The sequence below is a fragment of the Acinetobacter sp. S4397-1 genome, from assembly GCF_024129285.1.
Lineage (GTDB): Bacteria > Pseudomonadota > Gammaproteobacteria > Pseudomonadales > Moraxellaceae > Acinetobacter > Acinetobacter lwoffii_C.
Genome location: NZ_JAMXXZ010000003.1, coordinates 1 through 212925 on the forward strand (window position 1 = coordinate 1; position 212925 = coordinate 212925).

The 212925-nt window shown below is 44.2% G+C and carries 182 protein-coding genes, 16 tRNA genes, 1 other RNA gene and 3 pseudogenes; 116 read left to right on the forward strand and 86 right to left on the reverse strand.

The window, feature by feature from the left end:
- On the reverse strand, positions 1-944 hold a 944-nt coding region (locus NI467_RS02565), incomplete at its 3' end, for a hypothetical protein (RefSeq protein ID WP_253150739.1).
- Here NI467_RS02565 and NI467_RS02570 point away from each other — a divergent pair.
- The 4 genes from NI467_RS02570 to NI467_RS02585 all read left to right on the forward strand — a co-directional run bounded on the left by NI467_RS02570 (position 898) and on the right by NI467_RS02585 (position 9394).
- Positions 898-4290 (forward strand): BapA/Bap/LapF family large adhesin, encoded by a 3393-nt coding sequence (locus NI467_RS02570; protein ID WP_253150740.1) that lies wholly within the window; start codon positions 898-900, stop codon positions 4288-4290. The genes NI467_RS02565 and NI467_RS02570 overlap by 47 nt on opposite strands.
- A gap of 159 nt (positions 4291-4449) precedes the next feature.
- Entirely contained in the window at positions 4450-6102 is a 1653-nt protein-coding gene (locus tag NI467_RS02575) for a poly alpha-glucosyltransferase (protein ID WP_253150742.1), read from the forward strand.
- A gap of 9 nt (positions 6103-6111) precedes the next feature.
- Positions 6112-7614, forward strand: coding sequence for a glycosyltransferase (locus tag NI467_RS02580; protein ID WP_253150743.1), 1503 nt, complete (start codon positions 6112-6114; stop codon positions 7612-7614).
- Complete coding sequence (locus tag NI467_RS02585) at positions 7607-9394, forward strand: CapA family protein (RefSeq protein WP_253150744.1); 1788 nt, start codon at positions 7607-7609, stop codon at positions 9392-9394. The genes NI467_RS02580 and NI467_RS02585 overlap by 8 nt, the downstream gene beginning before the upstream one ends.
- Position 9395: 1 nt before the next feature.
- Here the strand turns inward: NI467_RS02585 and NI467_RS02590 are convergent, their stop codons facing one another.
- The 4 genes from NI467_RS02590 to NI467_RS02600 all read right to left on the reverse strand — a co-directional run bounded on the left by NI467_RS02590 (position 9396) and on the right by NI467_RS02600 (position 14833).
- Positions 9396-10073 (reverse strand): metalloprotease, encoded by a 678-nt coding sequence (locus tag NI467_RS02590; RefSeq protein ID WP_151207538.1) that lies wholly within the window; start codon positions 10071-10073, stop codon positions 9396-9398.
- 235 nt (positions 10074-10308) lie between these two features.
- Positions 10309-11592: a ribonucleotide-diphosphate reductase subunit beta gene (locus tag NI467_RS02595; protein ID WP_253150745.1), complete on the reverse strand. Its 1284-nt coding sequence runs from the start codon at positions 11590-11592 to the stop codon at positions 10309-10311.
- A 140-nt stretch (positions 11593-11732) separates the two neighbouring features.
- Positions 11733-11861, reverse strand: a complete 129-nt coding sequence (locus NI467_RS14740) for a hypothetical protein (protein WP_258170003.1) — start codon at positions 11859-11861, stop codon at positions 11733-11735.
- A gap of 134 nt (positions 11862-11995) precedes the next feature.
- Positions 11996-14833 carry a ribonucleoside-diphosphate reductase subunit alpha gene (locus NI467_RS02600; protein WP_253150747.1) on the reverse strand — a complete coding sequence of 946 codons (2838 nt, stop codon included), beginning with the start codon at positions 14831-14833 and terminating at the stop codon, positions 11996-11998.
- Between the two features lie 570 nt (positions 14834-15403).
- On the opposite strand from NI467_RS02600, the gene bfmR reads away from it, so the two are divergent.
- A complete protein-coding gene (bfmR, locus tag NI467_RS02605) occupies positions 15404-16120 on the forward strand; it encodes a response regulator transcription factor BfmR (RefSeq protein ID WP_004891693.1) in 717 nt (238 codons plus the stop codon).
- A 40-nt stretch (positions 16121-16160) separates the two neighbouring features.
- Complete coding sequence (gene bfmS, locus NI467_RS02610; protein WP_253150748.1) at positions 16161-17834, forward strand: sensor histidine kinase BfmS; 1674 nt, start codon at positions 16161-16163, stop codon at positions 17832-17834.
- Positions 17835-17910: 76 nt separating this feature from the next.
- Here bfmS and NI467_RS02615 read toward each other — a convergent pair whose 3' ends face one another.
- Positions 17911-18267: a hypothetical protein gene (locus tag NI467_RS02615; protein ID WP_151203433.1), complete on the reverse strand. Its 357-nt coding sequence runs from the start codon at positions 18265-18267 to the stop codon at positions 17911-17913.
- A gap of 567 nt (positions 18268-18834) precedes the next feature.
- Here NI467_RS02615 and NI467_RS02620 point away from each other — a divergent pair.
- The 17 genes from NI467_RS02620 (at position 18835) to NI467_RS02700 (ending at position 36499) form a co-directional block, all read left to right on the forward strand.
- Positions 18835-19380, forward strand: coding sequence for an NADH-quinone oxidoreductase subunit A (locus tag NI467_RS02620; protein WP_151207530.1), 546 nt, complete (start codon positions 18835-18837; stop codon positions 19378-19380).
- 6 nt (positions 19381-19386) lie between these two features.
- Positions 19387-20067 (forward strand): NADH-quinone oxidoreductase subunit B family protein, encoded by a 681-nt coding sequence (locus tag NI467_RS02625; RefSeq protein WP_151203435.1) that lies wholly within the window; start codon positions 19387-19389, stop codon positions 20065-20067.
- An 88-nt stretch (positions 20068-20155) separates the two neighbouring features.
- Positions 20156-21943, forward strand: a complete 1788-nt coding sequence (gene nuoC / locus NI467_RS02630) for an NADH-quinone oxidoreductase subunit C/D (protein WP_151203436.1) — start codon at positions 20156-20158, stop codon at positions 21941-21943.
- Positions 21944-21956: 13 nt separating this feature from the next.
- Complete coding sequence (gene nuoE / locus NI467_RS02635; protein ID WP_253150749.1) at positions 21957-22466, forward strand: NADH-quinone oxidoreductase subunit NuoE; 510 nt, start codon at positions 21957-21959, stop codon at positions 22464-22466.
- The gene (nuoF, locus tag NI467_RS02640) at positions 22463-23794 is read left to right on the forward strand and encodes an NADH-quinone oxidoreductase subunit NuoF (RefSeq protein ID WP_151203438.1); all 1332 of its coding nucleotides are present in this window, start codon (positions 22463-22465) and stop codon (positions 23792-23794) included. The genes nuoE and nuoF overlap by 4 nt, the downstream gene beginning before the upstream one ends.
- Positions 23795-23805: 11 nt before the next feature.
- On the forward strand, positions 23806-26484 hold the full coding sequence (nuoG, locus tag NI467_RS02645) for an NADH-quinone oxidoreductase subunit NuoG (protein ID WP_151203439.1): 2679 nt from the start codon (positions 23806-23808) through the stop codon (positions 26482-26484).
- Between the two features lie 3 nt (positions 26485-26487).
- Positions 26488-27498, forward strand: coding sequence for an NADH-quinone oxidoreductase subunit NuoH (nuoH, locus tag NI467_RS02650; RefSeq protein WP_151203440.1), 1011 nt, complete (start codon positions 26488-26490; stop codon positions 27496-27498).
- Positions 27499-27516: 18 nt separating this feature from the next.
- Positions 27517-28059: an NADH-quinone oxidoreductase subunit NuoI gene (gene nuoI, locus NI467_RS02655; RefSeq protein WP_151203441.1), complete on the forward strand. Its 543-nt coding sequence runs from the start codon at positions 27517-27519 to the stop codon at positions 28057-28059.
- Positions 28059-28577, forward strand: coding sequence for an NADH-quinone oxidoreductase subunit J (nuoJ, locus tag NI467_RS02660; RefSeq protein ID WP_171478791.1), 519 nt, complete (start codon positions 28059-28061; stop codon positions 28575-28577). Before nuoI ends, nuoJ begins: the two co-directional genes overlap by 1 nt.
- Positions 28577-28885: an NADH-quinone oxidoreductase subunit NuoK gene (nuoK, locus tag NI467_RS02665; protein WP_151203443.1), complete on the forward strand. Its 309-nt coding sequence runs from the start codon at positions 28577-28579 to the stop codon at positions 28883-28885. Before nuoJ ends, nuoK begins: the two co-directional genes overlap by 1 nt.
- Positions 28882-30777 carry an NADH-quinone oxidoreductase subunit L gene (gene nuoL / locus NI467_RS02670; RefSeq protein WP_151203444.1) on the forward strand — a complete coding sequence of 632 codons (1896 nt, stop codon included), beginning with the start codon at positions 28882-28884 and terminating at the stop codon, positions 30775-30777. Before nuoK ends, nuoL begins: the two co-directional genes overlap by 4 nt.
- A gap of 1 nt (position 30778) precedes the next feature.
- Positions 30779-32395, forward strand: a complete 1617-nt coding sequence (gene nuoM / locus NI467_RS02675; RefSeq protein ID WP_151203445.1) for an NADH-quinone oxidoreductase subunit M — start codon at positions 30779-30781, stop codon at positions 32393-32395.
- Between the two features lie 3 nt (positions 32396-32398).
- Entirely contained in the window at positions 32399-33943 is a 1545-nt protein-coding gene (nuoN, locus tag NI467_RS02680) for an NADH-quinone oxidoreductase subunit NuoN (RefSeq protein WP_151207518.1), read from the forward strand.
- 122 nt (positions 33944-34065) lie between these two features.
- The gene (upp, locus tag NI467_RS02685) at positions 34066-34701 is read left to right on the forward strand and encodes a uracil phosphoribosyltransferase (protein WP_151203447.1); all 636 of its coding nucleotides are present in this window, start codon (positions 34066-34068) and stop codon (positions 34699-34701) included.
- Between the two features lie 83 nt (positions 34702-34784).
- A complete protein-coding gene (locus tag NI467_RS02690) occupies positions 34785-35078 on the forward strand; it encodes a cold shock domain-containing protein (RefSeq protein ID WP_151203448.1) in 294 nt (97 codons plus the stop codon).
- 206 nt (positions 35079-35284) lie between these two features.
- Entirely contained in the window at positions 35285-35647 is a 363-nt protein-coding gene (locus tag NI467_RS02695) for a hypothetical protein (protein ID WP_253150750.1), read from the forward strand.
- 147 nt (positions 35648-35794) lie between these two features.
- Positions 35795-36499, forward strand: a complete 705-nt coding sequence (locus NI467_RS02700; RefSeq protein ID WP_253150752.1) for a cold shock domain-containing protein — start codon at positions 35795-35797, stop codon at positions 36497-36499.
- Between the two features lie 39 nt (positions 36500-36538).
- On the opposite strand, the gene gigC is transcribed toward NI467_RS02700, so the two are convergent.
- Positions 36539-37417 carry a LysR family transcriptional regulator GigC gene (gigC, locus tag NI467_RS02705; RefSeq protein ID WP_151207514.1) on the reverse strand — a complete coding sequence of 293 codons (879 nt, stop codon included), beginning with the start codon at positions 37415-37417 and terminating at the stop codon, positions 36539-36541.
- Positions 37418-37502: 85 nt separating this feature from the next.
- On the opposite strand from gigC, the gene NI467_RS02710 reads away from it, so the two are divergent.
- A complete protein-coding gene (locus tag NI467_RS02710; RefSeq protein WP_253150753.1) occupies positions 37503-38264 on the forward strand; it encodes a ferredoxin--NADP reductase in 762 nt (253 codons plus the stop codon).
- Positions 38265-38349: 85 nt separating this feature from the next.
- Here the strand turns inward: NI467_RS02710 and NI467_RS02715 are convergent, their stop codons facing one another.
- Entirely contained in the window at positions 38350-38772 is a 423-nt protein-coding gene (locus NI467_RS02715) for a hypothetical protein (protein ID WP_151203461.1), read from the reverse strand.
- Positions 38773-39196: 424 nt separating this feature from the next.
- On the opposite strand from NI467_RS02715, the gene NI467_RS02720 reads away from it, so the two are divergent.
- The 3 genes from NI467_RS02720 to NI467_RS02730 all read left to right on the forward strand — a co-directional run bounded on the left by NI467_RS02720 (position 39197) and on the right by NI467_RS02730 (position 41782).
- Positions 39197-39493 carry a hypothetical protein gene (locus NI467_RS02720; protein ID WP_151207556.1) on the forward strand — a complete coding sequence of 99 codons (297 nt, stop codon included), beginning with the start codon at positions 39197-39199 and terminating at the stop codon, positions 39491-39493.
- A gap of 191 nt (positions 39494-39684) precedes the next feature.
- Positions 39685-41532, forward strand: a complete 1848-nt coding sequence (locus NI467_RS02725) for a mechanosensitive ion channel (RefSeq protein ID WP_151203452.1) — start codon at positions 39685-39687, stop codon at positions 41530-41532.
- 70 nt (positions 41533-41602) lie between these two features.
- Positions 41603-41782, forward strand: a complete 180-nt coding sequence (locus NI467_RS02730) for a hypothetical protein (RefSeq protein ID WP_171478789.1) — start codon at positions 41603-41605, stop codon at positions 41780-41782.
- Between the two features lie 351 nt (positions 41783-42133).
- Here NI467_RS02730 and NI467_RS02735 read toward each other — a convergent pair whose 3' ends face one another.
- Together NI467_RS02735 and NI467_RS02740 are read right to left on the reverse strand one after the other, a co-directional pair.
- A complete protein-coding gene (locus tag NI467_RS02735) occupies positions 42134-43333 on the reverse strand; it encodes an NAD(P)/FAD-dependent oxidoreductase (protein ID WP_253150755.1) in 1200 nt (399 codons plus the stop codon).
- Positions 43334-43483: 150 nt separating this feature from the next.
- Positions 43484-44356 (reverse strand): 1-aminocyclopropane-1-carboxylate deaminase/D-cysteine desulfhydrase, encoded by an 873-nt coding sequence (locus NI467_RS02740; RefSeq protein WP_253150756.1) that lies wholly within the window; start codon positions 44354-44356, stop codon positions 43484-43486.
- Positions 44357-44540: 184 nt separating this feature from the next.
- On the opposite strand from NI467_RS02740, the gene NI467_RS02745 reads away from it, so the two are divergent.
- A complete protein-coding gene (locus NI467_RS02745; RefSeq protein WP_151203455.1) occupies positions 44541-44723 on the forward strand; it encodes an NF038215 family lipoprotein in 183 nt (60 codons plus the stop codon).
- 102 nt (positions 44724-44825) lie between these two features.
- The gene (locus tag NI467_RS02750; protein ID WP_253150757.1) at positions 44826-45449 is read left to right on the forward strand and encodes a LysE family translocator; all 624 of its coding nucleotides are present in this window, start codon (positions 44826-44828) and stop codon (positions 45447-45449) included.
- A gap of 386 nt (positions 45450-45835) precedes the next feature.
- Here the strand turns inward: NI467_RS02750 and NI467_RS02755 are convergent, their stop codons facing one another.
- Complete coding sequence (locus NI467_RS02755; RefSeq protein ID WP_253150758.1) at positions 45836-46819, reverse strand: MBL fold metallo-hydrolase; 984 nt, start codon at positions 46817-46819, stop codon at positions 45836-45838.
- A gap of 267 nt (positions 46820-47086) precedes the next feature.
- Between NI467_RS02755 and NI467_RS14865 the strand changes: the two genes are divergently transcribed.
- Positions 47087-47203: a hypothetical protein gene (locus NI467_RS14865; RefSeq protein ID WP_373688382.1), complete on the forward strand. Its 117-nt coding sequence runs from the start codon at positions 47087-47089 to the stop codon at positions 47201-47203.
- Between the two features lie 62 nt (positions 47204-47265).
- On the opposite strand, the gene metG is transcribed toward NI467_RS14865, so the two are convergent.
- Complete coding sequence (gene metG / locus NI467_RS02760) at positions 47266-49323, reverse strand: methionine--tRNA ligase (RefSeq protein WP_253150763.1); 2058 nt, start codon at positions 49321-49323, stop codon at positions 47266-47268.
- 313 nt (positions 49324-49636) lie between these two features.
- Between metG and NI467_RS02765 the strand changes: the two genes are divergently transcribed.
- Together NI467_RS02765 and apbC are read left to right on the forward strand one after the other, a co-directional pair.
- Positions 49637-50269, forward strand: coding sequence for a hypothetical protein (locus NI467_RS02765; RefSeq protein WP_253150764.1), 633 nt, complete (start codon positions 49637-49639; stop codon positions 50267-50269).
- Between the two features lie 281 nt (positions 50270-50550).
- Positions 50551-51819 carry an iron-sulfur cluster carrier protein ApbC gene (gene apbC, locus NI467_RS02770; RefSeq protein WP_253150766.1) on the forward strand — a complete coding sequence of 423 codons (1269 nt, stop codon included), beginning with the start codon at positions 50551-50553 and terminating at the stop codon, positions 51817-51819.
- 39 nt (positions 51820-51858) lie between these two features.
- Here the strand turns inward: apbC and NI467_RS02775 are convergent, their stop codons facing one another.
- Genes NI467_RS02775 through NI467_RS02785 form a run of 3 tightly spaced genes read right to left on the reverse strand, consistent with a single transcriptional unit; the run spans position 51859 to position 55360 of the window.
- Positions 51859-53874 (reverse strand): TRAP transporter permease, encoded by a 2016-nt coding sequence (locus NI467_RS02775; RefSeq protein ID WP_253150767.1) that lies wholly within the window; start codon positions 53872-53874, stop codon positions 51859-51861.
- Positions 53871-54356 (reverse strand): DUF1850 domain-containing protein, encoded by a 486-nt coding sequence (locus tag NI467_RS02780; RefSeq protein ID WP_253150768.1) that lies wholly within the window; start codon positions 54354-54356, stop codon positions 53871-53873. The genes NI467_RS02775 and NI467_RS02780 overlap by 4 nt, the downstream gene beginning before the upstream one ends.
- Positions 54356-55360 carry a TAXI family TRAP transporter solute-binding subunit gene (locus NI467_RS02785; protein WP_253150770.1) on the reverse strand — a complete coding sequence of 335 codons (1005 nt, stop codon included), beginning with the start codon at positions 55358-55360 and terminating at the stop codon, positions 54356-54358. Before NI467_RS02785 ends, NI467_RS02780 begins: the two co-directional genes overlap by 1 nt.
- A 650-nt stretch (positions 55361-56010) precedes the next feature.
- Here NI467_RS02785 and NI467_RS02790 point away from each other — a divergent pair.
- From NI467_RS02790 to NI467_RS02815, 6 genes are all read left to right on the forward strand, one after another.
- Positions 56011-56604: a LysE family translocator gene (locus NI467_RS02790; RefSeq protein WP_151204898.1), complete on the forward strand. Its 594-nt coding sequence runs from the start codon at positions 56011-56013 to the stop codon at positions 56602-56604.
- A gap of 122 nt (positions 56605-56726) precedes the next feature.
- A complete protein-coding gene (gene dcd, locus NI467_RS02795; protein WP_004785008.1) occupies positions 56727-57296 on the forward strand; it encodes a dCTP deaminase in 570 nt (189 codons plus the stop codon).
- Positions 57297-57534: 238 nt separating this feature from the next.
- Positions 57535-58956, forward strand: a complete 1422-nt coding sequence (locus NI467_RS02800; RefSeq protein ID WP_374982193.1) for a hypothetical protein — start codon at positions 57535-57537, stop codon at positions 58954-58956.
- A 9-nt stretch (positions 58957-58965) separates the two neighbouring features.
- On the forward strand, positions 58966-59679 hold the full coding sequence (locus NI467_RS02805) for a hypothetical protein (RefSeq protein WP_374982192.1): 714 nt from the start codon (positions 58966-58968) through the stop codon (positions 59677-59679).
- A gap of 26 nt (positions 59680-59705) precedes the next feature.
- Positions 59706-61877, forward strand: coding sequence for a DUF6160 family protein (locus tag NI467_RS02810; RefSeq protein ID WP_253150773.1), 2172 nt, complete (start codon positions 59706-59708; stop codon positions 61875-61877).
- Positions 61878-61897: 20 nt separating this feature from the next.
- On the forward strand, positions 61898-63268 hold the full coding sequence (locus NI467_RS02815) for a hypothetical protein (RefSeq protein ID WP_253150782.1): 1371 nt from the start codon (positions 61898-61900) through the stop codon (positions 63266-63268).
- Between the two features lie 54 nt (positions 63269-63322).
- Here the strand turns inward: NI467_RS02815 and NI467_RS02820 are convergent, their stop codons facing one another.
- From NI467_RS02820 to NI467_RS02835, 4 genes are all read right to left on the reverse strand, one after another.
- The gene (locus NI467_RS02820) at positions 63323-65041 is read right to left on the reverse strand and encodes a proline--tRNA ligase (protein ID WP_253150784.1); all 1719 of its coding nucleotides are present in this window, start codon (positions 65039-65041) and stop codon (positions 63323-63325) included.
- A 95-nt stretch (positions 65042-65136) separates the two neighbouring features.
- Positions 65137-68244, reverse strand: coding sequence for an efflux RND transporter permease subunit (locus tag NI467_RS02825; protein ID WP_253150786.1), 3108 nt, complete (start codon positions 68242-68244; stop codon positions 65137-65139).
- An 18-nt stretch (positions 68245-68262) separates the two neighbouring features.
- A complete protein-coding gene (locus tag NI467_RS02830; RefSeq protein ID WP_253150788.1) occupies positions 68263-69387 on the reverse strand; it encodes an efflux RND transporter periplasmic adaptor subunit in 1125 nt (374 codons plus the stop codon).
- A 51-nt stretch (positions 69388-69438) separates the two neighbouring features.
- Entirely contained in the window at positions 69439-70086 is a 648-nt protein-coding gene (locus NI467_RS02835) for a hypothetical protein (protein WP_151205790.1), read from the reverse strand.
- A 285-nt stretch (positions 70087-70371) separates the two neighbouring features.
- On the opposite strand from NI467_RS02835, the gene pilG reads away from it, so the two are divergent.
- From pilG to NI467_RS02865, 7 genes and pseudogenes are all read left to right on the forward strand, one after another.
- Positions 70372-70755 carry a twitching motility response regulator PilG gene (gene pilG / locus NI467_RS02840; protein ID WP_004784987.1) on the forward strand — a complete coding sequence of 128 codons (384 nt, stop codon included), beginning with the start codon at positions 70372-70374 and terminating at the stop codon, positions 70753-70755.
- A gap of 23 nt (positions 70756-70778) precedes the next feature.
- Positions 70779-71147, forward strand: a complete 369-nt coding sequence (locus NI467_RS02845; protein WP_151204718.1) for a response regulator — start codon at positions 70779-70781, stop codon at positions 71145-71147.
- A gap of 5 nt (positions 71148-71152) precedes the next feature.
- Positions 71153-71689: a chemotaxis protein CheW gene (locus NI467_RS02850; RefSeq protein WP_253150790.1), complete on the forward strand. Its 537-nt coding sequence runs from the start codon at positions 71153-71155 to the stop codon at positions 71687-71689.
- Positions 71690-71735: 46 nt separating this feature from the next.
- Positions 71736-73808 carry a methyl-accepting chemotaxis protein gene (locus NI467_RS02855; protein WP_253150792.1) on the forward strand — a complete coding sequence of 691 codons (2073 nt, stop codon included), beginning with the start codon at positions 71736-71738 and terminating at the stop codon, positions 73806-73808.
- Between the two features lie 168 nt (positions 73809-73976).
- Positions 73977-74523 (forward strand): annotated as a pseudogene (locus NI467_RS14870) (Hpt domain-containing protein); the annotation flags it as partial.
- A 62-nt stretch (positions 74524-74585) separates the two neighbouring features.
- Positions 74586-78425, forward strand: a pseudogene (locus NI467_RS02860) (Hpt domain-containing protein); the annotation flags it as partial.
- Positions 78426-78884 carry a hypothetical protein gene (locus tag NI467_RS02865; protein WP_253150796.1) on the forward strand — a complete coding sequence of 153 codons (459 nt, stop codon included), beginning with the start codon at positions 78426-78428 and terminating at the stop codon, positions 78882-78884.
- A gap of 59 nt (positions 78885-78943) precedes the next feature.
- Here NI467_RS02865 and dapE read toward each other — a convergent pair whose 3' ends face one another.
- The 3 genes from dapE to NI467_RS02880 form a co-directional block, all read right to left on the reverse strand.
- Positions 78944-80080, reverse strand: coding sequence for a succinyl-diaminopimelate desuccinylase (dapE, locus tag NI467_RS02870; RefSeq protein WP_253150798.1), 1137 nt, complete (start codon positions 80078-80080; stop codon positions 78944-78946).
- A 119-nt stretch (positions 80081-80199) separates the two neighbouring features.
- On the reverse strand, positions 80200-80349 hold the full coding sequence (locus NI467_RS02875; RefSeq protein WP_151204724.1) for an entericidin A/B family lipoprotein: 150 nt from the start codon (positions 80347-80349) through the stop codon (positions 80200-80202).
- Positions 80350-80464: 115 nt separating this feature from the next.
- Positions 80465-81340: a DUF1853 family protein gene (locus NI467_RS02880; protein WP_253150806.1), complete on the reverse strand. Its 876-nt coding sequence runs from the start codon at positions 81338-81340 to the stop codon at positions 80465-80467.
- Between the two features lie 86 nt (positions 81341-81426).
- Here NI467_RS02880 and NI467_RS02885 point away from each other — a divergent pair, with 86 nt between their 5' ends.
- From NI467_RS02885 to NI467_RS02935, 11 genes are all read left to right on the forward strand, one after another.
- Positions 81427-81864, forward strand: a complete 438-nt coding sequence (locus NI467_RS02885; RefSeq protein ID WP_253150808.1) for a YbaN family protein — start codon at positions 81427-81429, stop codon at positions 81862-81864.
- Complete coding sequence (gene elsL / locus NI467_RS02890; RefSeq protein WP_253150810.1) at positions 81861-82403, forward strand: cell wall-recycling L,D-carboxypeptidase ElsL; 543 nt, start codon at positions 81861-81863, stop codon at positions 82401-82403. The genes NI467_RS02885 and elsL overlap by 4 nt, the downstream gene beginning before the upstream one ends.
- 460 nt (positions 82404-82863) lie before the next feature.
- Positions 82864-82939: transfer RNA gene (locus tag NI467_RS02895), tRNA-Val, on the forward strand.
- A 28-nt stretch (positions 82940-82967) separates the two neighbouring features.
- Positions 82968-83044: transfer RNA gene (locus NI467_RS02900), tRNA-Asp, on the forward strand.
- 48 nt (positions 83045-83092) lie between these two features.
- Positions 83093-83169: transfer RNA gene (locus NI467_RS02905), tRNA-Asp, on the forward strand.
- A gap of 21 nt (positions 83170-83190) precedes the next feature.
- Positions 83191-83266, forward strand: a tRNA-Val gene (locus NI467_RS02910).
- A gap of 14 nt (positions 83267-83280) precedes the next feature.
- Positions 83281-83357 (forward strand) — tRNA-Asp (locus tag NI467_RS02915).
- 70 nt (positions 83358-83427) lie between these two features.
- Positions 83428-83503 (forward strand) — tRNA-Val (locus NI467_RS02920).
- 12 nt (positions 83504-83515) lie between these two features.
- Positions 83516-83592: transfer RNA gene (locus tag NI467_RS02925), tRNA-Asp, on the forward strand.
- 97 nt (positions 83593-83689) lie between these two features.
- Positions 83690-83765, forward strand: a tRNA-Val gene (locus NI467_RS02930).
- 71 nt (positions 83766-83836) lie between these two features.
- Entirely contained in the window at positions 83837-84298 is a 462-nt protein-coding gene (locus NI467_RS02935; RefSeq protein WP_253150949.1) for a DUF2750 domain-containing protein, read from the forward strand.
- 198 nt (positions 84299-84496) lie between these two features.
- Here NI467_RS02935 and NI467_RS02940 read toward each other — a convergent pair whose 3' ends face one another.
- From NI467_RS02940 to yccS, 4 genes are all read right to left on the reverse strand, one after another.
- Positions 84497-84763: a hypothetical protein gene (locus tag NI467_RS02940; RefSeq protein ID WP_253150812.1), complete on the reverse strand. Its 267-nt coding sequence runs from the start codon at positions 84761-84763 to the stop codon at positions 84497-84499.
- 152 nt (positions 84764-84915) lie between these two features.
- Complete coding sequence (locus NI467_RS02945; RefSeq protein ID WP_253150813.1) at positions 84916-87462, reverse strand: sulfite reductase flavoprotein subunit alpha; 2547 nt, start codon at positions 87460-87462, stop codon at positions 84916-84918.
- A gap of 179 nt (positions 87463-87641) precedes the next feature.
- Positions 87642-88202 (reverse strand): hypothetical protein, encoded by a 561-nt coding sequence (locus NI467_RS02950; RefSeq protein WP_151204731.1) that lies wholly within the window; start codon positions 88200-88202, stop codon positions 87642-87644.
- Between the two features lie 85 nt (positions 88203-88287).
- Positions 88288-90462: a YccS family putative transporter gene (gene yccS, locus NI467_RS02955; protein ID WP_151204732.1), complete on the reverse strand. Its 2175-nt coding sequence runs from the start codon at positions 90460-90462 to the stop codon at positions 88288-88290.
- Positions 90463-90605: 143 nt separating this feature from the next.
- On the opposite strand from yccS, the gene NI467_RS02960 reads away from it, so the two are divergent.
- Positions 90606-91796 carry a multidrug effflux MFS transporter gene (locus NI467_RS02960; RefSeq protein ID WP_253150816.1) on the forward strand — a complete coding sequence of 397 codons (1191 nt, stop codon included), beginning with the start codon at positions 90606-90608 and terminating at the stop codon, positions 91794-91796.
- Positions 91797-91888: 92 nt separating this feature from the next.
- Here the strand turns inward: NI467_RS02960 and NI467_RS02965 are convergent, their stop codons facing one another.
- Entirely contained in the window at positions 91889-92596 is a 708-nt protein-coding gene (locus tag NI467_RS02965) for a nitroreductase (RefSeq protein WP_253150818.1), read from the reverse strand.
- A gap of 885 nt (positions 92597-93481) precedes the next feature.
- Here NI467_RS02965 and gltS point away from each other — a divergent pair.
- Positions 93482-94720, forward strand: a complete 1239-nt coding sequence (gene gltS, locus NI467_RS02970) for a sodium/glutamate symporter (protein WP_151204259.1) — start codon at positions 93482-93484, stop codon at positions 94718-94720.
- 222 nt (positions 94721-94942) lie between these two features.
- On the opposite strand, the gene chrA is transcribed toward gltS, so the two are convergent.
- On the reverse strand, positions 94943-96151 hold the full coding sequence (gene chrA, locus NI467_RS02975; RefSeq protein WP_253150819.1) for a chromate efflux transporter: 1209 nt from the start codon (positions 96149-96151) through the stop codon (positions 94943-94945).
- A gap of 122 nt (positions 96152-96273) precedes the next feature.
- On the opposite strand from chrA, the gene NI467_RS02980 reads away from it, so the two are divergent.
- The 6 genes from NI467_RS02980 (at position 96274) to NI467_RS03005 (ending at position 101406) form a co-directional block, all read left to right on the forward strand.
- Complete coding sequence (locus NI467_RS02980) at positions 96274-97263, forward strand: patatin-like phospholipase family protein (RefSeq protein ID WP_253150821.1); 990 nt, start codon at positions 96274-96276, stop codon at positions 97261-97263.
- A 335-nt stretch (positions 97264-97598) separates the two neighbouring features.
- Positions 97599-97781, forward strand: coding sequence for a hypothetical protein (locus NI467_RS02985; protein ID WP_151204262.1), 183 nt, complete (start codon positions 97599-97601; stop codon positions 97779-97781).
- A gap of 285 nt (positions 97782-98066) precedes the next feature.
- On the forward strand, positions 98067-98588 hold the full coding sequence (locus tag NI467_RS02990) for an acyl-CoA thioesterase (protein ID WP_151204263.1): 522 nt from the start codon (positions 98067-98069) through the stop codon (positions 98586-98588).
- Between the two features lie 119 nt (positions 98589-98707).
- Positions 98708-99280, forward strand: a complete 573-nt coding sequence (locus NI467_RS02995) for a TetR/AcrR family transcriptional regulator (RefSeq protein WP_151204264.1) — start codon at positions 98708-98710, stop codon at positions 99278-99280.
- Positions 99281-99306: 26 nt separating this feature from the next.
- Positions 99307-100497 (forward strand): MFS transporter, encoded by a 1191-nt coding sequence (locus NI467_RS03000; RefSeq protein ID WP_253150824.1) that lies wholly within the window; start codon positions 99307-99309, stop codon positions 100495-100497.
- Positions 100498-100512: 15 nt separating this feature from the next.
- Entirely contained in the window at positions 100513-101406 is an 894-nt protein-coding gene (locus tag NI467_RS03005) for a LysR substrate-binding domain-containing protein (RefSeq protein ID WP_253150826.1), read from the forward strand.
- 809 nt (positions 101407-102215) lie between these two features.
- Here the strand turns inward: NI467_RS03005 and NI467_RS03010 are convergent.
- Together NI467_RS03010 and NI467_RS03015 are read right to left on the reverse strand one after the other, a co-directional pair.
- Positions 102216-103823, reverse strand: coding sequence for a bifunctional 3-(3-hydroxy-phenyl)propionate/3-hydroxycinnamic acid hydroxylase (locus NI467_RS03010; RefSeq protein WP_151205804.1), 1608 nt, complete (start codon positions 103821-103823; stop codon positions 102216-102218).
- A 344-nt stretch (positions 103824-104167) separates the two neighbouring features.
- Positions 104168-104380: a hypothetical protein gene (locus tag NI467_RS03015; RefSeq protein ID WP_151204268.1), complete on the reverse strand. Its 213-nt coding sequence runs from the start codon at positions 104378-104380 to the stop codon at positions 104168-104170.
- Positions 104381-104768: 388 nt separating this feature from the next.
- On the opposite strand from NI467_RS03015, the gene NI467_RS03020 reads away from it, so the two are divergent.
- The 5 genes from NI467_RS03020 to NI467_RS03040 all read left to right on the forward strand — a co-directional run bounded on the left by NI467_RS03020 (position 104769) and on the right by NI467_RS03040 (position 109533).
- Entirely contained in the window at positions 104769-105788 is a 1020-nt protein-coding gene (locus tag NI467_RS03020; RefSeq protein WP_253150828.1) for a GTP-binding protein, read from the forward strand.
- 83 nt (positions 105789-105871) lie between these two features.
- Positions 105872-106402 (forward strand): YaeQ family protein, encoded by a 531-nt coding sequence (locus NI467_RS03025; protein WP_151204270.1) that lies wholly within the window; start codon positions 105872-105874, stop codon positions 106400-106402.
- A gap of 87 nt (positions 106403-106489) precedes the next feature.
- Positions 106490-107113: an MgtC/SapB family protein gene (locus tag NI467_RS03030; protein WP_174660183.1), complete on the forward strand. Its 624-nt coding sequence runs from the start codon at positions 106490-106492 to the stop codon at positions 107111-107113.
- Positions 107114-107195: 82 nt separating this feature from the next.
- Positions 107196-107537, forward strand: a complete 342-nt coding sequence (locus NI467_RS03035) for an FKBP-type peptidyl-prolyl cis-trans isomerase (RefSeq protein WP_151204272.1) — start codon at positions 107196-107198, stop codon at positions 107535-107537.
- A gap of 163 nt (positions 107538-107700) precedes the next feature.
- A complete protein-coding gene (locus tag NI467_RS03040; protein ID WP_253150951.1) occupies positions 107701-109533 on the forward strand; it encodes a diguanylate cyclase in 1833 nt (610 codons plus the stop codon).
- An 11-nt stretch (positions 109534-109544) separates the two neighbouring features.
- Here the strand turns inward: NI467_RS03040 and NI467_RS03045 are convergent, their stop codons facing one another.
- Positions 109545-109988 carry a GNAT family N-acetyltransferase gene (locus NI467_RS03045; protein WP_374982194.1) on the reverse strand — a complete coding sequence of 148 codons (444 nt, stop codon included), beginning with the start codon at positions 109986-109988 and terminating at the stop codon, positions 109545-109547.
- Between the two features lie 383 nt (positions 109989-110371).
- On the opposite strand from NI467_RS03045, the gene NI467_RS03050 reads away from it, so the two are divergent.
- Complete coding sequence (locus NI467_RS03050; RefSeq protein WP_151205965.1) at positions 110372-110854, forward strand: hypothetical protein; 483 nt, start codon at positions 110372-110374, stop codon at positions 110852-110854.
- 37 nt (positions 110855-110891) lie between these two features.
- On the opposite strand, the gene NI467_RS03055 is transcribed toward NI467_RS03050, so the two are convergent.
- Positions 110892-111776 carry an alpha/beta fold hydrolase gene (locus NI467_RS03055; protein WP_253150833.1) on the reverse strand — a complete coding sequence of 295 codons (885 nt, stop codon included), beginning with the start codon at positions 111774-111776 and terminating at the stop codon, positions 110892-110894.
- A gap of 174 nt (positions 111777-111950) precedes the next feature.
- On the opposite strand from NI467_RS03055, the gene NI467_RS03060 reads away from it, so the two are divergent.
- Together NI467_RS03060 and NI467_RS03065 are read left to right on the forward strand one after the other, a co-directional pair.
- Positions 111951-112220 (forward strand): hypothetical protein, encoded by a 270-nt coding sequence (locus NI467_RS03060; protein ID WP_151204274.1) that lies wholly within the window; start codon positions 111951-111953, stop codon positions 112218-112220.
- Positions 112221-112360: 140 nt separating this feature from the next.
- Positions 112361-112858: a DUF2505 family protein gene (locus NI467_RS03065; RefSeq protein WP_253150835.1), complete on the forward strand. Its 498-nt coding sequence runs from the start codon at positions 112361-112363 to the stop codon at positions 112856-112858.
- Positions 112859-112925: 67 nt separating this feature from the next.
- Here NI467_RS03065 and NI467_RS03070 read toward each other — a convergent pair whose 3' ends face one another.
- A complete protein-coding gene (locus tag NI467_RS03070; RefSeq protein ID WP_253150837.1) occupies positions 112926-114203 on the reverse strand; it encodes an MFS transporter in 1278 nt (425 codons plus the stop codon).
- A 712-nt stretch (positions 114204-114915) separates the two neighbouring features.
- On the opposite strand from NI467_RS03070, the gene NI467_RS14875 reads away from it, so the two are divergent.
- On the forward strand, positions 114916-115002 hold the full coding sequence (locus NI467_RS14875; RefSeq protein ID WP_374982195.1) for a hypothetical protein: 87 nt from the start codon (positions 114916-114918) through the stop codon (positions 115000-115002).
- On the opposite strand, the gene NI467_RS03075 is transcribed toward NI467_RS14875, so the two are convergent.
- From NI467_RS03075 to sdsA, 8 genes are all read right to left on the reverse strand, one after another.
- On the reverse strand, positions 114999-115445 hold the full coding sequence (locus NI467_RS03075; protein ID WP_253150839.1) for a YbjQ family protein: 447 nt from the start codon (positions 115443-115445) through the stop codon (positions 114999-115001). The genes NI467_RS14875 and NI467_RS03075 overlap by 4 nt on opposite strands.
- A 3-nt stretch (positions 115446-115448) precedes the next feature.
- Positions 115449-115805, reverse strand: a complete 357-nt coding sequence (locus tag NI467_RS03080; RefSeq protein WP_253150841.1) for a YbjQ family protein — start codon at positions 115803-115805, stop codon at positions 115449-115451.
- A gap of 110 nt (positions 115806-115915) precedes the next feature.
- The gene (gene adeK / locus NI467_RS03085; RefSeq protein WP_253150842.1) at positions 115916-117382 is read right to left on the reverse strand and encodes a multidrug efflux RND transporter AdeIJK outer membrane channel subunit AdeK; all 1467 of its coding nucleotides are present in this window, start codon (positions 117380-117382) and stop codon (positions 115916-115918) included.
- The gene (locus tag NI467_RS03090; RefSeq protein WP_151204280.1) at positions 117382-120558 is read right to left on the reverse strand and encodes an efflux RND transporter permease subunit; all 3177 of its coding nucleotides are present in this window, start codon (positions 120556-120558) and stop codon (positions 117382-117384) included. Before NI467_RS03090 ends, adeK begins: the two co-directional genes overlap by 1 nt.
- 13 nt (positions 120559-120571) lie before the next feature.
- Complete coding sequence (locus tag NI467_RS03095; RefSeq protein WP_151205815.1) at positions 120572-121828, reverse strand: efflux RND transporter periplasmic adaptor subunit; 1257 nt, start codon at positions 121826-121828, stop codon at positions 120572-120574.
- Between the two features lie 37 nt (positions 121829-121865).
- Positions 121866-122468, reverse strand: coding sequence for a phosphatase PAP2 family protein (locus NI467_RS03100; RefSeq protein WP_253150844.1), 603 nt, complete (start codon positions 122466-122468; stop codon positions 121866-121868).
- Between the two features lie 159 nt (positions 122469-122627).
- Complete coding sequence (locus NI467_RS03105; protein ID WP_174660173.1) at positions 122628-124670, reverse strand: site-specific recombinase; 2043 nt, start codon at positions 124668-124670, stop codon at positions 122628-122630.
- A 15-nt stretch (positions 124671-124685) separates the two neighbouring features.
- Positions 124686-125663 carry an All-trans-nonaprenyl-diphosphate synthase gene (gene sdsA / locus NI467_RS03110; protein WP_151205818.1) on the reverse strand — a complete coding sequence of 326 codons (978 nt, stop codon included), beginning with the start codon at positions 125661-125663 and terminating at the stop codon, positions 124686-124688.
- 440 nt (positions 125664-126103) lie between these two features.
- Here sdsA and rplU point away from each other — a divergent pair, with 440 nt between their 5' ends.
- From rplU to NI467_RS03150, 8 genes are all read left to right on the forward strand, one after another.
- A complete protein-coding gene (rplU, locus tag NI467_RS03115; protein WP_151205530.1) occupies positions 126104-126415 on the forward strand; it encodes a 50S ribosomal protein L21 in 312 nt (103 codons plus the stop codon).
- A gap of 19 nt (positions 126416-126434) precedes the next feature.
- Positions 126435-126689, forward strand: coding sequence for a 50S ribosomal protein L27 (gene rpmA, locus NI467_RS03120; RefSeq protein ID WP_004814861.1), 255 nt, complete (start codon positions 126435-126437; stop codon positions 126687-126689).
- Between the two features lie 683 nt (positions 126690-127372).
- Complete coding sequence (gene lolA, locus NI467_RS03125; RefSeq protein ID WP_151205531.1) at positions 127373-128068, forward strand: outer membrane lipoprotein chaperone LolA; 696 nt, start codon at positions 127373-127375, stop codon at positions 128066-128068.
- 143 nt (positions 128069-128211) lie between these two features.
- Positions 128212-128952: a DUF3298 domain-containing protein gene (locus tag NI467_RS03130; protein ID WP_253150846.1), complete on the forward strand. Its 741-nt coding sequence runs from the start codon at positions 128212-128214 to the stop codon at positions 128950-128952.
- A gap of 100 nt (positions 128953-129052) precedes the next feature.
- On the forward strand, positions 129053-130324 hold the full coding sequence (gene serS, locus NI467_RS03135; RefSeq protein WP_151204059.1) for a serine--tRNA ligase: 1272 nt from the start codon (positions 129053-129055) through the stop codon (positions 130322-130324).
- A gap of 68 nt (positions 130325-130392) precedes the next feature.
- Entirely contained in the window at positions 130393-131781 is a 1389-nt protein-coding gene (gene cysG, locus NI467_RS03140; RefSeq protein ID WP_253150848.1) for a siroheme synthase CysG, read from the forward strand.
- A gap of 168 nt (positions 131782-131949) precedes the next feature.
- Entirely contained in the window at positions 131950-132426 is a 477-nt protein-coding gene (locus NI467_RS03145) for a tRNA (cytidine(34)-2'-O)-methyltransferase (protein ID WP_151204061.1), read from the forward strand.
- Between the two features lie 117 nt (positions 132427-132543).
- A complete protein-coding gene (locus tag NI467_RS03150; protein WP_151204062.1) occupies positions 132544-132981 on the forward strand; it encodes a hypothetical protein in 438 nt (145 codons plus the stop codon).
- Positions 132982-133039: 58 nt separating this feature from the next.
- Here the strand turns inward: NI467_RS03150 and NI467_RS03155 are convergent, their stop codons facing one another.
- The 6 genes from NI467_RS03155 to rpoD form a co-directional block, all read right to left on the reverse strand.
- Positions 133040-134428, reverse strand: coding sequence for an APC family permease (locus NI467_RS03155; RefSeq protein ID WP_151204063.1), 1389 nt, complete (start codon positions 134426-134428; stop codon positions 133040-133042).
- A 257-nt stretch (positions 134429-134685) separates the two neighbouring features.
- Positions 134686-135870 (reverse strand): iron-containing alcohol dehydrogenase, encoded by a 1185-nt coding sequence (locus tag NI467_RS03160; protein WP_253150851.1) that lies wholly within the window; start codon positions 135868-135870, stop codon positions 134686-134688.
- 3 nt (positions 135871-135873) lie between these two features.
- A complete protein-coding gene (locus NI467_RS03165; RefSeq protein ID WP_253150852.1) occupies positions 135874-136407 on the reverse strand; it encodes a hypothetical protein in 534 nt (177 codons plus the stop codon).
- A gap of 74 nt (positions 136408-136481) precedes the next feature.
- Positions 136482-137141: a lipoyl(octanoyl) transferase LipB gene (lipB, locus tag NI467_RS03170; RefSeq protein ID WP_253150854.1), complete on the reverse strand. Its 660-nt coding sequence runs from the start codon at positions 137139-137141 to the stop codon at positions 136482-136484.
- A gap of 164 nt (positions 137142-137305) precedes the next feature.
- Entirely contained in the window at positions 137306-137593 is a 288-nt protein-coding gene (locus NI467_RS03175; protein ID WP_151204067.1) for a YbeD family protein, read from the reverse strand.
- A 113-nt stretch (positions 137594-137706) separates the two neighbouring features.
- On the reverse strand, positions 137707-139593 hold the full coding sequence (rpoD, locus tag NI467_RS03180) for an RNA polymerase sigma factor RpoD (RefSeq protein ID WP_151204068.1): 1887 nt from the start codon (positions 139591-139593) through the stop codon (positions 137707-137709).
- A gap of 373 nt (positions 139594-139966) precedes the next feature.
- On the opposite strand from rpoD, the gene NI467_RS03185 reads away from it, so the two are divergent.
- Positions 139967-140173, forward strand: a complete 207-nt coding sequence (locus NI467_RS03185) for a PA3496 family putative envelope integrity protein (RefSeq protein ID WP_151204069.1) — start codon at positions 139967-139969, stop codon at positions 140171-140173.
- Between the two features lie 71 nt (positions 140174-140244).
- A complete protein-coding gene (locus NI467_RS03190; RefSeq protein ID WP_151204070.1) occupies positions 140245-140769 on the forward strand; it encodes a YecA family protein in 525 nt (174 codons plus the stop codon).
- 664 nt (positions 140770-141433) lie between these two features.
- Here NI467_RS03190 and NI467_RS03195 read toward each other — a convergent pair.
- The 4 genes from NI467_RS03195 to NI467_RS03210 form a co-directional block, all read right to left on the reverse strand.
- Entirely contained in the window at positions 141434-141856 is a 423-nt protein-coding gene (locus NI467_RS03195) for an ABZJ_00895 family protein (protein ID WP_253150856.1), read from the reverse strand.
- A 29-nt stretch (positions 141857-141885) separates the two neighbouring features.
- Positions 141886-142503, reverse strand: coding sequence for a DedA family protein (locus tag NI467_RS03200; RefSeq protein ID WP_151204072.1), 618 nt, complete (start codon positions 142501-142503; stop codon positions 141886-141888).
- Positions 142504-142592: 89 nt separating this feature from the next.
- Positions 142593-142871, reverse strand: a complete 279-nt coding sequence (locus NI467_RS03205) for an FUSC family protein (RefSeq protein ID WP_151204073.1) — start codon at positions 142869-142871, stop codon at positions 142593-142595.
- Between the two features lie 206 nt (positions 142872-143077).
- On the reverse strand, positions 143078-144010 hold the full coding sequence (locus tag NI467_RS03210) for a rhodanese-related sulfurtransferase (RefSeq protein WP_151204074.1): 933 nt from the start codon (positions 144008-144010) through the stop codon (positions 143078-143080).
- A gap of 188 nt (positions 144011-144198) precedes the next feature.
- Between NI467_RS03210 and NI467_RS03215 the strand changes: the two genes are divergently transcribed.
- The 4 genes from NI467_RS03215 to NI467_RS03230 all read left to right on the forward strand — a co-directional run bounded on the left by NI467_RS03215 (position 144199) and on the right by NI467_RS03230 (position 147814).
- Positions 144199-144684, forward strand: a complete 486-nt coding sequence (locus NI467_RS03215) for a DUF1289 domain-containing protein (protein WP_253150858.1) — start codon at positions 144199-144201, stop codon at positions 144682-144684.
- A 49-nt stretch (positions 144685-144733) separates the two neighbouring features.
- Positions 144734-145345: a LysE family translocator gene (locus NI467_RS03220; RefSeq protein WP_253150860.1), complete on the forward strand. Its 612-nt coding sequence runs from the start codon at positions 144734-144736 to the stop codon at positions 145343-145345.
- A 112-nt stretch (positions 145346-145457) separates the two neighbouring features.
- The gene (locus NI467_RS03225) at positions 145458-147254 is read left to right on the forward strand and encodes a DUF2157 domain-containing protein (protein WP_253150870.1); all 1797 of its coding nucleotides are present in this window, start codon (positions 145458-145460) and stop codon (positions 147252-147254) included.
- Positions 147251-147814, forward strand: a complete 564-nt coding sequence (locus NI467_RS03230) for a GDYXXLXY domain-containing protein (RefSeq protein ID WP_151204078.1) — start codon at positions 147251-147253, stop codon at positions 147812-147814. The genes NI467_RS03225 and NI467_RS03230 overlap by 4 nt, the downstream gene beginning before the upstream one ends.
- Before the next feature lie 75 nt (positions 147815-147889).
- Here the strand turns inward: NI467_RS03230 and panD are convergent, their stop codons facing one another.
- The 11 genes from panD to NI467_RS03285 form a co-directional block, all read right to left on the reverse strand.
- Positions 147890-148270 (reverse strand): aspartate 1-decarboxylase, encoded by a 381-nt coding sequence (gene panD, locus NI467_RS03235; RefSeq protein WP_151204079.1) that lies wholly within the window; start codon positions 148268-148270, stop codon positions 147890-147892.
- 143 nt (positions 148271-148413) lie between these two features.
- Positions 148414-148995, reverse strand: coding sequence for an aminoacyl-tRNA hydrolase (pth, locus tag NI467_RS03240; RefSeq protein WP_151204080.1), 582 nt, complete (start codon positions 148993-148995; stop codon positions 148414-148416).
- Positions 148996-149014: 19 nt separating this feature from the next.
- Positions 149015-149311 carry a 50S ribosomal protein L25 gene (gene rplY, locus NI467_RS03245; protein WP_253150879.1) on the reverse strand — a complete coding sequence of 99 codons (297 nt, stop codon included), beginning with the start codon at positions 149309-149311 and terminating at the stop codon, positions 149015-149017.
- 98 nt (positions 149312-149409) lie between these two features.
- The gene (locus NI467_RS03250) at positions 149410-150363 is read right to left on the reverse strand and encodes a ribose-phosphate pyrophosphokinase (RefSeq protein ID WP_151204082.1); all 954 of its coding nucleotides are present in this window, start codon (positions 150361-150363) and stop codon (positions 149410-149412) included.
- Positions 150364-150399: 36 nt separating this feature from the next.
- Positions 150400-150474: transfer RNA gene (locus NI467_RS03255), tRNA-Gln, on the reverse strand.
- A gap of 91 nt (positions 150475-150565) precedes the next feature.
- Positions 150566-150640 (reverse strand) — tRNA-Gln (locus NI467_RS03260).
- Positions 150641-150658: 18 nt separating this feature from the next.
- A tRNA-Gln gene (locus NI467_RS03265) sits at positions 150659-150733 on the reverse strand.
- Positions 150734-150758: 25 nt separating this feature from the next.
- Positions 150759-150833, reverse strand: a tRNA-Gln gene (locus NI467_RS03270).
- A complete protein-coding gene (gene ispE / locus NI467_RS03275; protein WP_253150953.1) occupies positions 150832-151662 on the reverse strand; it encodes a 4-(cytidine 5'-diphospho)-2-C-methyl-D-erythritol kinase in 831 nt (276 codons plus the stop codon). The genes NI467_RS03270 and ispE overlap by 2 nt, the downstream gene beginning before the upstream one ends.
- Positions 151663-151681: 19 nt before the next feature.
- Complete coding sequence (gene lolB / locus NI467_RS03280) at positions 151682-152263, reverse strand: lipoprotein insertase outer membrane protein LolB (protein WP_253150881.1); 582 nt, start codon at positions 152261-152263, stop codon at positions 151682-151684.
- Positions 152264-152282: 19 nt separating this feature from the next.
- Entirely contained in the window at positions 152283-153983 is a 1701-nt protein-coding gene (locus tag NI467_RS03285; RefSeq protein ID WP_253150883.1) for a tetratricopeptide repeat protein, read from the reverse strand.
- Positions 153984-154061: 78 nt separating this feature from the next.
- Here NI467_RS03285 and hemA point away from each other — a divergent pair, with 78 nt between their 5' ends.
- Positions 154062-155381, forward strand: a complete 1320-nt coding sequence (hemA, locus tag NI467_RS03290) for a glutamyl-tRNA reductase (RefSeq protein WP_151204085.1) — start codon at positions 154062-154064, stop codon at positions 155379-155381.
- Positions 155382-155627: 246 nt separating this feature from the next.
- On the opposite strand, the gene NI467_RS03295 is transcribed toward hemA, so the two are convergent.
- Both NI467_RS03295 and NI467_RS03300 read right to left on the reverse strand, forming a co-directional pair.
- Positions 155628-157532, reverse strand: a complete 1905-nt coding sequence (locus tag NI467_RS03295; protein WP_253150885.1) for a DNA primase — start codon at positions 157530-157532, stop codon at positions 155628-155630.
- Positions 157533-157746: 214 nt separating this feature from the next.
- Positions 157747-158712, reverse strand: a complete 966-nt coding sequence (locus tag NI467_RS03300; RefSeq protein ID WP_253150887.1) for an outer membrane protein assembly factor BamD — start codon at positions 158710-158712, stop codon at positions 157747-157749.
- 71 nt (positions 158713-158783) lie between these two features.
- Here NI467_RS03300 and rluD point away from each other — a divergent pair, with 71 nt between their 5' ends.
- The 3 genes from rluD to NI467_RS03315 are packed head-to-tail and all read left to right on the forward strand — an operon-like array spanning position 158784 to position 161216.
- Positions 158784-159836 carry a 23S rRNA pseudouridine(1911/1915/1917) synthase RluD gene (gene rluD / locus NI467_RS03305; protein WP_151205840.1) on the forward strand — a complete coding sequence of 351 codons (1053 nt, stop codon included), beginning with the start codon at positions 158784-158786 and terminating at the stop codon, positions 159834-159836.
- Between the two features lie 38 nt (positions 159837-159874).
- A complete protein-coding gene (gene pgeF, locus NI467_RS03310; protein WP_253150889.1) occupies positions 159875-160615 on the forward strand; it encodes a peptidoglycan editing factor PgeF in 741 nt (246 codons plus the stop codon).
- 40 nt (positions 160616-160655) lie between these two features.
- The gene (locus tag NI467_RS03315; RefSeq protein ID WP_253150891.1) at positions 160656-161216 is read left to right on the forward strand and encodes a flavodoxin family protein; all 561 of its coding nucleotides are present in this window, start codon (positions 160656-160658) and stop codon (positions 161214-161216) included.
- Positions 161217-161269: 53 nt separating this feature from the next.
- On the opposite strand, the gene smpB is transcribed toward NI467_RS03315, so the two are convergent.
- The gene (gene smpB / locus NI467_RS03320; RefSeq protein ID WP_151205644.1) at positions 161270-161746 is read right to left on the reverse strand and encodes an SsrA-binding protein SmpB; all 477 of its coding nucleotides are present in this window, start codon (positions 161744-161746) and stop codon (positions 161270-161272) included.
- A gap of 137 nt (positions 161747-161883) precedes the next feature.
- Between smpB and coaD the strand changes: the two genes are divergently transcribed.
- The 4 genes from coaD (at position 161884) to NI467_RS03340 (ending at position 163193) form a co-directional block, all read left to right on the forward strand.
- Entirely contained in the window at positions 161884-162375 is a 492-nt protein-coding gene (gene coaD / locus NI467_RS03325; RefSeq protein ID WP_151205645.1) for a pantetheine-phosphate adenylyltransferase, read from the forward strand.
- A 1-nt stretch (position 162376) separates the two neighbouring features.
- Complete coding sequence (locus NI467_RS03330; protein WP_151205646.1) at positions 162377-162640, forward strand: YfhL family 4Fe-4S dicluster ferredoxin; 264 nt, start codon at positions 162377-162379, stop codon at positions 162638-162640.
- 26 nt (positions 162641-162666) lie between these two features.
- Positions 162667-163044, forward strand: an RNA gene (gene rnpB, locus NI467_RS03335) — RNase P RNA component class A.
- Between the two features lie 72 nt (positions 163045-163116).
- Positions 163117-163193, forward strand: a tRNA-Met gene (locus NI467_RS03340).
- Positions 163194-163239: 46 nt separating this feature from the next.
- On the opposite strand, the gene NI467_RS03345 is transcribed toward NI467_RS03340, so the two are convergent.
- From NI467_RS03345 to carA, 6 genes are all read right to left on the reverse strand, one after another.
- Positions 163240-163938 (reverse strand): hypothetical protein, encoded by a 699-nt coding sequence (locus tag NI467_RS03345; protein WP_253150893.1) that lies wholly within the window; start codon positions 163936-163938, stop codon positions 163240-163242.
- Between the two features lie 38 nt (positions 163939-163976).
- The gene (locus NI467_RS03350; RefSeq protein ID WP_253150895.1) at positions 163977-164597 is read right to left on the reverse strand and encodes a CatB-related O-acetyltransferase; all 621 of its coding nucleotides are present in this window, start codon (positions 164595-164597) and stop codon (positions 163977-163979) included.
- A 31-nt stretch (positions 164598-164628) separates the two neighbouring features.
- Positions 164629-166065 carry a deoxyribodipyrimidine photo-lyase gene (locus NI467_RS03355; protein WP_151205844.1) on the reverse strand — a complete coding sequence of 479 codons (1437 nt, stop codon included), beginning with the start codon at positions 166063-166065 and terminating at the stop codon, positions 164629-164631.
- Positions 166066-166199: 134 nt separating this feature from the next.
- On the reverse strand, positions 166200-166676 hold the full coding sequence (greA, locus tag NI467_RS03360) for a transcription elongation factor GreA (protein WP_151203908.1): 477 nt from the start codon (positions 166674-166676) through the stop codon (positions 166200-166202).
- Between the two features lie 87 nt (positions 166677-166763).
- Entirely contained in the window at positions 166764-169997 is a 3234-nt protein-coding gene (gene carB, locus NI467_RS03365; RefSeq protein WP_253150905.1) for a carbamoyl-phosphate synthase large subunit, read from the reverse strand.
- 14 nt (positions 169998-170011) lie between these two features.
- On the reverse strand, positions 170012-171154 hold the full coding sequence (carA, locus tag NI467_RS03370; RefSeq protein ID WP_151203910.1) for a glutamine-hydrolyzing carbamoyl-phosphate synthase small subunit: 1143 nt from the start codon (positions 171152-171154) through the stop codon (positions 170012-170014).
- 309 nt (positions 171155-171463) lie between these two features.
- On the opposite strand from carA, the gene NI467_RS03375 reads away from it, so the two are divergent.
- Positions 171464-171982, forward strand: coding sequence for a hypothetical protein (locus NI467_RS03375; protein WP_253150907.1), 519 nt, complete (start codon positions 171464-171466; stop codon positions 171980-171982).
- A gap of 323 nt (positions 171983-172305) precedes the next feature.
- Here the strand turns inward: NI467_RS03375 and NI467_RS03380 are convergent, their stop codons facing one another.
- Both NI467_RS03380 and yhbY read right to left on the reverse strand, forming a co-directional pair.
- Positions 172306-172845 carry a DOMON-like domain-containing protein gene (locus NI467_RS03380; protein WP_253150909.1) on the reverse strand — a complete coding sequence of 180 codons (540 nt, stop codon included), beginning with the start codon at positions 172843-172845 and terminating at the stop codon, positions 172306-172308.
- A 14-nt stretch (positions 172846-172859) separates the two neighbouring features.
- Positions 172860-173183, reverse strand: a complete 324-nt coding sequence (yhbY, locus tag NI467_RS03385; RefSeq protein ID WP_151203913.1) for a ribosome assembly RNA-binding protein YhbY — start codon at positions 173181-173183, stop codon at positions 172860-172862.
- A 196-nt stretch (positions 173184-173379) separates the two neighbouring features.
- On the opposite strand from yhbY, the gene rlmE reads away from it, so the two are divergent.
- The 5 genes and pseudogenes from rlmE (at position 173380) to NI467_RS03410 (ending at position 178100) form a co-directional block, all read left to right on the forward strand.
- Positions 173380-174030: a 23S rRNA (uridine(2552)-2'-O)-methyltransferase RlmE gene (gene rlmE, locus NI467_RS03390; RefSeq protein ID WP_151203914.1), complete on the forward strand. Its 651-nt coding sequence runs from the start codon at positions 173380-173382 to the stop codon at positions 174028-174030.
- A gap of 133 nt (positions 174031-174163) precedes the next feature.
- On the forward strand, positions 174164-176053 hold the full coding sequence (gene ftsH / locus NI467_RS03395; protein WP_151203915.1) for an ATP-dependent zinc metalloprotease FtsH: 1890 nt from the start codon (positions 174164-174166) through the stop codon (positions 176051-176053).
- A gap of 101 nt (positions 176054-176154) precedes the next feature.
- Positions 176155-176746, forward strand: a pseudogene (locus tag NI467_RS03400) (GNAT family N-acetyltransferase).
- A gap of 85 nt (positions 176747-176831) precedes the next feature.
- Entirely contained in the window at positions 176832-177686 is an 855-nt protein-coding gene (gene folP / locus NI467_RS03405; RefSeq protein WP_253150911.1) for a dihydropteroate synthase, read from the forward strand.
- A 99-nt stretch (positions 177687-177785) separates the two neighbouring features.
- Positions 177786-178100 carry a DUF5713 family protein gene (locus tag NI467_RS03410; RefSeq protein ID WP_151205849.1) on the forward strand — a complete coding sequence of 105 codons (315 nt, stop codon included), beginning with the start codon at positions 177786-177788 and terminating at the stop codon, positions 178098-178100.
- A 38-nt stretch (positions 178101-178138) separates the two neighbouring features.
- On the opposite strand, the gene NI467_RS03415 is transcribed toward NI467_RS03410, so the two are convergent.
- From NI467_RS03415 to NI467_RS03425, 3 genes are all read right to left on the reverse strand, one after another.
- Positions 178139-178825: a hypothetical protein gene (locus tag NI467_RS03415; protein WP_253150913.1), complete on the reverse strand. Its 687-nt coding sequence runs from the start codon at positions 178823-178825 to the stop codon at positions 178139-178141.
- Positions 178826-178915: 90 nt separating this feature from the next.
- Positions 178916-179001 (reverse strand) — tRNA-Leu (locus NI467_RS03420).
- Between the two features lie 179 nt (positions 179002-179180).
- Positions 179181-179912 (reverse strand): hypothetical protein, encoded by a 732-nt coding sequence (locus tag NI467_RS03425; RefSeq protein ID WP_253150915.1) that lies wholly within the window; start codon positions 179910-179912, stop codon positions 179181-179183.
- 170 nt (positions 179913-180082) lie between these two features.
- Between NI467_RS03425 and NI467_RS03430 the strand changes: the two genes are divergently transcribed.
- A complete protein-coding gene (locus NI467_RS03430) occupies positions 180083-180589 on the forward strand; it encodes a hypothetical protein (protein WP_151203920.1) in 507 nt (168 codons plus the stop codon).
- Between the two features lie 210 nt (positions 180590-180799).
- Here NI467_RS03430 and NI467_RS03435 read toward each other — a convergent pair whose 3' ends face one another.
- From NI467_RS03435 to NI467_RS03445, 3 genes are all read right to left on the reverse strand, one after another.
- On the reverse strand, positions 180800-181078 hold the full coding sequence (locus NI467_RS03435) for a hypothetical protein (RefSeq protein ID WP_253150917.1): 279 nt from the start codon (positions 181076-181078) through the stop codon (positions 180800-180802).
- A 44-nt stretch (positions 181079-181122) separates the two neighbouring features.
- Positions 181123-182445 carry a hemolysin family protein gene (locus NI467_RS03440; protein WP_253150918.1) on the reverse strand — a complete coding sequence of 441 codons (1323 nt, stop codon included), beginning with the start codon at positions 182443-182445 and terminating at the stop codon, positions 181123-181125.
- Between the two features lie 126 nt (positions 182446-182571).
- On the reverse strand, positions 182572-183561 hold the full coding sequence (locus NI467_RS03445; RefSeq protein ID WP_151203923.1) for a LysR family transcriptional regulator: 990 nt from the start codon (positions 183559-183561) through the stop codon (positions 182572-182574).
- Positions 183562-184240: 679 nt separating this feature from the next.
- Between NI467_RS03445 and NI467_RS03450 the strand changes: the two genes are divergently transcribed.
- From NI467_RS03450 to NI467_RS03465, 4 genes are all read left to right on the forward strand, one after another.
- Positions 184241-185842, forward strand: a complete 1602-nt coding sequence (locus NI467_RS03450; RefSeq protein WP_151205853.1) for an isocitrate lyase — start codon at positions 184241-184243, stop codon at positions 185840-185842.
- Between the two features lie 248 nt (positions 185843-186090).
- A complete protein-coding gene (locus NI467_RS03455; protein ID WP_253150920.1) occupies positions 186091-189201 on the forward strand; it encodes a multidrug efflux RND transporter permease subunit in 3111 nt (1036 codons plus the stop codon).
- Between the two features lie 230 nt (positions 189202-189431).
- Positions 189432-190769, forward strand: coding sequence for a magnesium transporter (gene mgtE, locus NI467_RS03460; protein ID WP_253150922.1), 1338 nt, complete (start codon positions 189432-189434; stop codon positions 190767-190769).
- 87 nt (positions 190770-190856) lie between these two features.
- Positions 190857-191438 carry a DUF4112 domain-containing protein gene (locus NI467_RS03465; RefSeq protein ID WP_253150924.1) on the forward strand — a complete coding sequence of 194 codons (582 nt, stop codon included), beginning with the start codon at positions 190857-190859 and terminating at the stop codon, positions 191436-191438.
- 96 nt (positions 191439-191534) lie between these two features.
- Here the strand turns inward: NI467_RS03465 and htpX are convergent, their stop codons facing one another.
- Both htpX and NI467_RS03475 read right to left on the reverse strand, forming a co-directional pair.
- On the reverse strand, positions 191535-192440 hold the full coding sequence (htpX, locus tag NI467_RS03470) for a protease HtpX (RefSeq protein ID WP_151203928.1): 906 nt from the start codon (positions 192438-192440) through the stop codon (positions 191535-191537).
- Between the two features lie 171 nt (positions 192441-192611).
- Positions 192612-193487: a lytic transglycosylase domain-containing protein gene (locus NI467_RS03475; protein WP_151203929.1), complete on the reverse strand. Its 876-nt coding sequence runs from the start codon at positions 193485-193487 to the stop codon at positions 192612-192614.
- Between the two features lie 501 nt (positions 193488-193988).
- Here NI467_RS03475 and ttcA point away from each other — a divergent pair.
- A complete protein-coding gene (gene ttcA / locus NI467_RS03480) occupies positions 193989-194915 on the forward strand; it encodes a tRNA 2-thiocytidine(32) synthetase TtcA (protein ID WP_151203930.1) in 927 nt (308 codons plus the stop codon).
- A gap of 424 nt (positions 194916-195339) precedes the next feature.
- Positions 195340-195726, forward strand: a complete 387-nt coding sequence (locus tag NI467_RS03485; RefSeq protein ID WP_151203931.1) for an SCP2 sterol-binding domain-containing protein — start codon at positions 195340-195342, stop codon at positions 195724-195726.
- Between the two features lie 83 nt (positions 195727-195809).
- Here NI467_RS03485 and NI467_RS03490 read toward each other — a convergent pair whose 3' ends face one another.
- Positions 195810-196928 carry a transglycosylase SLT domain-containing protein gene (locus NI467_RS03490; RefSeq protein ID WP_253150926.1) on the reverse strand — a complete coding sequence of 373 codons (1119 nt, stop codon included), beginning with the start codon at positions 196926-196928 and terminating at the stop codon, positions 195810-195812.
- A 363-nt stretch (positions 196929-197291) separates the two neighbouring features.
- Here NI467_RS03490 and greB point away from each other — a divergent pair, with 363 nt between their 5' ends.
- The 3 genes from greB (at position 197292) to NI467_RS03505 (ending at position 198326) form a co-directional block, all read left to right on the forward strand.
- Complete coding sequence (greB, locus tag NI467_RS03495; protein ID WP_253150928.1) at positions 197292-197786, forward strand: transcription elongation factor GreB; 495 nt, start codon at positions 197292-197294, stop codon at positions 197784-197786.
- A gap of 88 nt (positions 197787-197874) precedes the next feature.
- A tRNA-Ser gene (locus NI467_RS03500) sits at positions 197875-197964 on the forward strand.
- Positions 197965-198236: 272 nt separating this feature from the next.
- Positions 198237-198326 (forward strand) — tRNA-Ser (locus NI467_RS03505).
- A 55-nt stretch (positions 198327-198381) separates the two neighbouring features.
- Here the strand turns inward: NI467_RS03505 and NI467_RS03510 are convergent.
- Positions 198382-199332, reverse strand: a complete 951-nt coding sequence (locus NI467_RS03510) for a LysR substrate-binding domain-containing protein (protein ID WP_253150929.1) — start codon at positions 199330-199332, stop codon at positions 198382-198384.
- A gap of 260 nt (positions 199333-199592) precedes the next feature.
- Between NI467_RS03510 and NI467_RS03515 the strand changes: the two genes are divergently transcribed.
- From NI467_RS03515 to epmA, 5 genes are all read left to right on the forward strand, one after another.
- On the forward strand, positions 199593-200816 hold the full coding sequence (locus NI467_RS03515) for an acyl-CoA dehydrogenase (protein WP_253150931.1): 1224 nt from the start codon (positions 199593-199595) through the stop codon (positions 200814-200816).
- 239 nt (positions 200817-201055) lie between these two features.
- Positions 201056-202456: an MFS transporter gene (locus tag NI467_RS03520; RefSeq protein ID WP_253150933.1), complete on the forward strand. Its 1401-nt coding sequence runs from the start codon at positions 201056-201058 to the stop codon at positions 202454-202456.
- A 65-nt stretch (positions 202457-202521) separates the two neighbouring features.
- Positions 202522-203775: a CaiB/BaiF CoA-transferase family protein gene (locus NI467_RS03525; protein WP_253150935.1), complete on the forward strand. Its 1254-nt coding sequence runs from the start codon at positions 202522-202524 to the stop codon at positions 203773-203775.
- Between the two features lie 161 nt (positions 203776-203936).
- Positions 203937-205004, forward strand: coding sequence for a 4-phosphoerythronate dehydrogenase (locus NI467_RS03530; protein ID WP_253150937.1), 1068 nt, complete (start codon positions 203937-203939; stop codon positions 205002-205004).
- Positions 205001-205981: an EF-P lysine aminoacylase EpmA gene (gene epmA / locus NI467_RS03535; protein WP_253150940.1), complete on the forward strand. Its 981-nt coding sequence runs from the start codon at positions 205001-205003 to the stop codon at positions 205979-205981. The genes NI467_RS03530 and epmA overlap by 4 nt, the downstream gene beginning before the upstream one ends.
- 88 nt (positions 205982-206069) lie before the next feature.
- Here epmA and NI467_RS03540 read toward each other — a convergent pair whose 3' ends face one another.
- The 3 genes from NI467_RS03540 to NI467_RS03550 form a co-directional block, all read right to left on the reverse strand.
- Positions 206070-207311 carry a multifunctional CCA addition/repair protein gene (locus NI467_RS03540; protein ID WP_151204883.1) on the reverse strand — a complete coding sequence of 414 codons (1242 nt, stop codon included), beginning with the start codon at positions 207309-207311 and terminating at the stop codon, positions 206070-206072.
- A gap of 83 nt (positions 207312-207394) precedes the next feature.
- Positions 207395-209674 carry an NADP-dependent malic enzyme gene (locus NI467_RS03545; RefSeq protein WP_253150942.1) on the reverse strand — a complete coding sequence of 760 codons (2280 nt, stop codon included), beginning with the start codon at positions 209672-209674 and terminating at the stop codon, positions 207395-207397.
- Between the two features lie 142 nt (positions 209675-209816).
- Positions 209817-212696 carry an EAL domain-containing protein gene (locus NI467_RS03550; RefSeq protein ID WP_253150944.1) on the reverse strand — a complete coding sequence of 960 codons (2880 nt, stop codon included), beginning with the start codon at positions 212694-212696 and terminating at the stop codon, positions 209817-209819.
- Positions 212697-212925: the final 229 nt, after the last annotated feature.

A 212925-nucleotide genomic window follows, 5' to 3' on the forward strand; every position in this document is an offset into this window, starting at 1 on the left:
GACAGCGACTCGGATTCAGACAGCGATTCGGATTCAGACAGCGACTCAGACTCGGACAGCGACTCTGATTCAGACAGCGATTCAGATTCAGACAGCGATTCGGACTCAGACTCTGACAGCGACTCGGATTCAGACAGCGATTCGGATTCAGACAGCGACTCAGACTCGGATAGCGACTCTGACAGCGATTCAGACTCGGATAGCGACTCAGACTCGGACAGCGATTCGGATTCAGACAGCGACTCGGACTCGGATAGCGACTCGGACTCAGACTCGGACAGCGACTCGGATTCAGACAGCGACTCGGACTCGGATAGCGACTCGGACTCAGACTCGGATAGCGATTCGGATTCAGACAGCGACTCAGACTCTGACAGCGACTCGGACTCGGATAGCGACTCTGATTCAGACTCGGACAGCGATTCGGACTCAGATTCGGACAGCGACTCAGACTCGGATAGCGACTCTGATTCAGACAGCGACTCAGACTCGGACAGCGACTCTGATTCAGACAGCGACTCAGACTCGGATAGCGACTCGGACTCAGACTCGGATAGCGATTCGGATTCAGACAGCGATTCGGACTCAGACTCGGATAGCGACTCTGATTCAGACTCTGACAGCGACTCGGACTCGGATAGCGACTCTGATTCAGACAGCGACTCAGACTCGGACAGCGATTCGGACTCAGACAGCGATTCGGACTCAGACTCGGACAGCGACTCTGATTCAGACTCGGATAGCGACTCTGACAGCGACTCAGATTCGGACAGCGATTCGGACTCAGACAGCGATTCGGACTCGGATAGCGACTCTGATTCAGACAGCGATAGTGATGTAGATACCGAAGCACCTGAAGCGCCGACAAATGTCGTTCTGAATGAAGATGGCACGGAAGTGACAGGTAAAGGTGAGCCAGGTTCAGAAATTGTAGTAACTGACAAAGATGGCAACATCCTTGGTACAGGTACAGTAGATGAAAACGGTGACTTTGTTGTTCCAGTCAACCCTGCCTTAACTGATGGCAACACTGCTGACGTTATTGCAAAAGATGAAGCTGGTAATGAGTCTGAGCCTGTAGAAATCACGGGCGAGAAAGACACGATTGCACCTGCAGTCCCAACCGATGTTGTAATGGGTGAAGATGGTTTAACTGTTAGCGGTAAAGCGGAAGCTGGTTCAACTGTAGATGTAACCGACAAAAATGGTAACGTTATTGGTACGGGTACTGCAGATGAAAATGGTGACTTTGCTATTGAGCTTAAGCGTCCGGTAACGGATGGTGAGGTCGTTGATGTCACTGCGAAAGATCAGGCTGGTAATACATCTGAACCTACAGAAGTTACCGGTAATAAGGATACGATCGCACCAGATGCACCTGAAGTTGCGATTGATGATAGTTATTCTGTTTTAACTGTGAAAACGGAGCCGAATGCAACTGTAAAACCTTATGATTCTGAAGGTAATCCAATGCTAGATAGCAACGGTAATCCAATAGAGATTAAAGCGGATGCGAATGGTGATGTAACTTATGAGTTTAGTCCAGCATTAGAGCGCGGAAGCGAGCTTAAAGTCACTGCCACAGATGAAGCAGGTAATGAATCAGCACCAGTCGATATCATTGTTGGTGTTGATGAGATCTTTGGGGCGGTAGATAATAATGTCGACGTAATCTTGGATGCCACACCTTCTAGAAAAGAAAACCAGAATCCGAGTGATTTAGATAAGACTGGCTTTACTGTTGCAAATGTAGGGCTTGGACCTGTACTGGGCTTGGATGTATTGGCTGATGTTATAAAAAATTCAGTTCAACTTGAAGTAGGTAAAGACCAGGTTCGTGAAGTCACTATGTATGGTGATGCTGGTGGTATTCAAGTCCTTGCCACGATGGATCTGTATGTTTATAAACTTAACGAAAGTACAGGGCAGTGGGAACAACAATCAGTTACAGAGAACTGGGTTATTTCTTATTTACTTGGAGGAAAGTCAAAAGAAACAGATTTCACTTTGACAGAAGGGAAATGGATGTTTGTGATGGCTGGTGGTGAAGGTATCCAAGCATTGACTGGATATGGTCTCAACTTTACTAAAGATGTCGTTTTGGATTATGCCAATGCTGAAAGTATTTCTGGTTCTGCTCAAGGAAATATGATTACAGATGATGATTCTGAGTATGGTAGTGATGAGGTACCAGCGGGTAGTACCGTTACCGAAATTAAAGCAGAAGATGGCGAATGGGTAAGTACTTCCACTAGCGGTGAAATTCAGATTGAAGGTAAGTACGGTACCCTTACTGTTAAAGCGGATGGTTCTTATACTTATACTGTAAATGAAGATTTCCGCGGCTATGGTGAAAAAGATGTATTTACTTATCGCGTTACTTCGCCATCAGGAAAAGTCTCTGAAGCTGAATTAACTTTTGAATTAGATCTGACAGCAAAAGAGGATCGTATTGAAATTGATAATACGGTTATTCTAGATGTAGATCCTATCATTGCGTTTGATTCTGATAACAGCTCTATTGCAGATGCTGTCGGCTTTAGCGTGATTGATATAGGTTTGTTAGGACCTATTTTAAGTGCAGAAGCCTTAGGTGGTGCTGGTGCAATGGAGTTTAATGTTGGTGAAAACGAAGTTAAAGAGCTAACATTCCATGGTAGTGCGGGCGGCGTAGCTTTAGGCGTTGGCTATGATCTCTTTATCTATAAATTAGATCCTGCAACAGGCAACTATAATCAAGTCCATGTTCAAAAAGACTGGTTTATGGCTGCTTTTTTAGGTGGAAAATCTGAACAATTGACTTTACAGTTTGGTGAAGGTGAATATAAAGCACTGTTACAGAGCTCTGGAGGTCTGGGATTACTAACCGGTGCTGGATTATATGTCGATCATGAAACAGTTTATGATTATGGAAGTCCAACCAAATTCACTGGAACTGTAGAGGGTGATGCAACGCCAGAAGATTCAACTATTTTATTGAAAGTAGATGGTGAGGATCTAAAAGTTGGTAAAGAAACAGTCATTCAGGGGGAATATGGTACGTTAGTAATTTCTTCTGATGGAACCTATACCTATACTGTTGAAAAACCAGATAATGCTCCTCTCGACTGGAAACCACCTTATGGTGAAGTTGATCGCTTTAAATTGGTGATGCAGGATGAAAATGGTAAAACTACTGTTGAGTACCTGAATATTAAAGTGGGTACGCATTCTGCTGAGGATGACTTTGATATTGTATCTGTGTCTGAAACGAACAAGGTATCGAAGATTGAGTATAACGAAGTAGATAAAATCGGTAACTATGGAAAATCTTATACAAAAGAATTTGACGTAGCGAAACATGATTTAGATGCAGGCGTAAAACTCAAAATTACTGGTAGTCCAACTATTATAGGTCCTCTAGGTAGTTATCTTGTTCTGACTTATACATTAACGAATGCGACAACAGGAAAGATATATTCTGATCGTGTTGAAGCGGCAAGAGGGAAGGATGGAGCGCTTGAGTTTACCTTAGACAATTTGCCTGAAGGAAAGTATAAGTTAGATATTACTGCGCAAAATGGTAACTTAGAGAGTATCCATTTTGTGACAGATGAGATCATTCACTCTGAAGAGTACGTAACAACTGAATTACCAGAAATCAAAGGTGCTCTGTTTGCCAATGATGAAGGTATTCAAATACTTGATACGTTGAGCTTTGGCAACAAAGTTGTTTTTGTCAATGATCCTAATCAAGGTGCTCAAACTATTACAGTTGAAGGTAATTACGGTACATTGGTTATTGGAAAAGACGGTAGTTACACTTATACCCCTAAAGGTGGTGTATACGGCATTGAGAAGTTTGTCTATGAGACGACTTCTAAGGTAGGAACAATCGAAACAGCGATCCTAGAAATCAATGTTGGTAAAACCGTAACTGCATCTGAACATGCTGATAGTGTGGATAGTTCAGCAGGTAATGATAGCTTTACTATGGGAACAGGCGGTGACACTGTCATCTTCGACCTATTAGCTGACGATAATGTTGGCGGTAATGGTCACGATGTTTGGAATGACTTCAGTATGGAAGAGGGTGATAAGATCGAGGTAAGTGATTTACTGAGTGAAGGCACAACACTTGCTGATGCCATTACATTAACTGAAGATGCTGAAGGTAATGTCGTCTTGAATATTGACCGCGACGGTACAGCTGGTACTAGCTATCAGTCAGAATCATTCTTAACTTTGGTTGGGGTGGAGAAGACAGATACATTGTTAGATGACTTAATTAATAACGGCTATTTATTTTAATTAAGTTTTATCTGAGTAATGAAAAAGAGGGTCTCTAGAGACCCTCTTTTTTTATTCTATATTCTTTAATATTATTTTTTATAAGTGTTATATACCTGTAAATGAAATATTAAATAATATACAATAAGGCTGATTAATAGGGTTAAATATGAGAGCAATATGGCTATATCTAAATATAGTGATCTGCAGGAATTTAAAATAAAACTAACAGATTGGTTATTCTCATTAAGAGAGAATCAGCAAGATTTTTATAGTGTATTTTTTTCATATGGAGATAAAAGTATACGCTGTCGTGTTTGGAATACGGCGGATAAAAATTACGATAAAGTAGTTAAAAGAACTCTGAATTTTATCGATAAATTATATGAAAAGAATAACCGGCTTCCTGAATTTTTAAAGTTTGACTTTGCAAAAAATATTGAAGAAAGAAAATGGACAGATCTTGTTAAAGAAGTAAGTGAGCAAAAACATAATAATCATTATCGAAAAGGAATTGCTTTTGATGAAAATTTGAGTATTTGCTTTTTGGAGCAAGAGATTTATGCAAAAGCAATTATTCGAGGGGTTGTATATAATGAACCCAATTTTTTTGATGAAAAAAATTTAAATGATGCTATTAGAAAAAAATATACCAATGTTAAGGCAAATTATTCACTAAATAAAATTGAAAAAGTCTGGGTATTTGATACACAAGCTGTTTTTTTTGAAAATAACCAGTTGATTGATTTAATATCTACGGGTCCAGAAAATGGTATACGTGTATTAAAGGGTAATAAAAAAGAACATATAAAAGAACTTGTTTTAAATAATGCCAAGTTTTTACATAATGAAATTTTAGAGAGTGGGAGGCTGGTTTATGGCTATTTCCCTGCCTATAACCGGGAAATTAAAAGTTATAATACAGTCCGTCACTGTACTGCCATATATGCCTTACTTGAAACACTTGAAGTCAATTATAATGAAGCATATCTACCAAAAATTAGAACTGCTATGCAGTATGCCATTGATCATTTATATAAAGAGGTAGATGGAAAAGCCTTTATGATTGATGGTAATGAACCTGATCTAGAAATTAAATTAGGTTCAAATGCCGCTGCAATTTTTATGTTTGCTAAATATCAGGAAATTATTGGCGACTCAAAGTACCAAAAGTATGCCGAAATGCTTGCTGAAGGCATTCGCTTTATGATTGATGGTAAAGGGGAGACGACTCATGTATTAAGTTTCCCATCACTTGCAGTCAAAGAAAAGTTCAGAATTGTTTATTATGATGGGGAAGCTGCTTTAGGTCTACTTAGACTCTATCAAATTAATCAAAATCCAATTTTGCTTGAAACTGTTAAATTAATGTTTGAGCATTTTATTACTAAAAAATATGATAAGTATCATGATCATTGGTTAAGTTATTGTACCAATGAGTTAACTAAGATTTGCCCAGAGAAAAAGTATTTTGAATTCGGTTTAAATAACTATTTAAAACACATGGATTTTATTAAAAATCGTAAAACAGCATATGCAACATTTTTAGAAATGATGATGTCTGCATATAAGATGGTGGTGCGATTAAAAGAGCAAGGATTTACCAATTTAGTTAATATGGCTAAATTCGATGAACTAAAAGACTTAATAGAACTACGAGTCGAATTTCAAAGAGCAACAGGGTACTTTTTTCCTGAAATGGCAATGTATATGGCTAAGCCTGAAAAAATTCTTAATGCATTTTATGTAAGGCATGATCGTTTTAGAACACGTATCGATGATCAGGAACATAATTTATCTGGGTATGTGGCTTATTTAAATTATTTTATTTAGAGGTTGATAATGTTCTTTTTTCTAAGTGCAGGAATTGGGGAAAAGCTAACCGGTATTGAGCATGCGATTTTAAAAAGAAAACATGTTTTTGATAGCTGTGGTTTAGCGCATAAGATTGTAACCTTAAATTACAACGCCAATTATTTAAAGAATTTAAATATCCATCATATTCGGGCTGATAGTTTTCTGAATTTATATGACGATTACCAATATTTAATTTTTGCTGCTTTGAGATCAAATACTTTAGAAGATTATTTGAGTCATATTGTAGGAGAGGTTACCCTAGAAAAAAACAATGCCAATACAGATGTAAAAGTATATATAAATGGGAATTACCTATTTTATATCCACTTTTTCTCAAATGGGAATATTTCATACATTAATTATTTTGATAAAGCGAGAACGAAATTCAAGCGAGCTTTGTATACGGAGTCAGGCTATTTATCTAAAGAAATCTATTTAGAGAAAAACCAAGTCAAATCATGTCTTTACTATAATCAGCAGGGGATTGTGGTTTTAGAGGAGCACTACACCCAAGATAATCAGCTTAGTTATTTAAGTCTAAAAGAATCCAATGGTTCATCTTATTTTTTTCAAGATCGTGATCAGTGGATTAAGCATTGGTTTCAAAAAATTATCACTTTTTATAAGCAGCCTGTTTTTTATGTCGATAAAAACAGACTTTATAATCATATTTTAGTGGAGTTAAAGTCTCCTGCATTTAAGTTAATTTCGATTTTCCATAGCGTGCATGTCAGTAATCCTCAGAAGATGGGAGACGGGCGAATTAACTTCAATTACAAAATATCTTTAGCAGAAACAAATAAATTTGACGGTTATATTGTATCCACAGAGCAACAGCGGCAGGATCTTTGGGCACGTTTTGGTTCAGAATTAAAAATTTGGGTGATTCCTCCGACATTTGCCCACATAGAATCTGAACTCACTGTCAATGCCGTAGCATCCCCATTCAACGTCATTTCTGTAGGGCGATATTATGTAGAAAAAAGACTTCATCATATTATTCAGGCTGTTGAAATTTTAAAAGAGAAGTATCCTGAAATTCAGCTTGATCTTTATGGTTTTGGTGACTCTAGAGATAACTTTATATATGAAAAAGAAATTCGCAAATATGTAGATGATCACGACTTAGAGACGAATGTACATTTCAAAGGCTATGTGCACAATATCTCGGACAAAATCCGAAATGCACATGTCTCTGTTGTGACGAGTACAATAGAAGGTTTCTGTATTGGAATTTTGGATAGTTTAAGTATAGGAACGCCTGTAGTGGCCTACGATATTAAGTATGGTCCAAATGCACTAATTGAACAAAATCTTTCTGGTGTTTTAGTTGAAAATGAAAATATTCAAGCCTTAGCTATTGCAATCGAGCAATGCTACTTAAACCCACATATGAGAACCCATGCGATTAAGTCGGCGAAAAAATATGATTTGAATGGCTATAAAAAGAAATGGTTAGATCATTTGTTGGAGTTGAGTTATGTATAACTATTTAGTACAAAAAAATGGTGCGTTATTGCCGCACTCCAAACCCCAATACGTCGATTTTTCTGACCAAAATGAAGGGCTAGGTCCACTTTTGGTGCTTTATGTAGTTTATAGGTTATTAGATGAACGTAAGTTAAGTTTGGATGATAGCGTCGAGATTACAGAGACGGCCCTCCAAGAAAGAGGGCGAGGTGTTGTTGGTTATGCATTACATGATAAAGTCAATTTATTACAAGTATTAATGCATTACAAAGTAACAGCGGGTGTAGATTCTCTATTTCTTTTGGCTCAGCATGTTTATAATAAGACCCAAAAGCGCATGAGCCATTATTTTGAAGAGTTAATAAAAAAACATAACTTGAGTCCAAATAGTGCCAAAAATCTTTCAGGTAAAAAGAATTCAAAATTTATTCAGCAATATACCTTAAATGATGTGCTTAAAATCGCTGAATTAATGACTCAAATTAATCCCTTTTATCTGCAAATTTTAACGCTGGGTAAAATTGCATATAAAGCTAGAAATTTTCTAAGCCCAACATTTTTACTCGATCAAGGCAAGGTTAATTACTTTTTCAGCTTTCTTAATATTTCCATAGCATGGCAAAAGCATACATCATCTGATTTTACGATTGTCATTACACAAGGAATTAAGAGTAGTTTTCAACAAGATTCTGTGATTGAACGGCACTTATTGGGCCATGAAGGGCTGGATCGACTTATTTCTGATTTAAATGTAGTGACTACCCTCAAGCAAGATCGTGCCATTGTAAATATTATTGGCGATACCTATTTAGGCGAATATTACACTGAGCGACGTCGTAAACGAAAAGTATTTGATCCTTTATTGAATCATGGCTATGACTATAGCTTTGAAAAACTAAAATTTTTTTTAAATGCAGCCGATATTAATCTAGCCAATCACGAAGCATGTTTTGTAAATAATCAAATTCAATCTCCATTGGTTGGATTGAAAAAATTTATATTGGGTGCACAGGATGTACCAACAGTCAATGCGCTTAAAAAAGCCAATATTCATTATTTATGTTTAGCCAATAACCACACTGCTGACTTTGGTGCAGTAGGTATCACACATACACTAAAAACGTTGCAAAATGCGCAAATACATTATGTAGGAGTGGGAGAAAATGAGTTTGAAGCATGCACGCCCATGAGAATTCAGATTAATGGTCGTATTATTTCTTTTTATTCTGGCTATTGGCATCGAGCCACTAACGAAAAAATATTTAAATTTTATGCCACACCTTCTTCTTCTGGTGTTGCGACCTTAGAAAGTGTTTTGTATGAAGCAGTTGCATTAGAAAAGCAAAAATATCCATCGCATTTTATTGTGGTGTTGGCACATTGGGGAGTAGATTTCTTACCGACTCAAGCCTATCAAAAAACACTCGCAAACCGATTGGTTCAACAGGGGGCAGATTTGATTCTAGGTCATGGTGCTCATACTTTACAGTCGATGGAAACGATCCAAGATTCAACCGTTATTTATAGTTTAGGTAATGGTATTTTTAATAGTGATGGTGAATATGATGGTTATCCAGATGCTTTGCCATTTGGCATGATTGCACAATTGATTTTTGAGAAAGATAGTTTAAATCTACGCCTATTGCCAATTCAATCTAATAACCGTGAAACCATGTGGCAACCCGATTTTGTACAATTAGATGATTTTAATCAAGTGGCTGATTATTATGGAGATATCGATTTTAATGCTATTAACCGCGTGCAATGGCCCTATTATTTCGAGAAAAAAATTCTCTAGTTTAGCGGGACTTTAATTTTTGATAATGTTCTTTAATGATCTGAATTTGTTGATCATTAAAGCCTATATTACGTTGCCCACCACTGCCGTCACAGCCACCTTTACTTGCCATCAAGTTAGTGGTGTCTTTAAATTTTGCACCTTTAACACAAACATGACGTAAACCAAAGGCATGTCCCATTTCATGGGGGAGAGCAGCTTGAATGTTGTAATTTAGTCGCTCCCAATCAAGTAGTATGATAGGTCGTCCATTGTTATGAAAGCCCCAACTATCTGCTGCTTTAAATCCTGATTTTGAGCTGTAGCTATCAAAAATAAATATATAAACTTCAGCTTCTTTACTCTTTGATGGAAAGCACTGCCGGAAAATTTTAATAAGTGCCGGTCGTTCCATAGGTTTAGGGCTTTCTAAAAGATGGCTGAGTTTGCAGTTTAATTGTTTGAATTTTTGATATGGAATGTATTTATTTAACTCGAATTTAAAAATGGGTTGATTTTTCTCAGTGACAAAATAGCGATTTAAAATATCTACTTCTTTTTTGATTTGGCTTAGGTTATCAAATTTTTGGGCTTCAACATGGGGTGTGGCAAATATAAAATTGACTTGAACAATAGGAAGAGCCATCGCATATTCTCCAATTAAGAGCAGAGGAATGGTCGCGAGTTTTTTTATATTCATAAAATTTCTCTTATTTGTCTGTTGTATTTTTTTAATTGATCTGAGGTTTGCCTTTGCTAACAATGATGTTCCAAATTTTGTTGGAATGAAGCTGGTTTTTTTAAGCATGATTTAGGGGGGGGAGAGGGGCATTTAAGTTGAGCAAAAAATGGCGTTTGTGGAGAAAGAGTTGAGTGTACTAAAAAGAGTAGTGATAAAAATCCCGTCATAGAGACGGGATTTTTTTATTTTTCCCTTACCAGTTTAGCGCACCACCTGTCTGGTAATCCGTGACGCGCGTTTCAAAGAAGTTCTTCTCTTTACGCAGATCCATCATCTCTGACATCCACTGGAATGGGTTGTTTACCCCAGTAAACTGTTCAGGTAAGCCTAACTGGCTCAAACGACGGTTACAGATAAACTTCAGGTATTCTTCCATCATGCTGGCATTCATACCCAATACACCGCGTGGCATCGTGTCACGTGCATATTCGATTTCAAGCATAGTGCCTTCAAGAATCATCTGAATGACTTCTTGCTGGAACTCAGCTGTCCACAAGTGTGGGTTCTCGATCTTGATCTGGTTGATCATGTCGATACCGAAGTTCAGATGCATTGACTCATCACGCAAGATGTACTGGAACTGCTCAGCTACACCGTTCATCTTGTTGCGGCGGCCCATCGACAAGATTTGGCTAAAACCGCAGTAGAAGAAAATCCCTTCCAGTACACAATAGAATGCAATCAGGTTGCGAAGCAAAATCTGGTCGTTTTCAGGTGTACCAGTTTTAAAGGTAGGATCACTTAAAGACTGGGTATACTTTAGCCCCCACGCTGCTTTACGTGCTACTGATGGAACTTCACGGTACATGTTAAAGACTTCGCCTTCATCCATACCCAAAGATTCAATACAGTACTGGTAAGCATGGGTGTGAATCGCTTCTTCAAACGACTGACGCAAGATGTACTGGCGGCATTCTGGGTTGGTAATGTGGCGGTAAATTGCCAGTACCAGGTTATTGGCTACCAGTGAGTCCGCAGTCGAGAAGAAACCAAGAGAACGCATGACGATGGTACGCTCATCTTCAGTCAGACCATCTTCAGACTTCCATAATGCAATATCATGGTTCATATTAATTTCTTGTGGCATCCAGTGGTTGGCACAACCATCCAGATATTTCTGCCACGCCCATTCATATTTGAATGGAACAAGCTGATTCAAGTCGGCGCGGCAGTTGATCATACGTTTGTCGTCAACCTGTACACGCTCTGCACCCATCTCAAGCTCTTCAAGACCTGGTGCAACATCCAGCTGGCTTAAGGAAGCAGATGCTTTTGCCAGTGAATCGGCTGGATTTGATCCTGTACTTCGAGGGGCTGGAGCGGGTTGTGCAGTTGCCACATCCGGCGATGTGTTGCCTGCATCAGATACCACTTGTGAATTAGTCGCTTTTTGCGGCTCGACGGGCGTAGGCTGGTGTTCAAGTGCAGCCGGTTTTTGCGAATCATCTTCGAAATCGTCCCAACTTAGGATAGACATATCAATTCTCTCTACGTTGCTTTATATCTTTTATGCGACATTCAGCTTGGCTGAGATGTCTTACTATACGCTCAATTTGTTTAAGCAAAATTAAGTTTTGTCGATGAATGCTGTGAATTTAGACAGCAGCACTATCCCCACTACTTATTTTGCTTACGCTGCTGGCGAACTTTGAACCAGAAATAAGCAATCGGTGCGTAAAAGGTAATAGCAAAGGAAATCAGCAATGCCGCAAGTCCTAACATGTAGTTATGGGTCATAGGGGACATTGAGGTTTCCTTATTTGTATTAACATCTAAATCCTCCCCACACCCCTCTTTAAGAAAGAGGGGCTTTTTACATCTCAAATTATGGGCTGTGATCCCCCTCCTTTTAGGAGGGGTTAGGGGAGGTCAAGCAAAGCTTACTGACAAGCTTCACAGTCTGGATTGTCAATCGAACATGCTTGTGGCACTGGAGCCGCTTGAGCAAAACCTTCTTCCTCTGCAGGAGCTTCAGGTTTTTGCGTTTCAACCACCGGAGCGGCTGCTGCAACAGGTGCTGTAGTCGCAGTCGCTTTAACAGCATTTAGTGTGCCTGTATTGATCGTTGATTTTTCAGCAGATGTGGCACCCAATGCACGTAGGTAATATGTGGTTTTCAGACCACGTAACCACGCCATTTTATAGGTAATGTCCAGTTTCTTACCATTTGCACCTGAAATATACAGGTTCAGCGATTGCGCTTGGTCGATCCATTTTTGACGACGAGAAGCAGCATCCACGATCCAGCGTGGCTCAACTTCAAATGCAGTTGCGAAGATTGCTTTCAGTTCTTCTGGAATACGAGAAATCTTCTGCACCGAACCTTCAAAATGTTTCAGGTCGTTGACCATGACCGCATCCCACAGACCGCGTTCTTTTAATGCACGAACCAGATACGGGTTGATCACGGTGAATTCGCCAGACAGGTTAGATTTCACATACAAGTTCTGGAAGGTTGGCTCGATGGACTGAGACACACCACAAATGTTTGAAATCGTTGCAGTTGGAGCAATCGCCATCACGTTCGAGTTACGCATACCGTCTTTTTGAACTTTGGCTCGTAAGCTGTCCCAATCCAGACGTTGCGTGCGATCCACTTCAAACATGCGCTCTGGGCGTGTTTTTGCGACCAGATCCAGTGAGTCGATTGGCAAGATGCCTTGATCCCATAATGAACCCTTAAAGGTTTCATAAGTACCACGCTCAACCGCCAAATCGCTTGAGGTTGAAATGGCATAGTAAGAAATCACTTCCATCGATTCGTCAGCGAAGTTCACCGCTTCATCAGAACCGTAAGCCATACCCATTTCGTACAGTGCATCCTGGAAGCCCATGATTCCCATACCAACCGGGCGGTGTTTCAGGTTTGAATTTTTTGCTTGCGGAACAGCGTAGTAGTTGATGTCAATTACGTTGTCGAGCATACGAACGGCTGTTTTAATCGTGCGAGCAAGCTTCTCTCGATTTAATACACCACCTTGAACATGCTGAACCAAGTTGATCGAACCCAGGTTACATACCGCAATTTCATCTTTGCTGGTGTTTAATGTAATTTCAGTACACAGGTTAGAAGAGTGAACCACACCTACATGCTGTTGTGGTGAACGCAGGTTACATACGTCTTTGAAAGTGATCCATGGATGACCGGTTTCAAACAGCATCGACAGCATTTTGCGCCACAAATCTTTTGCACGGATTTTCTTGTGCAGCATATTTGTTTCTTTGGCAATGCTTTCGTAGTAAGCATAACGCTCAGCGAATGCTGCACCAGTCAAATCATGCAGATCAGGCGTTTCAGAAGGAGTGAATAAAGTCCATTCTGCATCTTCAAATACACGTTGCATGAACAGGTCAGGAACCCAGTTCGCCGTGTTCATGTCGTGGGTACGACGACGGTCATCACCGGTGTTCTTACGCAGTTCCAGGAATTCTTCGATGTCCAGGTGCCAGGTTTCAAGGTATGCACAGACTGCACCTTTACGCTTACCACCCTGGTTAACCGCAACAGCCGTATCGTTCGCTACTTTCAGGAATGGAACTACACCTTGAGACTTACCGTTAGTCCCTTTGATGTATGAGTTCAAGGCACGAACTGGCGTCCAGTCATTACCTAAACCGCCTGCCCATTTAGACAGCATTGCGTTATCACGCATCGCACCATAAATGTCATACAGATCATCATCAATGGTGGTCAAGTAGCAGCTCGATAATTGTGGACGTAACGTACCCGAGTTAAACAGGGTAGGCGTTGATGCCATATAGTCAAAGCTAGACAATAAGTTATAGAATTCAATCGCGCGATCTTCACGGTTTTCTTCATTGAGTGACAAGCCCATAGAAACACGCATAAAGAACAATTGCGGAAGTTCGAAACGTACGCCATCTGAATGGATGAAGTAACGGTCAAATAGAGTTTGCAGGCCCAAGTAAGTAAACTGATTTGAGCGTTCTGGTTGAATTGCTGCTGCCAGTTTCGCCAGATCAAAGTTCAACAGTTCTGGAGAAAGCAGCTCAAGCTCGATACCTTTCTTCAGGAAAGTTTCAAGCGCATCGCCTTCATTGGTGTCTGTCGGAAGACCCAAGAATTCTAAACCGGTGGCTACCAGATCATCACGTAGTAAACGTGCAGTCACATACGTATAGTTAGGCTCTTGCTCAATGCGGGTACGGGTCGCCATCATCATTGTGGTTGAGATGTCAGACTCTTTCACGCCGTTATACAGGTTTTTGACAGTCTCATTGACAATTGCCTGTATATCAATACCTTCTAAACCTTCAGCAGCTTTGGTCACTGTGGCAGTCAAAGTACTTAAATCGAGTGGCTTAAGCTTCCCGTCAGCATCCATGACTTGAAGCGTAGGATGATGGTTTGCACCCAGCTGCTTACGAGCTTCAGCACGTTGTTCGCGATAGATGACATAGGCACGCGCAACTTTCTGTTCGCCTGTACGCATAAGCGCAAGTTCAACCTGATCTTGGATTTCTTCAATGTGAATGGTTCCGCCTGAAGGCAAGCGACGTTTGAATGTATTGAGGACCATTTCCGTCAGTTGTTCAATGCGATCGTGAATACGACTTGAGTCAGCGCTTTGCTGGCCTTCTACAGCCAAGAAAGCTTTACCAATGGCAACAGAGATTTTTTCCGCGTCAAAGCTGGCAACATCTCCGGTGCGTTTAATCACCTGAATTTGACCAGGAGTTGAAATTGATACGCTCATGCTAGCATAGCTCCATTTGTCATCTATTTTTATGTTTATAGACCATTTGAACTGGGCAATTTTTGTGCCACAGTGTTTGAGGAATAAACACAAGACCTAGTGGTTTAAAGTTTAATTGGACACAAGATACGGGAAAAATTAGGGTAGATCAATATTGACATTTTGCTAAATATTTTTCTGAAGTTTTATCTCGAACTTTTGTAAAAAAATCCCTATTTTTATTGATTTTTGTATAAGCCTTGTCCGGTAAGGCATAGCATAACAAAGCTGGCCTCAAGTGCTTATAGATAACCTTGTGGATAACTAAAAAGCCTTGACTTAAGCAGTCACATTTTATTCATGTAATTTTTATTGTAAAGGTGAGAGGATGGCTGAACTCTTGAGAAAAGCGCGTTTGTCTGAAAAGGCGCCTGATAAGTATTACAAAATGCTATTTTGATGTATCAGTTTGGTGAACAGGATATTGTTTACAATGTAAACGTGTGTATATTGCAAGCATATTAAAATCGTATCTATTGGATTTCAAAAGGATACGCCATAGCATACGTCCATTAAATAAAGAGGCAAGACATGAGCCAAGAAGAAAAGTTACCCAAGATTTTAATTGTTGAAGATGATGAACGTCTTGCGCGTTTAACTCAAGAATATCTAATCCGTAACGGGCTGGAAGTTGGAGTTGAGCCGGACGGTAATCGTGCAATTCGTCGTATTATTGCCGAGCAGCCTGATATGGTTGTCCTCGATGTGATGTTGCCGGGTGCAGATGGTTTGACCATTTGTCGTGAAGTGCGTCCACATTATCATCAGCCGATTTTAATGCTGACCGCACGCACAGAAGATATGGATCAGGTATTGGGTCTGGAAATGGGGGCGGACGACTATGTGGCTAAACCGGTACAGCCACGTGTACTTTTAGCGCGTATTCGTGCTTTGCTACGCCGTACCGACAAAGTGCCGGAAGATGAAGTGGCACAGCGTATTGAGTTTGATGACCTGGTCATCGACAATGGTGGGCGTTCAGTGACCTTAAATGGCGAGCTGGTTGATTTTACCAGCGCTGAATACGATCTGTTGTGGCTGCTTGCCTCAAATGCGGGGCGTATTCTGTCTCGTGAAGATATTTTCGAACGCTTGCGCGGCATTGAATATGATGGTCAGGACCGCTCAATTGATGTGCGTATCTCGCGCATTCGTCCAAAAATTGGTGATGATCCAGAGAATCCGAAACGTATTAAAACAGTACGTAGTAAAGGTTATCTATTCGTCAAAGAAACCAACGGAATGTAGGATCAGACGGTTGGTTGCCTGAAAAGCAGGATAAATATAAGTGTTTAAACACAGTATATTTTTGCGTATTTACGCAGGATTGGTCGTCCTTGTTGTATTGGTGGCGATATTTGGCTACCTGCTGGTACAGATTATTAACTATCAGCGTGCGCAGGAATATCGTGAATCCCTGACTGATGGTATGGCTTATATCATCAGTGAGGGGGTTGCGCGTCAGCCCAACCTTCAACAGAAGATGGATTGGATTTCCGATGCCTCGGATTTATTAGAACTCCCGATTTACTATATCGAAGCCAGTAAAGTTGATGTTACCCGCGCCGAAGCCCGACGACTGGCTGAGCGCAAGGCCGTTGTGCGCTGGGATGCCAAAACCAGCGTGGCCTATATTGTTGTAGCGCTGCAAGATGACCCGGAGCATTATCTTTATATCAAGGCGGACAATATTACCGAACGTCAGATGAAGGCTTTGCCGGTCTTTATTCTGGATTATCTCGTGTACTATCCGGGCCAGGAAAAAGAATACCTTGAGCGTATTCAGTCATATTTCTCCTACCCGATTTCAATAGAGACCGTACAGGCGCTGCCGCTGGACTCCGAACAGATCGGACGTTTACGCCTGGATCACAGTATTATTCTGTATCGTGATAGTGCCTCGATTCGTGGCACTACTATTTCCATTGTGTCACCCATTCCAGGTTCTATCTCGGAAGTACTGGTTATGGGGCCAGTACCACTCTTTAACTGGATGCCATTTCAGCTGGCGGCGGGTATCACCTTGCTCAGCTTGTTTGTCTTAAGTCTGGGAGTGTATGGTTTGCTGGTGCCGATGCAGCGTAAACTGCGCGAAGTCAATTATGCCCTGAACAAGATGAAGAGCGGAAATATGTCGCTCCGTCTTCCGATTGAGGGAAATGATGAAATGGCGACTCTGGCATCCAGCTATAACAATATGTCAGATCATATTCAGCGTCTTATTGAAGCGCAGCGTGAGCTGATGCGTGCCGTGTCGCATGAGCTGCGTACGCCTGTTGCACGGATTCGTTTTGCGGTAGAAATGATGGCAGATGAAGATGACTACGATTACCGTCTACAGCAGGTTGAACAGATCGATAAGGATATTGAGGCGCTAAATACCCTGATTGATGAGATTATGACCTATGCCAAGCTTGAGCAGGGCATGCCTTCAATTGAGTTTGAACATGTAGATCTGTATGAAGTGTTAAATCAGGTTGCTGTGGAAACTGAAGCTCTGAAGACCGGAAAAGTTATTGAGCTGCAAGCAATGTCTGATGATATAGTGGTGGAGGCGGAGCGGCGCTATTTGCATCGGGTGATTCAAAATTTGGTAGGGAATGCCGTACGTTATTGCGATAGCAGAATTTTGCTAAGTGGTGGGCTGGATGCTGAAGGACAAGCCTATATCTGTATAGAAGACGATGGTCCGGGGATTCCGGAAATAGACCGCGCCCGTATCTTTGAAGCTTTTGCCCGTTTAGATGATAGTCGTACCCGGGCTTCAGGGGGGTATGGTTTGGGACTTTCTATTGTTAGTCGGATTGCTTACTGGTTCGGAGGGAGTATTGAGGTTGATCAGAGTCCGAAACTGGGTGGGGCGCGCTTTATTATGACTTGGCCGGCCCATCGTTATAGTAAGAAATCCAGACCGAAAACGCTGGAACATGTTGAAGAAGCCAGCAGCGAGCGTTCAGCCTAAAATCTGTGTTTAAGTCGCCTGATATAAAAAACGATACTGATTTCAGTATCGTTTTTTTGTTTTATGCTACGAGGATTTATTCCTGTACGGTGACGTCTGGTTCAATTAGCGGTTTACCATCACGCAGGCTATCTAAGGGTTCTGCATTAAAATCAATCATCAGCTTATTGTATTTGGCATCTATACTATAATTCTGGATCAGTTTTTGGTCGCCAGAGATGGTTTCTACTTTATATTCATCAACAATATTTAAAATGCCTTCCAGGTTGATGCTCGAAGAGGCTTGATCGGCTTGGAACAGGTCGTGAATTTCGCGCAAGTCAAAAATAGCATTGCTGGCATCAGGGTGTTTATGAATATAAGTTTCGATATGTCGAATCAAAAGTTGGGCAAATAAAAAATAATTAGGTTTATGCGTAAAATGTAGAGACATACTGGACTCCTTTAGTTGCTTTATTTATGTGATTATCAGGCCTAGAAATACAAATAACATAATCTGAATCAATCTGTTGAATGTGTTGCAAAAAAATACAATTTCTTGATGGGGTGGTGCGGCCGGAACAGGGTTTAAATTGCCTGATTTTATATTTTTCGCTGAAAATTTAAACGACGCAAATCGTGTTTAAAGTTACTTTTTGCTGTGGCACACTCATTTTGTTTTAGTTAATTCGATTTAAGACCTAAATAGAAACTTTCCTGACTTGATGGATTCAACTTGAAATAGCCTGTCAGGACTGAAAACTGGATTTTTACAGGCTTGTTAAAATAATTGAAGGTCGAAAATCAACTAAATAAAGCAATTAGTGCAGCTTTGAGTGCACTCACGCCCAATTAAATACTGAAATGCCTAAAAAATCATCCCAAAGACTAAGGGCGAGAAGCTAGCAAGTGAAATCCAAAATCAGGTACAATTGGCGGGATTAATTTTGTGTTTGGTGTATTTGAAGGCCAATACATACATTCTTTGTTAATAAATAGGCCTGCCAGGAGTTATCCCCGCATGAATGCCATTACTCCATACGAATGGGCAATTATTGCCTTCGTGATCGGTGTTACATTTTTGTGCGTCTTTATGCTCACTGTCCCATTACTCCTCGGGGGTAAATCATGGGGCCGTGCCAAGCAGGAGCAGTTTGAGTCAGGCGTAGTTGGAGCAGGTGGAGCCCGTATCCGCTTGTCCGCAAAATTCTATCTGGTTGCAATTTTCTTCGTCGTGTTTGACTTGGAAGCCCTTTACCTGTACGCATGGGCAGCTTCTGTTCGTGAAGTAGGTTGGGTTGGTTTTGTAACCGCAGCTATATTTATTTTAGTTTTACTCGTTGGCTTGGTTTACGAATTATCGACAGGCGCACTGAACTGGGCACCTTCAGACAAACGTAAAGCAGCCGGGATTAAACCTAAAATTGGTTCGCCAAATATGGATCTTGCGGAAATTACGCGCTTCAACTCAGTTGAAGAATTGGTTATGGACCCAACTGGCCAAATCCCAGCTCAATCATCTGGTCTTGTGAAAAAGTCACAAGCTCAATCATCTGATAAGGAGTAACTCGGGATGAAATACACATTAACCCGTGCGAATCCGAATGCTGATCAATATCCACTTCAAGAGCGTATCTTGGTAGAAGACCCGCTTTTAGAAGAAGAAGTGAATAAAAACGTATTCATGACTCGCTTAGAGGATGTAATACACACAGCAGTAAACTGGGGACGCAAGAACTCAGTTTGGCCGTTTAACTTTGGTACGTCTTGCTGCTATGTAGAGTATGCAACGACCTTGACCGGTGTACATGACTTGTCACGCTTTGGTGCCGAGGTCATCCGTGCTTCACCACGTCAGGCCGATTTGATGATCGTCGCTGGTACATGCTTCGTGAAAATGGCTCCGGTGATTCAACGTCTGTACGAGCAGATGCTTGAACCAAAGTGGGTAATTTCAATGGGTGCGTGTGCAAACTCAGGTGGTATGTACGATATTTATTCAGTTGTACAGGGTGTTGATAAAATCATTCCTGTCGATGTGTATATCCCGGGTTGCCCGCCACGTCCTGAAGCCCTGATTCAGGCACTCATGCTGTTGCAAGACCAAATTCAACTAGAGCGTCGTCCGCTTTCTGCGGTGATCGGTGATGATCTTAAGCCAGTGTATAAGCCAAAGATGATGCCGGAACGTGACCGTAAGAAAGATCAGCGTGTTGCTGTGAAAAATTTACGCTCTATGGATGAAATTAAATAATTTAAACGACAGATGATCTGTTGCACCCGCTCTGGGTGTAGTCGTCGTTTAGGTTGACTGAATTTGTATTAAATAGGAAGCCAAGCCAATGGCTGAAACTGACATTGCTATGCCAGAATCAACAGCAGTTGATTCACGCCCAGCATTTGCCATCATTGAAGAGCTCAAAACCAAATTTGGTGAGAACTTCTTTGTGCAAACGACTTTCGAGGATTTCCCGACAGTTTGGGTTGAGCGCGCACGTGTACAAGAAGTTTTAATGTTCTTGCGTACCGTGCCACGTCCTTATGTGATGCTATTTGACTTGTCTGCAGTAGATGAGCGCTTGCGTACCCATCGTGACGGTTTGCCTGCATCAGAATTCACAGTGTTCTATCACTTATTGTCGTTAGAGCGTAACTGTGACATTCGTATTAAAGTGGCCTTAAGCGACAGCGATCTGAATATGCCGACCGCAACGAATATCTGGCCGAATGCGAACTGGTATGAGCGTGAAGCTTATGACATGTTTGGTATCAATTTCGAAGGGCATCCAATGCTCCGTCGTATCTTGTTGCCAACCTACTGGGAAGGTCATCCGTTACGTAAAGAGTATTCTGCACGTGCAACTGAATATACGCCGTATATTCAGGATAAGGCCAAGCAGGATTTTGAACAGGAACATTTACGTTTCGTCCCTGAGGACTGGGGGCTGAAGCGCGGTAATGCCGATGAAGACTTCATGTTCCTGAACCTGGGTCCAAACCACCCATCTGCGCACGGTGCCTTCCGTGTGATCTTGCAGCTGGATGGTGAAGAAGTGAAGGACTGTGTGCCTGATATCGGTTATCACCACCGTGGTGTGGAGAAGATGGCTGAACGTCAAACCTGGCATTCCTTCATTCCCTATACTGACCGTGTCGACTACCTGGGTGGTTGTGCGCAAAACATGCCTTATGTGATGGGTGTGGAGCAAATGGCGGGCATTACTGTCCCTGACCGCGCGCAATGTATCCGTGTCATGATGTCAGAACTGTTCCGTATCAATAACCACTTGCTGTTCATTGGTACTGCGATTCAGGATGCCGGTGGTATGACGCCTGTATTCTATATGTTCGCTGACCGTCAAAAAGTCTATGACATCGTGGAAGCGATTACCGGTTACCGTATGCATCCGGCATGGTTCCGGATTGGTGGTACTGCACACGACCTGCCAAATGGCTGGGATAAGCTGGTTCGAGAATTACTCGACTGGATGCCAAAACGTATGAATGAATACTATAAAGCTGCTTTACGCAACTCGGTATTCATGGGCCGTACCCAGGGTGTGGCGCAATACGATGCAAAATCTGCGCTGGCTTGGGGTGTGACAGGTACTGGTCTGCGTGCCACAGGCATTGATTTCGACGTACGTAAATACCGTCCATATAGCGGTTATGAAAACTACGACTTTGAAGTGCCTTTAGAGTATGAAGGTGATGCCTATGCACGTGTGCTGGTTCATTTCCGTGAAATCGAAGAATCACTGAAAATCATTCGTCAGTGCCTGGATAACATGCCATCTGGTGCTTATAAAGCAGACCATCCATTGGCAGTTCCACCACCAAAAGACAAGACATTGCAAGATATTGAAACCTTGATTACGCACTTCTTAAGCGTGTCATGGGGTCCTGTAATGCCTGCTGGTGAAGCATCTGTAATGGCCGAAGTGGTGAAGGGGGCATCGAACTACTATCTGACTTCAGACAAGTCAACCATGAGTTATCGTACCCGTATCCGTACACCGACTTTCACGCACTTACAGCAAATGCCTTCTGTGATTAACGGCAGTCTTGTATCTGACTTAATCATTTATTTAGCGACAATTGACGTCGTAATGGCTGACGTGGATCGCTAAGGGGTAACGCATTATGATGATTTTGACTGATAGAAAGCCACGTGTGAATGTTGAAGGGATTTTAACGAAGGAAGAAGTCCACGAAATCGAACAGCACATGGGCCACTATCCATATCCACGTGCAGCGTGTCTTGATGCGCTGAAGTGTGTACAACGCCGTAATGGCTGGGTAGATGATGCGCAGATGAATGCTATCGCGCAAATGCTCAGCATGAGTGTTGCGGATTTGGAAGGTGTAGCGACTTTCTATAACCGTATTTATCGCCAGCCCGTGGGTCGTCACGTAATTTTACTGTGTGACTCGATTGCGTGTTTCTTGATGGGTGCGGAAACTTTGGCAGAAACTTTCCAGCGTGAACTGGGTATCCAGTTTGGTCAGACGACTGCTGATGGCCGTTTTACCTTGCTACCAATTTGCTGTCTGGGTAACTGTGACAAGGGCCCAACCTTAATGATTGATGAAGATACGCACGGTTTAGTTGAAGTGACTTCGGTTAAACAGTTGCTGGAGAAGTATGTATGAATACTGAACCAAAACCAATTTATGGTGACGGTAACCCAGAAACGCATCCATTGACCTGGCGTCTGAGTAAACAAGAGCACGTTCGTAATGCCGATGATTACGAAGCCCTAGAGGGTTATGCCGGCTTTAAAAAAGCCATTGGCATGCAGCCGAAAGAAGTGCTGGAAGTCATTAAAGCGGCAACAGTAAAGGGCCGTGGTGGTGCAGGTTTCCCGGCAGGCATCAAATGGTCGCTGATGGCACCAAATGACAATTCAGGTCCTCGTTATCTGATTTGTAATGCCGATGAAATGGAACCAGGTACCTTCAAAGACCGTCTGTTGATGGAAGATCTTCCTCACCAGCTGATTGAAGGTATGCTGATTGCCGGCTATACCCTCGAAGCGACTCATGGTTATATCTTTATCCGTGGCGAATATATCGAAGCGGCAAAATACCTGAACGACGCGATTGCACAAATCCGTGCCAAAGGTTATCTGGGTGAAAATATCCTGGATTCTGGCTGGAACTTTGAGTTGCACGTGCATACCGGTGCAGGCCGTTATATCTGTGGTGAAGAAACAGCACTGATTAACTCGCTGGAAGGCCGCCGTGCCAACCCGCGTACCAAACCACCATTCCCGCAAGTTGCAGGGGCTTGGGGTCGTCCGACGATTGTCAACAACGTCGAGACCTACAACAACTTGCCGGCAATTATGCTGCGTGGCCCTGAATGGTATATTGGTCTGTCTGCGGGTAAATCCAAAGATCCAGGCACTAAAATCTATGGTGCATCTGGTAAGGTGAAATTCCCTGGCTTATGGGAGCTTCCATTTGGTACCACGGCTCGTGAAGTGATTGAAGAACATGCCGGTGGTATGCGTGATGGCTTAAAGCTAAAAGCATGGTTGCCGGGCGGTGCCTCGACTGACTTCCTGGCCGCAGAGCATATCGACCTTCCGATGGATGCAGAAAGCATCATGAAAGCAGGCTCACGTTTAGGAACCTGTTTATTGATGGTGGTGGATGAAACGCAATGTATGGTTTCAGCAACACGTAACCTGGAAGAGTTCTTTGCCCGTGAATCATGTGGCTGGTGTACGCCTTGCCGTGATGGCTTGCCTTGGGCGGTGAAAGCGCTGAAAGCACTTGAAGATGGTACAGGTAAAAAAGAAGATATCGATCACTTGCAGGAACTGACCCGCAAGCTTTGGATTGGTAAAACTTTCTGTGCTCACGCACCAGGTGCGATGGAACCATTAATGGGCGCACTCAAACATTTCCGTGGCGAGTTTGAAGCAAAAGTAGTAAATGCTGCCGCTCAAACCCGCAACGTAGAACAAGCTTAAGGAATTCGACTATGGCTACAATTCATGTCGATGGAAAATCGTATGAAGTCAACGGCTCGGAAAACTTGCTGCAAGCATGTTTGAGTCTCGGCATCGACATCCCATACTTTTGTTGGCATCCATCCTTAGGTTCTGTCGGTTCTTGCCGTCAATGTGCTGTGACCCAATACGCGAATCCAGAAGATACGCGTGGTCGTTTGGTCATGTCATGTATGACACCGGCTGCTGACAATACCTACATCTCGGTTGAAGACAAAGAAGCAGTAGATTTCCGTGCTTCTGTTGTTGAATTCTTGATGACCAACCACCCGCATGACTGTCCGGTCTGTGAAGAGGGGGGGCACTGTCACCTGCAAGATATGACAGTGATGACGCAGCATGACCGTCGTCGCTACCGTTTCACTAAACGTACGCATTACAACCAGGAACTGGGTTCGTTTATTGCCCATGAGATGAACCGTTGTATCGCATGTTACCGTTGTGTGCGTTATTACAAAGATTATGCCGGCGGTACAGACTTTGGCGTATATGCCAACGCATCACGTGTGTATTTCGGTCGTCCGGAATCAGGGACTTTGGAATCTGAATTCTCGGGTAACCTGACTGAAGTGTGTCCTACAGGGGTATTCACTGACAAAACCCACTCTGCACGATATAACCGTAAATGGGACATGCAGTATGCGCCTAGCGTATGCCAAGGCTGTTCTTCAGGTTGTAACATTTCTCCGGGTGAACGTTATGGCGAACTTCGTCGCGTTGAAAACCGTTTCAACGGTGAAGTGAACCAATACTTCCTATGCGATAAAGGCCGTTTCGGTACCGGTTATGTGAACCGTGCTGATCGTCCACGTCAACCGCAATTCCGTACCGGCAACAATGTAGAAACTGTTTCAGTCGATACCGCACTAGACACGGTGATTGCAAATATTCAGGGTAAAAAAGTTCTGGGTATTGGTTCGCCGCGTGCATCACTTGAATCGAACTTCGCACTTCGTGAGCTGGTCGGTCAAGAGAACTATTCAACAGGTCTGTCTCAAAAAGAGCAGAATCTGGTTGAACTGGCAGCTTCAATCATGCAAACCGAGGGTGTTTATAACCCAACGATGCGTGAAATCGAAAGCTACGATGCGGTGTTAATTCTAGGTGAAGATTTAACTCAAACTGCACCACGTATGGCTTTATCTGTTCGCCAGGCTGCGAAAAATAAAGGCAAAGAGATGGCGGCAGAGCGTCGTACTCAAGAGTGGCTGGCTGAACCGGTACAGCGTATTGCTCAAGATGCGAAATCTCCGATTTACATTCTGGCTGCAACACAGACCCGTTTGTCTGACGTTGCCGAAGGTGAAGTGGTTGCGTCTCCAAACGATATTGCACGTTTAGGCTTTGCAATTGCTGCGGGTGTAAAAGGTGAAGTCATCACAGGTCTGGACGATGCTGCTAAAGCATTTGCCCAAACCATTGCTGATACCCTGAAAGCTGCGAAAAAACCATTGATTGTCTCTGGTACCAGCTTGCAAGACGCTGCCATTATGGAAGCGGCTGCACAAGTAGCACAAAATCTGGGTAATGCAGGCTTAACCTTGACTGTTCCAGAAGTGAACTCAATGGGGCTTGCAATTCTGGGTGGTAACAGTCTGGAACAAGCTTTTGCCCAAGACTTCGACACAGTCGTGATTGTTGAAAATGACCTTTACCGTCGTTTACCGCAGACCCAAGTCGACGCTGCACTTGCTGGCAAAGAAGTGATTGTGCTTGATCATTCAGAAACAGAAACGGTGAAGAAAGCCAACATTGTACTGTCTGCTGCAAGCTTTGCTGAAGGCGATGGTACAGTGGTTTCTCAGGAAGGCCGCGCACAGCGTTTCTATCAGGTATATGACCCAAGCTATTACAATCCGGAATTGGCGATCAAGGAATCTTGGCGCTGGTTACATGCGATTGAAACGGGCGTGAAAGGTAAAGCCATTTCATGGACCTTGCTGGATGATGTGATCGAGTCTGTAGCGAAAAACGTACCTGCTTTAGAAGGTATTTTAGATGTGGCACCTGATGCGGGCTTCCGTGTACATGGTCTGAAAGTGGCACGTGAACCACGCCGTTATTCAGGTCGTACTTCGATGCGTGCGCCATTATCTGTACACGAGCCTAAACAGCCCGTGGACAAAGATTCTGCCTTAACTTTCTCGATGGAAGGTTATGTTGGTGATCAGACACCATCCGCGCTGGTACCATTCGCATGGTCGGCAGGCTGGAACTCTCCACAAGCGTGGAACAAATTTCAGGACAACGTGGGTGGCCATCTGAAAGGTGGTGATTCAGGCGTTCGTCTGTTTGATCGTCTACCAAAACGTCCAGCACGTACTTTCGTTGCACCAGCCCCAGTGGTTGCGAATGCTGGCAGCTTCCGTCTGGTTCCGATGCATCACATTTTTGCTTCCGGCGAATTTACCGTGAAAACACCGGCGATGGAATCACGTATTCCTGAAGCGGTTTTTGCAGTCGGTGAACAGGATGCAGCGCGCTTGAATGTTCAGGATGGTCAGAAAATTACTGTGAAAGCAGGGGATAACTCGATCGTTCTTCCAGTTCAAGTGATTGAATACTTACCAACAGGTTGTATTGGCTACCCAATCGGTCTTGCACCGACGGTATCTCTTGCAGAGCCTGTTTCAGTCGCGGTAGGAGTGTAATTCATGGAACAAGAATTAATCCGTCAAACGCCGCTGTGGGCTGAAAACTGGCCAATCGCCTATTCAGTACTTCAAGCGATCGTAATCTTACTTGTTGTGGTATTAGTTGCAGCGTTGATGTCTTTCATTGAACGTCGTTTGCTCGGTTTGTGGCAAGACCGTTATGGTCCGAACCGTGTAGGTCCGGGCGGTATGTTCCAGATTGTTGCCGACATGCTGAAAATCATGTTCAAGGAAGACTGGACACCAAAATTTGCTGATAAATTGACATTCCGTATGGCACCAGGCGTTGCGATGGCAACAGCGGTGCTGTCATTCATGGTCATTCCTGTTTCACCGTATTTGGGTGTGGCAGACATGAGCATCGGCCTGCTGTTTTTTATGGCGATGGCGGGGATTGCAGTCTACGCAGTGCTGTTTGGTGGTTGGTCATCTAACAACAAATATGCACTGTTAGGTGGTCTGCGTTCAGCAGCACAAACGATTTCTTATGAAGTGTTCCTCGGCATCTCGCTGATGGGTGTAGTGGCAATTGCCGGCTCATTCAACATGCGTGAAATCGTAGAAGCACAAAAAGACGTCTGGTTTGTTATTCCTCAGTTCTTGGGCTTCCTGATCTTTGTGGTCGCAGGGGTAGCGGTAACTCACCGTCATCCATTTGACCAGCCGGAAGCAGAACAGGAACTGGCCGAAGGTTATCACGTAGAATACGGCGGGATGAAATGGGGCATGTTCTTCGTTGCGGAATACGTTAACGTGGTATTGATCTCAGCATTAATCGTAACCTTATTCTTTGGTGGCTGGTTAGCGCCGTTCGGTCTGGATTTCTTGCCACCGGCATTCTGGTTCATTATCAAGACTGCTTTCTTTGTCATGATGTTCGTATTGGCACGTGGCTCTTTGATGCGTCCACGTTATGACCAAGTGATGAACTTTGGTTGGAAAATTTGCTTGCCATTGGCGTTGGTTAACCTTTTGGTGACTGGTGCTGTGATTCTGTTGAATCAGGCCTAAGACAGCAGGGAGAACAAAATGTTTAAATTTCTAGCTGGATTCGGGTCAATCGTACGTTCGTTGTGGATGGTGTTCAGCCACGCAACACGTAAACGTGACACCATTCTTTACCCAGAAGTCCCAGCCGAAGAAATCGTGCCGCCACGTTTCCGTGGTCGTATTGTATTGACGCGTGACCCGGATGGCGAAGAGCGTTGTGTGGCATGTAACCTGTGTGCGGTTGCGTGTCCAGTAGGCTGTATCTCACTACAAAAAGCTGAAAAAGAAGATGGTCGCTGGTATCCGGAGTTTTTCCGTATCAACTTCTCTCGCTGTATTTTCTGCGGTATGTGTGAAGAAGCCTGTCCAACGACTGCCATTCAAATGACACCAGACTTCGAGCTGAGTGAGTATGTTCGTCAAGACCTGGTCTATGAAAAAGAACACTTGCTGATTTCTGGTCCTGGTAAATACCCTGACTATAACTTCTACCGCGTGACCGGTATGGCAGTTGCAGGCAAAGGCAAGGGTGAAGCACAGCGTGAAAGTGCACCTGTTGATGTACGGAGTCTATTACCATGATGTGGCCATTTTATTTAATGGCCCTCGTGGCCATCGTTTCTACGGTTCGTGTTGTGACCAATACGAACCCGGTACATGCCTTACTTAGCCTGATTGTTTCACTTCTTGCAGTTGCTGGTCTGTTTATGATCGTAGGCGCGCCATTTGCCGGTGCGCTGGAAGTGATTGTCTATGCGGGTGCGATCATGGTCCTGTTCGTATTCGTGGTGATGATGTTGAACCTCGGCGAACAGACTGTTGCACAAGAACGTACATGGCTGACCTCATCTACCTGGGCTTACCCGGCACTGATGAGCTTCCTGATCGGTCTTGTAGTTGTTTGGGTATTGAACTCTGACTACACACAACCTTCATTGGTGATGGGCACTGAAATGGTCGGTCCTAAAGCTGTGGGTCAAGCGCTCTTTACACAGTATTTATTATTGGTAGAAGTTGCTGCGATGTTATTGCTGGCTGCCCTGGTAGCTGCATTCCATCTGGGTAAACGTGAGCCAGGTGCAGAAGAGGACAAAGAATAATGGGCAACATCCCTTTAGAGCATGGTTTGATCGTTGCATCTATTCTTTTTGCACTGGGTTTTTACGGTGTAATGGTGCGACGCAACCTTCTGTTTATTTTAATGAGCCTTGAGATCATGATGAATGCTGCGGCTTTAGCATTCGTCCTGGCAGGCAGTGCATGGGTACAGCCAGACGGTCAGATCATGTTTATCCTGATCTTGACGCTTGCTGCGGCAGAAGCGTGTATTGGTCTTGCGATCGTCCTTCAGTTCTATCATCGCTTCCATCACCTGGATGTGGATGCTGCTAGTGAGATGCGCGGATGAGTTATTTATATCTAACAATTTTATTCCCGTTAATTGGTTTCATCCTTTTGGCGGCAGGGCGTAATAAACTGCCTGAATCAGTTGCTGCCATTATTGGGGTGGGTGCAGTGGGTCTGTCGGCCTTGGTTGCACTTATTGCCGGTCTGGACTTTGTCAACAATGGTTCAACCGCGACGGTACAACACCTGTGGACATGGTTTAATGTCGGCGGTTTTGCACCGGGGATCAGCTTGCATCTTGATGGTTTATCATTATTGATGCTGGGCATGGTGACAGGGGTTGGTTTCCTGATTCATATCTTCGCCTCATGGTATATGCGCGGCGAAGAAGACTTTGCACGTTTCTTCTCTTATTTCAACCTGTTCGTTGCCAGCATGTTGCTGCTGGTTCTGGGCGATAACCTGGCGTTATTATTCTTGGGTTGGGAAGGTGTAGGTCTGTGTTCTTACTTGCTGATTGGTTATTACTACCAAAATCCTGCTAATGGTTTTGCAGCTATCAAGGCATTTACCGTGACCCGTGTTGGTGACGTATTCTTGCTGATTGCCATGTTCCTGTTGTTCCAGCAGTTTGGCACATTGAATACTCAGTACATCGTAGAAAATGCGGCAACTGTAATGACACAAAGCTCGTCATTGACCATCTGGACAGCTTTAATGTTGTTCCTGGGTGCTGCGGGTAAATCTGCACAGATCCCGTTACAAACATGGTTAGCAGATGCAATGGCAGGTCCAACACCTGTATCGGCCTTGATCCACGCGGCAACGATGGTTACCGCGGGTGTTTACCTGTGCTGCCGTCTGTTCACAGTATTTGAACTGGCCCCTGAAGTCATGGTGTTCATCTCGATTACGGGTGCAGTGACATTGCTCGTGGCTGGTTTTGCTGCATTGGTTCAAACCGACATCAAACGTATTCTGGCTTACTCAACCATGAGTCAGCTGGGTTATATGTTCATGGCGGTTGGTGCTGAAGCCTACCAGGCAGGTCTGTTCCACATGCTGACTCACGCATTCTTCAAGGCATTGTTATTCTTGTCTTCGGGTGCGGTGATTCTGGCTTACCATCACGAACAAAACATCTTCAAGATGGGTGGTCTGTTCTACAAGAACAAATTCCTGTTTGCCTGTTTTGCCATTGGTGGTGGTGCGCTCGCTGCGATTCCATTCCTGACCATCGGTTTCTTCTCGAAAGATGCGATTCTTGCTGCAGTCTGGACACAAAGCCATATTGCAGGCTTACCGGTATTCAATACGCTGTACTGGGTTGGTGTTGCAGGTGCATTCTTAACTTCAATCTATACTTTCCGTTTAATCTGGATTGTATTCTTTGGCAAAGAAAACACGCCTTACCATGAAATCAAAGGCATCACATACTGGGCGCCACTGGCAATCCTTGCGGTCTTGTCAACAGGTCTTGCAATCGTTTTGAAAGCACCCGTCATGAATATTCTGAATGCTGCACAAATTCCAGCGTTCATTATTCCTGAAGCTTTGGAAGCAGGTGCACATGGCGCTGAATATGTCGCGATTGGTGTAGCTTTAGCTGGTCTTGCGGTAGGTGTGGTATTGTTCGCATTTGCCTACAATGCAGTCAAATCTTTTGCCCAGACTTCTTTGGGTGCAGGTCTTGCAAATATTTGCCGTAATGCACTAGGTTTCGATGCGCTTTACGACCTTATTTTTGTTAAACCATATTTATTGTTCGCGAAGATTTTTGGTCGTGATCCGATTGATGGTCTATGGCTGGTACTTCCTGCACTTGTTAAAGGTGGTCACAGCTTTACCAGTTCACGTCAAACAGGATCACTGCGTGAATACGCATCAAGCATGGGGCTCGGCGTCGTTGTCCTACTGATGATCTTGCTCGTGATTCAGGTAGTGGGGAAATAAAATGGAAGCTCCAAACAATATTATTTTGCCGGCTCTGATCCTCATTCCGTTCATTGCAGGTTTTGTGTGCTGGTTGGTCGATAAACTCGACCAACACCTGCCACGCTATATTGCCTTAATTGGTATGCTGGTGACGCTGGTTTTGACCATCGTCCTCTGGCAGTCTGGTACTTATAACTATGAACTTGGCGGCGCAAATCCTTCGTGGGCAGCCGAGTTCAAATTACCTTGGATTCAAACCCTAGGGATTAACATTCACCTGGCAGTAGATGGTCTATCACTGCTGATGGTCGGCTTAACTGCACTTCTGGGTGTACTGGCAGTCGGCTGTTCGTGGGGTGAAATTCAGAAGAACGTTGGTTTCTTCCACTTAAACCTTTTATGGTCTCTGGGTGGGGTGATCGGTGTTTTCCTTGCGATTGACATGTTCCTGTTCTTCTTCTTCTGGGAGATGATGCTGGTTCCAATCTATTTCCTGATTGCACTTTGGGGGCATAAGGGAGCAGAAGGTAAATCGCGCGTTTATGCGGCAAACAAGTTCTTCATCTATACGCAAGTTGCTGGTTTGGTCATGTTGATTGGTATCCTGGGTCTGGTGACCGTAGGTTTCAACATGACTGGCGAAATTCGTTTCGACTACAACTACCTGATGGGAGTAGCGAATACGCTTGATGCACAGGCTCCAGCAGTTGCTTATGCGTTTATGATCTGTTTATTCATCGGCTTTGCGGTAAAACTTCCAGTTTTCCCATTACATGGCTGGTTACCAGATGCACATGCGCAAGCACCTACAGCGGGTTCGGTAGACCTTGCAGGTATCCTGATCAAGACAGCAGCTTACGGTTTACTTCGTTTTGTGATTCCATTCTTCCCGGCAGCTTCTGCACAATTTGCAGACTTCGCGATCATTCTGGGTCTGATTGGTATCTTCTACGGTGCCTGGTGTGCATTCCAGCAAACAGATATGAAACGTCTGTTGGCGTACACCTCTATTTCGCACATGGGCTTCGTATTACTGGCGATTTATGCAGGTAATATCCTGACCTTCCAGGGTCTGATGATCATGATGCTGGCTCACGGTCTGTCTTCTGCTGCACTATTCATTATGTGTGGTCAAGTCTACGAACGTGTGCATACTCGTGATATGCGTTTGATGGGCGGTATGCGTGGTCAGTTCCCTTATCTTGCATTCTTCCTGATGTTCTTCATTGCGGCGCTTGTGGGTATTCCTGGTCTGGGTAACTTTATTGGTGAATTCCTGATCCTGATGGGGTCTTTCAACAAATTCCCGACATTTACCATCATTGCTGCAATCAGCTTGGTGTTCGCAGGTCTGTACGGTTTAATCCTGATTCACAAGGCATTGTTCGGTACACCAAACGAAGAGCAAAAACAGCACTATACACATCCACTGAAAGATTTGAACGCGCGTGAAGTAGTGATTCTGCTGATCTGTGCGCTTGGTCTTGTATGGCTTGGTCTATACCCACAAAGCTTCCTTGATGTTTCAAACTCAAGCATGGCGTGGTTAGCAAATAGCTACATTCCAGTTCAAGAAGTTGTTGAAGTGGTTGCTGAACAAGCACCGGTTCAACTTGAAAATGTGGAGATCCAATAAGCCATGAACTTCACAATGTCTTTTTCTGAGCTTATGCCGTTAGCACCTGTGATGATCGTGGCATTAACTGCGATCGCGGTCATGTTGTTGACTGCAATTAAGCGTAACCATAACTTAGTTGCGACTACGGCCGTAGTGGGTTTAAACCTAGCTGCGTTCTATATCGTCTTTGTTTTATTGGCGGGTAAATTTGCACCTGCCAATATCATGAACATGTTCATCGTAGATCCGTTTACGATGCTGTACCAGTTCATGATTCTGATTGCTGCACTGGCATGTTGTACCTTGTCACATGCTTATATCGAAACCTATAAAGATAACCGTGAAGAGCTGTATATCCTGATGCTGGCATCTGTTGCAGGTGCAATGCTTATGGTAGCAAGTTCTCACTATGCCTCTTTCTTTATCAGCCTTGAGTTAATGTCGATCCCTGTTTACGGCTTGCTGGCCTATACACATCAGCGTTCTCAATCGCTTGAAGCAGGTGTGAAATATCTGGTGCTTTCGGCAACTGCTTCTGCAATGCTGTTGATGGGTATGGCATATATCTATGCTTATACAGGTTCTTTAAGCTTTGTTGGCGAACCAGGCAAGTTATTGAGCGTCTTCAACCAACCAGCAGTTGTGGTGGGTCTGGCATTTATTATATTTGCCGTTGGCTTCAAGTTATCACTTGCGCCGTTCCACAAATGGACACCAGATGTCTATGCCGGTGCTCCAGCGCCGATTGCGACTTTCCTGGCGACAGTTGCAAAAGTGGCAACGCTGGGGCTGTTTGCACGTTATGTTCTGTCTTCAGGCTTGTTACTGTCTGATAGTTTCATTACGATTCTGACTGTGATTGCGGTACTGTCGATTCTGGTCGGTAACTTGCTGGCAGTAAAGCAGGTGAATTTAAAGCGTATCCTGGCCTACTCTTCAATTGCTCACTTTGGTTATATCCTGGTGGCGATCGTTACGGCACGTAATACTGACTTCTTGCAAGTACAAGGTTTTGCGACTTTTGAAAGCTTGAACGTGTATGTCATTACTTATGTATTGACCACAGTAGGTGCCTTCGGTGTAGTGACCTTGATGTCCAGCCCGTATAACAATACTGACGAAGCAGGCAGCCTGGCGGAATATCGCGGTCTGTTCTGGCGCCGTCCGGTATTGACAGCGGTATTGACTGTCATGATGTTATCGCTGGCAGGTATCCCGTTAACGGCTGGTTTCATTGGTAAGTTCCTGGTGATTAAAACTGCAGTTGCAGGCGAGGCTTGGTTCCTTGCAGCAATGGTTATTCTGGGTTCAGGTATCGGTCTGTACTACTACTTGCGTGTTATGGTGGTGATGTATATGACTCCACCAGAAACGCCGCGTATCGATGCGGTGAATCACTGGGGCCAGAAAGTGGGCGGTATCATGGTACTGGCAGTGGCATTACTGGTGTTGGTATTGGGTGTCTACCCGGATCCAATGATTGCAATCTCCAAGTTTGCATTCTTTGCCCTGTCGCCTGAATTACAGCAGTTTATTTTCACTTTGGTGCAAAGTGGTTTTAACTGATTTCGTGCCTGACTAAGCTATTACAAAAAAGCCTCCATGATTGGGGGCTTTTTTATTTATAAAAATCAACAAAAGCCTCTATAATGGTAGAAATTTAGTTTTACCCTTTTAGGTGTTCTCCCGTGGCTATCCATGAAATTCGTCATCCTTTGATCCGACATAAATTAGGTCTGCTTCGTCGTGCCGATATCAGCACGAAAAATTTCCGTGAGCTGGCACAAGAAGTAACTATGCTGCTGACCTATGAAGCAACCAAAGACTTACCAATGGTTGAGCATAAAATTGACGGTTGGGATGGTGCAGTCAAAGTTGACCGCATTGCGGGTAAAAAAATCACCGTTGTACCGATTTTGCGTGCAGGGATTGGGATGCTGGACGGTTTTCTGAATCTGATTCCAAGTGCCAAAGTATCTGTACTGGGGCTGGAACGCGATGAAGAAACACTGGAAGCGCGTACCTATTATAAAAAACTGGTTCCAGATGTACAAAACCGGATTGCCATGATCATTGATCCAATGCTGGCGACAGGTTCATCACTGGTTGCGGCAATTGATGTACTCAAGGAAAATGGCTGTAAAGATATTCGGGTCATGGTGCTGGTGGCGGCGCCTGAAGGAATTAAGCGGGTTGAAGAAGCACATCCGGATGTGGTGATTTTCACTGCTGCCATTGATAAAGGCTTAGATCACAATGGTTATATTGTGCCGGGTCTAGGTGATGCAGGTGACAAGATTTTTGGTTCAGTTCAAAAAGACTAATGGTTAAAAATGCACAGGAAAGGGGCTTTTAGGGCCTCTTTTTTATATACTGAATACTGACAGAATCAGAGTAGGGGATGTTTATGACTTCCGAGCAATATCAAGGAAAAGTACAGCAGTACAATCCAGAAAAAGGATTTGGTTTTATTTCTTCACCTGAAGGTGAGATATTTTTTCATATCTCGGATTTCCCTGCTGACTCAGGTGAACCGAAACGCAATGACCGGGTAAAATTTAATGTAGTTCAAAATGGAGATCGCTACAAAGCCATCAAAATTGAACGTGTAGAAGACAAATCCAAAAAAGCCAAAAAAGCCAAAGCGGTAGCAGTCAATACTTCGATTACCTCAGCCCTATTGTCGAATTTAAAGCGTTAATTTTGCTTGGAAAATATATCCAGAATGAGGCTTTAGAGCCTCTTTTTTTATTTGAGTATTACGCTAACGTGATTTGTAGAAGCTTGTGTAATCCAAGTTCTGTATAGCATTACTAAAACAATAAAATACTCACCAAAGTTCAACAATATCCTTTAAACCTTTCCATATAAAATACGCATCTGTTGAATGATCTAGGGACATATATCATGTTTACAGATGGAAGAATTAAAACCTACGATGTCAGACGTGGGACTGGAACGATTGAGCTCATAGAAAAGCCGCAAGAGCTCGATTTTCGCTTACAGGATCTACCTTCCTCTGAGATCGCGCCACAAGTCGGGGAGCGACTTAAATTTAGAATAATTGAAGAGCAGAATACGATTCAACTGGACAATATGGTACGTCTGGATATTAAGCGTCAGGAAGAGTTGGTCTCTGAAGTGGTTGCGCTACCGTCTCTAGCTCCTGCAGCGATGGTTACTCCAGTACGCCATACTACTTTCTTTAGCCCCACACTCTGGTTGGCGCTGGTAACAGCGATCGGTTTTATGATTTTTGGAGAAATTTAAGTTAGGTATAAGCAGGCCTATTATAATTTTATTAAGCTATTTGTCTCATCATTCAAATACAAAAGCATCGTACGGTGCTTTTTTATTTGAAAATTTTAAAGGATTTCTGAATATAATTACTCAAAATATCAAATACAAGAGCTGCTTATGTTTCAAGAGGGGAAGATCAAAACTTATAATCAAGAACGTGGTTTTGGTTTTATCGAAATTGAAGGGGAAGCAAAAGATTTATTCTTCCACATAAAAGATTTCCCAAACAAAAATGTTTTACCGAAAAATGGTGAAAAGTTAAAGTTTCTAATTGTGGAGGATCAAGGGAGGTTTAAAGCGGATCATATTGTTCGCTTAGATATTTCATATCAAAAGACGCCTTCACCCAGTGTCAGTCAACATAATGATCTTCAGGTAGAAAGAGCAACACTCTATCATCCGCTTAAAAAGCCAGCATTATCTAAACTATTTATCAGTATCGGCATAGTTATTATCGTCATACTTGCTGTATTGGCTTATGGAAAATACCAAAACTATAAAATACAAAAGCAACAGCAACTTGAGTATTTAATACAAGAACAAAAAAGGCTGGTTTCAGAACAACGTGCAGCCTTAGGTAATTTACCTGAACAAGGCCTAAGCGAACAAGCTAAGAAGAATTTAGAGGTATCCACCAATACCCCTCTTAGAAGTACTACTTCCTCCACTTCAGTGTCGTCACCTTATCAGTGTGATGGCAGAACCCACTGTAGCCAGATGCACTCTTATGATGAAGCGGTATTCTTTTTGCGAAATTGCCCTGGTATCCAGATGGATGGAGATGGTGACGGTATTCCTTGTGAACATCAGTTTCACCGTTAAAAAAAGCGCCCTTCGGCGCTTTTTTATTTCAACAGAATTCTAAGCTTCACAGAATTTCATAAAGGCCTTAAGACCCGGGCCTTGATATTTCTGACGGTGCACCAGCATAAACAGGGGACGGGTCAGTGACCAGAATGGGGTGTCCAGAATTACCAGATGACCTTTTTCGAGCAAAGGCTCAACCGCCAGTTTGGAAATACAGGACATACCAATCCCACCTGCGACAATTTTTAAAATTGCTTCATTATGACCCAGCGTCAAACGGATTTTGGCATCGGGAACATCTTTTAAAATCGCATTGTCAAAGACCTCACGCGTCCCTGAACCCTCTTCACGCAAGATCCACTCTACAGACTTGAAATCTTTTGCCGTTAAGGCACGGTCAAGCTGTGCCAAAGGGTGATCGGGTGCACAGCAGACGGCCAGTTCATCATTACGCCAAGGGATGCATTGCAGCTGCGGCAGATGACAAGAGCCTTCAATTAAGGCCAGATCCAGCTGGAACTGATTGACGGCTTCGATCATCTGTCTGGTATTTCCCACTTGCAGCTGTAAGTGCGCCTGGGGCTGAATTTTTAAGAAACCCGCCATCAGATCAGGCATTAAATAATCTGAAATGGTGAGTGTCGCACCGAGACGTAGATCGATACTCTGTAACTCGCCTTGAGCTGCTTGTTCAAATGTCTCACAACGGCCCAGAATTTCTAGGGCTTGCGGGAGTAAAAAACGGCCCAAATCATTCAGTTGTAAACGTTTTCCAAGCCGATCAAACAAAGGTGCCCCAAGGCCATCTTCTAAATCTGCTAAAGCCATACTCGCCGCACTTTGGGTGAGTTTGACTGCATCACTGGCTTTGGTGACGGTGCCTTCTTGAGCAACTGCTACAAAAACAGCCAGCTGGCGTAAAGTCATGCGCATGAATAGAGCCTTAACATTTAAAAAATATTAATAAATTATAGGGTCATGCTACCATGAGCATAGTCTTTGATGCCACGTTTGAATCATGTCTATTGAAAAATTTAGCCTGGAAAAGGTTTTATCTGTACACCGTTGGACCAATACGCTGTTTAGTTTCACTATGACACGCCCTGCGCATTTTAAATTTACTGCCGGGCAGTTTGCGCGTATTGGCTTAAAGGTCGGAGATCATCTGGTTGTTCGAGCCTATTCAGTCGTGTCATCACCTTTTGATGAGACGCTGGAATTTTTCTCGATTGTGGTGCCGGAGGGGGCATTTACCTCGCATTTGCAGCATTTAAAAGTGGGAGATGAGCTGTATCTGGAAAAAATCCCCTATGGTTTTTTGACGCTTGCACGTTATCAGTTGCCACTGCCTAAAGACTTATGGCTGTTGGGGACAGGAACTGGACTTGCGCCATTTCTTTCAATGTTACAGGACTTTGAAACCTGGATTAAATACGAAAATATTTATCTGGTATATAGCGTGCGTACCGAAGCTGAATTGGCTTATGTGACGCGTATCCAGGAAATTGCTGAAACTTTTGGTGAAGGTCATCGCGGCTTTAAATTTATTCCGATTATTACCCGCGATCCAAATGCCGCTTTGCATGATCGTTTACCCGTACTGATTAAAAATGGTCAGCTTGAGAAAGCGGCGGGACTCGAATTTAATCCGGCCAGTAGCCATATTATGCTCTGTGGAAACCCGCAAATGGTAGAAGACACTAAAGAGGCGCTTAAAGCTCGAGGTCTGAGCATGAACCGTCGTGGTGAAGGAAATATTGCAGTAGAGAATTACTGGTGAGTACTTTGCTTCCTCCTTTGGAAAAAGAAACAGGCTTTCTGGCATAAAAAAACCTCCAATTGGGAGGTTTTCTACTCTTCAACACTTAGTGGACAAACATATCCATAAAATCGCGGATTTCCTGAATCGCGCTATCGACATCGGTCGTTAGCCAGGTCGGTTCAAAGAAGCCTGCATAATGTTCAATCCGCTCAGCAGGTACGACCAAACGCACCGGGCAGTCTTCTTCCAGTAAACGCCACGGAATAATGGGAACTTCATTGTCCAGCCACGCCACCACATTTCGCACATCAATCACCATGGCATTGATGCAATCAGGAAAGGGCATGACCGACATTTCCTCGGTACGGCGACGGAAATATTCCAGGTCTTGCCAGCGTAGCAAATAGCCCGGCTTGCTAAACTCAATAATTCCAATCAGATGCTGATCACGAGTATAGTGCAAAGCACACTGATGTGTAATATCAGTGTCAAGATCAAGCGATACACTCTGTTGACGATACGCCATAAAGCTCGAATGCATGAAAAATAAGGTCAATGATTATAGCTTATTTTAAGCAAAGTCGCAGGTCTATTCATTACTAGCGATCTGAGCATGACTTGGACGGAAGCAAAGGGGGGATGGGAAGGATTTTTAGTCTCCCTTATCTATGAAGAATCTGGGCTTACAGCTATCAGTAAAAGTAGCATAAGGGATGGTTGCAAGACCGCTTGCCCAGTCTATCTAGGTTAACGCACAAAAAAATCATTCAAATTTTCAAAACGTTTAACCTTCTTTAAAACCGGATTCCTGTGCTCAAAAATCAGACTCATTCGTTTGATACATAGAACTTACATCCCGTCACTATCTCACCATGTTTTGTCACAGAAGTGTCGCTAACTGCTTGTTATGATAAAAATCTACTTATGAATAAGAAATAGTGAGGATGGTCATGGGCAATGATTTTAATAACAAACCACCTTCAAATCATCAAGACGAAGTTACACAGAAAAAACGTATCCCCGTCTATATTTTGATTTTAGTCGGTATCTTTTTGCTCGCCGTATTATTCTATATGTTTGCGGATATGGAGCCAGACTCCCCTGCGGAACGGCCTAATACGCCTGTACCAGCGACGACAGCTCCTACGAGTACGGGCCCGAACACAGGCGGTGAAAGTACCGAGGCGACAGCGACTGATACAGAAGCGACTGCAACGGCAACTGATACTGCACAGGCTAATCAATAAGGTACAGATCAAAAAAGCTCTGGTTAATCACTGGGGCTTTTTTAATGGATTGTGGTGTTTTCTAAGCTCTGCATATCCAGAGCGTCTGAATAGATAAAGTCCAGGCTGTATAAGGAAGAAGCCAAGTATTTAAAACTCTAAGGCTTTCAAATTCAGATAAATAGCGTGATAACAAAGAGGGCATAAAACACATGAATGATTATATGAGAGGTCCACGTGGGGGCTATGATGCCATGTATTATTGGGATCAGTTTCATCCCATAATCAGTGCAGTTGCCATATTAATTGTTGGCTGGATCATTGCACTACTGGTTTCTGCTGGAATTAAGAAGCTTTTGCAGAAGCTCGGGACAAATAGGCATCTGAGTACCGCAACCGGACATCGCTCCAATATGGAAAGCATTATTGCCCGGGTCGTCTTTTGGCTGATTCTGATCATTGCTGTGATAGGTGCATTTAATGTGCTGAACCTGACAGGGATCAGTGACCCCTTCAGTAGCATGATTCAGCAGTTCTTGCTATTTATTCCACAATTGCTGGCCGCTATTGCAGTCGGCTTCATTGGTTGGATAGTGGCAAATCTGGTGAAAATGGGTTTGCAGAAAGTGCTGAACCGTACCCAACTGGATGAAAAGCTCAGTGCAGAAGTTGGCGTCAGTCCAATTAGCCAGAATATCAGTGAAATTGTTTACTGGTTAATTTTATTACTATTCTTGCCAATTGTATTGTCGATCCTCGGATTAGACGGCCTGTTATTGCCAGTTCAGAACATGGTGACAGACGTTGTCAGTTATCTTCCGAATATTTTCATTGCTGCAGTCATTGTATTTGTCGGTTATATTCTCGCAAAAATTGTCCGCGGTATTGTGGAGGGTTTGCTGAACAGTCTGAATGTACAGCATCAGGCTGAAAAAGTCGGGATCTTCAAGAACTCGAATGTCGCTCAGGTACTGGGTTCATTTGTCTTTGCAGTGGTGATTATCACATCGCTGATCATTGCCTTTGAAGCGCTTGGAATTGAAGCGATTTCTGAGCCGGCAACTGCCATGCTGTATGAAATCATGCATGCCATTCCAAATATTATTGCGGCAGCCCTGATTCTGATCTTGGCTTATGTGGTTTCTAAACTGGTAGCACGTCTGGTCACAGAAGTTGTTGCAGGCACAGGTGTCGATGAAATTCCAGCCAAGCTTGATGTACAACGTTTCTTTGGTAGCACTAAACTTTCCAATGTGGTGGGTTACCTGATCATTCTGTTTACCATGCTGTTCGCGGTTTCTGAAGCCGCCAACCGTCTTGGCTTTGAACAGATCAGTGGTCTGATTGCCATGTTTATCTATTTTGGTGCGAATATTCTGCTGGGTGCGGTGATTCTGGTCATCGGTTTCTGGCTGGCCAATATCGTGGCAAATATTGTACAACGTGGTGAATATAACAGTTCACGCTGGTTAGCTAATCTGGTACGTGTCCTGATCATGGGACTGGTTATTGCCATGGGTCTGCGTGCAATGGGCATTGCAGATTCGATCGTGAACCTGGCATTTGGTCTGACGCTGGGTGCGGTAGCTGTTGCCTTTGCCTTGGCTTTTGGTCTGGGTGGTCGTCAGCCTGCAGAACGTGTCTTGACTGATCTGATTGACAAGGCAAAACGTGAAGCCAAGGAACCGAATCCAGTCAAGGATAAAGCTGAAAATAGCATGTTTTCAGGATTAGGCGCCAAGACTGCTACTACAGGTACAAGTGTCGCCGATAGGGCAGGTACGACAGGTTCTGCCTTCACCACCCCGGGAGCTACTGGTTCAGATTCAGATCCTAACGATCTGTCGAATACGACACCAGCAACGCTCACTACTGCACCACTACAAGATGATGATGCATCTATTGATTCGGTCACTCCGGATGCCGATCAGGCTGTCCCGGATTCAGTCAAAGTTGATCCGGCTCATCCGCCAGCCAATAATCCATTTGGCTCAACAGGTGAGGACGAACCTGGTATAGATATTGATCATTCTACTCAGAAAAAAGATGACCTGAAATAACCTGTTCAGGACCAACAGAATCGGCCACGCTTAAGTGGCCGATTTTGCTAGTGAAAAAAGGGAAATAATTATGGCAAAAGCACCGAATAAGTTTTTAGCGCCCGTGGTTATTGCTGGAATTACTGTAGGCTTTTTAGCAGGGGCACGCCGGTTTATTTTTGTAAAATCTCAACGTGCTAAAAGCAGACAAAATGAAAATCAAGTCCACTCACCAGAAGGTACGGATGAGGAAATGCAAAATAATGATTGAAATTAATACTGGATTTGGTATTTTCCATAAGAGTGATATATGAAATATTACTTAAAATATAGATACTTAAATTTAATATTCTTGTCATGTAAAGTATTTAAATTAAGTTCAAAGGAATGAAAACAATGAGGGTAATTTCAATGCTAAATAATTTATGGACGACATTCACAGACACCGTACAGCAACCACAGCATATTGCAGAAGCTGTAGAAAAAATAGATCTGACGATTGAACGTCTTTCTTCTCTAGACGTTCTATTGTTTCAAACAGACTATCTTGAATAAAGTTGCAGATGAAAGATAAAAGAGCTGAATGATTCAGCTCTTTTTTTTATGTCTGGATTTGAATAGATTAAACATATTCTGAGGCAGCATGCGCAGAAGCCCAGGCCCATTGGAAGTTGAAGCCACCCAAATGGCCGGTGACATCCAGAACTTCACCTACAAAATACAGACCTTTTTGCTTCTTGCTTTCCATGGTTTTGGAAGATACTTCGGTGGTATCCACACCGCCTAAAGTGACTTCGGCAGTACGGTAACCCTCTGTTCCTGACGGCTTTAATTCAAAGCCCTGTATACGCTTGGCAATCTGCTCCAGCTTGTCATCACTGAGATTACCAATAGGGGTATCGGCGACCTCAGCCCAGACCAGATTTTGTAGTTCAATCACGACACTTTTCGGCAGATGTTCACTTAATAAAGTACGGAGTAAAACTTTAGGTTGTCCCTGTTTTTTACGCTTGAAGAAATTAATCAAATCCATACTCGGTAAAAAGTTGACCTTAAAGCTTTGGCCCACCTCCCAGTAGTTGGACAATTGCAGTGAACTGGGACCACTTAAACCGCGATGGGTAAATAACAGCGCTTCGGTAAAGCTGTTTAAATCATTGGATAAGGTTGCTTCAATGGCGTTGCCACTCAGACGGGTGGTAACTTCTTTAAAATGATCCGAGAAGGTAAAAGGCACCAGACCGGCACGAGTTGGATAGACATGATGGCCAAACTGTTTGGCAATTTCATAGCCGATTCCTGAACCTCCTAAGGTTGGAATCGACAGGCCGCCAGACGCCACTACCACAGACTCTACTTCAAAATAGCCCAGAGATGTAGCCACCTGAAAACCTTGCTCTGCGACCGTATTCACTGCTTTTACTTCACAACTGGTCTTAATCTCAACTAGCCCGGTCTTATCACACTCTGCCAGCAGCATTGACAGGATTTCTTTGGCTCCATTTAAGGTAAACAGCTGTCCATGTTTGCGTTCTTCATATTCGATGCCATATTCACAGACCAAACTGATAAAATCCCAGTTGCTATAACGGCTTAGAGCTGAAATTACAAAATGCGGATTATGCGAAATATAATTACTTGTTTCAACATACAGGTTGGTGAAATTACATTTTCCGCCACCCGACATTAAAATTTTCTTACCGACCTTGTTGGCCTTTTCGACGACCAGCACTTTGCGACCACGTTGTGCAGCCATATACGCCGTCATTAAACCTGAGGCACCGGCACCTATGACTAAAACATCGTATTGCTTGGAAGACATGACACACTCAAGGGAGAAGAAAAGGAAAGCATTATAGACAATTTTATTTCAGCTTTCTCTATTCATACTGAGCTAAAAGCTGAATCGTGGAAGCTGAATCGCTATTGATCGAAAATACTTTTAAAAGATGAGGAGATGAGTGCTATGAATCTAGGAGCAGATTTTAAGGTTCTTAGCTTGTAAACCGCCTGTATGAATGACCAGCAGTTTTGATCCAGCCGGGAAATATCCTTGCGTAATGAGCTCAAAGAGACCCATCAGCATTTTTCCGGTATAGACCTGTTCCAGAGGAATATCATATTTAGCTTCAAAATCTTGAATAAACTGGATAAGGGCAGGCGTGGTTTTAGCATACCCCCCGCAGCAATAATCATCGAGAATGGACCAGTTCTTTTTTACTGTGAATTTGGCAACCTCATCTTTTAGAAAATCACCTTTCAAGGCAGAAAATCCTAATAACTGCTGGTGAGGATGACTGGCTTCAATCAGACCTGTTAAGGTGCCTCCTGTACCCACTGCACAGCAGATGACATCAAACTGTTCATCGTCTGGTCTTAAAATTTCCCGACAGCCTTGAATGGCCAAGGTATTGGTGCCGCCTTCAGGAATCAGATAATGTTCAGAAAATTGTTGCGTCAGCTCTTGCAAATAGTCAGGTTGATGCCGGCGCTGATATTCCTCACGGCTGACAAAGTGCAGCTGCATACCGAGCTCTTGTGCCAGTGCCAAAGTCGGATTTAGTTCTTTATCTTTTAATTCTGCACCACGGATAATACCGACACTTTTAAAATCAAACTGATGTGCGGCAAAAGCCGTAGCTGCAATATGATTGGAGTAAGCACCACCAAAGGTCAATAGTTGGTGATAACCTGCTCGTTGCGCTTCAAGAAAATTATATTTCAGCTTAAAAAATTTATTGCCTGATATATGAGGATGCACCAGATCCAGACGGCGCACCGTCACCGAAATATTCTGAATTAAAAAGTGCTGATCTGGAATAGTATGGGCAAGAGCGTCAAACATAAACATTAAAAAAATTGAAAGATAAGAAATCAGAGTAAACCGAAAATGAGCAAATTGAAGATAAGCTGCAGGCTAACCGGTGGCTTATCAATAAAAAACGGACGCACATTGTCACAATTTAGTTGCTGAAAATTTAAACCACAGTGCTAGTCTGATAAAGACTACCTCATTGAGGATAACAATAATGAAAATATTATTCTATGTTGCCTTGAGTATTGTCGGACTGAGCTTGACCGGCTGTGAGGATCCGCTCAACAAACCCAGAACGGATACCCGCACCATGATTATTGGAGGCGTGCCAGTGCATGATCAGGATTATCAGCTGCGAGATGAACATCTTATTGTCCAGAATCAGTTAAAACCTTAACACCTTTATCTGGTTGAAATTCAGGATAAATACAAAACTTTTTAAAGCAAATAATCAGATTTTTGTTTAAAATAAGAACCCGATTTTTAGGTAGGTCATCTCGTGGAATCATTCTGGATTTTAGGCTCGATTGCTTTTGCCCTCATGTTAGGTGCAATGAGTCCTGGGCCAACCTCTATCTATGTGGCAAAAAATTCCATTGCAATTTCACGTAAACATGGCTTATTTACTGCACTGGGCACCGGTTTAGGTGCGGCGGTTTTTGGCTTGCTCGCTGTGCTAGGTTTACAGGCCTTTTTACTGGCCGTTCCTTCGGCTTATCTGGCCTTAAAAATCTGTGGCGGTTTGTATCTGCTGTGGTTGGCATTTAAAATTATTAAACATGCCAAAGAACCTCTTGAAACAGACACCGCTATCAGCAAGCAGATATCTTTAAGTCGCGCTTTTACCACCGGTCTGATTACCCAACTGTCCAATCCAAAAATTGCGATTGTATTGGCCAGTATTTTTACGGCACTTTTACCGAAAGAAATTCCCACTTATTTTTACGTTGTTCTGCCAGTATTGTGCTTCTTTATTGATGCAGGCTGGTGCTCTCTGGTTGCTGTGGCTCTGTCTGCGGAAAAGCCACGCCGTGTGTATTTAAAGTTTAAGGCAATATTCGACCGGGCAGCAGGTGCAGTCATGACCGTGCTCGGCTTGAAGTTGATTTTTGGCATGAAGTAAGTTTATTATTCACTTTAGCTGCATATCCAGATTTAGGTTCTGTGTTTGCAAAAGCATGAAATGCGGATTGGTATGATTGCTTAAAGTTTATAAATGATGGACATGAAAGCACATAAAAAACATATAAATGAAGTTGATCTCTGTCGCTATAAAAATATGCAAAACAGCGCCAGAACTTATTAAAAGCAAGACAGATCGGGAGTGTGGTTTTTTTATTTTTAACTCTTATTCTGCCTTGCTTTCGATCCATACAAGCTCCTTTATTTGTTAGATAACACTTCCTGCTGCGCGTAGCGAAAAGCTCTTTGCATATTTCAGTCAAGTTGAGGGGGGAAAGCCTAATTCTTCTCCAACCTGCTCCTTATTAAGCGATCTCAAGACAAGTGTTAATCCTTGAAGTGTATAGGCATCCACTGATAGCTTTTTCCCTCCTTTGAATAAATATGTCCAATTCCAGGGAAAGGTAAATGCGGAGCTGCAATCGTTTGTCCTTGCTTGGCATAGTTTGCGAAAGATTTTAAGCGGGTTTCTACCGCTTTTTTCGGATCAATATCAAAGTCGACCGTGGTGTGAGGCCGGTCAAACTGAATACTGTGTGAATGTACTATATCTCCAATAAAAATCAGCTCCTGACCCTGTGATTTTAAGCTAAAACCAAAATGTCCCGGCGTATGTCCTGCCGAACTGATGACATTAAAACTATGAATTTTGTCACCAGATTTAAAAGTTTTAAGCTGATCTTTAGCCTGATAAGGAGCAATGGCTTTTTTGATTTTATCTACAGTAGCAGCAAAAGCTGCACGCTTTTGTTGCGGCAAGCGTTCTGCACTTTTTGGATTCATCCAGAAATCCAGTTCAGTTTGAGAAATATAGACGGTCGCATTGGGGAAATTTGCACTGCCATGATTACTGATGCCACAGACATGGTCAGGATGTAAATGGGTGAGCAGGATAGTACTGACTTGCTCTGGTTTTTGTCCTGAAGCCTGTAAATTGGAATATACCGAACCCAAATGAGGACCATTACAGCTGGCAGTGCCACTATCGACCAAAGTTAATCCTTTTCTATCATTCACTAAAAACGCATTCACCGAAGTCTGAATGCCTTGGCTGTGGTGAATATAATATTTTTTGAGAATCTGATTTACTTCAGCTGCAGGCAGGTTTTTAAATAAGGTTTGGGATAAATAATTGCTCCCATCAAGCAGTGCCGTAATTTGATAATCTCCAAAGCTGTGTTGATAATAACCGGGAACCTGTTTCTGTTGCGGTAGAGTCGAAGAAGGAGCTTGAGCATGAGTTGGAGAAACGCCAACAAGTGAACTGAAAGCAAATATGGACAGGGCTAAAGGGACAGTTAAATATTTCATGGCTATTCTTATGTAATTGAAGTCAATTTTATGTATTAGCATGAATATCATTAAAAATGAATATGAATATATTTACCTTTTTACAAGGCCGAGCATATATTTTCTTCTGTACTAAAAATGCAGTCTGCACCTGTATATTAAATTTTTTGAGAAACAAAACCTATATTTTTATTAAAATATTATTGTAAATAGATTGTTTAGATATATTTCACTTTTCATGAAAAGCCCGTTAATATGGGGAGATAACGAACAGTTTTGAGTGCCACTATGAGTTTCTGGAAAAGAAAGAACAATGCCAACTTTGTGTTTTTCATCATAACGTTATATTCATTGCTGGGCTTCGGCATTGGCTATGTGATCTGGGAATTTGTGCTGCAAGGCTGAGCGGTTTAGAAATAAAAAAGCCTCTAGAGATAGAGGCTTTTTTCTTATCTTAGACCTAAATCTTAAGACACTTTATCACCCGGTTTAGCACCAGATTCAGGGGAAATCACCCAAACACCTTCGCCATTGCCTGCAGCTAACACCATGCCGTTAGAAATGCCAAAACGCATTTTACGTGGGGCTAAGTTCGCTACCATCACCACCAATTTACCTTTGAGGTCGTCAGGCTTATAGAACTCACGGATACCACTGAACACATTGCGTGGCTCAGCTTCACCCACATTTAAAGTCAATTGAAGCAGCTTGTCAGAACCCTCAACCGTAGCGGCTTCCAAAACCTCAGCAACACGCAGGTCAACTTTCATAAAATCATCAATATGAATGATTTCAGCTTCACCGACTTTAGGTTCGGGCTTTTTCTCAGTCTTCTTCTCTTTTTTCTTTTCAGCTTTTGCCGGTTCAGCCGCAGCAGTCAAAGAATCTTTAGACGCATCGACCATCGCTGCAACTGCTTTTGGATCTACACGTTGCATCAGCGGTTGGAACAATGCAATTTCGTGATCCACCAGAATTTCGGTACGAGAGGCAAAATCGAAAGCAGCCAGTTTCAGGAAGTCCTGAACCTGAGTAGCCAGGGCTGGAAGAACAGGAGCCAGGTAAACAGCCAATTGACGGAACAGGTTAATGCCTACCGAGCACACTTCATGAACTTGTTGCTCTTCACCTTCAACTTTGGCTAAAGCCCAAGGTTTTTTCTCATCGATATATTGGTTTGCTTTGTCTGCAAGTGCCATAATTTCACGAATGGCCGTTGAGAACTCACGTGCTTCGTAAGCTTGAGCGATTGAATCACCGGCATCAATAAAGCTTTGCACCAGTTCAGGTTCTGCACAACTTGCTGATAATTTATTGTCAAACTTGGTATTGATGAACTTGGCACAACGACTGGCAATGTTGACTACTTTACCGACCAGGTCTGAGTTTACTTTCTGAACAAAGTCTTCAAGATTTAAGTCAGAATCTTCCACTTTGTCAGACAGTTTAGAGGCAAAGTAATAACGCAGATATTCAGGATTTAAATGCTGTAAATACGTTTCCGCTTTAATAAAGGTGCCGCGAGATTTCGACATTTTCTGACCATTCACAGTCAAGAAACCGTTAACGAATAAACCGGTTGGAGTACGGTAATTCGCGCCTTCCAACATGGCTGGCCAGAACAGGGCATGGAAATACACGATGTCTTTACCAATGAAGTGATAGACTTCATTTTTAGAGTCTTTTTTCCAGAAATCGTCAAAGCTTAAATCAGGACGTTGGGTTTTAACGTAGTTTTCAAAGCTCGACATGTAACCAATTGGCGCATCGACCCAAACGTAAAAATATTTATTCGGTGCATCTGGAATTTCAAAGCCAAAATAAGGCGCATCACGGGAAATATCCCAGTCTGACAACCCAGCTTCGAACCATTCATCTAATTTGTTGGCAATAGATACCGGTAAACGGCCTTTATCACGGGTCCATTGTTGCAGGTATTCTGCAAAGTTCGGCAGTTTAAAGAAATAATGATCTGAAGATTTTTCAACAGGGGTTGCGCCACTTAAGGTTGATTTTGGATCAAGTAGTTCAGTGGCATTATAAGTCGTACCGCAAACTTCACATGAGTCGCCGTATTGATCTTCCGCCTTACATTTAGGGCAGGTGCCTTTAATAAAACGGTCTGACAGGAACATGCCTTTTTCAGGATCAAACAACTGGGTAACAGGGCGAACGGCAATATTGCCTGCTTCACGGTTTTTGATATAGATCTCTGATGCACGCGCGCGGTTGGTATCGCTATGGGTAGAATCATAATGATCAAAATGCACACCAAAACCGTCAAAGTCACGAATGTGTTCAGTTTGCACATTGGCAATCTGTGCTTCAGGCGAAATACCATTGGCTTCAGCACGCAACATGATCGCGGTACCATGAGCATCATCCGCACAGACATAAGTCACGTCATGACCCATCGCACGCATTGCACGAACCCAGATATCGGCTTGGATATAACCAAGTAAGTGACCCATATGAATGGGGCCATTGGCATAGGGAAGGGCATTGGTGACTAGGATTTTACGCACGGATTCACTCTCTCATTCATATTCATTATGCAATGGGCCACAATTTTACATGATGCCGGAGGGATTACAAAGCAATGCTTTGTCTGAAACACCACTAATTAGGACAGCTAAATATCTGAAATTCAAATAGCAGACAGATTAAAGCCGGCTAAGGCTAAAAAATAGAAGAATTGCACAGCTGCTACATCCTGCAAATAACGGCAACAACATGTACAGGCTTTGTTGCAGTTTGCTTAATTCATCCCGACTCCCTACGTACTTTATGCTAAAAACGTTTGATGATTTAAATAAAATTTAGCTTAGGAGAGTACTCATGACTCAACATCAACAGACCAGTACATCGAAGCAACACCAAGATAAAACCCAGCAGACGAAAGCGTTAAATCAGAAAATTGAACAAGAGCAAAAGCAAAACGAGAATGATAAACAGCACAATCAGCATCATCAGGAAGAGCCAGGTGCCAAACCGCACAAGGCGGATCCAAACACTGACACCGAGAGTAAGCAAAGTTCTCAGGCAGCAGATAGTAAATCAGTAGAATCACAGCATGCTTCGAAGGATAGCCAATCTGACAGCGCGGGTCAGTCTGATAAAAAGACAGAAACCCAAGAAAGACTAGAACAGCTTAAAACTGAAGCTGGACAAAAATTTGAAGAAGCTAAGCACAAAGCCACTGAACTTGCTCATGATGCTTCAATTAAGCTGGGTGAGCTGAAAACCCAGGCGACTGAAAAATTTGATGAACTCAAAAAAATGGCGACCGAAAAGCTGACTCAAATGAAGAAAGATCATCAATCTGCGGACGGGCAGGCTGAAAATACCCACATGAAGGATGATGAAAAGCAGGATTTGACCGAAGCAGAGATGCACAATCAATCATCTATGCAGGATACAGCCAAGAAGGATCAGGCTGATAAGGACACGTCTCACAACACTCACAAATAATAAAGAATAATCTGCCAAGCGACCACTTCCGAAAGGGATTGAAGTGGTCTTTTAAGGTAGGAGTGAATAAAAATAACTAAAATTTTTAGCCATATAAAAGACAGAAAGAGCGACAAGGCCATTATTTAGCGGTATTAAATCAGAAAAAATATAAAAACCGACTAAAATAGTAGGAAATAGCGCTATAAATATATCTCTGGTTCAAGACAATGCTTAACCTTCTACCCAAACCTCGTTAAACTAAGTACTTCAGATGTCTCAGCCTAATTTTGGAGTAACCTATGTCGTGGCTTTCTTCGCTTAAATCGGTTTTTTCGCCTTCCAAGGAAGTGAACGAAGAAGCTGTGCAGCACATACTCCAAAACTACATTTTGCCGAATTCCAGTCATGCCTTGAAAGATCGTATTACTCAGGTCAATGTGCAAGGCGAGATTTTACAAATTACTTTAAATACTTACCCGGAAGAAAAAGAGCAATTACAACAGATTCATGATGAACTGGCAGATGCGCTAGAAAAATGTGGTATTAAAGAGCTGAATATGCATGTCATTCAGCAGAAAACTGGCCATAAATCTACGCAATCAGGGGGTTGCGGACATTCGCATGCCGCGGGGGAAAGCTGCTCTACGACGGACCAGATGCCAACAGGCAAAAGCAATTTACCACCTGTAGTTGATGCTTCAGGTGGTACAGCTTCAACACAAGTAGCTGATCCGAATAATCCGCCAATTCAAAAAGCTGCACCCCAACAGCGTGATGTAGCGAAACATCCCCGTATTCAGAATGTGATTTTAGTATCCTCTGGCAAAGGCGGTGTGGGCAAGTCCACCACGACCGTCAACCTGGCATTGGCCTTGCAAAAACTCGGTCTAAAAGTGGGGGTGCTGGATGCTGATATTTATGGTCCAAGTATTCCCACCATGCTGGGTAATGCCGGTAAAACGCCAATGATTGAAGCCGAGCAGTTTGTGCCCTTAGATGCCTATGGCATGCCGGTATTATCTATTGGCCATTTAACAGGTGATCATAATACTCCCGTGGCTTGGCGTGGTCCAAAAGCCACGGGTGCCTTGATGCAACTGTTTAACCAGACCCTATGGCCAGATCTGGATGTTTTGATGATTGATATGCCGCCAGGCACAGGCGATATTCAATTAACACTTGCTCAGCGTATTCCGGTAACAGGCGCCGTGATTGTGACCACACCGCAAAATGTGGCCTTAATGGATGCCACCAAAGGTATTGAATTATTCAATCGGGTGCAGATTCCAGTGATGGGTGTCGTCGAGAATATGTCGACCCATATCTGTTCGAACTGCGGTCATGAAGAACAGATCTTTGGTACGGGTGGCGGCGACCAACTGGCAGAACAATATGACATTCCATTACTGGGACGCTTACCTTTAAATGTGCAAATTCGTGAAAATGCCGATGCCGGTAAACCTTCGGTCATTGCAGAAGATGAGACAGCGGATAGCTATCTAGAGATTGCCCAGAAAATTGCAGCAAAATTGCCTAAAGCAGAAAAAGATAAAACTCGTATTTTCTAAGATTTTATCGTGAAAAAAAGAGAGCCTCGGCTCTCTTTTTTATGAGATTTTAGTAGTCACTGTATTTTCTTTTCTTGCCTGAACGATATTAAAGCCAATCGCAATAATCACCATGAGGGTGCCGATAATATCGGTCATGGTTTCCGGCACGATCATCATAAGTGCGCCAACCCCCAGGAAGATCCGCCAGAACCAGCTCAGGGCTGTTTTAAAATAACCTTCTACTGCAGCCCCCAGTGCCAGAATACCAACAATGGAGGTTATAGTAATGCTTAAAATGACATTCCATGCCGGTAAAGCAAATTCTTTGGCATTCACGGCAATATCTGTCGTGTCAATCATCAGCATCGCCGGGTTATAGACAAACAGGAATGGCACAATAAAACCAGCTAGAGATAGGCGTAGGGCCAGGAATCCGGTCCGCATAGGATCACCACCTGCAATCCCGGCACCGGCAAAGGCGGCCAAGGCCACGGGTGGGGTGATATTGGCAAACAAACCAAAATAGAATACGAACATATGGGCGACTAAGATAGGAATGTCAAAGTTGGCCAAAGCGGGGGCAGCCATCGTTGCGGTAATGATATAGGCAGGAATGGATGGCAGGCCCATACCGAGAATCATCGATGCAATCATGGTGAAGAACAGGGTCAGGAACAGACTGCCGGCACCAATACTCATGATTGAAGAAGTCATTACTGAACCGAAACTGGTCAAGCTCACGACACCAATAATAATACCGACGACGGCACAGGCAGCCATCACGGAAAGTGACTGTTTAGCGCCATCAGCTAAGGCTTCCAGAATTTCTTTCGGTCCCATACGGGTCGATTTTCTGAATGCTGCAACCACGATAGTCAATAAAATCGTATACACAGCCGCATAGCTAACCGGAATGGACTGGAATAAGAAGAACACTAAGGCAACGATAGGGAGTAATAAATGTCCTCGTTCTTTTAGGACTTCTTTGACCCGTGGCAGGTCAGCTTTGGGAACACCTTTCAGGTTATCCCGGCCAGCTCTGAAATGGACTTGTGCCATCACCCCGAGATAATATAGCAGGGCGGGTAATACCGCAGCTAAGGCAATGGTACCATAACTGACACCCGTGGTTTCTGCCATAATAAATGCGCTAGCGCCCATTACTGGCGGCAAGATCTGTCCACCCACAGACGCACTGGCTTCAACTGCACCAGCGAAGTTTTTGTGATAGCCAATTTTCTTCATCAGAGGAATGGTAAATGAACCGGTTCCCACCACATTGGCAACCGCTGTCCCGTTAATACTGCCCATAAAACCGCTGGAAATCACCGCAACTTTGGCAGGGCCACCTTGCTTATGTCCTGCAAGTGCCATGGCCAGATCATTGAATAATTTTCCCATGCCTGATTTCGCCAGAAAGGCACCGAACAGGATAAACAGGAAAATGAAGGTGACCGAAGCACCGATGGCTGAGGAATATAACCCTTCAGTCTTTAGATACATTTGGCCGAAAATATCACTGAATGTATAGGGGCGGGTGAGCAAGCGATCTGGCATCCAGTCAAAATGACTGACAAATGGATAGCTTAAGAAAATCAGTCCCAGGATCGGCAGCATCCAGCCCATTACCCGCCGTGCTGCCTCAACCACTAATACGACCGTCATAATCGAGAAGACAATGTCCAGCGTATTGGGAATGCCTCCCCGAGTGGTCATAATGGCTTGGTATTCCTTAAACAGATAAAAGAACGAAGCAAAAGAGGCGATTACCCAAATCCAGTCAGTCCATGCGACCTTTTGCCGGCTGCTGGCCTGACGTGCTGGATAGAGCAGGAAAATCAGTGCTAAACCAATGGACACATGTGCCGCACGTTGAATCAGTTCGGGTAAAGGATTAAAGGTAATATAGAGGTGGAATAACGAATAGGATATTGCTAAGGCAGCAATACACCAGCGAACCGACTTATTGATCGGGTTACGGGTAACAGATTCACGGTCAAATTTTTCTAATAATTCTTGTTGCTGTTGCTCATTGAGTGCTTCGGGCACATTTTTTATGTCTTGTGGATTCATAGGCAATCATTCAAACCTCTTTTTTTCCATAGGCTGTCTTTTTTTATAGAGATCTGTACCATGCTGTAGTCAGGAAAATCCTGATAAACATTCCAGATACGATCAGCACTCTCAATTTTTCCCTGCATCCTGCGCGAAATGACCCAGTTGAGTTCTTTCATCTTCCGGTCGATGTGCATATGGATGCTGCCATCATCCTGTCGAGTAATAGTGCCTTGGTCAGGTGTGCCTGCGCCAAATGAAATGAACTGTGTTTCTGCCAGAATCAAATCGTTTTCATCTTGAAGATAGCGTTCTTTCCACTGTGTTTTTTCTACCGAATGCATCCAGCTGAGCTGAAAAGATTTCTGGTCAATTTTGCACTGAAAATTTTGTTCTCTCACTTCAACAAAAATATAAGGAAATACCAGCCAAACACAGCTAATAAAAAAAGCAGCCCAACTAAAAAGTGCAGCAATCGCTGCACCTTGTATCCATTTCATCAGTTCGCTGTATTCTCATCATAGAATTTTTGTGCGCCCGGATGCAGTGGAGCCACCAGACCTTTTTGTGCACCTTCTAGAGTGATTTCTTTAGCAGCCTGATGTGAGTTGGCGAGTTGATCGAGACTGGAGAAGAAAGTCTTGGTCAGCTTATATACATCATCAGTAGACAAGTCTGAGCGAACCACCAGTGCATTCATGATCGCTGCTGTTGAAATATCTTCAGCATTGCCATAGGTCCCTTTGGGAATGGTCATCGGCAGGAAATAAGCCTGATCTTTGGCAATGGCTTTGACTTTGTCAGGATTGATACTGACCAATTGCAGATCAAAGCCCTGTTGTAATTCCATCAGAGAAGAGTTTGGGAGGCCGCTGGTCAGAAAGGCTGCATCCAGCTTACCACCTTTTAAAGCATCCGCTGCTTCGGCATAACCGAGATAATCTACTTTTACATCCTTATAAGTAATGCCAAAACCATTCAGCAGGCTACGTGCATTCACTTCTACACCTGAGTTCTGGGCACCCACCGCAATACGTTTGCCTTTGAGATCTTCAATATTTTTAATACCAGAACGCTTCGAAGTCACGATTTGTACATAGTTGGGATAAAGAGCAGCAATTTGCTGCACGTTGTCAATTTTGGCACTAAAACTGCCTTGGCCATTGATCGCTTCAGTTAAGCTGTCACTCATGACAAAAGCCATTTCAACTTTGTCTTGTTTCAATAAATTCAGGTTTTCGACAGAAGCACCAGTGGTCTGAGTTTTAGAACTCACACCATAGGTCTTGTTATAGATTTCAGCCAATCCTGTCCCAATGACATTATAAGGACCTGAGGCACCACCTGTGGCAATATTGACAAAACGGGTTTGCAGTTTATCTGCAGCCACACTTTCGCCGGATGCAGCCTGACTATTCGATTTATTTTGTGCATTATCATTCGAGCAAGCAACTACGCCTGATAGTGCTAAACCCATGACTGAAAGCTTGATCCATTTATTCATATTATGACTCCTGATATTATTCTGCAGTTTTTAAAATATAATTAAAACAACAATGTACTAGACCGTCTGGAGGTAAAAAAAATGTGAATTATCAATTGTTGTCTTTGTACAATTTAACAGCAATTATTTTGTCTGAATACCATTAATAGCATTTTTTTCAAAAATTTACTTTATCAATAGGTTGAACAAATTGAGCAAGATAGAGAGCTTAAATGTATAGCGGAAATTTAACCATGAGGAGTGAGGTAAAAGTTGCTCCAACCACAATATCTTTTCATAGGAGTGTCCAAAGTTCATACACAAGGCCAAAGGTTTTTGATTGGTTAAACTTTAATCAAAGATTACCAGAAATAATGATTTTTTTACGTTTTGACAATTTTTCTTTTATAGAGTGTGGATCAGTATTTCTGGAATTCTAATTCCGAATACGCTCATTGAAACCTCTACTTTTTAGCAGTTTTACTATTTGCTTATAGCTTTATAAATTGACAAAATTGACAAAAAGTAAACTTTCTTATATTTCTAAACAACTACTTAATAGTAAATAGAAAAATAAAATATAAAGTTTTTTAATATGTTCGCTTACAATTATTTTTTTGCAGATTTGACTGGATTATTTTATGCTGCAGGCATAAGAGCGAGGTCAAGCTATGGTTTCATGGTTTTTTATTGGTTTGGTGATAAGTATTCTATTAACACCCGGCCCAACCAATACTTTATTGGCATCGTCGGGCATCCAGGTCGGGTTTAAGAAAGCTTTTCGTCTTATTCCTGCAGAAGCCTTCGGTTATTTGATTGCAATTACTTTTTGGGGCATTTTAATCGGAAAGATCTCGGTTTATTTTCCTCCACTTCCCCATATTCTCAAGCTGTTTAGTGCAGCCTATATTCTTTTTCTGGCCCTGAAATTATGGCGTACGGCAGAGCTGGATGAAAATTTTGAGCAGCTAACCATTCGTGCACGTGAATTGTTTTTTGCGACTTTACTGAACCCTAAAGCATTACTGTTTGCTTCGGCTATTTTTCCGGTGATGGTTTGGAAAAGCAGTCTCTATTATGTGACTTATATGCTGGTATTCTTGGCCTTACTGATTCCAATTGCATTTTTCTGGACATTTTTGGGCACAATTCTGGCGCGTAAAAACAATCGCTGGCTAAATCAGAAGAACCTGCAAAAGACCGCTTCGATTATTTTAATGAGCTTTTCTGTGCCTTTAAGCTACTCCGCACTGCTTAGCTTATAAACCAGAAAAAGTGACGAATGTTTGTGAAATTTACTTGTCAGGATTTCACTTATTTTCATTACTGCCAATTTCAGTTAAAGTACGTCGTAATTACTTATATTTAAGATTTTTGGATTATATCAATGGCAATTAAGTCTGATCGTTGGATTCGCGAAATGAGCGAAAAACACGGCATGATTGAACCGTATGCAGAAAACCAGATTCGTCTGGATGAAAATGGTCAAAAACTGATTTCTTATGGCGTTTCAAGCTATGGCTATGACGTGCGCTGTGCACGTGAATTCAAAGTGTTTACCAATGTTCATTCTGCAATTGTCGATCCAAAGAACTTTGATGAAAAAAGCTTTATCGATATTGAGTCGGATGTATGTATTATTCCACCGAACTCATTTGCTTTGGCGCGTACAGTAGAATATTTCCGTATTCCACGAAATGTACTCACCGTTTGCTTGGGTAAATCGACCTATGCGCGTTGCGGAATTATTGTAAACGTTACTCCGCTTGAACCAGAGTGGGAGGGTCATGTCACGCTTGAATTTTCAAACACGACCAATTTGCCTGCCCGTATTTATGCGGGTGAAGGGGTGGCGCAAATGCTGTTTTTTGAATCAGATGAAGTGTGTGAAACATCTTACAAAGACCGTGGCGGTAAATATCAAGGTCAGACCGGTGTGACGCTGCCGAAAGCTTAAATGCTTTTAAAAGATAGATCAAAAAGCGAGGCATTGGCCTCGCTTTTTTTATTCTTTCATTCATCGGAAACTCGGAATTTCTGCTCTTTTGACTTTGGTAATTACACAAAAAATAAGCATAATGGATAATCAATATAAAAAAGATGCGTGATGCATCATTTAACAAAAAATAAAGTGTGGTAGCTAGGAAGCTAAAGGATAAAGATGCGGAGCATCAGATAAGAAAAGGATAGTGATGATGAAGAAGAACAGCAGGCACTTGACTATTAAAAAGATGTGCTTAGCCACCATGTTGTGTATGTTTTCAATGCCGCCAGCCTTCGCGATGCAGCAGCTTTCTGATGATACGATGTCAGATACCACAGGTGAAGGAATTGCAATTTTACCTGAGGATTTTAAACTTGTTTTTCAAATGCCGAATGATAAGTCTACAGGTTCCAGTTATAACCACCCTTTGACAGGTACGGGTGCTACGGATCCAAGCCAATTTGATACCGGTTTTATTCGAATTATTCCGGTGGGGGAAGATTATTCAAGATATGTCAACTCAAACGAGAATCTGGCAGAAAAGCGCACCAAGGCTGATGTTTTTATTTATGGTCTAGCACTTTCACGAACTAATGATAATTTAAATCAAAGATTTAGTAATACAGGTTTTACCTGGGGTTCAGATGCTAACCCTTGGGTGGTACGAGCAGGTACGCAATCGAATGTAAAGCAATTTATAAATACCAATAATGGGGATGTTAGTTATCTGTCAATTGAAGCTCCTCTGGCACGAGAAGGGGTATATGAAGAAGATAACAATATTAAGCTAGGATACTGGCTGGATGCTTTTTCACGTAAGTGGGGCTCAAATAATCAAGTAGATGAGATTACAGGTGCACCGACAGTTGCTGCGGATTTACCCACCGACCAGCGTATTCGACTTCAACTGGTTGCAAACGGATTAAGCTTAAGTGGTTCTCAGGTCCGTCTCTTTCAAACCCAAGCCTCACCTGTGGCACAGCAGAACCAAACACTCGGTATGGCCAGCTTAATACGGCAGAATACCCATGATAATCCAGCGTCATTAACCTTTAATAAAGGTTCGAATGGCGAAGCAACCAACCTGGCAGACTTAAATAAAAAAGCCCTGCGTATTAGTACGGCGGCGATTGATGATGGCACAGCATCGACACCTGCACTAAATCGTTCGTATGCCCCCATCTTTCACGCCACTGAAGGCTTATATCTTTATAGCCCTAATATCAACCTGGTCTTTGGTAATATGTATCAACCCTTTATTGTTGGCTCAGAAGGCAATAATATCGTTTTGGAAGTTACACGGATTCCAAACGTACCTGATATTTATAATAAAATTTATACGGACTATTCTAGTGAAGCTTCTAAAGCCGCTACTTTATGTAATGTAGCCTCTTGTGGCAGCCAAACCTCCATGATTAATAATATCAAATATCAGGCCAATACAGCGACTCACAGTAGTATCAGTGTGGGAAGTGTCGCAATTAATAACAAGCTGCTGGAAGCAAATAAAAATGATAATGCAACTGGTATCGTGTTTAGGGGACCTACCAATACAGCTCCAGTAAACTTGGGCTCTGTGGTGATTGATGGTGTGCTGATTCAACATCTGAAGTTTAAAACGACAGGCCTGTAGGAGATGAGCATGAAGCTGAAAATGTTATTTGCTGCCGTACTTATTGTACCTTCATGGGCCTATGCGGCATTAGAAAGTCTGAATAATGAAGAAATGGTCGCTATTAGTGGGAAAGGCACAGAGATTTTAGGAGGGGCAGATTTAAGCTGGACCTTATCTTTAAATCATCAGTATGCCAGTGACCTCAGTAAAAAAGAGATTTCATTAATTAATGGTTTTGAAGCGAACGGGATTGCCAAGGTGACGCAAGCCTATTATCGCATGACGAATAATCTGGAGTGTCCATTACTGGAATTATGCCGGTTGGCTATTTCTCCAAATAACCATACGGAAAAACAGCCGGATGGTTCAATAGCCAAAAAATGGCTGGTCTTTAAGCAAATTCAGGGCACATTACAGATTGATCAGTTCACCTTAAGTGGTACTACATTTATCAATCAATATAATAATCCGCAAAGCGCTATGCGCTTAACATTCTATGATGATAAACCACTTAAAATCAGAAATTTAGGTTTTAAAAGTTTATCGATTGAAGCGGGTGATGAAGGATATTTTAATACCACTAAATATGAAACTTATGCAACAGGCAAGAATGTTCCTCAATTTGACCAAGGGCAGGAAAAGGGCTTCATGGGTTTGAATATTCATGGCAATATGCACATGAATGGAAATATAAAAATATTTAGCGTCAACTGTACGGGCGATGGAGCAAGCCGTTGCTAGCTTGGTAGAAGAATAAGGATATTAGAATGAAAACTAAATCGCAGTTCAAATTACTCACCGTCTGTATATGTATGGCACAGCAGAGCTATGCTCTGGAATTGATTAAAGATCAGGACTTAGGCAGTGTGACTGGTCAAGATGGGATTATTATTACCCATGAAATTTCAAAAGCGGAAGTCAATCAGGTGAACTGGTATGACCCTAATCCCATCTCAAATACAAAAATGGGTTTAGGTCTACATCATGTAAAAATTGAAGGAATTAAGCAAAAGCCTATTATTAGTACTTTTGCTATGGATGTCGGAGCAACCGAGAAGGGGGCTGGATTAAGACTTGAAGCCAGTGTAGATCCGCTCCAGCTCAAAGCTGATCTGAATATTGTAAAAAATAATTGTAATGAGGCTCCTTGTGTACAAAGCAAGCAGAATCTGGGTGAGTTAGGAATTGATATGAAATCTCCTTTCAATCTGGTTCTGCAAACTACATCAGGCCTATTTAACAAAGATAGCAAAACCCATATCAATTTTCAGTTGAAAAACACCTCAATTAGCCACAGTTTAAATAGCAATAGCTTGATATTAAATGATTTCAACTTCAATTTTGAAGGGGAAGGATATATGTATGTGGATGCCAAGGAAGGGGTGGTTTTAGCAACGTCTAATGGTATTGAAGGGATTGATAAAAATACAGTTAACCTGAATAAAGTTGGAAATAACCCAGGTGTAAATATAGATTTTCGCTATAGTACACCATCGAATGAGCGTAAAAATATTATCCGTATGGGCGCTTCAGGTGCAGTTACCAATGCCAAAATTTTCTTAAATGCTGATCAGGCAGGTATTAAAAACTTTGGTACACCTGGTCGCTCCTCATCAAGCACAAGTTATAGTGAACTGGGGAGTGGGGGACTGCATTTTGGAGTGGCGGCAGATTTTTTAAGTAAAGGTCATACCGCATTAAAATCTGGCCAGATGCCTACAACACTTGAAATTGGCCACACGGGTACAGGAAGTTATGCAATTGAGTTTTCAAGATTAAGGGCATTAACCCAGCAGGCGAATGCTTCTATTAATTTTGGCGATATTTATATAAATACAATCCAAAAAGCCAAAACACTTGATTTTGTCATTAATAAAAATATGCAGGATACTCTGGCGAAGGCAAGCCCAATTTTAGCGCAGACTTTAAATAATACGACTGAGGGTGGTGATTTTGCCCTGATTGCCATACGGGGCATGGATTTCCAGACCATTGCCTCACGTGCACGTTTCATTTCACAGACTGCTCCAGCAAATAATGATACTGGAACCTGGGGAATTGGTATTCCTATTTATAATCTGAATGCCAATCTTGCACTGACAGGAGCAACTTATGGCACAGAGCATAAAAAAGGTATTGCCTACAATCTTATGGCTTCAACCGACGGATACGGGGTTGATGGTCCAAAAGGCCCAAGTACTACTTCTATGATCTTGGTTGATGGGCACAATGGGGTACATGGTGAAGCGGTCAACTATTATGCGGGTTTGCGTAATATTGATACTTTTATTGAGTCTCAGGGCGTAATTGGTTATGAAGATGAAGGAATCTATATTCGGGCAGACAAGTTGCTTTTTGCAGCAAATGCGGAAATTGCAGTTGGTCAGTTGCCAGGTTCAAAATATAATTGTGCCAGTTCAGTTTCAGCTAAATGTAATGGTGTCATAGCAGATGATATTTTTGCTAAGAAAGAGGATGTTTTAAATACATTGGCCTTTAAATTAGATGGTAAGGGTGAGCTCATGATTATTCCGGGTGTAGAAAGTATCAACGCAACGCCCGAAACCAATTTTTTATCGCTCAAGGCCAATTTTGAATTTACTCCATTAACAGAATCCTCACCCGAATATTTAGGGAGTTATATCAGTTTAAGCACTGAAGATACGATTGCGGGTGTAACTAAAAAATCAAGTTTAAATTTAAATAAATTACAGGGTCATGTGGGTTTAAACGGGCAAATTTATTTAAAGGAAAATGCTGTAGCCTTGGACACTCAGGTGCAACTGAATTATAAGTCAACCTTGTCCAATAGAGGGCATGGTGTACCTTTTAAAGCTGAAATGGCGATGTCACCTTCAGGTACGACTATGCAAAAAATTGCGGATATCGCAATTACGGGTGGCACATTAAGAAGTACGCTGGGAATTACACCGCGATAAAAAGAATAAAGGATAGAATTATGAAAAAATCTTTAATTGCATTACTGGTGGGTACATTTACTGGTTTCTCTCATACCTACGCGATGACCATATTAAATGATGAGCAATTATCTGAAGTAGAGGGCCAAGCTTTAATCAACCTTGAATACCAGAAAGGAATTAGTGCCACTGATGCACAAGGTAAATCTTATAATCAAACCAATATGGGATTTTATAAACTTGCTCTTAGTGCTGAAATGGAACTGAATGCCAATATTAAAAAACTACAGCTAGGCTGTGGTGGTGAAAATAATGCTATTCGTGCCGCAAGTTGTGATATTGATATTGATAATCTTGGTTTGAGCGGCTTGCCCTTAAATGCGGATGGCAGCATTAATACAAATTATACAGCTGATCAACGAGCAGCCTCTTCAGCTAAAATTACCAATCCTTTTGTCCAGATTGCGATTAAAAATCCAGATTCGGCAGCAACCAGACAGGTTCTTGGCTTCCGCGTGAGTGCAGAGAAAATTGCAGGACTGTTAACTTTGGGTACACATAATGACCAGGATGCAAAAGGTAATGGTATTCCGAATGGAATTAATAGCTTTAGTGGTTATATGAAAACCAAAACGGCATCCGGTGTAGCTGTAACAGGTAGTCGTTCTATGACTTATGCAGATACCCAGTTAAAGATTAATGGGGAAGTTTCAGGACGTTTATTGGGCAGTAGCTCGGGTACAACTTGTGTAGGTGGTTTTTTAGATCCTTGTCATAATGTTTCTTATACCTCTGATTCTTATAATTTAAACTTATCTTCAACTTCTGCTCCTTTTACAATTAACTCTACCATTGTATCTGGGACGCGAATGAAAGATGTAATGTTAAAAGGCAGTGGTACAGTTGGGAAGATTGATTTTAGTGGGCAATTAACGGCTAAAGTATTAGGACTCTTAAATTTAGATAAGCAGGTATCGGGTAATATTACAGGCTTGAAAACAGATATTACTGTGAATCAGAGTTTGGGCTTAATTCATGCTCTGTATTTGAATAATCCTGCCTCATTATCTTTACAAGCTGAAAGTATCTTATGGCCGGGTGCGGCTGTCGGGGCAAATAAAGGTTGGTGGCTGGCAATGGAGGATGAAGTCGAACTTGGAAGTTTGAGCCCAAATACTGAAGTTGCAATTACGGATGAAGTCTTGAAGCAAACCATTGCTGGGATTAATAAAGATTTAACGGAGAACCCGCGAAATTGTGGCAACCTTTTAACAGGATGTATAGGTGGTTCCGCATTAGTGGTTGGTAATGTGCCTATGGGTTCTACAACTTTAGATTTCCCTTTAACCAACTTGAGTCTGCAAGGACAAAACTTTAAACCAAACTGCTTTGGCGGGCATAGATTCTGCTAACGAATGCCTATAAAAAATCCCGCTATTTGAGCGGGATTTTTATTTTGACAAGAATTATTTGGCAATTTTAGCCAGTAATTCTTCTTTAGACAGGTTGACTGATTCTGCATCACGACGACCTTTGTATTCAAAGGTGCCTGCATCCAAACCTTTTTCTCCGACCACGATCCGGTGTGGAATGCCGGTTAACTCAAGATCAGAGAATTTTACGCCTGGGCGCTCATTACGGTCATCCAGAAGCACATCAAAGCCCGCAGCTTGAAGCTCAGTATAGAGTGCTTCGGCAGCTTCCAGAGTGCGTGGTGATTTATGTGCATTCATTGGCACAATCGCAACTTCAAATGGTGCAATGGCCATTGGCCAGATAATGCCTTTTTCATCAAAGTTCTGCTCAATGGCAGAAGCAACCACACGGGTTACACCAATACCGTAACAACCCATGGTCACAGTGAACGGCTTGCCATCTTCACCGAGAACTTTACAGCCTAAAGCTTCAGAGTATTTTTTACCTAGCTGGAAGATATGACCGACTTCGATACCACGTTTAATTTGAAGTACGCCTTTACCATCTGGAGAAGGATCGCCTTCCACCACATTACGCAGGTCATAAACTTCAGTAAACTGTGCATCACGCTCCCAGTTGACACCAGTCGCATGTTTGTCCGCTTCATTGGCACCCGCAACAAAGTCAGAAAGTACAGACGCAGCACGATCAACGATGACGGTAATCCCTTTTTCAACCAGACCCTGTGGGCCTACAAAACCGGCAGTCAAACCAAGCGCTTTGATTTGCTCTTCAGTGGCAAATGTCAGCGGGGCAGCAATTAAAGGATGCTTTTCAGCTTTAATTTCATTTAGCTCGTGATCACCTCGGAGGAATAATGCAACCACTGGTACAGCTTTGGCTTCTTCAGTAGCAACACCTTGAACCAGCAGGGCTTTAACTGAATGCGCAGGATCAGTCGCTAAGAATGCAGAGACATCAGCAATGGTCTTTTGATTGGGAGTCTCAACAATTTTCAGTGCTTGAGTTGGAGCAGCACGCTCACCGACTAAAATTGCTTCAGCCATTTCAATATTGGCTGCATAGTCTGATTCAGTTGAGAATGCAATATCATCTTCACCGCTAGAAGCCAAAACATGGAATTCGTGCGAACCAGACCCCCCGATTGAACCTGTATCTGCCTGTACCGGACGAAAATCCAGACCTAAACGGCTAAAGATTTTGCAGTAGGCCTCATACATTGCATCATAGGTTTTTTGCAGTGATTCCTGATTGGCATGGAAAGAATAAGCATCTTTCATGATGAATTCACGTGAACGCATGACACCAAAACGTGGACGAATTTCATCACGGAATTTGGTTTGTACCTGATAGAAGTTGACTGGCAGCTGTTTGTAGCTCTTTAATTCATTACGTGCCAGATCCGTGATGACCTCTTCATGCGTTGGACCCAGCACAAAAGGAGTGTCATGACGATCTTTAAAGCGTAACAGTTCAGGACCATATTCTACATAACGGCCAGACTCTTCCCAAAGTGAAGCCGGTTGGGTTACAGGCATAAAGACTTCAAGTGAACCAGCATTATTCATTTCTTCACGAACGATCGCAGCCACTTTATTTAATACGCGAACGCCCATCGGCAGCCAAGTGTATAGACCTGAAGCCAACTTACGAATCATACCGGCACGAAGCATCAGTTGATGTGAAATAACTTCAGCATCATTCGGGGTTTCTCTTAACGTTGCAAATAAAAAGCGACTCGCGCGCATGGAAACTGTCCTAAAAATTAAGCGTTAAAGCAGAGATTATACAATAAAAAATGAGGTGATCATTTTTGAATATCACCTCATGCTTGTGATTTAAATTATGACATGATTTTACGCATATGGCGCAGCATAAAATTCTTTAAATCATCCAGGTAGGTGAAAATTACCGGTACTACCACCAAGGTAAGCAGGGTCGAGGTAATGACTCCGCCAATGACTGCATGTGCCATAGGCGCACTTTGCTCTCCACCTTCGCCTAGTCCAAGTGCAAGCGGCACCATACCCATGACCATGGCACTGGTGGTCATCAGAATAGGACGTAAACGGGTTTTGCCGGCTGCAATAATGGCTTCATAACGCGCTTCCCCCCGGTCCATCGCCTTTTTAATAAAGTCAATCAGCAGAATCGCATTCTTGGTGACCAAGCCCATTAACATGATAATGCCAATGATCGAGAACAGGTTCATGGTCGAGTTAAACAGGAAAAGGGCTAAAAATACTCCGACCAGTGATAACGGCAGGGAGGCCATAATGGCGGCGGGATGAATAAAACTGTTGAACTGCGAACCCAATACAATATAAATAAATACGATCGATAAGGTAATTGCGGTTAGGGCATAACCGGCAGATTCGGCCATATCGGCATTTGAGCCTTGAGTATCGAAGCTATAACCAGGCGGAAGCTCGAAACTGGCTTGCAGTTTTTCAATATCCGAGCCGATGTCGCCCGCAGGTCGGCCGGCAGTATTGGCTTCAACCAGTACTTCACGTGCCAGATCACGCCGGTTAATCTGTGAAGCGCCAAGTTTTTCCTCAAAATTTGCCACGCTGGATAGCGGAATCAGGATTGGTTGCCCCGCAGCATCAGTTTTATTTGAAGTGATGTACATGTTCTGTAAATCACCTGGAAGCGTACGTTGGTCTTCAGTGAGACGCAAGTTGACATCATAGGTTTCGCCTTGTTCATCTTGCCAGGTAGTGACGTCATCACCAGCAATCAGAGGGCGGACGACATTGGCAATCTGGTTGACCGATAAACCGAGATCACTGGCCAGAACACGATTAACCTGTATGTTTAAAGTTGGTTTAGGGGCTTTTAAGGAGGACTCTAAATCGACAATACCCTCGATTTTAGTCATTTCCTGCATAAAGCGATCAGAAATTTTCTGTAATTCACTCAGTTCAGGCCCTTTAATTGAAATCATAATTGGCTTTTGACCGCCAGATACGGTTTCATCGGCAGAAGCCACCGAGGTAACCATAATACCGGCCACCGATTGTAGGCGATGACGGAATTCATTATTTAAATCATTCAGTGTTTTTTCGCGTTCAGTGCGTGGGGTAACGCTTACACGCAGACTGACATGGTTTTTACCGCGGTCGGTGACACCATTAATCACGCCATAGGTCGCACGCACATCCGGATGCTGACGGATAATAGCATCCACTTGTTGCAGCTTGGCTTGTGAGTATTCAAGAGAGGCGTCGACCGGTGTTTCAAATTTGATGCGGATTTCACCTTTGTCGGGGACGGGTACAAATTCAGTGCCGATCAGTTTGGACAGTCCTAATGCACCGACCAGAGAAGCGAATGCAATCAGGAGCGTAAGCAGCCTGAAGCGCAGAGCCAGCTTGAGCAGTTTTTCATAGACCTGGCTTAAATTGTCCAGGTGATGTGAAATCCACATGAAAAAGCGTTTAACTGCTCCAGGACGTTTGTCCGGATCTTTTTGCTTTTCTGCCCAATGCGCAGAAAGCATCGGATCGAGCGTAAAACTGACAAACATGGAAATGAGAACGGCGGTGCTGACTGTCACCCCAAACTGATAGAAAAAACGTCCAATAATCCCGCCCATAAAGGCGACAGGCAGAAAGACTGCGACAATGGTCAATGTCGTAGCCAGAACAGCAAGGCCGATTTCTTGGGTACCTTCCAGGGCTGCGGTAACATGATCTTTGCCCATATCGGCATGCCGGACAATATTTTCCCGTACCACAATCGCATCATCAATCAGCAGACCAATACTGAGGGAGAGAGCCAATAAGGTCATCATATTGATGGTAAAGCCAAAGGCCCAGATAAAAGTCAGAGTACCCAGCAGGGCAATCGGTAAGGTCAGGCCGGTAATCACGGTCGAACGGAATGAACCTAAGAATAGCAGGACAATCAATACCGCAAGCACAGCGCCTTCAATGATGGTGCGCGCCACATCGCTAATCGTGCCACGAATACTTTTCGAAGCATCTACCACGACTTCCAAACTGGTGCCTGAGGGTAATTGAGTTTTGATGCTTTCCAGCGTCTTATAAGTCTGATCCACGACCTCAATCACATTGGCGTCCGAGCTACGCAAAATATCAATGGCGACAGCAGCCTTGCCATCCAGAAAAGCCCCTGTTTCAAGCTCGGCCTGACTGTCTTCAATTTGTGCAATCTGTTTCAGGAAGATGGGCGCACCATTTTTGTTGGCAACAATTAAATCTCCAAAGGCCAGGGGATGCAGGACTTTAGAATTGATCTCAATCACCAGTTCAGAATTGCCAGATTTTAAAGTACCACCCGGCACTTCAATATTCTCAGCTTTAAGGGTATTTATCACACTGTCTACCCCAATCCCGAAAGCACGCAGTTTTTCAGGTTCAACCTGAATCCGGATTTGACGTTGTGCATCACCGAGCAGGTTCACGGTGCCTACGCCGGGAACGGTGCGCAGCTGTGGCACAATCCGCTGATCCAGGTAAGAGCTGAGGGCTTTTAAGTCCATATTGTCTGACTTGAAGACAATCGACATAATGGCATTCGCTGTCGGGTCATAGCGCTCGACTACAGGTTCCTGAATTTCATCACGAAATTCGGCTGTTACCGACGCAATTTTGTCCCGCACATCCTGAGCGGCTGTGGTGGAGGGAATATCCAGATTGAATTCGGCCGTGATCATCGACAAGCCTTCACTGGATTGGGAAATTACCTGTTTTAAACCAGAAATGGTATTGATCTGATCCTCAAGTTTTTTGGTAATTTCTGATTCAACCGTTTCAGGAGATGCACCCGGATAAGTGGTATATACCACCACAAACGGAAAGTCGACATCCGGGAACTCCTCTACTCCCATCCGTTGCCAGGAAGCCAGCCCCAGTACCATCAAACAGAACATCATCATAATGGTGAAGACTGGGTATTTCACACTGATTCGGGTAAACCACATAGTAATAATCCTGTCAGATTAGGGAGAACCCAAAGTCACGGCCTTGTTCAGATCTGCTTCGGTAAAAGCAATACGACTGACCTGATCGCCTGTTTCCAAGCCTCTGACCACGGCGATATTATCGTTATAGTGTTGCTCCAATATCTCTATATTGACTCGCTTGATCTTGTTTTGACGAATTACCCAGACAAAGGGCTGGTTTTGAATATTCTGGATGGTATCCAGAGGAAGTATTTGTCCTGACAGCTGCCGCGAGCTTAAAATAGAGCCATCAACAAAAGAACCAATACTTAAAGAAGAGATGCTTTCATTCGGAGCTGCAAAGAATTCGATCTGGCGACTGGCCTGATCGGCAATCGGGGAGACCCGGCTAATGACTGCGGTGAGCTGATCCGGATTGCCTTGAAGCCGGTATTCAATTCGATGACCCGGGCGCAGGCTGGCCTGCATGTCACTCGGTACACGTGCTTGAATCTCCACCTGATTCGGATCCACAATTTCAAATAGGGTTTGGCCCACTGCGACTGTTTGTCCAGGCTCAACCTGACGCTGAGTAATTACACCGTTCATAGGGCTGGTGATTATTCCATCATGATCAGCCTTTTCAGCAATATCTACATTGGCTTGCTGGGCGTGTACATTTTCCAGTTGGGCCCGGTAGTCTACCTGGCTTTGCTCATATTCAACTTGAGAAATAAAGCCCTGATCCAGCAGGCGTTTCTTTCGCTGCATCATAGTGCGGGCCTGATTGGCCTGCGCCTGAGTCGCAGCCAGATTGGCACGTGCCTGAGCCAGACGGGCTGCATTATCCTGATTGTTTAACCGGACCAGAAGCTGCCCCTTGGTCACTGTCTGACCTACTTGGGCATTGACGCTGGTAGCCGTTGCTGTGACCTGGGCCTGAATACTGCTTTGATTTACGGCACGAATTGTACCGGTAAAAGCGGTTTTCTGGACTGAATTTCCGGCTTTCACCGCCACCAGATCTTGAGGAATCAGTTCAATTGTTTGGGGAGTCGTTGCTTGTGGGGCTGACTCATTTTGACTACAGCCAAGTAGCAGTAAATTTAAGCAAAGTGCACTCATCATCAAAACTGAGCGCGGAGAGGGCATATCCAAAAGATGAGGCTGTGCAGATTGCATAAGAGTCCTTCATACTTGTGGTCGCCAAAAGCAACGACAAGTTTTATATGTTTATTCAAGTGCTTGTAAACGAGCAATAATTCTGTCGTATTCTGCTTCCAGGTTTCGATAGCGACTTTGTAAAGACTGAATATTCTCTTTTTGGAAAGTGAGATTTTTCTGGTTGTTTTGCAGGCTGGTTTTTAAAGCCGCAGGCGGTGCTTTGCCTTTACGTAAATATTCACGTTCCTGACGTACAAACATGATCCGGTCTTTTTGTAACTGCTTCATTTGTTCCTGTTGAAAGTTAATCTGCTTTTTCAACTGATTCAGGGCTTCGGTCTTTTTCTGGGAGGCTATATGGCTGCTGTTATAGGCACGTTTAAGTTTCTGGTCCTCGGCCAGACGCTTCGCCTGCTGGGCACGTTGCGGTGCCTGCTTGATATCCAGCTCGGCATTATAAGGACGCGCGCGCTTAATCACCTGCATATTCTGATCAAGTGCTTCATAACCATAATGAATATGATTGGGGGTGACATTGGTGCTGATATTGGCCACACCTTTGCTGTCATAATAGCGATACCAGGTGGCTTTTTGTGGGTTTTGCTGGGTATTGGCATAGCTCAGGCTCACCTGCGCAAATAAGGCAAGTACAAGAATGAATTGGCCAGTCATTTTATTTTTATCAATGACAGCAAGTTTTTCCGAAAACTGACCCATCATTGGCTCCCCAAATTTAAAGTTGACTAAATTACTTATTTTAAAGTAATAATATGGTTATATTAGACTCAAATTCTTCAATAAAAAACCACCGTTAATCAAAAAAAAATCACCAGTATAAATAAAGTGTGAAGCAGTTCTTGTAATTTGTAAACTATGCCAACTTGTACAAAAAATGCTCATTGATAATATAAGTAAGTTTGTGTTAAAAATGTTAGCGAATCGTAATAAAATAATGCTATCAGCCTTATGGCATATCATTTCTAAAAGGGGACGGGGCAATAAATGGATGATAAATTCCAGAATTTAAAAGTTATGGTCATTGATGACTCAAAAACAATTCGCCGTACCGCAGAAACTTTACTGCAACGCGAAGGCTATGAAGTCGTCACTGCCGTTGATGGTTTTGAAGCATTGTCTAAAATTGCAGAAGCCAATCCGGATATTGTTTTTGTCGATATCATGATGCCGCGTCTGGATGGCTATCAAACCTGTGCCTTGATCAAAAACTCACAGAACTATCAGAATATTCCTGTGATTATGCTTTCGAGTAAAGACGGTTTATTTGATCAGGCCAAAGGTCGTGTTGTCGGTTCGGATGAATATTTAACTAAACCTTTCAGTAAAGATGAATTGCTTAACGCAATCCGTAACCACATTAGTGCTTAATATTTGATTTTTTGGGGAATGGCATGGCACGTATCTTAATTGTAGATGACTCACCGACAGAAACCTTTCGCTTTAGAGAGATTCTTAGCAAACATGGCTTTGAGGTGATTGAAGCAGCCAATGGCGCCGATGGGGTCACCATGGCGCAGGCAGAGTTGCCTGATCTGGTGCTGATGGATGTAGTAATGCCGGGGGTAAACGGCTTTCAGGCGACCCGTCAGATTGCGCGTGGCGAAACCACCAAGCATATTCCGATTGTGATCGTAAGTACCAAGGATCAGGCCACTGACCGCGTTTGGGGTAAACGGCAGGGTGCTGCGGACTACTTGACCAAGCCTGTTGATGAACAACAATTAATTGATGTGATTAAGCAACACCTCAATGCAGGATAAGCTCTATGGCAGCAAATGGATTTATCGAATTGCTTCGCATTGCGAAACGGGGGAATAAAAACTACGTTTCCAATGAAAATGAAGTCAACCGATGGTCAGGTATCGCTTTTGAGATGATGGGGCAATATTTTGTTGCGCCGCTGGGGGAAGTATCTGAAGTGATCTATCCTCCAAAATATACGCCAGTTCCTAATACGCAATCCTGGGTGTTAGGTTTGGCGAATATCCGGGGAAGACTGTTGTCTGTTTCTGATCTGGCACAGTATGTTTTGGGGCATGCCAGTCAGTTTTTGCCTACTCAAAAAGTATTATGTATACATCATAATGACCATTATGTCGGCTTGGTCGTTGATCAAGTTTTGGGGATTCAACACTTTAACAAGAAAAGTTTCTTTTCTAAGACCACTGAATTGGATAAAAACCTGCAAGATTACTGTCAGGGATTTTTTCACCAGCATAACCAGCAATGGCATGTCTTCTTATTCAGTCGTTTGTTGCAAAATCCAAAATTTATGAACGCGTCAATAAAATTTATAAATTAAACGTCGCACACGAAAGTAATAAAGGCGTAAATCGGGGAGAAGCTGCATGGGCTTTAAACTTAAAAAAAAGAATACAGGTGAAAGTACCAGCCGCAAAAGTGGCAATGCTTTTTTAGCCAAGATTCAATCACAAACAGATCAGTTATCACGTGTATTTGGTGACAGTGAAAAGTCTAAGCCGCTTATTTACGGGGCAATAGGCTGTCTACTCGCGGCACTCATTACCTTGCTATATCTTTTCTATAGCGTGCCACGTACCAACCAGCTGACTCAAAGTCTGGGTGATTTACGCCTACTTTCGCAAATGATTTCACGTCAGGCGACAGAAGCCACTGCTTCGGGAACACCTGAAGCGATGAAAAGCCTGACCGAATCACAAAAAGCGTTTGCTGAAAATTTGGAAACAGTGAAAAGTATTCACCCGGACAATGATGCACTGGATACGGTGAACCAACAGTGGAGCAAGATGTCATCTAATATTGACCTGATTGCATCGCAACAAAAAATCATTAACCAGCTGTATGATACTAACATCGCGATTGGTGAAGCCATCCCGGGAATTCAGGCAGAATATAACCTGATGGTTGACCAGATGGCGCGTCAGAACATGCCTTCTAACCAGGTTGTTATTGCGAAAAACCAGGTATTTATTGCAGAACGTATCTTGCGTTCAATCAGTTTGGTATTGACGGGTAGCGATGGTTCCCGTGAATCAGCGGATGACTTCAGTGCCGATACGGAAACTTTTGGTTCTTATTTGAATGCCCAATTGAACGGTTCTGCTGAACTGGGTGTAGAACGTGTCAATGATCCGAACCTGCGTGAATCTCTGGAAGGAATCAAGGCTGAATATGATGATGTATTGCAGTCTGCGTCTGCAACGATCCTGAAAAACTCGACTCAAATTGTCAACGTTCGTCAAGCTTCTGCTGCGGTTTTCACCGAATCTGATGTGCTGCTGAATAATCTGAATAAGCTGTCAAGCAAAGCCGGTCTGACAACGATTCTTCCAGCGGTTTTATTAATTCTGTTATTGATTGGCTTCCTGATCTGTGTATTCAAACTGCTATCCCTGCGTGGAGCATCGGATAAACAGCGTGTAACACGCCTGCAAGATGAATATGACCGTAACCAGAATGCGATTCTACGTTTACTGGACGAGATTGCTGACCTTGCAGATGGTGACTTACGTTCATATGCGACAGTATCTGAAGACTTTACCGGTGCGATTGCCGACTCGATTAACTTTGCGATTGACCAGTTACGTGATCTGGTATCACGTATTACCGAAACTTCACATGAAGTAGCGCAATATACGGCAACCACACAAAGCATTACCAACCAGTTAGCGGAAGCTTCTGAACACCAGGCCCAAGAAATTGCCGGTGCTTCTGCTGCAATTAACGAAATGGCAATGTCGATTGACCAGGTATCTTCAAACGCTGAAGAATCTGCCATGGTTGCGGAACGTTCGGTACAAATTGCTGCCAATGGTGCAGACGTTGTAAACCGCTCAATTGAGGGGATGGACACCATTCGTGAACAGATTCAGGAAACCTCGAAGCGTATTAAACGTCTGGGTGAATCTTCACAGGAAATTGGTAACATCGTTGCCCTGATTAACGATATTGCTGACCAGACCAACATTCTCGCCTTGAACGCTGCAATTCAAGCGTCGATGGCAGGTGAGGCCGGTCGTGGTTTCGCGGTTGTCGCGGATGAAGTACAACGTCTTGCGGAACGTTCTGCCTCTGCAACCAAGCAGATTGAAGGCCTGGTGAAAACGATTCAGACTGATACCAACGAAGCCGTAATTTCGATGGAACAAACCACAGCCGAGGTTGTGCGTGGTGCGAACCTGTCTAAAGACGCCGGTGTAGCACTGGACGAGATTCAAACTGTATCGAACAACTTGGCAAAACTGATCGCAAGCATTTCTGATGCAGCAAAGCTGCAGTCTGCTTCTGCAGGTCATATTGCGACCACGATGAACGTGGTTCAGGAAATTACGTCGCAAACCACGAGTGCAACTTTTGACACAGCACGTTCTGTTTCTGAGTTGGCAAACATGGCCGATGCATTACGTGAATCTGTATCTGACTTTAAACTGCCAGAATAAAGTTAGAGCATATGGGGGAAATGTGCCTTGATCTAGGTTGAGGCACATTGGGACATACAGATAAAGCCTCGACAAGATGTACTTAACTTCATAACGTTAGGTCTCGCGTGACGATGACAATTAAGTTTGAGCGCCCTTCTTGGCGGCACAACGTAAGAAGCATGAGCTATGAAAGAAATATTAAAAAATTTAGTTGAAACGACAACGCTTCCTGAAGATAGTTATCTTGATCAAGATGCAGAAATTCTTGAAATCTTTGTTGAAGAAATCGAAGAGATCTTCGTTGAGTTAAATGCTTTATTTCCAGAATGGTTTGCCAATCCAGGTCAGCAGGAGACGCTGACTACGATTCGTCGCCATTTCCATACCCTGAAAGGTTCAGGGCGGATGGTAGGGGCAAAAACAGCCGGGGAAATTGCGTGGACGGTTGAGGACAGCTTAAACCGGGTTCTCTCAGGCTCGATTCAGCTAACACCGGTGATTCAGCAATATGCCAAAGCTGTACTGAATATTTACCAGTTTATTTTATATCCAAAATTTAAGCAGGTGCGGGAGCTGGATGTTGATTTGCGCCCAGTCATCCTGTTGGGACAACAATTACAACAACAAATTTCACCTGAGCCAGCTCTAGAAGAACTCTTGCAGTTGGCAGATAGCTTGACGGCTGAAGGCCAGATCACAGGTCTTGAATTGGCAGACAGTTCCGGTAGCGAGCTTGATAGTGCTCCGCTTAGTCCAGAACAGGCCGCTGAAAATCAGGACACGATGGCTCAGAATGATATTGATGAAACTGTCGCAATCTTTATTGAAGAAGCAGAAGAGCATCTTGAAACAATTGCCAGATTCCTGGGCAATGAAGATGAAAAAACTCAGGATTATAATGCCCTGATTCGTGCCATTCATACTTTACGTGGCAGTTCATCCATGGCGCAAATCGAGCAGATTTTTGATGCCAGCTCCAAAGTAGAACATTTGTTTAAAACTCTGGTACAGGATGAAATCGTTTCGACCTCTAAAGAGACGGCTTTATTGATCCAGTATGCTGAATTTATCAGTGATTATTTGCATTTATTGGGCCAGAGTGAGCAGGAAGCCCTGAACAAGGTCTATGCTACTTTCATCAAGGTTTGGGATGATTATGGCTATGCAGCCAGTGAAGCAGATCGTCCGGAAACTCAAGGTCTGGTTTCCAAACTGGTTGAGCTGAATATTGATCTGTTGCTGGATGCCGAGTTTGAGTTTGATAAACGTGCCCAGATGGATTATCCGGAATATATTCAGGCTTTAAGCCAGCAGGCAGCAGAACTGCTTGCACATACCGATAATCGCGCAGCACTTGGCATCCATGAGTTTACTGCTGATCTGAAACTGGCCTATGATGCCTTGCTGGAAAAGCCGGTACTGCTCGGCAGTAATTATGCTTATGAGCTGTTTGCGCAGGCGCATCAGGAATTCATCCATCTGTTTGATACACTGGCAGCGGGACAGCGGGTGATCTTAAGCGAACAAGTGCATAAGACCCTGGGCGAACTGTCGGCATTTGTACAGCAGGATCTGGAAATCTTGAAGGATGAGTGTACAGAAACTCCGGTAGAAAATACGTTCATTCAAACAGAGCCATTAGCTGAAGCCGCTACTACGGGCAGTGTGGATTTTGCTGTATTAAGCCAGCGGATTGCCGCAGACCGTCAGCTGCTTGAAAGTAGTGAGGCACAGCGTGACTTTGATGAAGACCTGCTGAATATTTTCCTGGAAGAAGCAGATGAATTGTTGGTCAGTATTGATGAAGACCTGAATAGCTGGACCAAAAAACAAAATGACACGGCTTCATTAAATAATCTGATGCGCCATTTGCATACCTTGAAAGGGGGCGCAAACATGATTATGGCGTCACATATTGGTGCAATTGCGCATGAACTGGAAAGTATTTATGAGCGGATTATTCGCCAGCAAATTCAGGTCACTCCCGCTTTAATCCAGATGATTCGTCTGGTACAGGACAACGTTTCTGACCGTATCCAGGCGATGCGTGATGAAGGCATTGACTATCCGGCACCTGAAGCGATTGCAATTCTGCAAAATATTCAGACGCTGGCAGCAGGACAGGCGGTTGAGACACCTGTTGAAACGGGAGTACCAGCAAGTGTTGAGCTGGAGAATACAGCGCAGGCTGATGCGCTGGGTGATTTAGCAAATGAGCTGATATCTGAAAAACCGGCAGCAATAGAATCTGGTCTTGAACTGGCGGCAGTTGCTGCCGAGCTTTCGGCAGAGGATGAGCTGAAATCTATCGTTGAAGAAAGCTTCCTGGAAGAATCTGAAGAAGTTCTCGACAATGCAGAAAAATTGCTGAAGCAATGGTTTGAACAGCGTAGTGACCGTAGCTTGTTACTACAATTACAACGTGCCGCCCACAGTATTAAAGGTGGCGCACGTATGATTGACAATGAAACGGTTGCGAGCATTGCCTATGAGCTGGAAACTACTTTCGAGCAGTTTGCAGTCTATCATTTTAACTCGAATGCGTATGATGGCCTGTTGCAAAAAACGCTGGCCTGGCTAAAACAGGCAATTTTCCAGCGCGACTATAGCAATGTTGAGCAGATTCAAAGCGGTCTGGCAAAGATCCAGTATGTAGATGTAACGGCACAATTACCTGAACACCTGGCCAAAACTGAACATCTGGCTGCGGTTCCTAGTTTCGAGTTTATAGAAGGTGATGGTACTGAACCACCTCAGATGATGGGTGAGTGGGCGCATACGGGTACAGGTGATACTAGCAATGAGATGATCCGTATCTCGGCCGATCTGGTGGAGAAGATGATCGACCTGTCAGGTGAGAACGCGATTAACCGTTCCCGTATCGAGATGGATTTGGGGCAGCTGGGCAATACCCTGAACGAGATGGAGCTTGCGATCAAGCGTCTGGCCGATCAGTTACGCCGAATGGAAGGTGAGCTGGAATCCCAGATTATTGCCAAACACGGTTCAGAAAACTCGCGTTATGCAGACTTTGACCCACTGGAAATGGACCAATATTCTTCTTTGAACCAGCTGTCTAAATCTCTGGCGGAGTCGGCATCTGACTTGGTGGATTTCAAAAGTACCCTGGCAGACAAGATTCGTGAAACTGAAGGCTTGTTATTGCAACAGTCACGGATTCAGGCCGAGATTCAGGAGAGCCTGATGCGTACCCGTCTGGTTCCATTTGACCGCATGCTGCCGCGCTTGCAACGTATTGTACGTCAGACATCGACCAGCTTGAGCCGTCCTGCCGAATTAATCGTACAGAATAGTGAGGGGGAATTGGACCGTAATATTCTGGAACGTCTGGTGACTCCATTTGAGCATATGCTGCGTAATGCGATTGACCATGGTCTGGAAGATCGCGCTGAGCGTCTTGCACTGCACAAGCCGGAAGTGGGCGCTATTGTATTAAATATTAGCCGCCAAGGAACAGATGTTATCGTTTCCTTCAGTGATGACGGTAAAGGCATTGATGCCGGAAAGATTCGGGAAAAGGCTCTTGGCCTGGGCCTCATCAAAGAAGATCAGATGCTGGATCAGGAAGAAATCTTGCAGCTGATTTTCCATCCTGGCTTTAGTACTGCCACAGCGGTTACCCAGATTTCCGGTCGTGGGGTCGGGCTGGATGTCGTACAAAGTCAGATCAAGCTGCTCGGCGGTCATGTCTCGGTGACATCCGAGTTAGGCAAGGGAACCACCTTCAGCATTCGCGTTCCTACAACAGTGGCGGTCAGCGATGCCCTGATGGTGAAAGTGGGCGATCAGCAATATGCCATTCCACTGGCCCAGATTGACCGTATTGTCCGTATTGCGCCGTCAACACTGGAAACTTACTTTAATAGTAAAGATGACCACTTCAAGATTGATAATGAAAATTACAAGCTACGTTCTTTGTCCGAATTTGTTGCCAATCAGCCAATTCCACGTCTGAACAATATCGGTCATTCACTTCCGGTACTGCTGATCAAAGGCAATAGTGGTCAGACCATTGCCTTGCTGGTTGATCAGCTGGTCGGCTCACGTGCCCAGATTGTCGTGAAACCAGTGGGTCAGCAGTTTGCCAATATTGGCGTAGTGGCTGGCGCAACGATTCTGGGTGATGGTCAGGTCTGTTTGATTCTGGATGGCCAGAATATTGCCCGTCAGATTCAGACCACCCAGCGTCTGAAACAGTTGCAAGATCATCGTGATAGTTCACGCTACTCGAATACACGTCGTCTGGTGATGATTGTGGATGACTCGGTGACAGTGCGTAAGGTAACTTCACGTTTGCTAGAACGTCAGGGTTATGATGTGGTAACTGCGAAAGATGGTGTCGATGCGATTGAGCAGCTTGAAAATATCCGTCCGGATCTGATGCTGCTTGATATTGAGATGCCGCGTATGGATGGTTTCGAGGTGACCAACCTGGTTCGTCACCATGATATTCACTGTAACCTGCCAATTATCATGATCACATCGCGAACCGGTGAAAAACATCGCGAACGGGCGTTCAGTCTGGGGGTTACTCACTATATGGGTAAACCGTTCCAGGAAGCAGAGTTGCTGGAGAATATTCAGGAAATCATTGCAGTACAACAGGGGTCATAGATGAGTCAGAGTAACTTAAGCAGCACGATGGCTGATCAGATTAGCCAGCAGGAATTACAGCATTTAATTACGGTCTCTACCGGATTTATTGATGCTTATATTATTGACTGTCACGGCAAAGCGCCGATGCTATTACCGCAAAATATTGTTTTGTCAGCGCTGGATAGTTCGACCCAAGTCAAAACCGTAGAGTGGCATGAAGCCAAACTGCCGGTCTATGCGGTGAATGAACCTTCTCAGCAACAGGGGGTGGCTCTGGTGATTGAAGGGGATGAAATCCACCAGCGTTTTGCCCTGATGTGCAATGAAATGCCAAAAACGATCCGTTTACGTATTTCTGAAGTGGTGGATGCGGAGCAGTCCGATCATGATCCTGCCGTATTCCAGTATGTCCGTATGGCAGAACAGTTATTCCATATCCCGAATATGGCACATATTCAGGCTACACTCGGTCTATAAGAATATAGACATAAAAAAGGAACTCTACGGAGTTCCTTTTTTATGTCTTCATCTAGCGCTTAGTGGCTCAGTAAGTTCACCAGAATCTGCTCATAAATTTCAGCCAGTGGCTCTAGATCGGCAATATCTACATGTTCATTGATCTGGTGGATGGTGGCATTCAGCACCCCAAGCTCCAGCACCTGAGCGCCAGTAGGGGCAATAAAGCGGCCGTCCGAGGTTCCACCAGAGGTAGACAGTTCGGCCTCACGACCTTTCACACTCAAGATGGCATCTTTGGCAGCATTTACCAGTTCGCCCACCGGGGTCAGAAATGGCAAGCCAGACAATGTCCAGGAAATGTCATACTCCACCCCATGACGGTCCAGAATCTCAAGGGTACGTGCCTTAAGTTCTTCGGCAGTCACTTCGGTGGAATAACGGAAGTTAAACAGCAGTTCCATGCTGCCCGGTACCACATTGGTTGCACCCGTACCGGCATTGATATTGGAAATCTGGAAAGAAGTGGCCGGGAAATAGGCATTGCCATGATCCCAGACCGTATTACATAATTCTGCAATAGCTTGAGAGGCAGTATGGATCGGATTCACTGCAAGCTGCGGATAAGCCACATGGCCTTGTTTGCCTTTAACCGTTAGATGGGCATTTAATGAACCGCGACGGCCATTTTTGATAATATCGCCGAGTTGATGTGTGCTTGATGGTTCGCCCACCAGACACCAGGTGATTTTTTCATTGCGTGCCTCCAGCGTCTCAATGACTTTTACCGTACCATTGATGGAGGGACCCTCTTCATCTGAAGTAATCAGATAGGCAATCGAGCCTTTATGATTTGGATATTTTGCTACAAAATGCTCAGTGGCCACCACCATAGCAGCTAGCGCTGTTTTCATATCGGCACTGCCACGACCATAGAGCTTGCCATCACGGATTTCTGGCTGAAATGGGTCCGAGTTCCAGGCTTGCAGATTTCCTGTAGGTACCACATCCGTATGGCCAGCAAAGCAGAATACCGGGTCTTCTGTTCCTTTACGCGCCCAGATATTATCCACATCTTCAAAGCGCATGGCTTCAATATGAAAGCCGATCTGCTTTAAACGTTCCGCCATGATCGTCTGGCAGTCATGATCCAGAGGGGTAATAGAAGGCTGGCGTAACAGTTGCAGGCTTAAGTCTAGAGTGGCAGAAGAGTCCATAGGGTATTCTTAAGTGGGTAAATTTATGGCTTCTATAATAGGGGAATATAAGCTGGAATGTGAATATGCCACATAAAAAAACCCTATCGTAGATAGGGCTTCCTGGTACTTAAAAAAACTTAATTGTGACGGATTTCTTCAGACGTTTTTTCCGCAGTATTAGTGACAGTATCTCCAGCTTTGGAAACGTCTTTTCCCAGACCTTTGAACGTATTACAACCAGTCAATACAAAAGCCATTAGCAATGAAGTAGCAAGAATTTTTTTCATCATCATCTCCATATAATCAATAATAAAATTATTATGATGTGGAACTTAGATTAGAAAATATATGTTCTAAAAAACATGAGGTTTTCATAGTGCTTCGGTTAATAGATGTAATGTTTTATAGTGACTTATGTGTAGATAAAGGAAGTAGTAAGGGATTGCGGTACATATAAAAATCTTCTTGATCTGCTTTTTTATATAATCCATCTGTCCACCAATATGGCTTTAAACTGCTCGGCTGAGCATTTGGATAAATCCATTCATGTCGTTGCAGACGATAAAAACCGGAGCTGGGATCGGGAATCTGCTGTCCCCATAAACCCAGACGCCGTCCAGTATTTACCCATGCGGGCAGGGGTTGATCAGCACGATGAAGTGGTAGATAAAGTTGGCCCTTAATCACACAAAAACGTTTTTGGATAGGATGCCCAAGCGCCTCGGTAAACTGAAACTGTTTCTGGGTAAAATGCTTCATTTTCCGGATTAAAGTATCACTGCGATTCAGTCCATACCAGTGCGGCAGGCTGAAATCGGCCTCAGCCAGATAATATTTCAGGGCGATTTCCCAGTGCTCAACCAGACCGCTATCGCTATTTAACAGTAAAAAATCCAGCTCACCCAGTGTTTTGGCGCCGTCAATTTTCTGAATACTATGTCCTAAAAGTTGGTAAGGATGATAAGCATCATCCAATAACCAGAACCAGATCAGCATTTCAAAGCGCAGGCCGAGCCGGGTGCTTTTCAGTTGCCTGACAAAATCTTCCAGTTCTTGTGGATGCTGATCTAGATATTTCAGGCGCGGATGATAGTGCTGTAGATGCTGCTGCCAGTGCTGGTTATTGTGTAGCTCAAAACCATGCACAATCGTCAGCTCATCTGGGAGTCCGGACAGGATGTTGGGGCTGCCGACAGCGAAGGCCAGTTGTCGTACCAAAGGGTGCTGATAGCATTGCCATGTTTCTACAAAATTTTGATTTAGACGGGAAAAGGGCATCACGTGACCTGTGAAAGTGCAGAAATATAACGGAGAGCAGATAAAAACACTTTATACTACCCTAATTCCGGGGTTGGGACTGATTTATGAAAATGTTGTTTTGGCGAAGCCTAGTGGTGGTGTTTGTGATCCTAGGTTTTATCGGTGCATTTTTGCCGGGTATGCCAACAACAGTCTTTTTAATTCTGGCTGCCTGGGCAGCTTCTAAAGGTTGGCCACAGATGGATGAATGGCTACTTAACCATCCAAAATATGGGCCTACGCTTAGCGCCTGGCGAGCCAATGGTACGGTGCCTCGTAAGGCCAAATGGTTGGCCAGTATCATGATGCTGATCAGTGGAATCATTATGCTGGTGACCCCAGCACCTGTCGCTGTCAAAATCTTTACTGATATCATCTTGCTGATTGTGGCTATTTGGTTATGGCGCCGTCCTGAACCCCTGCCAGAGAACCAGCAACATGAGCAGATCGCCACCTCAGTATCTTCTTTAATCAAGAAAAAGACCGAGAATGATAAGTCATGAATAACTTACAGCTGGCTCAGGCCGAAATTCTGATTGATTTAGCCCAGCAAAAACTGCATTTGCCGCGCTTTAATAAGAGCTATCTGATTTCAAGTGGAAAAAACGGGATAGGTGAAACTGAAAATAGTGGCAAGACCCCGCGTGGCTGGCATAAGGTGGCAGAAAAATTTGGTCAGGAAGTGCCTTTAAACAGTGTATTTATTGCCCGTCAGGCCACGGGTGAGATTTATGATGCTGAGCTGGCAGCCCAGTTTCCTGAGCGGGACTGGATTTTAAGCCGTATTTTGTGGCTTTGTGGTCTGGAAGCCGGCTTTAATCAGGGCGAAGGCTGCGATACCTATCAGCGTTATATCTATATTCATGGCACACCAGATTCAGAACCAATGGGTACGCCGAGGTCACATGGCTGTATCCGGATGCGCAATGCAGATATAGCACAGCTGTTTCGTCTGGTGAATGAAGACGCACTGGTCTATCTTTCGGAACAGCCGCTGGAGATTGAACCTGAATCTTTAAAAGTAAGACAGATGAATGAATAAAATCAGATGAAATATCACTTATTTTCACCAAGTGGATTAAGTCCTGAGTGTTAAATTCACTACTGGATGGTCTGAGGGGGATATGAGGGAAAGGAAAGTTAGCGACAGGACTGGATCATAAAATATTAAAACTCGAGAAAGACTGAAAATGTTTGAATTACAGGATTATCACCTGAAGAGTTTTGAGGCCCTGTATAATCTTTCAGCAGTCTTGACGTTTTCGGTAAGTGCTGGCCTAAATTTTCATTTAAGAGCTGAAAAAGCGCAGATCGCTGCTCAAAGAAAGCACTTGAAATTTGCTATAAACTTAAAAAATAAACAAAAAGTATTGTTTTTTTTAACAATTAACCTATTTTTTAATCACTCACACTGAAAAAGTGGAAAACAGTCAGAAAAGCGTTTGACAGTCTGTGAGGATTCTCTATAATGCACCTCATCAAACGATGAAGACGTTTAGAAAGGGCGCTTAGCTCAGTTGGTAGAGCGTCTGCCTTACAAGCAGAATGTCGGCGGTTCGATCCCGTCAGCGCCCACCAAGCTTCTTTCACGTTGAGACCTTATAGTGCAGCGGTAGTTCAGTTGGTTAGAATACCGGCCTGTCACGCCGGGGGTCGCGGGTTCGAGCCCCGTCCGCTGCGCCACTTTAAGATCTTGATATTCGTTTGCCGCAATAGTGACATTGTGTAAGTGCAGCGGTAGTTCAGTTGGTTAGAATACCGGCCTGTCACGCCGGGGGTCGCGGGTTCGAGCCCCGTCCGCTGCGCCATTTACATGATTGACCTTTTGAGGGCGCTTAGCTCAGTTGGTAGAGCGTCTGCCTTACAAGCAGAATGTCGGCGGTTCGATCCCGTCAGCGCCCACCAGATTCTTTTGCGATGCAGCGGTAGTTCAGTTGGTTAGAATACCGGCCTGTCACGCCGGGGGTCGCGGGTTCGAGCCCCGTCCGCTGCGCCATCTCAAGAGAGATTAGATTTAGGTCCCTGAGCTTAGATTTAATAAAACTAAAGATTGACACTCTTTATCAGGGCGCTTAGCTCAGTTGGTAGAGCGTCTGCCTTACAAGCAGAATGTCGGCGGTTCGATCCCGTCAGCGCCCACCAGATTCTTACGATGCAGCGGTAGTTCAGTTGGTTAGAATACCGGCCTGTCACGCCGGGGGTCGCGGGTTCGAGCCCCGTCCGCTGCGCCATCCTAAGATCATTCTGCTTAAATTCCTGAGTTTAAGATATTCATACCAAGACTTGTTGGTCTTGCGTCATAAAATAGCCCTGCTATTTTATTCCTCAGGGCGCTTAGCTCAGTTGGTAGAGCGTCTGCCTTACAAGCAGAATGTCGGCGGTTCGATCCCGTCAGCGCCCACCATATCTTTCTTGCCTAAAATCTGATTATTCCCTAGAATCCAAAGTCTATAATAATTTGAAGATTTCATGGCCATGAGAAATCCATATCAGCGCAAAGCCGCCTCAAAAACCCAAAATTCTGCTTACGATCCCAAATATGCCTATAAACAGTATATTGAAGCGATTGTCGCCAATGCAGGCATTTTTGCACTTTATCAAGACGGCTGGGCACTTTGTGCGACTCCGACCGGACAACGGGCTTTTGCCAGCTGGCAAAGCAAGGGTTTGGCCAGGCTGCTGATAAAAGACAACTGGGCCAATTATCAGGTCCAGGAAATCAGTCTCAAGGATTTTGTTGAGAAAGTCATTCCTTTTTTGCGTCAGGAAAAGACCATTCTTTCACTGGATTTAACTCCGGAAGGGCAAAATATTCTGGTGGCGCCAGAAAAGTTACTGCTTGATATTAAAAATTATCTCTATCAGATCTATATACAAAAACCCGAACTGTTTAAAAATCCGGATCTGCCGTTGCCGCGGCAGATCCGTTTACATTAGGATGTATTTAAATAGACCCTCATATCCATTGAAGAGCCACTCATCAACGCAAACTATTTGCCTAACCAGAAGTGAGAAGTGATAGCGAATACACAGGGGAATGGCGGAACTGAGGTTGATGACATGCTGATAGCTCTCATGTTAGGCAATCGCACGGGCGCGTGGCGTATGAAGCCGTTAGTGACAATAGTGATCGGGTCATGAAGCTTGAGATCCTGCTTTAAGATTATGAGTGAATGAAGTATGTGCAGTGCTGGTGCTGCGGTCTTCCGCTATGATCTGATTGCGAAGCTGTGGATAGGTGGAACGCAGATAGTGGTCCATGCATTGAGCTTCAGTATATTTTTCCTGAAAGCCGAGTTCGCCCGTGATAACCCTCAAGTTATCCGGATATGGCTGGACATATGCTGCTGCGCTGTCCGGACAGTTGTTTAAAGTGAGAGGGGCTGTCCAGACCCCGTTCATGAGCAGTAGCACCGTAAAGATCAAGCTCAGGCTGTGTTTAAGTTGACTGGAAATTTTTATTTCCTGATTGTTTAAGAACAGATTAAGTTGTCATCTCTGTATGCAATAAAAAACCGGACAGCTTTGCCCGGTTTTTTTGATTTTATATCGTTTTAATACACATCACGACGATAACGGCCATCCTGGCGTAACTGATCGACACTACTTTCTCCGAGAATCTCGATCAAGGCTTGATCAACATCACTGGCCATGCCATTAATGCTACCGCATACATAAATCACTGCACCCTGAGCAATCCAGGTTTTTAGCTCTTCTGCCTGTTCACGTAGCTTATGATGTACATAGACTTTTTCCGGCTGGTCGCGAGAGAAGGCCAGATCCAGACGTTGCAGTGTGCCCATCTGTAGCCATGCCTGAATCGTTTCTGCAAAGAAGAAATCGTGTTCACGCTGGCGCTCGCCGAAGATTAGCCAGTTTTGTGTATAGTCCTGACGGTTACGTGCGCTCAGCAGACTGAGTAGGCCGGCAATGCCAGTACCATTACCAATACAGATAATTGGACGGTTATCATCCACCAGATGGAAGGATTCATTGTTACGGATACGTAAGGCAATTGAAGTATTTAACGGCGCATGCTCGGTCAGCCAGCCTGAACCCAGACCGAAGCGGCCTTGGGTATCGCTTTGTTGACGAACCACTAGGCGTAAAACCTGCTGGCTGGGAATACTGGCAATCGAATATTCCCGGGTAGACAGAACAGGTAATTGCTCAAGTAGCTGCTCCAGAGAGCCAAAAGGCTTGGCTTGAGTCAGGTCACGATCCCACAGAGCCTGTTCAATGCTTTGTTGCAGAGATGGGACCTGTGTACCAGCTGCAATCTGATGTTCATTAAGGAAGGCTTGAATCCGCTCAGGACTATTGCCGGGCTGAATTTCGGCAATATCACCTGCCTGCCAGATGGCTTCATGCTGAGGAGTCAGTTCAATACTAAAGGCTGGCGCACCCAGACTGCCCGGATTGAGCAGCTCACGTTGATGCAAAGTCCATGAATCAAAAGTCTTGTCAATGCGCATGGCTTGTAATTCCAGTTGCGTGACCTGTGCCAGTGCCTGATTCCACTGCTGGATATGTTCATGATTGGCATTATCCACTTCAATGGTCGGGAATAATGGTGTGGCGGCATTCTGCTGCAACCATGCATCAATACGATGGCCAAAACTGCAATAGGTGTCTGGATATTCCTGGGAGCCGAGTGCTAGAACTGCATAACTTAAATGACTGAGGTTGGTTTTTGCAGACAGGATTTTTTTCTCAAAAGATGCGGCCAGATCCGGCGCTTCGCCGGTGCCATAGGTGCTGGCAACAAATAACACCTGTTCAGCCTGTTGCAGATCACTCAGGCTTAACTGCTGTACTGTTTTAACTTTAACCGGTTGACGCGCTTCTTGTAAGGCGGTTGCAGTACGCCAGGCCAACTGCTCGGAGACACCGGTTTGTGAAGCATAGGCAATCAGCCAGGGGGTGGTATTTGAATCTAAAGGAATGGCAGTAGCACTTTGACGGGCAGCCAACGTCAGTTTCTTCTGTTTACGGCGTTTCAGATACAGCATCCAGCCGGTCACGAAGAATAGAGGCATTGTTAAAGCTGCCAGCATGACTAGGAACTGGTAGACCGGACCAAAGAAGCTCCCCCGGTGGACGGGCAACATGCTGCTCATAATTTTTTCATTTAACTTTTTATCTTTATAGAGCTGGACATCATAAAACTTAGCATCAGAATAATGATAACTTGCCGTATTTCGCGCACGTTCATGCTGGGGGATCGGGTCCACGAAACTCAACTCTATTTTACCATCGGCTTTTTTCGGAAGAGTAAACGTCACGCTCGAGTATCTATCGGAGAATTCTGTATTAAAACCCATCCAGCTTTGCTCCAGTATCTGCACAGTTGTTTCTGGAGGCAGAGTGTTTTCAGTATTTTTACCACTGCGGCCCGGATTGGCATTGGCCTGCATGGTTGGTTGGGGACGCTCGACTCCTAATACTTTAAACATGCCATTACGCCACCAGTCATACGACCAGTACAGGCCGGTGCATGCGAGCAGCAGGTAGAAAATGACTACCCAAGTTCCAACTACGGCATGTAAATCCCAGATAAAATTTCGGCCTTTTAACTTCGGCTTAACCAGGAACCACTGTTTAATTGAATGGCGTTTGGGCCAACGCAAATACAGGCCGGACAGTACGAAGAAAATGAGCATCAGGGTACAGGCACCGGTAATTTGCTTGCCGAAAGGACCCAATGTTAAATAGCGGTGTAACTGCTGAACAAACTGGAAGAACTCACGGCCCTTAAGCTCAGGCAGGGCTTCGGCCGTGTAGGGGTTCAGCATAATATTCTGGCCGCGTCGTGCACCTTCTTTGGCGATATTCACTGTGCTGGATGCAGCCGGATCGCTGGCCACCGTGACGCTATTAATTTTGGCCTCAGGCTGGTTTTGCTGGAAACGTAGATATAGCTCAGCCGGGCTTAGTTTTGGTTGATTTTGTATCTGAACCACATAACTGTCAGTATTTATCCATTTTAAGATTTGCTGTTCATAAGAATAAATAGCTCCAGTGACTCCCATGATAGAAAGGATCAAACCAGCGCTAATCCCCAGAAACCAGTGGATTTGGAAAAACATTTTTTTTAACATGGGCGTCAGATGAAAGTGGTTTATACAAAATTACGAAAATTATAGCTGGAAATTATAGAGTTTGAAAATAATATTTATTCTCATTATCATTTATATTGCGATATAGGTGATTTTTTATAAAAAAATATTGTAAAAAAACCTCCATGCCCAGGCAGGAGGTTTTTGGGTTTCACTTCTATTTAGATCTGCTTCGGCTCGCCCACTTCAGCTTGTAGATGTTTGCGAATGGTGGCAAAAGAGAAATTCTTGCTGTCCATACGTTTTGGTAGAATATAGGCACCTTGCTGGCCCTTTACCTTGAAATTGACCAGGATAAATTCAGGGGTGTTATACCACTCGTAAATATCTTTCCAGCCAATCGCACCCACACCTTCCTGCATGCCCATTTTCTGGCGCATCACGAGGCCATGCGGTTGTACGCCTAGACGAATGCCCTTGATTTCCTGAACTGGAAATTCATTCATCTTGCGTTTGACATACCATTCCATGCCAAATGTACGAATCAGGTAGTACAGCACCACACAGACAATCGCCACCCAGCAGAAGACGGTCGAATAGTTCTTGAGCAGAATAATACCCAGAATGGAAAGGGCCACAATAACACCCATGATCAGCCAGGCTTTCATGCCAATTTTATTGGTGCTACGCCAGATCGTCAGCTGAGCATGACGCTGCTCTGCTTCTGAAATTTCATAGTTCACAGGCTGTAGGGTATAAGCGTATAAATTTTTCGCGGTCATAATGAAATTAACAGATTTAAAACTTTAAAAAGTTTAGCATTAATTGGATGCATTCAGTGAGTATATTGTTCCAAAATCAGTCAAATTATAGGGAAGCCAGTTCGGTAGCCTGTTGATCGTGCTCATGGCTTAAACTTTGCTTTAACTGACTGAGCTGATTCAGAATACTAAAGATCAGCGATAGCTGCTGTAAGATGATTAATGACTTTTGGTCATCTTCCCGATTGTCGGACAGGCGTTGACGAATATCCAGCAGCATCTTGGGAGCACTCAGATCCGGCATTTCATCATGCAGCAATGCACCGTGAATATCGATCAGCGCCTTGTCGAGCAAGTCCAAAATATCCTGATCCTGAATTTTTTCCCGATGCGCACCCAAGGCCGCAATATAGCTGATAAAGGTATGGTTCAGGCATAAGAACTCAAAAGCCAGTGATTTTTGCTGCGGATCGAAGTCGGGTTCAGTGGCCAAAGTTGAAATCAGCGAAGCCACTTCGGCATCGGTATTATGCGCAGCGCGGCGCACCACCCGATATTTCAGGCCATTATTGCGTCCTGACTTATACTGTTCAATTACTTCGCCCAGATAATCACACTCGGCTTGTAGGGTACGATTGATGCTGCGCGGTAGACGACGGAATTTCCAGTCGGGGAAGATAAAGCTCACCCCAAACCAGGCAATCGCACAGCCAATCAGGGTGTCGATCATGCGCGGGAAGGCTGCGGCAAAGCCCATTCCATCCAGGTTAAAGTTAATCAGGGCCAAAATGGTAATAAAGGCTGTGGCCTGAGCATACTGTTTGCTGCGTAATTCAAAGAATAAAATACCACTGATGACCAGCAGTAATAACTGTCCTTCTACCGAAGGTACAAAATACAAAATCGCATAACCCAGCGTAATACCGGCCAGCGTCCCAATAATGCGTAAACGTAAGCGGCGTTTGGTGGCGTTAAAGTTAGGCTGGCTGACAAACAGGGCCGTCAGCAGAATCCAGTAACCATATTCAATATCGGTTAACTGCACAAAGATATAACTGATCAGCAGCACAATCGACAGGCGGATGGCATGCCGGAACAGCACGGATTCAGGGGTTAGATGCTGCTTGATCCGGATTTTAATATCCTCCCAGCCTTTAAGATCATCATCTTTCAGCTGGTGGTCAATATACTTGGCCCGGTCAAATTTGATATGACGCTCAGTTTCCAGATTACGCAGCTGGGCATCAATCGACTTCAGGTTCTGATAGAGCGAAAATAAGGCATTTACCCAGACCTGATCATATTGCTGTTCTTGTCGTAGCTTTTCCAGAGACTGTCTCAGATTGCCAAAGGCATGTTTGAAACGCTTGTTATGCACATAGGTGGTGCGGAGCTGAATACTATCCGCCAGGTCCTTACAGGCTTTGGCCTGAAGGGACAGGATGCGTTGAAAACGGAACAGCACATCACTGTGTTCAAACAGCTTGGCCAGTTTCTGGTAGTCAATATGTGCCGAGTCGGCCCGCTCATGAATATCTTGCGCGACAAAATAGTATTGCAGGCTGCGGCGGGTGTCCTTCTGACCACGGTCACCTTTCAGGCGGGTTAACAGCACTGTTTTCATTTCATTAAAAATCGAAATGAGTTTGCCATTTTCCAGAGATAGCTCAATGATACTCTGCTGATAGCTGTTCGGGGTCATGTCGACATCAAACAGATTGGACTTGGCATATAGAAAGTCACCCAGTGAGGCATAGCATTTGGCCAGACTATCCTGCGCACGATGGGCCGGAAAGAAGAGAAAGCTTAAGGTTGAGAGCAGACCATACCACATGGCCCCAATCACCAATAAGCCGGCCTGCACATACCAGCCATCAAACAGGTCAACGCCCAGCATGGAATAGACGGACACCACCAGACAGCCATACGAAATTGTGGCATAACGCCGTCCCAGTGAACCGAGCAGAATCAGGGCGATACAGGAGACAATTAAAGCCAGCGCAAACAGAATCGGATAAGGAAATAGTAGATACACACCAACAGCGGTTATAAAGAAACCGAGATAGGTATACAGTTGATTCAGGATGCGCACCGAAAAGCGGTCATCAATATCGCTTAAGCCAGCTGCTACCACTCCCAAGGTGAGGGGAATAGTCATTAATTGCTGCCCCATAAAATAGGGCACAAAGGCTGTGCCTATAAACGCGACCAGCATACGCAGGTTATACATCAAGGTCGTATTATAAGTGGTGCGTTTAAGATGATTAAGCCAAGATTTCAACGGTGATCCTTTATCCTTCGGTCTGGTGTGGGGGAGAGTGAATATTCGCGTAAAAATGCGATCTCGATAACATTTAATTTCCATATAAATCATACTATGTGCTGTGTTAACTTGTCTGCATTCATCGCGTTAAATCTTAAATCATGAACTCAAGCAATACAGTACAGCAGCCTTATCGTATGTCCTGGATTATTTTATTGGCTTCGCTGACTGCATTGGGGCCTTTATCCATTGATATGTATCTGTCTGCCTTGCCAGAAATGGCCGCAGACTTTGGGGTCAGTACCCAGATGGTCGCTAACAGTTTACCTGCCTATTTTCTGGGGCTGGCGCTTGGGCAGCTGATTTATGGTCCGATCAGTGACCGGGTTGGACGTAAGCCGCCGCTGTATTTCGGGCTCTGTCTTTATATTGTGGCGAGCGTGTTGTGTATCTTTGCCCAGAATGAGTGGAGCCTGATTGCAGCGCGGATTTTGCAGGCCTTAGGCGGCTGTGTAGGCGTGGTCATGGTGCGTGCTGCGATTCGTGACCGTCTGGATATGCAGTCGGCCGCTCAAGCTTTTGCCAGCATGATGATTGTGACCAGTATCGCACCGATTGTTGCACCCAGCTTGGGCGCCTGGGTTTTAATTTTTTATGATTGGCACATGATCTTTGTGGTCCTCATGATGAGTGGCCTGTTTATGCTGGCTTGCGTACATTTTCTGTTTGAAGAAACGCTAAAGCCGGAACAGCAGCTGAAACTGAACTTTCAGCAGGTATTAAGTCTGTACCGTGCCATTTTCCAGGATGAGAGTTTCCGGCATCCAATGCTGGTAGGCTGTCTGTCGGGTGGCATCATGTTCAGTTATATCAGTGCCTCTTCGGCTATTTTTATGGACCGTTACCAGCTGAGTGAACAGCAGTTTGCCTATGCATTTGGAGTAAATGCGATGGGTATCATGTTATCTTCAGCGCTTAATAAACATCTGGTGGGACGTTTCACGATACGGGGACGACTTCAACTGGGACTATGGCTACAAGCCCTTGGGGTGAGTGCTTTACTCATTATGGGGCTGCTGGATACTCAGTCAGTCATTCCCGTTCTGGTCGCCCTGTTTTTGGTCGTGGCGGCAGTGGGTTTTACCGGTCCCAATGCGATGGCACTGGCCATGTCCGAACAGGGCGCGCGAGCGGGCACCGCCAGTGCCATTATCGGCAGTATGCAATTTACCTGCGGCTTGTTGGGTGGGGTTTTACTCAACTTTTTACTCTGGAATGCATTATTGAATATGGCTTTGGTGATGACCTTGCTGGTCTGTATTGCAATATGGATGCAGTTTAAATTAGCCTGAGCAATCGAGCCTAAAGAAGGCATCAAAGCGGTGGAGTGTAAAAAAAGCCAAGGGCTTTGTCCCTGGCTTTTTGAGTAAAAAAAACTTCTTAATCAGTTGTTTAAAAATACTGCGAATTCCTCCACCGGAACACGCGGTGTGATATAGCTGTTGATAATATGATCAGGGTCGGCATAACCCAGCGCCATGCCACAAATCAGTTCTTCCTCTTGTCCTGCACCGACTACTTCCAGCACAAGCTGATTAAAAGGATTCCAGGCAGCCTGTGGACAGGTATCCAGGCCACGTGCTTTGGCGGCAATCATGACATTTTGGATCATCATGGAAACATCCATTTTAGAGCCGATGCCCAGTGCCTTATGTAAAGTAAAGAAGAGTCCTACCGGTGCATCAAACAGTTCATAATTTCGCAGCTGCTGACGAGCCATCTTCTCTTTTTCGCCTTTTTGAATGTTGAGCAGGCCATATAAGCCCCAGCCATTTTCACGACGACGTTCTATAAAAGGCGAAAACCATTGCTGCGGATAATAGGAAAAAGTTTCGCCATAGTGTTCTGCTAGCGCAGGATTGGCCTGTAATTCGATTTGCGCCTGACACACCCGTTGTACCAGTTCATCCCGCTTTTTGCCTGTCAGCACATACACTTTCCAGGGCTGAATATTAGTTCCTGAAGGTGCACGACTCGCAACGGTTAAAATATCTTTGAGCAGCTCGGTGCTGACCGGAGTATCTAAAAAAGCACGCACGGAATGACGTGAGCGAATGGTGTGGTCTACTGCACGAACGAGGTTTTGATCCATTTTGATGTCCAATCTTATGTCCTTACGATTTTGAATGACTATAAACTAAACAAACAGTTTGGTGGGCACAAAGTGAATAACGTGATGAGCTGTTATAATTTTTTTCATTCTGTGGGTCGTTAAAATGCCTGTTTCAAGAGCTAAATCTCCTGATTTTTTAAGTGATCTATTAGGGTCATAATATGCAGGATAAACTGCTGCAAGCTCTTATAAGCGGCTGAAAGCGTGATAACAGGCATCTCTTGAGGCCTTTAAGCTCCTGGAAAGTTCCAGATGGTAGACGACTAAAGTAGCCAGAAGATCAAATTTTAATGTAGAGATTAAGAGTTTATTTGAATTAATAAATGCTAAATTTTATATAAGAAATAATAACTTATAATAATTTTTTATAGGTGATTTAACTATTTCTAATAAAAAATAATAAAACTTTATACAAAGAAACAGCATAATGTGCGACTTTTCATCTGAATACATGTGCTTTGAAGAAATTCAGCTTTACATGGCTAAGATCTACTTAAAATAAAGTTATTCCAAACGGCTTGTTTTAAGCCAATTAGGTTGAAAGCGCTCAGAAAAATGTAAAATATTTTTGGGTAGTAAATGACAGTGATTCATCAGCTTTCATATAATTAACTGCTCGTTTTGAGCAGGCATGAAGTTGAAAGACAGGCTGTTTTTTCGCTTTTATAAATCTCTCATTTATTGAATATGATCATCATGATGATATTCATAAGTTTGAAAGGGATGATTAAGCGTTTTGTGATTCTAAAAGTGAGAGATGACTTCGAGGCATTTCTGGCGTAGTCATCATAGGTTGCAAGCAGACTGCAACATAAAGTGACTTTTAGAACGACAAAAAACTCCAGATCATCTTGGGCAAAAATTATGGATTTTACTTTTAACGCATTTTATACCTTGATCGCGGCAGCTATCGTGCTGTTACTCGGACGTTTCCTGGTCAATAAAATCGAATTCTTAAAACGTTACAACATTCCTGAGCCTGTAGCAGGTGGTCTGGTTGCAGCGATTCTCTCATTGCTGGTACACACATTCTGGGGTTATAGCATTACCACAAGTGCCCAATTGCAAACCAGTTTTATGCTAATTTTCTTCTCCTCAATCGGTCTGAGCGCCAACTTTTCCAAACTACGTGAAGGCGGGATTGGGCTGGTGATCTTCCTGATGGCGATTTCTACATTCATTGTGATACAAAACGTCGTAGGGATCAGTCTGGCGACTTTGCTGGGCATCGATCCGCTGATTGGTCTGATTGCGGGTTCAATTACCTTGACCGGGGGACATGGTACAGCAGGAGCATGGGGTGAAATTCTGGAAGTTCAGCACGGTATTCAGGGTGCGCTTGCACTGGGAATGGCCAGTGCGACTTTTGGCCTGATTATTGGCGGAATCATTGGCGGACCTTTGGCTAGGCTTCTGATTAACCGTCACAATCTGGCGACTGAGCGTACCAACCAGCAGATTGAAAAGCGCAACAATACCCCGATGGATATTAATTCTACGGAATATATTCCATTTGAATATCCACATCAGGTACGTCTGATTACCGCGGATAACGCAATTACAACGCTAGGCCTGTTTGCCGGTTGTCTGGCATTTGCAGAATTTATGACCGGCTTTAGCCGAGGAACGGCATTCGAGCTGCCGACTTTCGTATGGGCACTGGCAGGCGGCGTGATTTTGCGTAATGTGCTGGAAGGTATTTTTAAAGTTCAGGTCTTTGACCGGGCGATCGATGTTTTTGGAAATGCGTCCTTGTCGCTTTATCTGGCGATGGCATTGCTTTCTTTAAAACTCTGGCAACTGGCAGATCTTGCAGGACCATTGATGGTGATTCTGGGGGCGCAGACCTTAACCATGGCCTTATATGCAGGTTTCATTACCTTCCGTGTGATGGGTAAAAACTATGATGCTGCGGTACTGGCAGCCGGTCACTGTGGTTTTGGCATGGGGGCGACTCCGACTGCGGTAGCCAACATGCAGGCGATCACCAATACCTATGGCCCATCGCATAAGGCGTTCCTGATTGTGCCGTTATGTGGTGCATTCTTTGTTGACCTGATCAATGCAACGGTCATTCAGATGATTTTAAAGTTTTTTATATAATTTTTTATATACAAAACTTTGGTAATGCAGATCGGTTAATGGAAATAATGACCAGTATGTACCTGATTGCAATTTTGTTAATCAAGGCGCATAGCGAACTGTTCCAGCATGGCTATTCTGCTAAACACCAAGATCAAGTCAATTTAAAAAGCTGCTAAGACTTGGCAGCAAAAGCCCCGACTGGTTCGGGGCTTTTTACTGGCTGAAAATATGAAAAGAGATTTAAAAATAGTGGAGATAGCCCTGATAGATGATAAAACCGCTGATCAGGCTCGCCCAGACCGGCAATTTGGAACGAAGCAATAAAATCATGAGGAGGACAAATAGCAGATCCGACCAAGAGCGGAAAGAACGCTGCGACAGATCGAGCAGTAAATACAATAACAAACCCACCACAGCTGCATTGATGCCACTAACTGCCCGCTGAATATAGCGTTGTTGCATCAGCCAGGACCAGTAAGGCAGGGCGGCAAAGACCAGCAAAAACGAGGGCAGAAAAATCGCACAAGTGGCAAGAAGGGCATTGAGCCAGGGAAAGGCCGTCCATGGAAGCAAGGCACCTACATAGCTGGCAAAGCTGAACAGGGGACCGGGCATCAGCTGGGCGAAGGCATAACCCAAGTCAAATGACGGCCCGGAAACTAGATGTGTGGCCACAAAATCCTGATAGAGCAGTGGTAAAACCACATGGCCTCCTCCAAAGACCAAGGAACCAGTCTGATAGAAATCTGCAAAAAATTGCAGACTTTTCCATTCAGTGAAGTGGACGATAAGCGGAAGCAGGAAAAAGGGCGCGATAAAGATAAGTAGCCAATAAGGTGCAGCAGACTTTCTGGCAAATGCTGAATCAATAGCTGGAGCATGCTCTGCATTTTGCTGTTGAGCAGACGCTGGCATAGATCTGGCCATGAGCAGGCCACTGATGGCTCCCAGCAGAATTACTAAAAGCTGGTTAAAACTGACGCTGATCACCACAAGCAAAAGGGTCGAGATCAGCACCACGGCATATTGCCAGGCCGTTTTACAGAGACTGTTCAACATCTGCCAGAACGCCCAGGCGATCACAGCGAAAACCACGAGTTGCAGGGTGTGAAAGCTATTTGCGTCTAAGATATAAAAATAATGCTGTCCCAGCAGCGCAATGCCTGTCATGAGCATCGCAGAAGGGAGGGTGAATCCCAGCCAGGCCATCAATGCGCCGGCATAACCTCGCTGTAGATAACCAATGGAAAGACCGACCTGACTGCTACTTGGACCCGGAAGCAGATGGGCCAGCGCTACCAGCTGACCATAGAGCGGGTCGTCTATCCACTTTAACTGCATGACAAATTTACGGTGAAAAAATACCAGATGGGCGGCAGGTCCGCCAAAGGAAACACAGCCAAGTTGTAGGAAAATCAGGAAAATCTGGTATAACGAAAGTCGAGTCATACAGTTGCTGCAAAAATATAGATAAGCTAAGCCAACTGTATGACAGTTTTACGAAATTCTACAGATTATTTGCGCATGTGTTTATACACTATGCTGTTTTGGGTGAGGAAGGTCTTCGCTACATGCAGAATTATGTATTGAGTCTGGTCATTATAAGTGTGGTGGTGCTTGGTGGTTGCCAAACTGTGCCCATGACATCTTTGACCAATGATTTACAGTCTGCTGTCATTATAGAAGCCCAGTCACGTCCACATCTCATTAATTTCTGGAAGATAAAAAAAGCCGAACAGCGGCCGATTGTTGCCCTGGTCTTAGGTAGTGGCGGGGCGCGTGGGTATGCGCATATTGGTGCAATTGAGGTGCTGGAGCAGGCGGGCATCCGTCCCGACTTTATTGTAGGTACCAGTGCCGGCAGTCTGGTCGGATCAATCTATGCCAGCGGTAAGCCGGCAATTGAATTACGCAATATTGCCCTTAATATGAAAGCGAATGATGTCCGAGACATCCGTTTGGACCTGAAAGGCTTCTTTGATGGTAAAAAGGTCGAAGACTATGTCAATCTGCAGGTTGACCAGATGCCGCTGCAGGACATGAAAATTCCAATGTTTGTGGTAGCAACAGCACTTAAAGAAGGCAAAAAGGTGGTCTTTAATTACGGCAATACTGGACAGGCGGTACGTGCATCCGTATCCATTCCGAGCATGTTTATTCCCACGCTGATTCAGGGCCAGGAGTACGTGGATGGCGGGCTAGTAAGTCCGGTGCCGGTTAAGGTTGCGCGTGAACTCGGCGCAGATATTGTCATCGCCGTGGATATACTGGCACAGCCTATACACACCGAAACCAGCAATGTCTGGGGGCTGTTTAACCAGAATATTAATATTATGCAGCAGCGTCTGGCCCATGAAGAGCTGCAATATGCCGATGTCGTCATTCAGCCGGACTTGCGTGAGAAAGGCCATATTTTCGATGTGCGTGGTCGGGAAATGACGATGCAGGCCGGAATTGAGGCGACCCAATACAAGCTAACCGAGATTGCCCAAGTCTATCAAAATCATAATTATATTCGCGGACATCGTATTCCCCAGTTATTGACCCATGAAGCACAATAACATTTTGGAAAATCAGCCGATCTTTTCCTCTTTTTGAATACGGGATGAAAGCTGTTGGAGCTAGGTCTCCTCCAGATACTGAGCAGGGCTATCGTTTTTGTCTATGATCTGATTATCTCCCCCAGCTATTTATTGCTGATATATTCACAAAATATAGAATATAATTAAATACAAGAGATTGAATTATAAAAATATAATTTTTTTATAAAACTCTAGTGATGTTAATTTGAACTTTTAACATATTTGTTTATAGACTTAAGTTAAGCAAATATTTCAAAAACATAATCTGCATGCCAGAATGTATTTTAATGAATACTAAAAAATTTGAGAGCTTTATGAATCATATTGAAATTGGACAACACGTTAAACTGGCACAATTTGAATCTTATATTTTCACCGTAACTGCTGTGCATGCAGATGGTTCGGTTGATATTGAAACCACACTTGATGGGCAGCAAATACTCAATTATGAAAAGGTTGCTCGAGAAATGCTCAAACGGGTCGAGGAAGAAAAATAGCTTAAGCATTAAAGTGCTGCTGATTAAATTCGAGTATTTGCTGATAAAGCGCATATTCAAATATAGATCGTTTATTTGCCTTAAATAAACTCTTATTTAATTTAAGCTTATTTTCTGCATGCTGAAAATGCGATAGAAATAATTAAATATACTTTTTTCTATATAAAGTAATTTTCTGTATAAATAATTGTGATGTTTTATTTGCCGAATTGAACATTTTATTTATGTTAAAATTGATATAATAATGACCTATATCATTGTCATTCAAAGAGTTCAGAAAAAACGATGACCCTTTTAGATCAAATTGCCCCAGTATCGGATGACCAGTCTGAGTTAACGATGTCCGTTCTGATGACACCAGATATGGCGAATTTTTCAGGAAATGTTCATGGGGGCACCATTCTGAAACTACTGGACCAAGTGGCTTATGCTTGTGCCAGCCGCTATTCGGGCAGTTATGTCGTGACCCTATCTGTAGACAAAGTGAATTTTAAAGAGCCGATTCATGTCGGTGAATTGGTGACTTTCCTGGCCAGTGTGAATCATGTTGGTCGTACTTCTATGGAAATTGGTATTCGTGTAGAAGCACAGAATATTCAAAAACGTACTGTACGTCATACCAATAGCTGTTATTTCACCATGGTTGCAGTCGATGAAAATGGTAAACCAAAACAGATTCCACCGCTGAAACTCGATAATGACTGGAAACGCTGCCGTTTTGAAGCTGCAGAGCAACGTAAAGTGGCCCGCTTGCAGGAAAATCATCATCCATCCTGCAGCATTTATAAAAAAACTGCCCATAGCTAAATAGTGAAGTTGCCCTGAAAAAAGACTTTTTGAAAGGTCTTTTTGATGGAAACCAAATACAGGCTCTAGTCGGGCCTTTATTTTTATCTTAATATGAAACGATACGTATCGTTTCGATTATGGAGCTTTTAAAGGTGGAAGAAAAATCCTCACGCCGTCAGGACGAGATTTTACAGGCAGTCAAGCAGGCTTTGACTGAAGGTGACTATTCCCAGCTGACTGTTGAAGATATTGCTGCCCGGGCAGGCGTGGGAAAATCAACCATTTATCGCTGGTGGAAACATAAATCGGAACTGGTGCTGGATACCTTCAAGCAGCATACCGCTTCGGTATTTGAACTGAATGCAGAAGAAAGCTTGAGAACCAATTTGATCCAGCAATTAAGCCTGCTTGCCCAGGCTTTAAATCATCCAGTGGGGCGAGCCTTGCTGGTGGTGATTGCGGATCATCGGGAATTGACGAGTGAGTTTTTTCAGCAGTATTTATTGCCGCGTCGCCAGCAGACCCATGAATTACTGCAACAGGCCATTCAGCGCGGTGAGATCCGGGCAGATTATCCTTTTGATCTGATGCTGGATAGCCTGTATGGCCCGATTCATTATCAGATTATCTTTTTTAACCGGCTGCCGGATGAAGTCTATATTCAGAAGCTGGTCGACCTTGTATTAGCTCCAGTGCTGGTTTCTGTTTGAGCGTGTGACTTTTAAAAGTGGGTGTTATGTCAGTTGCTCCTGAGCGGTTATGGAATCGCTCATTCATTCTTTGCTTGTTGAATAATTTTTTTCTGTTTGTTTATTACTTTGCTTTATTGACCATTTTGCCGATTTATATCATGAAAGATCTGGGCGGAACGGTGAGGGAAGCGGGTTTGGCTTTAACCCTGTTTTTGGCATCTTCTATTGCGATCCGGCCGTTTTCCGGGCTGATCATTGAAAAGCTGGGCAAAAAAGTCTCTCTACGTGCTGCCGGAGTGATCTTTGCCCTGTTTGCCTTTAGTTATCTGCTGGTCGACAGTATGAGCTCCCTGCTGGCAGTCCGATTTTTTCATGGAATCTGGTTCAGTATTCTGACCACCGTGACGGTACCGATAGCCAATGAATTTATACCGGAGCACTGTAAAGGTGAGGGGATGGGCTATTTTGTGATGTCCACCAATCTGGGAGTGGTCTTTGGGCCGCTTCTGGCGCTGAGCATCATACAAGTGACCAGCTTCCAGGTGCTCTTTGGCCTGCTGGCGGTGATTATTTCCGTCGGGCTGATTTTCTGCTGGATGCTGAATATCACGGAACTTCCTCCAGCCACACCGCGAAAGGCGGAAAAATCCAGGTTTAGTCTGCATGATATTCTGGAGTTAAGGGTGCTGGCAGTCAGCCTTGTGGCGCTACTTACGGCATTTTCCTATTCCAGTATCACCAGCTTTATTACGCCTTATAGTGAGTCTAAGCAGCTCTTGGCTTATGCCGGAATATTTTTTATTGTGTTTGCTGTATCGATGCTGCTGGTGCGTCCCTGGGTGGGCAAAATTTATGACCGCAAAGGTCCAAGTGCGGTGATTTACCCTTCGTTTGTTTTTTTCGCAATTGGTCTGCTCATCGTCAGTCTGGTTTCTAATCAGTGGATATTATGGCTGTCAGCAATCTTTATCGGCATCGGCTATGGGTCTTTATTTCCATGCTTGCAAACTCTGGCAATTCAGTCGGTTGAAAAACAGCGCATGGGCCATGCGATTTCGACTTTCTTTACCCTGTTTGATCTCGGTCTGGCTGTGGGTTCGATCGTGATGGGACTGCTGATTGCACAATGGGGCTTTGAACAGACCTATATCTTCTGTGCAGTTCTAATCATGCTGACCCTATGGGTCTATCGTCAATATGTGGCCAAAAAACACCATGCAATTGTGGGCAGCTAAGAGAGGGACAAGCAGATGGAATTGAGACATTTACGCTATTTTGTGACAGTGGCGAATGAACTGAACTTTACCCGCGCCGCTGAAAAATTAAATACCGTACAACCCTCCTTGAGCCAGCAGATTAAGGACCTGGAACGCGAAGTCGAGGTACAGTTACTCAAACGCAATAACCGTAAAGTGGAGTTGACCGAAGCCGGACAGGCCTTTTTAAAAGAGGCGCTATTGAGTCTGGAACATGCCGAGCGTGCCATACAGGTGGCCAGACAAATCGCCCATGCCAATAAGGACCAGCTCAATATCGGCTTTGTACCTGTGGCGGAAATGAAAGTTTTTCCTTATATCATGCCAACCATCCGGGCACATTTTCCGGAAGTGAAAATCAATTTTCATAGTCTGACAGATGCGCAGCAGTTCAGGGCCTTAAAGAAAGGGGAAATTGATATTGCTTTTACCCGTTATATCGAGAATGCCGAAGAGCTGGAACATGTGCAGATCTTTAGTGAGCCTTTGGCGCTGATTGTGCCCAAAAGTTCCCCGATAGCTGAACAGCGTCATGTCAGTATCAAAAGTCTGAACCAACAGGATTTTATTATCAGTGATGAAGGGGCTTCCCCCCAGCTGTACAAGATCGTGACCGATTTTTTACAACAGTCCAAAATTAATGTGAATGTGGTCCAGCAATCCACCAATATTTTGCTCAATGTCAATCTGGTGGGGATGGGAGTAGGCTGGAGTCTGGTGCCTGCTTATGTGATTCCTCTACTGGGTGACAAGATTGTGGTTAAAAATACCATTGAACCTTTACCGATGATTGACCTGTATGCCAGTTACCGTAAAGGCCAGAAAAATGAATTGATTGAACTGATCCTAAAGATCCTGAACGAACAATTTTATATGAATCTGTTTTAATTTCTCAATCAGATCTCTTTCATAAATTGCAGATTAGCCTTGAAAATGCAATATCGTGTTGCTGCCATACCTGACTCGGATTTTTAAAGCTGGGTCTTTTTCTTGGGCGATGATTCAAGCCTTGAGTGATTTCTAAGAGATAGTCATCCATCTAGATCTTTAAATCACTGCCTTTTTGAATATATGGCCGGATTAAACCTTTGGTATTTTCATTCTTGCACAGCTGGCCACGGGTTTTTCAGAAGAGCCGTATTTTCTGTTTCTCTGATTTCCCAAACCTAGGAGGGGAAAGAGTGTACCGCCCTTATTTTTATCTTGTTAGATGAAGCAATTTGTTCAGGACTGCTTTGAAGCTTAAGACGAGAAATCACCTGGGCCTGCCTTTTATCATGGATTTTTTTAGACTGGAAACATGAGCTCTTCGCGTTAATTTATGGACCTGCTTGGCAAAACAACCATTTCTTGCTTCCAATAATTTAATCTCTGTTGTACTTCAGGTGCCAATCTAAGAATTAAAAAACCATCTTTCTATTCAAGTATTTAAATAGATATTGAAAGGCTCCGCGCTATTGAAGAGAAATTAAAACGTTCAGATAGACATCAAGCAATATAAGGCTGGACATGGCTTATATTGAAAATGCTATTTCCAATCAGCTTGCCTTCAAAGATGAGTACGTGTGATTTAAGGCAGGGCAGCAGTTTGTGTAATTCCCTATTGAGAGAGTGTTAAAAGGCTATTGAAAACTGACGGTTATGATATGAAAAGACCACGCCAAGGCATGGTCTTCTGTGAGTTCTACTCGAGGAACTTAAACTTGAATCGAAAGCTTGTTGAACAATTGCTGACTGATGCTGTTCAGGGTTTGTGGGATAGCAAGTGCCGCCACAAAACGGTCTGGACGCAAGATCACCACAGATTCAGACGTCTGACCGAACCAAGCACGAATATCTGTACCCATATCACCAATGGTGATGACATGTTCATAGTGCTGACGCTGCGGATTATCCATTTGTATGGCAGGCAGCACCTGAATAAATTTTACGCCCAGCTTTTGCCACTTTTGCAGGTTTTCTGCTGAAAGTCCCCATTTCGGATCTACACCCCAAGCGATGATGGCGAAGTCATTCCCGATCACTTCATCCAGCAGAACGGTTTCACCTGATCCCACACGCACCTGCGGCTGGATGAACATTTTACCTACCGGTGAGTTTTTACTGTTGTGTGGAATCAGCGCGCCGTCATGATATTTAGGCATCGGCTTAAAGCGCATTTCCAGCAAGTATTGCTTGATGGGCTTGATATAGTTCAGTGCATAGGCAATCCCGTCACGTACAAAACCTTGCCATTTTTTGGGTGGTGCCAGTACGTGACCCGCCATCACCGACAGATCAATCATGGCCTTTGCATGGTCTTTACGTTCAATCTGGTAAGAGTCAAGCAGTGCCGGACCTGCTTTGCCCTGAATGACTAGCGCCATTTTCCAGGCCAGGTTAAAGGCATCACGCATACCGCTGTTATAGCCCTGACCTTGCCATACCGGCATAATGTGGGCAGCATCACCTGCCAGCAAAATACGGTCTACACGGAACTTATCAGCAATACGTGCATTGTGGGTGTAGACACGCTGACGGATCACTTCGATACCATCAGTGGTTGGTAAAACCTTAGATAACAGTTTGGCAATATTTTCAGGCTGGCTGAGTTCTTCTTGGGTCTCACCCGGCATGACCATAAATTCAAAACGGCGAATACCGTGTGGCAACGCAGCAGACACATAAGGACGCACCGGATCACAGCATAAATAGATGTGCGGGGTCGCTAGCGGATCGTTTTCAATATCAATTACAATCCATTGGTTGGGTGCAGTCTCACCATCAAATGCCACACCCAGAGTACGGCGTACATAAGAATTACCGCCGTCACAGGCAATCAGGTATTGCGCCTGAATGGTTTCTGTACCGCCTTCTTTGGTCTGGACATTCAGTGTTACACCGTCAGCATTCTGGCTAAAGTCAGTCAAATGACGTGAGAAAAGCACTTCAGTTTTTTTATATTGTTTTAAGCCCTCTAACAGAACACGGTCGACTTGAGGCTGAATAAAGGCATTACGGCGTGAGAAACCAAACTCACGGGTTAAGGGCTGAATATCGGCAAAACAGCGACCTTTAGGCGTTAAAAAACGCATCGCATGGTTGGGGGTAGTATGTGGAAGCACCTGATCGACCAGACCTAAAGACTGAATCGTACGCAGCGACTCATCATCAATCCCAATGGCACGGGGATAATCAATCAAACTATCCAACTGTTCGACCACCGTCACTTGTATGCCTTGTTTGCTCAGGTAATTGGCAAGTGTCAAACCTACTGGGCCTGCACCTAAAATCGCGACTTCAGTTGTATAATTTGTTTTGCCCATAGCGAATATCCATTCAATCCACAATCAATATGGGTCATTAAGGGATAAATCGGGTATTCAGACAAGCTAGGCCATAGTAGGTAATGTGTATTAAATAAATAAAGAAAGGGTTGGATGGTTCAGAATAATTTATTGATTCTAAATGGTTAATTTGTTGTTCTTTAATAGCCGACAGCAATTTTATGATCAATTATGACTATGGTAAATGAACTTTAATCTATAAGAAAAATGCCAAACCCGCTCTCGCGTGGTTCAGCATTCTTTCATAACCAGCCGTATAGACCGAGGCCTACTGGAGTTCTACTGTGCTGGCTATGCTTCTCATTCCGAGGGTTTAGATCAGCTTAACGAGCAGCAGGCGTTGCTGAAGATTGACCTTCTGCAGCAGCTTCAGAAGCCGGCTGTTCTGTAGTTGCACCAGAAGTCGGCATTTCCTGCGTACTGACGATTACTTTTTGTTCTTCAGTCGTGTGTTCAGCTGCTTTTTCTGTTGCTGCAAAGCTGGTGGCTGCTGCTGCAGTTAAAGTGGTTGCAAGTAAAAGTTGTGCATATTTCATGTTGAGTATCCTTGGTTATTTCATTTTTAACATGTCAGCGTGATCATCACACCGGCCTGACAGGAATTCATCCTAAGCAGCGAAAATAGGCCGGGCAAATGAATTAACAAAAGCCGCACACCAGAACGAACTGAACATTTACAAATCCAAGAAAGTTGTTTGTTTTTTGTTAATTGTATAGGAGAAGCTTAGCAAAAAATGTGTGTAGATATTTCAGAGTGACTTGTTATTGGGTGATTCGGATGGATAAAAAGCAGCAAAAAAGCTCTGTAAGCAAAAAACAGAGCCGTATTTGGATTCCTGTAGTTATCCATCAGCCTTTTAGTAGATTCATCTTTTATAATGGTCAGCGTTTGCTGTTTTCTATCTCATTTGTTGTGAGTCGATTTTGAAAGTTCTTGCTGCTTCACCTGCTATTCCTGTGCATATTATTTCCGGTTTTTTAGGAGCCGGCAAAACCACCTTGTTAAAACAGCTGCTGGCTCAGAAACCTGAACAGGAGGTTTGGGCGGTGCTGATGAACGAATTTGGTCAGATAGGGGTAGACCAGCAGTTATTAAGTCAGGATGAAGGCTATGCCGTCAAAGAGCTGCTCGGTGGATGTTTGTGCTGTAGCAGCCAGTTACCGATGCAGATCGCCTTATCGCGTCTGCTTTCCGAAGCCAAACCGGACCGGCTGTTTATTGAACCGACTGGTTTAGGTCATCCTGCACAGCTGTTAGAACAACTGACAGAACCGTACTGGCACAGTCAGTTAAAGATGCAGGTGCTGGTTACGGTAGTGGATGGCTCACGTTTGCATGATCAGGCCTGGACCCAGCAATATCTGTATGCCGATCAGTTGAAAGCGGCACAGCTTATCGTGATTTCCCATCCAGACTTGATGACAGAGTCCGATCATCTGGCACTGCAACATTTAAAAGCCGAATATCAGCCTTATGCCCAGCGCTGGCTGATGGCGGAACAAGGCCAGCTGGACATCACTGAAATCCAGCAGGACTATCAGGGCAGCCCACGCCAGCTGCAACCTTTATTACAGCTGCGTCCACGGCTGTCCCAAACTGATGAGGCACCTGTAGTTATCCGGCAGTTGCCTTATCATTATGTCGAGCGTGCCCAAGGCTATCAGGTGGCCGGCTGGAAACTTCCAAAACGCTGGCAGTTCGATTTTTATGAATTGCTTGATCTGCTGTGTGAGCAGCAGGACTGGCTCAGAATTAAAGGGATTTTTAATACCCAGCAAGGCTGGAAAAGCTTTAACTTCAACCCGGAGCAGTTTAATTATCAGTCGGCTGAAGAAGGCATTGATAATCGGGTTGAAATTATTTATCAGCAGGATCGGGACTGGCTGGGATTTGAAATTGCCTTATTGCAATGTCGTATCGATCCGGAAAAGGAAGAAGCCTGATAAAAGTCCGCTTCAGGCCCGAATCTGTGCAGCAAAGCCAGAATAAATCTTATATGCTAGGCGCCAAATTTGAGGATAATATTATGGCGTTAAAAGCAACAATTTATAAGGCAGACCTGAATATTGCCGACATGGATCAGCACCACTATGCGGATTATCAGTTGACGATGGCGCAGCATCCTTCAGAAACGATTGAGCGTTTAATGGTGCGAATTTTGGCTTTTGCACGTTATGCCGAGGAAGGGCTGGAATTTACCAAAGACCTGTTTGAAACAGATGAACCCGCCCTGTGGGAAAAAGACCTGACCGGTCAATTACTGAAATGGATTGAGGTCGGCTGTCCGGATGAAGACAAGGTGAAAAAAGCCAGTGCCCGCTGCAAGCAGGTGGCGATTGTGTCGTATGGTACAGCGGTCGATGAATGGTATAAGCGCAACCCAAAACTGAAAACCCTGTCCAATCTTGAAGTCTGGAAGCTATCTCCTCTAAGTACAGACGCGATACAGCAATTATGTGCCAGAACCATGCAATTGCAGCTCAATGTCATGGATGGAGAATGGACCCTGATTGGTGATCAGGCACAGGCGGTCATTGAGTGGGAACAGTTACAATAAGCGTCAGGATGGATGCAAGTCTGCACTTGCATCCTGGTCGCAAAATTTCGTATATCTGGGAGGTCGGGTCAGTTTCAGAGTCGAGACATGCCTCATGAGTTGTATGAGCTGCTGCTAGCAGTTGCGCTCGGTGCAATTATTGGCGCAGAGCGGGAATATCACAGTAAATCCGCCGGGCTGCGCACCATGATCATGGTCAGCCTGAGCTCCTGCCTGTTTACCATTATTTCCCTGAAAATTGGTGTGGAAAATCCTGACCGGCTGGCAGCTAATGTTTTGACGGGTCTGGGGTTTCTGGGTGCCGGGGTTATATTGAAAGATGAGAACCGGATTTCTGGCATTACTACCGCAACCACCATCTGGATGACGGCTGCGCTGGGCATGGCGGTCGGTGCAGGTTATGCCTTATTAAGTATCTGGACCACGATCATAGTCATGCTGGTGCTGGTATTGCTGCTGTATGTCCAGCGCGGGATTGAATTGCTGAATCAGGAGCGCAGCTATGACATGGTCTGCTGTTTTGAACAGCATAAAATCGACCATTATGAACAACTGTTTAAAGACCATCATCTAAAGGTGATCTATTCTCATCATCAAAAAATGGAAGGACAGATTACTGGACATTGGGTCTTAATGGGATCAGCCAAAAACCATCAAAAATTGACCCAGTGCTTGCTGCAGGATGAGGAAATTCAGCAGCTCAGCTTTTAGACCCTTGCCATGAAAGCGCAAGGAATTTGAGTAAATCCGGTTTATACTGCCTGAATTAAATACCAGTTTTGGATGAATGACGATGATCAACGAACTTGAAATTATTGATTTAAAAGTAGGTGAGGGGAAAGAAGCGGTCAAAGGGGCTTTAATTACCACGCACTATACCGGCTGGCTCGAAGATGGAACCAAATTTGACTCATCACTGGATCGCGGAAATTACTTTGAAACCGTGATTGGTACGGGCCGGGTGATTAAGGGCTGGGACCAAGGCATCCTAGGAATGAAAGTGGGTGGCAAACGTAAATTGCGGGTTCCGGCACATTTGGCATATGGCGAACGTAAAATGGGGAAAATCATTCCAGCCAACTCGAATCTGATTTTTGAAATTGAACTGTACGACGTAAAAACCCGTGATGAATAATCGGGCTGCCGATATCCTGTTTTTTAACTCTCTATAAAAAAGACGAAGTCATGGCTTGGGTAGGCTTCGTCGTATTCACTACAAAAAAAAATTGTACTTGTTCTGATTCTACGTAAGATTGAAAAATAACCGGTTTTTCAGGAATATTGCGCTTTTGCAAAACATGATAAGGCATATCTATAAGGTAGTGGCGGCTTGGCTCATACTGACTGTATCGGTGATAGCCCAAGCTCAAGCCTTATCTGCTTTTGCATCGCCTTCCCAACACGATATTGCGGAAATTAACTTTACTGAGAACACCAGTACGTCTTTGGATACGGACTGGCTGTTTTATCAGGGGCAGTTTATTACTGCACCTAGTCCGGTGGTCCAGCCACAAGTTTGTCAGCTCCCGGCGTCCTTTAAAAATCTGACCGGATCAAATATGGGATATGGCACTTTTATTGGCCATTTTAAAATTCCTAAAGAATTTATCGGACGAAGAATAGCGATCCATATTCCGGCACAATATGGCGCCTATCAGGTCTATATGAATGGTGATTTTATTCTGCGTTTAGGTAAAGTCAGCACCACTGCGGCAGGTCAAGTCACCAAAAGAGCGCCTCAGATCGGTTATTTTGTACCGGAAAGCCAGTATGTTACCTTGAGTATTCAAGTCTCCAACTACAGTACTTTGCATGGAGGACTCGAACGTCCGCTGCGGATTGGAACAGCAAGCACCATTAACCGGCAGTACCAGCAGATTATGATGAGTATCAGCATGGTCAGTGGCATGGTGTTGGGAATCGGCTGCTTTACAATTTTATTTTCAGTCTTTCGTGGTTCCAAGGAACGTAATAGTAGAAGTATTTTTACCTTTGGCCTGTTTATTGTTTTTCTGGCTTTGCACAACCTGTTTAATGCCCCTTATGCCTATTCGGTCTTTACCAGTATTGACTGGCTTTGGGGGATGCGTCTGCAATATTTATTCACCTTCTTGGCGACTCTGTTTTTCCTCAGCTATATGTACCTGTTTAATCAGCGTTATCTGCATCGCTATGTTTATTATATAGCAGTGGCTTTTCTGCTGTTTAACTGTGGTGTGACCTTATTTACTCAACCGGAAATATTTGAACGTGTGGCACTGTATAGCGCTATTTTCTGTTGGGTGATTGGGGGTAATTTCATCTATGGTTTTTATCAGACCTTGCGGCAAAAACTGCCTTATTCACGTCTCACCTTATATGCAGTGGTTTTTTTGTGCCTGACCTTTTTGAATGATTATCTATTACTGATCAATGTTATTGAAACTACAAATTTACTGTTTATTTCAACCAGTCTGTATGCCTTGTTGACCATGTTTCAACAGTCCAGAAACTATGCCCATCACACTTATCAAACCGAGCAGCTAAATATACGTTTAAAGGAGCTAAACAGCTCGCTGGATCAGAAAGTGAAGGAGCGTACTCGGCAATTATATGAGCTGAATACCAGGCTGGAAGACCAGATGAATATAGATGCGCTGACAGGAGCCTTTAACCGGCGAGCTTTGAATGAAAAAATACAAAAGCACTTTTCTCATCTGCAACAAGATTCACAGCAAAGCCTGATTTTTAGCATGCTGGATGTCGATTATTTTAAGAACTATAACGATTATTATGGGCATTTAAAAGGGGATGAAATTTTACAGAATCTGGTGAAGGTGATTCAGAAAGAATTACCCGAATCTGCCTATCTAGCACGTTATGGGGGAGAGGAATTTGCGATTCTGCTGAAAAATGTGACAATTCAGGTCGCCTCAGCTTATCTGGAAAATGTACTGCGGAAGGTTCGTGAACAGCAGTTTGAGCATTTGAACCGGGGCGATCATAAAACCTATGTGACGGTGAGTATAGGCGTGGCCTGGATGGATGATCAGCAGCGTTATACCGATATTCATGAATTGATGAAAGCTGCGGATGTCCAACTTTATGCCGCAAAGCAGGCGGGGCGTGACCAGTTAAAAATAGCAGAATAAAAATAAAATAGTCAGAAGGTATATTTATATAAACGATAAGGGTCTTCAGCATCTGGGCTGATACGTGTCAGAAAGCCATGTTTTTGATAATAGGCTAAAGCAGTCTGGGTCGACTGTATTTCAAGCTGATGAATCTTTTTTCTGGCTAAAGAGACAGACATCTGCTGGATCAACTGAGTACCAAAACCCATGCGCTGGCAGTCAGCACTGACATAGTGCATCAGAATTTCACCGCGGTCACTTACCATCAAAAAGCCCACAACCCGGTCATGTAAAATATAGACCCAGCAATCGTTATACAGCATTTCAACGATCAGATAGGCCTGGTTAAATTTTTCCAGCCAGGTCTGGATCACACTGTCTTCGCGTTGATGATCCAGCACACAAAATTGAATACTGTCATGAATGACCTGAATGATTTGCGGTATATCCTGAACCTTCCCTTCACGAATCATAATTTTATTCATTTACTCGACCATTTATAGGGAGGTTCCATTTGACGGCAAAGCCAATTGGAAAACCAAGAGCGTGATTGTGTCATTTTGGGATAAATTTGCTAAACAATGCCGTGCAAAAGCCGTTTTTTGTTGATAATTTGTCTCATTTATTTATCTTTTGCCTAAAGTCTGAACAGTTTAAATTAGATTAAGCATAGCAAGGCAGACGGTCTAAAGACTGCCATTAATATGAAGTGAAAAATTAGAAGAAAAGACTCTATAAAAATAGGCTTGTGATCGCTTTAAGAAGGCTAAGCCGAGAAGCCGCCTTTAGCTTCAAGTCACTCTCAAATGAATAAACGACATCTATCCCTAGAACCAGCCCGGTGAGATAATCCATGATGCTTAAATTTTTGCTGTTGTTTTGTCTGCTACTGATCTTTTATGCAGCCTGTCAGGTGGGCCTGAAGACTTATAAAATCCGTCATTATCGCAAGAGCAAAGCATCAAACACAGCCACAGCGTTGGCTGCCGTTCCTCTCTCCAATTACGTCAGGCAGGAAATGGTTCATGTGGTAGAAGCCCATGAACAGGAATTGTTCGATGATGTCGCCAGTTTACTGTTTCAGCAGAAAACAGATCTTCAGGATCCGGCTCAGGCTGAACAGTTGCAACAAAGGCTGTTCTATAAAATGCCGGGACGGACCACTACACATATTCGTCGTCTGGACTTGGGAGAATGGTCAATTTACTGGAATTTCTATGGCCAGTCTCTGGAGTATTATGTGGGCTGCTATGGCATTTTTTATACGCATGTTGACCGCTTCGGGCAAGAACATAAGCTGGAGATTGCTAAAAACTTGTCACATTCGCATTGTATCTGATATCTATCAGCAATCAGGCCCCAGATCAAAACAATCTTCAGGCTGCATATTTCTGCTGATGTAAGTGTTTAAAGGTGTTCAATGCTTCATCCCAGATTTTTTCTGCGCCCTGACGGAAATATCCCATATGGCCAATCTCCCGAAGGCCATAATCTGCTGCGCGAATATCAATATAGGATTTTTTAGCTTGAGTGTAGTGCTGTATAAAGGCATGCCTTGAAGCGGGTAAGGCCCAGGCATCGTCCAGAGCGGCAATGGCATAAATCCGGGTTTGAACCTTGGCATACTGGTCATGCAATGCTTTTAAGTCAGGGTCAGCAAAAAAGTAAGTCGGATTTTTACACCATTTGCGCCACTCACGATACACATCATAGGGCAGGTCTGCGCCCATTTTCAGAAGACTCCACGGCAGATAGCCACTAACAGCCACCATCGGCGGAAAAATAATATTCCAGATCACCTGAACTTTAATTTTTTCCTTAAAAGGCATATAGCCATGCCAGCCTGCACCCGTACCAAAACAGTAGAGCGCTTCTACCCGGTCATGATATTTACTCAGCCCCAGAGCCTGCCCCCCATAGGAATGCCCAATCATATAAATGTCCAGACCGGTTTTGCTTAAATACTCAATCGCGGCGGTCAGGTCATAACGGCCCCAGTCCAGATAGGACATTTTAAAGTTTTTGAGCGTTTTGGGTGCTGAAGCTGCAATGCCACGATAGTCAAAAGTCAATACCTGAAAACCGGCCGCGGTCGCATATTCAGCAAAGCGCCGATAGAACGCTTGCGGAACACCGGTGGCACAGGCCACCACGATATTGGCCAGAGCGGACATTTCTGTCTGGTAAAGCTTGCCACTTAAGGTGTAGCCGTCTTCCGCCAGAAATTGCACGGTTCGGGTCTGAATTTTTCCTTGTGTCATACTAAGTTCCTTTTATTTTCAGCGATCAGGATAAGAATCATTTATAGTAGTTTTAAGCAGATCCGCCCAGAGATGTCAAAACTCTACAGTCGTTTGCAAGAGTTGTTGCATCGAAACCGTTACATAAGCCCAAGTGTCTTTTAAGGCGCTGTTTAAACTCAAGGATGCCGGAAGTTGATTGACTTTTATTATAAGCAGCTGAATCACTTCCTTCAGCTTGCAGTCCGGATTGAAGCGAATCCCGAAAAATATTTACAGTTTGATTCGGTGTCTGAGTTTTATCAATCCGCTTGGTTACTTGAATTTCCTCGAGGTACACACTGGTATGTAAGTGGTCTGGATGATGGTGCCGAGGAATTTGATGTGGTCATTTATTACCGGGATGCCTGTCTTCAGCTCAGCTGCGGTGCAGAGGTATCAGCAAAGCTCATCCGGAAACATTGACCAGATTGTCATTTTTTACCCGCAATCGAGTAATGACATCTGCTTTAAAATTGAATTAAATAGCTGCTCTATTGAGGGTTTTCCCTTAGCTGATTCAAGACACGCCCATCCTCCAAGCAATAAAAATAAGGAAAATTTGTATGGCACACCAGTTCACCGTAACAGCAATCATTCAGGGTATTTCAATTGATGACTTTAAACGTCTGGCCACAGATATTCGGATGCATGAAGCGGTCTGTCACCGCATCCCTGCACAGAATATGGAAATTCTAGTCTCTGAAAAGCAGGGCCAGATCTATACTTTAAAACGTGCCTATAATCTGGATGTTAAAATTCCAGATATGGCGAAAAAACTGTTAAAAGATGCCTTTCGCTTGCAGCGCACCGATGTAAGTAATCTGGAAGAAATGACTTCAATTGTAGAATTAGGTGCAAATCTGCCGATTGAAGCGAAATGTCAGCGTGTGGTGACAGGTGATGAGGCACAGATCCAGTTTCAGCTGGATTGGAGCGTTAAAGTTAAAGTGCCTTTGTTGGGCAGTATGCTGGAAAAGCATGCTGAAGGAGAAATCCGTAAATTTAGCGAGATTGAAATCAATATTGTCGAAGATGAGCTGCGTAAGAATCTGTCAGCCTGATTTTTGATGTTTCGGTCTTTCAATATTCGATAAAAAGAGCCTGATAAGCAGGCTCTTTTTATAGCCTTTATCCTATTTTTTCAAATTTTCTTTGATAAATTACAGCACTTAACAGGGTCACCAGACAGATCGCCCAGATATAGTACATGGCGCCAATATTGCTATATAGACTCAGCCATTGAACCAGCGGCAAGGTGATTCCTCCGGCAATTGCATAGGCAAGGTTATAGGAAAATGAAATGCCACTAAACCGGATCTGGGCCGGGAACATTTTAACCATACTGTAGGAGACGATGCCCACAGTGCCGGAACTTAAGCCGAGCAGCATATACAGCATAAACACCGTCGAAGTTTCCACATGCCCCAGACTATGATAGAAAATACCTGCCATTAGTGCGACAAATAAAGCACCAAGCAACATGATTTTACCTGCGCCGAAACGGTCTACCAGCATGCCTGCCAGAATACAGCCCAGCATTTGCATGACAATTGCCGCACTTTGCATTTTAAAGGCATCGGCCCGTTCAAAACCAAAACCAGCCACCAACAAGTTCGGCATGGCTAAAATCAGTACTACCACACAGCCGGTCAGGAACCAGGTAAACAGCATGCCCAGAACTACACCGGTTTTATGCTGGGCAAGTACCTGTTTCACAGGCAGCTCTTTGGCCAGTTCCTTTTTAGCCTGCATGGCCTGAAAGACAGGCGTTTCTTTAAGATAACTGCGTAAGTACAGCGCCACAAAGCCAAAAATACCGCCTAAAATAAACGGAATGCGCCATGCCCACTGCTTGATTTCAGTTTCGCTAAATTGCAGGGAAATGAACAGTGACATGAGGGCACCGAGTAAAATACCTAAGGACAGACCCGCCGTCAGAACACCATTGGCAATACCAATCCGGCGTTCCGGAACATGTTCCGAAACAAAGGTCCAGGCTGCCGGAATTTCTCCACCAATCGCGATGCCTTGCATGACTCGCATCAGCAATAACAGCAAAGGGGCGGCATAACCGATGCTTTCGAAGGTCGGCATGATCCCGATCATCAGGGTAGGTAGAGCCATCAGCAGAATAGACAAGCTGAACAGGCGTTTACGTCCGATCAGGTCGCCAAAATGCGCCATGACCACGCCTCCGAGCGGGCGGAAAAAATAACCCGCAGCAAAGATGCCATAAGTGTTCAGCATGGCCCAGAATGGACTTAAAGTACTGGGGAAAAACAGTTCAGAAATCAGTTTGGCATAAAATACATAAATGACAAAGTCATAAAACTCGAGTGCGCCGCCCAGAGAGGAGAGTCCAAGGGTGCGTTTGTCAGCACGGGTGAGTTTGGAATGAGCAACCATACTTGAGTTCCGCTAATAAATAATCCTAGATGATTGATTTTAAAGAATGCTTTTTTAATTGAATAATCAAACTTTCTTTGTTTGATTTTAACTAAAAGTTATCAGATTTCATTTTTATTCAATTATTTGGAATATATAAATGTCTAGACTGAAATTTGGGTACTTTTTCTTGAATCCGTCAGCGGTCTCTAGCTAAAAATTGCCTTAAGAAACAGAAAAAAGATTGAAATATTTCCATGAAAAGAAAAAGGCTGAACGAATAAGGCATGAAATGAAGGAAATAGAGAGACTATGACAAGTTTTATAACGAAGCCTGAGAAAGCTTTGGCTGCATGAACAAGCACAAAGTATTGCTTTGTTTAAAGGGCAAGAGGGCGAGGATATTCTGCTGTTATCTCAATCTCGTGATGAGTCATTTATTTAGAATGACTCATTGGGCTCTTGATGGCTTATATCCGCTAAAAACTCTTGCGAGATATCTCTCACATGGCAAACATAGACGAAATATCAACAGCCCCTTATTGTTTCACCTGCAAATTCACGTTATTCTGCTACGCCGTATATACAACCCGTGAGCTCAATCCATCCGGAAAATAGAAATGGCAGCCCAGGTCTTGGAAGCAGATTAACTAAGTATGCTGGCACCAGCGGGCAAATGGCATGGGCACAACAGAGCAAGCTGCGTTATTTTACTTTAGCAGGCAGTGAAGTCATGCGGGTATTTCGCGATTTTCCAGCTCAGATCGTGCAGCATACAATTGATCATCTGCATAGGAGCTTGTGGATAGACAGACCTTAGGGGGTAGCCGGTGCCTGAATCGCGGTGCCATAAGCAAAGACTTCGACCATGCCGCCCTGCATACCGAGTTCGGTGGTACTTAGCCGAATCCCCATAATCTGCTGTGCACCCATTTTCTCAGCCTCAAGTTTTAAGCGCACGATTGCCTCACGTCGAGCCCGTTCAACCACGCTTTCATAACTGGTCAAACGTCCCCCCAAGAAATTCTGAATATTGGCAATGGCATATTTAAAATAGTCATGGGAAATCACCACATTGCTGCTGATCATTTGACCTGAAAAATTTGAAGGGATAAAGCGGTTGTTATTGACCGCAATATAAGCCAGACGCTGTTCCTGTTCTGCCAGATATTGCAGATGTTTACGCTCATTGTAGCGGCCAAAGCCAAACCCCACACTGAACAGAATCACGAAAATGGTGATCTGAAGAATTAAACCGTCCATGATTTAAGCAGCCGGAGGGAAGGGATCAGGGAGTTTGTTCGTATGGGGTTCGACGACTACGGCGGTACCATATACAAACAGTTCCGATGCACCCTGGGCAATATTTGAAGTCGAGAAGCGGATACCTACAATCGCATTCGCACCCAGTGCGCGGGCTTTTTCAATCATACGGTTCATGGCTTCCTGACGGGACTCTTCCAGCAGTTCGGTATAGGCTGTGAGTTCACCACCGACAATATTTTTCAGACCCGCCAGCAGGTCACGTCCCACATGTTTACTTCGTACCGTGCTGCCATACACCACATCAATTTGACGGTTAATGGTATGGCCGGGAACGGTTTCTAAATTACTGAGCAGCATTTTTGTGATATTCAAATGAAAATAGGATGGCTGTGAAGATAGGAAATTGAGGATTAAAAAGCAATAAAAAAGCCTGCATTGCGCAGGCTTTTTTATTATAACTTTAAAATTTACTGATCACTGTTTGCCGCTTTACGTTCAGCAGTTGATGGCTGCTGTAATGTAGCATCAGCGGTATTGGCTTTAAGGCCACCACCTAAACTCTTGTACAGCTCTACCTGATTGTTCAGGTTGGCTTGTTCAAGCAGCAATAGGCCTTGCTCTGCTGCATAAGAGGCACGCTGTGCATCCAGTACAGTCAGATAGTTGTCAATTCCGGCACGGAAACGGGCTTCAGACAAGCGGTAAGTGGTATTGGTGGCTTTAACCAGACGGCGTTGAGCCGCAATTCGGTCACCAATATTCTGGCGTACAGCAAGTGCATCGTTCACTTCACGGAAGGCAGTCTGGATCGACTTTTCGTAATCAGCCAGTGCAATCTGCTGATCCGTTTCAGAAATCTTGATATTTGCCTGACGAGTGCCCCAGTCAAAGATTGGAATATCCAAGCTTGGACCAATTGCCCAGACAAAACTGCCAGACTTGAACAGATCACCCAGATCAGCCGATGCATAACCTGCTGAGCCGGTCAGACTGATGGTAGGGAACAAACGTGCACGTGCTGCGCCAATATTGGCACCTGCCGCAGACAGACGGTATTCTGCCGAGCGCACATCTGGACGGTTAATTAGCAGATCACTTGGCAGGCCTGCACCGATAGCCGTATTGGAAGTGATACGTGTGATGTGTTTAGCCGGTAACAGGTTCGCCGGTACAGGCTGACCGACCAGCAGGTTTAACAGGTTTGTAGCCTGTGCCACCTGAGTGCGGTAATTGGCCACGTCATTACGTGCTGTTTCAACCGAAATCTGTGCCTGACGCACTGGTAGTTCGCTGTCGATGCCAACATCAAAACGTTTCTTGTTCAGGTTAAATGATTCTAGCTGGGCTTTTAGAGTCTGTTCAGCCAGTGCCAGATTGGCATTGGCAAAGGAATAGCTGAGCCAGGCCTGTGCCACCTGACCAATCAGAGCAATTTGTGTGGCATCACGTGCACTTTGGGTTGCAAGGAAAGTATCTAGTGCATTGTCACGCAGGCTGCGCACACGGCCCCAGAAATCCAGTTCATACGCAGTCACACCCAGACCGACATTATAAGTGGTACTCGGACCGCGACCTTGTGCACTGTTATTCAGGGTGTCCTGGCGCAGCACGCTGCCACTGGCACCAATGGTCGGTAACTGGTTGTTTTCAGTAATCTGGTATTGCTGCTGGGCGCGCTGGATGTTCAAGGTTGCCGTACGCAGATCACGGTTATTGGCCAGTGCCAGATCAAGTACCTGTAACAGGCGCTGATCTGCAAAAAAATCCTTATAACCCTGTTCTGCCACAGAAGTACCAGACGCATTGGTATAGCTACTTGGGATATTTGCCTGTGCAACCGGCTCTGGGCCACGCATGCTTTGACACGCGGTCAAAGCAAGCGCAAGGGCAGATACCGCAATGCTACGACCTGTAATAGACCATAGATTTTGCATTACGACTTGTACTCCTGATTTTGTTGTTTTGGTTTGTATTTAAAGATGCTTCGAATCCACACGTAGAATACAGGAATAAAGAAGATCCCTAAAAGGGTTGAGCTGATCACACCGCCCAGGACACCATAACCGACCGAGTGCTGGCTACCGGCACCGGCACCTGTAGAAAGTGCTAATGGCAGTACACCAAAACCGAAGGCCAGTGTGGTCATAATAATTGGACGTAAACGCATTTTTGCAGCATGCAGCGTGGCTTCAAACAGCTCTTCACCTTGTTCCTGCAATTCTTTGGCAAACTCTACAATCAAGATCGCATTTTTTGCAGACAGACCAATGACAGCAATCAGTGCAACCTGGAAGTAAATGTTATTTGAAAGGTTCGGATCTTTGAAAATAATCATTCCCAAGAAGGTCATTCCAACCGCACCAACGATACCCAGCGGGACTACCAGAAGTACCGAGAATGGAATCGACCAGCTTTCATATAACGCTGCCAGACAAAGGAATACAATCAGTAAAGACAGAGCCAGCAGGAATGGGGTTTGTGAACCTGCATCACGTTCTTCTAAAGATAAACCAGACCATTCATAGTCGAAACCTTGTAAGCCCTTTTCAGGAAGCTTGGCAATAATTTCTTCCATGGCCAGCATGGCATCACCCGAGCTGACACCCGGTGCAGGTGTACCCTGAATATTCATCGCAGATACGCCATTATAGCGCTCTAGACGCGGCGAACCGTACGTCCATTCACCTGTTGCGAATGCCGAGAATGGCACCATTTCACCTTTGTTATTGCGCACATACCATTTGTTCAGGTCTTCCGGCATCATGCGTGAGTTGGCCTCACCCTGAACATAGACTTTCTTGACACGACCGCGGTCAATGAAGTCATTAATATATGAGCCGCCCCAGGCCATACCCATGGTGCTATTGATCTCAGCAATGCTGACACCCATGGCACCGGCTTGCGCCTGATCCACAGTAATGGTGTATTGAGGGTTATCCTCTTGGCCATTTGGACGTACGCCCATTAAGCGTGGATCTTGTGCGGCCATACCTAAAATGGTATTACGCGCCGCCAGCAGTTGATCGTGACTTTGACCAGCAGCCGCTTTTAACTGTAAGTCGAAGCCCGCACTTACGCCTAATTCAGGCATCGCAGGAAGCTGTAAAGGCATGATGTAAGAGGCATCTTTTACAATCATGTTTAAAGCCATACCACGTTTGATGATTGCACCGACCTGTGATTCGGCTGTGGTACGGTCCTTCCAGTCTTTTAACTGAATGAAGGCCAGACCAGCGTTTTGGCCTACCCCGGTAAATGAGAACCCAGCTACACTGAATACAGAGTCAACATTGTCTTTTTCTTGCTCAAGGAAATACTGGGTCATCGTATTGATGGTGTTTTCAGTACGCTCAAGGGTCGCATTTGGTGGTAATTGCACCAGGGTCATCACCACCCCTTGGTCTTCATCTGGCAAGAATGAAGAAGGGAGTTGAACAAACAGATAAGCTAAAACAGCAATCACGGCACCGTAAAATACGCCTGAGAAAAGTTTCGCATGCGTCATGCGGTCAACACCGCGCTGGTATTTCACCGAGAGGCTGTCAAAACTTTTGTTAAACCAACGGAAGAAACGCGCGAAAATATTATTGCTTTCCGGCTTGTTCGGATCGTGTTGTTTTAACATGGTTGCACAAAGTGCAGGGGTAAAGGTTAAGGCCACCACCAGCGATAAAATCATCGCGGTCACCAGAGTGAGAGAGAACTGGCGATAAATCACCCCCGTCGTACCACTCATAAAGGCCATCGGTACGAATACCGCGGTCAATACCGAAGTAATACCGACTAAGGCACCAGAAATCTGCTGCATGGATTTTTCTGTCGCCGTGACTGGATCGAGGTGCTCTTCGACCATGACCCGTTCCACGTTTTCCACCACGACAATCGCGTCATCCACCAATAGACCAATGGCCAGAACCATGGCAAACATGGTCAAGGTGTTAATTGAGAAACCAAAGACATTAATAACTGCAAATGTACCCAAAACCACGACAGGCACAGCCATGGTGGGAATAATCGTTGCACGCCAGTTCTGTAAGAACAGGAACATTACCAGGAAGACGAGAATGATCGCTTCAATTAAGGTTTTCACCACACTCTTAATTGAAAGCTCAATAAATGGCGTAGTATCAAACGCAAGCTTGTCTTCCATGCCTGCCGGGTAGTTTTTACGCAGATCAGTCAACAGGTCTTCAACAGCAGTGGCAGTATCCAGCGCATTTGCACCGGTTGCCAGCTTAATGGCCACACCACCTGCTGGTTTACCATTAAATTTAGACAAGAACTGATAGTTGTCTGCACCTAATTCTACCCGAGCCACATCACCCAGGCGGACTTGTGCACCGTTAGGCGCATTTTTCAGAAAGATGTTTTTAAACTCTTCCGGTGTCTGTAACAGACTCTGTGCATTTACTGTGGCGTTCAGCACTTGACCTTCAATAGAAGGAGCGCCACCGAGCTGACCCACTGCGACCTGGGAGTTTTGTGTTCTAAGTGCTGCTGCAATATCACTTGGCGTAACTTGCAAGCTTGCCATTTTCGATGGATCCATCCAGATACGCATGGCATATGAACCACCAAATACCTGTACTTCACCCACACCTGCAACGCGGCTTAACGGTTCAGCGATGTTCGAGTTGACATAGTCTTTAATATCATCGGCTGACATGCTGCTGTCTGGTGAATAGAAGGCAATAACTTGCAGGAAGCTTGCGCCAGACTTGGTTACTTTGACCCCTTGACGCTGTACGTCTTCAGGTAAAAGCGCCGTGGCTGATTGTAATTTGTTTTGTACCTGAACCTGTGCGATGTCTGCATCGATACCTTGTTCAAAGTTCAATGTAATTGAGGACTGGCCATTACCCGCACTGTTTGAAGAAATATAGCGCAGGCCATCCAGACCATTCATTTGCTGTTCAATGATCTGGGTCACTGTATTTTCAACAGTTTCTGCAGATGCACCTGGATAAGTTGCAGCAATTGTTACGGTGGGGGGAGCAATGGTCGGATACTGGGCAATAGGCATATTGGTTAGGGTAAGAATACCAGCTAACATAATGACCAAAGAAATCACCCAGGCAAAAATGGGGCGATGAATAAAGAATTGAGCCATGAACTAGTACTCCTTATGCATTTGCAGCAGGTTTTTGTTCAGCTGGTTCTTTTCCATCTTCTGCCTTTTTCGCATCAGCTGTAGGGGCCTGAGTGCCTTGTGGAGCAGCAGCTTTTGGCTGATACGGTTTTACCACAACCTGTTGTTCAGGCTTAACTTTGGCAATACCATCTACAATGACTTTATCGCCAGTGTTCAAACCACTGGTTACAATCCAGTTTTGGCCTTGAATCCCTGCTGTTTCTACCGGACGAGCAACCACCTTGTTATCGGCACCAACCAGCATCGCCATGGCTTGGCCAGTTGGGGTACGGGTCAATGCAGCTTGTGGAATCAAGAAAGCATTCGGTACTTCACCTTGTACAATTTGTGCTGTAGCAAACATACCAGGAAGGAGCAAGTGATTCTTGTTTGGAAATACTGCACGTAGCGTAACGGTGCCTGTGTCAGGATTCACGCTGGCATCCGAGAATGCCAGACGGCCTTCAACCGGATAGATACTGCCATCTTCAAGTTTTAACTTGACTTTCGTATTATTCGAGCTGTTGAGGCTACCTTGACTCAGCTGCTGGCGTAAACGCAGCAGTTCTGCACTGGACTGGTTGATGTCTACATAGATGGGATCCAGACGCTGGATCGTGACCAGAGGTTCAGCCTGACTGGCAGTGACCAAGGCACCCGCCGTCACGGATGAGCGGTTGGTCTGGCCCGAAATTGGTGCGCGTACAGTTGAATAGCCTAAATTGATTTCAGCATTACGCAAGGTCGCACGGTTGGCGTTCAAATCTGCTTCAGCGAGTTTGACCTGGGCTGCAATATCATCATATTCCTGTTTGGAAATAGCATTAGTGCCGACCAGCTGACGATAGCGGCTCTCTTTAACGCGCAGTACACCTAGATTTGCTTCAGCGCGGGCAATCGCAGCACGTGCATTATCTACCGCAGTACGGTTGGTACTGGAGTCGATTTCATACAGGGCCTGACCTTCACGAACGTAGCTACCTTCAGTGAATAGGCGTTTAAGGATTACGCCACTGGTTTGTGGACGCACTTCTGAAATCTCAAATGCTGTTGTACGACCTGAGAGCTCTACAGATTGCTCGACGCTTTGGGGCTGTGCAACCAGTACGCCGACTTCAGCCGGTGGCATTTGTTGTTGAGCACCAGCTTGCTGGCCTTCACTCGGATCTTTGCTACAACCAACAAGTGCAAGACTTGTTGCTAATGCGCAAGCAGTCAGGGCGGGAGCCCAAAGCTTTGCAGACATCATTATTCCACCTCAATTAGATTTTTATCTAAATATTTTTTTATTTTAGAATCGTGCAATATCTGATCCACACCATATACCACAACGAAATCCAAATAAAACTTATACTCCAGCCGGATATGACATCTGAAGGAAAATGTACACCTAGGTAAACTCTTGAAATACCCATAATCAGCAGCCACCCTACGGCAATCATTATGATAATGGTATGTCGGGAATGTTGCCGATATATGTAAATTGCCAGACAGCTCAGACAGGCCGCATATAGACTATGGGCACTTGGAAAAGAGCTTCCAAAGCTTTCCACCAGATGAAAGGATGCTGGGGGACGTGGTCGGGCAATCACGAATTTCAGTAGCCAGGCTAGAAGTATTCCTCCGATAACTCCGATACATATAAAAATTACGCTTGCATATTTTTTATACCACAGTAAGGAAATACACCATAGTGTGGATAAAAATAATACAAATGGCATGCCACCTATCACTGATAAGGACTGTGCGATCTGATTTAAACTCTGGGTGCGATACTCACTCAGCCACTGCATACTGAGCAGGTCAAGCCGGCTCAAAGCTGCAATATTCAAGAATAAGACACTGAAAATTAAAAGCAAAATGCCGACAAAAAGTAACAAGTAAGGCATGCCGGAAATCCTTGTCCCTCTCACCGATAAAAGACCGGTTGATTGTCTGAACCAAAGTGTACTTGTCAGTACACTTTTTTTCAAGTGTGCGTATTTTATGCGAATTCCTTTTATTTATTAAGGGATTCTCTCTATAAAGCTTGGATAATTGTCGCAGTTTTAAGTTTTAGTCGATGTATGATTTTCGTCAATTTCAATCTCTTGCTTAGGTGGCCAGAAGAAATCGCTTGGCCGGGTCAGGAAGTGAGTCATCACTAATTTTGCGAGAGGTTTCCACTGTTCAAAACGAACCCGACGGGCACGTAAAGCCACAATAATCGTCAGGGTAAAGCTGACAAACAGGTTCGTCAGGCCAATCAGCAAAACCCCCAGAAAAGAAACGATGATCAGTCCAATATCCGGTCCATTAATACTGAGCAGACCCTGAATAAAGTTTGCTGCGGCAAAGGCAATATGACGGATGTCTAAAGGTAAACCGAGGATGAAACCGATGGTCCCCATACTGCCCAGCATGATCCCGAACAGAAAGTTACCCGCTAGTGCGCCAAGATTGCGCTCTATATAGTCAGCAAAGCGTTGCAGACGCTCGTGGCCCATCAGCTGAGACAGACGCACATGCGCTTTGAGACGTGGACCGACTTTGCGGTAGACGGCCATATTGTCAAAGTAACCGGCCAACAGCCCTGACAGGAACAGGCAAACCCCGGCAATGGCAGCATGAGGAATCGCCAGAGAAGTAAAAGGGTTCAGACTATGTAAAGTGGTTGTTGCTTTGGCATGGGTCAGCAGCGGTTCATGCAAGGCCACTTCCCACATCAGAGTAATCAGGGCGGCCACTGGAATGGCAATCGAGATATTTCCCAAAATTGCCACAAACTGGGTGCGGATAATATTCACGATCAGGGCGGCCAGCTCGGCAATTCGGGCCATTTTCGCGCCTTTGCGCTGCTGGACGGTGGTGGCTAGCGCGGCTGCGGTCATCGCGGGCTGTTTGGTCGCCACGGTAAAATGCAGCACATGGATCAGCATAAAACCTAAAGAATAGTTCATGCTATAGCTAAACGCTTGCATCAGCGGTGCCATACTGACCCGGGCCATCAATATTTTGAGCGTTGCCATGATGGCAATGATGGCACCCGCACCGGCCGCTGACTTATACATGCCCAGAAAGCCTTGCTTGTCCGTACTGACATAATGCTCGCCGGTCTTGCTGGCATTTTCAGTAACTTGTAAGGCCAGTAATTCACTATTGGTTGCCAGCAAGGCACGGACACTGCGCTCGCTATAAATGGCTTCGGTAATATCTGCAATAAAAAGCCCAATAGACTGATAACGCAGGTCATCTTCATCCATTACCATATTGAGCAAAATTTCAACGCGTTCCAGACACTGCTCAAGTAAGGCCAGCATATAGGTCAGGCTGACACTGACTCCAATCCGTTTAGTAGAACGGCGAATCTTGGCGACTACATCATGACATTGTTCCAGCATCACCAGCGCTTGTGAGGCATCCGGGGGGGTAATCGAATCCACCAGCTTGACCGTGTTATAGCGTTTTTTATATTCCTGGATAAATTCGTTGATCTCACGGTTCTGTACCAGAAAAGGTGATTCATATTCCATGAGTTCAGGTTGGGCATTAATGAATTCTGGATGCAAGCCAATACCACTGATCCGGTAAGATAGAATAGTCAGGGCTTTGATGATTTCATCTTTAATACGGGTTTTTTCCTGCTGATTGGAATGTCCCTGATTCATGACCGAAAACAGTCGCTGCCAGTCGGCTTCATCAAAGTAATCCAGCCAGTATTGGTCAGTACGCAAATAAAAGATCTTGCGGAACAGTTCTTGCAGGTTTCGATGATCTGGAATGATCGGCAGTATATGCGCTCCAATCCGCTGGTTCAGCTGGTTCCAGAAACCGTCCAGCGACAGGATGCCAGTATCGGAAAACAGGCTGGTCTGCTTGTAACGGTTAATAATTCTTAAGGTAAAGGTCTGTAAGGTCGACACTGCATTGGGAGTCAATAACAGGGCGCGAATAAAGATATTAAACTTTGCTTCGATCTCTTCGGTATCTCTGCTGTCCTCTGGCCTTATACGCTCTACAAGCTGGATTAGCAGGTTTTCATCCAGTACCACCTGAGGTTGCTCAAGCTGGTACTGCATACTTTGAAAAAGATCAACAAAATTAATATGCATAGGCAGGAAAGGTCATTATTGAATACGGTTTAGCGCCAGTTTGGCCAGATTGATCAGGGCCTGACGATACTCTGAGTCAGGCAAGGCGTTCAAGGCTAAAATTGCAATTTCTGTTTCTTCAGTCGCACGCTGGCGGCAATAATCCAACGCTCCTGAACTGTTGACGATGCTGATCACCTGTGCCAAATGTTCGGTACCACCAGTGGCAATACTACGGCGAATAACCTCATGATCTTCGCCAGTGGTGTTCTGCATGGCTGCAATCAGTGGTAGGGTCGGTTTGCCCTCCATCAGATCATCGCCAATGTTTTTGCCTAAGGTTTCAGCATCGGAGGTGTAATCCAGAATATCGTCAATAATTTGGAAGGCATTGCCAAAATGGCCGGCAAATTTCCGCAAAGGTTCACGAAATGCAGACTGACCAGCCAGAATGGCTGCACCTTCGGTCGCCAGTTCAAACAGGCGGGAAGTCTTGCCGTGAATAATATCTAAATAGGTTTTTTCTGTGGTATCTGGCTGATGCTGAGACTGTAGTTGCAGGACTTCACCTTCTGCAATTTCACAGGTACCAGTCGAGAAATCCTTGAGCAGGACCATATTGTCCAGATCAACCAGCAGGTCAAAGGCGCGTGAAATCAGGAAGTCTCCAACCAGAACCGCGGTCTGGTTATCCCAGGTGGCATTGGCAGTCGGTCGGCCACGGCGCAGGCCAGATTCATCTACGACATCATCATGAACCAGCGTGGCGGTATGCAGCATTTCAATGATCGCAGCCAGTTTGCGGTGTTGTTCCAGGTTTTCTGCACCACAGGCTTTAGCTGCCAAAAGGCACATGATCGGGCGCATGCGTTTACCGCCAGCTTCCACCACATGTTTGCTAACTGCCATAACCAAAGCAACTTTTGAAGTAATCCCTTCATTAATAAATGTGTCCATCGCAGCAAAGTCGTTAGCCACAGGAGCGAGAATATCTTGCTTAAAGTCGATGGTCATTTCAAAGAAAACCTCTAATTCGGTAAATCGCAGCGCGTAGTTTAACAATTTATAACATGAGTGAAACATAAGAAATGCATAAACTCCACTACAAATCAGCTTTTATCGTACTTCTTTGAGTGGGTCAGGCATTTTTGCCTAAAAAAAATTTGCCTGACTTTGCATGTCTTTGAATTTTATAGGTTGGCTATATTACTTAAAGTTGACTGTTTCTCGCTATCATTTTTTATTAGCTCGTAGATGAGTAATTGATTTTATGAGCATAATTAAATTGTTAAAATTTTCAGTGAGTTTACATCGCACTATTTGCCTGAAATGGCTTGTTGTTTTCTTAAATATCCCTTAAAATCCTTGCCCTTGTGCAACCCCCAGTGGCGTTCGTTTTAAGATCGGTATATTCCTTTATCGGCACGACGACACGGGCATATTTGGAGTACATTATGTACGCAGTAATCCAAAGCGGTGGTAAACAGCACCGTGTAGTTGAGGGCGAAACCCTTAAAGTTGAATTATTGAAAGCTGAAACTGGTGCAACGATTACGTTTGACGACGTACTTATGCTTGTAAACGGTGAGAGCATTCAAATCGGTGCTCCAGTTGTAGCTGGCGCTAAAGTAACTGCAGAAGTGGTTAGCCATGGTCGTCACGACAAAATCCGTATTGTTAAAATGCGTCGTCGTAAGCACTACCGTAAGCAACAAGGTCACCGTCAATGGTTCACCGAGTTGAAAATTACTGGTATCTCAGGCTAATTACTAGGAGTAAATAGACATGGCAACTAAAAAAGCCGGTGGTTCGACTAAGAACGGTCGTGATTCGAATCCTAAGATGTTAGGTGTTAAAGTTTACGGTGGTCAAACTGTAACTGCAGGTAACATCATCGTTCGTCAACGTGGTACTGAATTCCATGCTGGTGTAAACGTAGGTATGGGCCGTGACCATACTTTATTTGCTACTGCTGATGGCGTAGTAAAATTCGAAGTGAAAGGCCAATTCGGTCGTCGCTACGTATCTGTTGAAGCTTAAGCTTTAATAGAAATAAAACCCGCAAATTTTGCGGGTTTTTTATGTTAACTGAACTATTAAACACAGCTGAACTAACATTCAATAATTACCAGTTTACAAGAAAAATAACCCGTAATTTGAAACTATTCATAATAAAAGAGTTTTAAATATAGAATTAAACGTGACTTGAATTACCTGTTTTAAGGTGAGTAATTAAAAGCAAAAAGTATAAAAATAGAATAGGGATATGAATAAAATTTTGAAAAAACTTTGATCAAGGCTTGCTTCAAAGGTAATACACAGCCTACAGAGGTCGGTTTCAATATGCTGGGCTGAGTATCAGTGTTGGAATGGGGGGAAGTGAGCAGGGAAGTATCATCGGTTTGAGTGGTCTAACTGAAAACTATTAATATGTCTATAAACTGGTCACTATGATCAATTGCGTTATTTTGGCACGAGCTTTTCTGTGGGATGATAAAGGAAATAGCGGCTAGACTCATAAAATAACGAGAATTTTAAGAAGCTCCGAAATGAGCAGGAGCTTCTTTGTGATTGTTAATTTTTCTTCATGATGATGAACAAAAAAATCAATTTCGAATTAATAACCATACAAAAATTCTTATTTTCTATCATTTTAGCTTTTTATTTTCGTTTAAGATGAGACATTGAATAAATTGCGCTGACGCAAATATAAAGGTGAAATTATGCAAATGCTTCGTAAAACCGTATGTGCGATGGCCTTGGGTGCAGTCACTTTAGGGCCGGTCATGAGTACAACCGTGTTTGCTGCGCCAGTAGCGGCTTCGGAGCAACAGGCCACTACCAGCCTGATCAAACAGCTGAACAATATTCGTAGTCTGACTGCAAACTTTGAGCAGACCACCAAGCTGACCGCTCCTAAAACCACCCAGAATAAAGGGCTGACCGCGCAGCATATGAATCAGACCTTTAAAGGGGTAATGAAGGTAGAACGTCCGGGTAAATTCTATTGGGAAACGTCAAGCCCATCGAAACAGACCATTGCGACCACGGGTAAAACCGTCTGGATTTATGACCCCGACCTGCAACAAGCAGTACGTCAGAGTCTGGATGAACAGGTAGCAAACACGCCTGCATTATTATTGTCCGGTAATACCAATCAGATCATGCAGTCTTATCGTGTGACCCAGCCGAACAAAGGCAAGACTTATTATACGCTGTATCCCAAAAATACCGATGGTGTCTTTGAAAGTCTGACCATCAGTTTTGGCGCGAATAAAGCACCTACTCTGATGATTTTACAGGACTCTTTAGGACAGACGACCCATATTCGCTTTAATAATGTAAAAGTGAATAGCAGTATTCCGGCCTCCACCTTTAACTTTACCCCGCCAAAGGGAACGGATATTATTGATCAATAAGCTGGATGAATAAATACAGTTAAAAGCAACCTACGGGTTGCTTTTTTGATATGTACAGGGCAATTTGAAAGCAGCCATATTTTAGAGAGATAAAAGAATTTGGCTTGAATAGGTGACAAGCGCTGAAGGATAAGGAGCCTGGGATGAAGCAATATCCATTTTATATCCTACGCTGGCTGTCAATCAGCAGTGCCCTCACTTTTGGTTTATACGGTTGCCAGCCTGGATCTCACAATAAGGTACAAAAAGAGGAAATACAGATTGAGGCCAAAACAGTACCTGTTCAGGAGGCTGCTCCGATGGTCTGTGACAAAGAAGGCTGTGTCCGCTTTGATCTATCTACTGTAGATACCCATATCCCGTGGATTGACCAATATTTTATCGAGCGGATCAAACGTACTGAACCGGTTGCCTTTAGTCCGATGGTATCTGCTCAGGCTCAATCCAGACTTATAGACCAGCGCAGGATTCGGGTCAGTTATGTGGGGCAGCAGGGGCCGATTGCTACCTTTGTGCTGGAAAGCAGCCATCTGGCCAAAGCTTCTGGTCAGCGTATTCAGCATCAGGAATATATCAATTTAGATCTGGAGCATAAAAAGCGTCTGGCTTTGCATGAGATCATGTTGACTACGCGAGAGGCGGAACTCATGAATGTTGTAGATCAGCAATATCCAAACAAATTAAAGAAAGGAAAAGTTAAACAGTCACAGCTTAAGTTGAGCGATAATTATTATCTGGATCGGCAGGGACTGGTGCTGGTTTATCCGCAGAATGAGTTGAGTCTGGGCGCCCAGGGAGTGCTGGAATTAAAAGTGCCTTATTCACAGTTAAACGGTATTCTTCAGCCACGATATTTGCCGGCTGTGTCCAAAGAGCGCCCTTAAATATTGTTCTAATAACCCCCAGCTATTGGCTTGATCACTGTATTTTTTAACGTTAAAAGCTTACACTATAGCCAGTTTTTTTCTTATCCAAAGATTGGTTATGATCGACCCGAAATTACTCAGAAATAATATTGAGGCTGTAAATCTAGCCTTGGCAAAACGTGGCGTGCAACTGAATGTAGAAGAGTGGGCTGCACTGGAAGCCCGCCGTAAAGAGATTCAGTCCAAAACTGAATCCTTGCAAGCTGAGCGTAATGCGGGTGCCAAGCAAGTGGGTCAGATCAAAAAAGCAGGCGGTGACGCTTCTGAGATCATGACCCGTATGGCGGCGATTGGTGATGAAATCAAGGCGGCTGAAATTGCGCTGGCTGAGCTGCAAGCTGAACTCGAAGAAAAGTCCCTGTCTATTCCAAACCTGCCGGATGAATCCGTGCCTGAAGGTAAGGATGAAAATGACAACGTAGAAGTCCTGACTTGGGGTACACCGCGCGCCTTCGACTTTGAAATCAAAGACCATACTGACCTGGGTGAAATGATGGGCGGTCTGGAATTTGAAACAGCGACCAAATTAACCGGTTCACGTTTTAGCGTATTAAAAGGGCCATTGGCGCGTCTGCAACGTGCGCTGACCCAGTTTATGCTGGATACGCATACCCTGCAAAATGGTTATACCGAAGCCTATGTTCCGTATCTGGTCAATGCGGATTCCCTGCGTGGTACAGGCCAGTTGCCAAAATTTGAAGAAGACTTATTTAAGCTGCAAGGTGAAAAAGAATTTTATCTGATTCCGACTGCTGAAGTGCCAGTGACCAACTTTGTACGTGATGAAATCATTGATGCAGAACGTCTGCCCCTGAAATATGCAGCGCATACGCCATGTTTCCGTAGTGAGGCAGGTTCTTATGGCCGTGATACCCGTGGTCTGATCCGTCAGCACCAGTTCGACAAAGTAGAAATGGTGCAGATCGTAAAACCTGAAACCTCTATGCAGGCTTTGGAGGAGTTAACCGGTCATGCAGAAGGTATTTTGCAAGCCTTAGGTTTGCCATACCGTAAGATCATCTTGTGTGGGGGCGATATGGGGTTTGGTGCAACCAAGACCTATGACCTGGAGGTCTGGGTGCCAAGCCAAAATACTTACCGGGAAATTTCATCATGTTCAAATATGGGAGATTTCCAGGCACGCCGTATGAAAGCGCGTTACCGTGCTGACCAGAAGAAAACTGAATTTGTGCATACCTTGAATGGTTCAGGTCTGGCTGTAGGTCGTACCTTGCTGGCGGTTATGGAAAACTATCAGCGTGCTGATGGTTCAATCGAGATTCCGGAAGTATTGCGTCCATATATGGGTGGGGTAAGCTATATCGACTAAGGTCGGTACACAGCATTTTGTGCAGCATCAAGATATAGACAGTCAGATTTAAAGTTTTGAGGTAATCCGTGGATATTTTTCCAATCTCGTTAAAGTTGCAGCAGCAACCTTGTCTGATTGTCGGTGGTGGGCATATTGCCTACCGGAAAGCATTATTGCTGCAGAAAGCCGGGGCGATCATTCATGTGATTGCTCCTGAAATTGAAACGGCTTTGCTGGAGATTGTGCAGCAGTCCGCTGGGCAGTATGTGCAGGCACGTTTTAGTGTCGACCTGCCGCTGCGCCAATACCGTTTGGTGATTGCGGCGACCGATGAAGCCGATACTAATCAGCAGGTATTTATAGCCTGTGAAGCTGAAAATGTATTGGTCAACAGTGTTGATGATCCGCCGCATTGCCGTTTTATGGTGCCGGCGATTGTTGACCGTTCTCCTTTGGTAATTTCTGTGGCGACTAATGGCACATCGCCTGTGCTGTCTCGCCAGATCCGTACCCAGTTAGAAGCTGTTATTCCGCACGGCATGGGAAAACTGGCTGAATTTTCTGGAAAATGGCGTGCTGCGGTGAAAGCCAAAATTAGCAATCCGGATAAACGCCGGATTTTCTGGGAAGACCTGTACGCCAGTCCGCTGAAAGAACACGTATTTAATGACAATCTGGCCCAAGCGGATCGCTTGATTGAGCAAACCTTAAATGAATGGCAGCAACCGAAAGGTGAAGTCTATTTGGTCGGAGCGGGACCAGGTGATCCAGAGCTTTTGACCCTCAAGGCTCTGCGTTTAATGCAACAAGCGGATGTCGTCATCTATGACCGTCTGGTCTCGGCACCGATTATGGAGCTGTGCCGCCGTGATGCAGAAAAAGTCTATGTTGGTAAGGCGCGTTCCAATCATGCCGTTCCACAGGAAGGAATCAATGCCTTGCTGGTGAAATATGCCAGTGAAGGCAAGCGGGTCTGCCGTTTAAAAGGGGGGGACCCTTTTATTTTTGGGCGAGGGGGTGAAGAGATTGAAGAGCTCTTTGCTGCAGGTATTCCATTTCAGGTGGTTCCGGGGATTACAGCTGCATCGGGCTGTTCAGCCTATGCCGGAATTCCACTGACTCATCGTGATTATGCACAAAGTGTACGTTTTCTGACCGGACATTTAAAAGAAGGTTCACCTGAATTGCCTTGGTCTGAGCTGGTTTATGAAAATCAGACACTGGTGTTGTATATGGGTCTGATCGGACTGGAAACTATTTGCAAAAAGTTAATTGAGCATGGTCAGCGTTCTGATATGCCTGTGGCTTTGGTGTCTAAAGGCACCACACCCGAGCAGAAAGTTGTAGTGGGAACCCTGCAAAATATTGCAGCTCAAGTATCCGAACATCAAATACAGGCCCCGACTTTAACCATTATTGGTGAGGTGGTCCGCTTGCGTGAACAATTGCAATGGCAGGAGCGCGCTGAGGCGTGATTGTGGCTCTGTAAGAACGTTAAGCGCAGGTCGTAAGTCCTGTATAAGGTGAGCGGCACTTAATGCCCTTGATCTGTTATATCTGTAAAAAACTATGCAGGAACAATGTTTAGATCCGATACATCAGCTAAACCCTGTGCCTATATTTAAAATATTGAGTGAATAAAAGTGATCCATGTCGTTCTCTATGAACCAGAAATTCCCGCAAATACAGGGAATATCATTCGCCTGTGTGCCAATACCGGCGCACAATTACATTTGATCAAACCGCTAGGATTTGAGCTGGATGATAAAAAACTGAAACGGGCTGGTTTAGATTATCATGAATATGCCAATCTACAGATCTGGGACAATATCGAAGATTGTCTGGCTGATCTGGCCAGCAAGGGTGTGGGAATTGATGCGGTTTATCCGCTGACCACCAAAGGTTTTGAAACGCCGCATACCTCAGATTTAAACCGCCCGGTGGCGCTACTCATGGGGCCTGAAACCCGAGGCCTGCCTGAACAGGTACGTTTGATGTTCCCACAAAAGCACTGGATTCGTCTGCCGATGGCTGAAAATTCCCGTAGTTTGAACCTGTCGAATGCCACTGCCGTGATTGTCTATGAAGCCTGGCGTCAGCAGGGTTTTAAAGCTCTTTAATCTTTGGATGCATGACAAGCTGCCTAAGGGCAGCTTTTTTATTTTCCCAACACTCATCCTCCTCTTGGCTTCATTTGTTATGATGAGCTGAATAAAAGCAACGGAAATAACAAGGATATGTGTCTGAAGCCGATCTTAACACTGTCCCTCGCCCTATATTTGGGAATGACCGCTTTACCGCTTCATGCTGAAGAGGAAACAGTAGCAGCGACAGAAAAGATTCAGCCTATCACTCAGGCAGAAGTGCAGCAGAGTCTGACAGAGATGCAGCAGCGTTTAAATCTTCGCATTGAGCAGTGGGGGCAATCACTTCAGCGTGATGATTTTGAATGGACCTGGCATGGACGTAAACTGAAGCAGTCCAAACGTCAGGAAGTCTGTGATATTTTCCAACAAGTGGTCAATGAAATGTATCAGCTCATGGTTGAAAATAAAGCCCGTTTACGCCCCGAAGACCAGAAACTCTTGTCGAATCGTGACGGGTTTATTGAAAAACTGGGTTATCAGAATAATCGGGTCAATACCAAGATGGGCTTTGATTGCCGTTTACACTAAGCACAGCAAAATCCAAGCCTAAAAAAGGCGCATCAAGCGCCTTTTTTAAAGTTAAACATTATTCAAATTCGTTATGTTGAGGAGCTGGGTGCTTAAAGCCCTTGGTTCTATAACCCAAGTACAAAATACCAAACATCGCCCACCATAAACCATATTTCAATGCAGTTTCTTCAATTTCCAGCCACATAGCAAAAACACTGATGAAGCCCAGTAGGGGAATAACCACAAAGCTGAAAATATCTTTTGCTGTTTTGGTCCGGCCATCACGCAAAGCATAGCGTGAAATGACAGACAGGTTCACAAAAGTAAATGCAGTCAATGCACCAAAGCTGATCATGGAAATCACGATATCCAGATCCATGAAGCCCGCAGTCAGCGCAACAGCACCCACAATCATAATATTGTAAGACGGGGTGAAATTACGTGGGCTGATATGACCAAAGATTTTCTTGTTGATCACACCATCGCGACCCATCACATACATTAAACGCGATACACCAGCATGTGCAGAAATGCCGGATGCCATCACCGTTACGATCGCAAATGCCAGTACATAAGACTGGAACAGCGAGCCACCGACCAATAACAGAATTTCTGGTTGGGTCTCGGCAATATTCTTAAAGTAAGTCCCAGGTGCTGACGGGAAATAGAGCTGCATGAAGTAGGTACTGATAATGAAGATCACACCTGCAATTAAAGCGGTTAAGAAAATTGCCTTAGGCAGGGTTTTCTCGGTATCTTTGGTTTCTTCCGCCAGTGAACTTAAAGAGTCAAATCCGGTGAAAGAAAAACATAGCAGGGTAGCTCCTGTAATCAGGGCACCGACCGAGGTTAACTCATTCCAGAACGGTTCCATACTCCATAACTGATAACGCTGTTCCGCAGTAATTAGACCTTCAGCATTGAAACCGGCCTGGAGCTTGGTATATACCATCCAGGTAAAGGCCGCGATCACGATTAACTGGATCAACACAATCATACTGTTAAAGTTAGCGACAAAACGCACACCCCGCAGGTTGATTCCGGTCATAAAGGCCGTCAGAGCTACCACCCAAACCCAAGGGTTAATATCCGGGAACAAGGCCTTCAGATAGATGACCGCCAGGATGATATTGACCATCGGTGATAACAGATAATCCAACCACGACGACCAGCCGACCATGAAGCCAATATTTGGATGAATTGATTTTTGCGCATAGGTATAGGCTGAACCCGAAGAGGGGTAGCGACGGATCATATGACCATAACTGATCGAAGTAAACAAAATTGCAATCAGGGCAATGATGTAAGAAGTAGGAACATGGAAGTGACTTGCTTCTGATACTAAACCGAAAGTATCAAATAAGGTCATTGGCTGAATATAAGCCAAACCAATAATAATGATGTGCCAGAGTCCTAGCGTTTTTTGCAGTTTAGCTGCCGATTGAGTCCCAGAGAAATTAGTCAACGGCGTTATCCTCTTAATCGTTGATCAAGGATCAGTCATATTAAATAAGGATCGTTTGAGACGAACGATCCCCCCTACATTTTTCTGTAAAAGTGCGCCAATCTATTCCAAAATGATGGCTTTTGCTAGCTATTTTTAACTTTAGAACTGCAAAAATATGCTGTTTGTTAAAAAATAGCGTTCATGCAAGATAAAAGCCTGATGTTTAAAAAAACATCAGGCTAAAATTTTCGCTATATTGGCTTATTTTTCAGTAATTACCAAGCCTTTTTTAAGATAGATTTCAAATCTTCTAGCGTGGCTTCTTTCGGGTTGTAAATGATTGACCCATCATTCAGGGCTTTTTCAGCCACTTCATCCAGTTGTGCTTCAGAAATTTTGCCGGTTTCACTTAAAGTCCGCGGTAATTTAGTCAGACTATAAATGCGGTCACGCATCGTCATAATCATCGCGATGGTTTTATCAGCACGTAAATGCGCTGGTGTTTGTGCATAAATATCTGCACCGGCCAGAGGCAGAAGTAAATCGGCAATTCTCTCTCCATTGACCTCTTTGTTGTATTCCAGCACATAAGGCAGGAACAGGTTCATACATAAACCATGCGGCAGGTGCGCGACCGCACCTAAGGAATGACCGAGTGAGTGAACCAGTCCCACCATAGAGTTAGAAAAGGCAATACCGGCCATGGTCGATGCCTGAGCCAGCTCTAAGCGTCCTTGTGCATCGGTTGGCGTGTCCAGAACATTAAACAGGTGTGCGCTAATCTTTTTAATTGCTGCGGTGGCATAAGCATCTGAAATTGGATTGGCTGCCATGCAGGTATAGGCCTCTACTGCATGGGTCATGGCATCCATCGCTGTCATTGCTGTAAGATGTGGGGGGAGCGTTTGGGTCATGCGCGGATCAAGAATTGCTGCATGCGGCATCAGATAATAAGAGGCAAACGGCATTTTGACATTCTTTTCAGTATCTGACACAACAGCGATCATGGTCACTTCTGAGCCAGTGCCTGAGGTCGTCGGAATCACAAAGAAAGGCTTGAGCGGTTTGGGCAGGTTATGTGCACCTGAATATTTCAGTAAATCATTACCGCCTTCAGAGACTAGAATATTGGTCGCTTTTGAAGTGTCAATGACTGAACCGCCCCCAACTGCAATAATGGCATCGCAATCGTGATCACGATATAGCTTTGCAGCTTTGCGTACTGTTTCCAGACTCGAATCTGGCGGAACATCATCGAAAATGCCCGCAATCACGGCATCGGCAGATTCAAAAGCGTCTTCAATCGGTATAAGCAGATTGTTGGCGCGTACCCCTTTATCGGTAATGATCAGTGGACGCTTTGCTCCCAAGGTAGCCAGTTCAAATGGAATATGTTCTAACGCGGCATGACCGGCAATGACTTTGACCGGGCAGAAGAATTCGTAATATGGTTTAGCCATGGGTTATGCACTCCGCTTGAAATAAGATTGGGCTACTTTGAGATAGATATTGGCAGCTCCAGTTAATTTTTCTTTTAAACTCAAATTGCTTGGATATTCTTTGACAGCCAGTTCGGCCACTAATTTTGGTAAAATCAACGCTTCCATTTTATTGAGGCAGCGTACCAGGCGGATCGCATTGGAAATATCGCCATCCGCAATCATCCGGTCATTGGCAAAAGCCTGTGAAGTACTTTCCTGAAAAGAAAATACCAGAAAGGCATGATGCAAATGCTTAAAGGTAATGGTGAGATCGGGTTTAATCTTGCTGTTCTTCACCAACTCCAGTTGATGGTTTTCAGTCACTCTGGCAACAAAGGCCGGGCCATTCGGAAATACGTTCATTGAAAGGCTAAAATTGGCAGGAAACTGGGTGATTTCCTGTTGGATTTCTGCATCTACCTGACTGGCCATGACCAGACCGCGACCGATGATATCCATCATCAGTTTGACATAGGCAAGCTGCAAAGCAGGTTTTACGGATTTCTTCGCAATCACATGATAATCCTTATCTTGGTATTATTTGTTTAGAGTAAATACTCTAATTCATTTAAAGGTGAAATGCAAAGGCTTTATTTTTGTTCAATATTAATGTGTGTAAAGTAACCGCTGCTGCTTAAATTTTCAATAATATCTTGACACAAGTCGGCAAATGTCGGTGGCTGACTCAGCAGGTCATGGATTCGAACCATTTCCAGCCCAGCGTAGCCACAGGGATTGATGGTCTGGAAGCCGGTCAATTCGCAGTCAATATTGAGTGCCAAGCCATGGTAAGAACGCCCTTTACGGATTTTAAAGCCCAAAGAACCTATCTTGCGTTCTGCGACATAAACACCCGGTGCATTAGCTTTGGCATAGGCTTCTATACCGTATTTTTTTAACAGGTCAATCATCAGCTGTTCGGCATAGGACACCAGTGTACGCACATTCCAGCCGAGACGATTTAGGTCAAACATAAAATAGGCCACCAGCTGCCCCGGACCATGCCAGGTGACCTGACCGCCACGATCTGTTTGTATAACAGGAATATTACTAGGAACCAGGATATGTTCCGGTTTACCCGCCTGACCTTGGGTTAATACATCATGGTGCTGTAAGATCCACAGCTCATCGGGGGTATGAGCATTACGGTTTTCGGTAAAATGTTTCATTTCCAGAAAACGGTCTTCATAAGGCGTCAGCTGGTTGTACTGACGGATAATCAATTCAGGTTTTTGAACAGTTTCAGCCACGCTGTGAAAGTCCTTTTTGGGTCAAATGTATCAGATTCATTATAATGAATTGCAAGCCCAATAGAGCAATAGGGTAGGCTCCGAGTTCTATTTTTTTATTGTGGCTCATGGCGTAAAGCGCATAAAAAAGCACGCAGATTTGCGTGCTTTTTTTATTATGCTGATTACAGCGCTGTGCGAATATGTTCGCAAGCTGCAAGGTCCGCATAAAGCGCATGAACTTGGTCAAGCTCTTCAAACCGAAGCTGCGCAGTAATAGAGTGATATTTACCTGTACGCGACGGCTGCACTTTTAAAGTCGTCTGGTCAAATTCAGGAAAATGCTTCACTAAAATTTCTACGACAGCACCGTGCAATTCTGTACCTGCATTACCAATGAGTTTAATTGGGTAGTCCATTGGAAATACCCAAAGATCTTCACGGAGTTCGCGAGATGGAGTGCGGTCTATCATAGTTCACCTCAAATTTTATAGACAAAGCCTGCAAAAGAGCAGGCTTTGAGATTCTCTTAAATACATAATGGAGACCCATAGCAATCTTTCAAGTCCCCATCACGCGTTAAGAATTAGTCGTTTTCCAGGAATGAACGCAGGTGTTCAGAGCGGGAAGGGTGGCGTAATTTACGTAGTGCTTTCGCTTCAATCTGACGGATACGTTCACGGGTTACGTCAAATTGTTTACCGACTTCTTCCAGCGTGTGATCCGTTGGCATGTCGATACCGAAACGCATTTTCAGGACTTTCGCTTCACGTTCAGTCAGATTTTCCAGAACTTCACGGGTTGCTTCTTTCAAGCCTTCTGAGGTTGCTGCATCAACTGGTGAAGTGATGTTGCTATCCTCAATGAAATCACCCAGATGCGAATCTTCATCATCACCGATTGGTGTTTCCATCGAAATCGGCTCTTTGGCGATTTTCAGTACTTTACGTACCTTAACCTCATCCATTTCCAGACGTTCGCCCAGTTCTTCAGGAGTCGGTTCGCGGCCCATTTCCTGAAGCAATTGACGCGATACACGGTTGATCTTGTTTATAGTTTCAATCATGTGTACTGGAATACGGATCGTACGCGCCTGGTCTGCGATTGAACGGGTAATCGCCTGACGAATCCACCAGGTGGCATAGGTCGAGAACTTGTAACCACGACGGTATTCGAACTTGTCTACAGCCTTCATCAGACCGATGTTACCTTCCTGAATCAGATCTAGGAACTGCAAGCCGCGGTTAGTGTATTTCTTGGCAATCGAAATCACCAGACGCAAGTTCGCTTCCACCATTTCTTTCTTGGCACGACGCGCTTTTGCTTCACCTACCGCCATACGTTTCGCAATCTCTTTGATGTCACGAACGCTTAAGCCAAGCTCATTTTCAATATCTGCAATTTTTTGCTGGAAGGCCAGTACGTCAGCACGAACTTTTTCCAGATAGCCTTTCTGATCAGCAGGTGCTTTTGCGATTTGCTCATCTAACCAGGCTGGATTTGATTCCTGGCCCGGGAATGTCGTACGGAACTGGGTACGGTCCATACGGCCACGACGGACTGCATAACGCATCACTTCACGTTCTGCACTACGGATCTGCTCATGCGTACCACGAATCATTTCAGAAATCAGATCAAACAGACGCGGTGTAAATTTGAACATCATGAACACAGATGCGAGTGCTTGCAGGGCTTCTTCGCCTTCTTTACTATTGCGGCCGTGTTTTTCCAGAACCGCTTTGGTGTTTTTCCAGGCATCTGAAAGTTCAGTAAAGCGGGCTCTGGCAATTTCTGGATCCGGACCTGAATCTGCTTCAGATTCCTCTTCAGTTTCAGCTTCTTCCTCTTCCTCGTCATCATCCAGTTTTACTTCTTTGGTGGACTTGGCGGCAGATGCTTTTTCCTCTGGAAGCTCAGCTTCCTCTTCGATAACTTCTGGAATTGCTTCATCAGTTTCAGGGTCTAAATACCCTGACAGAATGTCAGCCAGACGACGTTCGCCGGCTTCATAATCTTTATATTCTTGGAGTACAACGCCCACTGCATTTGGCCAGTAAGCAATCGAGTGCAGAATGTCACGGATACCTTCTTCAATCCGTTTTGCAATGCTAATTTCGCCTTCACGCGTTAAGAGCTCAACCGTCCCCATTTCACGCATATACATGCGTACAGGGTCAGTGGTACGACCTGGTTCATTTTCTACAGATGCAAGTACCGCTGCAGCTTCTTCTTCTGCAACTTCATCGGCAGCTTCTGCATTATCCTCAAACATCGCATCATCAGATTCAGGAGCGCGGTCATGGACAGGAATACCCACGTCATTCAGCATTTGAATGATGTCTTCAATCTGTTCGCTTTCTGTGATGGAGTCCGGGAGATGATCGTTAACCTCAGCGAAGGTTAAGTAACCTTGTTCTTTGCCTCGGCTAATCAGAGCCGCTACTTGAGAAGTAGGGGAAGTCATATCGCTCATCTTTGCTTACTCTCGTTGAATCTGTGGCAGTGAAAAACCGTGCATCATAGCACAATTCACTGAAATAATTTTGGAATTGATCAGTCAAGCATGATTTTATCAAAATGTTTGAAAGTACAATTGAATATGAATATTAGGCCTAAGTTTATCTTTTCAAGTGCATTTCCTGATCTTATTTTATAGAAATGTCTTTTATCTGGTGGATAAAAAACATTCAATACCTAATATGCTAATTAATACACAATTATGTAGTAGAAAAACAAGAGCCAATTGGTATACACATACAAAATATATAAATAAAACTTGACAAGTTTTAGAAGGCAAGATAAATAGCGCCTAGACCCATTATATTTTTCACTACGAGGTAGTTTTAGTGTCTTCAACAGATTTTGAGCTGGATGATAGCTACGGTGATGATGACGTTAATTTTGATGAAGCATCAAGTAAGCTGAGTGCGAAAGAATCATTGGAAAAACGCCGTCTGATTGATGAGTTGTTGTCTCAGCGCCGACTGGAACGTGAACTCAAAGATTTTGACTACGACTTCGACGATGATGACGATTTCGATGAGGAAGATTAGCCGATTTGGATTTAGCATGGACTGAATAAATGCTATGCTAAACCCTTCGGTTTTCTAAGTTTGGATATGAAATGAGTGCTTTAGATTTAGACCAGTTGAGTGAATATCTGGATGGCGACCAAAATGAGTATGGTCTGGATTTTGCAGCAACTCATGGTTTCCTGTGTGCAATTGCTGTCGGCCCACAGTTCGACAAATGGTTAGATGAGCTGTTTGAAGGTAACCAGAAAAAAGTACCTGCAGAAATCATCAATCAGGTAAAAACATGGTTAGAGGCAATTCGTCAAAGCTTGGCCAACGAAGAAGGAATCAGTTTCCCCTTCGAGATTGAAGAAGCAGATACCGATTCTAGTCTGGGGGACTGGAGTGTAGGTTTTGTTGACGCCATGTTCCTGAACGAAGAAGCCTGGTTCACTGAAGAGTTTGAAGAACAGCTGGTAGATTTGACTCTGCCAATTATGGTGTTTAGTGGCATTGATGAAGAAGATCCGCAAATGGAGTCTTTCCGTCGCAATGGTCAGCTTATGGATGAACTTGCAGAAGAAATCCCGGAAAACCTGAATGAGTTATATCTGATGTATCACACACCAGAATAATTCGGTAAAATAAAAAAAGCACCCCTGGGTGCTTTTTTTATGTCTCGCTATTCTGGTGATAAGCCAATGGTTTTAGTTGTGACTTTATCTGAATGGCTTTAAGATTATTTTTGCTAAGTTCGCCGAAACATAAGGGCGGTACAGCATCTCGCGTAAGATTTCTCTCTTGGAATACCAGTTACAACACCATGATGCTCAGGCTCAGCAATACACTGACCCCGAGACAGCCCCAAACCAGCTTTTTTTCCCCCTCCCTTACTGGGTAAATATTGCTTCGTGTGCAAATTTGATCGGGGTTGCTACATCAGCAGCTCATATTGCAGTCATACTGCGTAGAGGATCAATTAGCATATTTTTTGCTGCTATTTCGTTATGCGTCCTCCAGTTAAAAGGGCGAAATTTCCTGCCTCACGTCAGCTAAAAATCTTGCCAGATCTATCTTGTATGTCGCAAACATCTATGAAGTGTCAACCGACTTTATTATCTTAAATAGGATATGTATTGTGTTCACTTAACCTGGAGGAGGAAGGTCAGTGAGTTTTGCTGTTTTATTAAAATGCTAATCTAAGAATTATAATATTCAGCAAGATACATTGGCATAAACTGGATGAGTGCCATTTGATACCAGCCAGTATTTTGACACCCATCCAGGAAAAGGCCAGTTTTAAGTAGGTTTCTTTAGCAATTTGGCCAGACTGTAGCGGGCATAGCCATTATAAGCGATATGAAAGACTAAGCCATGTAAGCCAATCAGGGCGGCGACCAAAAATGAATTTGGGCCTCTGCCTGCATAAGCTGTGGTTCGGAAAACTTCTTCAGTTTGTGGATGAAGCCAGATCATGACAAATAGAAAAATAAACCCGAAAGCCATCGCGATGGTGGTCGACCCCCATACCAGTTTACTTTTCTCTTCTTTGCTGGGTAAACGCTGTTGTGTTTTTACAAAATGGCGGGCACTCAGGAAAGCCGCAGCAATCAGGGCCGGGATCAGGATAATGACTCCCAGATTCAATATATAGATGAGGATGCCAATCAATATCACCAAGGCAAGATAAATAGTGGCAAAATATTTTAGATAATGCGACATTGTTCTAGCCTCCTTTTGTAGAGTCCGATTCAGGATGGCTGATTTTTACGCTGGTGTCTACGGTATAACATCCAGCTAATCAGCACTAGGACGATAGCGAGGATTACATAACTAACTTTGCTGAAGATTTGCTGCATCAGTTGCTGGTTCTCACCAAAATAAAAACCGACACAGGCCAGAAATGTGGTCCAGATGACCGTTCCTAAACTGCTATAGAACATGAATTTCCAGAAAGGCATACCGCTCATGCCAGCAGGAATACTGATCAGGGAGCGTACAGCAGGCACCATGCGGCCAAAAAATACAATCCGATGCCCATACTTTTCAAACCATTGCAGAGAGGTTTTGACATCTTTGGATTTGATAAACAGGAGTTTGCCATAACGGTCGACGAATTTGAAAATACTGTCATGATTGAATTTATAGCCAATCCAGTACAAGAGAGCAGCAGCGATTAAGGAACCGAAAGAGCCAGCAATAATCACTCCACTTAGAAGCAATTGGCCTTGAGAAGCTGAATAGCCTGCAGAGGGCATAATGATTTCAGAGGGAATAGGAGGGAAGACATTGTCTAGAAACATCAGCAGGGCAATACCGAGATAGCCCAGTTTTTCCATGACAGAGATAATCCATTCGGTTAGATTCATGGTAAATAAGTCAATAAAAAATAATCCCTATATGCTAAGGAGTATTTTTTATACAGTAAAGTTGAGATATATAACTGAGATCGCAGCAATTAACTGTGACTTAAGGTGTAGATATAAACTTTACGTAATAGATAGGCCAAACAGATCGGTAAAACACTTAGCAATAAAAAATGTACCGCGGTAGCATTAATGTGATAACTGACAAACAGGGCTAAAATTGCCCCAATCACGGTACCTAGAATGACAATAAATAAATGTGACTGGCGTTCCAGTTCCTCAGTAACCTGATTCATTCGCTGTAATTTTATATTTTCTTGAGTCTGGAATCTGACAATATTTTCAGAATCCGGTGCAAGTGAACTCGTCATTTTACGTTCCTTTTCATTTTAAATATTTAGTTATTAATGAAAGACTTAAGTGTTTAAAGGTGTTTGGTTATAAGACTAGCAAGCTTGATCTGAAAAAAATGCATGTCTTGGTAAATAATTAGTAAGCTTTTTATTGCAGATGTGTTTTTATGTAAATAAAAAGCCCTCCGAAGAGGGCTTATATATATTTGTTTACAAAGCTTGGTTTAAAGACGTTTACGTTTTGCCGCCAGAATTTGCGATTGGCGCATGCGGAAACCTTCTTTTTGCTTCTCGGTGGTTTTATCAATGCAGTACACGCAGGAAACACCATGTTCATAGCTCGGCAGTGCTACTTCTTCTGGACTCAACGGCCAGCCACAGGCGTGACATTTGGTGTTCTGGCCTTCTTCCATGCCATGTGTGACCGCAGTACGGCCATCAAATACGAAACATTCACCTTCCCACATGCTTTCTTCAGGTGGTGTCTCTTCCAGGTATTTTAAGATGCCGCCTTTTAAGTGATAAACTTCGGTAAAGCCTTCTTGAAGCAAGAGAGAAGTTGATTTTTCACAGCGAATTCCGCCAGTACAGAACATGGCAATTTTCTTATCTTTATGCTGTTCCAGATTATTTTTCACGTATTCCGGGAATTCACGGAAAGTTTCAGTTTTTGGATCAATCGCACCTTTAAATGTACCGGCTTTATATTCGTAATCGTTACGGGTGTCGACGAGAATCACGTCATCACGTGCAATCAGTTCATTCCATTCTTTAGGGTCCAGATAGTGGCCGACCAAATCGCGTGGTTTTACTTCTACGCCCAAGGTCACAATTTCTTGCTTCAGCTTGATTTTCATTTTCCGGAAGGGTTTGTCAGAGCTGTGTGACTCTTTATATTCCATCTGTTCAAAGCCTTCATCAAGCAGGAACTGATGAACTTGATCAATGGCAGCACGGTCACCCGCCACTGTGCCGTTAATGCCTTCACCTGCCACAATCAGAGTACCGCAAAGGTTGATGGTATTTACCAAGTCCAAAAGACGTTGTTGCAGATCCGCAGGGTTCTGAACTTCTTTGAATTGATAAAGTGCGGCAACAACCCAACCAGTCGTCGCTTGCTGTTCTACAGGTGCAAGCTGTTCTACAGTAGCGTTCATGGAATACTCCAACGTAGCATGATAGTTTAAAAGGCGCATATTTTAACGTGATTCGGGTGAATAAGCGAGTAAAACACCGGCTTTTAACAGGCTTCAATTCATTCAGGAGAGCGTGTATAGTCATGCCGACCCAAGATTTTGGGACAATGATGCAAATGCTAAAAATTGCAGCACAGTTGGAGTAAGTTTTGAGTTCGGATCGTCGTATTGCATCTTTAACCCCTTGTGCAGGGCGTTGTTCTACCGTATTTGGAGATGCGGTCTGTCGTGGCTGTCGCCGTTTTAATCATGAAGTCATTCAATGGAATACTTATACTGCTGAACAGCATAGCGTGGTCTGGCAGCGACTAGATATACAGTTAGACCAGATTTTAGTGCCGATGCTGCCACATGCTGATTTAAAGCATGTAGAAAACTTTGTCCGTTCCAAACGTGTGCGTTTGCGTGATGATGCCAGCAAAGGCCGAAAGTTGTATCATGCTTTAAAGCTGTGTGAAAAGAACCGCCATTTCACCGATGAAAGCGGGCTGGGCATTCATTATAAGCAAGTGCGTCCTCTTTGGCAGGAGTTTGAACGTCGGGTGCTGGCCTTGGCCCAAGCCAGTTATGACTTGGCCTTTTTACGGGCTGATAGCATTGGCCAGCATTTGATTCATTTACAAGAAGAGGACTAAGTCCTCTTTTTTTAATATAAAAATAGAGTAAGTATCGCTGAGGAATCGGATGAATATCAGTGAATATATGCTGTACTGTCTGGCGGTCGTAATGATGATCACTACGCCTGGACCTGTTATGTTGCTGGTCGCCAGTGCTGGTTTAAAAGGTGGTTATCGGCATGCATTACAGACTATTTTTGGAACCAACCTGGCTTCGTTGGTGCTCATTGCTCTATCAGTACTCAGTCTAAGAGGTTTGCTGCTCATTAATGAACAATGGTGGGATGCTATCAAGCTATTGGGCTGCATATATATTGGCTATCTGGGCTTGCAGATTTTCCGAGAAGTCTGGCAAGGTCAGGTAGTACAGGGACATCAGTCTCTGTCGGCAGCATCTGGCGGTTTTCGTCGCGGCTTTCTGGTCGGAATTTCCAATCCTAAAGATATTCTTTTCTTCGCTGGCTTTTTTACGCAATTTATCGGGATTACGCCAAATCTTGATTTGAGTTTAATCATTTTGATTTTAAGCTGGGTTGTACTGGACTTTCTTTGCTTATCTATTGTGTATTTAGGTTTTAACCGTTTATCGCACTCTCGTTTTTATCCGTATTTGCTGGCAGGGTGCGGTATGATTCTGGTCATGGTTGCCTTTTATGGTATTTATAGTTTGCTGGCTTAATTATAAAATAAATAAAAACAAGGATGTAGGTAAGTGAGATTTAACGATCCTGTCTGGAAGAGTCAGTAAAAATTATGCTAAGGTAAAATCAAATAAAACTGAACCGCTCAGAATGTCTAAAACAATCATAAAGTCAGACCATCCATTTTCACCCCTGCTATTTACTCAACCTGCTGTTATTCAATACCTACAGATCATTGGAATTGGGCTGATCGCTATCAGTATTGTATATCTGCTGGCTGCGAACTGGTGGATGCTTCCCAAGTGGGTACAGCTCCTGATTCCACAAGCTTTAGTGCTGACTTCGGCATTGCTCAGCATGCGCTTTAGTGCACGAGAAATGGTAAGACAAAGTCTAGATGGTGTTGTGGGGCTGATGCTGGGCTTAAGCCTAGCGGTGATAGGGCAGATTTATCAAACAGGGGCGGATAGTTATCAGCTTTTTTTACTGTGGGCTTTATTGCTCTTACCTTGGTTGTATCGTCCGAATATTGGTGTTTTTGCTTTATTTTGTGTGATTAGCCAGTTGGCACTGTATCTGTATTTCAAGCAGAGCTTCTGGATGGAACGTGCCGAGCCTGCCTATTGGTTGGCTCTGAATGTACTCACCGGTGTTAGCTTTTTCTATGCCCTGCAATTTTATTCGGTTTTGCGTTATCTGTTGATTGTGGCTGTGGTGATAATTTCCATAGTGAGCATGTTCCAGTTTATCAACTCGAACTCTATCTGGTATTTAGGTTCGGTATTAAGTTTGCCCCTCATATTCAGTGCTTATTTTTACAGCCTTCGTAAGCAGCTGGAAACCAGTTTGCTGGTGGCTGGACTCGCGCTGAGTATGAGTGTGCTGATCTTGGATCTGACCAAGTCCTATTTGCAGGAATCAGCCGGAGGCTTGCTGGTTCTGGCTGTACTGATCTTTGCTTGGTTCGCTGGGATCAGTGGCTTGTTGATGAAGCTCCTCCCCAAAAGCAGGTTTTCAGTGATTCCACTGGCGCTAGGTGCATGGATTGCTGGAATCATTCTGGCTGCCTTATTACTGACCTATTGGAAAAGTTTTTCCATTTTTATGGGTGCAGTTTTTATCGGGGCTGCCTGCTGGTTGATTCATACCAGGAACTCTGTTTTTCTGCGCCAGTTTGCGTATTGTTTGTGGCTATGTGGTCAGGCCGCCGTTCTGATTCATACGGAGTGGCTAACGGATAGCCTGATGCTGATCTGGTTGATTCAGCTAGGGATTACGCTGCTGAGTATGCGGAGCCGTATGCATTGGTGGGTGGTATTGTTGCAATTATTAATGGCACATATTTTAGCGATTGCAACCTTCTATTCAAAAATACAGCATGACCAATTATTGCTGATTGCGATGTCAATCAATTATCTGATTCTCATTATTATTTTAATACGTACCAGCTATTGGTTGGAATCCCGCTATAGCAAAAGTATACACTTATGGATGATCTGCATACTGGCAGCCACCGCAATATTACAAACTTTATTTAAGCAGGGGGGCGTTCATCCAGCTGATCATCATTATCTTGAAAATCTCATGGTTTTTTATACTTTACCGGCAATATGGCTACTGAGCTTTATTCTGCTATATAAACAGCAATTTAATCGGCATTTCCTGTGGCTGGTTCCCGTCTTGGGAATAGTATTAATCTGGCTGGGCTATTTTGAAATTTTAATAATTCTGCTGCTGATGGCGTGGGCGATTGTTTATCGGCATGTTTGGATACAGGCGCTGTCCATCTTGCTGCTGGTCTTCTGGTTATGGATGCTGTATTACAATCTGGGTCTAAGCTTTCTTTTTAAAAGTCTCAGTATTTTTGCATCCGGGCTGCTGGTACTGCTGCTGGCTTATGTTTTAAACCGACCAATGCTGGAAGATAGAGAAGGGGAGCCCAGATGAAAAAGTTTCTTCCTCTTTATTTGGCCATCTTGAATATAGCCTTGTTTAGTGGACTGATTTTGCAGCATGAATGGCATTTAAGAAATAGCCAGAGCATGTTCGTTGAATTGATGCCTGTAGATCCACGCTCTATACTTCAGGGAGATTATATGGTCCTGAGCTATCAGCTGCATTTTGGTGCTGCAGCGAGGCAGAGTAGCCAACGATCTTTCTCGGATCTTCGTATTGACGATTTTGAAAATCAGTCCCAGGTGCTAAGTTATGTGCAGCTGGATAAACAGCGCAGAGTGATCACGACCAGTTTTGATCAAAGGCATCTTAGTGGGTCAGCAGCATTTAGCAAGCTTGTTTTGAAAAATCCCCGTAATACTTTTGAGAGCTTATATCCTGCTGCCAACAGTTTTATGTTCGCTGAAGGGCTGGAGTCCTGTTATCGCAATGCTAAATTTGCTGAATTAAAAGTACAGGAAAATGGTGAGGCCGTCCTAGTGGATCTGGTCGATCAGCAGCTTAACTCCTTGAATTGTAAAACTCGTAAAAGCTGGTGGCAGGACAGTTGATCTCTTGTAGAGGGGAAATATTTTTAGCAATAAAAAAGCCCGCAAGATGCGGGCTTTTGAATCTTGAGTGATCAATTACGCTACTTGTACTGGAATACAGTTAGCAGTGTGATTCACCGTATTGTCCGGATTTGCATAAACCAGACGTGGTTTATGTGCATTGGCTTCAGCTTCAGTAAAATCACCAAAGGTGGCAATAATAATGATATCGCCAACATCGGCCTGATGTGCTGCACCACCATTCACTGAAATAATTCCGGAATTATCTTCACCACGAATTGCATAAGTAGTAAAGCGTTTACCATTGGTCACGTTCCATACATGAATTTCTTCATATTCACGAATACCAGCCAAATCCATTAAAACGCCATCAATTGCACATGAACCTTCATAGTGTAATTCTGCATGTGTAACAAAAGCGCGGTGAATTTTGCATTTTAATAAACGAGATAGCATGGCTAGCGTCCCCTTAGTTGACCTAAGATTTTGACCTTATGGTTGAATCAGTTTCTACGGCACTGGATCAGTGAGTAGGCTTGCGCATTTTGCGCCTAAACGCCTTGCAAGGCAAGCGTAATTGTCCAGCAATTATTGAATGTTCAGTTCGGTTTATAGGCATTAATTTGATTCATGGCTTGCTGTACTTCACCGTTAACCAGCATTTTGGTACGGGCCAGTACGTGTGCAATAGCATCATCCATTAAACCCTGTTCACTACTTGGTGCCTTACTCAGAACATGGCCAGAAACCCGTTCTTTAGTGCCCGGATGACCAATCCCAATACGTAAACGATGGAAGTTTGCACCGATATGCGGCACGATATCGCGTAAACCATTATGTCCACCATGGCCACCGCCAGTTTTTAGGCGAATGATGCCGGGATTCATATCCAGCTCATCGTGGGCGATCAGGATCGATTCTGGTGCGATATTGTAGAATTTAGCGAAAGGAACAACACTTTTACCAGAAAGGTTCATAAAGGTTGTAGGCATGAGAAGACGAACATCCTGTCCTTCAATATTGCCACGCCCGCTGATTCCATTAAATTTCGGGTCTTTTTTAAGGCTAATGCCATATTGATCTGCAAGACGTTCTACAAACCAGAAGCCTGCATTATGGCGGGTTTGGGCATACTCAGAACCTGGGTTACCCAAACCGACAATCAGTGAAATACTAGACACTAATTTACACCATCAACACTTATGCGCGTTTGAAGTCAGCGTGCATTGGTGTGTTTTTAGCTGGGTGACGCTGTAACGCTTGGATTTTCACGTTTTCAACGTTATCACCTACTTTAACTTCAATCACTTCTTCAAAAAAAGCGTTGTTTTCTAAAGCTTTAACAAGCTCACGAAGTTCAAGTGTAATAGCTACAGGCTCAGCAGTACCACCGTAGATGATAGCAGGTACTTTAGCAGCATTGCGAAGGCGGCGGCTCGAACCTTTCCCTTGTAATGCTACTTCACGTGCTTCTGCGTTTAATACGAAGTTTGCCATGATAGACATCCTATTTAAGTTAAATGAACCAGATCTGCGACCGATCTGGTGATACAAAGCCCTGTCAAATGGCAGGGCTTTAGAAATTCAGCGCATTATTATAGATAAGAATCGAACATTGCGCTAATAGATTCTTCGTTGTTGATACGACGGATCGTTTCAGCAACCATGCTTGCAACCGAAACCTGACGGATTTTGCCCAGATTCTGAGCTTCTTCTGAAAGCGGGATGGTGTCAGTGACTACCAGCTCGTCAATTACAGAGTTTTTCAGGTTTTCAATGGCTTTGCCAGACAGTACAGGGTGAGTAGCATAGGCAACAACTTTGCGTGCACCGAAAGTCTTCAGTGCATCTGCTGCTTTACACAGGGTACCTGCCGTATCGACCATGTCATCGACAATGACACAGTCGCGATCTTTCACGTCACCAATCAAATGCATCACTTGTGATTCATTCGCTTTTTGACGACGTTTATCAATAATCGCAAGATCGATATCGCCCATCTGTTTTGCAACAGCACGTGCACGGACTACACCCCCAACGTCAGGAGAAACAACCATCAGGTTATTATGTGACTGCTGGCGCAGGTCAGCAAGCAATGCTGGTGTACCATAGATGTTGTCGACAGGAATATCGAAGAAACCTTGAATCTGGTCAGCATGCAGGTCAATCATCACCACACGGTCAATACCGACGGTAGTCAACATGTCTGCAACAACTTTTGCAGTAATTGGTACACGGCTTGAACGAGGACGACGGTCTTGGCGGGCATAACCGAAGTAAGGGATCACGGCAGTAATACGACCAGCACTTGCACGACGCAATGCATCAGCCATCACCAGGATTTCCATCAGGTTATCGTTGGTAGGGGCACAAGTAGGTTGTACGATGAATACGTCTTTACCACGAACATTTTCAGTAATCTCAACAGCGATTTCGCCATCAGAGAACTGACCTACAGAGGCAGCGCCTAGAGGAATATGTAAATGACTTACGACTTTTTGAGCGAATTGTGGATGTGCAGTTCCACTAAAAACGACAAGATTGGGCATGAAGCACCCTTGGCGGTTGGTATGTATGGAAGTAGATGGCAGGGGTAGCTGGATTCGAACCAACGGATGCCGAGATCAAAACCCGGTGCCTTACCACTTGGCGATACCCCTAATGCGGCAGAACTTTAATATTTTTGCGATGTTATGTCAAGGTAAATTAACAGTCTTACCGCAAATAGATGTTCTGTCTTTTTTCGAGAAATGGCAGGGGTAGCTGGATTCGAACCAACGGATGCCGAGATCAAAACCCGGTGCCTTACCACTTGGCGATACCCCTAGATTTGATGAATGTAAATGGCAGGGGTAGCTGGATTCGAACCAACGGATGCCGAGATCAAAACCCGGTGCCTTACCACTTGGCGATACCCCTAATACATACATCTACAGGTGAAAAATGGCAGGGGTAGCTGGATTCGAACCAACGGATGCCGAGATCAAAACCCGGTGCCTTACCACTTGGCGATACCCCTATTGAACTTTGAATTGACGTAAAGGAGATTCTTGTAAACTGTCTACCAGGTAAGCTTTACATGGCGCATTTACCAGAATATCCGCGATATTCAATTCATCAGTTACCTCAATAAACACGCAGGCACCTGTACCTGTCAACTTTGCAACTCCGAACTGGTCAAGATATTGCATGGCTGCATCGACTTCCGGATATAGGCTTCTCGCTACTGGCTCAAAGTTATTTCCAAAATCAGATGGTGTTTGCTGATAGGCGCAAAATTTAGATGGCTTCGTGTCTCTTGTCAACATTTTTTGTGAAAAAAGCTGTTGAGTGCTGATAAAACAGTCAGGTTTTAATACAATGAATTTTTTTTGATCTAAGTCTATGAATGTTAAGTGTTCACCAATGCCTTCGGCCCAAGCATTCAGACCATGCACAAAAATGGGAACATCTGCCCCGAGCTTTAGCCCAAGTTCGGCAAGTTGCCCGGTGCTAAGGCCACATTGCCAGAGCTGGTTGACCACAATCAGCGTTGTGGCTGCATTGGAAGAGCCGCCGCCAAGACCTGCACCCATTGGAATATTTTTTTCTATATGAATGCTTAAACCACAAGGAGTCTTGGCATGGGGCTGTAACATCTGCACGGCGCGATAGATCAGGTTGTGTTCCTGATCGACCGAAGCCAGTCCCTCAATCTGAATCGCATCATCAACGCTTTGTTCAAACTCCAGCCAGTCATATAAGTTAATCAGCTGGAAAATGGTTTGCAGCTCATGATAACCATCCGGCCGGCGACCGGTAATATGTAAAAACAAATTCAGCTTTGCAGGGGAGGGAACACGAATCATCATATCTGGATCAGAGCAGTTAACGGTTTTGAATCAGCATTGTAATACGGTTTTCACCACCGTTCTCAAGCGCGTGTTTTAAAATCAGGCGGTTTGGCAGTTTTGCCTGCTGGTTATAGCTTAGCTCTACCCTCCATTGATCTTCTACAATCTGGCTGATGCGCTGGGCACTATCTTTCTGGATTTGAGCAGCCTGAGTAGAAGGACGCGCCTGTACCCAGTCCACCAGATGGCTTATGGGTGCCTGCCAGCCAGTTGCACGTTGCAGCAGTTCCTCAGCGCTTTCCGCCTGAATCAGTCCGGTTTTTGCGCTATTTAAAGTGACCTGGCCGGGTTTGCCTGAAATCTGGGTTCGACCCACGCCTAAAATGCCAGTCAGTTCGATGTCAAATTCTTCCTGCTGCTGTACCCAGGTGAAAAAAGCACTGCCACTTTGCTGTGGGGTGCGTACGCCGATTTTCCCCTGTAACTGGAACTGGTTTTCTGCTTCCAGTACCGTACCGGTGGTCGGTGCTTGAGGCTGGACAATGTGCTGACAGCCCGTCATGAATAAGGCAGTGGCTGCAAACATGCTGCAGCCTAAAGAGTTCCAATAGCGCATAGGTGTAGTTACCTGTTATTTATTGTGGTGCTAACAATAGCGAATTAAGTTGTTCTAATTCGGGGGCATTTGCGTGATTTTGTTGTAGTTGTTGTAACACTTGATGAAATTGCTGTAAATCTCCATGCATATATAAGGCACGTGCATAACGTATTCCGATCTTAAGACTGGCATTTAGCGTATAAGCTTTGGCCAGCACCTGGGAGGCTTTAGCAAAGTCATTTTGCAAATAGCAGATATAGCCATAAGTATCCAGAATTGATGCCTGTTCCGGTGCATATTCCAGGGCCAGCTCTGCATAATGCCGCGCTTCTTCAAGGCGGCGATTTTGCATGGCGAGGGTGTAGGCATAAGCATTCAGATAGGTTGGGCTATGCGGCTCAATTTTGAGCAGGGCTTGCAGCAGTTTATCTAGCTTGTTACGGTCTGCAAAAGGGTCAAGCAAGAGTACTTGGGCATAGATCAGCTCCGGGTCATCCGGCAGGTTGTTACTGGCTTCTTCCAGAAGACGAATCGCAGCCTTTTTATTGTCCATACGCTTCAGGATGTCGGCTTGGGCCAGATACAGAAAACTGGTGTGCTGTGGATAGTTTACCCGTTCCTGGGTCAGGAAACGTAAAGCATCATGCAGTTTGTCCTGCTTGGCAAAGATGGAAATAATATTACGCCGAGAGATAATATACAGGCTGCCATCTACCAGTCGATAATAGGCTTTTGCTGTTTCATAATGTTGTTTACGTTCGGCATTGACAGCCAGATAGTAATAGGCTTCGTTTTGATACTGCGCCGAATAGCGTAGCTCGACCAGATATTTTTCAGCCTGTTCATATTCTTTTAAATCAATACTGGTCAGACCGGCAATAAACAGGGCTTCTTCAGCAGTCGGCCATTTCTTTAAAATATCCTGCAATTTTTTTAAGGCAGTCACTGAATCATTCAGTTTGATGCGGTATTTTACTTCAGCCAGTCGCACCTCAAGGTTGTTACGATGTTTACGGCTGGATTTTTCATACCATTTTAGCGTTTCGTTATAATCGCCCATGGCATCCAGCAGGTTGGCTTTGAGCAGTATGTAGCCGGTTGTCTTCGGTCTTTTCCTGAGTGCTTGTCCAATGGTTTCCAGTGCTTGAGCCAGCTGGCCATTTTGGGCTTCAAGGCCGGCAATCAGAACAAGAATCGAGGGGTTATTTTTAGCACTGCTTTTGCTGAGTGCATTGATCAGGTAGGCGCGGTCCTCAGAATCTTCAGGGGAAATTCCGGCCAGAATCTCTTCCAGATCTGCGCTGTCATCAATGTGCAGGATTTTCTCCAGCGTTTCTGCGGCCAGCTCATACTCATATGCTTTTAAGGCGATGTGCGACAAGTAGAACAATGCGGGCACATCTTGCGGTTCCTGAACCACCCAGTGCGTGGAAATGTCCAGTGCCGCAGATAGGTCATCGTGTTCCAGGGCAATATTGAGTGCGCGCTCTTTCACAGCGGTGGAATTACTTTTAATCGCCAGCACGGTATAGTTATGCAGGGCAGTTGGAATATCATGATAGGCCAGCGCAAACTCAGCCACCATACTTTGCTTTATGGCATCATAATTCTGATTTGCATGGTAGGCTGTTCCTGCTGCATGAAGATGCACAGTTGAAACCATGCTCCCTACCAGCAAGAATGTGGTAGAATATTGCTTAATTGTAGGCCCGTTCATACGGCTAGCTGTTTGACGCAATTTTTCTTGATCCAAGTAATGCTTTTTATGACACCGATGTTGCACAATAGCATAAATTTATTGAAATGATGACCTGATATGTCTTTCTTTGCATTGGGTGTCAACCATCAAACTGCCTCTGTAGAGCTACGCGAACAGATTGCATTTAATCCTGAAAAATTAAGTGCCTTGCTCGCTGCACAGAGCCAACACCCTGAATTAAACGATATGGTGGTGGTCTCTACATGTAACCGGACCGAAGTTTACGCGATGTCGGACAATGTCGACATCGTGCTGAACTGGCTTGCCCAAAAAAATGGGGTTGATGTCAAACAACTGCAAAATCATGTCTATCGTTATGAAAATGCTCAGGCGGTTACACATTTGATGCGGGTAGCCAGCGGTCTGGACTCACTGATGCTCGGGGAACCTCAAATTCTGGGACAGGTTAAGTCTGCTTTAACGCTGGCCAAAGAAGCCGAAATCGTTTCTCAGGACTTAAACCGTATTTTTGAATATGCTTTCTATGCAGCCAAACGCGTGCGTTCGGAAACTGCTGTAGGAAGTCATGCTGTTTCTATGGGTTATGCCGTTGCCCAGCTGGCCATTCAGGTGTTTAGTCATCCGGAAAAGCTGACTATTCTGGTGGTTGCAGCAGGAGAGATGAACAGTCTGGTGGCCAAATACCTCGCGGAAATGGGGGTGGGTAAGATCATTATCTGTAACCGTACCCAGGCACGTGCTGAAACTCTGGCTCAGGAAATTGCCCATCGGGTTGATGTGGAAATTATCGACTTTGACCAGCTGGCGGCTCATCTGCATCGTGCTGATGTGATTTCCAGCTGTACTGGTAGTCTGCACCAGGTAATTCCTTATGCCGATGTCAAAGCCGCTTTAAAGAAACGCCGTTATCAGCAAATGTTATTGGTGGACCTAGCCGTACCGCGTGATATTGATCCGAAAATTGAAAAGCTGGATGGGGTTTATCTCTACGGTGTAGATGATCTGCAAAGTGTGATTGATGAGAATCTGGCGCAGCGTCGTCAGGCAGCTGTTGAAGCAGAAGTGATGGTCAATCAGCTGGCTACTGAGCTGATGACCCAGCAAAAGGTCAATCAGGCCGGTAGCACCATTCATGCCTATCGCGAACATGGCGAAGTTCTGCGTCAGGAAGAGCTGCAACTTGCGACCCAGCGTATTGCCAAGGGAGAAAATGCAGAGAAAGTATTGGCCGAGTTTTCTCATCGTCTGACCCAGAAACTGCTGCATCCGACTTCGATTTTGTTACGTGAAGCCGCAAAAGCAGAAGATCCAGGTATTTTTGAACTGATGCGTGATAACTTGCATGATGTGATGGATAAGCGCCGCAAGCCGAAGCATGAGGATTTATCCTTGATGGATAAGACTATAGATATTTAACGAAAGACTGCTATTACTCTTGTTATTTTCTTGCCCGATAGCTTTTTCTGGTGGATTTATCTTGCAGAGTGCTGACTTTATTTGCTGGCCGAAACACTAGCAGGTTTTGCAAAATGCTTTCCTAGCAAGCGCTTCAAATTCTATTTCCAAACTATATCTTTAATCGGGTTTCGCTAGAAAAACGGCAGATGCAATATAGGTCTGAAACTTTAATAGAGAGCTAAAAAATGATAATTATAGTAGCGCTTAATCTTCCAGCAGAGTCATTGAGCGCTTTTTATCAATTTCATAAATCTGCATCTTGAGATTTTTCATTTCTGCAATGCTATTAAATTTTTTCGATCTGATCTTGTGCTGTAAGCACTGATATTGCAACTTGATTGAAAAGTCAGCCGCCAGCTTGTCCGCCTGTTCCGGGGAGGAGGTATAGTCACTGACATTGGCATGTTGCAGAATATGCTGCAATTCACGATGATAGGCCGCACAGGCCCCGATTACATAATAAATCGAAAGCTCGGGATCATCCGGTAATTCATCAAAAATAATATTCAGAATATTCAGTATTTTAAACAGTAGCTGATCGGGCGAAATCAGGGCACGCAAAGGCTCAAAATGAATATACAGATAGGGGTGATTCATTAAAATTGCAATGACATATTCTTCAGCATCAATCTTGGTACTAAAGCTTAAAGAGGCGTCATTATTGACTTTGGGTTGCCACTTTCGACTAAAGCCTAATTTTTCCCGGAAAAACTGCTGCAGCAGATAGCGAAATGAGCCTGTTTTGGGCAACAGTTCAGTTAGCTGGCGCAGTTCACCCATGACCTGACTTTTGCCTTCGGGCGTGGCCACATCATGGTTTCGGGTCAGGTGAGCAAAGACAAAGTCCGAAAGCAGCGGGGCCTGATCCAGTAAACGGCGGAAATTCTCCAGTCCTTCACGGCGAATTAACGAGTCTGGGTCATGATCATCCGGCAGAACAAAGAACTTAAGTTCACGGCCATCATTTAAAAGCGGCAGGGCAATTTCCAGAGTACGCCGTGCAGCTTTTTGTCCGGCGGCATCACCATCAAAGGCAATAGTAATCCGATTATTCTGCTTAAACAGGATATTCAGATGTTCAGTATTACTGGCTGTACCCAGGGTCGCCACGGCGCCATGGATGCCGGCTTGCTGTAAGGCAATCACATCCATATAGCCTTCGACCATTAGCCAGTCTTGGGCTTTTTGCTTGCGGCCTTCGTATAAACCGTATAGCAGCTGGTTTTTATGGAAAACTTCTGAATCTGGCGAGTTGATATATTTAGGCTTAATTTCATTATTTAGCGCACGGCCACCGAAACCGACGATCCGGCCTTTGCTGTCACGAATCGGAAAGATGACGCGGTCACGCAGCAGGTCGAAATCCCGGCCACTGTCACTGGTCCGAATCAGGCCCAGCAGTTTGAGTCCCTGAATATCCTGTGGAAATGCTTTTTCCAGATGTTGCCAGTCCTCGGGTGCATAGCCTAAGCGCCAGTAGGCCACGGTTTCATGACTTAAACCGCGCTGTTTAAAATATTGCTGGGCATTGGGACTGTGAGGTAACTGGCGTTCATAAAACTGTGCGATATTTTCCAGTAAGTCATACAGGTTGCCGTCAGCCTGACTTTCTACAGCTGGCATTTGCTCAAAAGAGGCAAATGGATCATCGGTATAAAATTCAGGGTCTGGCGCCTGAATTTCAGCAAAAGGGTCAAAATAAGCCGCTTGTTCAGGTGCAGGATTTGCGGGTGGATTTGTTGTTTTTACAGGCGGCGCTGTGACCGGCTTGGGCTTGGCTTCACGCTTGTATTTCAGCCGGTTGGAATCTTTATTGTCTTTAGGCAGTTCAATCCCGGTCTGGCTGGACAGTTCTTTCATCACCTCGACGAAATTACGGCTGCCAATATCCATCAAAAAGCGGATGGCATTTCCGTTGGCCTGACAGCCGAAACAGTGAAAATACTGCTTATCGCGATAGACGTGGAAAGAAGGTGACTTTTCCTGATGGAAGGGGCAGCAGCCCGAATAGGTACGGCCAGTCTTTTTTAATTTCACGTATTGACCAATCACATCGACAATGTCGGTGCGATCGAGAATCTGATCAATCGTATGCTGAGGAATGGCCATGGTGTATTGAGCTGCTCGTGCTGCGTGTCTAAATTCTAAATCATTGAAAAAATGAGAATAGTCTAATGGAACTGTCGTCTTGCAAATTCCTTTGTATACCTTTTGAGCAGATTGTTCAAGCATTGCCCGGACAAAACAAAAGGGCAAGTATGATACCTTGCCCTTAATAAAATTGCACCTCGAACCGTGACTTGATTGAACGGTTCTGTCAGACCTAGTCTTCGCTCTCCGGACGGTCCAGTAAGCCAAATGATATGCGGTTGGTCCAGCTGCGTTTTGGTGGTTCAAGTTCTGCTGGCTGGCTTGTAGTATCGGTTGCCGTGCTGGCACCTTTACCAAAGATACCCAAAGTCGCACGGTTCAGGAGGCTGCCTTCATGACGCGCTGCGCGCAGGTTGACCTCACCATTAGCTTTCACCAGATTCGGATAGTTCAGCTTCAAAACTTCAATATACTGCTGCGAAGTTGCTTTATCTCCCAGCTTGTCATATCCATAGGCGACTGTGGCCAAAGCTTCCGGAATCTGAGGTGTTTTCGGATAGTGTTCGATCACCCACAATGAGCGTTCTACAGCAGCCAGATACGCCTTACGTTTCAGGTTGAAACGCGCTGCACTCATTTCATGCTCTGCCAGTTCCTGACCGATAAACTGCATACGTTGCGCGGCATCTACTGCATAGCTGCTGGATGGATGGCGGCGAATGAAATCGACAAAGTTCTGGTAGGCCAGTTTCAGATAACTGACATCACGGTGCGACTGTTTTAGTGAGGTATAACGCATCAGGCCATTATAGTTCTGTTCCATATTGGCCACACCACGCACATAATAGGCATAGTCTACGTTAGGGTGCTGCGGGTTTAGACGGATAAAACGTTCAGCCAGTGCGACAGCACCCTCAAAATCTTTTTGCTGGAATTTGACATAGAGCAGCTCAAGCTGGGCCTGCGGTGCATATTGGCTGGTCGGAAAATAGGTTTCCAGTGCTTCAAGCTGTTTTGCTGCATCACTATATTGATTACGATCTAGCGCTTTCTGTGCTTTTTGAATATAAACTTGTTCGCTAGACTCTGGACCTTTGTCCACGACTTCTTTTTTGGGATTACTGCTACAGCCTACCATTGCCGATGCAACGCCTAACGTAATTGCAAGCATTGTCATTTTATAATGTGGTAGCGACATAAAAATTCCTCTGTTAATACGGGCAATGAGCTACAATTGCACTATTAAACCACTTTTGTCTGAATGAGCAAATGAGTCAAGCACAATCTTCCAATTCTAATATCCCTGAGACTGATTTCAATTTACTTGAAGATTCTGAGGATGCAGATAACCATACTTCAGAACCAACTGCAACACGTTTATCGTTGCAATTTCAATTGGATGAAACTTATATCGGCCTGCGTATCGACCAGATTGCTGCAATGGTCTGGAGTGACTTTTCTCGGGAAAAACTCAAGCAGTGGATTAAAGAGGGCAATTTATTGGTGAATGGTCAACCAGTTAAGCCCAAATTTAAAAGTGACGGTTTTGAAACATTAACACTCAATGTTGAGCTTGAATCACAGACCCGTAGCCTGCCGGAAGATATTCCGTTAAACATTGTATATGAAGATGATGACATTATTGTCATTAACAAGCCGGTGGGTATGGTGGTGCATCCGGGTGCAGGCAATACTTCAGGAACTCTAGTCAATGCCTTATTGCATTATTATCCAAAATCGTCTGAGCTGGCGCGCGCAGGTTTGGTACACCGAATCGACAAAGACACCAGTGGTTTATTGGTGGTGGCAAAAAACCTTGAGGCTCAGTTTGCTTTAAGTAAACAGCTGGAAAAGAAATCGGTGTATCGTCTGTATGATCTGGTGGTTTACGGCAATATTATTGCTGGTGGTACCATTGATGAACCGATCAAACGCCACCCGGTGGATCGCGTCAAAATGGCGGTATTGCCCGGCGGTAAAGATGCCATCACACACTACAACGTGAAAGAGCGTTTCCAGCATTTCACCCGTGTTCAGGCGCGTCTGGAAACTGGTCGTACTCATCAGATTCGTGTGCATTTTAGCTATTTAGGCTATGGGCTGCTTGGCGATCAGGTATATATGCCGCGTGTACGTTTGCCGGCAGGTGCATCGCAGCTCCTTGAGGATACTCTACGCGGTTTTAAGCGTCAGGCCTTGCATGCCGCTAAGCTCGGACTGGTTCATCCACGTACCCATGAGGAAATGATGTTTGAAGCGCCGTGGCCAGAAGATTTCGCCCATCTGGTTGAAGTACTGCGTAGCGAAAACAAAGCGTATTAATTTTTCTATCTAGGCCGTCATCAGTATAAGGAATCGAGATGCAATTTGTCGCAGGACTTCCTCAAGGGGTATATGTGGGTCAGACCCGTGTCCATCATGATCAGGTTCAGCCATCTCTGCAGCCGGAGCTTGCAGGTTTTAACCTGGCATTGCATGTGAATGATGAGGCTGCACGTGTCTACAAGCATCGCATTCAGCTGCTACAGGATTTTCAGCCTTTCGGTGTGGATAAAATCACCTGGATGACCCAGACGCATAGCACGATTTGCCATACTATTAATGAGCAGCTCCCGTTTGAAGCACTGGTGGGAGATGGTCTGGTGACGCAGCGTAAAGCGCATGCCCTCATAATGATGACGGCAGACTGTTTGCCGGTGGTGCTGGTGAATCGGGAAGGAACCGAGGTTGCCAACCTGCATGCTGGCTGGCGGGGCCTAGCGGGTGGAATTATTGAAAATACCATTGCCAGTATGCAGTCCCGGCCGGTCTGGGCCTGGTTGGGTGCGGCCATCAGCCAGCCTTGCTTTGAAGTGGGTACAGAAGTGAAAGAGGCATTCTGTTCAAAATATCCTGAGCTGGACAGCGCATTTCAGGCTGGACAGCAGACCGGAAAATACTATGCCGACCTGTATGCAATTGCGCGTTACATCTTGCAGCAACACGGGATAATAACCGTTTTGGGCGGCGATCAGTGTTCTTATACTCAGGCCGATGAATACTTTTCCTATCGCCGTGAAGCCAAGACCGGGCGTATGGCAACATTCGTGTTTATGGCCTGAAACTGTTAAACTTGACTGAAATTACTGGTTTTTGATTGTTATGTCCCTATCTTCCAAATCTGTTGCGATTGTTTATCACAGTCCTTATGGACACACGGCTAAAGTGGCAAACTTTATTGCTGAAGGTGTGCAAAAGGCAAGTGTTCAGGTACATATGATGAATGTTGAGCAGATTGATTGGGAGTTACTGGACGCCAGTGATGCGATTGTTTTTGGCTGCCCCACCTATATGGGAAGTCTGACGGCGGCGATGAAACTGTTTATGGAGCAGTCGTCCAAACGCTGGGTAGCACGTAGCTGGCAGGGGAAACTGGCTGCTGCATTTACCAATGGTGGAGGGTTAAGTGGTGACAAGCTGGCTGTTTTACAACAGATTAACCTGTTTGCGATGCAGCATGGCATGTTGTGGTCGGGTTTGCCTTTGATGCCGACCGGCCGTTCTGCAACAGACCTGAACCGCATGTCGAGCTTTTTAGGACTGATGACCCAGTCGGATAATGCACCGGTTGAAGTGACACCGCCAGAAGGGGATTTGCAGACTGCACTCTGGTTTGGGGAGTATATTGCCCTTACGCTAGCCAGATTACATGGCAAAGTTTAAAAGTATAAAAAACCTCCGTACTAGGGAGGTTTTTTATTGACCGGGTTCAGCTCTTATTTATGAAATAAACGTGCTTTATCACGTTGCCAATCACGGTCTTTTTCAGTCGCACGCTTATCATGCAGCTGCTTACCTTTTACCAAGGCAATTTCCAGTTTGGCATTTGGCCCTTTCCAGTAGCAGGCCAATGGTACGCAAGCATAACCTTTCTGGTTAATCGCGCCCATCAGTTTTTCAATTTCACGGCGGTTCAATAACAGCTTGCGGGTACGTGTGGCTTCCGGCACGACATGCGTAGATGCACTGAGCAGAGGTTGAATTTGCGCCCCGAACAGGAAAGCCTCACCATTTTTAAAGGTGATATAGCTCTCTACAATGGTCATACGGCCCGCACGTAAAGATTTGACTTCCCAGCCTTGTAAGGAAAGTCCAGCTTCAAATTTTTCTTCAATAAAATAATCATGACGGGCACGTTTGTTGAGTGCAATCGTTCCGCCGTTATTTTTTTTAACTACAGTTACTTTCGCCATAATCCGACACTTCCAAAGTTAAAGCTATTGTACCGTAACTTTTATTGAGTTGAAGAGTTTAAATTAGTGGAGTTTCTTCAACAAAAATCAAGATTTTGCTAAAATAGCGGCCTACATAACAAACAGAGTACAAATGGATGTCTAAAACTCGTGTGATATATCCGGGAACTTTTGATCCAGTTACCAATGGTCATATTGATTTGGTAACACGTGCATCAAGAATGTTTGATGAAGTTGTGGTGGCTATTGCCATTGGTCATCATAAAAATCCGGTATTTAGTCTGGAAGAGCGAGTTGAGCTAGCCAAACAGTCCTTAAGCCATTTGGACAATGTTGAATTTGTAGGATTTGACGGTTTGCTGGTGAATTTCTTCCGTGAACAGAAGGCAACAGCGGTATTACGCGGTTTACGTGCAGTGTCTGATTTTGAGTATGAATTTCAGCTAGCGAATATGAACCGTCAACTGGATGCTCATTTTGAAGCGGTATTTTTAACGCCTTCAGAGCAATATTCATTTATTTCATCCACATTGGTGCGTGAAATTGCTCGTTTAAGAGGGGATGTAACCAAATTTGTTCCACCAAATGTGGTTGCTGCCTTCGAGCGTAAACTTCAACAAGGTTGGTAGAGTGTCTTTATATATCACCGATGAATGTATCAATTGTGATGTCTGTGAACCTGTATGCCCGAATGAGGCAATTTATATGGGGGAACTCATTTATGAGATCAATCCTGATCTGTGTACCGAGTGCGTCGGACATCATGACAAACCGCAGTGCCAGTTATTCTGTCCTGTAGACTGTATTCCGCTTGATCCGAACCATGTAGAGACGCAGGAACAGCTACAGGCCAAGTATGAAAAACTGACTGCTCAAAAAACATCAAGCAATTAGTTGTCAGATTTGATACTATGCGGCTCGAAGTGAGCCAGACGATCGCTGCTGTGGAAATCTCCGTGATTGAAGCAGGGGAGGAAAGTCCGGGCTTCATAGGGCAAGGTGCCAGGTAACGCCTGGGCGGCGCGAGCCGACGGAAAGTGCAGCAGAGAGTAGACCGCCTTCATTGTGGTTCTGAGCAATCGGAACCGGAGGTAAGGGTGAAAGGGTGCGGTAAGAGCGCACCGCATGACTGGTAACAGTTCATGGCATGGTAAACCCCACCGGAAGCAAGACCAAATAGGGATCCGTTAGGCATGGCCCATGCTGGATCCGGGTAGGTCGCTTGAGCGTATGAGTGATTGTACGCCTAGAGGAATGATCGTTCTCGACAGAACCCGGCTTATCGGCTCACTTCAACAAATTTTGATCAAACAGTGCATTATGGGGTTGACGCTCTTTAAAGAAAATCCCATAATGCGCGCACAGTTTAAGGCTATGTAGCTCAGTTGGTTAGAGCACCGCACTCATAATGCGGGGGTCACAGGTTCAAGTCCCGTCATAGCCACCATATTCTAAAAACCCACTCCGATTGAGTGAGTTTTTTTATGTTTTAATTATGAAAATAAATCTGATCTTAGTAGATTCTCTATAGTTTCCATGTCGATTTTTAACTTCATAGAAATAGGTTGAATATCTGCTGTAAATTTTTTAGTTATTTCATTTTGTGCTGATTCATCAAAAAATAAGTTAGAAATGTTGCTGACATACTGATTAGTCATTTTGAAAATTTGTTCATAACCTATAGTTATTTCTTTTAATTTTATCCTAATTTCTTCAGGAGCGAAGAACTTCAAACGATTACATTCATTTTGTAACGTATTAAGTTCATCAAACAAATTTGTAAAAAAGCTTTGAAGGTTTTGATGATATGCGCTAATCGCTTTAGCCATTGCATCGGTATCATTTGTTTCTGAAGCTTTAACATAATCAATTAAGAAGTTATGCATATAAAGGTTCATTAACTTCTGAGAATCAATTTGTGCTTTTGATTGAAACTTGTCTAAATTATTAAAGAAGTCTCCGTAAACTTCTTGTTTTATACCAAAATTTTTCTTTTTTCTTTCAAGTTCTAATCCGAAACTATGTTTTAAGCTTTCTAACTCTTTGTCTTTTTCAGCTTTATGATCAATTAGAGCTTTATCATTTTTATGTTTTTGATAAAAAGAGAAGATCAGCCATAAGATATTCGTAAGTGCGAATAATATAGTAAATAAAATTGGATTTTCACTTACAAAACTCAAAATACCTTGCATGCTTAATCTTTTAAAATTTTAATGACTTAATCATGGTTTTAATTGCTTAAAAATTCTACTAGACATTCTACATCATCCGTCTGCAATTGTTCACGCATTTTTAAAAACTGCTTTTCATCTATATCATAGATTTTGAGGGAAAGCAGTTTTTCTATATCTTGTTTAGGAAAGCGGTACTTCATAATTTTGGCAGGTACACCACCGACAATCGCATAAGGTGGCACGTCTTTGGTCACGACTGCACCTGTGGCAACGATAGCACCTTCACCGAGTGTCACGCCTTGCATAATCATGGCACGTGAACCAATCCAGCAGCCATTACCAATGATAGTGTCACCTGCCGGTACAAAACTGCGTGTATCAAATGGAAATGCTGATATCCAGTCAGTACGGTGCAACTGGTTGCCACCCATCATGATCACGCATTCGGCGCCAAAACAGACGAAATTACCAATATAAAGTTGATCAATCGGCTTCTCAGGTGTCGAGGGCTTGTCATGCAAATAGCGAACCACGCAACGTTCAAAGCCCTGATCCCAATAGGCTGAGTAATAACTATAATTCCCCTTAATGTGAATATTCGGATTCTTCACTGTTCTGGAAATAAACTCGAATTCGCACCAATGCTTTACCGGGGAATTAACTAAACGTTCAGACATGAAATTTACAGACTTAATAATTTCAAACCCATTATAACTGAGTTTGGTTTAAATGCTGAAAAGCTTCTATTGCACGTACTCGACTACTTTTTAAATCAACAATAGGGCGTGGATAATCCAGATCTGGATTTGAATTTTTTGCATAAGGTTCATGAATTTGTTTGGCATCTAAATGCGCAATCTCAGGCACCCATTTACGAATATAATCACCGTTAGAGTCAAATTTTTGAGATTGACTGACAGGATTAAAAATACGGAAATAGGGTACAGCATCAGTTCCTGTAGATGCACACCATTGCCATCCACCATTATTTGCAGCCAAATCACCATCTATTAAATGTTGCATAAACCATGCTTCACCATGACGCCAATCAATTAATAGATTCTTTGATAAAAACATCGCACAGATCATGCGAACGCGATTATGCATCCAACCTGTAGCGAGTAGTTGCCGCATGCCGGCATCCACAATAGGGATGCCTGTCTGTCCCTGCTGCCAAGCATGTAAATCTTCAGGTGCATGTCTCCATTGAATACGCTGAGTATCTTGTTTAAAGGGCAAAGACATTGATACACGGGGAAATTCGAACAAGATATGTTGATAAAATTCACGCCATAGGAGTTCATCTAACCATATTTGCTGACCTTGATTGTCAAAATGAAGATAACCTGTATGACCAAATAATGCTGCTAAACATTGGCGAATAGACAGAATTCCAGTATTCAAATAAGCAGCAAGTTGGCTTGTACTATTGAGTGCAGGAAAATCTCGTTCTAAGTGGTAATGGCTGACTCGATGCTTAATAAAATCATCTAATATACCCCCGGCATGATGTTCTCCAACTTGCCAAAGTGTTTGTTGTTCTTCTGAGATGTGCTGATCTGGATAAATCGCTTCAAAACTGGGCAAGAGACGTGAAAAATCATCATGAGGTGCTATTGGGGGCTGTGCCTCAATAGTTGGGTAACAAGTGGGAATACTGATACTTAACTGCTCGTAGCACTGTTTTTTAAATGCACCAAAAACCTGGTAGGGCTGTCCGCTTTTATTGCGTATATTTCCGACTATAAAAAGCGTTCGATCATGATACAACTCAAAACCTACACCATTCAATTCAAGGAGTTTCTGTGCTTGAGTATCTCTTTTTAATTCATTGATACCTAATTCAATATTGGCATGTACATTTTGAATGTGATGTGTTTTACAAAGCTTTAGAAGTTGTTGTGGTAGATCTTTCCAGAGCGGGGTGATGAGGTGAATAAGAGGAATATTTAACTGAGCAAGTTTGTTTTTGAGTTGCTGGAGTTGTCTAAGATAAAAATCAATTTTAATTGGAGCATCTTGATGTTGTTGCCACTGAGTAGGTGATAAAACCACCAGTGCAATGCATTCACCCGCTTGGCGAGCATGCCAAAGTGCCGTGTGATCATGAATTCTTAAATCTTGTCTAAACCAAATAAGTTGCATGCTAAGTCTGGAATCGGTTGTATTGAATGTTGAAAAAGCATAAACATTTTTAATTGATTTCTATAGTGTTTAATGGTGAATTTAGAATAAAAAGCCCCTCAATCGAGGGGCTTTTTATTTAATCGTCTTAAATCTTAAAGATATTCAACTTTTACTATTTCGTATTCCACTTCGCCTTGTGGGGTTACGATTTTCACATCATCGCCTTCATTTTTACCTAAAAGGCCACGTGCAATCGGCGAGTTGACAGAGATTTTATTAATCTTAAAGTCTGCTTCATCATCCCCTACGATTTTATAGGTTTTTTGTTCTTCAGTGTCCAGGTTTTCAATCGTTACCGTGACACCAAAAACTACACGCCCATTTTGCTCAAGCTCCTTGACATCAATCACCAGGCAAGCACCAAGTTTACCTTCGATATCCTGAATGCGGCCTTCACAGAAACCTTGCTGCTCACGTGCAGCATGATATTCCGCATTTTCTTTTAAGTCGCCATGTTCACGCGCTTCCGCAATCGCTGCAGTAATACGTGGACGGTCTACAGTTTTCAGTTGATGTAATTCTTTCTCTAAGGCTTCTTTGCCTTCGGGAGTCATAGGATAACGTTGCATAGTTGTCCCTCATTAATTAAAAAAAATAAAGTCTAGAAATGAAAAAAGCCCGCCACCAAGAAGGTGACGGGACTTCTCAGTAACGAATTAACCTACTGTTTGTAAGTCTTGCAAACGATATACATCCATTGGCAATTTAATAGCGAGAGCTTGGCATACAGCGTCAGCACCGTTCAGGGTCGTGGTGTGATACACCTTACCCTGCAGTGCAGAACGGCGGATTGAGAATGAATCCTGCTGAGCTTGCTTCCCTTCAGTGGTATTGATAATGAGGTGAATTTCGCCATTTTTCAAGCGGTCCACAATATTTGGACGGCCTTCGGTTACTTTATTCACACGCTCACATTCAATACCGGCTGCTTTAATGACGTCATAAGTACCGCCAGTTGCGATAATTTTGAAGCCAAAATCAGCAAGTTGCTTCGCAATACCTGCTGCACGCGGTTTATCGGAATCACGTACAGAGATGAAAGCATGTTTGATTTCACCTTCGGTTGGCAGGCCTGGTAAACGGTCATTTGAGCCTAATACAGCTTTATAGAACGCTTCACCAAATGTTTTGCCTACACCCATCACTTCACCTGTCGATTTCATCTCAGGGCCAAGGATCGGGTCAACACCCGGGAACTTGTTGAATGGGAATACCGCTTCTTTAACAGCGAAGTGAGTCGGGATAATTTCTTTAGTAAATCCTTGAGATTCTAAAGATTGACCCGCCATACAACGTGCAGCAACTTTCGCTAAAGAATCGCCGATACACTTAGAAACGAACGGCACAGTACGTGATGCACGTGGGTTCACTTCCAGAATGTAAACATCTTCACCTTTTACAGCAAACTGAACGTTCATCAGACCGATTACGCCAAGCTCTTTGGCCATAGCCACAGTTTGACGGCGCATTTCATCCTGTACATCTTTGGATAAAGAATATGGAGGAATCGAACATGCAGAGTCACCCGAGTGAATACCAGCCTGCTCAATGTGCTGCATGATCCCACCAATCACCACGTCTTTACCATCAGATACGCAATCTACGTCAACTTCAATCGCATCGTCGAGGAAGCGGTCAAGCAGGACAGGGGCATCATTAGAGGCTTGAACTGCATCACGAAGGTAGCGTTTCAGCTCTTCTTCGTTATATACGATTTCCATCGCACGGCCACCCAGTACATAAGATGGACGTACAACCAGTGGATAACCTACTTTTGCTGCTTCCGCGATACCTTCTTCAGCAGATTTAACAATGCTGTTATTTGGCTGACGAAGTTGCAGACGTTGAATCATTTGCTGGAAACGTTCACGGTCTTCTGCACGGTCAATCGCATCTGGAGAGGTACCGATAATTGGTGCACCTGCTTCTTCTAAAGCACGAGCCAATTTCAATGGAGTTTGACCGCCATACTGTACGATAATGCCTTTAGGCTTTTCAGTACGTACGATTTCAAGTACATCTTCCAATGTAATCGGTTCAAAGTACAAACGGTCTGAAGTGTCGTAATCGGTAGATACTGTTTCAGGGTTACAGTTCACCATGATGGTTTCATAGCCGTCTTCACGCATGGCAAGCGCCGCGTGTACACAGCAATAATCGAACTCGATCCCTTGACCAATACGGTTCGGACCGCCACCAATCACCATGATCTTGTCTTTGCTTGATGGATTTGATTCACACTCTTCATCGTAAGTTGAATACATGTACGCTGTATCAGATTCAAACTCTGCTGCACAAGTATCGACACGTTTGTAAACTGGCGTTACACCCAGGTTCCAGCGGTGCTTACGGAATTGTTTTTGTGAAATACCCATCAGGTTCGCGATGCGCAGGTCAGATAAACCTTTGCGTTTGAACGAACGGATGTTGTCTGCATTCAAATCGCCAAAACCTAAAGTTTTGATTTCATTTTCAGTCTTAACGATGTCTTCAATCTGGATCAGGAACCAGCGGTCAATCTTGGTGGCTTCAAAGATATCATCTAAGCTAAAGCCATGACGGAACGCATCAGCCACATACCAGATACGCTCTGGACCCGGCACTTTAAGTTCCTGCAGAATCTTCTCGCGTGCGCCTTCAATGCCCAGGGCAATTTGTTCGTCAAAACCACATGAACCTACTTCAAGACCGCGAAGCGCTTTGTTCACAGATTCCTGGAAGTTACGGCCGATTGCCATCACTTCACCCACCGACTTCATCTGGGTGGTCAGCGTTGCATCAGCTTGTGGGAATTTCTCGAAGTTGAAACGTGGAACTTTGGTAACCACGTAGTCAATTGAAGGCTCGAATGACGCAGGAGTTGTACCGCCGGTGATGTCATTTTTCAGTTCATCCAGGGTATAACCCACAGCCAGTTTCGCTGCAATTTTCGCAATCGGGAAACCAGTGGCTTTAGAGGCAAGGGCAGATGAGCGTGATACGCGCGGGTTCATCTCGATGATCACCATACGGCCATCTTCGGGGTTGATCCCGAACTGAACGTTAGAACCACCAGTTTCTACACCGATTTCGCGAAGAACCGCTAAAGATGCATTACGCATCAATTGGTATTCTTTGTCAGTCAATGTTTGCGCAGGTGCAACAGTGATGGAGTCACCGGTGTGTACACCCATTGGGTCAAAGTTTTCAATCGAACAAACGATGATACAGTTGTCGTTTTTGTCACGAACAACTTCCATTTCGTATTCTTTCCAGCCAATTAAAGATTCATCAATCAATAACTGTTTGGTTGGAGAAAGATCGAAACCACGTTCACAGATTTCAAGGAATTCTTCACGGTTATACGCAATACCACCGCCTGAACCACCCATGGTGAAAGATGGACGGATAATGACAGGGAAACCGAAACGTGCTTGAATTTCCAGCGCTTCTTCCATTGATTCAGCAATGGCCGCTTTTGGACACTCAAGACCGATTTTGCGCATTGCCTGGTCGAAGAGTTTGCGGTCTTCGGCTTTTTCAATGGCTTCTTTGCTCGCACCGATCAGTTCAACATTGTATTTTTCTAAAATACCGTTGGCATCCAGTGCAAGTGCGCAGTTCAATGCAGTTTGACCACCCATGGTAGGCAGGACTGCATCTGGACGTTCTTTTTCAATGATGGCTGCAACCGTTTGCCAAGTAATTGGCTCGATATAGGTTGCATCCGCCATTGCTGGGTCAGTCATAATAGTCGCAGGGTTCGAGTTAACCAAAATAACACGGTAACCTTCTTCACGCAGCGCTTTACATGCTTGAGCACCTGAATAGTCAAACTCACAGGCTTGACCGATAACAATAGGACCAGCACCAATAATTAAGATGCTTTTAATATCCGTACGTTTTGGCATTATTTGCTCCTTAATTACTTCTTAGATGCTTCGATAAGTTCGATGAAATGGTCGAACAATGGCGCGCTGTCATGCGGACCAGAGCTTGCTTCAGGGTGCCCCTGGAAGCTGAACGCAGGTTTGTCTGTACGATGAATCCCTTGCAGGGTTTGATCGAACAAAGATTTGTGCGTTGCTTTAAGGTTGGCCGGCAAGCTTTCGCCATCTACCGCGAAGCCGTGGTTCTGTGAAGTAATCATCACTGTACCATCTTCAAGATTTTGTACAGGATGGTTGGCACCGTGGTGACCGTGAGGCATTTTCACCGTTTTAGCACCTGAGGCAAGCGCAAGAATCTGGTGGCCTAAACAAATTCCAAATACCGGAATGTTGCGCGCATCTTCTACAATTGTTTTTACAGCTTCAATTGCATAGTCACATGCTGCCGGATCGCCAGGGCCGTTTGACAGGAATACGCCATCTGGATTCAGAGCAAGGACTTTTTCTGCAGGAGTTTGTGCAGGAACTACAGTCAATTTACAACCGTGGTCTGCAAGCATACGTAGGATGTTGGTTTTGACACCGTAATCGTATGCAACAACATGGAATTTAAGTTCTGGTTGAGAGAAGCCTTTACCCAGCTCCCAAGAGCCTTCAGTCCACTCAAACCCTTCAGGGTCACAGCATTCTTTTGCAAGGTCTAAACCAGTTAAACCACCAAAAGCACGTGCTTTTTCTAATGCTTCTTCTTCAGTGATATTTTCGCCAGCAAGGATACAGCCACTTTGTGTGCCTTTAGAGCGCAGAATACGTGTCAATTTACGTGTATCGATGTCTGCGATAGCTACAATGTTGTGTTGTTTTAGATAATCACCAAGTGATTGCTCTGCACGGAAGTTACTATGCAATAAAGGCAAGTCACGAATGATCAATCCGTTGGCCCATACTTTATGAATTCGACCTGACTCAGTGTCTTCATCATTACAGCCTGTATTACCAATATGTGGGTAAGTTAGGGTGACAAGCTGCTGTGCATAACTCGGGTCAGTCAAAATTTCTTGATAGCCAGTCATGGCAGTGTTGAAAACGACTTCGCCAGTCGTACTACCCGATGCACCGATTGAGGTACCTTTAAAGATAGTACCGTCGGCTAGGGCTAAAATTGCTGGGGTGCTCAAACCAAAGCTCCTGAAATTTAGGCTGTAAAAAAGCGAGAAGACGAAAAAAAAGGAAGGCTGCTTTAAAACCCACCCTCCCTATGTCTGCTCGCTTGAACTTAACACGGCATTATACGCAGAAACAGTTTCCAAGTCCAATAGCTTTGGTACGAAAGTGTAAGATAAATCCCTTGCTTTTTATTATGAAGTCTGTTTTTTGACAGTGTTAGAAAAATGTAAGCGAGTTGGCATTGTCTGACAAATCAGATTCTAAGTTTGATCAAATCCACATAATATTGCCGGGTCATAATAAAAACAGGAACAAGATTCATGACTACAGCATCCAAAACCACCAATTCCAAGAAGCCGTTAAACAAAGTCGTTGCTGCAACTGCAGAGCAACTGGAAAAGGCCACAGTGGAAGCCAAGGAACAGGCGCTTGAAAGTATCGGGCAAAGTAAAGAAAAGCTGGAAGTTGAAGCGAAGCAGTTAAGCGATACGGTTCAGGAACAGTTACGTCAATTTAGTCAGGATGTGCTTCAGCGTGTTGATAGCATAAAGGAGCAATGGTTTGGCTCACAAAAAGAACTGAAGAACTTTATCAAGATCGAATTTACTGCGGTACTTGAAGACTTATCCAGTCTGGGTAAAGAGTTTAAACAGGATGTCACGCAGATTTCCAGCAAACATAAAGAGCTTTTAACGGGCACCTTGAAACGCTCTAAAGACAGTACAATTGAAGTCCTGAAGAAAGTAAAACTGGTGATTAAAGAAAATAAGATCGCAGAACCAGCACAACCGGAATTGAAAACTGAAGAGTCTGATAAAAAGTCGGGGCTGGGAAGTTGAGCGATAAGGCAAGCATCATCTAATAAGATTAAGGGAGAGCATTTCAGTGTTCTCCTTTACATTTCGGTCAAGGCTTTATGAAAACATAACTAATCATATTGCTTTATTATCCTTTTAATTTTTTTGTTTTTTTCTAAAAGGATTCGAAATAACAAAACCTCTTTTTTCTGCAAAACAGTAAATTTCAGATATTTCAGAAACGCTTCAATAACTTAATTTTAAAAAATTATCATTTAAATAAATTTTTATAGGGCTAATCATCAAAAAAATGTGAGACTGAAGGCCTCACATTGATCTGACTTTTTGAACTGACGCCGTTGGCATTAAAATACGTGCAACCAGTCACGTTTATTATGGAAATCCGCTTGCGGACTACTGTGCTGCATGGCATAGAACTGTGTGCCTTGAGTGGTGCTAAGCACAGCAGACAGGCCAATAAAGAGGTCAGACCACTTTAATTCATGGCTGGACATAAAGTCGGTCAGATCCAGACTGACATTCAGGCCATAATGAGTACGCTTGAGCTGATTTAACTCAATATCATTTGCTGCTTGAGGAGGCATGTCCTCTGGATAGCGATATTCTTCAAATTGATAGGCCTGCCAGGCTTGAGAAGGAGAGAGGTTAATTTCACGATAGAAATCCTCACCCCGAACCCCGATAAAAATTTCAAAGCAGGTCTGCTCCCATAAGAAATCCTGACGTGGATGGGCTGCCACTAAATCTGGCCACAATACATACTGATTTGGATCACGCAACCAGAAACCCACATTCAAGCTACATGGGTTTTGCGGTTCAATAGCTCCCACCAGAGAGATAGCCTGAAAACGGCGATCAAAAGCGCTTAGTTCATAACTCGCCATAATAGATGTTGTGCTTAGTTAGACAGATGAGCAAAACGGACAAGATTCGACAGTTTCTGGTTTTGTTTTGGCGATTTTCTGTAAATTAGGGCAATTTTACCAATGGTTTGTACCAATTCAGCACTCGTAACATCGACCAACTCGACAATCATTGCAGCACGCGCTTCACGGTCTTCTGCAACCACTTTAACCTTAATCAGTTCATGATCATTAAGGGCGCGGTTCAGCTCTTCAACCACAGATTCAGACAAGCCCTTGTCGCCCAGCATAACGACCGGGTTTAATGCATGTCCGATTTGACGCAAACGCTTACGTTCCTGAATAGATAAAGATGCCATGAGAGATAACCTGAATTTTAAAACGACTGAGTATAACAAAAGCAAAGAATAAACGCTGTAAATTCTAAGGAAATTATCAAGGACAAGAGGCTGGTATTTCGGCAGCTAAACTGAGATTTAGATACACATGTATACTGCAAAAACTGTGTTTTTCACGTACAATCCCAAATTGGAAGTTTTTTTTATTTAGAGAGTTATGGCAACACGCATTACCAATCAGAAGTTATCCAAAAGTAGTCGTGCGTGGATGAGAGAGCATCTAGATGACTTTTATGTGAAGAAAGCACAAAAAGAAGGTTATCGTGCTCGTGCTGCATACAAGCTGCTTGAGATTCAGGAAAAATACAACATCATCAAACCTGGCATGACAGTAGTGGATTTGGGGGCTGCACCCGGAAGCTGGTCGCAAATCGCCGGTAAACTGGTGGGTGATAAAGGTCTGGTGATTGCATCGGATATTCTGGAAATGGACGCGCTTCCCGATGTGACCTTCTTGCAAGGCGATTTCCGTGAGCAAGAAGTATTCGATAAATTGTTAAATATTTTAAACGGACGCACAGTAGACGTTGTAATTTCGGATATGGCCCCCAATACATCAGGTAATAAGGCTGTAGATCAACCGCGTCAAATCTATTTATGTGAACTTGCTTTGGATTTTGCCAATAGAGTCTTGGGACCGAAAGGGCAGTTTATCGTCAAGGTATTCCAGGGTTCCGGCTTTGATGAATTCCGTAAAGAAGTCGTGAACAGTTTTGATGTATTGAAGACGGTTAAACCTGCTGCATCACGTGCCCGTTCTAAAGAAGTCTTTCTGGTGGGACAGGGTCGCAAGAAAGCTTTAAAATAAAGTTTACTTGCCAAGGCGTTAAAAATTGTGCATTTTGTACATTTTTACATTATTGCAAAACGATTTGCAGCATATTGATTAAGGTCACCCCTTGAGGGCAAGATCAAATTAGATTGGAATGGGAAATAAAGCTTTGAGCGATCTTTTTAAGAATGCCGTATTGTGGCTCGTGATACTGGGTGTGCTGGTGCTCATCTTCAGCAACGTCAGTGACCGCAATCAACCGACTACAATGAACTATTCAGAGTTCGTTGCCGCGGTCAATGCTGGCCAAATTAAACAAGTTACAATTGACGGCGAAAGGATTCGTGGCGAAAAATCAAACGGTTCAGAGTTTGAAAGTATTCGTCCGGCAGTTCAGGATCCTGAACTGATGCCAAGCCTGATTAAGAATAATGTGGTGGTTGAAGGTGAAGCACCTCAGCGCCAAGGTCTGCTCATGCAATTGCTAATTGCAAGTTTCCCTGTGCTTTTGATCATTCTGTTATTCATGTTCTTTATGCGCAACATGGGTGGTGGCGCAGGTGGCAAGAATGGCCCGATGAGCTTTGGTAAATCTAAAGCGAAAATGCTTTCTGAAGACCAGATCAAAGTGACCTTTTCTGATGTGGCTGGTTGTGATGAAGCCAAGCAAGAAGTAGTTGAAATTGTTGATTTTCTTAAAGATCCTGCAAAGTTCAAACGTCTTGGTGCGACCATTCCCAAAGGCGTATTGATGGTCGGTCCTCCGGGTACAGGTAAAACCCTGCTGGCCAAAGCAATTGCTGGTGAAGCCAAAGTTCCATTCTTTAGTATTTCAGGTTCTGACTTCGTTGAAATGTTTGTCGGTGTGGGTGCATCTCGTGTGCGTGACATGTTCGAACAGGCAAAACGTCATGCGCCATGTATTATTTTCATTGATGAGATTGATGCAGTCGGTCGTCACCGTGGTTCAGGTACGGGTGGCGGTCACGATGAACGTGAACAGACCCTGAACCAGATGCTGGTTGAGATGGATGGTTTCGAAGGTAATGAAGGCATTATCGTGATTGCTGCAACGAACCGTGCAGACGTGCTGGATAAAGCTTTACTGCGTCCGGGCCGTTTTGACCGTCAAGTGATGGTTGGCCTGCCAGACATTAAAGGTCGTGAACAAATTTTAAATGTTCACCTGAAAAAACTGCCTTCTACCACAGGGGTCGATGTCAAAGTGCTGGCGCGTGGTACACCGGGCTTCTCTGGTGCACAGCTGGCCAACCTGGTAAACGAAGCAGCATTATTTGCCGCACGCCGTAACAAAAACACGGTCGACATGCATGACTTTGAAGATGCCAAAGACAAGTTGTATATGGGGCCTGAGCGTAAATCGATGGTACTTCGTGAGGAAGAGCGTCGTGCAACGGCTTATCATGAAGCTGGTCATGCGATTGTGGCTGAAATGCTTCCAGGTACAGACCCGGTGCATAAGGTAACGATCATGCCGCGTGGCTGGGCGTTAGGTGTGACCTGGCAGTTGCCTGAACACGACCAGACCAGTCATTATAAAGACAAGATGCTGAATGAGCTTTCAATCCTGTTTGGTGGCCGTATTGCAGAAGAAGTCTTTATTAACCAGATGTCAACAGGTGCATCGAATGACTTTGAACGTGCAACTAAAATGGCACGTGCAATGGTGACCAAATACGGGATGTCTGACAAATTGGGCGTCATGGTCTATGAAGATGATTCACAGCAATCTTTCATGGGCAGTATTGGTAGTCGTACGATTTCTGAAGCTACCCAGCAACAGGTGGATACTGAAGTTCGCCGCATCATTGATGAGCAATACAAGGTTGCACGAGATATCCTTGAAAATAACAAAGATATCGCACATGCAATGGTGAAAGCCCTGCTGGAATGGGAAACGATTGATCGTGAACAGATTCGAGACATCATGGAAGGTCGTGAGCCTCAACCACCGAAGGTGTATGTTGCAGAAAACCCTGTAATTGATGTAACACCGAACGATGGTCCGATGACTCCTCCGCCATTACCAGCGAACTAAGTGAAAAATTAAAACCACCTTCGGGTGGTTTTTTTATAACTATAAAAATTGCTGCAAAGTAGGTTAAATTGCGGAGCTTATAAAAATAAAAGAGCTATAAAATCAACACGAATTTATTAGTCTCCAGTGGATACGGAGTACGATTAGAGCCTTTATCGAGCGCATATGGAGAATCTGAAACTTGCCTGTGCTGATGATAAATTGAGAGAGGTTTTTTATGCCTCTGCACCTTATCCAGAAACAGTTGAAGTCTATATTGAGAAAGCTTTAGTGCAGCAGGCGAGGGATGAAGGTCTAGCTTTTGCAGTGATTGATGAGCAGAGCAATCGAGCCATTGGTTCAATCAGTGATCATGATATTAAGCCAGAAATTCCTAGACTTGAGATTGGCTATACTTGGTATGCACAAAGATTTCAGGATACTCATGTCAATCCAGCCTGCAAATACTTATTGCTGAAACATGCCTTTGAAATCTTACAGGCTCAAGTGGTTGCGTTTAGAACTGATCATCTGAACTTGTGGAGTCAGGCAGCAATTCAGGTTTTAGGTGCTAGACAAGAGGGTGCCCTACGCTGTCATACCCTAAGAAAAGATGGCAAGACCATTCGTGATACGGTGATGTTTAGTATTCTTCAGAACGAATGGTTCGAGGTAAAAGCCAAACTAGAGCAGTTTTTAGAACATCATGCCTGATTCTTTTACAGGCCAGGCAGAACACAGCTTGCGTTGTCTGATAGAACATGGACAATAAGTCGCAAATTTATCATGGAGATTACACATGCAGCTGAAGCCGCTACGTCCACAAATCTGGAATTTTGGTCGTTTAACCCTGGATTTGTCTCAGCCGCAGGTAATGGGGATTTTAAATGTGACTCCAGATTCCTTTAGCGATGGCGGACGACACAACTCTAAAGATGCTGCACTCGTGCGGGCACTGGCTATGCTAGCAGAAGGTGCAACAGTTATTGATATTGGTGGGGAATCTACCCGTCCCGGTGCATCTGTAGTCACAGTAGAAGAAGAAATCCGTCGAGTGGTGCCGGTGGTTGAGGCACTGGCCAAACATGATGTGATTATCTCCATTGATACTTCAGAGCCAGAAGTGATTAAGGCTGCGGTCAAAGCAGGCGCACATATCTGGAATGATGTACGTGCGCTGACTCGTCCGCTGGCATTAGCAACTGCGGCAGAGTTGAATATCCCCGTGATTGTCATGCACATGCGTGGTGAGCCGACCACCATGAACAATCTAGATCAATATCAGGATGTCACTAAGGACGTCATGCGTGAACTGGGCCAGCGGGTTCAGGATGCTCTGGACGCGGGAGTTAGGCCTGAACATATCATGATTGATCCAGGCTTTGGCTTTGCTAAAAATGCCCAGCAAAATCTGAAATTACTTCAAGAGTTTTATAAACTGACTGAGATGGGCTATCCGATTTTATCGGCATTATCACGTAAACGTTTTATTGGAGCGGTATTGGACGCTACAGACCCAGAGCAGCGCGCAGTAGGCTCGGCAACCGCACATTTACTCAGTATCCAGCAAGGGGCCTGCATGGTACGTGTCCATGATGTAAAAGCCACCGTAGATGCAATCAAGGTCTGGCAGGCGATGCAGCAGGCAATTTAATAACTGGAAGACAGGTGGCAACAGCGTGCTGTTTGGCTTTTGATCAGCAATGTGTTATATAGCACGCTTATTTGACTATCATCTTTTAGAGTACCTGTAATGTTTGCAGATTTACTTCTCCCTATGTTCGATGATGAATATTATCCCGATATTCTGGTTGCTGAAGTTAAGCAGCACATTGAGCGTTTCGCTGAAAAAGTGTCAAAGTCCGGTTTGACTGAGCAAGAGGTGTATCCGCTTGCACATCTTGCGGTTGCTGAAATTAATGCCATGAAGCCGCAATTTGAAGATCTGGATTCTTCTCTGGATGGTACGGCTGCAGATTATATTGCAGAAGCCATGATGATGGTGGTACAGGAGCTGGGTCTGTTTGATCTCGAGGTGGAGGAGCTGGTCGCTAACCGTGAATGGTAACACCCAATCATTTCAAGCCCTGTAAATACAGGGCTTTTTTATGTGTTCTTAAAATAGTCTTTAAAGCTGGTGAAGCGGATACGCTGAAGAAGTTGCTGTTCTTCCTGCATGCAGCGTATATGAAGGCTTTTATAATAGGCGGGCAGATCAGGCTGATCGGGGACATATTGTGGAGACTGAGAACGCGATTGCCGATAGGCCCAGAAGGCGAGCTGGCGAAGTTTTTGCAGTCGAACCTGATCCAGAACGCTTGTATTAGGCTTAAAAAACGGCTCTAAAATAGCAGCTCCACCTAATAAAACCGAAACCAGCAGCATACTCAGGATAACCAGCCAGTCCGAATGAATCAGATAAAGGTTAAGTAGAAGACCCAAGAAGATTGGAATGTGCAGATACAGACAGTGCTGTAGATGTGCGGCATAGACTTTGGAACTGAACTTGGCCTGATACTGGATATAGGCCATATAAGGATAAAATAGCGTAATGAGCAGCATCAAACTCATGTTAAAGGCTGCTTGGGCTTCATGAAAGAAATAATATTCCAAAGCAATTGAACCCAGACTGCAAAGCAGACAAATCAGCAGCGATAGCAGATTAAGGGCAATCACAAACTGGATTTTTTGTAGCGTACTAAACTTAAAGCGACTGTAATGCAGTTTCAGAAAAAAAGCATCGGGATGCTGTAATTGTAATCTGGCGAAATTGAATGATTTTAATTCTGACATGAAGATTTCGGGGGGGCAAAGAAAATTCAGGCACAAAAAAACCAGCTTAATGCTGGATTTTTCATTGCACCATTTTAACCAGAATTAAAATGGTGCCCGAGGCCAGACTCGAACTGGCACGCTTTGTGGGCGGGGGATTTTAAATCCCCTGTGTCTACCGATTTCACCACTCGGGCATGTGCGCAATCATAGAGGACGAAATAAAGCTTGGCAAGCAAATTTCTCTACGAATGCTTTATTTTCAATCAGTTTTGCGACTTAAGATGTGAATCATCTCTCATGGACCCGCATAAATTCCATCACTGAAGCTTGGCCTTGTAAAAAGCTGATTTAAAACGACTGGAGAAGATCAGGCTTAGTGCCGCTCATTTAGATAGGTCTCTATATCGAGATATTTAAGCGTTTTGCAGTACTCATATTCAGACTTGAGCAAACGGGTATAAAGCTCGGCATAGCGCTCGAGCTGCTGTTTGCGTTGTTTATATTGTGGGTGATCTTTAGCAGAAAAAATTAATTGCAGGCGCAGGGCAACGGTTTGACGATAAGCCCAGAAACACGCGCGGCGGAGTTGTTGCAATTGATAATATTCATGGTTTTGGGTACTGCTACGAAACAGGTTTTCTCTATAAATACGCACAAATCCAACGCTTAGACCAAAAAAGAACAAGCCCCACATGACCCATTCATTTTCCAGAAGCAGCAGATTTAAACCTTCTAAAATAATGACCACTGTCAATTTGAGTGGAGCATAGCGCAAGACATGATAAAGAGAATAAGAAGAATGTTTGACCTGCTTGAGGATGAAAGGCACCACCAGCATCAGAAAGAGCAGGATTATCAAGATAGCTATGCTTTGCGTCTGAAAGGCAGACAGTTTTGGAAATGAGAGCTGCAAAAAATCCCGTAACAACAGGCAGACCGGTATAAAAATCATGCCGGCCAGAATCCAGGAAATTATTGCCTTGCGATCTTCTAGCAGTATACCGTGTGTCTTCAGTTGGCTATAGAACAGATAATTTCTTTTAAAGGCAGCGGGATAAAGCAATTGCAGTTGCTGTAACAGAAGACTGACCTGTTCGGTGCGCATTATGAAACCAGAATTGCGGAAGAGACTGGCCCTACTATAGAGGATCTGTCCAAGAATGATAGGCTCAACAAAATTTTTAGACTTATCGGCACTGACAGTACAAGATTTTAGTTTTTTAGTCGTGATTTGTGCGAAAATAGTCAATTAAAGATTATTTTTAAGGACAGTGTATGACTGATCAATCTCCTGAGGCTTTAAGCGACATCGAAATTCTAGACATTCTTCAAAGTATGAAGAATGATGAACTCGATACTGAAGCATTAGAAGTCATTCGTCAGGGTGGTAAAGCGGGTCGTCAGGAAGCGCACAAACAGGCATTGGTCGCCCTGCATCAGTCATTTGAAGCGAAATTCGTGGAAGCCGTTGCACTGGCCTTGCACTTAAATGAAGCTCAGATTAAAAAGATTCGCTATAAGAAAGACCGTATCCGCATTTTAAAAGCACGCGGCATTGATTATCTGGCAATTGATGGCGCAGAAACCGCTTTTGTACTGGCCCAGATCGCACAGGCGATTGCCCGTGAAGATGCTATTGTCACACATGACCTGCATAATATTTTTCCGTTCTGGAAAGAAGGCTGGCCAATGGTACAGTACGATAATGCCTATAAGATTTTGCAAGACGATATTCAGATTCACTATCAGGCCGTGTTAGATGTTTTACTGACTAAAGTTTAAAGCCTGATAGATTTGGGGGTGTTAACACTTCATCTATGCTTTGTTCTTGCGCATGGAGCTAAAACTTCTCAGATTTCGTTATAAAACTTGGCAATAGTCTCGCTGTTTTCCTCATTTCATGCATCATCTGCTCAGTTTTAGCTCTTATAGCGCAATCCATTTATGCAATGGCAATAGACCCTGATTAAAGCACCAAGAGCGGTGCTTTTTTTAATCATGAAAAAACAAAGACAAGAGCCAGCGGATTGGGAAAGTAAATACTCGCCACCAGCTATAAAGCGGCCAATAAAGATAGTTGCCAAAGTTGAGGGTGGCATCAAAACCATGCCGTCTTTTCTCAAAAGGATAGGGAGTCATAAGTACGGTCATGCACAGCATGCCAATGGCAGCCAACAGCAATAAAGGATTCTGCTGTTTGGCAAAAAAGAAATATAAAAGATAAAGGGCGGAATAAAAAGCCAGACAGGCCAGAAGGGCAATAAAATTCATTTTATACGCTGATTATTTTTGTATTTGAAGTGACAGGAATCAGATTACTCTGATGCCTGTGGGGATTCATCTTTAATTTCTAACATACGGGTCACCAAAAGCTGGTCAATTTTAAAATGGTCAACATCTACCACTTCAAACTTATAACCAGCATGCAGGACGACATCGGCAGGACGAGGAATCTTACGCAACTTAAACATCATAAAACCGGCCAGAGTCTCATAGTTGTCCTGATCCGGCATTTCATTGATTTCCAGCGCATGTTTCATGTCTTCAATAGGCGTACTGCCATCAATCAGCCAGGAATTACTATCACGCTTGATAATCTGCTGGTCGCCTTCCAGAGGAGTGACCCAGTCTCCCATCACGGTAATCATGACATCGGACAGGGTAATCACGCCGACCACCAAGGCATATTCATTGATGACCACAGCAAATTTTTCTTTGGTAGAACGAAAACGGTCCAGCAGTTCAGACAGGGTCAATGTATCTGGAATAGTCAATACATTACGAATCGTGGATTCATTCAGCTGGTTGATTTTTTGGTTATTTAAAATCCGCACCAAAATATCTTTGGCATCTACATAACCAATTACTTCATCGATATGTTCATTACAGACCAGAAACTTGGAATAAGGATATTCAGCCAGCTTTTGGCGGATACTGTCCTCAGTTTCGTTTAAGGTGAAATACACCACATTTTCACGCGTGGTCATACTTGAAGGCACGTTACGTTCTTCAAGCTCAAACACATTTTCAATGAAATGATGTTCCTGCTTCTGTAAGACGCCAGCTTGTGCACCTGCATCCATTACCGCTGAAATATCATCAAAGGTAATATTGTCATCGCGCACAGTATTGACCTTAAACAGGCGAAACAGCATGTTAGCAATGACATTGATAAACCAGGCAAGCGGTTTACAGACCAGGATAAAGACCTGAATCGGGTTAATGACCGAAACGGCAATTTTTTCAGGCGCAATCATCGCCAGACGTTTGGGCATCAGGTCGGCAAATAAAATAAAAAGCGAGGTGACGATAGTAAATGACAGCGAGAAAGCAATGGTTTCTGCCCAGGGACCTTGATAAAAACGTGCAATAAACTCAATGATATAAGGGCGGAAAGCACCTTCCCCCAAAATACCGCCGAGAATAGCAACCGCATTTAAACCGATTTGAGAAGCGGCAAAAAAGTCAGCAGAATTTCCTTGTAAATCTAAAACTTTTTGAGCGCGATTATCTCCTGCTTCGGCCAAAATTTTCAGTTTGACTTTGCGGGCACCGGCGAGCGCGATTTCTGTTAAAGATAAAAAACCAGCCCCCGCGATCAGTATCAGGATAACCACGATGTTTTGAAAGAGGCTCACAAATTCACCTGTGGATTAATATTATATTGGAATATTTTTAACACAAAAAAGACTTGAGAGGTAAACAGCAACTCTCAAGTCCTTACAGTATAAGCTTAAAAAAGAAGAATTTAGATGCTATTCAATTTAATAATGTGAAAATTGCGAATTATTCAGCATAAACTCGCGGTTTTCTTCTTCAATCATTTGACGTGCCACATACAGAATGAGCTGACGTAACCAGCGATGGGCTGGATGATGATGCAATAGAGGGCACCATGCCATTTTCAACTCAAACTCTGGAATATAAAAGGGCGGATCTTTAATCTGCAAGTTTTGATTTTTGGCTTGCAAGCGTGCAATCCGGCTAGGCAAGGTGGCGATCAAATCGACATTCGAGGCCAAAAGTGCTGGCATCTGATAATGGCGGGTAAATACGGAAATCTTACGTTTCTGGCCAATCCGTTCCAGCGCCTGATCAATCCAGCCCAATCCGGCCTGTTTCTCTGGGTTAACCCCAAAGCCAACCCCCATCCCTGTTTTAGACACCCAGATATGTTGGGCATCCAGATAGCTTTTTAGATTTAAATTGCTGGCGGCCGGGTGTTTGTTGTTCAGCAGACAGGAAAAACTGTCACGCCAAACCAGCACTTGGTGAAAACTTTGCGGGATTTCATTGAAACGGTTAATGGCCAGATCGACCTTACCCTGTTCCATATCGCGGTAAGACACATCACTTGGGGTTAAAAAGTCGAGAACCACATTGGGTGCTTCTGAACGCAAGGCTTTGACTAAACGTGGAACCAGTGTAGCTTCTGCGTAGTCTGAGGTCATAATCCGGAATACGCGATTTGATGTATAAGGACGGAACTCGGTACGTGGCTCCAGAATCATCGATAAATCCGCCAGCGCATCGCGAATGCGTGGCTGTAATTCCAGCGCCCGTTCGGTCGGGGTCATGCCTTCAGACGAGCGAATCAGCAGGGGATCATTAAATAAATTGCGTAAACGACGTAAAATATTACTCATTGCTGGCTGGGTGACCCCCAGTTGTTCGGCAGCCCGAGTCACATTTTTTTCACGTAAAAGTACATCAAGATAAATTAATAAATTAAGATCGACCCGCTCCAGATTCATAAAATAAATACCGAAAATAAAATCATGAAATTATGTTGATTATGCCATAACAACCGGGGCTTGTGTGTGGAATTGACGAAAAAAAGCCCAGCTGATTTTAACAAATCAAGCTAAATTTGCTGAAATTTTATCCATGCTTTTTCGGCACATTTTTTAATTTTATAGTGCTCAAAGTGGCAAGAAACTGAATGGAGTATAGTCTAGAACAAAGTCAGGTATGTTGCACACTTTTAGTCTCAAAACCCGTAGCATCAAGTCTGAGGTGGCTCAATCAATCTGTCGGCTGTATAAAAAATAACAGCGGTAAAAACCCGAATAGGACAGTTCAAATTCCCGAAAATGGCGGAATTTGCCATTTATATTACCTAAAATTTCCAAGTCCGACTTAAGTCGCATGAATAAAATTTAAACATGTTGGGTAATTTGTAAGCAAATTCTTGTATATTAAAAACATTTAAAAACAATGTCTTGTGTCTAGTCTACTGAATTATCTTTAGACTTTTATCTATATATTTTTTAAATAAATAGTGAAGATTCTGGGAGAATATTGGATTAATTTTGACAAGCCCACTAATCTTTAGCTATCCCAACGGGGCGGCGAAAATCTAAACAGGTTGTTGAGGGTACGATTTTTGCTACTTGTTGTAGAAAAATCCTAATATTATTACAGGAAAAGATCATGACTACATACCAAACAGCGATTGATGCAATCCGCGAATTAAAAGCGAAATTCGGTAATACTTGGGCAGACATCAGTCCTGAAGATGCTGCGCGTATGCAAATGCAAAACCGTTTCAAAACTGGTTTAGACATTGCTAAATATACAGCGGCGATTATGCGTCGTGATATGGCTGAATATGATGCTGATCCTAGCAAATACACTCAGTCTCTGGGTTGCTGGCATGGTTTCATCGCACAACAAAAAATGATCGCGAACAAGAAATACTTCGGTACAACTTCTAAGCGTTATATCTACCTTTCTGGTTGGATGGTTGCTGCACTTCGTTCAGAATTCGGTCCTCTTCCTGATCAATCTATGCACGAAAAAACTTCGGTTCCTGCATTAATTGAAGAAATCTACACTTTCTTACGTCAAGCTGACGCAAAAGAATTAAACGATCTGTTCCGTGAACTTAAAAAAGCACAAGAAGCTGGTGATACAGCTAAAGCTGCTGAAATCACTGCACAAATCGACAACTTTGAAACTCACGTTGTACCAATCATTGCGGACATCGATGCTGGTTTCGGTAACGAAGAAGCAACTTACTTGCTTGCTAAAAAAATGATCGAAGCGGGTGCGTGTGCACTTCAAATCGAAAACCAGGTGTCTGACGCGAAACAATGTGGTCACCAAGCTGGTAAAGTAACTGTTCCACACGAAGACTTCATCGCTAAAATCCACGCGTTACGTTATGCGTTCCTGGAAATGGGTCTTGACGATGGTATTATCGTTGCGCGTACTGACTCTGAAGGCGCTGACTTGACTCAAAAAATCCCAGTGGTTAAAGAGCCAGGCGACATTGCTTCTCAATACATCAGCTACTTAGACACTCAAGAAATTGATATCTCTGAAGCTCAAGAAGACGAAATCCTGATCAAGCGTGATGGTAAATTACACCGTCCTAAGCGTCTAGCGTCTGGTCTGTACCAGTTCCGTGAAGGCACTCAAATTGACCGCGTTGTACTTGACTGTGTAACTAGCTTACAAAACGGTGCTGACCTTCTGTGGATCGAAACTGCAACGCCAAACGTTGAAGAAATCGCTCACATGGTTAACCGTGTTAAAGAAGTTGTTCCAAATGCGAAACTTGTTTATAACAACTCTCCATCGTTCAACTGGACTTTAAACTTCCGTCAACAAGCTTACGACCGTTGGGTTGCTGAAGGTAAAGACGTTTCTGCTTACGACCGTGCTAAGTTAATGAGCGCTGAGTACGACAACTCTGAATTGGCTGCTGATGCTGATGAGAAAGTACGTACATTCCAGGCAGATGCTTCTCGTGAAGCGGGTGTATTCCATCACTTGATTACACTTCCGACTTACCACACAGCTGCTCTTTCTACTCATGAGCTGGCTGAAGGTTACTTCGGTTCTGAAGGTATGTTGGCTTATGTTGCTGGCGTACAACGTAAAGAAATCCGTGGTGGTATCGCGTGTGTTAAACACCAAGCAATGGCAGGTTCTGACATCGGTGATGACCACAAAGAAATCTTCGCTGGTGACAACGCGCTTAAAGCGGGTGACGATGCGAAAAACACGATGAACCAATTCTCTGCATAAGCACTGAACTGATTCGAAAAAAACCCTGCTTATGCAGGGTTTTTTTATGTCAAAAAAATACAAACAAAAAAATAAAATGCTCTTTACAGCCTGCTTTTCAGGTATTCATTATTTCTTCATGATTCGGTGTTATCACAGCTTTTTGTGTTTAATTCTTGCATTCTCTAGCTATGTCATTGAATATCCATAAAGCTTGTTTATTTTGTGCACCTTCTTATCGTTCATCAAATCTGAAGTGATCCGGACTTATGTTGTCTAAATTTTTTATTCATCGTCCTATTTTTGCCGGTGTATTGGCCATAGTCGTGATGGCGATCGGGCTTTTTGCGGTGATGAATTTAGCTGTGGAACGCTATCCTGATATTGCACCACCTCGGATCACCGTGGCGGCTACCTATACCGGTGCCTCTGCTGAAACGGTGGAGGAGAGCGTGACCCAGGTCTTAGAACAGCAAATCAAAGGGATTGACCATCTGCTGTACTTTAGTTCCAGCAGCGATTCTTCGGGACGAAGCCGGATCAGCATCAGTTTTGAAAATGGGACAGATCCGGATACCGCACAGGTGCAGGTGCAAAATGCCATCAACGGGGTCTTAAACCGCTTGCCGGAAGAGGTACAGCGTCAGGGAGTTAATGTCTTTAAGTCTCTGGGAGATACCCATATGGTCATCAGTCTGTATGACGAAAGTGGGCGCAGCAGCAATATCGAACTTTCGGACTATTTAATGACTCATCTGGAGCAGGATATTGCCCGGATTGATGGGGTGGGCGAGGTGGATGTTTTTGGTTCACAGTTCGCCATGCGGATTTGGCTACATCCGGCCAAACTCAAACAATATAGCCTGATGCCGAGCGATATACGGGCAGCAGTCGAAGCCCAGAATACCCAGGTGGCTGCCGGGGCGATAGGAGACCTGCCTACGGTCGAAGACCAGTATCTGAATGCCAAAGTCACCTCCGGCAGCCGTTTAAAAACGGTCGAAGAATTTGAAAATATTATTGTGAAATCTGCTCAAGATGGCAGTTTTATCTATTTAAAAGATGTGGCGAGGGTAGAACTGGGAGCTGAAAATTATCAGTCTTATAGTACCAATAATGGTTTTCCATCGGCTGGTCTGGGAATTTCACTGGCCTCCGGGGCGAATGCCATTGCCACCTCACAACTGATCAAGGCCGAAATTTCCCGTATTGCCACACAATTACCCCCAGGCTATAAAATCGCCTATCCCCGGGATAATACGCCATTTGTGCAGGAGTCGATTAAGGAGGTTGTAAAAACCCTGATCGAAGCAGTCATCCTGGTGATTATAGTCATGTTTATTTTCCTGCAGAACTGGCGGGCAACCCTAATTCCTGCGATTACTGTGCCTGTGGTCATTTTGGGAACGATGGCGGTGTTATATGCGCTGGGGTTGAGCATCAATACCCTGACACTGTTTGCGATGGTGCTGGCGATTGGTCTGCTGGTCGATGATGCGATTGTCGTGGTGGAAAATGTAGAGCGTCTGATGCACGAGCAGCAGCTATCTGCCAAAGAGGCAGCTTTGGCATCCATGCAGGAAATCAGTGGTGCCCTGGTCGGGATTACTCTGGTGTTGACTGCAGTATTTATTCCGATGGCATTCTTTGGGGGATCAACCGGCGTGATCTATCGCCAGTTTTCCATTACGTTGGTTGCTGCCATGTCGCTTTCCCTGATGGTGGCGCTCATCCTGACCCCAGCACTCTGCGCACTTATACTCAAGCCGAATCCTCAACCTGTAAGATGGGCCAGCTGGTTTAACCAGGAACTCGACAATTTAAAAGATCGTTATGTGCATCTTTCCACCATGACCTTGCAGCATAAGGCGATCTGTCTAGTGCTCTTTATCGGGTTGATTGGCATTTTTGCTCTATTTTACCGCGCTTTACCGACCAGCTTTCTGCCCAGTGAAGATCAGGGAATTTTGAGCCTGCAAATTCGCCTGCAGGAAGGTGCCCCTATGAAAAATACTATTCAAGTGGGTGAGCAGGTACGTCAATATTTTCTGGAACAGGAAAAAGCCAATATTAATCTGGTCATGATACGTTATGGCCGTAACTTTTCAGGTACCGGTCAGAACCTGGCGACGGGTTTTGTAGCCTTGAAACATTGGGATGACCGTTCAGGGGGAGAAAATACCGCGCAGGCGATTCGTGAACGTGCCATGGCACATTTCCGTGATAATCCCAATGCTCAGATCAATATTAGTATGCCCGCATCGGTGAATGGTCTGGGACAAACCGACGGCCTGGATTTCTGGATTCGTGATATTAATGGCAATGGCCGTCAGTATCTGGAAGAGCAGTTCCAGAATATGCAGGCTAGTGCAACTCAATATAGTAGCTTTGAAAATCTGGATAAGCGTTCCAATCCTGAAAAAGCCGAACTTAAAGTCAATATTGACCAGAAACAGGCCATGGCCAATGGTTTAAGCCAGTCAGCAATCAACAGCACGCTTTCAGCAGCTTGGGGCGGCAACTATATTAATGACTTTATTGATCGTGGTCGAATCAAGCGGGTCATGATGCAGGGCGAGGCAGAGTTTCGTTCCAAACCCGAGGATCTGGCACAATGGCATGTACGTAATGACCAGAACCAGATGATTCCATTCAGTAATTTTTCTAAGGTCGGCTGGAGTGGTGGCCCTGAGGTCGTCAACCGTTTTATGGGCTATACTGCACTGCAAATGGAAGCAGATATCAGCAAAGATGCCAGTTCTGGTCAAGCCATGCAGGATGTAGAGCATCTGGCCGGCCAGCAAGAGGGTGTGGATGTGGTCTGGAGTGGTTTATCTTTTGAAGAAAAACAGTCCAATAACCAGGCGATCTGGCTTTATCTGGTCTCCGTTGGCTTTATTTTCCTGTGTCTGGCTGCTTTATATGAAAGCTGGAGTATTCCAACCGCGGTGATGTCAGCCATTCCTTTGGGGATTGGGGGGAATATTATTTTCAGCTCTCTGGCCGGTTTTCCAAATGATATCTATTTCCAGATTGCATTACTGACGACGATTGGCCTGTCCTGTAAAAATGCCATCCTGATTGTAGAGTTTGCTTCTTTGGCTCAGGATAAAGGAAAAACGGTGATCGAGGCTGCCCTAGAAGGAGCCTCCCTGCGTTTACGTCCGATTTTGATGACCTCGCTGGCATTTGGTGCCGGTATTATGCCATTGGTTTTTGCCTTCGGTGCTGGTGCGGTCAGCCGTCAGGAAATTGGAGTTAGTGTGCTGGGGGGCGTGATCTTCGGCACGGTACTGGTCCTGATCTTTACCCCATTTATGTATGTATTGATACGGACTCTATTTAAGCCCAAGTCTGTTAAAAGAAACATAAGTGATTAAATTGTTTAGGTTTCGTTGTAAAGGTTGAGAAATGTAACAGTTTTTCGTAGTATTGCTGCGCCGTATAAGCGGTTTGATGAGGATTAAATCCCTAAATGGACAGGCACAGTTGTCAGATACACCAAATTTCAAACATTTATATTTACCAACATTATTATGTGGGTTCATTCGGCAAATAAAATAAGAGCCGTTGCGGCCCTATTACATAGGTTGGGTAATAGGGGGCGAGCATGAGCTACAACAACTTTTTATATCTTTTAAATGATGCATTAAGCAAGCAAGATATTGCATTGGCATTAGACTCTGTTAAAACGTTTAAAGCCGCAGATTTGGCTGATATTTTGGCACAATTACCTTTAGAGAATAGTCAAAAGCTGCTACTGCATCTTCCTGCACGCGCCTATGTATTTTCATATCTCAAACCCGAAGAACAAGTAAAATTTGCACACGGTTTAACGCGAACAGACTTGGCTGAAATTATGGGCGAAATGCCTTCAGACAAGCGTGTCGATTTATTTAAATGTTTAGATCACGAGCAGCAAAATACTTTATTGCCTGCATTGGCACAGGCCGAGCGTGAAGATATTCGGCAGCTCTCTTCTTATGTAGAAGGTACGGCAGGGGCCATCATGAGCTCCGAATATGCCACCTTAAAACCGAATATGTCGGTAAAAGATGCCATTAAAATGTTGCGTTATGAGGCACCCGATTCGGAAACCATTTATTTGGCCTATGTACTTGATGAAGCAAGAAAGCTGCTGGGTGTTTTATCGCTCAAACAATTAATACTTGCCGAAGAACAAAGCAATATTAGTGATTTAATGGCGACCGATATTATTTTTGCATATTTTGACAGCGATCAGAATGAAGTAGCCAAAACCATTGCTCGTTATGACTTACTGGCATTACCCATTATAGATCATGCCGGTGTGATGGTGGGTATTGTGACATATGATGATGCAATGGATGTGGCCAGAGAAGAGGCAACAGAAGATTTTTTAAAATCTGGTGCTGTCGATGCATCATCTAAATTGAGTCTTAAATCTGCCCCGATATTGCAACTCTATCAAAAACGGGTGTATTGGCTGGTATTTCTTGTTTTTGGCAGTTTGTTATCCGGGATTGGCATTGCACATTTTGAAGACATTATTGCCGCAAATATTGTATTGGTTTTCTTTTTGCCCTTATTGGTCGGCAGTGGTGGAAATGCCGGCTCTCAATCTGCAACGCTGATGGTGCGTGCATTGGCAACGGGCGATGTACATTTTAGGGACTGGTTTTACTTGCTGGGACGTGAAAGTTTGGTTGCCCTGTGTCTGGGCGGAACCATGGCACTTGCAGTTTCACTTTTGGGATATTACCGCGGTGATGAAATGGTCGCTTTAGTGCTTGCTCTGAGTATGATGGGTATTGTGCTTTTGGGCTGTTTAATTGGAATGAGTTTGCCTTTTATGCTAAATCGTTTTGGATTTGATCCTGCAAGCGCCTCTGCGCCATTGGTGACCTCTATTTGTGATGCGACAGGTGTTCTGGTTTATTTATTTATCGCTTCACAGCTATTGCTATAAAAGTATAGACAATAAATACATATACATATTTTCAATTTATACTTTATTCTCAGGGCTATAACACAAATGTTTGAACAAGGCTAAAGCATGGTTGCGGTTGAAAAAGAAAAAAAATTAACACGGCAAGAAGTCGTACGTTTGGAGCGCGATTTAGCCAAATTCGCCAATATGATGGACTCGGTGGTACGCATACCGTTTACCAAACAGGGCGTAGGTGCAGATGCTGCCTTGAGTACCATTCCAGTCGCGGGCGATCTAGCCGGATTTGTTTTGACCTGTTATGCCATCTATAAAGCCAGACAGGTTGGTGTGCCGCGCAGCAAGTTAAATCCGGTCATGAAACTGGCTGTACTGGATGCCGTGGTCGGCTTTATTCCGGTAGTAGGCACCATCTTTGATATTTTCATACGCCCTAGCCGTAAGGCATTGGATGTTGTGCATGATCATATCAGGCAGGAATATCAGATCCTTAGCGACGATCATGTGGTGCATCCTTTTTTACATGAAAGTCTGGAGCGTAAACAGCAGCAGTCTAGGTTCTGGCGCAATCCTGTGGTGGCTTGGGTGTGGATTCATATTTCTGATCTGCTGGGGGCTTTATCCTTGATTCTGCTGACGGGTCTCATTGGATGGGGGAGTTTTGTATTGTATCAATGGATGAGCAGCTAAACTCCAAAGTTTTAAGATACGAATCAACGCACTTTAGAACGCCAGAAAAAAAGCCTGCAGATGCAGACTTTTTTTAAATCAGGAACAATCGGTTGATTAAGGACAATCAAGCTGTTGTAGGGCCGCGACACGCTGTTCAATTGTCGGGTGCGTCTGGAAGAGAGCTGCAAGACTGAAACCCTGAGACTGACCTTCAGCAATGGCAAAAGCCTTCATCTCTTTTGGCATCGCATCCGGCATTTCTGATTCGGCCTGTAAACGTAATAAGGCTGAAATCATGGCCTGCTTGCCTGCAAGACGTGCACCCGCTTCATCAGCGCGGTATTCGCGATAGCGCGAGAACCACAACACGATGGCAGAAGCCAGAATACCAAAGACAATATCCAGAACGATGGTAATGACAAAATAACCAATCCCTGGAGCTTCGCCTTCTTCACGGCCAAAGAAAGTACGGTCGATGAAATCACCTGCCACACGGGCAAAGAACATCACGAACGCGTTCACTACACCCTGGATGAGCGCAAGTGTGACCATATCGCCATTGGCAACGTGACCGATTTCATGCGCCAGCACTGCACGTAGTTCGTCTTTGTTCATGCGTTCCAGCAAGCCTGTCGATACTGACACCAGCGCATCATTCTTGTTCCAGCCAGTTGCAAAGGCATTCGACTGATAAGACGGGAAAATTCCGACTTCTGGCATTTTAATACCAGCACGTTGAGACAGTTGCGCAACTTCTTGAAGTAACCATGCTTCTGCCTGATTACGTGGCGCATTCGGGTCAATCAGTTCAGTACCTGTGGTCTTTTTCGCCATCCATTTAGACATGAACAGGGAAATTAGGGAACCTACCATACCAAACACAAAACAGATGACTAACAGGTTGCCTAGATTCAAGCCACCCGCGCCATGGTAACTACCGACACCGAAGAGTGACAGAATAATGCCAGCTACAACCAGTACCGCGAGGTTGGTTAGCAAGAACAAACCAATCCGCATCATTGAGAAATCCTCTTATTATAGAAAAATAATCTGATTAGCAAATAAAATCATTGAACTCAATATGAGGTGGAATTATTAAAAATTCAAGAAAAAATTCGCAATCAGCTACAAAAAGTTAGCAGGAGTTTAGCCTGAATGACAGGCCATTTTCGAGCAAAAAAATCTTTATTATTAATCACTCAAATAGATTTTTGCTGCTGCTGAAGCATTTGCGGTGGCATAAGAGCCTATCGGGGCATCAGTATAGCTGCCATCGGCATTCACAATCACCTGACGTTGATATTGAGCAGCGGCCTGCATTGGGGCTGTATTGGTCGCAGGCGTAGTATAGTGGGCTGAACTGGCAATCACCCGGCCCTGATCGGCAGAAGCGGAATAACTGGCCTGTGAAACATGGACACCATTACTATATAAGTTCTGATAACGGCTCGTTACCCGGCGAACATAGTCCTGAGTTTCACGGAAGGGAGGGACGCCCTTATATTTGGCCACATTGCCTTCACCGGCATTATAGCCGGCCAATGCCAGCGTGGTATTGCCATTAAAACGTTTCATCAGCCAAGCCAGGTATTTGGCACCTGCCATAATATTCTGGTGCGGATCATACGCATTGCTGACATTAAAGCGGCGTGCCGTAGCTGGCATCAGTTGCATCAGGCCTTGTGCTCCAACCGGAGAACGTGCATGCACATTAAAACCGGATTCGGTATGCATCACCGCTTTAATCAGACCTTCGGAAATACCATGGGTCTGTGCTGCCTGACGGATAATGGCATCAAAGGCATCTTTATTTTTACTATAGCTTGGTAAAACAGCAGCTTCACTGTTGCCCCAGTTACTATAACTGTGAATATTACTGTCTGGATAATAGGTCTTCTTTTCGACCTGTAAATGATTATACCGGCTCTTTTTATTGGTCAATAAGGTACTGCCATTGCTGTCACGCAATTGATAGATCGTTTCACCGGCAGAGGCAAGTTGACTGCTCTGCAGGCAGACTACTGCACTAATCAGATGACACCCCAACCAAGATAGCTTTATTTTCATTGTTTATATTTGACAGATAATAAGCGAGTAAAGTTCAGGGGTGAGTTTAACAAAAAATTACGGAATGAACAGTATTCTGTGCTTTATTTCTAAACGAGTTTGTAAATGCAAGATCTGTTTGAGAGTTTATTCATCAAAAAAAATTTTTATTTAATTTAAAAGCCTAGGCTTGACAGGGGTAAGACATTGTTTTTTATGAAAAAATAAATTGATCAATAAGTGATCAATTTGAGGGGAAGCCTTAAATTTGGAGGCGGACAAGTTGTCAAGTCATTTTCAATCCACAAAGTTATCCACAGCTTTTGTGGACAACTGTGGAAAAGTGTAAAAGATAAGCACTTTGCTGGAAAAATGAACGCAAAAGTTTTGGCCTAGCTATTTAAATAAAGCATCAACATGAAGCTAGCATAACATTTGCAGGAAATTAAATTCTTTTGATGCGATATGCACCTGAATCGGCTAAAATTGCGCGGTATTTTTATTTATGGGTTAGTCTCGTCTATGTACTCGCCAGTTGAACCCGAGCAAGGATTTAATTTCAAACCTGAACCGCCAACCAGCTCTGCTTACTACCGTTTGTTGAAGAAGCTTCGCCGCCAGGTCGGACATGCCATTCGCGACTTCAAGATGATTGAAGACGGCGATAAGGTCATGGTGTGTATTTCTGGTGGTAAAGACAGTTATACCTTGTTAGATATCCTGCTTCAGTTCAAGCGCATTGCACCGATCAACTTTGATGTGGTGGCGGTAAATTTGGACCAGAAACAGCCAGGTTTTCCTGAAGATGTCCTGCCACGTTATTTAGAAGAAAATAACATTCCGTATTACATCCTGGAAAAAGATACCTATAGCATCACTAAAAAGCTGACACCTGAAGGCAAGACCTATTGTGCAGTCTGTTCACGCTTACGCCGTGGTTCACTGTATGGCTTTGCTCAGGAAATCGGGGCCACCAAAGTGGCGCTGGGCCATCATCGTGATGATATTCTGGCGACTTTCTTCCTGAACCTGTTCCATGGTGGCAGCCTGAAAGCCATGCCACCGAAGCTGTTGTCTTCTGACAAAAAGAACATCCTGATTCGTCCGCTGGCTTATGTGGAAGAAAAAGACATTATCAAGTATGCAGAAATGCGCCAGTTCCCGATTATTCCATGCAACCTGTGTGGTTCGCAGGACAATCTGCAACGTGCCATTATTAATGACATGCTGCGTGACTGGGATAAAGCGCATCCTAAACGTCTGCACAGCATTTTTGGTGCCCTGCAAAACGTATCGCCATCTCAGCTGGCAGATCGCGAGCTATTTGATTTTGAAGTGCTGGACAGCCAACGCGAATTTGATTTTAAAGGCAGCTGTTCGACTGAAGAAGCTGTTGAAGGCGAGAACCGCCGCATCAATATGGTCAACCTTGGCTTTGCCTTAGACTAAGACTAAAAAGCAGGCATCAGCTTTGGGGCTGATGTCTGCGTTGTTGACCCTTTATAAAAGAATGACGCTATAAACTATGAATGCCTTCTAACTATATAAGAAACAACCAACCTTATTGAAAGCGCAAGGGAAAAAGTATATTTTGCTGCTCTAGCATTAGATGTCATTGCTTGAAAATGATGCAATTTCCTGCCTTATATTTTAGATCAGCTCAAAAATATGTGTCGTTGCCTCTCGGGGAAGAGTCAACAGTCGAGTTGCTGAAAAATAACTTAAAACCAGAACTACAAAAATTGAACGGTGCGTACAAAATTTGTTAGCCATTGCCACAATGATCATGTTATAACAAGGCACTAGCATAAATGCTCACCCTGATGTCGTCTGGATAGTCGACACAAATGAACAAATAAATTGAGGAAAGATCATGCCTGTTTTTTTATCTGATGATTGGTTTTCAACTGTAGATACATTGACTGCACAAGCGGGTAATCTGGATTTGCCACCCGCTTTGGCAAACCTTGCAATTAATTTGGTGGTTGCCGATACAACAGGTAATACTGAATTATCTTTAGATGGTGGCGTGATCAAAAAAGGTCTGTCTTCAAATGCGAAAACAACCTTAAATATGGATGCAGAGACCTTACGTAAAGTCTTCCTGGAATTTGATATGGCTGCCGCAATGCAAGCCTTCATGACAGGTAAAATTAAAGTACAGGGCGATATGTCGCAATTAATGGCGCTGCAAACTGCAAAACCAAGTCAGGCACAAAAAGACCTGTTCAAAAAAGTGCTTGAAAATACGACAGCATAATTCTCGCTGAACGCTCGTATAAACCAAAAAAGCTTACCCGAAGGTAAGCTTTTTTATGTCTGCCAGTTTTAAATACGGGATATTTAGATATTTACCAGCTGTGGCGTGGTCTTGATATGCTCTAAATAAGCACGGATACGCGTCACATATTGTACTGCCTGACGGTAACGGCCATTATTGGCTTTGTGCTGATCCAGATAGGCATATAAGTTCACCCAGTTATTTGGATTCTTGCCTTGGGCCTGAATCCGCTTTTGCAGCTGATTGACGGCACCTGGACCCATATTATATGCCACCAGCGCAAACCAGTTGCGGTCTGGATAAGGAATATGCTCGTAGCGATCCAGCATCTGGTCATAGTACTTGGCACCACCCTGGATGCTTTGCAGTGGATCGGTGCGGTTGCTGACGCCCATTGCTTTGGCTGTACTATTGGTCAGCATCATCAGGCCGCGTACACCTGTTGGTGAAACTGAGTTCGGTTTAAGATAGGATTCCTGATAACCAATGGCTGCCAGTAAATGCCAGTCCAGGTCATATTGTTTGGCTGTCTGCTTAAAGCTGGCCTGGTAGATGGGCAGGCGATTGCTTAAATCACGCTGAATGGTATTCCAGGACTCTTGCTGTACCACATTGCGGTTATAAAAAGAAGCCAGCTGTTTAATGGCACCACTTTGTTTGCCGCGACAGACAAAAGCGCTCGCTGTTTGGCTGAGTGGATCATTCGCCGATTTAAAGACCAGATTCAGATTGGTATTCAGGCCGTTGCTGGACAGGCTATACTGATCTCCACAGGTCGCAGAGAACCCAGTTAAGCGTTGCTTTTCAATAGCCTGTATATCTGATGTGGTCATCGCCAGATTGGCTTTTCCTTTAGCCACCCATAACAGGGCAGTGGCATTGTCAGGAACAATTTTAAAGTCCAGCTTGACATTCAGGTTGTTGGCATAGCTACGCACCAGGTCATAACCAAACCCATGCAGATGTTCACCATCCTGAAAGACGGTACTCGGATTTTTGACCGCGACGACGGTCAGCTGTTGACTGTTGACTACTTGGTCATACTGCAAGGCAGTGTTGCTTGCATTCAGGCTGTGAAAAGGAATAAATACAGTGCTTAATACAAGTGCTTTAACGGGGAGAGAAGAAATAAAAGATCTTAGGCAAAGCCTCGTAGACCCAGTGGTTGAACTACTGTGCATGTTGTCTCCGCTACTAGTAATTTATGCCCTAAAAATTACAGGTAACACAGCCTGAAACTTTTAAAAGTTTGATAAATTCAATAAGGGTTGGGCAGTCATGACGTCATTCAGAATGACAAGAGAATTACAAAAGATTGTGTAGAAAAACTACATAGAGTGAAAAGTGATCAATTTCAAAAGATGGGTGCATAGTAATGATGTAAAAAATGATTGTCAAATTTTGTAGGTGATTTATTTTTGAAATGTAATTTAAGTATTTAAATTTATTAGGGAATTTTTTTTAAAATTAAGCTTGCCCTAAAATGGTGAATAAAATAAGCTGATGAGTCATCAATAATGAGCAAATTAACTTAGTTAAGCGCAATGAAATCAAACCTGATCACCCGTGGCGGACACGATAAATTAGTGGCAGAACTTAAGAATCTGTGGCATGAAGAACGTCCGGAAATTACCAAAAAGGTAAACTGGGCAGCCAGTCTGGGCGACCGTTCAGAGAACGCCGATTACCAGTACAACAAGCAGTTGTTACGCAAGATTGACCGTCGAGTGCGTTATCTGGGTAAGCGTTTAGAAGAGCTAAAGATTATTGATTTTTCAGCTGAACAAGAAGGAAAAGTCTATTTTGGAGCCTGGGTTGAAATTGAAAATGAACAGGGTGAACAAAAGAATTTGCGGATCGTCGGGGTCGATGAAATTTATGATCATCATCCGCAGCATATTTCGATTGAGTCTCCGATGGCACGTGCCTTGTTGGGCAAGCAGGTGGATGATGAAATCGAGGTCATTACACCGTCAGGTAAGAAGCTTTGGTATATCAACTCGATTGATTATGAAAAGCCAGAAAATTCAGCAAATTAATAGAATTGATTTTATTTTGTTCAGTTGATGCAGGGAAATTATAAAAATATTTGCCAAGGGCGATTTTTATTTATATGATGACGGCCATGGAAGCGTGGCAGAGCGGTTTAATGCACCGGTCTTGAAAACCGACGAGGGTGTGAGTCCTCCGTGAGTTCGAATCTCACCGCTTCCGCCAAATTCAAAAACCCAGTCTACAGGCTGGGTTTTTTTATGGCTGCTTAAATTCCTGTCGCAGGAATGAAGGGATATAGACGAAGAGAAATACGGCATCTCAAAGCGCCAATTGATTCGTTGCTGCTGACTTTATTTATTGTTTCGTCCTACTGAGTTTTTATCTTTGTTAACTTATTCTTTCCGGCTGATTTTTAGCTGAATAAACCGGTTTTTACACAAGTTTTACTAAATTTTATTGCTAATTCGGCAATTTATTTATATGATGGCGGCCATGGAAGCGTGGCAGAGTGGTTTAATGCACCGGTCTTGAAAACCGACGAGGGTGTGAGTCCTCCGTGAGTTCGAATCTCACCGCTTCCGCCAGATTCAAAACCCCAGTCAATGATTGGGGTTTTTTTTATGGCTAAAGAGTAAATATTCAGATATTCGCAATAGAAGTGGGGTTTTGGATTTCCTGCTGCAACCAGCTGGCAAACTTTTCAATCAGGGGGGAACTTTCCTGACCGGAATGCACCAGATAATAAGCCCGTTGCTTTGCGAGTGTCTTTGTCGATACCAATACCAATTCCTGTTTATTTAATTCTTTTTCAATCAGCATTTGCGGAATTAAGGCCATGCCCATAGCATGTGTTGCCGCGACTGCCAGCATGGAAAACAGCTCATGACGCTGGCCTTGAAAAGGATTGGCATGTTGAATCTGATGCAGTTTAAACCAGTCTTCCCAGATATTTGGCCGGGTGGTCTGTTGGAGTAAAGGTAGTCGAATCAGCTGCTCCGCACTCAGATCAAAACTATAAGAGTTGATCATGCTGGCATCCGGAAAATACTGCCGGATCAGGCTGGGTGCGCAAACCGCGACCACATCTTCATGCATTAAAAAATGACTATAGGTTCCAGGCCATTGTTCCAGCTGCTGCGGTGTACCTGCATAAATCGCCGCATCAAAAATATGTTCCTGAAATAAAAAAGGCCGGGTACTGGTTTCCAGATGCACCGTAATTTCAGGATAAAGCTGATGAAAGCCCTGAAGTTTGGGTAAGAGCCAGCGGGTGGCAAAGGTCGGAACCACGCCCAGTTTTAAGGTGCCGCCACGGCCTTGATGGGTAATGACATCTACAGTAGCCTGTTCCAGCCCTTTTAGATGCGGGCCGATACTTTTAAGGTATTGCTGTCCGGCATTGGTTAACTCTACGCCATGTCGTGTTCGGGTAAATAGTGCTGTCCCCAGATAGCCCTCTAGCTGCTGGAGCTGGCGAGAAACAGCGCTTTGTGTCAGAAACAGCTCCTGTGCTGCATAGGTATAGCTGGCGTGGCGTGCAGCAGACTCAAAACAGATAAGGGCTTGCAGGGAGGGGATTTTTCGGCGCATCTGGTCATCCTTGACACTCAGTAAAAAAATAATCAGATATTAATAAACAGTATGTCCATGTTATCGAAGTATAGGGCTTTAGTGTGAAAAATAGACAATACCGGGTTGAATTTCTTTTTAAGAAGAAGTATCTAGATAAGTTATGCGTAAAACGCATAACTGCATGCAAATTAATTGGTTGAAGGAGTGGCGATTCATGCATAAAGTCAGTCTTAAGGATAAAACAAGATAATATCAACGAAGGATTGGCAGAGGACATTATGAATCAAATGGTCGATACTAAAAAAGCAAGCAAATCATACTTCAACTGGCAGGATCCATTTTTACTGGAACAGCAGTTGACTGAAGAAGAACGCATGATTCGTGACAGCGCACAGGCTTATTGTCAAGACAAGCTGATGCCGCGTGTGCTCGAGCAGTTCCGTCATGAAAAAACCGATCCGGCTATTTTTCGTGAGATGGGCGAGCTTGGTCTGTTGGGTCCCACCATTCCTGAACAATATGGCGGTGCGGGTTTAAATTATGTCAGCTATGGCCTGATTGCCCGTGAAGTGGAGCGGGTGGATTCGGGTTACCGTTCCATGGCCAGCGTACAAAGTTCTCTGGTGATGGTGCCGATCAATGAGTTTGGTTCTGAAGCGCAGAAACAGAAATATTTACCGAAACTGGCTTCGGGTGAATACATTGGCTGTTTTGGTCTGACCGAGCCGGATCATGGTTCTGATCCAGGTAGCATGATCACACGTGCCAAGAAAGTCGAGGGTGGTTACCGTCTGACAGGTACAAAAATGTGGATTACCAACAGTCCGATTGCCGATGTATTTGTGGTCTGGGCCAAAGAAGTCTCAGCAGAGGGTAATATCGGTGATATTCGCGGCTTTATTCTGGAAAGAGGCTGGGAAGGGCTGTCTGCACCGGCGATTCACGGCAAAGTCGGTCTGCGTGCTTCGATTACCGGTGAAATCGTGATGGATAATGTCTTTGTGCCAGAAGAAAATGCATTTCCGGAAATTCGCGGCTTACGTGGTCCATTTACCTGCCTGAACAGTGCACGCTATGGTATTGCCTGGGGTGCAATGGGCGCAGCTGAATTTTGCTGGCATACCGCCCATCAGTACACCATGGACCGTAAACAGTTTGGCCGTCCACTGGCTGCCAATCAGTTGATCCAGAAGAAACTGGCGGACATGCAAACTGAAATTGCATTGGGCCTGCAAGTGGCTTTACGTTTTGGCCGAATGAAAGATGAAGGCATTGCTTCAGTGGAAGGGACTTCACTGATCAAACGTAATAACTGCGGTAAAGCCTTGGATATTGCACGTCTTGCACGTGACATGCTGGGTGGGAACGGCATTTCTGATGAGTTTGGCGTCGCCCGTCATTTGGTGAACCTTGAAGTGGTGAATACCTATGAAGGCACACATGATGTACATGCCTTGATTTTGGGTCGTGCCCAAACAGGCATTGCCGCATTCTGCAATTAATTAAATCAAACTTTTCTTATTGATCTGAGGATGTTCATACTTGAGCATCCTGCAGGATACTTATCTTAAAAAATTAATCAAAACGTCAATAAAGGATTCATCGTAAAACATTCTTGTCAATCGATGCTTATGCAAGCCTGTGTCTAAAAAATATCGGAATAAAAATAATAAAGAACAGGCAAGCAAAGGTAGAGGACTGGAACTGTCGATGGCTCATTTGGGAAAATGAGGTAAATGGAATGAAGAATGAGATTAATCATACGTCTGCGGTCGCAGCGCTGAAGTTGCCCTCGAATGTAGGCACTCTGCATCGTATTACAGCACATACCTGGAAACTGGCCTTTATTTTTGCTTTTATTTCACTGGTGATTGACGGCGTGGATATCATGCTGTTGTCGTTCAGTCTGACCAGTTTGAAAGCAGAGTTTAGCCTGACTTCTTTTCAGGCTGGCATGCTAGGAAGTGCTTCTTTGGCAGGGATGGCGCTGGGTGGCATTACGGGTGGATGGGCCTGTGACAAGTTCGGACGGGTAAAAACCATTGCCTGGTCTGTGGTGTTTTTCTCGATCATGACCTGTATTTTGGGCTTTACCCAAAGTTATGAGCAGTTCATGATTTTACGTTTTATCGGTGCTTTTGGACTCGGTTCACTCTACATGGCCTGTAATACGTTAATGGCTGAATATGTACCGACCAAATACCGGACCACAGTCTTAGGGACGCTACAAACTGGACAGACGATTGGCTATATTGTCGCCACTTTAATGGCCGGAGCCATCATCCCTGATTATGGCTGGCGCATGCTGTTTTATGTAACTATTATTCCTGCGGCCTTTGCCTTGATTTTTATGCGCTTTGTGCCAGAACCGGCATCTTGGCAGGAAGAAAAAATCAAGCAATTGCAAAATCGTCATATAAAAGCTGAAGCTGAGCCGACGCTACCTGTTGCGCAACAGCCAGCGGAAAGTATTTATAAGCGTATTTTTGGCCACCAGCAGCACCGTAAAATGTTTTTGCTGTGGATGACCACTGCGGCATTTTTACAGTTTGGCTATTATGGCGTAAATAACTGGATGCCTACTTATCTTGAAACCGAACTCAATATGAACTTCAAGGCATTGACCGGTTATATGGTAGGTGCATATACGGCCATGATCCTGGGCAAGATTTTAGCAGGCTATCTGGCAGATAAATTTGGCCGCCGGATCACTTTTGTATTTGGTACGGTCAGTACAGCTGCCTTTTTACCGATTATCATTTTCTATAACAGCCCGACCAATATTGCCTACTTACTGGTCACATTTGGCTTCTTATATGGCATTCCATATGGCGTGAATGCAACGTATATGGCGGAAACCTTTTCTACTGATGTGCGGGGAACTGCGATTGGCGGTGCCTACAATATGGGACGCTTGGGCGCAGCTATTGCCCCTGCAACGATTGGAATTATTGCTGCGGGCGGTTCATTCACCCTGGCCTTTATTGTGATGGGTGCCGCCTACTTTATTGCTGGGGTAATTCCTGGACTCTTTATTCGTGAGCGTCAATATGACCCGCAAGCCAATCTGGTGGTTCCAGCAGATGAAGAAGCTAAAGCTAAGAAGACGGTAGTGTCGGACCGACCAGCTGCTGTGAAATAAAACCTGAAATAAAAATGATCAGGATGGAGCAGTAAGGTCCATCCCCCTTAAAAAGGAAGAAAGATATGGGAGCTTTACAGGGAATTCGTGTTTTAGACTTGAGTCGCGTGCTGGCAGGACCTTGGTGCGGACAGATTCTGGCTGATCTGGGCGCTGAAGTCATCAAGATTGAAAGGCCACATGTCGGGGATGATACCCGGATGTGGGGACCGCCCTGGATGCCGGATCAGGAGGGCAATGCCACACGCGAGTCCGGATATTTCCAGTGTGCCAACCGCAATAAATATTCGGTTGCAGTCGATATTGCGAGTGCCGAAGGTCAGGAACTGATCCGGGAAATTGCCAAAACGGCAGATGTGGTGATTGAAAACTATAAGGCAGGTTCACTGGCAAAATATGGCCTGGACTATGCCAGTTTAAGCGCACTAAATCCGAAGCTGGTGTATTGTTCGATTACTGGGTTTGGTCAGGATGGGCCACGTGCCGAAGAACCCGGCTATGATTTCATCATTCAGGGCATGTCGGGCCTGATGAGTATTACCGGTGAAAGTGATGATAGACCAGGTGGAGGCGCACAGAAGGTCGGCGTGGCAGTAGTCGATATCCAGACCGGCTTATATGCAACCATTGCCATACAGGCCGCCCTATGGTCATGTCAACAGAGCGGACGCGGCCAGTATATTGATATGTCGCTCCTCGATGTGCAGGTCGCAGCACTTGCCAATCAGGGCATGAACTATTTAAGCTCGGGTATCTCGCCAGTTCGGATGGGAAATCATCATCCAAATATTGTGCCTTATCAGACTTTTAAAGCAAAAGATAAGGAATTTATTATTGCCTGTGGTAATGACAAGCAATTTAAAGATTTATGTATGGCCATTGATTTGCCGGAGCTACTACAAGACAGCAAGTTCCAGCGTAATCAGGATCGGGTAAAACATCGGGATGAATTGATTGCATTATTATCTGAATATTTTCTCAGAAAAAATGCCAAAGACTGGGTTGATGCGATTCATGCTGTCAAAGTGCCGGTCGGGGTGATTAACTCGATTGAAGAGGCATTGGCTGAACCACAAGTCCAGCATCGCGGTATGGTGGTCGATGTGCCACATCCATTGAATGATCGCTTCCAAGTGATTGCTTCGCCGATCAAGCTGTCTGAAACCCCGGTAGAGTATCGGCATGCACCGCCACAACTGGGCCAACATACCGGCTTTATCTTATCCCGCTTCAAAACTCCGGAACAATTGGCTGCATTGCAGGCCAAAGGCATTATTGATGGCTCGATTCACTCTCTTGCCGATGAGACGGTGGCCTGAAACCAGCGCCTTGATATTGCTTTCATGACACGCCTTTGCCGAAGTGAATCTCTACTTCGGCTTTTTATATTGGTATTTTTGCTAGAGAGTGGTTCTAAGAGAAAATAGTCACATGCCGGTGGACGCGGTATGATACGCAGATGCAGTCATTGGAACAGATTATGAAAATTGTTGCAGATGAAAATCTGGCATTTACCGACTATTTCTTTGCCGAATTTGGTGACATTCAACATCGCGCAGGACGCAGCCTGTCTGCACAGAATGTTAAAGATGCGGATGCTTTACTGGTTCGTTCCGTGACCCAGGTGAATGCAACCCTGTTACAGGGCAGCCGGCTTAAATTTGTGGGTAGTGCCACGATTGGCACGGATCATCTGGATATTGCAGCGCTGGAAAATAAGCAGATCAGCTGGGCCAATGCACCGGGTTGTAATGCGCAGGCTGTGGCTGAATATGTGATTACGGCTTTATTGCATGTGCAGCCAGATCTACTCAATGCTGGTCAGCAATTTACTTTGGGTATTGTCGGCCTTGGCAATGTCGGTTCGCGTCTGGCCACTCTGGCAAAACTGCTGGACTGGAAGGTAATTGCCTATGATCCCTATGTACAGCAGGAACAGGTTCAGCAAGTGGAGTGGACGGAACTACTTAAGCAAGCGCATGCAGTCTCGCTACATGTACCGCTCACCAAAACTGGCCAGTACCCGACCTATCATCTGATTAACGCGGTTAGCTTGGCGCACATGCAGCCTGACACCCTCCTGATTAATTCCGCACGCGGTCCGGTGATTGAAGAGCAGGCCCTGATTCAGGATATTCAGAAGACTGGAAGAAAAGTGGTGCTGGATGTTTTTGAACACGAACCGGAAATTTCTGGACAGCTGCTTGATCTGCTGACTTTGGTGACGCCCCATATTGCCGGTTATAGTCTGGAAGGCAAGGCACGTGGTACACAAATAATTTATGACGCGTTTTGCCAGACGTTTGGCTTTGACAGGCATAAACAGTTTGAAACCCAGTTGCCTGTCTGTGAGCCGTTTTTCCAAAACCAGAATTTGAAAATGTCGCTACAACAGCATCTGTCTCAAATCTACGACATTGCCCGTGATGATGCCAGTCTGCGTGCCTGTCTAAAAGACGGCAAGGTTGAGCAGCAGGCATTTGACCATTTACGTAAAACCTATCCGCTACGCCGGGAATGGGCAGCCCATGGAGGGCCACAAGCATGAGCCAGTCCGTGTCCTATCAACCGACTTGCGATCTGGAAAGTATTCAAGCGCGCGCCAGAATGTATACTCAAATCCGCCAGTTTTTTGCTGAACGTGAGGTGCTGGAAGTTGAAACACCTGTCTTGTCACAGGCTGGTGTGACCGATGTACATTTAGCATCTATTCAGGCACAGCGCCATGTCATGGGCAAGCTGAGTACCCATTATTTGCAAACCTCCCCTGAATTTGCCATGAAGCGTTTATTGGCCAGTGGAAGCGGGCCGATTTACCAGATTTGTAAAGTTTTCCGTGATGATGAACATGGCCGTAAACACAACAGTGAGTTTAGTATGCTGGAGTGGTACCGTCCGGGTTTCAGTCTGAAAGAGTTAATGTTTGAAGTGACTGAGCTGCTAAATGTCGTCCTCAAAGCACGCTTTGGTGAAGTACGGCCAACGGTCCTGAGTTATAAACATGCCTTTATGGATCGTCTGGATTTAAATCCCTTACAGGCGACTGTGCAACAATTGCAGGATTGCTGCCGCAGGGTAGGACTGAATCTGGACTTGGGTGATGACCGCTTGGGCTATATTGATCTATTATTTTCACATATGGTAGAGCCAAGCCTGGGTTTTGATACTGCTGTATTTCTGACAGATTTCCCGCCTGAGTTGGCCTCACTGGCTAAAACCACACTTGACGAAGACGGTGAACTGGTTGCTGCACGTTTCGAGCTGTATATTGAAGGGCTGGAACTGGCGAATGCTTATGACGAGCTAATAGATGCCGAGGTTTTGCGCTCTCGTTTTGAAGCGGATAATGCCGAACGAGTAGCACTCGGTTTGCATGTGATGCCAATCGATGAATATCTGCTGGCAGCATTGCCCAAGATGCCGGAATGTTCCGGCATTGCCTTGGGGCTGGATCGTCTGCTAATGGTTGCAACCCGGCAGATGAAGCTAGAGCAGGTGATTGCTTTTCCAGCAGATATTTCCTGATCCAGGCTTAAATCTTGTTTAAGCTTTCTTGGAGACAAGAAGCTTAGGTGTAGGCATTAAACAATAAAAAGCACCCAAGGGTGCTTTTTTAATCAATATCAATAGTCTGTTGATATTGTTCTTTTAATACTCCCAGTGCCTGAATACGCCGCTCAATCAGCATCTCCCCAATGTCCGGTCCCTGAATATCGGAGGGTAGGTCTTGAGCTTTAATATTTCGTACCAGCTGCATGGCTTCTAGCACATATTGTGCCTGCGGATAAGGCCGGTCTTCCAGACCCAAGCGGCCACGCGAATCACATTCACAGGCTTGTATAAACGCTTCGACACGCTCAGGACGACGTAATACATCCAGCCGCTGCAATAAACGCCATAAAGTACCGGGCTTTAGATTAAAAGCCTGATGGCATTTTAGATGCTCCTTACATACCGCCAACGCCAGCTGCTTGGTATAAGTCGGTACTTTGAGCCGTTCACATAATGCCGTTACCGGTTTAATGCCGCGCTCTTCATGCATGATATGTCGGGGTAATTCTTCTACAGGCGTCAGCGCTTTACCCAGATCATGGACCAGAACCGCAAAACGTACATCCAGACTATAATTCTGACGGCAAGCCTGTTGCAAAGACATCATGGTATGAATACCGCAATCAATTTCCGGATGATATTCAGGGCGTTGCGGAATACCATACAACGCATCAATTTCCGGGAACAGAACTTTTAAAGCACCACAACTGCGTAACACTTCAAAATAAACATCCGCATCACGCTCCATCAGGGCACGTGCTGTCTCTTTCCAGACCCGTTCCGGGGTTAGCGCATCCAGTTCACCTGATTCAGTCAATTGTTGCATGAGTAGCAGGGTTTCATCGGCAATCTGAAAACCCTGACGATGATAACGTGCAGCAAAACGGGCAATCCGCAGGACTCTTAATGGATCTTCAATGAAGGCATCAGACACATGACGTAAAACCCGATTTTCCAAATCTTGCTGACCGCCATACGGATCATAAATCTGGCCGGCCTCATCCATGGCCATAGCATTGATGGTCAAGTCGCGGCGGATCAGGTCCTGTTCCAGCGTTACACTGATGTCAGTGTGAAATTCAAAACCATGATAACCAGAACCGGATTTGCGTTCGGTGCGGGCTAGCGCATATTCTTCTTTGGTTTCCGGGTGTAAAAAAACAGGAAAATCTTTCCCGACAGGATGATAGCCTAAGCTCAGCATATGTGCAGGCGTGGTACCAACCACCACATAATCTTTTTCGTGATAGGGATGCCCGAGTAAGTGATCTCGCACTGCACCGCCTACTAAATAAACTTGCATGAAAAAACCTCTATTCTTAACAGCATCATGCTACAGAATAGAGGTTTTCTCAAGTTAAGAAGTGACGCGAATGCGTATAGTTCTTATAGGACGTTTTTTTCAACTTCCTGGATTTCAGCCACAGTCAATGCTGTCATGTTCACTAAACGGCGAGTAGTTGCGGTTGGGGTCAGGATATGTACCGGTTTGGCTGCACCTAGTAGAATTGGACCAATTGTTACATTATTTCCTGATGTTGCTTTTAACAGGTTAAATGAAATATTAGCCGCATCCAGATTTGGCATGATCAGCAGGTTGGCAGAACCCTTGAAGCGTGAGTTCGGGAAAGCAAACTGACGGATATTTTCATCCAGGGCTGCATCACCGTGCATTTCACCTTCAACTTCAAGTTCTGGTGCAATTTCAGACAGGAGTTCAAATACACGACGCATTTTTTGCGCGCTGACATCATCCTGATGGGAACCGAAGCTCGAATGTGAAAGCAGGGCAATGCGTGGAGTCATACCAAAACGGCGAACTTCTTCAGCAGCCAGAATGGTCATTTCTGCCAGTTGTTCAGCGGTTGGGTTGGTGTTGACATAGGTATCTGCAATAAACAGGTTCCGATCTTCCAGCATCAAGGCATTCAGCGTGAAGAAGGTATTGTGACCGTCTTTCTTGCCAATGACGTTGCTGACAAAGTCCAGGTGAATGTCATAGCTGGAGTAAGTACCACATAACATGCCATCGGCAAGACCATGTTTGACCAGCATTGCAGCAATCAGGGTAGAGCGGCGGCGTGCTTCACGCTGAGCATACTCAGGCGTAACGCCCTTGCGTTGCATGATGGTGTAATAGTCATCCGCAAACTTCTGGTAATCCGGGTTTTTCTCCTGATCGACAATCGTGATGTTCGCGCCGTCTTCAAGACGCAAACCCAGTTTCTTGATATTGGCTTCAATCACTGCCGGACGGCCGACCAGAATCGGTTTGGCTAGACCTTCATCGACTGCAATTTGTGCCGCACGAAGTACGCGCAGATCTTCACCTTCGGCATAGGCAATGCGTTTCGGGTCAGATTTTGCCTGTTCAAAGATAGGCTTCATCATGAAGGCAGAATTATAGACGAACTCAGATAAGCGCTGACGATAAGCTGCGAAGTCCTGGATTGGACGAGTTGCTACGCCAGAATCCATAGCAGCCTGGGCAACTGCCGGAGCAATTTCCAGAATCAGACGTTGATCCAGTGGACCCGGAATCAGGTAGTCACGGCCGAAAGATGCCGATTTTTCACCATAAGTCGAGGCATCAGCTTCGATATGCGCCATGCGTGCAATTGCATGTACACAGGCAATTTTCATTTCTTCATTAATCGTTGTCGCACCTACATCAAGCGCACCACGGAAGATATAAGGGAAGCACAGGGCGTTATTCACCTGGTTCGGATAGTCAGAACGGCCAGTTGCCATAATCACGTCATCACGAACTTCATGGGCATGTTCAGGCAGAATTTCCGGATTTGGGTTTGCCAAGGCAAAAATGATCGGATCTCTAGCCATGGTTTTAACCATTTCTTTGGTCAGAATACCTGCCGCAGACAGACCGAGGAACATATCTGCACCCGCAATCACTTCACCGATCTGAGTCTCTTCAATATCTCGTACATAGGCTTTTTTAGACTCGTCCAGACCTTCACGTTTAGACGTTAACAGGCCACGTGAGTCCGCTACAATGATATTTTCTTTTTTAGCACCCAGTGCACACAGCAGATTCAGACAAGACAGCGCAGCAGCACCCGCACCTGAAGCAATAATCTTGATCTCATCAATTTTTTTACCGTTGAGCTTCAGCGCATTTAACAGGGCAGAACCTACAATGATAGAGGTCCCGTGCTGGTCATCATGGAATACAGGAATATTCATGCGCTCACGCAGTTTCTGTTCAATATAGAAACATTCTGGAGCCTTGATATCTTCAAGGTTGATGCCACCAAAGGTGGGTTCCAGAGCAGCAACAATATCAACAATCTTGTCCGGATCATTTTCTGCAATTTCAATATCGAATACGTCAACGCCAGCAAATTTTTTGAACAGTACGCCTTTACCTTCCATCACCGGCTTAGATGCAAGCGGGCCAATATTTCCCAGACCCAGTACTGCAGTACCGTTAGTGACGACAGCCACCAGGTTGCCACGTGCGGTATAGAGGGCAGCTGTTGAAGGATCACGCTCAATCTCAAGACATGGAGCCGCTACGCCAGGCGAATAAGCAAGGGCTAAGTCACGTTGGTTGACCAATTGTTTGCTTGGTGTAACGCTGATTTTTCCCGGAGTAGGAAATTCGTGATAGTAAAGAGCCTGTTGCTTTAAAGATTGTTCGTCCATCTGTATCTCGATCGTTGTAAAGATTACCCGGCATCCGGGTAAATAAATTAGATTTATGGCTTCGAATATACCATTTGTTAGGCGCTTAGCCCAGTCAAAGCCGCCCGTTTTTCAAACAAAATTATTGAACAGGGCTATGAACTTAGACGTGCAGGGTATAAGAAGCAAAGTTGCGGTTTTGCTCCAAATAGGCAGTCGCTTCCTGCTCTGGCAAAGGTTTGGAAAATAAATAGCCTTGGGCAATATCACAATTTAAATCAAATAAATAGTCAAATTGCTCCCGAGTTTCGACACCTTCAGCAACCACAATCATTCCCATTGCTTTGCCCATCGCAACTATGGCACTTACCAGCGCTTCCTGTTTGGTTTCTCCAATTTTAGAGACAAAACTTCGATCAATTTTTAAGATGTCAATAGGAAAGTCGGCAAGATAGGACAAAGACGAATAGCCGGTACCGAAGTCATCTAGAGAAATATTAATCTGGCGCTGCTTGATTTGATCTAGCAGCACTTTAATTGCCTCAGAATTTTCAATCAGGGACGATTCGGTAATCTCAAGTTCTAGGCTGCTGCCAGAAATCTGGTTTTCTGCAATGGCATGATCCAGATCATTCAGGAGCTGACCGCGACGTAACTGCTGTGCCACGATATTGACTGAGACACAAATATTATTAAAACCCAGTTCATTCCACTTTTTAATTTGCTGTGCTGTTTGCTGAATCACTAGGCGGCCAATATCTGAAATCAAGCTGGTCTGTTCAGCCAGTGGAACAAACAGACCGGGTGGAATAATGCCTTTTTCAGGATGGTTCCAGCGCACCAAAGCCTCAAAGCCATAAATTTTCTGGTTGCGGAAGTGAATTTTGGGCTGATAGTACACCACCAGTTCATTATTATGCAGTGCTTTGCGCAGATCGCGTTCAATAAAAATCCCTTGCTCGAGGAGTGCAGTATTTTTGCTGGAATAGAAACGAATGGTATTGCCTCCCAGATCTTTGGCCTCACTCAAAGCCTGTTCGGCACAGTTATTCAGATAATCCAGCTGACGGCCATGGTCAGGATAAAATGCAATCCCCATCGACAGGGTAATCACATAATCCTGTCCATAAATATGAAAAGGCGCTTTAAAGGCTTCAACGATGCACTGGCAATGCTCCTGCACCGAGGGCCGAATATGCGATATTTCATATAGAATCGCAAAATCATCTCCATTCAGATGGGCAACAAACAGGGCTTCAGCATTGGTGATGCGCAGACGCTGTGCCACCTGGCGTAACAGTTCATCCCCACCATTATTGGAAAGATATTCATTTAACGGGCGGAAGCGATCAATATTGAGTCGAATGACGGCAATTTTCTGAATGGAATCTTTTTGTGAAACCAGATATTGATGTAGCTGATAATTATAGTAAAAACGGTTGGGTAAGTCGGTCAGAGCGTCATAGTTTTCAAGATAGGACAGACGTTGTTCCTGCAGCTTGCGCTCGGTCAGATCCGAAACAATACCGATATAATGGGTAATACGGTCCTTTTCATCAGTGGTGGCATTAATATGGAGCCACAAAGTCAGTTTTTTACCTGATCGAAATTTTGCATGAATTTCCCCATCATAAGAGCCGGTGTCTTTAACTTTTTTGATGATGGTCGCCCGCATGCTGGGCCGTTGCCCGATTTTAGAAGGGGCAATAATATCAAAAAGGGATTGTCCAATTAATTGATTACGATTAAAGCCGGTCAGATATTCATAGTGGGGATTGACATCAATATAATTGAGTTCCTGATCCAGAATAAAAATCCCTTCGGCGGCCTGTTCCATCACACTCGCAACCAGTTTTAAACGTTCCTGAGATGTGCGTTCCTGCTGAATGTCACGACGAATACCGACCATTCTCAGCGGTTTATGGCTGACTGGGTCGCTGCTAATTACACGACCAACATCATGCACCCAATTCCAAACCCCTGGTGATAGCTGAATCCGGTAAGTCACATCATAACGGTCAACCTGCCCGCGTAGATGCTGCTTGATAGCCGATTTAAAAGATTTAAGATCATCCGGGTGGATCAGTTGCTTTAAATAAATATTATGTTCTTTGGAGCCTCTCAGGATTTTTTCATTCTTATGGTTAACCAGGGTGATTTTCCGGTTGGCAATATCCCAATCCCATGGTCGCAGTCCGGCAATATTATGTGCCAGCTCCAGATTCTGCTGCTGATTTTTCAGGTCAAGATTAATCTGCTCAATATCATAGGTACGTTCACGCACTTTTTGTTCAAGTAGCTGATTGATGAGCTGGAGCTGCTGTTCAATATCTTTGGATTTGTTGACTTCTTTTTGTAATTGCTGACACAGCTCATCGGTCCAGTCTACCTGTTGTTTGGCTTGCTCAACCAGTAAATGATTTTCCGCAGACAGACAGGAAGCGTGTCGTTGAATACGATAGCTGCTTGTGGCACAGAGCAGGATCACAATCATGACAAAGTTTAAAGCCAGACCCAAGAAAGGGTTCTCTGATGCAGTGTGCAAAAACTGGGAGGCAAAGAAGGGGATCAGACAGGGGATGAACGTCAGTAAGAAATAGCTGATTTTCTGGGTCAGATAAGTCAGTCCAAAGGTCTGAGTGACAATCAGCAGTAAAGTAGACAGGGTAAGTGCTTCAATTGTACTGAAATTTGGGTTCGCGGTTGGCAGATAGTAATAAATAATAAAAATACCCAGCGCAATACACAGGCCAACAAACAGGCTCTGAATTTGCAGCCAGCGATGGGCAACTTTAAGCTGATACTGTCCAGGTTTAAAATAGAGCGTACTGGTCAGCCAGCAGAGGCTGACGGTAATTTCTGTAAAAATAAACCACTGGTTAAAGTATACATGAGAAGGGTGGTAGTAAATCTGGTAAATGCTGAAAATATAAAGACAAATAATCAGGATGCTGAGTAAAAAATATCGACTGTGGCGAAGCGTGTTCGCAATTTGAGCGTAATGTAAATACGTTTGAACATAATCATTTCGATTATCCACCATGTCAAAAAAGCCTTTTATGCGTCCTAAGTACCCTACTTCTGGTTGCCCTTATTGTTATATCCACTAAAACCCAACTTTAAATTAATATATTGCCTAATTATTATTGAATTCAGAGTAGAATTTTTTTAAATAAAAATCCTCTGTACACGACAAAAATAGATAACTCATTGAAATAATGTCATAATAATTGTTTTCTAACGACGAATACTATGACACATCTCAATGAGTT

Excerpts from the sequence above, each read along its gene's own strand:
- folP (WP_253150911.1), top strand. The coding sequence starts at position 176,832 with ATGCAGCTGAAGCCGCTACGTCCACAAATCTGGAATTTTGGTCGTTTA.
- NI467_RS03195 (WP_253150856.1), bottom strand. The coding sequence starts at position 141,856 with ATGTCGCATTATCTAAAATATTTTGCCACTATTTATCTTGCCTTGGTG.
- NI467_RS02965 (WP_253150818.1), bottom strand. The coding sequence starts at position 92,596 with ATGGATCAAAACCTCGTTCGTGCAGTAGACCACACCATTCGCTCACGT.
- rlmE (WP_151203914.1), top strand. The coding sequence starts at position 173,380 with ATGGCAACACGCATTACCAATCAGAAGTTATCCAAAAGTAGTCGTGCG.
- NI467_RS02960 (WP_253150816.1), top strand. The coding sequence starts at position 90,606 with ATGAACTCAAGCAATACAGTACAGCAGCCTTATCGTATGTCCTGGATT.
- carB (WP_253150905.1), bottom strand. The coding sequence starts at position 169,997 with ATGCCAAAACGTACGGATATTAAAAGCATCTTAATTATTGGTGCTGGT.
- NI467_RS03465 (WP_253150924.1), top strand. The coding sequence starts at position 190,857 with ATGGTTGCGGTTGAAAAAGAAAAAAAATTAACACGGCAAGAAGTCGTA.
- NI467_RS03075 (WP_253150839.1), bottom strand. The coding sequence starts at position 115,445 with ATGGACGGTTTAATTCTTCAGATCACCATTTTCGTGATTCTGTTCAGT.
- chrA (WP_253150819.1), bottom strand. The coding sequence starts at position 96,151 with ATGACTCGACTTTCGTTATACCAGATTTTCCTGATTTTCCTACAACTT.
- NI467_RS02725 (WP_151203452.1), top strand. The coding sequence starts at position 39,685 with ATGAATGATTATATGAGAGGTCCACGTGGGGGCTATGATGCCATGTAT.
- NI467_RS03095 (WP_151205815.1), bottom strand. The coding sequence starts at position 121,828 with ATGATGTCTGCAAAGCTTTGGGCTCCCGCCCTGACTGCTTGCGCATTA.
- NI467_RS02700 (WP_253150752.1), top strand. The coding sequence starts at position 35,795 with ATGTTTCAAGAGGGGAAGATCAAAACTTATAATCAAGAACGTGGTTTT.
- NI467_RS02775 (WP_253150767.1), bottom strand. The coding sequence starts at position 53,874 with ATGAATCCACAAGACATAAAAAATGTGCCCGAAGCACTCAATGAGCAA.
- NI467_RS03090 (WP_151204280.1), bottom strand. The coding sequence starts at position 120,558 with ATGGCTCAATTCTTTATTCATCGCCCCATTTTTGCCTGGGTGATTTCT.
- NI467_RS02720 (WP_151207556.1), top strand. The coding sequence starts at position 39,197 with ATGGGCAATGATTTTAATAACAAACCACCTTCAAATCATCAAGACGAA.
- NI467_RS02790 (WP_151204898.1), top strand. The coding sequence starts at position 56,011 with ATGGTTTCATGGTTTTTTATTGGTTTGGTGATAAGTATTCTATTAACA.
- rpmA (WP_004814861.1), top strand. The coding sequence starts at position 126,435 with ATGGCAACTAAAAAAGCCGGTGGTTCGACTAAGAACGGTCGTGATTCG.
- NI467_RS14875 (WP_374982195.1), top strand. The coding sequence starts at position 114,916 with ATGCGGGTATTTCGCGATTTTCCAGCTCAGATCGTGCAGCATACAATT.
- NI467_RS02710 (WP_253150753.1), top strand. The coding sequence starts at position 37,503 with ATGTCTATTGAAAAATTTAGCCTGGAAAAGGTTTTATCTGTACACCGT.
- NI467_RS02995 (WP_151204264.1), top strand. The coding sequence starts at position 98,708 with ATGGAGCTTTTAAAGGTGGAAGAAAAATCCTCACGCCGTCAGGACGAG.
- NI467_RS02825 (WP_253150786.1), bottom strand. The coding sequence starts at position 68,244 with ATGTGGTTTACCCGAATCAGTGTGAAATACCCAGTCTTCACCATTATG.
- NI467_RS02740 (WP_253150756.1), bottom strand. The coding sequence starts at position 44,356 with ATGTTTGACGCTCTTGCCCATACTATTCCAGATCAGCACTTTTTAATT.
- NI467_RS03350 (WP_253150895.1), bottom strand. The coding sequence starts at position 164,597 with ATGTCTGAACGTTTAGTTAATTCCCCGGTAAAGCATTGGTGCGAATTC.
- NI467_RS02785 (WP_253150770.1), bottom strand. The coding sequence starts at position 55,360 with ATGAATAAATGGATCAAGCTTTCAGTCATGGGTTTAGCACTATCAGGC.
- NI467_RS02855 (WP_253150792.1), top strand. The coding sequence starts at position 71,736 with ATGGGCTTTAAACTTAAAAAAAAGAATACAGGTGAAAGTACCAGCCGC.
- serS (WP_151204059.1), top strand. The coding sequence starts at position 129,053 with ATGATCGACCCGAAATTACTCAGAAATAATATTGAGGCTGTAAATCTA.
- NI467_RS02735 (WP_253150755.1), bottom strand. The coding sequence starts at position 43,333 with ATGTCTTCCAAGCAATACGATGTTTTAGTCATAGGTGCCGGTGCCTCA.
- NI467_RS02755 (WP_253150758.1), bottom strand. The coding sequence starts at position 46,819 with ATGAAATATTTAACTGTCCCTTTAGCCCTGTCCATATTTGCTTTCAGT.
- NI467_RS03455 (WP_253150920.1), top strand. The coding sequence starts at position 186,091 with ATGTTGTCTAAATTTTTTATTCATCGTCCTATTTTTGCCGGTGTATTG.
- NI467_RS03250 (WP_151204082.1), bottom strand. The coding sequence starts at position 150,363 with ATGCCCAATCTTGTCGTTTTTAGTGGAACTGCACATCCACAATTCGCT.
- NI467_RS03540 (WP_151204883.1), bottom strand. The coding sequence starts at position 207,311 with ATGCAAGTTTATTTAGTAGGCGGTGCAGTGCGAGATCACTTACTCGGG.
- nuoL (WP_151203444.1), top strand. The coding sequence starts at position 28,882 with ATGAGTTATTTATATCTAACAATTTTATTCCCGTTAATTGGTTTCATC.
- NI467_RS02830 (WP_253150788.1), bottom strand. The coding sequence starts at position 69,387 with ATGCAATCTGCACAGCCTCATCTTTTGGATATGCCCTCTCCGCGCTCA.
- NI467_RS03150 (WP_151204062.1), top strand. The coding sequence starts at position 132,544 with ATGTGTCTGAAGCCGATCTTAACACTGTCCCTCGCCCTATATTTGGGA.
- NI467_RS02580 (WP_253150743.1), top strand. The coding sequence starts at position 6,112 with ATGTTCTTTTTTCTAAGTGCAGGAATTGGGGAAAAGCTAACCGGTATT.
- pilG (WP_004784987.1), top strand. The coding sequence starts at position 70,372 with ATGGATGATAAATTCCAGAATTTAAAAGTTATGGTCATTGATGACTCA.
- NI467_RS02600 (WP_253150747.1), bottom strand. The coding sequence starts at position 14,833 with ATGAGCGTATCAATTTCAACTCCTGGTCAAATTCAGGTGATTAAACGC.
- pgeF (WP_253150889.1), top strand. The coding sequence starts at position 159,875 with ATGCAATTTGTCGCAGGACTTCCTCAAGGGGTATATGTGGGTCAGACC.
- NI467_RS03025 (WP_151204270.1), top strand. The coding sequence starts at position 105,872 with ATGGCGTTAAAAGCAACAATTTATAAGGCAGACCTGAATATTGCCGAC.
- NI467_RS03050 (WP_151205965.1), top strand. The coding sequence starts at position 110,372 with ATGCTTAAATTTTTGCTGTTGTTTTGTCTGCTACTGATCTTTTATGCA.
- NI467_RS14865 (WP_373688382.1), top strand. The coding sequence starts at position 47,087 with ATGAGTTTCTGGAAAAGAAAGAACAATGCCAACTTTGTGTTTTTCATC.
- nuoE (WP_253150749.1), top strand. The coding sequence starts at position 21,957 with ATGATGATTTTGACTGATAGAAAGCCACGTGTGAATGTTGAAGGGATT.
- NI467_RS03210 (WP_151204074.1), bottom strand. The coding sequence starts at position 144,010 with ATGAACGCTACTGTAGAACAGCTTGCACCTGTAGAACAGCAAGCGACG.
- NI467_RS02820 (WP_253150784.1), bottom strand. The coding sequence starts at position 65,041 with ATGCGCGCGAGTCGCTTTTTATTTGCAACGTTAAGAGAAACCCCGAAT.
- NI467_RS03040 (WP_253150951.1), top strand. The coding sequence starts at position 107,701 with ATGATAAGGCATATCTATAAGGTAGTGGCGGCTTGGCTCATACTGACT.
- NI467_RS03550 (WP_253150944.1), bottom strand. The coding sequence starts at position 212,696 with ATGGTGGATAATCGAAATGATTATGTTCAAACGTATTTACATTACGCT.
- NI467_RS02780 (WP_253150768.1), bottom strand. The coding sequence starts at position 54,356 with ATGAAATGGATACAAGGTGCAGCGATTGCTGCACTTTTTAGTTGGGCT.
- NI467_RS03435 (WP_253150917.1), bottom strand. The coding sequence starts at position 181,078 with ATGAATTTTATTGCCCTTCTGGCCTGTCTGGCTTTTTATTCCGCCCTT.
- NI467_RS03065 (WP_253150835.1), top strand. The coding sequence starts at position 112,361 with ATGGCACACCAGTTCACCGTAACAGCAATCATTCAGGGTATTTCAATT.
- gigC (WP_151207514.1), bottom strand. The coding sequence starts at position 37,417 with ATGCGCATGACTTTACGCCAGCTGGCTGTTTTTGTAGCAGTTGCTCAA.
- nuoF (WP_151203438.1), top strand. The coding sequence starts at position 22,463 with ATGAATACTGAACCAAAACCAATTTATGGTGACGGTAACCCAGAAACG.
- NI467_RS03205 (WP_151204073.1), bottom strand. The coding sequence starts at position 142,871 with ATGACGAGTTCACTTGCACCGGATTCTGAAAATATTGTCAGATTCCAG.
- NI467_RS02880 (WP_253150806.1), bottom strand. The coding sequence starts at position 81,340 with ATGCCCTTTTCCCGTCTAAATCAAAATTTTGTAGAAACATGGCAATGC.
- NI467_RS02990 (WP_151204263.1), top strand. The coding sequence starts at position 98,067 with ATGACCCTTTTAGATCAAATTGCCCCAGTATCGGATGACCAGTCTGAG.
- gltS (WP_151204259.1), top strand. The coding sequence starts at position 93,482 with ATGGATTTTACTTTTAACGCATTTTATACCTTGATCGCGGCAGCTATC.
- NI467_RS03345 (WP_253150893.1), bottom strand. The coding sequence starts at position 163,938 with ATGCAAGGTATTTTGAGTTTTGTAAGTGAAAATCCAATTTTATTTACT.
- NI467_RS02835 (WP_151205790.1), bottom strand. The coding sequence starts at position 70,086 with ATGGGTCAGTTTTCGGAAAAACTTGCTGTCATTGATAAAAATAAAATG.
- NI467_RS03100 (WP_253150844.1), bottom strand. The coding sequence starts at position 122,468 with ATGCCTTACTTGTTACTTTTTGTCGGCATTTTGCTTTTAATTTTCAGT.
- NI467_RS02745 (WP_151203455.1), top strand. The coding sequence starts at position 44,541 with ATGAAAATATTATTCTATGTTGCCTTGAGTATTGTCGGACTGAGCTTG.
- dcd (WP_004785008.1), top strand. The coding sequence starts at position 56,727 with ATGGCAATTAAGTCTGATCGTTGGATTCGCGAAATGAGCGAAAAACAC.
- NI467_RS03175 (WP_151204067.1), bottom strand. The coding sequence starts at position 137,593 with ATGATAGACCGCACTCCATCTCGCGAACTCCGTGAAGATCTTTGGGTA.
- NI467_RS03510 (WP_253150929.1), bottom strand. The coding sequence starts at position 199,332 with ATGCGCCGAAAAATCCCCTCCCTGCAAGCCCTTATCTGTTTTGAGTCT.
- NI467_RS03005 (WP_253150826.1), top strand. The coding sequence starts at position 100,513 with ATGGAATTGAGACATTTACGCTATTTTGTGACAGTGGCGAATGAACTG.
- NI467_RS03105 (WP_174660173.1), bottom strand. The coding sequence starts at position 124,670 with ATGCATATTAATTTTGTTGATCTTTTTCAAAGTATGCAGTACCAGCTT.
- NI467_RS03220 (WP_253150860.1), top strand. The coding sequence starts at position 144,734 with ATGAATATCAGTGAATATATGCTGTACTGTCTGGCGGTCGTAATGATG.
- NI467_RS02950 (WP_151204731.1), bottom strand. The coding sequence starts at position 88,202 with ATGACCGCGAAAAATTTATACGCTTATACCCTACAGCCTGTGAACTAT.
- nuoN (WP_151207518.1), top strand. The coding sequence starts at position 32,399 with ATGAACTTCACAATGTCTTTTTCTGAGCTTATGCCGTTAGCACCTGTG.
- NI467_RS03490 (WP_253150926.1), bottom strand. The coding sequence starts at position 196,928 with ATGCACAGTAGTTCAACCACTGGGTCTACGAGGCTTTGCCTAAGATCT.
- apbC (WP_253150766.1), top strand. The coding sequence starts at position 50,551 with ATGTCGTGGCTTTCTTCGCTTAAATCGGTTTTTTCGCCTTCCAAGGAA.
- coaD (WP_151205645.1), top strand. The coding sequence starts at position 161,884 with ATGTCTAAAACTCGTGTGATATATCCGGGAACTTTTGATCCAGTTACC.
- lolA (WP_151205531.1), top strand. The coding sequence starts at position 127,373 with ATGCAAATGCTTCGTAAAACCGTATGTGCGATGGCCTTGGGTGCAGTC.
- NI467_RS02935 (WP_253150949.1), top strand. The coding sequence starts at position 83,837 with ATGAGAAATCCATATCAGCGCAAAGCCGCCTCAAAAACCCAAAATTCT.
- nuoH (WP_151203440.1), top strand. The coding sequence starts at position 26,488 with ATGGAACAAGAATTAATCCGTCAAACGCCGCTGTGGGCTGAAAACTGG.
- dapE (WP_253150798.1), bottom strand. The coding sequence starts at position 80,080 with ATGGACTCTTCTGCCACTCTAGACTTAAGCCTGCAACTGTTACGCCAG.
- NI467_RS03425 (WP_253150915.1), bottom strand. The coding sequence starts at position 179,912 with ATGCGCACCGAACAGGTCAGTCTTCTGTTACAGCAACTGCAATTGCTT.
- greB (WP_253150928.1), top strand. The coding sequence starts at position 197,292 with ATGAAATCAAACCTGATCACCCGTGGCGGACACGATAAATTAGTGGCA.
- NI467_RS03030 (WP_174660183.1), top strand. The coding sequence starts at position 106,490 with ATGCCTCATGAGTTGTATGAGCTGCTGCTAGCAGTTGCGCTCGGTGCA.
- rplY (WP_253150879.1), bottom strand. The coding sequence starts at position 149,311 with ATGGCAAACTTCGTATTAAACGCAGAAGCACGTGAAGTAGCATTACAA.
- ispE (WP_253150953.1), bottom strand. The coding sequence starts at position 151,662 with ATGATTCGTGTTCCCTCCCCTGCAAAGCTGAATTTGTTTTTACATATT.
- nuoM (WP_151203445.1), top strand. The coding sequence starts at position 30,779 with ATGGAAGCTCCAAACAATATTATTTTGCCGGCTCTGATCCTCATTCCG.
- sdsA (WP_151205818.1), bottom strand. The coding sequence starts at position 125,663 with ATGACCATCGACTTTAAGCAAGATATTCTCGCTCCTGTGGCTAACGAC.
- nuoI (WP_151203441.1), top strand. The coding sequence starts at position 27,517 with ATGTTTAAATTTCTAGCTGGATTCGGGTCAATCGTACGTTCGTTGTGG.
- panD (WP_151204079.1), bottom strand. The coding sequence starts at position 148,270 with ATGCTATCTCGTTTATTAAAATGCAAAATTCACCGCGCTTTTGTTACA.
- NI467_RS03410 (WP_151205849.1), top strand. The coding sequence starts at position 177,786 with ATGTTTGCAGATTTACTTCTCCCTATGTTCGATGATGAATATTATCCC.
- mgtE (WP_253150922.1), top strand. The coding sequence starts at position 189,432 with ATGAGCTACAACAACTTTTTATATCTTTTAAATGATGCATTAAGCAAG.
- NI467_RS02625 (WP_151203435.1), top strand. The coding sequence starts at position 19,387 with ATGAAATACACATTAACCCGTGCGAATCCGAATGCTGATCAATATCCA.
- rpoD (WP_151204068.1), bottom strand. The coding sequence starts at position 139,593 with ATGAGCGATATGACTTCCCCTACTTCTCAAGTAGCGGCTCTGATTAGC.
- NI467_RS03080 (WP_253150841.1), bottom strand. The coding sequence starts at position 115,805 with ATGCTGCTCAGTAATTTAGAAACCGTTCCCGGCCATACCATTAACCGT.
- NI467_RS02815 (WP_253150782.1), top strand. The coding sequence starts at position 61,898 with ATGAAAAAATCTTTAATTGCATTACTGGTGGGTACATTTACTGGTTTC.
- NI467_RS02715 (WP_151203461.1), bottom strand. The coding sequence starts at position 38,772 with ATGGCGTATCGTCAACAGAGTGTATCGCTTGATCTTGACACTGATATT.
- NI467_RS02940 (WP_253150812.1), bottom strand. The coding sequence starts at position 84,763 with ATGAACGGGGTCTGGACAGCCCCTCTCACTTTAAACAACTGTCCGGAC.
- NI467_RS03450 (WP_151205853.1), top strand. The coding sequence starts at position 184,241 with ATGACTACATACCAAACAGCGATTGATGCAATCCGCGAATTAAAAGCG.
- adeK (WP_253150842.1), bottom strand. The coding sequence starts at position 117,382 with ATGCAAAATCTATGGTCTATTACAGGTCGTAGCATTGCGGTATCTGCC.
- NI467_RS02945 (WP_253150813.1), bottom strand. The coding sequence starts at position 87,462 with ATGTTAAAAAAAATGTTTTTCCAAATCCACTGGTTTCTGGGGATTAGC.
- yhbY (WP_151203913.1), bottom strand. The coding sequence starts at position 173,183 with ATGGCATCTTTATCTATTCAGGAACGTAAGCGTTTGCGTCAAATCGGA.
- NI467_RS03230 (WP_151204078.1), top strand. The coding sequence starts at position 147,251 with ATGAAAAAGTTTCTTCCTCTTTATTTGGCCATCTTGAATATAGCCTTG.
- NI467_RS02985 (WP_151204262.1), top strand. The coding sequence starts at position 97,599 with ATGAATCATATTGAAATTGGACAACACGTTAAACTGGCACAATTTGAA.
- NI467_RS03475 (WP_151203929.1), bottom strand. The coding sequence starts at position 193,487 with ATGAAAATAAAGCTATCTTGGTTGGGGTGTCATCTGATTAGTGCAGTA.
- NI467_RS03055 (WP_253150833.1), bottom strand. The coding sequence starts at position 111,776 with ATGACACAAGGAAAAATTCAGACCCGAACCGTGCAATTTCTGGCGGAA.
- NI467_RS02695 (WP_253150750.1), top strand. The coding sequence starts at position 35,285 with ATGTTTACAGATGGAAGAATTAAAACCTACGATGTCAGACGTGGGACT.
- nuoJ (WP_171478791.1), top strand. The coding sequence starts at position 28,059 with ATGTGGCCATTTTATTTAATGGCCCTCGTGGCCATCGTTTCTACGGTT.
- NI467_RS03295 (WP_253150885.1), bottom strand. The coding sequence starts at position 157,532 with ATGGCCATTCCTCAGCATACGATTGATCAGATTCTCGATCGCACCGAC.
- NI467_RS03520 (WP_253150933.1), top strand. The coding sequence starts at position 201,056 with ATGAAGAATGAGATTAATCATACGTCTGCGGTCGCAGCGCTGAAGTTG.
- NI467_RS03045 (WP_374982194.1), bottom strand. The coding sequence starts at position 109,988 with ATGATTCGTGAAGGGAAGGTTCAGGATATACCGCAAATCATTCAGGTC.
- NI467_RS03015 (WP_151204268.1), bottom strand. The coding sequence starts at position 104,380 with ATGAAATATGCACAACTTTTACTTGCAACCACTTTAACTGCAGCAGCA.
- NI467_RS03530 (WP_253150937.1), top strand. The coding sequence starts at position 203,937 with ATGAAAATTGTTGCAGATGAAAATCTGGCATTTACCGACTATTTCTTT.
- nuoK (WP_151203443.1), top strand. The coding sequence starts at position 28,577 with ATGGGCAACATCCCTTTAGAGCATGGTTTGATCGTTGCATCTATTCTT.
- NI467_RS03130 (WP_253150846.1), top strand. The coding sequence starts at position 128,212 with ATGAAGCAATATCCATTTTATATCCTACGCTGGCTGTCAATCAGCAGT.
- NI467_RS03515 (WP_253150931.1), top strand. The coding sequence starts at position 199,593 with ATGAATCAAATGGTCGATACTAAAAAAGCAAGCAAATCATACTTCAAC.
- NI467_RS03380 (WP_253150909.1), bottom strand. The coding sequence starts at position 172,845 with ATGGCGAGTTATGAACTAAGCGCTTTTGATCGCCGTTTTCAGGCTATC.
- nuoC (WP_151203436.1), top strand. The coding sequence starts at position 20,156 with ATGGCTGAAACTGACATTGCTATGCCAGAATCAACAGCAGTTGATTCA.
- elsL (WP_253150810.1), top strand. The coding sequence starts at position 81,861 with ATGAATAACTTACAGCTGGCTCAGGCCGAAATTCTGATTGATTTAGCC.
- NI467_RS02730 (WP_171478789.1), top strand. The coding sequence starts at position 41,603 with ATGGCAAAAGCACCGAATAAGTTTTTAGCGCCCGTGGTTATTGCTGGA.
- NI467_RS03070 (WP_253150837.1), bottom strand. The coding sequence starts at position 114,203 with ATGGTTGCTCATTCCAAACTCACCCGTGCTGACAAACGCACCCTTGGA.
- NI467_RS03355 (WP_151205844.1), bottom strand. The coding sequence starts at position 166,065 with ATGCAACTTATTTGGTTTAGACAAGATTTAAGAATTCATGATCACACG.
- greA (WP_151203908.1), bottom strand. The coding sequence starts at position 166,676 with ATGCAACGTTATCCTATGACTCCCGAAGGCAAAGAAGCCTTAGAGAAA.
- NI467_RS02595 (WP_253150745.1), bottom strand. The coding sequence starts at position 11,592 with ATGTCTATCCTAAGTTGGGACGATTTCGAAGATGATTCGCAAAAACCG.
- NI467_RS03375 (WP_253150907.1), top strand. The coding sequence starts at position 171,464 with ATGACTACAGCATCCAAAACCACCAATTCCAAGAAGCCGTTAAACAAA.
- NI467_RS02845 (WP_151204718.1), top strand. The coding sequence starts at position 70,779 with ATGGCACGTATCTTAATTGTAGATGACTCACCGACAGAAACCTTTCGC.
- bfmR (WP_004891693.1), top strand. The coding sequence starts at position 15,404 with ATGAGCCAAGAAGAAAAGTTACCCAAGATTTTAATTGTTGAAGATGAT.
- NI467_RS02885 (WP_253150808.1), top strand. The coding sequence starts at position 81,427 with ATGAAAATGTTGTTTTGGCGAAGCCTAGTGGTGGTGTTTGTGATCCTA.
- NI467_RS03430 (WP_151203920.1), top strand. The coding sequence starts at position 180,083 with ATGACTGATCAATCTCCTGAGGCTTTAAGCGACATCGAAATTCTAGAC.
- NI467_RS02865 (WP_253150796.1), top strand. The coding sequence starts at position 78,426 with ATGAGTCAGAGTAACTTAAGCAGCACGATGGCTGATCAGATTAGCCAG.
- NI467_RS02585 (WP_253150744.1), top strand. The coding sequence starts at position 7,607 with ATGTATAACTATTTAGTACAAAAAAATGGTGCGTTATTGCCGCACTCC.
- NI467_RS02575 (WP_253150742.1), top strand. The coding sequence starts at position 4,450 with ATGGCTATATCTAAATATAGTGATCTGCAGGAATTTAAAATAAAACTA.
- NI467_RS03445 (WP_151203923.1), bottom strand. The coding sequence starts at position 183,561 with ATGAATCTGGAGCGGGTCGATCTTAATTTATTAATTTATCTTGATGTA.
- epmA (WP_253150940.1), top strand. The coding sequence starts at position 205,001 with ATGAGCCAGTCCGTGTCCTATCAACCGACTTGCGATCTGGAAAGTATT.
- NI467_RS03415 (WP_253150913.1), bottom strand. The coding sequence starts at position 178,825 with ATGTCAGAATTAAAATCATTCAATTTCGCCAGATTACAATTACAGCAT.
- NI467_RS03190 (WP_151204070.1), top strand. The coding sequence starts at position 140,245 with ATGAGTGCTTTAGATTTAGACCAGTTGAGTGAATATCTGGATGGCGAC.
- lolB (WP_253150881.1), bottom strand. The coding sequence starts at position 152,263 with ATGCGCTATTGGAACTCTTTAGGCTGCAGCATGTTTGCAGCCACTGCC.
- NI467_RS03225 (WP_253150870.1), top strand. The coding sequence starts at position 145,458 with ATGTCTAAAACAATCATAAAGTCAGACCATCCATTTTCACCCCTGCTA.
- hemA (WP_151204085.1), top strand. The coding sequence starts at position 154,062 with ATGTCTTTCTTTGCATTGGGTGTCAACCATCAAACTGCCTCTGTAGAG.
- NI467_RS03300 (WP_253150887.1), bottom strand. The coding sequence starts at position 158,712 with ATGTCGCTACCACATTATAAAATGACAATGCTTGCAATTACGTTAGGC.
- NI467_RS02805 (WP_374982192.1), top strand. The coding sequence starts at position 58,966 with ATGAAGCTGAAAATGTTATTTGCTGCCGTACTTATTGTACCTTCATGG.
- NI467_RS02810 (WP_253150773.1), top strand. The coding sequence starts at position 59,706 with ATGAAAACTAAATCGCAGTTCAAATTACTCACCGTCTGTATATGTATG.
- NI467_RS03315 (WP_253150891.1), top strand. The coding sequence starts at position 160,656 with ATGTCCCTATCTTCCAAATCTGTTGCGATTGTTTATCACAGTCCTTAT.
- NI467_RS02590 (WP_151207538.1), bottom strand. The coding sequence starts at position 10,073 with ATGAATATAAAAAAACTCGCGACCATTCCTCTGCTCTTAATTGGAGAA.
- htpX (WP_151203928.1), bottom strand. The coding sequence starts at position 192,440 with ATGATGCGGATTGGTTTGTTCTTGCTAACCAACCTCGCGGTACTGGTT.
- NI467_RS03010 (WP_151205804.1), bottom strand. The coding sequence starts at position 103,823 with ATGGGCAAAACAAATTATACAACTGAAGTCGCGATTTTAGGTGCAGGC.
- NI467_RS02980 (WP_253150821.1), top strand. The coding sequence starts at position 96,274 with ATGCAGAATTATGTATTGAGTCTGGTCATTATAAGTGTGGTGGTGCTT.
- NI467_RS02800 (WP_374982193.1), top strand. The coding sequence starts at position 57,535 with ATGAAGAAGAACAGCAGGCACTTGACTATTAAAAAGATGTGCTTAGCC.
- NI467_RS02875 (WP_151204724.1), bottom strand. The coding sequence starts at position 80,349 with ATGAAAAAAATTCTTGCTACTTCATTGCTAATGGCTTTTGTATTGACT.
- NI467_RS03485 (WP_151203931.1), top strand. The coding sequence starts at position 195,340 with ATGCCTGTTTTTTTATCTGATGATTGGTTTTCAACTGTAGATACATTG.
- NI467_RS03200 (WP_151204072.1), bottom strand. The coding sequence starts at position 142,503 with ATGAATCTAACCGAATGGATTATCTCTGTCATGGAAAAACTGGGCTAT.
- NI467_RS02850 (WP_253150790.1), top strand. The coding sequence starts at position 71,153 with ATGGCAGCAAATGGATTTATCGAATTGCTTCGCATTGCGAAACGGGGG.
- NI467_RS03000 (WP_253150824.1), top strand. The coding sequence starts at position 99,307 with ATGTCAGTTGCTCCTGAGCGGTTATGGAATCGCTCATTCATTCTTTGC.
- NI467_RS03160 (WP_253150851.1), bottom strand. The coding sequence starts at position 135,870 with ATGGCTAAACCATATTACGAATTCTTCTGCCCGGTCAAAGTCATTGCC.
- smpB (WP_151205644.1), bottom strand. The coding sequence starts at position 161,746 with ATGGCGAAAGTAACTGTAGTTAAAAAAAATAACGGCGGAACGATTGCA.
- NI467_RS03035 (WP_151204272.1), top strand. The coding sequence starts at position 107,196 with ATGATCAACGAACTTGAAATTATTGATTTAAAAGTAGGTGAGGGGAAA.
- rluD (WP_151205840.1), top strand. The coding sequence starts at position 158,784 with ATGAGTCAAGCACAATCTTCCAATTCTAATATCCCTGAGACTGATTTC.
- ttcA (WP_151203930.1), top strand. The coding sequence starts at position 193,989 with ATGTACTCGCCAGTTGAACCCGAGCAAGGATTTAATTTCAAACCTGAA.
- NI467_RS03525 (WP_253150935.1), top strand. The coding sequence starts at position 202,522 with ATGGGAGCTTTACAGGGAATTCGTGTTTTAGACTTGAGTCGCGTGCTG.
- NI467_RS02615 (WP_151203433.1), bottom strand. The coding sequence starts at position 18,267 with ATGTCTCTACATTTTACGCATAAACCTAATTATTTTTTATTTGCCCAA.
- nuoG (WP_151203439.1), top strand. The coding sequence starts at position 23,806 with ATGGCTACAATTCATGTCGATGGAAAATCGTATGAAGTCAACGGCTCG.
- NI467_RS14740 (WP_258170003.1), bottom strand. The coding sequence starts at position 11,861 with ATGTCCCCTATGACCCATAACTACATGTTAGGACTTGCGGCATTGCTG.
- NI467_RS02690 (WP_151203448.1), top strand. The coding sequence starts at position 34,785 with ATGACTTCCGAGCAATATCAAGGAAAAGTACAGCAGTACAATCCAGAA.
- NI467_RS02765 (WP_253150764.1), top strand. The coding sequence starts at position 49,637 with ATGACTCAACATCAACAGACCAGTACATCGAAGCAACACCAAGATAAA.
- NI467_RS02620 (WP_151207530.1), top strand. The coding sequence starts at position 18,835 with ATGAATGCCATTACTCCATACGAATGGGCAATTATTGCCTTCGTGATC.
- rplU (WP_151205530.1), top strand. The coding sequence starts at position 126,104 with ATGTACGCAGTAATCCAAAGCGGTGGTAAACAGCACCGTGTAGTTGAG.
- NI467_RS03545 (WP_253150942.1), bottom strand. The coding sequence starts at position 209,674 with ATGGACGAACAATCTTTAAAGCAACAGGCTCTTTACTATCACGAATTT.